The organism is Niastella sp. sgz303648 (assembly GCF_059587045.1).
Genome location: NZ_JCAPSW010000005.1, coordinates 288,358 through 519,043, shown reverse-complemented (window position 1 = coordinate 519,043; position 230,686 = coordinate 288,358). Strand labels below are relative to the sequence as shown.

The window sequence follows — 230,686 nt, the reverse complement described above, 5'->3', positions numbered from 1 at the left end:
GGCGCGTGCATGGGATACAAACCTCGGTGGCGGTTTGTGGTGGACCACCGCCAATACCACCAAAAATGCCTGCGTAAATGCACCGGCTGCCATTTGCGCTATGTACCTGTATCAGGCAACCGGCGATGCCGGGTACCGCGATAAGGCAAAACTGATTCAGGACTGGATGATCAGTAAATTATATGCATCCGGTACGGGTGAGGTAAGAGGCGCCATCAATGCGGCCGGTACCATCACCGAAGGCGCCCGCACCTATACCCAGGGTACTTTTATTGGAGCTTGTAACCTGCTGCACAACTACTACCCATCAAATAATTATGCAGCAATGGGAGCTAAAGCCATGGATTACACGAAAAACAATATGTGCAATGCCCAGGGACTATTACCTGATGAATATGATACCGAAGACTGCCAGGGCTTTAAAGCCATTTTTGCACGCTGGGCCTGTATGTTTGTGCGCGACCGGGGACTACAATCCACCTATTCACAATGGCTGAAATACAACGCGCAGGAAGCCTGGAAATACAGAAACTCAAGCGGCCTGATGTGGGGGCAATGGTGGCGCAGAACTCCTGACAGTTATGTGAATTCTTTTGAAACAACCTGTGGCATTTCCATGATGAACGGGGTATGGTTCTGATAACCGTTTCTATAAGTAATAAGCTCTTACATAAACAGCATCGGCGCCAATTGGTGAGTAAAATCGTGTGGTGCCGGCAGTGGCGCCCGCGGGAATATTGATCGTAGCCCTCAGGTTGGTTGAACCCATATTGTACACATAGGCTACTTTGGCGCGGGGAGAGGGTGCACTAAAGGTAATTGTGATGGTAACAGCATCTGAAACATCGTCAAACTGAAGTACTCCGCCAATTGAATTGTTGGGTCCTGGTGCGATGTTGTAAAGCGATACGTTGTCAAGACTGGTAACAAAATTAGCTTCAGCAAGATTTTCATCGGTGTTGTTTTGAACGAACAGATCACAGGCAGAGGGATCCATTTGCTGGCGGGCTGTTGGGGCCGGTAAAAAACTGCAGAAAAGAATGAGCGATACAACGATCATCGATAAGGTTTTTGTTTGCATGGTAAAAAATTTAATTTGAATAGAATACTATAAATATAAAACACGTATCTATAACCGCAAACAGCGGGTTACATGCTATTGTAGTTTAGCCGAAAAAAAATGTGAAACCGGACAACTGGAAAACTTTACGGAGCACTTTTGCATTACGTCAAAACTACTTCACAGGTACTTCTGCTTCGTTTAGCAGCCTGCTTTTGTAAATATGGTTCTATGTTTGGTGTTACCCGGCAAAACTTTGTTTATGCAAGTAATCCGCCTATGTAAACACCGGCGCACCAAATGGTGTCTTTTAGTAATTTTTGTACTGGCCCTGCAGTTCCCCGCTTTTTCGCAGAACTGGAGATTGATCAATTCAACGTACGCAACAACCGACGCACCTGTTATCGCCTATTCTGTGGCAGATTATGGCGCCATGGGCGACAGCAGTACAGATGTTACTGCTGTTTTTCAAAACCTGCTCAATTCATTGGGTAATATGGGCGGGGGAACCCTGTTCGTTCCCAAAGGGAAGTATGCCATCAAAGGCAGCCTGCTTATTCCGAAAGGCGTTACGCTGCGGGGCGAATGGCAACAGCCGGTAAAAGGCCAGCCTGTTGACGGTACTATTCTGATGGCCTATGCGGGGCGGGGTAATGCCAATGCAGCGGCCTTTATTACCATGCAAACTTCTGCTGCCGTTCAGGATATGGCGATCTGGTATCCGCAACAAACGCCCGATAACATTACCCCTTATCCGCCAACTATTCTGTTCGGTCAAACCGGGTACTTTGGCAATGAATTCTGCAATGCCAAAAACATTACGCTTGTTAATGCTTACGACGGCATTATATTTTCTACCGCCAACGGAGGCACCTGTCCGGTTATTTTTAATATATATGGAACCCCGCTGCATACCGGAATACAGATCGACAATATTGTAGATGTTGGCCGGCTTGAACAGATCAGTTTCTCGCCTGCGTATTGGCAGGGATCGGCATTGGCCAATGCTCCCGCCACGGCGGGAAGCTCTTATGCCAGCTTTATCTATCAGAACGGTACTGGTATTATGATGAAACGCAACGACTGGACGTACACCAGCTTTGTGAATATCGAAGGATATAATGTAGGATTCAGGGCCGCACAGTCGGCCACCAGCCCCGGCAATTATCCTAACGGGCATAATTATGCCATGACTTTCACCAATTGTAATGCGGCCGTAGTGGCAGATGGACTGCCTGATGTGGGCATCATGTTTTCGCGGGTTACGGTTACCGGCTGTGCATCGGGGTTTGTGCTATCGCCGGGTGTAAGAGGCGGCGCCATACAATTACATACCTGCAACATTTCTGCAACGGGCAATGCCATTGCTATCGATTCCGGTGTTACCGGTACCTTTATGATGCAGCATACGACAATCGCCGGCGGCAGCGTGAATGCGGCAGGAGGCACGTTTACCGCATCCGACTGCGATTTCAATAACGGCGGCAACCAGGTTACGATCGGCCGGCGTGCGCGGGCTGTGCTCACCGGTAACCGTTTCAGTGGTGGCATGAATATTCGCAACAATTCATTGTATGTAAATTCCATCGACAGCACACCGGTGTCGTTAAGCCAGATGCCTGATATTGCTAATATTACTACCGAAACACATAAGCCAGGCCGGCTGGTATTGTACCTGGCAACTGCTGCTCCGTATAATGCAAAAGGCGATGGCGCAACAGATAATACAACGGCCATTCAAAATGCGCTAAACCAGGCCGGCGCCGATGGCGGTGGTATTGTATTTCTTCCGCCGGGCAAATACAAAGTGCTGGGGCATCTTACAGTTCCAACCAATGTAGAGTTAAAAGGCGCCAATGATGTAAGCACGGCCCCAACCGGTCCCGGCAGTGTGCTCGAAGCATATGCCGATCAGGGAAATGCCGCCGGTACGCCGTTTCTGCGATTGAGTGCAGGCAGCGGCATTCGCGGACTTGTTATCAATTATCCGCAGCAGGTGGGCAGTCTTGTCCCCAATTTTTACGCATACCCATATGCGATCCAGGGGCTTGGCAGCAATGTATATATTATCAATACCGGCATTCGCGCCTGCTACAATGGCGTTGATCTTTTCACCAACAAATGCGACAACCATTACGTTGATTTTGTGGCAGGACAGGTATTTCATACTGCAGTACGGGCAGGCGGTGGTTCAACAGGCGGAAAAATATATAACCTGCACTTCAACACCATCTATTATTCAAACGGTTCAGAAAGCAAGTTCGGTTCATGGCCCAATTCACCCACCAATAACGGCGACCCACAGGTATATGCATACGATTATAATAATGTAAGCTGGATGGAACTGGGCAACTGCCAGAATGAAACCCTGTACAACGATTTCATATATGGCGCTAATTACGGACTGCGGCTGCTTGCTGAAGGCGCCGGCGCTACCGGTGTGAGTTTGGGCATAGGCCTCGATGGCACCCGCCATGGCATTAGCGTTGAAGGAATGGGCGCCGCCGGTTTTCATTTCATTAATTCGCAGATCGTATCCCTGAACGACAGCGCAAATAACTACATCGTTACGAAACCCGGCTTTTCAGGAACGGCAAATTTTTACAGCTCCGATTTCTGGGGCAATCCGTACAACGGACTTTCCCTGAACGGCGGCACTCTGCATTTTCAAACTGCTAATTTCAATCAGCCGGGGCAACAGCGTTGGGCCAATGCACAGTCGGGATCTGTGAACCTGCACAATTCATGGGTGTGGCCTGTGGGTGGTATTCTTAATACTGGAGCAGAAGGCAGGCTTTCGGCGCGGTCATCCATTATTGATAGTTCAGGTATTCATCCGGCCAATGCCGCTTTATGGCTGAATAACCAGGGCAACAGCTGGCAGGTATCTATCGCAGGCGCTATGGACCGCAAAGGATGGACAGCCTCGGCATCGGCCAACAGCAGCAATGCCCGGAATGCGCTCGACAGCAATGCTGCTACCCGCTGGTCAACGAACACATCGCAATCAGCCGGTCAATACTTCATTATTGATATGAAAACAATGAATACGATACATCAGCTGGTGCTGGATGCCGCGCAAAGCCCCGGTGATGATCCTGCAGGGTACAATGTATATGTTTCAACCGACAGCACTACGTGGACAGGACCGGTAGCTAACGGCGCCGGCATGGCGGGCATGACGCTGATATTGTTCCCCGACCAGGTTGCCCGGTATGTGAAGATTGTTCAAACAGGTTCAAAAGGCAACTATTGGTCTGTTCATGAATGCTATGTATGGGGAACGGTTAATCTGGCCTATGGCGGCAAGCCTGCTGCGATTCCCGGAATTATAGAAGCAGAGAACTACGACAACGGGGGACCGGGTTTGGCGTATTCCGATTCTGACCCTGCAAACAATGGAGCACAGTATCGTGCAGCCGAAGGGGTAGATGTTGAAAATTGCGGCGAAGGAGGGTATGATGTTGGCTGGACTTACCCCAATGAATGGATGAAATATACCGTTAATGTTACCACGCCTGGTGTATATACCATACAGGCCCGCGTGTCGTCACCCGGAGGCGGTAAGCAATTTTATATTGAAATGAATGGCGTTAATATTTCCGGCACTATTACGGTTCCTGCTACCGGCGACTGGCAGGCATACCAAACCGCTAGTGTAACATCGCCGGCCCTGCAGGCAGGTGTGCAAACGATGCGAATTGTTGAATTAACCGATGGGTTTAACATCAATTATATTGAGTTCGTTGGGGCAGGAGGGATCGTTGCAGCTAAAGCAACTACCGACCCTGTAACTACAGTTTCCCGGATGATCGTTTTCCCCAACCCCGTTGTTGGTCAGCAGATCAATGTGCAACTGGTTGATCAAACTGCCGGCAGATACCATGTGCGCCTGGTGAATCATGCAGGCCAGTTGGTATACACAACCGATATAACGGTTTGCAGCAATAACCAAACGTTTGTTATTAACCTGAAACGCAAACTAACACCGGGAAATTATATACTGGAGTTTGGCGGCCCTAAAGGAAAACCGGCTATTAGTAAGATAGTGATACCCTGATGTGTGCATAGTTTAAGATGCCGCCTTCATTGATTTGGAGGTGGCATTTTTATTTGTGCTATAACTATAACCATTCCCGTTCGTGGCTAACATTTTCCTGGCTGCTCAGCTATTTAATCAATCTTATTGTCATGGGATAGCGGTATAACTTATTTTCACTGGCTTTTATAGTAGCAATAATCACAAACACGAGCATTATTATCCAGAGCACCCATATCAGCAAAACACCGATAGGCGTCAGGAACAGAACAATGGCGATGATGCTAAGAGTGAGCTGAAAATTTAAAGATTCCCTTGCATGCGCTGCTACAAATTCAGATTCATTTTTTTTGATGAGGTAGATGATCAGGGGTGGAAAGATCCAGAAAAACAGCGTAAGTATATGACAGAGAATGGCTAAAGTTCTTTCTTCGCTGGTTGGTGTGGAAGCCGGTAATTGCTCAGACCCCCAAATTGGATTGGCAGGGTTGGTCATAAAATGGGTGTTTTTATAAATTTACCAATTAAATTGTAACAGAAGATCCGGCTGGTGCCGCCTCCCCGTTTTATTTTTCAATTGGAGAAAACGGGATGTATGACATAAGTTTCTGTGAAAAATGGAAACCGGTCGGAGTTTTCGAATTAATGAAGAAAACGCGTAGGAATATATATAAAAAGAAAAACTGAATACCAGGATTATATAAAAAAAGAAAAAGCCAAATACAAAACGCTATAATTAATTAATAGCGGTGTATCTCAGCTTTATAATCATTCGGCTGGTAGTCCCGACTTCACAGCCGGGGCTCATCCCAAACTTCCATTTGAATATTGTAACCTATATCAAAGTATCTGACGATTTTTTTTGAAGAATGGCTTTGAAGGGAATCAATTTCTTCTACAACAGGAAGAATTTCAAAATAATGCTCGTCGGTTTTTACTACCTGAAATAAAGTTTCTGATTTTTTTACAATAGAAGGGCGAAGATATCTTAATTTATCTCCCCGGTTAACCCTTTGAGTTGAGGTAAGATGTTTCCACATGGGATTACGGATTTTAAATGTGAAATATAAAATGAATAAGTGAATTATGCAAAAATGAAGCCAATATAAGTGAAAAGTTCAAAGGTAAGTGTAACCTCTTAGGGTAGCCGGGACACTCTTTTACAACGGATTTGTTTTTCCATTTTGAAATAGTTACGTTTCCTGCTTTTCCCGAAACGTTACCAAGAGGTCCTTGTTTGATTCGTCCCATAAAACATGATTTTGAAAGTGAAAAAATTGGTTTACTAACTGAAACAAGCCTTTGAAGTAACCGGTATATTCATTGGCCGATTTCCATCACAAACATAAAGCGGTAAAAAAAGGGGCTATTCGCAATTACTCACATTCGCTCACTTTTACTCATTAATACTCGTTTATATTCACATTTGTCCGCTTTTGGCGTATTTGTCGCCTGATTATAGTCTGTTATGTACTGTATTGATTATAGCTGATAGCCTGCTCCCTGTCGTTTGCTTTGGGGAAATACTTTGTACGTGTAAGCGCTGAAGATAGAATTGCGATGCGTGGATTTTGATGATTTGGTGCCTTGTTGTTGCCCCCGGCTTGCCCTTTTGGTGCCCTCGGCTTGCCCTCGTGGTGCCCTTTTGGTGCCCTCCGCTTGCCCTTTTGGTGCCTCCCTAATGCCCTCCGCGTGCCCCCGGCTTGCCCTCCTGTTCGTATTTGCGTGCTGTTGCCGTGCCCTTTTGTTGCCCTTTTCGTGCCCTAAGGGGGCACGGAAAGGGCACGGCAATACGACCACAATACGACCACAAACCCACGGAAGTGGCAACCGTGTGCTTCAAAACGGCATGTATCCCAAAAGCCTGAAATTTTTGTTTGTTATGACCAATAAAACCGGAAGACTAAAAAGAGGGGGAGTTGTGGGCCTTTGATATATCGCATTTAACAATATCCTGACCCCGAAAAACAACATATAGAAATAACAATTTAAGCTGTTCCCATTTGCACTAAATTAGCGTACCAACCAAACACTTGCTTCTATGAAAAATAATATCAGGCGCCGGTCATTTGTGAAAACCATGATGGCCACTCCGGCATTGGCCTTTACGCCGGGCATTTTACAGGCCGGCAATAGTTCCTTTCAAAGTTCGCCATTACAAAAACTTAAGATAAGTCTGAATGCCTACTCGTTTAATGTTCCGTTACGTGATGGAAGTATGAGCATAAACGATATGCTTGAGTTTTGCGCTGGTACTGCAATCGAGGCGGTTGATATTACCGGGTATTATTTTCCCGGTTATCCGGCTGTTCCTAAAGATGAATACCTTTATCATATTAAGCGAAATGCTTTCAGGCTTGGCCTGGATATCAGCGGTACCGGTGTTCGTAACGATTTCACCAATCCCGATAAAAATAAAAGAAAAGAAGATGTGCAACTGGTGAAAAACTGGATTGAATGTGCCGCCAAACTGGGCGCCCCGGTGATCAGAATTTTTGCCGGTACCCAAATGCCTGCCGGATACAGCTGGGACCAGGTGGCTGCGTGGATGATGGAAGATGTGAATACCTGTGTTGAATATGCGCAAAAGTATGGCGTAATGGTGGGCATACAGAACCACAATGATTTTATTAAAACAGCCGATCATGTTCATACAATCACGGGCATGATCAAATCTGAATGGTTCGGTATTATTCTCGATACAGGCAGCTATAAAACCGGCGATCCCTACCGGCAAATTGCCGACACAGCCAAATATGCCATCAACTGGCAACTGAAAGAAAATGTATTCAACAATGGGGTAGAAGAACCGGCTGATCTGAACAGGATCATCAGCGCTATTAAAGCATCAGGATACCGTGGATATCTGCCCATTGAAACACTGGGTGCGGGTGATCCTAAATTAAAAGTACCTGTGTTTGTTGAAAAAGTCAAAAAGGCGTTGGGGTGATCAAATCGGGGTTTATGAAAGTATTTGTTATTGCTAACAAAATATAACCTACCTTTGTGTGGTAATAGAGCCTTTGCATCAGTAAATCGTTAATTATCCTGCTTAGTAATCTGCATCTTAATTAGTTTCTTACTTTTTGCTTCCTCTCATTTTTATTAAATTTTAATTATTCAGAATGAACATTTATGTTTCAAACCTGAGCTTCAACGTGCAGGATGAAGACTTAAGGGAATTTTTTGCTCCTTATGGAGAAGTAACCTCAGCTAAAATTATCAATGACAGAGAATCAGGAAACTCCCGTGGTTTCGGATTTGTTGAAATGTCTGATGAAGCTGCTTCTAAAAAAGCTATTGCCGAATTGGATGGCGCTATGGTAGAAGGCAGAAATATCATGGTAACTGAAGCGAGACCAAAAGAAGAAAGATCTTCACGCGGTAACAATGGTTACAATAATTCGAACAGTTATAATAAAAACAGATATTAATACTTTCGTCTTTATAAAAAAAGCCTTCCGGTATTATCGGGAGGCTTTTTTTATGCCGTATAGGTGCGCCAGGTGCTGGTTTCTCCCTTTCAAATTCAAATAAGCTATTTGCTCTGTAATAGGACGTGATGTTTTAAATCCGATTGCTTTCATAGTTTTTACTATCGTATTGCAAATGAATATCGGGGTTATATATTTCCAGGATATAAGAAGGATTTGCAAGATCCTTAAACTGAAACCGGCGATATAATCCATGCGCATCGCTTGTGTTCAGCATCTTTCTTCTCAAACGCTTCGACCAGGGCTGCTCCAGTATATAAGATAACATTTTTGCTCCCGGAAGGATGTATACCTTGCAAAATCAATTTGAAAACTGCATGAGGCTTTCTATAGGCTTACACTGGTCTGAAGATGTGCCGCGCAAATTAAAACTGCTGGGGCGGTTGATTGCCTCAATGCTATAACGCTGTAAAATTATACAACGCAATCTTAAATTTTTTTCACAAAAATTTGAGGCATAAAAATTGTACGCTCAATACTGAATTTTCACCCTGTTCTTCTTTACCGTATATATTCATCAATACCGCACTTTATTTTAACGGTATTTTTACAATCCGTGCGTACACAGACCTGATTCGAAGCGTTATGTTAACGAATTTGCTGCGCCCTGAAAAAAAACTCATAAAGATCTATTATCTGAATGTACGGAGGAGCATGAACCTATTTACCTAAAAACGTTTTATGGATACTCATACCGGTCAGCATCGACGGTTCCCCGCAATGACTATTGCAGTTGTGTTGTTTGTGCTTTGTATTGTTCCCGGACAATCATTGATAACTAAGCTGCTACCCGCAATCTCAGGGCTGGTGCAGATCAATCCAACGCTGGTTTTCCTCGAAATTCCTACGCAACTGCCGGTAGCCATCGACCTGATCGTGGCGCCAGGGCTTTTTCTGCTGATTTATCCATTGGTGATTTTATTGTATCCGTCCCGGCCGGGCATAACATACCGGCGCCGGCCCCTGCAAAGAGTTAAAGCAGCATTCTCAGGATTATTTATTTTACTGTGCTGCATGCTGTTGGGAGCATTTATTTACTTTCTGGTGCAGGACCATCTCACTACACAAATACGAAACGGCATAAACTCAATGGGCATCAATGCGGATATTCATCTTTCTTTTCCCGGCCATGAAATCATTGCTCTGCGGGGAAGTTTGGTAATACTGGTATGCTTTTTCATTGGCCTGTTTATTTTCATTCGCAAAATAAGAAAGGAACCGGCGGCCGGTTTAACACGCGAACAGCGTATGACGCCTTACGAAAGAATGGTGCAGGAAAGGCGCATGAATCAAAAGCAAACAATGCAGGAACCGCAAATAATACAACAGGAGGAAATAAAAGGGCAGGGGTACAAAGCTGATAACAGCTGGAGGCCTGTTCACCTCGTACAGGCAACCATGCAACCTGATAACAATGGCCGGTCAGGCTTATGCTGCAGTCAACCGGTTATGCGGCTAAGGCCCGAAGCGATGTATTATATACCGGTCAGATAATTAAATCTCCTTCTTTCGGGCGATTTCTACTGAGCACTTTGCATGTAATGCTACCGACTGGGATACTGAGCCAAGCAAAAAGCGTCCTACCGCTCCGCGGCCATGCGAACCGACTACAATCAAATCGGCCCCAAATTCATCAGCTTCCTGTAGAATTGCATGTTTGGGCGATCCTTCAACCACTACATTTGTTATGAACAATTTTGGATTTTTCTCTTCCAGAATTTTAGTGGCATTATTCACGGCTTCTTCTGCCAGCTTTTTTGCAACAGCATCGGCTTCTTCCCAGGAGCCTGCCAAACCACCCATTGGCGCCGGAACCGCTGTTATTAAAGCATTGCTTTGAAAAATCGAAATAATACGCACTTCAGCATTGGAAGGAAGTGGCCGCGCCGCAAGTTCTTTAGCCGCTGCATTACTGTATTCGGAACCATCAGTTGCTAATAAAATTTTCATAATTTAAGTTATTTAGGTATTTCCAGGATTATTGCACGCTCTGTTAAGCCAAACTGAAACAATTGCTGCAATACCAATACCTGATTTAACTATCTTTTGAGGAAAAATATCAACACCCCCATCGAGGCTACCTGCATGAAACGCATTGACAAATGGATCGTTACCCCGGCAATTGATGTAACTTTGCCTTTGAGGAAATTAGTTTATGAATAATAAACTAATATATTGGATACCCATAGTTGGGGTGTTTGTCAGTCTGGTGAATTATGATAAAGATAATGACATGGGTACTTTCTGGTGTTATTATCAGGCAGTAATGATCATTGCATCTATTTGGATCGTAACATATATTTCGTTTTATATGCGGGGGTGAGAGCCGTTCGAATACACTGGCTCAACTTCAAAAACTCATAATTTTGCTCTGTTATCAAGCGCATATTTCAGTAATATGTCAAAATGCCTATTGTCAATTTCAGGACAGTCAGGCTTCCTGTCAGTATCGGGCCGGGTAAAATTCATTGGCGCTGATGTTATATAGGGGGTAAATATGGCGCCAACGGTTTTGTAATACATCGACTCCAGTTCATTTAAGTCATTCGCCGGCTGGTGACTAACCTGCTCCATTCCTTCCATATTGATGGCTTTGGTCATAGCCGGGATATAAACATTGTGTTTTGTTTCTCCGGCGCTTGCCAAATGAAAACTGTTGTGGTTTGTATTATTTATTGTTAACCTGTACATGGCCTTTGCCACATAATCAGCGGGTACTATGTTTAACCCGCTATCTGAACTATAGGCTACCCGACATTTCATGAAAGCAGTTTTGTTCAGATCGGTTTGTTTAAACATCTTTTCCTTGCATCGCAGAAAGAAAAACATCCATGCATAGAACACATCGAATTTACTGATGGCGCCTATCTTTTGTTCTATTAAACGGCCACATATAGTAGATGGCCTGAAAAATTTTGTTTTCATCCAGGGATTCTCCTGCGAAAACTTTCTCACCAATACTTCTGCTTCAAGCTTTGATAATTCGTAAGGGTTTCTGAAGTTTTGATTAAAATTAATATAGTCGGGAGCAATGTTGCCAACTGTTTCGCCGCAGGCATATGCTGAACCGGTATAAATAAAATGACCCACTTTAATTTTTTTTGCCAGCTGAAGCACCCGCATAGTTCCATCTACATTAACCGACCATAATTTCTTTTTAACAATCTCCGAACTTCTGAAATCGGTATAGGATGCAATATGAAAGAAGTAATCTATGCCATGGCTTTTTAATGCTTCTTCGTCGGTATGTGACAACGGCTCATTAATACCTTCTAATTCGAAATTAATACAATAGATAGTTGAGTGTAGGGTGCTTCGAAGATCGTTATATGCGTTTTTGTCAATAGATAAATAATCGATCCCGTCGTTTTCAATAATGTCGAAAACCCGGGTAGTGAGGTCATTTTCTTTATCCGACCTGCCCAACAGAAAGATCTTTATGCCGGTAAGATCATTTAAATGCTGCTTTATTATTTCGAATAAGAGGTTTCTTCCCAAAAGACCTGTTACGCCCGTCAATAGGTAATTTGTTGTTGCTTTCATTGAAAGTGCTTTATTTAAAAAAACATATAATTGTTTTTCCTGGCAATTTTGGCCTGGTGGGCGAGGGGTAGGAAATTCACAATTTACACCTGAAGAATTTAGAATAGCATCGTATTAATTGGATTTTTTGGAACTATCTATGCGTAACAGAAGATATTTTGGCCTGATATGCAGCGCCTTTTACTCACGCATTTTAACCAGTTGTCATCTTAAACCTGCATAGTGCTCGATCTGACTCAAAAAATCGCTGAACAAACAAGAGATTTAAGAAATAAATGCTGTTCTTAAATATTAAAATCGGATTACCTTTAGATTCACATAATCTCATCCCAAAGAACAATAAAAAAACAAAGAGTTAAAATGGTAGCCCTATGTGAATAAGGATATAAGCAAAAGGAATCAATAAAATGAAATCTTTGCGATTAAATTTTATCTTATGAGCATTAGCCTGCACAATCCCGAAAATCTTTTTCCTCCTTATCGCAATTACAGTCACGCAGTAGAAGTAAAAAGTAATTCAAACCTTTTATTTATCAGTGGCCTTAATGGTTATCTTTCAAATGGCATTGATATGCCTGAAAGTTTTGAAGAGCAGGCGGAACTTATCTGGAAATATATGGGGATATTACTAAAATCAGCCGGTATGGACTATCAAAATATTGTTTCTCTTCGTTTCTATCTGGCCGACCCGTGTTATGATGAGGCAAATGTAAATATATTGACGAAATATCTGGGAAGCCACGCACCTACCCGTACTGTATTTTGTTGCCAGTTACTTGAAAAAAAATGGAAACTGGAAATTGAGGCGGTTGCTGCAAAATAGATTTACGTTGAGGTCCTGTATGCAAGGAGAAGCCACATTCGTTTGACTAATGCCGTTAAAAGCTAACAAACAAATATCTTTTTGATATATATTATTTTGCCATAATGCAATTGTTGGCTTGTAAACGTTTGCATATGTGGGATATCTTCATTTCGCACTCAATACAAAATTTATTTTTGTAATCGGTTACATTAATGAGCCGACTTCCCTAAATTTATAGTCAAACTAACAATTAATTGCCATTATGAAATCAAACTCATTCCTAACGGAAGTGACCAGGATGGTTACTTTCGGTGCAACGGCTATTATGCTCGTTGCCGGTTCTTCCCTTTCAACAGGTTGTAATAAACACACTACTTCAGCGCCGGCAACCACAGGCGAACGCCGTACCGGCTATGTTAACGACAATGCCCAGCCCGAATCGCAGGGCACCAATAACGGTTACTTCTGGTCGTTATATACTGAGGGTGGGTCTTCAGGCATCACTTTTGGCTCGGGTGGCAACTTCGCCATCAGCTACAGCAATGTTACCGATGTGGTGGGCGGTAAAGGCTGGAATCCCGGATCGGCCCGAACCATTGGCTACAATGTAGGCGCCCTGAGCGGCAGCTATAATTTTGTAGGTATCTATGGCTGGACGACAAGTCCGCTTATAGAATATTACGTTGCCGAAATGGGCTCTGTAACGGGTGGAACGCATGTGAACTCTGTAAGCAGCGACGGACATACTTACAGCTTTTATAAACAGCAACGCGTGAATGCACCATCCATTATTGGCACCGCAACCTTCTGGCAGTACAAAGATACCTGGGGCGGGTCATCTACCGGGTCGAACCGCTCTGTAAACATGGCCAACCACATTAACAACTGGAGGAATAACGGCGGTCAGGGTTTTGGTAGTTACAATTACCAGATATTGGCGTTAGAGGCCTGGGGTGGTAAAAGCGGCTATATAAACGCAACGTGTTGGTAAATGGTTGAAGGCACAAGGCACAAGCAGGAATACAAGGCACAAGACATTGAATGTTGAACCGGCTTTATGTAGTTATACAGCCCAAATCGCAAGACTTGTGTCTTGTACCTTGAGCCTTGTGCCTTATAAATATATTCGATGAGCAAATTATTTATTTTAATAACAGCCATAATGGTTGTTACAAGCTCCTGTTCGCATAAATCGCCTGATAACTTTGTATTGGTTAAAGGCGGAACTTTTATAAACACAAAATCGGGCTACTACGGAAAAAGTATAACTATTCCCGACTTTTATATTGGTAAATATGAAATAACGCAAAAGGAGTGGATGCAGGTAATGGGAAGTAATCCTTCTGCATTCCAGGGCAATAATTTGCCGGTAGAAACAGTAAGCTGGTATGACTGTATAGAATACTGTAACAAAAGAAGTATAAAAGAGGGCTTGCGGCCGTATTACAATATAAACAAGGATAAAAAAGACCCGCTTAATACAAATGATCTTGATGATATAAAATGGACGGTAACGATCAATGAGAAAGCGAATGGGTACCGGTTGCCTGCGGAAGCGGAGTGGGAATATGCTGCAGGTGGAGGCAGGTTGAGCAAAAGTTACACCTACAGCGGAAGTAATAATGTAGATGAAATAGCATGGTATTGGAAAAATTCAGGAAATAAATACTTAACAGGGAATTGGGCCTGGGCTGTGTTGGAAAAAAACAATAATAAAACAAAACCAACCGGTAGCAGGCAGCCGAACGAGTTAGGACTTTACGATATGTCGGGCAATGTAAGGGAATGGTGCTGGGATTGGCTCCGCGCAGGCGCGGAGCGTAGTGGCGCTGATGCACCTCCCGGACGGATCTGGAAGGGCGGGGGATGGATGGGTGGCGACTTCTGCTGCGAGCCCTCCTTCAGGGCCGGCTACGAAGCGAATGGCAAGGGCGCCGATCAGGGTTTTCGCGTGTGCCGTAGTGAGTAAAACAAATAATTGCATAAATGAAAAGAGGCTATCAAATAATTGGTAGCCTCTTTTTTAATTTCACACCTTTTCGCACAGTAAGTATATTGGCTGATTATGAAAGCACAATTCCGTCGGCATCGGCGCTTTCCTCAACAGCTTCAAGAACCAGGTCAATGATGCCATCATCAATTTTTGTTTGGGTTTTAATCGCTGCGTCTTTTAATAATGAAAAGCTTGAATATACGCCCTGCAATGTGTTATGATAAATTTCCGGTGTATTATGCATTTTAATGCCCGAAAGCACCTCTTTCATTTCTATTATTCCTACCGCTTTAACAATTGGAAAAACAGTTGAAGCAATTATTTCATTAAATTTTGACATAAAAATTTGTATTAATGACTAATAACTAATGTTTGGGTTTATGAATAAGTAATTACCTGGTTTTCGTTATGAAATCTCATAGTGTACAATGATGACCATGTTTTTTATCAATATGTCGCTATTCTGCGGATTGCTGTCTGTTAACCGTGCATTACCTGCCAGGTTGGTGATGGTCCATATACCGGGATTTTTCTTACTGCTATTGTAGTCAATAGTAGCATTAAACCCACTGCCATACGTACCTGTAGCCGTAAGGTTAATGGAGGCTACGGGGCCGGCCGGTGTACAGCGCAGATCGTTGATGGCGGTAGTACTGTCGGCTACCAGTTCTATTGATTTTATTTTGATGTTTTTGCCCTGTGTAAATAAAGGGAACCTGCTTTCATCTAAGTTCAACGTTAATACCTGATCGCCGTTAGCAGTAGCCGGGTGCAGAAAGCGGTACCATTCTGTGGGCAGATCGTTTTTGGCGCTGAAAATGCGCATGAGGCCCGTGTCCTGCAGGGAAACCAGCATGTTGTTCATCTGTGTTTTCAGGCTGTCTGTAGCGCTTTTTTTCAAAGCGGCTCCGCCATCGCGGGCTGTATATTTCAGGTGAATGATTACATCGGAGATTGAATTGTAATCAAACTGTTTTACAGCAGCAGGTAGCTGCAGATGCCACTGGCTGATAGCGCCGGCTCCTTCAAAAGGCAGATAGCGGTCGTCGCGGAAATTCAGCTCAAACAAACCACTGTCATTTTGCGCGGTGCTGGTGGCAATAGATTGCAGGGCGCCTGTTGAATCGCGGAAACGCGGGTCATCGGCCGGCAATCCGTTGTTTTGTTTGCGAATATATTCGCTGCCCGGTATGCTATTGGTACGCATGGAATTTTTGGTCATTGTGAGCGTACAGCTTACGGTGGTGTACGGACCGGTTATACAGGGTATGCTAACAGATACCGATTTTACCCTGCGCATATAGTGTCCGGGATAGTCCATGTCGAACAGCTCTTCGGGCAGGTTGATCCAGCACTCGCCGTTTGTTTTCAGCTTTAGTAAAGCTACCGGGTCTAACTGCGACAGCGATATGGGTTTGGAGAGTTCCAGTTCCCGCTTGTTCAAATCCAAATAAGCCACTTCCATTTTATGCAGGTCGTAAGCCAGCTGCTCACCGGAAAGCAATCCTTTCTTTAAGCTGTCCCAATAACCGAAGTTGATGTACGAGCTATCGGCAAGGCCCAGTTCGTGGCGCAGGCAACGTTCTGCTTTTTTAGCCAGTTCATAGGCCAACTGGTAACTTTTGAAATAGGTGTTGGATACCTGCGTGCTCATCCAGCTATACAATTCTTCATTGGTGAATTTGCCGGTCATAAAATCATTGGCTTCTTTGGCCTGGTCGATCTGCAATTGCTGGTTATCATAATCCTTTTGGGCGATTTCGAGGCGAATCTGCGCGCCTTTTATCTGCACCTCTGTTTGCTCCAGTTCTTTATTGGCAAGGTTTACCTGGAATTTCCATTCCTGGGCCCGCCGGTCGTATCCCGACTGGGTACTGATTACCGAAGCTCGTTTATCCAAAGCCGTTCCAATGGCAGTCATGGCCTTCACGCCTGCTTCAACAGAATTGGCAAATGGACCTCCTCCTGTTTCAACGGTGGTATGGGGTGAGCCGCCAAAACCCGAAACGCCCAATATGAAGTTGGGGATCAGGTGCAATCCGCCGGCCAATACATAGCTTGCTGCAATAACAGCATCGAGGTCGAATGAAATTTTGTTTAATGTAAGCGCGGTGGCTTCACTGTTGTTTACACCAACCCTAATTAATTCATTATAGTAATTACGGCGAATGGTGATCAGCTCTTTCTGCTTATTCAGATTATCAATGGCTGTTTGTGCATCATCCATCTGCTTTTGTTTTACCAGCAATACTGCATTGAGCATTTTAATTTCATGACCCGAACGAAGCAGGGCCAGGGCTTCCGCATCTTTCTTTTCCAATACCGACAGCAGCATTCCACCTAATGATTTTACTTCATTGCATAACTCGGTAGCTTTTTGCATCATCGTCATAAAACGGTATAGCGGCAACGGTGCATTCACATCATTTAAAATGCTGCTGATATTCAAACCAGCTGCTGAAGCACGCACCAACATACCGGGATCAATAGGCGCTGAAAACAGCGATACAGGCGCAAGGTTGCCATCTATATCCAGGCAATGCCTGATCTTGAACAGGCGGTCGGCCACTACATCCCAGTAACCAGTGGGGCCGGCCAGTTTTTCATTCATGGGTACACCGAAATACAGCGTTTGCAGAGGCGGCAGACCGGCGCCGGGTGTAACACCTGTATATCCCGAAACTGAATGCTGGGGCAGCAGGTTCTCGATATTTACGAGGGTATCCGACAAGGCATCGAGCTTTGTTTCGAGCTGGTAATAATTATCTACTGCCGTTTTACCAACATAAGGAATGTTCTCTGGTTTTGGGCCCAGTATCTGTGACGCAAGAATATACAACTGCGTAGCTTCGTTCACCGATTCCATGGTATGCTGACTGAACAAAAAATCGCCATTACGAATAAGATGGCCAACATATTTCATTACCGCTACTTTCTGATAAGCCACGGTACGGTATTGCGCAATATAATGAGGCTGAAAAGGATTGAGGCGCCAGTCGTCTACATTCTTTATCAGGGGATCTCCGGTTTGGCTTTTATTAACACCCGTCAGAATACTGTCTATACGCTCACTAGTATAATCGGTACCGGTAGTAAGAAAGAATGGCCGGGTATTCCAGTATTTGTTAGGCACACTATTGTCAGAAGTATCCATGGGGTTGAAGATAAACCTGTACCAGCGTTCGGCATCAGCAAACTGCTGGTTTTGGCTCAGGCGTTCGGCAATCATTAGGGGAGCATGAAAAAACAATTCCCAGTTGTAAAGGCCGTAGCCTGATTGCAGGTTAAAATCAACATCGTCTTTGGGATAACCCGGAGTTTTGTCGGGTGTTGTATTTGCTATAACAGCCGGTAGTTGGGCGCCGCTGTATATAGTGTCGAAATTAAAAAGCACCGGTTGAAAATAATTCTTAAAATCAAAATTGCCTGCGCTTTTGTCGTAAATGATATCGCCTTTTAGTTGTGTGGCACGGTCCATCAATCCGTCAATGCCATTGGCAAACAATTGCTGTATAAAATAATCTACCAGCGGGTGGTGAAAATTATGATAACGGCTGGTAAACGGCGGTTTAATCGGATTATTGCTGGGATGCTGCACTCCCATCTTGTCATCTATCGATATAATCTCTGCATTATAAGCTGCCGCGCCAGACTTTAGTAGTATAATTGTCAGATCATAGGTTTTGGAATACCGGTATTCATATAACCCGTTATCGGTCCACTCGGGTACTATATAATAGGTGCGGCGCTGATCCTGGTAAAAATAGGGAAGCGTTGTTCCCAGTTTAACCTCCATAGTAGCACTGGTGCCGTTACTGTATATATTATTCAGAAAGTTATACCGGTCGGTTAAATCAAGTTGAAGCGGTATCAGGTTGCTGAAAATACCACCTGCCTGGTCTGCGACTAACACCTTAGGGTTTGTTCCGGTTCCCGATCCGGGGATGCCGTTTTCGGGTGGTGAAATGGAAAGACCTTCAAAGGTTTCAACATCCAGCATATTTACCATAAAACTTTTACGGGTATTTCGCTCAATGTGAGAATTTGATTGCTGCAACGTTAACCCGTATTTGACCGTTAAAGTAGTTGGATAACCTTTTACCGGGTCCAATTGAAAACTACCTATATAGGTGCTGTTGGCAGTGATATTATCACCGATGTATTTATAATAATAACAACTGATCACCAGTTTACCGTTCCTCTGTACAGCTTTCAACGCTTTTTCGTTGAATGCATCCACTGTTATTTTTTGACTGCCTGTAGTGAATATTTTGTCATATTCAAAAGCGGGTATGTCTAATGGAGTAAAAAAGAAACTTTCCTTAGCCGGGAATTCACCCTTTGTATCACTGGTTTGTTTCACAACAATTTTTCCGGTATCGTTATTCTCTGAAATAATCTTAGGTGTCCACTTTCCGTTTTTGTATTCGCTGAAGGCCAGTTGAATCTGCCAGCTCTTTTTGGGTGGTGCAACGGGAATGTTGTAGGTGCCATCTGTACCGATTTTAGGTATTACAATAGCGCCTGTTGTATCCTGGGCCTGTTCTGCAATAATAGCCCAGAACAGGTAAAGACGGTTATTGTATACAGCCGTTATGATGTGATCGCCTGAAATATCCAGATCTATCTTTTCCCAGGGTGTCCATCGCAGGTCATTAATAAGACGCCGATGGTAATATTTTCTTGGATTGCCACCATATGTACGCGCAATTACATGCAGTGTTTTTGCCGGCTGGTCGTACCACATAGCCTTTACTTCAAGCCGTGCCACAGCCTCTAACTTTTCAAGGTAGTTATGAAAAGCGTCTTCTACAACAGTTGCGGTGACTTCGTTTTGCAGCAGGTCATTTTCCAGCTCTTTCAGAAAAGATGATTTGATTTCATCGGGAAGCAATTCGGGTTCTATATAATTTTCAGGATAAAGGAACACTTTCATATTAGCCTGCCATACCCTGAAATTCTTCATCCATTGCCACTGCAGCCAGTTTGCATCGGTTGTTGCGGTATCTCCTTTAGTGATCACCCCTACATTCTGCTCAAGGTTTAAAAAGCAGCGTTGTACAAACAATTGTACTGAGTTGGTGGCCTGCACAATGCGCGAAGTGGGCTGGCAACTGCACATTTCCACATCGAGCAGAAAATAACTGTACAGGTCGTTATCGGTTGCCCAGTTTTGTGAGCCGGGATTGGCCAGCAGGTAAGCGACCAATGCATCCCGCTTCTTTTCGCGCAGGGTATTTTGCAGTGGAGTGGTTACAACCGTCCAATCGGCATTGCTGTATTTCGATTTAAGTGTTTGCTTAATCTTCTGGCTGTCGGCATAGGTTATGGAAGGGGCGCTCCAGCTTACGGCATCGACTACGGGTATGCCCGACTGATTTAACATCGTAAAACATTTATGAATACGATGCAGCACACGAACCGATTTATAATCTGTTGGAAAGGTCAGCCCCAGGTAGTTGGGCGACACAAGTAGCTGGTTCAGCACAGCGGTGTTCCAGCCGGTCAATACCGATAGCTCAGTGATCAGTGCCGCCAACGTAGTACCTGCCAGCAGATTGTTAAGCACGCTGTATATTGATACGGTACTATTAGTGCTGCTGTTGGTAACGCGGGGCGGATAGTATTGCTGAAAGGTAAGCAGGTTGATAAGGTTGGCAAAGCTGCTGAATGTAGTAACACCCCCTGTTACTGCACTTACCGGTAAAGCATTAAAGTCTAAACTGCTTACGTCTGCTGCACGTGCCATAAAAAAAGACATATCTATTGGCCTTAGTTTCAATTTGCCAATAATAAAACAGGTTTTGGCCAGCAACAGGTAACGGTTGGTTTGTACCGGGTAAGGCGTACTGCCGGTGCCCGGTATTTTATTAACAAAACCATCGGCAGTAAAATCATTGAAGATGCCGGGAGCAGACAATAACAGTTGACTCACCACTGACTTATCGGTATTGAACCAGGCGCTGATGGTATTCACCAGCTGGTTTTGTTGCTGCCCTTTCGTATAAACAGGCGCCAGCTTATTCAGGAACCAGGCAAACCGGTTCTCTATTCCATTGGCAAATAAAATACCGCCAATATTATTGGTAATATCGGTAGTTGTGTTAAAGAACCTGTTGGCAGCGCTGCTGTCTGTTTGCTGTGCCGCCGTGTACAACAGGTTGATGGCATTTTGATAAGCCACGTCGCTGCTTAATGCCAATAAGGCGGTACGGTCATCAGCACTCATATAACCAGTCAGTATTAGCTGTTTTTTATTGGTATCATACGATAATTGTGCGGCTATGGAGCCCGGGAATTGAATAGACGGTAGTGATGGCAGATCAGCCTTTAACAGGGTGTCGTGATATACCATACGCAGGTTGATGAGGAAACCGGCATTATCCTGCAGCTTCTGGGTATACTCGGCATCGTTGGTTGTATTGCAAATAGTAATCAGCCTTTGCAGCAAACCTGTATTCCAGTTGAATAACGGATCAGACAACCATTTATTCAGCAGATCTCCGTTCGGGTCAGCTGCAGATTGGGTAGATGCCCTAACAGCCAGCAGCGCATCCTGCAACCCGGTTAACGCAGCAGCTACCACATCACCGGAAGGCACCAACGTTTTACTACTGTTGTTCTGGTGCCGCAAAATGTAATTCAGTTCATCAATGCTGCAACCCGATGTTTGCAGCACCTTGTATTTTTCAAGGAACTCAAAGGTGGTAATAACACTGGTGAAAGGGCCGGGGCCAAATAATTGAAGCAGATTAATGAGATCGGAAATTGAGATGCCCAGTGAGCGCGCCAGCCGGGCATGCCGGTAAAGATGGGAGAGGTTAACGCCGGTTATACTATTAAGGTTAGGTATATAGGAAAACAGCTGGTCGAGGTCGCTCATAGATATCTGTAATACGGCCGCTATAACAGCTTTTGAGCTGGTGGTGAATGCACCATTGCCTGTAGAAGTATACACTTTATCGTAAGCAAAAACAGGATCAACCGGATTGGTGATGGCGCTGTTTTGAAATAACTGGTTATAGGTATCTTTTTCCAGTACATCGTAAAACGCCAGCAGTTCGAATGCACTTAACTGAAGACGTTGCTGCAGCGAAATAAAATATTGCAACCCCCATATCAGGTGGGCATCTATGTTACCCTGGCCAATGGCAGACGACTGCCGGATGGCATTCAGTTCTTTAAAGGTAAAGCTGGTTTTACGCCATAAGCGCAGGAACCGGTGAATAGCATCGAGCGAACCGGCTGTGAGGTTGGTGATGTGCTGTTTACTGGTATCGGCCGTAAGATCGTCGTGCACAATAGTTACGGCGGGTGAAACAACACTTTGGTTCAGCAGATCCATAGCCTGCTGATAATTCAGCCCGGTAAGTTTTTCGAAAGTGTTTACCGCCAGGGAGGTGGTTGAGGAAGTAACATCAGGCCCCCAGTAAAGTGTTTGGTTGGCAGTATCGGCAGTAGTGATCAAAGCTCTTTCGGCCTGGTTAATGCCAAGGCTGGCAAAAGCTATTGATTTTTCGGTGTCGGTAGTCCCTGTTAATGTTTTAAAATCGGCGCCAAAGGTTTCAATCAGCGTCGCTTTGGTAACACCCAATTTTTCGAGGTACATTTCACCTTCTGTTTCAAAAAGGTCAAACGGAAGCGTAAACGGCCGTTTGGCTGTTTTCAAAAAGTTATTATAGGTAATGAGGTTCACATATTCAGGGCCAGTGCTCACAGCCTCTGGGGACAGCAATGTTTGGTGAAGTACCCTGCATTCGATGCCGCCTGTGCCCAAATCTGTAGCCCTGAGCACTATCATGCTATCGCGTATCACCCAGTGGTCTTCATTAACATACGTATTGTCGGTTTTTAGCCGGCCGTTGGTGTATTTATCCGAAACGGTGGCATTGTTGGTTAGCAGGGTATTGATGTTCGTTAAGCCTGAAGCGGTTAATTGGGTATTGATGGCCGTTACCAGCGATGCATCGATAGTGCCTTTAACCAGTTTAGGCAGCAGGCTTGCGGCAATGGTTACTGCAGGCGCTGCAATATAGTCTTCCATAATCTCGCAGGCAATATCAATATATGGTATTTCTGTATCGGTATTGCTGCCATTCAGGTCGATATCGCCTATATCGGGTCTGCGTTGCAGCAGCAGGTCTTTTACCGAAGCTTTTGTTCTGTTGGCTTTAGTGCTAACGGCCAAAGTGCTGTTTCTGTTTTCCAGAAAATGCAAAATATCTGTAAGATAGGCAGGTGCCCCATAAACAGAATTACTTTCGGCAGTGTTGAAATAATCAGTATGGCCAAACAGGGTTTCGAGGTTAGGCAATACCGTTATAAGCGAGGTGGTGATTGTTTGTTTCAGGTTAGGGAAGGCATTCAGCGCCGAGGCATCGGCCATTGCCCTGAGGTTGCCTGCAAGCGCCAAAGCAGTAGCATGCGCCGTGCTTGCTTTTTGAAATATATCGTTTGCCTGTTGTTCGCCCAGTTCACCGGCGTAGGTGTGTACAAAATTGTCTTTACCCATTTTGTAGATCTGTTGCGCCGAATGAATATTATTGTTCAGCAGGGTAGAGGTGGTCTTGTAGTCGGGGCTAAGTCTGAATATTCGCTGCATGCGTAACAGCTGACTGGCTACTTCCGTGGCTTCTTTTTCGGGCAATGCTTTTGGGTTATCGCGCAGAAATACATTCACATGGTTTTTTAGCAAATCGAAGTGTTCGTTATCACGCAGGAATTGAACAACCGCATCCCGATGCTTAACCTTACTGCCGGTATCTTTTGCCAGCCGGGCCGAAAAAGCAGCTGTAGGAAACAAACCTGCAAAGATTGCTTCGAGTTGACCGGCCGTTTGTTGGGTATCTGCTGCTTCCTGGATATTCGCTGCTGTTTTGCTGTGGGTGCCAGCCGTTTTAATTTCCTTTTTGTGCAGCAAGGCTTCCCAGTCGTTTTTATCATAGGCAGCCAGGGCCGACAGATCGGCTTTTGATTTAATTTTTCCCGACCCGATCAGCTCTTCTATCAATGGCAGATTGTTACCGGTGTATTTCGACAGGCTGAACACGGCCTGCAACTGATCGAGGTGTATATTATTTTGAAGCAGCGGATGGTTATGTACCTGCTCCCAGAAATTATCTTTGGCACCTGCCGAATTATTATATACTTCGAGGAAGGTTTCCAGCTCCTTTTCTTTTAATCCGCCCAGTTGCGCCAGTTTCGATACTTCATTTAACGCTGATGTGGTGAGATAACCTTTATGGGATTCGCTCTTTTTAGCAGATGTTGACTTTTTTTTCATTGAAAGATAGGTTTGAATATTTATTGTTACTGTAAGTTGATCTTATAAAGTATTTATGGCAAAAGCATGCGAACCCAGCTAATGCTGTTTTGATTATTTCCAATGCCTAATACGCCACCCGGGTTATTGCCCACTGCCCATACGGTATTCACTGGTTTTACTATGAGTGTATAGTATGAGCCTGCCGAAACCGATATTACATTGTCCATCACTTTTACCGGTGAGTACTTATGGCTGGTAGTTCCATCGCCCAGCTCTCCGTGATTGTTGTAACCGGTTGCCCATAATGTATTATCCATTTTAAGGATAGCGCTGTGTTCGTAACCCGCCGACATGGCTCTTACATTATCCATTATTTTTACAGGTTTGTTTTTATTAACATTGGTTCCATCACCAAGTTGCCCATAAACATTAGACCCGGTAGCCCAAAGCGAGTTGTCTGTTTTAAGCATGAAACTATGATAACCTCCTGCCGATATGGCTTTTACATTATCCATTATTTTTACTGGTGTGTATTTATGAGCATTGGTACCGTCGCCTAATTCTCCATCTGTATTAATGCCGGTAGCCCACAGGGTATTATCTGTTTTAAGTATGAGGCTATGCCAGCTGCCTGCTGAAGCAATAGCTTTTACGTTATCCATTATTTTTACCGGTGTGTATTTATCAACGTTGGTGCCATCGCCTAACTGTCCTGTATAATTTGATCCTGTACCCCAGAGGGAGTTATCTGTTTTAAGTATGAGACTATGCCAGGTTCCCGGCGCAACAGCTTTTACGTTATCCATTATTTTTACCGGTGCATTTTTAGCAACAACGGTGCCGTCTCCAAATGCTCCGTAACGGTTTTCACCGGTGGCCCAGAGCGAATTATCTTCTTTAATGACAAGTGTGTGAAAACTGCCGGCAAAGACCATCGTAAAAGGTCTGATTTGCCGGATGCGGTTATTGCCGGCATCGGCAATATATATACTACCGTTAGCATCAATAACTACGCCTGAAGGGAGTTTAAACGACGCATCAGAGAGGAATCCATCTGAAAATGTTGCTATGCCATTGCCTGCAACTGTGCTTGCAACGCCGGTTGTTGTAACAAGCCGGATGCGATGATTACCCGCGTCGGCCACATATATATTACCGGTAGCATCGGTTGTTAATCCTGTAACCCCGTTAAATTGTGCTGCAGAGCCGGCGCCTTCGGCAAAACCAGCGGCATCGCTGCCTGCCAGGGTACTTACCTGCCCGCCGGCGATTTGACGAATGCTGTTTGAGTCAGCCACGAACACATTACCGGCTGCATCCAACGTAATGCCTGCGGGTTTTCTGAACTGGGCCGAATTGGTTACTCCGTTGGAGCTTCCCGGCGAACGGGGAATGCCTGCCAGTACAAAAACCTGGTTGTTCCCCGAAGGGAGGATCAACCGGATACAATAATTTTTAGAATCGGCTACATACAGGTTACAGGAACCGTCTATAGCAATGCCGGAAGGCTCATTGAATTTCGCAACCGAACCTGGCCCTTCGGCAAAGTCGGGCACAGAACCTGCAATGGTGATAACCCTGCCAGCCGTTGTGATCTTTCGAATACGGTGATTTCCTTTATCGGCCACAAATACATTGCCTGAATCGTCTACGGCTACCCCGGAAGGTTTGTTAAACGAAGCGACTGCGGCGATACTATCAAGGGAACCTGCTGCGCCGCTTCCTGCCAGAGTGGTGATGCTTCCTGCCGGCGTAATTTTGCGAATGCGATTATTGGCGGCGTCTGCCACATAAATATTATTGTTCTTATCTATCGCAATACCCGATGGGGAATTAAACAGGGTAGTGGTGCCATCTCCCGCCAGTGAATATACCTGCAGGTTGCCGGCATCACTGCCTGCAATCGCAGATAAGCTTTTGGCACTATCCGTTGCCGTTAATGCGAGGTTGTCCATCTTTTTACAGGCGCCGGATAGTAATGCAGTTGTTATTAATAAAAGAGCAGGAAAGGAAATTGTACATTTCATAGATCTGTTATTTTGTATTTCTGTTTTGGCAATCGGAAAGCTTTTTTTACAGTGGTTTAAATTTGCTTTGTAAACGCTTTAAGGCAACGGAACAGTAAGCCAGGAAACTTTGTCCTGGGTTGTTCCATCTCCCAGTTGACCAACAACGTTATACCCTACAGACCAGGGCGTATTATTGGCTTTTACAATCAGGCTATGCCAATGCCCTATGGCTATAGCCTGTACATTTTCCATGACTTTAGCTGGTTTGTTTCTGATAGTACCGAAGCCATCTCCCAACTGTCCAAAGGAGCCGGCACCGGTAGACCAAAGTGTATTGTCTGTTTTAAGAATGAAACTAAATCCGCCACCTGCTGCCATGGTTTTTGCATTGTCCATTATTTTTACCGGTGTTTGTTTTGCCTGGTAAGTGCCATCACCTAATTCCCCACTGAAGTTTTCCCCCGTACCCCAGAGACTATTATCCGTTTTAAGAATGAGACTATGAAAATAACCGGCCGTAACAGCTTTTACATTATCCATCATTCTTACCAGCGTAGTCCGGTTATTAATAGTGCCATCTCCTAATTCGCCATGGATATTATATCCTACTCCCCACAGAGAATTATCAGTTTTAAGGATCAGGCTATGATATTCACCTGCTGATACAGCTTTTACATTATCCATTACTTTTATTGGTGTGCTTCTCAAAGTAATACTGGCACCATCAGCCAATTGTCCATAATAGCCGGCCCCGGTGGCCCAGAGACTATTGTCTGTTTTGATGATGAGGCTATGGTATCCCCCTGTTGCCATGGTTTTTACATTGTCCATTATTTTTACAGGGATATTCTTATTATCGGTAGTACCATCTCCCAGCTGTCCATAGTTATTCAATCCGGTAACCCAGAGGCTGTTATCTGTTTTGAGTATAAGCGTATGGTAATCGCCGGTTGCAACAGCTTTTACATTGTCCATTATTTTTACCGGAAAATATTTATCTGTATTGGAACCGTCTCCTAACTGTCCGTAATTATTATATCCGGCAGCCCAGAGGCTATTATCTGTTTTAATGAAAAAACTGGTCAAAGGGCCTGCTGTTATCTTAATAAAGGCTTTTACTTCACGGATGCGGTTATTGCCGGCATCGGCGACATATACAGTGCCGCCGGCATCAAAAGCTACGCCGGAAGGAAGTTTAAACGACGCCTCTGACAGCAATCCGTCCTCAAACGACGCATTGCCATTGCCGGCAAATGTGGCTACTTCACCGCTCCCGTTTGCAAGCGGGATAACCAGGCGAATGCGATGATTACCCGCGTCGGCCACATATAGATTACCGGTAGCATCTGTTATCAATCCTGTTGGCCCGTTAAATTTTGCCGCCGAACCGGTTCCTTCGGCAAAACCAGCTGCATCGCTGCCGGCCAGGGTGCTTACCTGCCCCGCAGTGATTTCCCGGATGCTGTTCGAGTCGCCCACGAACACATTACCGGCTGTATCTAATGTAATGCCCACTGGTTTTCTGAACTGGGCCGAATTGGTTGCTCCGTTGGAGCTTCCCGGCGAGCGCGGAATACCTGCCAGTACAAATACCTGGTGGTTGCCCGAAGGGCTGATTAACCGGATACAATAATTTTTAGAATCGGCTACATACAGGTTGCCGGCGCCATCTATAGCAATGCCGGTAGGTTCGTTGAATTTTGCTACAGAGCCGGGGCCCTCGGCAAAGTCGGGCACAGAGCCTGCAATGGTGGTAACCTTACCGGCCGGTGTGATCTTTCGAATACGGTGATTTCCTTTATCAGCCACGAAAACATTACCAGAATCGTCTACAGCTACTCCTGAAGGTTGGTTAAAGGAAGCGGCGGCGCCTATGTCATCAGCACTCCCAACTGCACCGCTGCCGGCCAGGGTAGTTATGTTTCCATCAGGAGAAACTTTTCTAATGCGGTTATTGCCGGCATCCGCCACATATATGTTGTTGTTTTTTTTATCAACTGCAATACCGGTTGGTGAACTAACAATGGCAGTGCCTCCATCTCCGGCCAGTGAATACACCTGCAGGTTTCCCGCATCAATGCCAGCAATCGCAGATAAGCCTTTGGCATTATCCGTTGCAGTTACTGCGAGGCTGTTCATCTTTTTACAGGCGTTAAACAGCAGCCCTGCTGTTAATACTAACAGTACAGGGAAGGAAATTGTATATTTCATTGTTGTGATGTTTTGGGTGTTATAGTTTTGGTATGACAAACCTTTATAGATTAAGGCAGGTGAAGATTAACCCACGAAAAGGCATCCTGGGTTGTTCCGATTCCCAGTTGACCGTATTGATTAAACCCGGCTACCCAAATGGTATGATCGGCTTTCATAACTATGTTATGGTAACCACCCGCCGCTAATGTGAGTACATGGTCCATCACTATTTTCGGTGTTTTCCTTACTGTAAGCGCAGGAGAACCATCAGACAGCTGGCCTTCGGCATTATAGCCCATTGTCCACAGGGTGTTATCAGTTTTGAGAAAGATGCTATGCTGTTCACCGGCTACCATATCTTTTACATTATCGGTTATATGCGCCGGAACGCGTCTATTAATGGTATCACCCACGCCCAGGCCGCCAAAGTAATTGTATCCGGCCCCCCAGAGCGAATTATCCAATTTGAGAATGAGGGTATGGGAACCACCGCCCGACATGGCTTTTACATTGTCCGTTATTTTTACCCATGCACTCCTGGCAATCGAATCGCCTCCCGCTATTTGTCCGAAGTAGTTATCACCAACACCCCACAGCGTATTATCCGTTTTAAGTATTAGTGAAAAGTTGGAACCAGCCGCGATAGCTTTTACCATATCCATTGTTTTTACCGGGATAAGCTGGTTGCTAAACTTTGGTCCTATACCTAATTGTCCATAATTATTGTTGCCGGTAACCCAAAGACTATTATCCATTTTCAGGATCATGGTATGAGTGACACCAGATGACACGGCTTTTACATTGTCTGTTATATATACCGGCATATTTTTATTATTGGTGGTGCCATCGCCCAATTGCCCGCTGGTGTTAAAGCCGGTACCCCACAAACTATTATCCATTTTAATGATCATGGTATTACCAAAACCAGCCGAAACAGCTTTTACATCATCCATTATTTTTACCGGTGTATTTTTGTTATTGAATGAGCCATCGCCCAATTGTCCATATGGGTTATACCCTGTGCCCCAAAGGCTGTGATCCGGCTTAATAAAAACACTGTGTCCAAAACCACCTGCTGCTATTACATAAGCCCCGATACCCCTGGCCCGGTTGTTTCCTGCATCGGCTACAAGCAGGTTGCCATTGCCATCTATCCCCATTCCCGCAGGTGCATTGAATTGGGCTACATCAAAAGACTCATCTAAAAAACCGGCATTGCCGGTTCCGGCCCAGGTGCTTACCACACCGTTGGGTGTAACCCTGCGAATACGATGGTTTCCCTTGTCTGCAACATATACATTACCGGTAGCATCTGCCACCACGCCTGTAGGACTGTTAAATTGCGCCGCTGCACCGGTTCCTTCGGAAAAACCGGCTATATCGCTGCCTGCGAGGGTGCTTACCAGTCCGGAAGCGATTTCCCGGATGCAGTTCGAATCGGCCACGAGCACATTACCGGATGGATCCAGTGCAACGCCCACCGGTTTTCTGAACTGGGCCGAATTGGTTGCTCCGTTGGTAGTACCCTGCGACCGTGGAACGCCTGCCAGTACAAAAACCTGGTTGTTCGAAAGGCTGATCAACCGGATACAATAGTTTTTAGAATCGGCTACATACAGGTTACCGGAGCCATCGATAGCAATGCCGCAAGGTTCGTTGAATTTTGCAACCGAGCCGGGCCCCTCAGCAAAGTCAGGTACAGAACCCGCAATGGTGGTAACCCTGCCGGCAGGAGTGATTTTGCGAATACGATGATTGCCTTTGTCGGCTACGAATACATTGCCGGATCCATCTACGGCTACTCCTGAAGGTTGATTAAATGAAGCGGCTATGCCTATACTGTCAACAGACCCCACTGAGCCACCGCCTGCCAATGTGGTTATATTTCCATCCGGAGTAACTTTTCTTATACGGTTATTGGCAGCATCTGCCACATAGGTATTGCCATCTTTGTCTGCAGCTATTCCCGATGGCGCATTCAATAAGCTGGTACCACCGTCGCCGGCAACGGAATATACCTGCACTGCCTGGGGCTCTTTACCGTTGAACAGGTTAGACGTAATATCGAAGCCGGTAATAGCAGATTGTGAGTCGGTATTAAATTTACGGCATGCGTTTATGCATACTATGCATGATATTAATAATGTAATAACTACAAATGATTTGAGTTGAATGTGTTTGATTTTCATTTTTTGACCTATACTTTTAATGGTTAAATTGATTAGGTTTATTTGTGTTTTGGCAAAGAGGGCCCTGCCGCAGCATTTTTGCGCTGCGGACATATGTAGCATATGTGTGTCCTGTTTTTTAAGGCTAATTATACCGCTGCGTGAGGCAATGCATTCATCCTGCATTGGTATAGGAAGCGTATTTTCGATTTATGTATTTTTTGAGTAGCTATTTATTTTTTTTAAGTACAAATTGTACCATTCTGCCAGCAAATTTTTGCTGGAATTCAGCTTTCCGCATATGCTCTATGGTGCCCCCGGAAGGATCTCTTAATGTGACCTCTCCATTTTTAATTGAATCAACAACAATCGCGTGAAAACCAGTACCCTTTTTAATGGATGCAATTACTTTGTTACCATTGTTAAGCGCTCTTTCTATGTGCTCAACTTTTGCATGGGCATTTTCAGCAACATCAATAATGAAGTTGTTTCTGCCTGTTGGAATGTCAAGCCTTTTTACTGCATCGGGGATGTGCAAAATGCTTGCGCCTTCTGGTGTAGTATTGAGTACCTGCGCAATTTGATTTTCAGAAAAGTTTTTCCATCCAAGGTCATTTAAAACCATACGCAATGATGCGGATGCACAGGTGTAATCCTTAGATTGTTCTATTGGCGCTGTGCGTGGCCTGAATGTGTTACTGTTCCCTTTGCTACCTGCACCTTCTCCCGAAGGAGCGTGACTGCCGGCTCCTTCCACTTTGGGTACTGATCTCACATTTTTACCTGCAGGCTCCAGCGGCGCCCCATGGGCGGTTTCCCTGAACCCTCCTCCGCCCTCGCCAGGCGCTTCTCCGGCCTCGCCTCCCATACTGTTAATAATATTAAATACCAGCATGGGTGCAAGGATCTGTGCAGATGCCCTGGCTTCGGCACTCGCTTTGCGGTCGCGATTAGTACCTACTTCGGGATAGAAAACGGTTCCTTCTAATACACTTCCCCGATTAGTCGTATAACCTACTGTTGGTCCGTACCCTAAAAGGTTTCCCTCATCCGTTTGTCTATCTGCATTTCCCATCATCGCAGCATATCGAAATTCATTCATCAACTCTTCCGATTTAAATACTTTTAATGCAACGGCCCTCATGCCCTCATCAAAGGCAGTCAGGTTATCGACCTTTTTGCATACCGTACTTTTGGGATCATCTGAAAATGATAAAATAAAATTGAGTATGGCCTTTTGATAGCCTGCCTCTTGTTCATCTGTACTGTATCGCAACTGCCCGTTTCCGTAATGATAGTTGTAAATTATATTCTCCATATCCTGTAACAGAGATCCTATATCAGTTTTTGAATCGGTACCCGTGCGGTCTGTAAAAGATATCGGGTTACATTGTGCATACTGATAAACATTGAGATCATCTTTTAAAAAGGTGGGGTCAGGGCTTAGCCAGCGTCCAAGCCAGGGTATGTAATACCTGGCGCCGCAATATTGTAACCCACTTTCCTCATCGCGTTCCATGCCTGTGTATCGATATCGTTTCGCGGCAGCATTAATGGCAGCGTTCGTTAACTCATAAGCCGTGGTTCCGAATGGATGGTATTCTTCATATGAAATGACGGTGGCGGTTTCATCCAGTTCGAGGGAAGATGAGTCCAGATGATTGCCATACTGGTACCTTGTCAGTTGCTCTGCAGCCGGTACCCCTTCTTTAAGGGTTTTGGTTTCTATCATCGCTATCCGCCGTTTGTTATCCATTACGTGCAGCGTTTCCGTTTCTTCCCCGATGCTTCCGGTGCTGTTGAATTTTCGGTACAATTCAACACTGCCGAGGTAAATTCTTTCTTCTCTGCTACCATCGGGCCGCTCAATTACTTTACGAATTCGAATACCTGATGAATTATAAACATAATAAGCTATGCCGTCGCCACCAATGTTTATTTGCTTTAGCTCTTCTTTTGAATTCCATGTCAAACCCTGAAGATGGGGCTGGTTAAGCATGTTTCCATGTACGTCGTATTGATAACGGGTTGTATCGGCGCCGATGGTCGTAGCCAGCAACTGGTTGTTTTTTATAAGCGTTGCCCCTATGCCCAGCGCATTTCTGTCGGCATCATTATTATTGTATTGATAATTGCGTGTATAGCTTCCTGTACCCGCCATGTGCTGCAGTTGCCGCATATTGTTTACCGCATCATACACGTATTTTTGGGTATAATTTCGCAGGGCTTGTGTATCTGTAGCCGTAACATTTTTGGCAAAAGGGAAATTGCGGAAATTGTTGTTGGCCGGCAATTCATTTATGCTATTCTGTCCTATATGTTCCCGTCCGGTAGCCTGAATTAAGCGGTAAAGCGGATCATAGGTATAATCATTTTCTGCCTTAACGATTGCGTTATTAAAAAAAACATCCGCCTGTGCTGCATCTTTTATAAAGCTGATATTGCCAACAGCGTCGTATGTGTACTTCAGTTGTTGCAACAGATCGGTGCCATTTTTTCCTGTAGTAAGTAGTTGGGTGAGCCGGATTGTTACCGGATCATACTGGTAATGGGTTGAGGTATCATTTCCGTATACTATCAATTGCCGTTTGCCTTTTGCATCATATTCAATCGACTTAACAAAATTTGTTTGCGTGCCTGCACCTCTGATCCGCAGGTTTATGCTTTTTAGCAAACCGGTTTTATTATAAACCGGGCTGTAAACACTCTGATCGGGATATGTTATACTGAGTGGCCTGTTAAGGGCATCAAATACCGAGGAAGAGGCAAATGTGGTTGCATTCAGTGCAGGGTTGTTGTTCCAGTCGATGTCGTTTTTGTAATCATTGCATAGCTGTTGCGAAGACTGTAATGGGTTACCTTTAAAATCGCAGGCGATTGTGGTTAAAACACCGGATGTATCAAAATGCTGGTAAGCTTTGCCGCGTAAGTTATTGGCTGAAGCATTGGGAATAGTTTCGCCGTACACTATTTTTTCTGTATTTATCTCTGTAGCATTGCCGGCCTTTACAAATATTTTAAGCGGTCGGTGTAAAGCATCGGTTTCATAACGAAACACATTGCCCCGGTTATCCCAGTTTCGCAAGGGTTTACCCATCATATCATTGATGATCCATTGCTCGCCGGTATCCATGCCGGATTGATATAACTGCGCGCCCTGTATATCATATTTAAAGGTCATCACCACATTGCCGAGTGCATCTGTTACAGCAAGTGTATTCCCTTTGATATCCTGCCTGTTGGTGATTTTATGCAGATCGCCCTGTCCGTTATCCGCTACGGCGAGGAAGGGCCTGCCAAGTGAATTAAAATACCCGGTAAGCGGGGTATTGGCATGTGCCGCGGCCTTATTGGCAGCGGCTATTTCTTCCGGCGTAATAACGGAAGAAACAGGCGCTGTTTTGCGGTCGGCATACCATTGGCTTTCGAGCACAGTATCATTCTGGTCAAACGACTTTTGCATCCAGGCACTGTAGATTACTTTGATAAAAGTGCCATCCGGCAGGTCGGTTCGTATCGCTCTTCCCGCCGAATCATAGGTGATTATTGGAGAAACGCCGCGCTCTACCAGCTGCCTCGCATCTTCAAATTCAAAGGAAGTGCTGAAGTAAGGCTCGTACTGTTTTACCGGTTTGCCTTTGTTATTGAATATAGTTCTACCGTTTCCGATCCAGCGCAGATTGGGTGTTGTATCTATCTCTGTTACTGTGCCGTCTTCATTTTCCTGTAAAGCAATGCCTGGTTCAGCCTGCATTTTGTGCATCAAAATCTGTCCGCTGCCATCTGAATAAGTATAGCTGGTTTGCCAGATCTCAGGTTGACCGGTGCCGGGACTATCAAAATAATGTGTTTCCCGGAGGGCTGTTTTTGAAAAATTGGGTCGACCGGTGTTCAGGTAGTTAAACAGATCATATTCTATTTTACCCGTGGGTTGGTCGTTTATCGAGGCCTCAACAGAACCGGTATCGAGGTAATCGCCCTTTGTTTCATTTTCCTTACCCATTGCAAAGCTGCGGATTACCATACCCAGTTCATCTGTGCGAACGCCGCTGCGATTATCATTGGCATCCTGCAACAGGTAAGGTGATAAGGTGCGGAAATTGAAACCTGCTACTTTATTGATATTGCCTGCTGCATCGGTGGTTTGCTGAACAAAAAAGCGATAGGCGTTATCATATGCAATTTGTGTTGTAAATCCAAAGGGGTCGCTCATAGCGGTTACCTGGTAAAAATTGGCGGCATCGTATGTCGAAGTGCCGGAGGCGATCCAGTAATTGGCATCATTCAGGTGAACATATTTTCCCTCATTCAGCAAAAGGGCATCACTGACCTTATTTCCAAATATAAAATCGCGTAAACCCGGTGTTAAAGAAAGTTTATACGATTGCCATGGTAAAACCAGCGATTCGATGACACCAGCGTTTAATGGACTGCTTAAATCATTTTTCAGAAATACAGCCTGCGTTTGATCAATCAGCCGTTTTTGCTTTACCCCTTCGGCAGGCAACGCTTCATAGGCAAGAAGGGTGGCTTGCTCAAAATCGCTTTTTATGGCATCCATGAAAAAATAATCCCCGTTGCCGGGTGTACAACCGGTAAGCTCGTAGGTACTTGTTTCATACATAACCGGTAAACGATAATCTGCATTGGTATCGATCTTATTGGTTATCTTATTGGTTGTAAAAACAAGATGTGTTTTGCTTTGTTCTGCCTGTTCAGTGGCTGTTAAAGCCGTATCGGTTATTTTTCTTCCATAGTTGATTACTGCAGCCATTAATACATTGCCCAATTCATCGGTTTCAAGGGTCATACTGTGGGCAATACGCGGATCAGCCGGATTTCGTTCATAGTTGTAGGTAAGCGATTCGCTTTGCATTGTCAGGAATACGGCGTACTGGTTGGCCAACCTGGGTTGCAATAATTGAATATGATAACTGTTATAAGTAATGCTGTAGGGTTGTTCCTGTTTATCACTGCCGTCTTTTGAATATATTTCCGCCCGTAGGGCCTGGCCTTTGCAGGCCCGCAAGGCTTCGCGCCATTCCTCTATGGTAAGGCCGGCCGGGAGTGCCGGCTCCCTCAATGCCTGTTCCTGTATGCTATTATTCTGGTAATATTCATGTGCAAACTGGTTCAGCACTTTTTCCTTATCAACAAAAGCACCGGTATGATACCATGTTTTTGTAAGCATGGGAGGTTGATGAAATACTTCATCGATCAGGTGTACAGAACCATTCGGATTGGATAACTTTTTAAATTGTTCAAAGTCTTCCGTATCCGTTTGTTCAACCCTTCCAAAGCCACGAAACTCCCGTTCTGCCTGATCGTAATAGCCATGATGATAACTGTACTGGTTGGTGAATCTTGATTGCCTGATATGATCAATCATGATCACTTTACTTACGCACTGCACCGGAAAGGGCAGCCGGGTGACCCAGGGTGTGCCTGCTTTTTTATCCTGCAGGTAAAAGAAAGTGGATGGTGTATGTTCAATGAAAACCTCTTTGCCCATATTGTTTTTAAAAGAGGTCATCACGTGTGGTTTTTTGCCACCCATCAAATCGATGTATTGAAGCTGGCTGCCGATATAACGGGGCAGGGGAGATGACCATACGATACAACCAGTGCCGTTGCCCAACAGATCAATAACACTTGTATTACTGTAATTATCAATCGCAGCAAAGGGAAGCGGGTTTATACCCTGCACTAAATTCTCTGCACTCCAGCTGTTCCCTGCCTGGTTAAAATATATTTTACAGGTATTGTTGCCGAGGTAAACAAGATCGGTAGTGCCGGAACCATCCAGGTCGGCCGGCTTTAAATACAATGGGTTAAAATCTTCGGGCCGGTCAAATACCGGGGCATTGCTCATATGTACTTTTGCACCGAATTTTCCATAGCCCAGGTTGGGCCAGTATGCGACTTCGCTATAACGGATACGAACAATGTCCATCAGACCATCGCCGCTCATATCGGCCAGCAACAGGGCTTCGTTGCTATTGGCAAATAAGGTTACAGGTCCTTTTTCTTCATCCAATGCTTTGTGAAGTTGCCGGTAATCGTCAAAACCTTCTTTTCCTTTAGATGCATACCAGGTAAATACTTCTTCTTCCGAAATAAGCAGGTCGGCAATACCGTCGCCATTCAGGTCAAGCATTTTTAATTGGGGATCATACCAGTTGATATTGGGTATATTTTCAAAATTTTTGAACGGTCGCCAGTTCTTGTCATCATCCAACTCGTAATACCCCTGCAGGTCATTACTCACCAAAAACTGTTGTCCTTTGGCTTCCAGGTCCTGGAGATGTAAACTTCCAGCTGTTATACCGGTAAGCGAAGGTTTAACGGCTACCAGATGCGTGCCTTCAAATTTTCCTTCGCCGGCGTTGCTTTTATAATACCAGGCGCCTGCCTGTTCGGTAAGTATACCCGAAACGCCTTCGTTATACAGATCGATCCATTGATAGTTGTTATTGTCAATGCCGTCGGGTAAATTATCAAGACTTTCGGCCGGCAGTGTTTTTACTTCGGTGTTCCAGCCCAATGGTTCATACGTAAATGCAACAGGGGGCATTGCTTTTTGGGTGTACGAACCGGCTGTTTTACGTATATAACCTTTTTGTGTTGCCGTTTGCAAAAAGCTAAAGGCAGTACCTGCTGCATAATCTAAATCTGTTGAACAAACGAGGCAGGGTGTATTACCCAGTTCGTTAAAACGATGAAACATTAGTAACCGGCGGCATAAACGATAGGTTCGGATCTCAAATCCCGGCCGGTAATCCGAAAAGGGATCAGTTCGGCATAACCAGCCTGTATTATCATCCGGTTGCGGGTTGGCGGTATTGTGTTCGCCATAGTCTAATACCAGCTCCAGCAGGTATTCTATGTTCTGCAGAAAATTTTCCCAGTTGGTAATATCTATGGCTGTTCTGTTAAAATGAAATTTGTTGCCATATTTGATCTTTTTCAGATACACATTTGTAAATCCGGCCATATTATTGAGCCGGTTTTTTTCGTACAGTTGTTGCTGTACATTTATTGTGTCTTCTTTTTTGTATTCATACTGGTAACAATTGCCTTTGTCGTCGTAACTGAATTCAAATAGCCATTTAAAGACCCGGCGAGGATCGTTCGGGTCTGCCAGTTGCGCTGTTTGGCTTTTACCGAACACCGATACCATATTATTACCATCGATGACCTTCCAGTATGTATTTCCATTTGCCTCTGTTATTTTTTCGATGTGGGCAAAACCGCCTTCCATACGTGGCCGGTAGCGTACAATGGTATTGCCATTTTCAGACCGGCTGTATTTTACCCAGTTACCTGAGTTGTCTTTTTCAAATACAGGTACCAGGTCTTCAGCACCGGAGAAAATAAAGGTATCCGATTCTCCGGCATCGTTATACTGTGGTAGTTTTTTATCGGTTCTTCGTGCAATGGATGCAGGTTCGGCACTCCACCCCAGTCCAAAAACACCGTTGCCACTACCTGAGTTGTAGCTCAACGTCATAGATGGCATAAACCCATTGCGGGAAGGCGAAAAGGGGAAGGGGATACTGAAACCGGCGGTGCCGTTAGCAGCGTTCACTGAAAATTTTTCAGCGATCGATTGTATGGCGCCTCCTCCTTTGGGCAAATTGATTTGTGGTATAGATAATTTGGTATATCCATCAGATGGCAGCGCATCATTGGTATTGGCACCGGTAGCCGGCTGGGCCGGATTAGAATAAGGTTTAACTTTCTCCATTTACAGGAAATTTAACGGGATGAGTTAGGAAAATATCGGGGGCGAAACTAAACCTAATTCAAATATCTGTTACCGGTAGTTATCGAACTGTGTTATTGAGGGATGATGAATGGCGTCTTTGGTTGAATGAATGGTGGTAAAATAAAACCCTTTTGAGGAAGTGTAACATTTATATCATATGAAGAAGTTTGGCATAATTAACGTTAGCGCAAATAATATTAAAAAGAGAAGAAAGAACTGTTGATATTAATTAAAATATTTTCTTTTTTCTCTTTTTAATATTATATCCCTTAGTATTTATTTCGTTAATATCATTTGCCTGGTATCTATTCGCTGGCCGTCTACAGTTAGGGTATAAAAATAGCTGCCTGCTGCAAGTTCTCCGGCATGAATAGTAACCTGTCCTTCGCCATAACTTTTCAGGGGAATGGTTTTTAATAATTGTCCGTTTACAGTGCTTACTACCAGTTGCGCACTCTTTGTGGTTTGGGGAAGATAATAACTGATTACCGTATTATTGTTAAATGGGTTGGGACTGTTTTGTTTTAAAACAGGCAAGGCTCCGCTTATCGAAGTTGAAATAATGCTGTTTTTCAGATTATTTACCTGTTGCAGTAAATCACTGAGTTGCGTTTGCAGATTGCTGATTTGTGCTTTCAGGCTATCATTCGCATTGCTCAATTCCTGCACCGACTGCACCAATGGCGTTACAAATTCTGCATACCGGAGCCCATAAAGATCATTTTCGTTTTTGGGCTTATCAATACCATCAAAATCATATCCTGCTTTTTCAGCGGCGGCGGCTACATCCTGCGCAATAAAACCGGTATGTACAATTTTTTCACTGGCAGCTGTGCCGGCATCACCCTTACCATCAGGATGTAAAAATTTATTAAGCGCCGAAATGTTGAGTGTATAGGTCACCGGTTTCAGTTGTTTAATAAAAGCCAGGCCCGGAACATTGGATTGTATATTTGATTTAAATCTTCCATCTGAAAGTGTTGTCCAGTCAACTATACCGCCTATACTGGTAACATTCGAATTGCCAATCCGTATTTGGTTAGATGCTAAAATGGTGGCCGCATAACCGATAGCCGTTGAATTTGAATAGGAAGTCCAGGTATTAAAATCTGCCTGATATCCAATAGACGTGTTATAATTACCTCCCTGGTTATGGGCGAGTGACGAAGCGCCCAGGGCCGAGTTGTATGAACCACTGTTGATGCTGGCAAGTGATCCGTCACCGACTCCGGTATTAAGGTTACCTGTTAAATTTTCCTGTAATGTCTGTCCACCGATCGCTGTGTTTCTTTCGCCGGTTGTGGTAAGATACAATGCAAATGAGCCCAGGGCTGTATTCCAGGAAGCTTTGTTATTCTCCAACGCATCAGAACCAATGGCTGTATTATAAGTGCCGGCGCCATTCCAAAACAGGGTGTAGGTGCCAAAAGCTGTATTATACGTTCCTGTAGTATTATATTCGAAAGATCGCCAGCCGATAGCGGCGTTATATTTGTTAGGATCAAGAATGCCCGAATACCAGTTATTGGTTTTAAATACCAGGGGTTGTGCATCGGTAGTTCCAATGAAGTTCACTGCAGGGTTTGTTCCTGCATTTCCTGTAAGGCTCCATTGTGCCTGGCCGGCAGCGGCAATTAATAAAACAGCAAAGAGTGTAGTAATTTTCTTCTTCATACTTAAGTGAGTTAATAATTAAGGTTTAGGATAATACCTTTCTGTATTCCTATTGTTAGAAGTGAGTTTAACAGTATGCCCTGTTTTGGATCGGGGAAGTGCCAGGCAGAAGTGTGTGCCTGGTAAGCGGGCTTTTATTACCGCTGCAAGTTATGCTAAAATGTGAATAATTCACCTGCTCATTGTAGTTACTATCCAACGTATTACTATTTTTGCTGGCATGTATTCATCAAACCAAAAACCATTATAATGAAGTACATAATAATTATCGGAATGCTTTTAACAGCTGTTGGTGTAAAAGCACAAACATGCGACTGTGAAAAGGAATTCCTGCATATAAAGAACATTGTTGAGCAAAATTGTGCCGGATATCAGGACAGAGTAAAAGCGCTTTCAGAAGCAGCGTATAAAAACAAGACCAATGAATTATTGAAGCTTACCCGTAACAAATTTTCCTACGACAATTGCCCTCTTATCATTTCACAATATCTTGATATATTTAAAAGTCATCACCTTGGCTTCTCTCCAAATTTTGACCCTTCTAAAATCGATACCAATTACGTTAATAACCGTCCGGTTTTCAACATAAGTGATGAGCTGATAGCGAAATTGAAGCAATCGAAATCATGGGAGGGTATTTATTATTTCGTACATGATTCATCTTACAAAATTGCTGTAGTAAAAGATCCTACGACACTGCATGACTATGTTGGCGTAACATTGGAATCTACAAGACCATTCTGGAGAAAAGGCATCATCAAGTTTGAAGGTAAACTGGTAAATGACAGTTTGCTCAAGGGGCTGCTGTACATACGCAATCACCGGCCAAAATTTGAATATTTTAACCTGTGGAATGATAATAATATGATAAGCGGCGACTGGCGGCGTGAGGGAACGCCGGTTAAGCAAAGTGTTGCGGTTTCTTCTTCATCGGGTGAGCGAACTCCGACAGTATATGCCAAAAGCCTTACGCCAAATACATTTTATATTAAACTGGGCAGTTGTGCTCCTAACTATAAACCCGCAATAGATTCTATACTGAAAGCAAATGAGCAATTGTTAAATTCAACGCCAAACCTCGTGCTCGATGTGCGCGACAATGGCGGGGGAGGTGATAACACCTGGGAGCCGTTGATTCCCTATTTCTACACAAATCCAATAAAAATGATTGGGGCCGACATATTAGCAACAGAAATGACTATTTCAGGGTATAAAAAATATCTTGAATTCAAAAATTTGCCTAAGGAAAACATTGATCAGATCAATAATATAATTGCCAGAATGGAAAAGGCAAAAGGACAATGGATAACACATGACAATGATAGAATAGATTCCTCCTTTAAACCAAGGCCATTTCCTGAAAAGGTTGTAATTCTCATTAACAGAGAGTGTGGCAGCGCTACAGAGGAATTATTACTGGCAGCACGGCAAAGCTCAAAGGTTATTTTGATGGGTGAAAATACCATTGGCAACCTCGATTATTCAAATGTTGTACAGGTTCCGTTTTCGTGCTACCCTTATACACTGGTATATCCCGCCACCCGCAGCCGGCGTTTAAATATTGGTCAGGGTATTGATAATGTAGGAATTGCCCCAACATATCACCTGACAGAAAAAGCAGACTGGATAAAGGAGGCATTGAAAATAGCAGAACCGGAAGGGAAATAAATTTTTTTTACTGTTATGTAATCCCCTCTTTTTTATCATCTCATACCAAAACCTGCGTATGAGATTTTTTTATGTACTGGCAGTATTGCTGCTTGCCGGCCATGGTATTTCTTTTTCACAAACCGTAGTGATCAGAGGCAAAGTAAAAAACAATGTTGATAGTGTTCTGCAGGGAGTAACTGTTGCAATAAAAGGCACATCAAAAGCCACCGTAACGAATTATAAGGGCGAGTTTTCTGTTGCAGTATCAAAACTTCCTGCCACCTTAACTTTTTCATCAGTAGGATTTAAATCAAAGGAATTTGTTTTAAAGAGAACAGATAGTTCGATGTACATTTCCATCAATCTGTATCCGTCGGAAGTTACATTGGATGACGTTATCGTAATTGGGGAAGGACCGGCCAAAAAAAGAAGTGTAGTAGGTTCTGTTGCAACAATTAAAGCCGAAAGTTATTCCCCTTCAGCACCCCTTGCGGGAAGAGTTGCAGGAATAAGTATCGGTTCAGCCGATAAATCAATCAGCATTCGGGGAACAGCTTCTCGTAAGGCACTTAGAAATGACTCGGAAATCGATGCCGGACGACCATCAACAGTTAAGTTATCTGAGGGTCACTCAAAAGTCCTGACCGCCGGTGAACTAAGCGATTTTAAAAAATGGAAATTATGGGAAAGCTATACAAAAGCGGAATTTAAACAATGGAGCGAACACTGGGGCATATCACCGATGAACCGTTACTGTGTGCAGGTACAAAATGAAGACCATAGAGTAATTGCCGGTGAGAAAGTTTATTTGATTGATCTTAATACAAACGATACTGCATGGCGTGCTGTTACCGACAATACCGGCAAAGCCGAATTATGGGCAAACTTCGATACGGAAGATAGTGACCAAAGCACTTATGCCATTGTATGCGGTACTCAAACCAATCGTTTTTCCACCACTTTTGAAAATGGAATTAACCGCATCACCATTAAAAGGAATTGTGCAAATGCAAACATCGCGAATATTGCATTTGTTGTGGATGCTACCGGCAGTATGGGCGACGAAATAAAATACCTGCAGGAAGAATTGCAGGATGTAATCGCCAACACATCCGACAAAAATAAAAGCATCGACCTTCGCCTCGGCTCAGTATTTTACCGCGATCACAGCGATGAATATCTTACCCGTTCAATAGATTTTCAACACGATCCTTCACCTTTAATTCAATTTATTAAAGATCAATCTGCCGCCGGCGGAGGTGATTTCCCCGAAGCAGTGGAAGATGCTTTAACTACCGCACTGGATAGCCTGCATTGGGACAATGGCGCCGGAGCAAAAATCCTTTTTCTTGTACTGGACGCACCACCACACGATGAGGCAAAAGACAAAATGAAAAAATTAATGATACAGGCAGCTTCAATGGGTGTTCGCATAGTGCCTGTAGTGTGCAGCGGCATCGATAAAAGCACCGAATACCTGATGCGCTCGATTGCATTAACAACCAATGGCAGCTATGTTTTTTTAACCGACGATAGCGGGGTAGGTGATAAACACATCAAACCCACTACCGATAATTTTAAAGTAGAATTGCTCAACGATCTTTTGCAACGCCTGATCGCAGAAATGATTTTCATGGCCCCCTGCAATGAGAAAGACAAATTTACCGAGCCTGTAAGTGCAGATACGAACAGTGCAAAGGTTATTGTTTATCCCAACCCTTCTTCAGGAAGGATCCGGATCAAATCTTCGGAAGAAATAAAGGAACTATACCTCACTGATTTTACAGGAAAAGTTTTAGAAAAAATAAACACCAGCGGTAAAATTCAAACCTGGCAAACCGATTTAAGCAACTATCCTTCCGGCACCTATCTGATCAGGTATTTCACCGAACAAAAAGGGTGGGGGGCCGAAAAGGTGCTGTTGATAAAATGAGTTTGTGTAAATGAAAAGGTCCGCACACGCGGACCTCTTCTATCTTACAAAATGTCATCGTTCCTAAAATTTATAACTCAACGTTGCCGAAAACTGTGTGGGGGCAATGGGGTTAACACTGTAGTTTTCGTGTATAGTAACGTTGTAGGTATTGGTGATGTTCGAAATCTTTGCCATTAAAGATACTTTTCTGAAAGTATAACCGGCCGAAATATCGATGGTTGTATAACCGCTTACATTAATTAAGCGATCGCGATAGGTAACAGGATTGGTTTTGGTAACATCCGTATTCCATCCGGCATAGCGGTCGCCAAGGTAAACAATGGTGGTTCCTATTTTTAAACCATGCAGGCGGCCACTTTCAAAAGAATAGAAAATGCTGCCGTTGGCTGTATGAGCAGGATTATTTACCAAACGTTCGCCGGTTTTAAAACTACCTACCGTAGTGTCGGTTTTGGTATAGCGCATATAATTATAGCTGTAACCGGCTGTAATGCTTAGTCCGCTCACCGGATATGCAGCCAGATCTACCTCAACACCATCGCTGGTGGTTTCTCCGCTCAGTATTTTGATATTGGTGTTGTTGTTAGGCGTACCGTTTAACAAATAGGGAGCTGTTTGCGCCAGGTTGTTATTTTTAATGCGGTACAGGGTTACATTGGCCAACAGCATGCCATTCAGGAATTCGTTTTTAACACCCAGTTCATATTGATCGATAAGCGAAGGCTTAATTGCATTGCCGTTCACGTCCTGACCGGTATTGGTGGTGAATGAATTGGAGTAGCTTACAAATATGGATGTTGTATTGAAGGGTTTATACACCAGGCCAAAACGGGGTGAAAAGGCCTTGTCGTATCTGTTGACTCCTGATGTTTTTGCACCGTTGGTGAGGTTGGTACTGTCGATGCCCTTTGGTTCAACATAAGCCCATCTGATACCAGCCAGTATATTGAACTTCGGAGAGATTTTTATCAGGTCCTGCACATAAACGCCAAAGCGGTTCACCGGGGCCAATCTTTCTCTGATACCAGTAGCTACAGGTATATCAGTTCGCTGTTTATATTTTCCCATATCCAGGATATTGATGGTATCATAAATCAAACCATTAATATCATAATCTTTATTGTAAGTAACAGTACGGTCAGCATCTATACCGGCAAGCAGGTTATGCTCCATTTGTGCTGTATTGAATTTACCAAGCAGGTTAATCTGGCCTGCATAGAATTTTTCGGTTGTAAAAATTCTGCCCAGTGGTCTGGCCCATTTTCCTGTTGAGTCGGCCTGTATGCGTTCTACTGCATAGTAATCTCGTTTGTAATACTGGTCCGAAAAAGAAGTATTGATCTTCCAGTTGTTCGAAAGCTGATGTCTTATAGTAAGCGTTGAAGTTGCTTGTGTTGTTTTATTGTACTGCCAGGGCGTGCCCATAAAGCGTGAACGGGGAACATTGGGAATTGTTTTTCCATTAAGTGTTCCTATACCGAAATCGGGCGTAAAGTTATTATACAGGTAATCGCCTTCGGCCACCACTTCGGTGCGCTTGCCTAATTTGAACAGCAGGGCAGGGTTTACATAATACTTTTTAGAGGTTACCTGATCACGGAAACTGCCGGCGCTTTCATAAGTACCGTTTACGCGATAGGCAATAGAAGAAGATATCGGTCCGTATATATCAAAAACGGGTTTGTAGAAATCATAGCTGCCAACGCGCATGGATATTTCGCCGCCCTGAGTGAATTTTGGTTGTTTGGTGATCATATTCACAATGCCACCGGGCGCTACCTGTCCATACAGGATGGCGGCGCTGCCTTTCAGTATTTCCACTTTTTCAAGCGAGGTCATTTCGGGTAATACACCTGAGTTGATGCGAAAACCGTTCTTGAACAAATTGGTACTTCCCAGGCTATAACCTCTGGCGCCAAAGGTTTCCTGCACACTGCCCCGGGTGGTAGTCATGTATACACCATTTACATTTCTGATCACATCGCTCAGGCGAAGGGCCTGCTGGTCGCGGATCAAACCTTGTCCGATAACGGTCACGCTCTGCGGAAGGTCTTTCGGGTCGATGGCAATTTTGCCAACGGTTACCGGTTGATTGATTAAATTTTTATGGAGAATTACAACAACTTCTTCGAGTTGTTTATGATTTTCAGACAGTGTAAAATTTACTTCAGTCGATTCATTGGCCTTAACCGTAACGGTTTGTTCCTTTGACTGAAGGCCTGCCATAGTAACCAGCAGTGTATATTGACCGGGTTTAATTTTCCTTAAAACGTAAACTCCGTTTTCAGAGGTGATGGTGGTGCGAATGGCTTCTTTTAGCGTAACGGAAACATAAGCAGCAGGTTGATTATCATTAGTTTGTATAAGGCCTTGTATAGTTCCGGTTTCCTTGTCTTCGGGTAGTTCAATGGCATTGTTTGCTGATGTGATCAGCACAGCTGTTTGTGCATAGGCACCATTAAAAGCGGCAAGAACTACAAAAAATAGGGTGTAAAATCGGCTCACGGTCAGTATAATTTTTTGCAAAGAAAGCCCCTGTTAAGCAGAGCCTTGTGCCCTATAGGGAAAACTCTTTACGCGATCGGGAAAAAGGGGTGTTTAGGGTTACATGTAGTACATATTTGTAGAATTATTTTCGCTTTTAATGAACTTTTAAACACGGATGTTTTTATAAATATCGTTATAGTAATGGAATGCTGCCTTATGCATTCATTCATTGCAATGGTATATGCTTTGAATATACTCATCTTAGCTTATCTGCACACCCTCCTGATAACATCATCCTTCTGATCAATCAACTTAAAAAGCATAAACTATGAATAGTAAAGTTAAAATATTGGGTCATCCGGTGCACCCGATGCTGGTTGCATTTCCGGTTGCTTTTTATACAGCCGCTCTTGCCTGTTACATGAGCTACAACTCGAACAATGATATTTTCTGGTATAAAGCAGGCTATGTTGCCAATGTAGCGGGAATAATTACGGCACTGGCGGCAGCCATTCCTGGCTTTATTGACTGGTTGAGCATTCCTTCAGTTTCAAGCGCCAAAAAAACGGGTCTTATTCACCTGATCGCCAATGTAACGGCATTAGTGCTTTTTGCTATTTCCTGGTTTATTCAAAAAGATAAATGGGATGATCTCCATCCGACTGTTGGAAATTCTATTACTTTAACAACGGCAGGCTTTGTGATTACCATTGTTGCCGGTTTTTTGGGCTGGACCTTAGTGCAAAAACATCATGTTGGGGTAGATGAAACTACTGTTGACGAAAAGGTAGATAGTGTTGTGAAGCATGCGTAGCTTATGCAGTTGTGTTTGGATTTCTGCAATCTTATACTATTATTTCTCTATTTTTATCGATTGTAAAGATCCCCAACTATGGAAAATGAATTTACGCAGCAGGAATGGGATGCCTGCATCAAAGTATTACAGGTATTATCGAGAGATCCCGAAAAATCGTTGGATACCCTTCGTTTAAAAGGCCTGGTTACCAAGCTGTATAAACGGGCTAAAAAAGATAATAAGCAAAATAACGCCGAACTGCAGATCGGCCAGCTTATTGATTCTACCCAATTGTTATCACTGCAAAAAGTACAGAAATTATCGCAGCAGCAGGATTTGCTGAAACAATACGACAAAAAAATAATTTTGCCGCAAACCATCATGCACATGAAGTACGATTTGCGGGATGAAGAAAGGGCATGGGATGCAAACGACACGCTGGAACTGAATAAATACCAGAAATGCTATACCTGTAAAACACCTTACAAAAAAATACACTTTTTTTATCACCTGCTTTGCCCTTCCTGTGCCGACCTGAATTATACCCGCCGGCAACAAAGGGCCGATCTTACTAACCGGGTAGCCCTGATAACCGGAGGAAGAATTAAGATCGGATACCTCACCGCCCTGCGTATGTTACGCGACGGCGCTAAAGTTTGGGTAACAACCCGGTTTGCGAATGACTGCGCCCTGCGTTTCAGCGAAGAAAAAGATTTTGGGGAATGGGGCGATCGCCTGAAAATTGTTGCACTGGACCTGCGAAACCTGGCTCAGGTAAATAGTTTTATTCAATACCTGAAAGAGCAGGAGCCGCATCTCGATATTCTTATCAACAATGCCGCACAAACTATTAAACGACCGGCAGAATTTTACCGGCACCTGTTTGATGTTGAACAGCGTTCTGAATCCCTGCCAGCGCCCTTACAGCAATGTATAGTTGCTTCACAGCATTTTCAATTTCAGCCGGGCGCCTGGGAACCACAATTACTGCCTTATGAAGCCGCAGCCTGTTTTCCTCCAGATCAATACGATAAAGATCGTCAGCAAATTGATTTGAGGACCAGCAACAGCTGGACGATGCTGCTCGAAGAAGTACCTCCGGTAGAAATGCTGGAAACGCAACTGGTGAATGTAACGGCGCCTTTTATGCTGAACAGTCAGTTGAAGGAGCTCATGATCAAATCGCCTTTTAAAAGAAAGTTCATCATCAATGTGTCGGCTATGGAAGGACAGTTCAACCGTTCGTCTAAAACGCCTTACCATCCGCATACCAATATGGCCAAGGCCGCACTCAATATGATGACGAGAACTGCCGCTCAGGAATATGCCATGAGTGAAATATATATGAATAGTGTCGACACCGGCTGGATCACCCAGGAAAATCCTTATCCCGATAAAGAAAGAATATACGAGGAGGGATTTGTGCCTCCGTTAGATGAAACCGATGGTATGGCAAGAATTTATGATCCGGTTGTAACCGGCATTACACAACCCGGTTTGCCCTTATTCGGTCATTTTTTGAAAGACTATATGCCACACGCCTGGTAAACAATAACCTTAACTATCATAACCATTCAATATGCAATCAGCTCAGTTTCTTTGTCCTGTTGACCACGTAAAAACAACTTTTCCTTTTCATCCACATCACCTGCAACCCGTTATTGACTTTATCATCAATAACAACCCATTGCCTGCTGAAGACATTCCTTTTCCTGTAGGAACCGTTACCGCAGACGGACGCCTGGACATGTGCAAACAACAACTGGGCGTACAGGGTATTGAGCTGGTAGCAACCGCATTGAAAAGTAATCGCGTTATTAAACACCTGCTGTTGGGCACCAACGCTTTCGGTAATCCGGGCAGCATTGCTGTGGCAAACCTGATAACGGCTAACAATACTATTGAAACCGTATATCTCGGATGCAATTATATTGAACATGATGGGTGTAAGATTATTTGCGAAGCGCTGGAAGAAAACCAGTCGGTTAAAAGCATATGGTTTAAAAGAAATCCGGTGGGGGCCGAAAGCATGGCTTCAATTATAAAACTGTTATCGAAAAACAAACAGATTCGCACGCTCGACCTGGTTAATACCTGTGCAGGAAATGGTTTTCATTCGCTGCTTGAATACATGGAACAAAATGATACTATCGAAAGATTGTATCTCAGCGGTAACTACCTCACTGCCGATACCATGAAATATGTAAACAAAATGCTGATCAGGAACCAGCACCTGAAGTCATTGTATTTAAGCGTGAATGATATCGGAGATGATGGGGTAGAAGTGCTGATACCGGGTTTAACGCAGAATACATCTCTCGAAGAGTTAAGTCTGGCAAGCTGTGGCATTGCCGATAAAGGAATGCAGTTGCTGTTTGCATCATTAAAAACAAACAATCGAATTAAAAGCCTTGATTTAGGCTATGCGCCGAGTACAAGGGTGCTGGGTGCAACGGCCAATCAGCTGTCGCAGGATGCGGCCAGGCTATTGATAGAATATGTTGAGCAAACCCGCCTCATGCACCTGAACCTGTGCAAAATGAATATTGCCGAAGCCGACAAACATATACTGAAAGAAGAAATTGAAAAAAGAATTGGCGGTAGTGTGATCATGAACGGTTATCAATCAAAGCGTATGCATTCTGTTCATCCTGATAGTAAGGCGATAAAAAGTGTTTATAGGTAGTTGGGTGAAGTTCGCAGGCAGATTTAGTTGCATTCAATATTTGAAGTGGAATTAAAAAAATAATGGCACAATATGAATTTGTTTTCATTTAAAAAGTTTTTTTGTATTGCGGCTTCCTGCTTGTTTATTGTAGCTGCTAATTCACAGGATACACTCTCAAAATACATACTCACACCGAAAGAAAGTCCGCAACCAAAAATCAACGGACCAAAAATATTGAGTGTTCGGCCTAATCATCCGATATTGTTTACTATCCCGGCTACAGGAACAAGGCCAATGAGCTTTTCTGTTGACAATCTTCCAAAAGGTATAATGGTTGATACAAACACCGGAAAAATTTCCGGTTCTATTTCAACGCCCGGAGAATATATTCTTACGCTTCATGCAAAAAATAAATTAGGAGAAGACAAACGTTCATTAAAAATTGTAGGGGGTGAAACTATTGCATTAACACCACCAATGGGATGGAATAGTTGGAACGTTTATGCAACAAAGGTTACACAGGAATTGGTGTTGGCAAATGCAAAAGCGATGGTGAGAAGTGGGTTGATAAATCATGGGTGGAGCTACGTGAACATTGATGATGTATGGCAGGGCAAAAGAGGGGGAGAGTTTGATGGAATACTTCCTGATTCAACTACATTTCCCAACATGCAGGCTTTGGTTGATGAAATTCACAATATAGGGCTGAAAGCAGGAATTTATTCTACTCCATGGGTTGAATCATATGGTCATCACATTGGTGGTTCTTCAACAAATCCTGAAGGAACTTTTGTTCGAACCAGTGAGAAAATTCCACGCAATAAAAAACAATTGCCTTATGCCATTGGCCAATATGTTTTCTGGGATAGGGATGTAAAGCAATGGGCCAAATGGGGTTTCGATTATTTAAAGTATGACTGGAACCCGATTGAAGTTCCTGAAACGAAAGCCATGTACGATCTGTTGCGCAACAGCGGACGTGATATTGTTTTCAGCCTTTCTAACAGTACGCCGTTTGTCAATATTCCGGATCTCTCAAAAATTGCAAATGCATGGAGAACCGGTGGCGATATAAGAGACAACTGGAGAAGTTTAAAGAGCCGTTTACTCACTCAGGATAAATGGTCGCCGTATGCATCACCTGGTCACTGGAATGATCCCGATATGATGATTGTTGGCTGTGTTGGCTGGGGTAAAGGCCCTTATCCAACTCACCTTACAACTGATGAACAATACGCTCACATGAGTGCCTGGTGTTTGCTATCCGTTCCTTTGTTGTTAGGTTGTGATCTTACCAGGCTTGATGACTTTACATTGAACCTTTTGACTAATGATGAAGTGCTTGCAGTAAACCAGGATCCTTTAGGTAAGCAGGCAACCGTCGTTAGTAAAATAGATTCCTGTGGTGTATTAGCAAAGGATCTGGAAGATGGAAGCAAGGCCGCAGGATTGTTTAATGTTACCGACAACATTACGAGAAAGCTTTCGGTAAAATGGAGCGATCTTGGCATTAAAGGAAAATATATTGTTCGTGATTTGTGGAGACAGAAAGACCTCGGGATTTTTGAGGAAGAATTTTCTTCCGAAGTGTCATCTCATGGTGTAGTGATGATCAGCCTTCGCAAAGCAAAATAAAGGCTATGCCAATTATTTGATTTGATCCCAATGGTTCGATCATCCGGCAGACATAAAAAAAAGAGGGTGTATTCTACATAGAAGACAGCCTCTTTTATTTGTGGAGGAGGAAGGACTCGAACCTCCATCTTCAGCTTAGCAAGCCGCTATTTTTCCATTTAAATTATCCTCCATAACAACGGCAGCGATAAGATTCGAACTTATACCTCATACATGAAGTGTATACGTACTTCCATTATACTACATGCCGTTGCAGTGCAAATGTAATAATTATACAATACAATTTTAATTGTGTTGTATCAGTTGCGCTGTTGTATCGACAGAATTGAATAAGGAGGCGTCGTATAATCATCGTACATTGTATTAAAAAACAGGAACTACACTATGCGGTTAGTACTTCTCACCATAATGATTTATTGCCTTACAAACTCCTGTACTGCTTTCGCACAAAATGAAGCAAATATATTTACGTCAGATATTAATAATTTCTGGACTGCGTTTGATAGCGTTCAAACAATAAAAGAAAAGAACAGGCAGGTTGAAGTAATGCAATCGTTATACATTGACAGGGGTACCTATGGTCTGAAGTTTTTAATGCAACTCAGAAAATTTGATGCAGACAAACTGATTGAGAGTATCAACAAATATCCAAAATTCTGGAAATCGATAAGAGGTAACACATTGACCATACAACCCCGGGTACCGGTTATTGCTACCTACCTGGCAAAATTCAAGGTACTATATCCGGAATTTAAACCGGCAAAAGTCTATTTCACCATTAGCTCTGTCAGGGCCGCCGGCGTTACACAGGATTCAGTGATCATGATTGGCTCAGAGATTACCATGGGCAATCAATATACCGATGTGTCGGAGTTTCCCGATAAAAGACTGGCAAATTTCTTTAAATCGAAGAAGACAGATAATATCGTTCCTGTTACTATACACGAATTCGTACATGCGCAACAAACTACAGAAGGTAAAACACTGTTGGGAGAATGCATTTATGAAGGGGCCTGCGATTTTATAACCGAATTGGTTCTTAAAGAGCCGTTAACCCATTCCTATCTTATCTATGGAAGGGAGCATGAAAAGCAATTGAAAGAACAATTTAAAAAAGAAATGTTTGGGGAAGATTATTCCAACTGGCTGTACAATGGAACCACATCTGCAACCATGGGCGATCTGGGTTATTTTATGGGGTATGCTATCTGCAGGTCGTATTACCGCCATGCAGAGGATAAGCAAATGGCTGTAAAACGCATTATTGGATTGAATTATGCAGACCTTGAGGCCGTAAAACAATTTTTGAACGAATCTGAATATTATAAATGATATCAATATAGGCAAAGCGGGCCGGTTTATCAGAAGCCCGTGTTTGTGATGTAGTACAATTGTTATGTTCGACAATAAAATTATATAACTTAAATTATTGATGTTACCACAATGAATGCCATGAAAATGTTTATCATTGATGCATGAACAACATTGCTAATGTGAAATGGGCCTTGTTTATTTCATTGCTATTGCAACAGCAGCTGAACGCACAGTCTGCAAATATACCCCACCTGCGGCGCATGATGCTGCAAATGCAAACCCAAAAGAATTTTATTAAAGACACAGCCTATATTGATATACTCGATAGCCTGGCATTTGCCTATTACAGGATCAGTGCCGATAGCGTATTCTTTTACAGCAATAAAGCGCTTGCGTATGCTGAGCAGGCGGGTTATGGCAAAGGGGCCTCTGTAAGTTTGCGACTGAAGGGAAACGCGTATATATTGATTGGTGATTACACAAAAATGCTTTCCTGCTACCAGCAGGCCCTTACCATTGCTGAAAAAATCAATGATCCTATATGCATAGCCAAGGCGACCATAAATATGGCTACTATGTATTATGCTGATTTAGGGAAATATGATGAAGCGCTGGTGCTATTGAAGAAGGCGGGCGGCATGTTTGAAAAAATGCGGGATAGCCTGAACTGGCATAAAGCTTTAACTGCAACCGGGGCGATATGGGCAAGCCGAAAGCAATATGAAAAGACCTTGCAATATTATCAGCAGGCATTAGCCATTGCCACAGCTATGAAGGACGAATATTCGGTAATAGTGACAAACGATAATATTGGTCTTGTTTTATTAGATAAAGGTCAGTACAAAGAAGCACTGGGCTATTTATTGCACACCATGGAATATTTTAGCCACACCGATGATAAGATGCGGCAAATGCGAACCGCCATCGAGCTGGCCCAAACTTATTTACTGCTGAAAGATTACTCAAAGGCATTACAATACGCACAGCTAAGTTTGAAAGCCTCAACAAACATAAAAGGGAAAATTTTTGTCAAGGATGCCGACAAAATACTTGCAGATATTTACGAAGCAAAAGGCGATACCCGAAGCGCTCTGAAATATTTCAGGTTGTATAAAGATGTTTCTGATAGCCTGTTAAATGAAACCATGCTGAAAAAGACCGGCGAACTTGAAACGAGGTATGAATACGAAAAGAAGGAAACCCTGATGAAGGAAGAGCAGGAGAAAAAAGATGCGCTGCATAAGCATATTGTCAGGAACAAAGAGCTGCAGATTTTTTTGGCTGTTTTAGTGATCCTTTTTTTAAGCGTGTTAACCTTTTTGTTGTTCCGTAGCAGGGCGGCCAAACAAAAAAACAACCAACTGCTGGCGGCCAGCAAGGAGGAAATAGAGCAGCAGGCGGTACTATTGCTGTTAAACAACCAGCAAAAAGATAAATTGTTCTCTATCATTGCCCACGATCTCAAAATGCCCATGCATTCCTTAAAAAACATGTTTGCCTTATTGAAGACAAATGAGCTGCCTGAAGAAGAGATCAACGGGTTTATGGAAGAGCTGGGGCGGGATGTTAATTATTCCGCTGAGCTGGTCAGCAATTTGCTTTCATGGGCCGGCAGTCAGCTCGATGGCAGGGTAGTTTTGCCGGTTGCGCTGCCTGTACATCAACTGGTGAACGATGTTATCGGTTTTTTTATAAAACAGGCATCCGATAAAAATATCGGGTTGAAAAATGACATTCATCCTGCTTTAATAGTTTGGGCCGATAAAAATATGGTACAGGTAATGATCCGCAACCTGATCGGGAATGCCATAAAATTTTGCAATGCGGGAGATTCAATTACTATAAAAGGCAGAACAGAAGGCGCTTTTGTTGAGATCTGTGTAGCTGATACCGGCATAGGCATAGCACAAAACGTATTGCGGAAAATTAACCGTAAAGAAAGTGTTACTACTTTCGGTACTGCCAATGAAAAAGGAACAGGCCTGGGCTTGCTGATGTGCCATGAATTTGCCGAAGCGAACAAAGGCCACTTTCGTGTTGAAAGTGAACAAGGTAAAGGAAGCTATTTCTATTTTACCCTGCCGGCTATTTCAGACCCCCGGTAACAGAGCCATCTTACATGTGTTTTTCTTTTATTTATCCAATTATTACTACCCGCTTTGCGAAAAAAAATCGCCTACTTGCACTTATAACATAGGATAAGTATTGTAATTATACTTATTTGTTAATTACGCTTTTACAGGTTACATATATTGTTTGCAACTTTAGCATTCCGGTATTTGGAGTATAGTCATTAAAAAACAAGTTCAAGCTCTGGTGTGATTTAATAAGAAACAAAGGCCCGTTCAGCAGAGCGGGTTTTTGCTTACCGGTTCTTCATAGCAATGCCAGGCAGTCATTGTAATAAACCCCGAATGCAGGATTTCACGATTAACCGGAGGTAATGAATGAACAAGCTTTACGCGATAAATAATGCGGATGCTGCACCAAAAGAAGAGCAAACGGCTATTCACGAAAGATTACTCCAAATGCTCGAAAGTGAACGGTTGCTGATAGCGCAGGAATTGCACGACAATGTTAACCAGTTATTGTGCACCGCAAAAATATACCTTGGTCTGTTGCCGGCATACAATGAGGAGCATCTTGAAGTAAAGCAAATAACCCAACAGCTTCTTTCAGAAGCCATAAAAGAGATCAGGAATTTGTCAGGGGGGCTGGTACTGAAGCGACTTAAAAAAGAAACGTTGGTGGAAAGCCTGCAAGCATTTATTGAAGAACAGGAAGCCCTGTATAAATTAAATATCAATTTTAGTTTTTCACAATTCAACGAAGAACTATTAATACAAAATACCAGGTTCAATATTTATAGAATCATACAACAACAGCTGCAGAATATTCTTGAACACAGTGAAGCTAAATCAGTATTAATAGAACTTCAAACTAATAACAACAATATTGAGCTGATTATTCACGACGATGGGATAGGGTTTGATCCGGAACAAAAGGTAACCGGTATCGGACTTATTAATATTAAGGAAAGGGTTAAATTGCTCAATGGCCATTGTCATATCAGCTCAGCCTTCGGCAAGGGCAGCCGGCTTCACATCGTAATTCCCGTTTTAGAAACAGGTTCCGTCACACCCCGGGCTTAAGCATTAAAAACGGGATCGTTTATCCGACCCCGTTTTTTTGAAGTAATATTTACATGCGCCAATTTCTTTAGAAACCCGGGTTCTGCGGAAGCAGATTGGTATTTACCTGTATTTCTGATTGCGGAATAGGGAATAGCAAATGGTTGTCGTCGATCGTAATGCCCAGCGTGGCCATGGCCTGTTTAAATCTTCCGAGCCGTATCAGGTCCCATCTCCGTTCTCCTTCAACACATAATTCGCGGGCGCGGTCTTTTACCAGGCTATCGATAAAGGCGCCTGATGTTGGCGTGTTCAATAAATTCAACTGCTGTGTAGGATCGGTTAATCCTGCTCTTGCCCTTACAGCGTTCAATCCATCAAACTTGGCAGGATTCGTGGCGTCGATATTATTCATTGCCTCCGATTGCATCATCAGCACATCGGCATATCGCAACACGATCCAGTCCATCTGCGAGTTATTTCCGCCGCCATTGGCCAGCCAATAGGGATCGCGGTACTTATAAAAGAAGGGTGTTGACACTGTTTGTGTAACTCCGGTAGTTACATTAAGCGCCTGTTTGGTTACGTTATAATTCTTTCTGATAGAATCAGCGGAGGTATATCCGTTGTTATAGAAATTATTCTGACAGAAAAAAGACGCAGAGCCGTTCATGATATTCGGGGTAAACATTCTCAATGTAATGTTTCCCGTGGCAGGTGGCAATGCAAACTGCACGCAGAAAATATGCTCGGGGCCATATTTCTTGCTAATATCAAATATATCGGCATAATTGGGCAACAATTTATAGATGCCCGAATTGATCACCTTATTGCATTCTGCCAGCGCATTCTGGTTATCTGAAGGATCGGCATAAGAAGTATTGGCCCTGGTGAGATATACGCGCGCCAGCATGGCTGATGCAGCGCCCGATGAAACCATTCCCTTGCCGGATGATGGAATTTTATTCTCGGCCAAACAATTGGTTTCGGCATATTGCAGATCGCTGATGATCTGCTGGTATACTGTTGACGCAGGCGACCGGTGCGGGTATAACGTAGAGTCGGTACTACCTACCACCGGCGCGGTGATCAGGGGTATATTGCCGAAACTTCTTACCAGATCGAAATAGGCCATGGCCCGCAAAAAGCGGGCATTGCCAACTATGTTGTTCCTCGCAGTTACATTCATATTAATAGCAGGCACATGTGCAATTACATCGTTGGCTGCTTTGATCATTTTATAACCGTTTATCCACCAGTTGCTGATCTCGCCATTGGTGGCGGTATAATTGTTTTGATACAGCGTTGTGCGGTCGGTGTTACCGGAAGCGGGGTACAACAGATCGGCTGAATTTTCTGAAATGATCCAAACCGTTCTTCCGTAATATGGCTGGGGTGTCAGTACGCTGAACACACCGTTCAGTGCTGCTGTTGCATCTGCCGCCGAAGTGTAAAAGTTATCGGGCGTTAAAAAGCTCTGTGGTTTTTCTGTCAGAAACTTTTTGCAGGAAGTAATCAATAACGCCAAACAACCGCAAAGTATGAATAGTGTTGACTTTTTCACTGGCAATAAAATTTAAAATGTCATTTTAATGCCCGCAATAAATGTTCTGGCGGGTGGATAAGGGTTGAGGTCGATACCTGTACTCAGATTATCCAGTCCGTAAGAGCCTACTTCGGGATTGTAACCTGAATAATTTGTGAAGGTGTATAAATTCTGCACGGTGCCATAGATCAATGCGTTTTTAAACACATGTGAAATCTTTGGCAACGGCATATTATACGACAGCGTTACTGTTTGAATGCGCAGGTAGCTTCCGCTTTCGAGGTAATTGCTGACCACACCGGTACCCTTTTCCAGATTGCTGTTTATTCGCGGAACCGTATTGCTGCTACCTTCTCCATGCCAGGCGTTGGCTACATCATCAAACTGGTTATTGGTACCGCCCACATGCGAGTATTTGGTAACATTCAAAATATCATTACCGTATACGCCCTGCAAAAAGACCGACAGGTTGAATCGTCCGTAGGTAAAGTCGTTGGTAACGCCAAAGATGAATTTCGGCAATGCATGACCGATGATGGTGCGGTCATCGCCGGTGATCAAACTATCGCCGGTGAGGTCGGCAAAAATGGGATCACCCGGTGTTACTTTCATTTTAGTACCGCTCTTGGTGATCTGGTCTTTGCTTTGCCAGATACCGTTAAATATGTATCCGTAAAAAGATCCGATGGGTTGACCAACACGCAGTATAGATGGCGCCAGGCCATTGGTAAGAATATAAGGCCCTGTTTGACCAACAAGAATATTATTGGTGCCATTCAGATCCAATACTTTGTTTTTGTTGGTTGAATAGTTAATGGTGGTCGACCATTTGAACTGCGAACTTTCGATGTTTTTAGATGTAACAGACACCTCAAAACCCTGGTTGCGTACTTTACCGGCGTTGAGCAAAATGCTTCCGTAGCCCGACGATGTGGGAATAGAAACATACAACAGCAGGTTGCTGGTAGTTTTGTAATAATAATCCGCTGTCATCGTAATACGGTTATTGAAAAGCCCAAGGTCAAAACCAACATCGGCCGAAGCGGTGCTTTCCCAGGTTAAATTGGGGTTGGCAATATTATTGGGCGAAACGCCTACCACCCTTGTTGGGTTAGCGCCTAACGCATAGCCGTTGGCGGTGTATTGTGAAAGGGATTGATACGAACCGATTTCCTGGTTACCGGTTATGCCATAGCTGGCCCTGAATTTAAGATCGCTGATGGCTGCGATATCTTTAACAAAGTCTTCATCCGATACACGCCATGCAAAAGCGCCCGAAGGGAAATAGCCCCATTTGTGGGCTGATCCAAACCGTGATGAACCATCTGCGCGCATGGTGAAAGTAAACAGGTATTTGTCTTTTAACCGGTAGTTGGCCCTGGCAAAATAAGAGGCCAGCGTATTGAGGGTACCGCTTGAAGTAGGCGACAGCGGCGAGCTGCCAATACCGAGGTTATTAGCTCCCAGTGTATTGGTAAAATAATTGTTGCTCGATGTGGAATAGTTGCTGGTATCGAATTTCTGTACCGAAAAACCACCCACGACCTCAATAGCATGAATTTTATTGAATGTTTTGCTGTACGTCAGTGTATTTTCATTCAGCCAGCTATAGCGGTTGCTGGTGCCTTCGTATCCTGAGCCAACGGTTTGTGCACCGAGGAAAGTGGTAGAAGGGATGAACCGTTTTTCGGTGGCGCTGCTGTAGTCAACGCCAACGCTCACTTTAAACTTCAGGTCGGGAATGATCTCGTATTCACCATAAATATTGGCGAGCCCTCTGAATGTGGCAATGCGGTCGTTCGACATAACGATGCCGGCTACGGGATTACCGGCACCCGATACATAGGGCAGGGGCGTGTTCTGATACGAATAAGCGCCGGTGCTGTCGTACAGCGGAACGGCTGGGCTCATTACGAGGGCAGCACCGGCTGCGCCGTATCCTACGCCGGTTTTTGTAGCGTCTATGCGCTGAGAACTATACGAGAGTTGCGAGGTGAATCCTGTTTTTAATTTTTTACTGATCTTATGATCGAGGTTCATACGCACCGTACCGCGTTTAAAGCCGGTATTTTGCATAATACCATCCTGCCCGAGGTAATTCATGCTCAGGTAGTAACGGGTATCGGCATTACCTCCGCTAAAACCAAGCTGGTAGCTTTGCATGGGCGCGTTGCGGTATAAAGCATCCTGCCAGTCGGTTCCGGCGCCCAGCTTACTGATCTGGTCCTGTGTATAGGGCAGGGGAAGGGCCGTAGCGGGATTCGCCAGGTTGTTTAATACCTGAAGCGAGTCGAGATAAGTAGCAAATTGCGGGGCGTTCATCAGCTTCAGCTTTTTGGCAATTTTCTGAACACCATAGTAGGCGTCGAACGTAATGGTGTGTTGTCCGGCGGCTCCTTTTTTGGTGGTGATGAGAATAACGCCATTAGCACCGCGGCTTCCGTAAATAGCAGTGGCGGAGGCATCTTTCAATACTTCTATCGATTGAATATCGCCCGGGTTGATGCTGGCAAGGTCGCCAACGCCGGCAAAGCCGTCTATCACATACAATGGTTCATTGCCTGAGTTGATAGAATTGGTACCCCGTATACGGATCGAGGTTACACTGCCTGGCTGGCCGTCGGTTTGCGTAAACTGCAAACCGCTTACACGGCCCTGCAACATCTGGTCGGCTCGTATGAGGGGTGTTTTTTCAAGTTCTTTGGTGCTTACAGAGGCCACAGAACCCGTAAGGTCTCTTTTGCGGGCTGTTCCGTAACCTACCACCACCACATCATTCATTTCGCTAACTTTTTCTTTCAAAACAACATTTACAGTTGTTGTACGCGTAATATCCACTTCCACCTGCTGAAGACCAACGTACGAAAAAACAAGAGTGGCTGCTCCCTGGGGTACAGATATAGCGAAACCTCCCTCTGCATCGGTTGTGGTTGACTGAGAGGTTCCCTTTACCTGTACAGTAACACCCTCGAGCGCCGAATTGGCAGAAGATGTTACTTTCCCTGTAATTTTTCTTGTTTGGGCCTTAACGATCGTGAAAGAGAATAATACGAATAGGACAATAAGCAATCTTTTCATTGTCATAAAGTATTATTTGGTTGAGTTTTAAACATCAGGCAAATTACTTATGCAATGAAATTTTTATGTAGGGAAAATTTGCCCTTTATTCAACCATTTTGGCATTACAGGTAATATGGTTGTTTTATCGTTAAGCGATGTTAATTTTGTGTTATTTGATATGTATGACAAAAGTCTATTTTGCTTACATAGTATTGCAGCCGGAATAAATGGGTAATTGTCGTTGAATATTGTTTACTGGTCGATTGAAACAGTGTCATCATCATTTCTTTGTTAAAATAAAAAGCCGCACCGATGACGATCGATACGGCTTTTCACATTTCTTACTTTATTTACTTCTTCACGAATTTTATTTGTTTTTTAGAGTTATCACGACCTTCAATAAGAGCGATATATACACCAGGCGTTAATGTTTGTACCGAAATTGTACTGCCAGGATTTTTAATTGTCATTATTACATGTCCGCTTATATCATAAATGCGCATTGTTTTAACATTTTCATAGCCGCGCAGGAATAACTGGCTGGATACCGGATTGGGCGATAATGACAAAATATTGTTTTCAGCTATTGGTTCATTCCGTGTTATGATTGCTTGTCTTGCCGATAAATTGTCGGTGATCGTTAAATAATTAAGATTGAAACCACCGGTTGATGTGGCAATGCCAATAGAGTAAGTGCCTGCAGGTAGGGTTACGTTATGTGCAACGTCGGTCCAGTTTTGCCATCCGCCGGTGTTGGGTATGGTCACTGATCCTAATTGTGTGGCGCCTGCATCTTTTTCCAAACGCAGTGTTGTATTGGAATTGGGGCTTGCCACCCGGTAAATAACACGGTATGTACCTGTAACCGGTATGGTAACCTGGTACGACATCCAGTCTCCGGCATCTATATAGCCTACATTCAATCCGCCACCGGCATCTGTGGTGGTCTCTGTTTGTATGCCTGCCATGTACGTATAATCCTCTGCCTGTATCACACTGGAGAATGTGGCGGCATTTGTTTCTACTTTCAATGAAGACGCTGAATCATTGAACACGTCGTCAACAAAACATGCATCATCGGCAGTCTTCACCAGTGTGGGCCCGGTGAAATTATCATCGCGGTATAAAGTGACCTTGTAGCCTGAATTTACTTTAATGGAAGAAATATCATCATTTGATACACCCAGTGCGATCAATTGACTAAGCGTATAGGTGCCCGCGTTCAGTCCCACTGCATACCCAGCGTAATTACAATCCTTATATACTGTTGCCACGCCAGTTGATGTTAGTCCTGCAAAACCGCCTACAGTAATAGTAGCTCTTATCGGTGATGGTGCATTGATAGTAGATGATTTATCGAATACATCGTCGTAGCAGAAAGCGTACGTTAAACTGTTGTAGCTGATATCGGGCTGATGCCAGAACTGGCAATACCAGTTGTAGGGCGATGTTGTATAATATTTCGACGCATCAGAAAAATCCTGTGTAACGCCTGTAGCAACGTTCAGATCGATGGCATGCCTGTTAATAGCTGCACATATCTGCGCCTGAACAACTTTATCCAATGAACTGCCCGATGCCAATACACCGCTTCCTTCCATTACTTCGGTATTGGTAGGTTTGCGCGAAATAGTAGCTACTGCTCCGTCAGATGCTCTTGTGAAAGTAAATACATCGCCTGATACACGTCCGCTAAAAGTACCGGCATTACCTGCATTAAATACGAGCGCACCACTGCTGTACTTCGACCAGATGGCATCTATATAAGAACCAAAATAATTCGCCTGCGCCCCGCCACTTTGAAATGCGGCTGTTTTTGATGGAAATTGAATGATACCACTGGTAGCATTATAACAACCGGCAAATGCTGCAGGCACTGTTGATTGCCATTTCGAAAGAATTTCAGCATGTGTTTTCAATTCACCCACTTTTTTATAAAAGCCTGAGTTGCCCCATACTTCAAGTCCCATGGGATATTGATACGAATCAACACGTGTGGTGTTGGCCCACAAACCCGCGGCTGCATTGGTTAATTCGATCATTTCGTACCGGATGCCCTGATTGGGATCGGTAGGATTGGCAAGGTTGGGAGCTGCATAACCACTGGGTGCTCCTGAAGCGCCGAAAAAATACAGATACAACTGCGAGTTGAACGAAATCAAAATACGGCATCCTGCAATGCCCGGAATGTTGATCACCTTATTGGGTATTTCGCTGAGCCGCGCAAAACAGTTTGCATACAGTCCGTTGCCACCGGGACCCTGATTACCGCCGATCACCGGGCCCGCCACTGTATTATCTGATGCGCTCATTAAATGAACCACACTTGTTTTAGTGTCGATCCAAACATGATTGTCATTGATAATACCTACAACAGCCACATACACATTGGCATCGGTATAGGCTGAGTTGTTGTTTAGGGTGAAGGGAACTGTAGTTTGACTGAATGCCTTACTGTTTGTAAGCAGTGTTAAGGCAAGTGCGAATGCAATAGGAATGCATTTTGTGAAATTTCGAATAAGTACAGGTTTACATCTCATTTTCATAAAGTTTAAACAGTAATTAACGGATTGTATATGCGAATATAAACCATTAGCAAGCCAAGTATTTTTTTGTGGAAAAAGGGAACGAACATTATGGAGTTTAATATAAAAACCGTTGAAAGCAGCTTATATATGCATAGCAATTATTATCTTTCGGCTTCAAAATCCAATTAAGACTAAACTAAACACTGAACTTTGAAACTAATTGCATTTCCGGTTAAAGTTGATAAAAGCCAGATAGACGGTAAAGGAGTTTACGCATTACAATTTATTCCGGCACGAAAAAAGATCGGGGAGTTGGGAGGTACTATCATTCCATTAAAGACCGCACAAAAAATTATAAAAAGCACCAAACGAATTGCCATGGTTGAGCTCGACAACGGACTGGCATTAAATGGCATGATAAACGGGAACGAGCTCCGCTATATAAACCACTCGTGCGATCCCAACGCTTATATGCGCATCTTCAACAACCGGGTTGAATTTTATGCGAAACACGACATTAAGGAAAATGAAGAAATAACCTGCGATTACGGCGAAACGCATCACGACGGAAAATTGAAATGCCGTTGCAATAGCCCGAAGTGTAAAAGATTCTTATAAGCAGTTTATAGTTTGACGTTTATGGTTTTTGGTTCTTTAGGTGAATCTTCCTGTGTAATTATACTCCTGTTGTACGTTTAAGGTGCCGGGAAGTAATAATAACTTTACAAAGCGCGGCAGCAACCACAAACCATAAACCTCAAACCAGAAACCCAATTTAGCGCGGCAGCAACTTCAAACCCCGTCCGACCGGGTCATCCGGGCGGGCACAAACCTCAAACCACAAACAGATTCAGGCTTCGTGCATTATTTTTTCGCGGATCTTAAATTCTTCCATATCAACCAGGGCAAAATATTTTCTGATCAGTTCTTCATCGAACTCAGACTTGTGGTTCATTTGATTCAGTAATTGTCGCTGATGTTCCAGCATTTCAAGATAAATGTGTTGAAAGCTGCTAAGGGCGTTGTCTTTTGAATTGATTATTGCTGAAGGCGAACGGTCGAAATACCTGAGATCCGTTGTTAGTTTTGCATGTAAATTACTTACGTGTTCATTTGTATGGCGATGGTCGCCATAATTTTCTTCCAGAAACTTAAGCGAGTATAGTGCGATCTTCTTTTGAATGATTATTTCCTGCTCATGATCCGGTATAATTGTTTCAGGGCTGGTGGGTTTTATTTTTTTGATCACCCAGGGAAGGGTTAATCCCTGAAAAACGAGCGTAACCAGAATTACAATAAATGTAATAAACAGGATCAGGTTGCGGTATGGAAACGGTTGTCCGTTTTCAAGAAGCAAGGGTACTGAAAGAGCAGCTGCCAGCGATACCACACCACGCATGCCAGACCAGCCCAACACTATAGGCGATCTCCATCCGGGATTATTATCTGCTACGGTAATAAAATGGCTCATAAACCGGGTGAAAACCGAAGCGCCTAAGGTGCAAAGCAGCCGAGCAATGATCAGCACGAAAGATATAGCCAACCCATACCAGATTGCTGTTCCCAAACTGATATCGCCCAATTGCCGTGTGATGGAGGGTAACTGCAAACCAATTAGTAAAAACACTATTCCATTCAGTACAAAGCCCAAAGTTGCCCATACATTTACGCCCTCAAGACGGCTCCGGTAGGTAAGCATACGCTGGCGCTTACCCGATAACAACAATCCGCCGCTCACGACTGCCAGTACACCTGAAAAATGAAAGTGCTCTGCAAAATAGTACATGCAATAAGGCGTAACCAACGATAAAACGATCTCGATGCTGGGCGTTACCGGCAACCAACGATGGATGCCGTAGAAAATATAACCAATAGCAACACCTATTAACGTTCCCATTATAATCACCAGCGCAAAACTGGTGGCTGCATCCTGAAAATGAAACTGCCCGGTGATTACGGCAACCAGTGCAAAACGAAATACGATTAAAGATGAAGCATCGTTGAGCAAACTTTCGCCTTCGGCTATACTTACCAGCGCTTTTGGCACTTTAACCTGTCGCATGATAGTGGTGGCCGAAATGGCATCGGGCGGAGAAATGATGCCGCCTAACAAAAATCCCAGCGCCAGCGTGAATCCGGGAATGAGCATAGTAGATATATAGGCAATTACACAGGAAGTAATGACCACTATAGGAAAAGCGAAACTGATGATCACCCGCCTCCATTTCCAGAACTCTTTCCATGAAACCTGCCAGGCTGCTTCGTACAACAGGGGAGGAAGAAAAATAAAAAATACCAGATCGGGGTCGATGGTGACGGTTGAAAATTTACCAATGAAGCTCAGCGCCAGTCCCCCGCATACCAATACAATGGGGTAAGCGAGGTGCAGCTTATTGGCAACCATTACCAGCGCCAGTATGATTAAAATAATATAAATATATTCTATAAATATGCCTTGCATGGGTGTAGTTTGAAACGGAGGTAAGTTATTAAAATTGATCCGAAACGAGTGCGCCGGGTAAAAAACAGATAAAAAATCCCGCCTTATGTGGCGGGATCACTATTCTCCTGCAGAAAAAACGACCTGTTTGCTATTAGTTTTTCAACGATGCCATTTCGATCACAAAACGATAGCGCACATCGCCTTTTAACAGGCGTTCCCAGGCCTCGTTGATCTGCTGAATATTGATCAGTTCAATATCTGATACGATATTATGCTTTGAACAAAAGTCGAGCATTTCCTGTGTTTCGGCAATTCCACCAATGGCAGAACCTGTAAAGTTTCTTCTGGGAAGAACCACGTTAAACGCCTGTACCGAAAGCGGCTTATCGGGCAATCCAACAAGCGCCAGTGTGCCATCGAGTTTAAGCAATTGAAGATATGCATTGATGTCGTGCGGTGCAGATACGGCATCCAGAATAAAATGAAGGCTTTTGGCATATTTGTTCATTTGCTCTTTATCTGTAGACAACACCACTTCATCGGCGCCGAGGCGTTTGGCGTCGGCTGTTTTGGAAACGGAGGTGGTGAATACCACTACAAAAGCGCCCATGGCTTTGGCGAGTTTGATGCCCATATGTCCCAGACCGCCGATACCCACCACGCCCACTTTTTTACCGGGGCCAACGTTCCAGTGTTTCAATGGTGAATAAGTGGTAATGCCGGCGCACAATAACGGGGCCGTTGCAGCGGGATCAAGATTTTCGGGAACGCGCAATACAAAGTGATCTTTCACCACAATGCTCTCTGAATAGCCTCCATAAGTGCGTGTGCCGAGGTGTTCGTCGGGAGCGTTATAAGTGCCTGTAAAGCCGGGGTCGCAATATTGTTCCAATCCATCTTTACAATATTCGCATTCCATGCACGAATCAACCATGCAACCTACCGCAACAAGATCACCCGTTTTGAATTTGGCAACATGATTGCCTGCTTTAACTACTCTGCCTACAATTTCATGGCCGGGAACAACCGGGTAAACGGCATTTTGCCATTCGTTGCGTGCCGTATGTAAATCGGAGTGACAAACACCGCAATAAAGAATTTCTATTTCCACATCGTGTGCAGTTACTTGTCTGCGTTGAATGGTGAGTGATTTGAGCGGCGCTTCAGCTGCTTCTGTACCGAATGCTTTTATGTTTTTGACGTTCATACTTTTTTATTAATAAGCAGCAAACTTAAAAAAGCAACGGATCACGTCAATAACACAAATCAAACAAATGCTTTCGAAATTCAAACAATTGGTTGACAAGTTGATCAGTTTACAAGTTGATAAGTTGACAGGTTGAAAAGTTGATGAGTTGCTTCTACCTGTTAACTTATCAACTTGTAAACTGGTTAACCTGTCAACTACAATGTACTGATCATGTCCACATCTTCTTCCTCAACCGCTTCTGCAGTAGCCCGTTGTGTAATAATTTTTCGTCCCAGTAGAAAAACACCAAAAGCCATTGTTGCACAGCAGGCCATTACACCCGTCATAGGTATGGCCGTGTGGTTTTGTAAAAAACTAACGAGGGCCGATGCACAAGCGCCTATGCACATTTGAATGGCTCCCATGAGCGCTGAAGCGCTGCCTGCATTATGACCAAAAGGCGCTAAGGAAAGCGCCGATGCGTTGGGAAAAGTAAATCCCTGGCAACACAGGAAAATAAAAATCAAAAAGATGGTTATAAACAATTCACTCCATCCTAAAGCGGTAATAACAGCCAGCACCAGGCCGGTAATGCTCTGGCAGCACAAGGCTGCTTTGATGATCTGCTCGCTGGTATAATTTTTTAATAACACACTGTTGATCTGGCTGGCGCCGATGAGCCCCATGGCTATCAGCGCAAATATCCATCCGTATTGTTTTTCGCTTACGTGAAATATTTCCATAAACACATAGGGCGATCCGCCGATGTAGGCGTACAGTCCGGCTGCTGATATGGCTGCCGTTAAAGCGTATGTATAAAATTGCGGATGCCTGATAATGCCTGCAAAGTTGTTGAGAATAGGCGCCGGCTTTAATGAAAAATTGGGATCGGGCTTTTTTGTTTCGGGCAATAAAAAATATATGCCTGTCAATATGATGATGTTTATTACAATAAGGACCACAAAAACATAGCGCCAACCCAATACAGCCGTAATATAACCCCCTAATGTAGGCGCAATAATAGGAGATACGGCCACCACCAGCATGAGCAGGGAAAATATTCTGGCATTTTCTTTTACATCGAACAGATCGCGTACCATAGCCCTTGCGGCCACCATGCCTACACAACCGCCCAATGCCTGCAATAACCGCAATGCGATCAATGCATTTACCGAAGCGGCCAGTGCACAACCTACTGAAGCGATAAGGTATATCGACAACCCGTAGTACAATGGTTTTTTACGGCCAAAACGCTCCAGCAGCGGGCCATACACTAATTGCCCGGCCGAAATGCCAATGAAAAAGCTGGATAACGACAGCATAACCTGCGCTACCGTAGTATGAAGTCCCTTTGCAATTTCAGGAAATGCCGGCAGGTACATATCAATTGAAAAAGGTCCGATGGCCGATAACGAGCCCAGGATCAGAATGAGGTATACATCTTTTTTGCGGTTATTGGTATTCATTGTTGCAAAGCTAACGAAAACAACAGGCAATGGGCAATAGGCAGTAAGCAGTAGCTCTCCTCCGCAGCCAGTCCTACTGCCCACTGCCTACTCACTATTCACCATTGACCATTCACCATAAAAGTTTTTAATAACAAAGTGTAATAATTGCGTAATCCAGGTTGCCAGCAATTCTTTTTTAAACCGGTAATCTGACAGTATTTCGCTGCATATTTTACCAAATAAATTATTCAACTCCTGTACCTGTTGTTTGTTAAGGGTAAAGGGCCCGCAGCCCTGCTGAAAGAAAAGCGGTAGTTTATGCAGTTTTTCGTAAAGGCGTTGTGGCAGAAAATGGTGATTGAATAGTACCAGGTATCCCTGTCGTTTTTTAGCTGAATGATGGGTAACAAAACCGAAATCGGCATTCAGCAACACAATGGAAGGATCGCTGTATTCATTGATGAAATATATGCCATACCAAAAACGTTGATCAAAGCCTGCCGGAAAGCATTCTGCCAAATTCAGCTTATCGAGGCTAAAAGCCTTCAGATTTTCCATATTGTATCATTTCAATGGCAAATGTAACACGGTGGTAACTGAAGGGTTTACGTATATCAAACCATTCTTTGTATAAATCAAACAGTTTTGATGGTGAACAAAAAAAACAAGGCCTGGTTGCAATTTGCAACCAGGCTCATTGTTACCCTTAATCACTACTTTTATATACTGCCGTTAGAAAATATAAAAAATACTTGCCTGAGCTACATCATTCCTGAAATCGGTTTTGATGTTGGCATAATCAAAATCGCCCACCTTCGATAGTCCGGCAACATACCTTACGCCAATGCCCAATCCGTTTGGAAGCTGAAATCCTAATCCGGCGGCAGCACCCAGATCGAGCTTTTTGGCAAATTCCTTTACCGGCACACCGTCGATATCTTCATTGATGCGCATACCAACCTGCGGACCTGCTTCAAAGTATAATCCCATATTGGTACGGTACTTCAACAGAAAGGGAACCGTCATGTAGTATATTTTTATATTGTCTTTGCCGAACACGTCTTTGTCGACTTTTGCTCCCTGCGACGAAAACAAAAATTCTTCCTGTATCGATAACTTGTTTGTTATTTTAAAATTGATCAATCCGCCTGCGTGAAAGCCCATGATTCCATCGGTATTGAAATCGGCATTGGAGAAATTACTGTAATTCGCTCCGGCTTTAAGCCCGGGATGAAATCTTGAAAAAAAACTTTGGCTGAAACCATTAACAGATGCCAGAATAAAACCAATAACAACTAACTTTTTCATAATACTATTTTTTTTGAGTTTACTGCCTTTTTTACGCTAAACGCATAATGCTTAATGCGAAATGCTAAAACCCCGTATTTGAATTTTTCAGCGTTCAGCTTTATGCGTTTAGCGTAAGCAAAGGTCATGGCGTTTGCAGCAACCCGAAAACGGGAGTTAAATGAAACGGACAAAATCGGGTCGGAAACGGATATAAGCGTAATAGCTGCGCGGGCGTTTCGCAGCCGGTTTTGTCCGTTTCGCAACGGTGCTGTACCGGAGCCGGGTAACAAATACTGTAACTTTGTTTTATGAAACGAACTGCCCTGGTAAAGGAGCTGATAAGGTATAGTTGCCTGGTTACGCTGATCATTACAGCTTACACTCTTGTTTTTTTGTACATCTCCCAGAGTAAAACCAGTATGCCTGTTTATTACTCGGTATTTATCGGCATCCGTTTTTTGCTGGTAGCTCTGATAAATATTATGATACTGTTGATGCTCGGTATGGCCGGCCAGTCGTTATCTGTAAAACAAAAAAGATGGATCCGGTATATAACCGGTTATATCCTGTCGTTTATACTGGTTTTTAGTACCGAATCCCTGGAAGTATATTTAACAAGAAATAACTCGACCTGGACGTATGCCGGGTCGATGCCTACTATTTTGCTGGAGGGCGTGATGAACAATACGCTTGTTATCATTTTTCATAACCTCGTTATTCTGCGATATGAAAAGGCAAATGCCGAGCTCGAGAACTCAAGGCTACGGGCGGCTCATCTTGAATCAATCAACCTGTTACTGAAGCAGCAGATACATCCGCATTTTCTTTTCAATGCCTTAAGCATGCTGAAAAGCCTGTATAAAACAGATGTTACCGCCGGGGAAGCATACCTCACGCACCTCGTCAGTTTCTTGCGGGCTTCCTTCTCAGATCCCCAGTCGAGGGTGTCGCGCGTGGCCGATGAGATCAGTCTTTGTAATGATTATCTTGAAATGCAACAAATCAGGTTCGAAAATGCGCTTGTTTGTAAAATAGCTATTCCTGCGCCTGTGCTATCAAATGGTTCGGTACCTTCGTTTGCGATACAATCGTTAATTGAAAATGCCATTAAGCATAATGAAGTAACAGAGTCGTCGCCATTGATCATTAACATATTTTATCGCGATGGCCGTATAATAACGGAGAATAATCTGCAGGTTAGAACGCATACCGACGCTTCGAGCGGCAAAGGCCTGGTGAACCTGATGGAGCGATATAAAATTTTATCGGGCGATGAAGTGATCATTCATCAAACCGGCAATGTATTTTCTGTAAGCATTAAAGTAATATAACATGAAGGTAGTGATCATAGAAGATGAGAAAGTAACTGCGAGAGACCTGGCGCAAACCATTGAACAATTATTTCCGCAAGTGCATATCGAAAAGATATTAGGCACGGTGAAAGAAAGCATTGCCTGGTTCAATAGCGGAACCGGCGCCGATCTGATCTTTTCCGATATTCAGTTAGGTGATGGACTGAGCTTTGAAATTTTTTCAAAAACAGATATAAAGGTTCCGGTAATATTTTGCACGGCTTATGACGAATATTCGCTGCAGGCGTTCAGGGCCAATGGCATCGATTATATTCTGAAACCTTTTACTGAGGCTACCGTAGCGGCGGCTATAAACAAATACCTTGCTTTCAGGGGAAAAATAACAGAGAATGCACTCAGCTATAAAGCACTGGAACAATTGTTTGTTACTATGAAACCGGTTAACACCGGCGCCGTTCTCGTATACCAGAAAGACAAGATTTTACCGGTACCCATAACCGATATCGCTTTCTTTTACCTGAAGAACGGCGTGGTACAACTAACCACATTCGATAAAAAAACATACCTGATCAATAAAAGTCTCGACGACCTGACTCAAACAACAGAACCACTTTTCTTCAGGGCCAACAGGCAGTTTCTCGTGAACCGGAAAGCAGTGCAGGACGCATCGAGCTATCTTTCGCGTAAGTTATCGGTAACTTTGATTGTGCCTACACAGGAAACCATTACCGTAAGCAAAGAAAAAATATCCCAGTTCCTTGAATGGTTAACGCAATAGCCTATTCTTTCGCAAACCTGATCACAAATTCAACCACCTGAAAACGGTATATATCTACCAACAAAAAACGGAAGCGCATTTGTTTTGCGCTTCCGTTTGGGAAAGCTAAACGCCCGGAGTTTGAGCGTAAATATATTGGGTTAGAATACTATACTATTGCTCACCGAAAATTTTTGCTGCAGGTTACTGATCTGAATATTGAAATCGCCGGCTTCAAGATGTTTTTTAAGATCTGTTCCTGTAAAAGCCAGTTGCTTTAATGGAATGTTGAAAGTAACCGTTTTTGATTCGCCCGGTTTCAGATCAATCTTCTCAAAACCTCTTAACCGTTTTACATCGGGCGTTAAAGAAGCGATGAGATCAGATATAAACAACTGCACTGCTTCTTTGCCGGCTTTATTGCCTGTATTGGTAACTGTTACAACAATGGAAGCTGTTTCGGTGGCGCTAAAACTGTTTTTATTGATGGTGAGATTGCTGTATGAAAAACCGGTGTACGACAATCCAAATCCGAATGGATACTGTGGATTGCTTTCACCACCCTGCGGATTACCTGTTCCTTCGGATGGTTTATGAATATAGCCGGCCAGATCATTGGTGTATCGCGGATAGGTGATGGGCAGCTTACCACTGGGGTTCACAGCGCCGGTTAAAATATCTGCCAGCGCATCGCCGCCAAAATTACCCGGCAACAACACATCTACAATGGCTGCAGCGCCTGGTTCTATTTTACTGATGATGCGGGGGCGTCCTTCATTCAAAATAAATACCACAGGCTTGCCGGTTTTTATCAATGCGTTGGCTAAAGCGATCTGGTTCTCAGAGAAACTAATATCATTGGTATTACCCGGTGTTTCGGTGTAGCTGTTTTCGCCAATGCACAGCAACACATAATCAACATTGGCGGCTGCATTAACGGCTGCATCGATATTGACTACAGTATCTTCAAAATATTTTCCCTGCATTTTATAGGCAACCCCCTGTTCGTATACAACATTAGCAGCGCCCAGTTTCTTTTGCAATGCTTCGAGAATGGTATTGTATTTAGCGGCATATTCGTCTGTTCTTTCGCCCTGCCATGAGTAGGTCCAGCCACCGTTCAACGTGCGCATTGAATTGGCATTCGGGCCGGTTACCAGCACTTTGGTATTGGCGCGAAGCGGCAACGTATTGTTGTTGTTTTTTAACAGCGTGATCGATTCGGCAGCTGTGTTATAAGCCGCAGCTTCAAATTCGGCACTACCGAATTTTGGATAGTCTTTTAAATAGGTAACAGGTGTTTCGAATATACCTGTTTCATATTTCACGCGCAGGATTCTTCTTACTGCATCATCGATGCGTGTCTGTGTTACTTTTCCTTCTTTCACCAGAGCGATCAGGTCGGTACAAAATGCTTTATAATCGTATGGGATCATCGACATATCAATACCGGCGTTGATGGCCAAACCGATCGCTTCTTTAACATTGTTCGTCATTTTATCGCGACGATATACATTTTCAATATCCTGCCAGTCGGTAACAATAAAGCCTGTAAAGCCCAGTTCGTTTTTAAGAATATCGGTAAGAATATGTTTGTTGATATGGGTTGGAATGCCATTGATCAGGGCCGAGTTTACCATTACATTTCTTGCATTGGCATTGATGGCGGCTGCAAAAGAAGGCAAATGGTATTCACGCAAATAATGTTCAGGTATCCATGCATCGGTTCTGTCTTTACCTGATTTAGGATCAGAATAAGCCATGTAGTGCTTCAGGCTTACGATCAGTTTTTCTTTACTGCCCAATGGTTCCTGTACGGCTTTTACAAACTGAAGGCCCAGTTCGGCACTCAAAAAAGGATCTTCACCATATCCTTCCCAAATACGCGGCCAAACAGGATTGGTGCCCAGGTCGAGCACCGGCGAAAACGTCCAGGGAACGCCGGCCGCTCTTGATTCGTAAGCAGTAATTACACCTGCATTAAAGATCAGTTGGCGGTTCCATGTGGCGGCCTGGCCAATTTGCTGGGGGAATAATGTTGAACCTGCCACATAATTTACCCCGTGTATATCATCGAGGCCATATAGTACCGGTATCTTTAGTTTTGTTTGTTGTGCGGCTGTATGAATATCGGTAATGATGCGGTTCCAGTCGGCTGCGGTTTGCAAGCCGGGTGTGTTTAATATGGAGCCGATCTTATAATTCACTACGGCGTCTTTCATTTTGTCGGAAAAAGTAAACACATTGTCTTTGGTGTTGCCTAATGATTCAATAGACACCTGGGCCATTTGCCCTACTTTTTCTTCAAGGCTCATTTGTTTTAGTAATGCATCTACTTTTTTCTCAATAGCAGGATTGATTTTTTGTTGCGCCTGCATTGAATAACAAATTATAGAGAGGCTACATACGAGGCTAAAAAACTTAAATATTTTCATACAGCTTTTTTGATCAAACATTTTTCAGTACAGGGCAAGATAATACATTCAACTGTACCTGACATAACCTGCAAAATAATGCGTAGAAAGTGCAAAAATGCACGAAGCATATCACCATTTGTTATGATATGAATCAGCCTTCAATAGTTGGTTTTATGGCAGCCATTTCTGGCCTTTTAAAAAATTGATCAGCCGCGGATCGCCGGCCGACAGGGGAGGAATCCATTCGCCGAGCCGGGTACGATGCCACCATTCATGCTGCGGGTTGCCGGGCTTTGCAAACTGGTAGCTGTATAAAACAGCCCGCACATAGCGTGGCGGTTTTTGCGGAAATGGATTGCTGGCAAACAAACTAATGGCAAGTGGATCGTTGTGCAATAACTTGTAAACAAGGTGTACCGTCCATGGATATTCGTCGGGTGTTGACATGGCGGCAAACCACATTTGCCAGTCTAACCGTAACTGGTAGGGCGCTATCTGCGGTGGCCGCTGACCGGTTACATCAGGCAATCCCTTGTATATATAAGGTTGCCACCTGGCGTTGCCGGTTGAATCGTTATCCATGGTTCCTTCAAACACCACATTCAGCCGTTCCTGGCCAACCGTGCCAAAGGCGCCATAGGTATTTACAAGATCGAACGGATCGAAAGAACTGTTCATAACCTGACCCGGTGATAATAAATTAAATGCCGGCCTGATGCTAAGCAGCCCGATAACAACAGTTACCACCCAGGCTGTAATGGTCATGGGCCTTGATACAATTGCGTTTTCGGCAGCTATTGCTGCTTTGCGCACCAGCCGTTTGGGAAGTATGCGACGCCACCAGTCGTCATCAAAGCAGGCGAGGGCAGGTACAATGGTGAGCCAGTTTAAAAACGACAGGTTACCACTAACAATAAGGGTTAACTGAAATAAAATAATCACAACACCGGCAATTTGCCGGCCCATCCGGGGCCAGAACACAAATAACGGTGCTACAAGTTCAGCCAGCCAGTTGAACCATACACCCATTTTCAAAACAGAATGCGGCAGAAAATGAAACCAGCGGCTCAACGGACCGGGAATGGGTTGTGTTTCGAAATGATAATACAGGGCGGTTCCGTTGCGCCAGATGGCATCGCCACGCAGCTTGATCAGGCCAGCGCCCAGCATAAGGCGGAATATCAGCCAGCGAAATAAAACAATGATGGGCAGGGGTGGCGGTTGCCGGGGAAATGGGCGCGGGTCAATCAAAGGACAAAGAAATATAGCCAGAAAACCGGTTTCGGTAAGCTGTATTTCCCAGCCATAGCCATACCATTCCTGCCCGATGTGAACAAAGCTCATGTACAACAGCCACAATACTGCAAGCAGAGGCACATTGGCAAAGCCTGCTATTACAAGGCAGGAAAGTACAAAGCCGATCCAGGCGCTGGTGATCAGGGCTGTATCGGAATGCCAGAACCAGAAAAGCGAAGGCAGTCGCAAAAAGCCGGCGCCTGTTGAACCAAGCGCATCACTGATGCGCTTCAGATAAAGATCTAATGGAAGCAACCCGTGCGAGCCGATCAAAGGGATGATCTGATTGATTGCTACCAGAAAGGCAATAGCATAGATCGCTCCCAGCAAACGCAGGATCATGAACCGGGTGAGCCAGTAGGTTCGAACCGTATCTGTTCCATTATCCATGAAAAATGTTTTTCACCCAACAGAAAATTAATACTTCTGGTGTAATAAACAATAAAAGTGGCGTCCCGAATTGTCGGGACGCCTATGATACCGATGAAGACCAATTATTTTTTACAGCATAACTTTTGAGCTTTCTTTAATGTCGGTGCCATCGCTTACCTGTACAATGTACATTCCGGGCTGGCAATTTGCGGCATCGAGGGTAATTCTGTAAGCTGCTTTTTGCACCTGCAGTTGATTGATGAGCTGACCGTTTGTATTAAAGAGGCGAATGGTAACCGCATTTTTTATTTCCTGGTTGAATTCAACATTTACCGATTTGTTGTTTGCATAAATTTTGGTAACCGGTATGGCGCCATTGGTGCGGATGATCTTTACAGCAGAATAAACCACTTTCCCGTTTACATCGGTTTGGACAATGCGGTAATAAGCAACAGGGGCAGTCATGTTTTTATCAATGAAACGGTATTGTTGTATGGTGCCTGAATTACCGGTACCCAATGCTAAGGCTACAGTAGAGTAGTTGCGGCCATCAAAACTTCTTTGCACTTCAAAACCTTTATTATTCATTTCTTCGGAAGTGCTCCAGTCGAGTACGATATTGCTGTTGCTTTTGCTTACAAAAAAACTATTAAAGGTCACCGGTAGTATCATCGGAATGCTGAAGCCTGCAGGAGAAACCCCTGAATTAAGCGCAGCGTAAGCAGGGCCTGTAATATTCAACGGGGCGTTTTCATCATACTTGTTTACATTATTCAATGATATCTGTTCCAGATGGCGGTTGGTTCCCAAAGCACTGATTGTACCGGTAGAAGTGATTTCAATTAAAGAGCCTGCGTTTAAACGCAACTTCTTTTTAATAATTAAGGTGCCCGATACTTTAATAAATACATTGGCAAGACTATCGTTTTTATCGAACAGCACCGAATTTCCCTTCGGAATTATTATTGAGTCGCCATTGGCAGGAACGCGGTTCAGGCTCCAGTTCGAGGCTTCTGACCAATCGCCCGATGTGGCAGAAAAAGTAATAGTGTTGGCAAAGCTAAAAGTTGAAGTCAGTAAACAAATTGCGATCAGGGTGTAAATGTGTTTCATAAAGGTAAACGTTCAGTATGACCGATATAATCCAATTGGCATACCACGCTTTTTTGGCACGGGAGCAAACCCTCAAAATCTGATTGAAGAAATGCTTTGTTATGTGCTGATTTTCAATAAACTGGTGAGCGAAGAAAATATCGGGCTGATGAAAATGAACGCTTCAAAAACGGCATTGGAAAAGCGGAAAATATTCCGTTTTCGGGAGTATGGTAATGTTTTGGGAAAAACAACCAATGCAGGAAGTAAACAAATAAGTAGATATGCTTATTAAAAAGTAAAACCCCGCTGAAAGCGAGGTTTTCTGGTTAATGGTACTGTTATATGACACTCCTTACCTGATGACTGTCCAGATATAAAGACACCAATGTGTAAAGAATGACAAAAGGATTTTGCATTTATTTTTTATCTGCTTCGATATTCTGTGTTATTTCACGGCCATGTTCGTTCTGTTGCTTGAGCGTAAAGTTTTCGGTAATTGTAGTTTTCAGCCACATATTACCCGAACGGCGGTAAACCCGGGCCGTTAAACCAAAATTGTCGAGGATAGAATTTTCGAGGTCCGAAACGGTCATGGTGTCGCAAATTTTCAAAACCCATTTGTCTTTTTGTTGCATCCAGGCATTTAACGGATATTTAAGTTGAGTTCTGTAGGCCGATTTATGAAATTCAATTTTTAAATACGGGTATAATGCGGTGAAGTTCTTCTGTATTTCACCGGCAACTTCTTCTCTATTTAAATTCAGATACATACAGAGTGTTTTACAATTAAAGTATTTTTCACCTTGAGGGGGGGCCTGTATTATAAAGCATGCTACCCTCTTAACAAAGCTACTCCGTTAAATAGCGAAAAAATATGATATTTCAGGTAGCACCGGATGACTTTGATCATTCCACTGGCTTTAATTCGATTTCCACATGAATCTTTGCCAGGTATTCGTTCATATGCAGTGTAATTTCACGGCCACTATCGTCCTGCTGTTTTAAGGTCCAGTTGTCTGTCATAGTTGTTTTCAGCCATCCGTTGCCCGAGCGGCGAAATACATGAGCAGTGAGTCCGAACTCTTCTTGGAAGGCGTATTCAAGATCAGCCACGGTCATGCAATCGCATACTTTTAACAGGCCCTTGTCTTTTTTCAGGTGCCATGCTTCTCTTAATTGCCAGGATGATGGAATTGTTTTGAAAGGAGGATAATGTTCTCCGCATTTAAAAAATTCAATTTTTAAATAGGGAAACAAAGTGGTGAAATTCTTCTGTACTTCGCTAACGAGATGTTCACCATTTATTTGCAGGTACATACAGAAATATTTAATGATTAAATAGTTGTTTTAATAAGGATGCAGATCAATATCAAAATTTAACTGCACCTGTTGCATAACAAATCTACCTGTATAAAGCTTTGAATAAACTGATCTTATAAGTCATAAAGGCTGATCGTGATCAGCAAATCAGGCAGATATGATGATGTGTTGCAGAAAGCAGGGGTAAAGAAGTATGCGTTAGTTGAGCCCCTTTGTGAGTGTTATAAAACAGATAGTAGTACAATTTTGCTGCACAACTTTGCTTTAAATAGTAATTGCAAGTTGATTAAAGTCAAATAATTACAATTAATAGTCCCGCTGAAGCAATAACACCAAAAAATTTTACCCCACAAGTTTGGATAATTGAAAAAAGTGTTACCTTTCTTTCATAGGATAAGGTTTAATGGTTATTGGTATTTGATTAGTGCAGCCTCCCCTCCGGGAGGCTTTTTTTACAAATAAAATTCACCCCTATACCTGATCTGAGATAGTTGATTTTGATTTTGTTCAGGTATAAATGAATTGGCATGATATATATTTTTGTTATTGCAAAGAACGACTATTTTATAAAGACCATTCAGACGCCCTTGCTTTCGAACCACCAGATAAAAATTGTGAAGATTTGCCGGCAGATTGAACATGCAGTGACCATGTACCGTGAGCATGAACACGAAACAGGGATCGTACTAATGGATATTAACTGGAACAGGCACACGCTTTCGGGTATACAATTGCTGCAACAGTTGCTGCAGTGTAATCCGGCATTGCGGGTAATTGGTTTTACCAACTCATATGAATGGGATATTGCTCAAAAATGGAAAGATGCAGGCGGCTGGGCCTATGTATACCGCACTATAGAAGATGTAAATGAAATAGGGGCCTGTATAAAAAAGGTGCACAATGGCGAACATTATTTTGCAGAAAAGAAATCTGCCGCCAATAGCTAAGCTGCAGTTATACAAATCTTTTTCTTGCGGCTTTTTTCTGATAAGCCAAAGCGTAAATTTTTCGCCGAAATATTTTCACCAACCTGTTTGAGATTCTTCCTATGCTTTATACTTACCGAGTCCCCGTTATACATTTAAAGCCTGTTAATCTTCTTTTGAATCGTTTGCCTGTCGGTTGGTGTTTTTGCCAGCGACAGGGCGGCTGAGAAATGTTGTTTAGCTTTTTTGTTGTTTATACCGGTGTATAATTCGCCCAGCAGGGTATAGTAAAAGTGGTTTCCGGTGAGTTGAAGTTTTTCCGCTTCAATAATGGCTTCCTGTTTTCCGTTGGCTTTTGAAAGCGCATAGGTTCTGTTAAGCGCTGCAACGGGCGAGTATTCAATTTGCAGCAACCGGTTATAGAGTTGTAAAATGGCTTCCCATTTTTCGGGTGTATCGGCCTTTTCTGTGCTCCAGTATGCAATGGCTGCTTCGAGATGGTATTTCGACAACTGATCGCCGCTGGCGGAGCAATTTAAAAAATACCCGCCTTTACTGATCAGATCGGCATCCCATAGATTGGTATCCTGTTCGTCGTATAAGATCAGTTCACCGTTCTTGTCAAAGCGCGCCTCGAATCGCGAAGCATGAAAACACATCAGCGACAGCAATGCATTTACGGCGGGCTTACTGGTATATTTATTTTCAACCAGCATATAACACAAACGCATGGCTTCGAAGCAAAGCTCTTTGCGCAGTGTTTTGTTGTTGCTGATGGAATAATACCCTTCGCTAAATAGCAGGTAAATGGTAGTTAAAACCGTTTCGAGCCGTTTGTCGATGGCCGATAAGGGCGGCCATTCGATGCTGATTTTTTCTTCGCGCAGTTTTTCTTTTGCCCTGAACAGGCGTTTATTGATGGTTTCTTTGCTGGTAAGAAAAGCATCGGCAATTTCTTCTATACCAAAACCGCAAAGTATACGCAGCGACAATCCTATTTGCGCTTCAACAGCAATGGCCGGATGGCAAATGGCAAACATCATCTGTAACTGGCTGTCGTTGATGTTTTGGGGCGACAGGTCGATGTCGTTATCATTATCGGCAGTTGCTTCGTATTGTGCTGATAGTTCGGGTGAAATTTTTTGTTTAAAGGTAGCCTGCCGTTGCAGGTAATTTTTTGCTTTGTTTTTGGCAACATGGTACAGCCAGGCTGTTGGGTTTTGCGGAATACCCTGCAGGCCCCAGGTTTGGGCGGCTGTCATAAAGGTGTCGCTGGCTATATCCTCGGCAATCTCCATTTCATCGAAACCGAAGCGTTTGCAAAGAACAGACACAATTTTCCGGTATTCTGTTCTGAATAAATTGGGTATCAGTTCCTGTTGCTGCATAGGTTTCGCGCAAAGGCGCAATTAATTTCGCGCAATACGCTAAGCCGCAAAGATAACCTGTCAGATACTTAGCCTTCCTTTCAATTATCTCAATAATATTCAGGCTGCATTAAAGGTTTTGGTCTGACAGGTTTTAGGCTTCATTGCTTTGCGGCTTCGCGCCTTCGCGAGAACTATTATAACGGGCTTATTTCTCTCACTTCAACATTGCCGCCCATGATTAATATAGGACAGGCTTTTGCCAGTTCAATGGCAGCTTCGTATGATTCTGCCTTTATTAGAGAATATCCTCCTATCGATTCTTTGATCTCGGCATACGGTCCGTTTGTAATAACCTGATCGCTTTTTACCACTCTGCCCGAATTTTCCAAACGGTTTCCGCGATCGATCAGTTTATTCTGAGCGGCAATGCTGCCGATCCAGTCCATCCACCGTTTTGTAGCGGCCTGAATTTGTTCGGGATTGCGTTGGGACATGCTGCCGTAATCGGCCCTGAATACCAACAGGAAGTCTTTCATTTAGTTCTGTTTATTCGTTTTGTAAGGATAATTTGCAAAGATTATTATTTGTGAACGCCATCGCCTTTGGCAATTTTACGTACCTCTACGCTATTGCCTTCGCCCTGTAAAACGGGGCAGCCTTTGGCAAATTCTACGGCTTCGTCAACAGAATCGGCTTTAACTATGATGTAGCCGCCAATTGTTTCCTTTATTTCACCAAAAGGCCCGTCGGTAACAATATTATGAGCATGCACCACTTTGCTATCTTCAAAAGGCAATCCGTTACCACCGCTGAATTTGTTTTTGGCAGCAATGGTGCCGATCCAGTCCATGGTTTGTTTCATCCATATTTGCATTTGCTCCGGTGAAGCGATTTTTTTTCCGTCCTGATGCCGGAATATTAACATGTATTCATCCATTTTGATAAGTTTTACGATTATTAAATTAGTACAGTTTTTAACAATTATTCGAATAAGTGTTTAGATATATAACAAATGAACCGGCAGCAATTGGACAAGGCAGGAAAAGATTTTTTTTAGCAGAAAAAAATAAGCTCCTGATTGCTGACAGGAGCTTACTCATTTAAATCTACCGACCGTTTAGATACTTCGGTTTCAAAAATCGTGGTACTAAACGGGCTTAATGCATGGCTGAAAAAAATATGCCATGAATAAGTCCGAAAGTCCGTGAGTCGGAAAGTCCGAAAGTATTATACCTCCATGATAGCTTCTTCCGGTGTTTCGGACTTCCGATCTTATTAATCATCATCTTTATTTTTCTTCTCTTTTACAGCTACCAGCTTAAATACTTTACCGGTGTTGCCTGAAGGGCCAGGCATAAATGAAACCGTGAGGTATCTCAGGTGTGATGCGCTAAAAATCGCGGGTGGGTACCGTTCGGAAACAGATATAAGGGTTATACAGCGAAAGACGGGGATAATTGTTTTACGAAAAATTTGTAAGTAAAGGTTGTTTCTGTTTTCAAAAAAAATGCGAGGGTAAAGGGGCGCTTTTTTTCTTTCCGCTAAAACAATGAATTATAAAAAAATGCATTCATAAAACTGCCACTCATGTATAAATAAAACTGTTTTGCTGAAAATGATGTAACTTATTAGATATCAAAAAAACTAAAGCTATGAGAAAAGCAGCGTTAACCGGCGTGGTATTCGTTGCCTGTGGGTTAGCAACGTATGCCCAATTATCAGTTACACCAAAAGTGGGTATTGAACAAGCTTTTACTTCGGTACAGTATAATAGCATGGGGAGCTTTTTGCCCATGGGATCTGATGTTTCGCCGCAGGTAGGCCTGCGAATGGATTACCTGTTTAATAAAGTTCATGGACCGTTTTTAGGTGTAGCTACCAATCGTTCTTTGGTTACTTATCAATTCACCAATCCCGAAACGGGCGATAAAGAATTCATGGCTTCACGGGGCGACTGGCAACTTCGTTTTGAAGGCGGCTACCAGGTAAGCAGCAAGCCGATTTTTTTAAGCAAATCATCAAACCAATCATCCGAAAAAGCAATGCCGTCTGTTCAAAGTCCCTGCGGGGCCCGGTTAGCGCAGATGAAGGCAAATGCTGCAGCTGTTAAAAAAGCTACTGCGATGAACGTTCGCATACAACCGTATGCAGGCATGGCATATATCCCCAATACACCAACGGCTTTGAACAGCGTTTATAAAAACAATCAAACCGTTTATCAATACAATGCGGGCAACTGGAACACTGCATTTATCGCCGGCACTCAATTCGCCTTTGCCAAAGGCAGTGATAAAAAATTTGTAGTTGGGTTGCAATACCTCAAAGGCATTGGTAATATGAATACCGAAACATTGAGCACAGCAGGGGATAATAAACAAATTACTACGCGGCTTAAGTCAACGGCATCGGCCTGGAACCTGACTGTTGGCATGCCGCTTACGTTCAGCAAAAGCAAACCAGCTGATAAACCGAAAGTAGAAGTCCCACCACCAGCACCTGTAAAGGCACCGGTTAAAAAATCATGTTCGTATTACAGAAGCAGGTGTTCGCACTGGCAGTGACGGTAGAGAGTTGACTTGTTTACACATTGATAAGTTAACAGGTTGACTGAGAGGTGTGGCGATTGCCTGGTGCCATTTGCCTGTTGTTTAACATGGTCCTAACGGGCACAGGTGTTATAAACAAAACGCTTTGTAAAGCTATTTTACAAGGCGTTTTTTTCAGGTGCCTGTTGCCTGTTCCCGGTTTTCCGGTAACTGGTAACCGGTAACCAGCTATTTTCTTCTCCATCCGATTAAAATAACACCGATGATCACCAGCAGTGTACCGGCGATCTGCGCGGGAAAAATTTTTTCTCCTAAAACAAAGTGGGCCTGAATAATGGTCGAAACCGGTCCGATAGCCGAAATAATGGCAACATTATTACTGCCAATGCGCTTCATGCCGTTCGACAACATAAAGGTTGGCAATACGGTTGCTATTACAGCGAGCATAATGCCGTACAACCAGTAATTGGAAGCTGCCTGTAATTTCTGAATGGTGCCGGCAAAGGCAAAATGAACAAACACGCCGGCTGTAGAGGCTAACATGGCATAAGCAGTAAAGCGGGTAACGCCTACTGCAGGAATGAGCCGGCCGCTGCCAACGATATAAATGGAGTAGGTGATAGAACAAAGAAATATAAGAAAGCTTCCCCAGATAAAATGCGGGTTGCCGATATCGAAACGCAATTCGCCAATATAAGCTATGGCAATTCCGGTATAGGTAAGCAGCAGTGCAATTTTTTGCGTTCGTACAACAGGTTGTTTAAAAACAACTGCATTAAAAAAAACAGCAAAGGTAGGATACAGAAAAAGGATCAGTCGCTCCAAACCAGCCGTAACATATTGCAATCCTATAAAATCAAACAGGCTGCTGAGATAATAACCAAAAACGCCAAGTCCCAGAACAATCAGCCACTGGCGACCGGTAAGTTTTGCCGGCTGTTGTTGTTTTACCAGAAACACAGCTCCTACATAAAAAGGCAGTGAAAAGGCCATGCGCAACATCAGCAGGGTAAGGGCATCCATGGTTGTATTGGCAAAAGCTACTTTTACAATAATGGCTTTTGTTGAAAACAATATGGCGCCAATCAGCGTGATGGCAAAACCAGCGAATGTTACATGGTATTTTTTTTCTTCAGTCATGTGTAAAAAAAGCAGGTTACATGCTGCAGGGATGGTGCTACCTGAAACCTGTAACATGTAACCTGAAACTATGTAATTACAATTTAAACAGAAACATTAAAGTCTCTCAACGCATCATTCAAACTCGTTTTCAAATCCGTACTTGGTTTACGCTGTCCGATGATGAGTGCACAGCTTACATGATATTCGCCGGCGGGGAATTTTTTGGCATAGGTGCCGGGTATAACCACACTGCGTGACGGAACACGGCCTTTATATTCAACCGGCTGGCTTTGGCTTACGTCAATGATTTTTGTGCTTTGCGTTAATACTACGTTGGCGCCCAATACCGCTTCTTTTTCAACTACCACGCCTTCTACCACAATACAACGGCTGCCGATAAAACAACCATCTTCAACAATAACCGGACTTGCCTGCAGGGGTTCAAGCACACCGCCAATCCCAACACCGCCGCTTAAATGCACGCCTTTACCAATTTGTGCGCAGCTGCCTACTGTAGCCCAGGTATCAACCATGGTGCCTTCATCAACATAAGCCCCGATATTTACATATGAAGGCATCAATACCACATTTTTGGCAACATAGGCGCCGTATCTTGCTACTGCGTGGGGTACAGCGCGTACGCCCAGTTCTTTATAATTTTTCTTCAGCAGCATTTTATCGTAAAATTCAAAAGGCTCCAGGTTCCAGGTTTGCATTGGCTGAATACCGAAATACATCAATATGGCCTGTTTTACCCACTCGTTCACCGTCCACTTGCCATCACCGGGCGAAGCCACGCGTAAGCGGCCTTTATCTACTTCTTCAATAACTGCTTTTACTGCATCGGTATATTTTTTTTCCTTTAATAACTCGCGGTTGTTCCAGGCTTCGAGTATCAGATCTTGCATTTCGTTAATTTTTTGCAAACATAATGCAAAAGCAAGAAGAATCAAGGCACAAGGAGCAAGGCACGGGTCCCTGAAATTTTCAAATTGTTCATCATCGCAAACTTGCTCCCGTTTGTACCTTGTACCTTGTATCTTGTTCCTTGTTGCCTTATTTCTTTATTTTGCAGCCTCAAACCATTATGTCAGAATTTCAACACGATATTGATCATTGCCTGAAGGTGCTGCAGGGTGGGGGATTGCTACTTTATCCCACCGATACCATCTGGGGAATTGGCTGCGATGCCACCAATGCGGCAGCTGTTGACCGTATTTACAAATTAAAACAACGGTCCGAGGCCAAAAGCATGATCATACTACTGGCCGATGAAAAAGAGCTGATGCAATATGTTGCGCATATCGATCTGCAGGTATTTGATTATCTTAAAAAAGCCAAAAAGCCTACAACGGTGATTTATGAAGGCGCCATAGGATTGGCCGATAATGTAATAAACGCCGATGGCACTGTTGCCATTCGTATTGTAAAAGATGCTTTTTGCAAACATCTTATCAAACGGTTTCGAAAACCTATTGTATCAACATCGGCGAATATATCGGGCGATTTACCGCCTGCATGGTTTGGTGAGGTATCGCCGGCGATATGGCAGGGTGTGGATTATATTGTGCACCACAGGCAGGAGGATAAAACGCAGCATGCACCATCTTCTATTATAAAATGGAATAAAGATGGAACGGCTACAACTATAAGAGAATAGTTTATGGTTTGTGGTTGCTGCCGCGCTTTAAAGTTCATTATTAAAATCAAACACTTTAAAATGTAACAGTACCAAAATTACACGGCCTGATTCGCCGAAAGAACCACAAACCCCGTCCGACCGTGTCATCCGGGCGGGCACAAACTTCAAACCACAAACAAGAATGAAATTTCTCGTAATACAAACAGCGTTTATTGGCGATGTGGTGCTGGCAACCGGTATCCTGGAAAAACTGCATCTGCATTTTCCGGATGCCCAAATTGATTTTCTGGTACGAAAAGGAAATGAAGGGTTGTTATTGAACCATCCGTATTTGCATGAGGTATTGATATGGGATAAAAAGAGCGGCAAACAGAAAAACTTATTTAAATTATTATGGCAGATACGGAAACGCCAATACGATAAAGTGATCAATGTTCAGCGGTTTGCCGCCACCGGTTTTTTGACTGCTTTTTCGGGTGGCAGCGAAACGATCGGGTTCGATAAAAATCCCTTCAGCTTTTTATTTGATAAAAAAATCAAACATATTATCAGCGATGCTGCCCATGCAATTCATGAGGTAGACAGAAATAATGAACTGATCCGTTATTTTACCGATGATGCGGTGATGAAGCCCCGGCTGTATCCGTCGGCTGCGGATGAAGCGGCGGTTCAATCATTGATAAAAAAACCTTATATAACCATTTCACCGGCATCGGTGTGGTTTACCAAGCAATATCCGAAAGATAAATGGATCAGTTTTGTAAAACAGGTGCCGGCTAACTATACTGTTTATTTGCTGGGAGCGCCCGGCGATGCGGCGCTTGCCGACGAAATAAAGCAGGGGGCGACTGCTGTCACGGTGGTGAATGCGTGCGGCAAACTGAGCTTTTTGCAATCGGCCGCGCTGATGAAAGAGTCGGTGATGAATTATGTGAACGATTCGGCCCCCATGCACTTTGCTTCGGCGGTTAATGCTCCTGTAACGGCGGTATATTGTTCAACACTCCCTTCGTTTGGATTTGGCCCTTTGTCAGACAAGCGGTTTATCGTAGAAATACAACATCCGCTATCGTGTCGTCCCTGTGGCTTGCACGGACGGCCTGCCTGTCCGCTGGGCCATTTTAAGTGTGCCTATGAAATACAGGATGCTCAGTTGTTAAGCTCATTATAGTCTTTGAATAACCCGAATTTCTGATGGTTCGATGGTTTGATAGTTCGATGGTTGGGTACCCGAAATTTCGGCTTGCTAACTATTTGTCAACAGCCAGATATTGAAAACCAACAATCAAAAAATCCAGCCATCAAACAATTCAAAAGGTCTAAATTTGCGTCATGGATATCCGTTGCACCGAAAAGGAATCATTCGTATTTAAGAAAATCGCACATGCTGCCGAAGAACTGGGCGTTCCTGCCTATGTAATTGGTGGCTTTGTACGCGATAAATTGCTGGGACGTGTAACGAAGGATGCAGATATTGTTTGTGTGGGCGACGGCATTCAGCTGGCACATAAAGTAGCCGAACGTTTTCAACCCAAACCAACCGTTGCTTTTTTTAAGAATTTCGGCACTGCGCAAATAAAATTAAAAGGATTTTATCACGAAGACCATCATTCCGATGCGGGCCATGTAGTTACTGCAGATGAAATGGCTGAAAGTGATAAGCCGGATGAGCGGCAGGGCAACGGTGATCTGGAAATTGAATTTGTTGGCGCCCGTAAAGAAAGCTACCGCTATCACAGCCGTAACCCCGAAGTGGTGCCGGGCACATTAAAAGACGATCAGGACAGGCGCGATTTTACCATCAATGCAATGGCCGTGAGTTTGAACACTGCCGATTACGGAAAACTGATCGATCCCTTTAATGGTTTGATCGACCTCGAAAAGAAGATCATTCAAACACCCCTCGATCCCGGGCAAACCTTTAGCGACGACCCGCTGCGTATGATGCGCGCCGTTCGGTTTGCCAGTCAACTGAATTTTACCATTGCACCGGCTACTTTTCAAAGCATAAAAGATCAGGTAGAACGTATTCGCATTATTTCGCAGGAACGTATTACCGAAGAGCTGAATAAAATTTTATTAAGTTCAAAACCCTCAGTGGGGCTCGACCTGTTGTATCAAAGCGGTTTATTGCATATTATTTTTCCTCAGCTGGTTGATCTTGCAGGCGCTGAGTACATCGACGGTCATGGCCATAAAGATAATTTTTACCACACATTGCAGGTGGTTGATAATATTGCCCAACACACCAATGACCTTTGGTTGCGCTGGGCCGCTTTGCTGCACGATATTGGCAAACCTGCCACCAAAAAATTTGAGCGCGGTCATGGATGGACGTTTCATGGTCACGAAGTAGTGGGCGGCCGCATGGTACCCAAATTATTTACCCGGTTAAAATTGCCGCAAAACGAAAAAATGCGTTTTGTGCGCAAACTGGTTGAGCTGCATCTGCGCCCGATTAGTTTAACCAAAGAAAATATCACTGACTCAGCTATACGCAGATTGTTATTCGATGCCGGCGATGATATCGATGCCCTGATGCTGTTGTGTGGCGCCGACATTACCTCTAAAAATAAACAAAAGGTAATCCGCTACCTCGAGAATTTTGAACTGGTACGCAAACGGTTAAAGGAGGTAGAGGAAAAAGACCGCATCCGCAACTGGCAACCGCCCATTACCGGTGAAATTATCATGGATATTTTTGGGCTCGAACCCTGTAAAATAGTGGGGGATTTGAAAAACAGCATCCGCGAGGCGATCCTCGATGGCGAAATTGAAAATACCTACGACGCTGCATACGATTTTATGATGAAAAAAGCAACAGAAATGGGCTTGCATCTGGTCAATAAAAAAACTGCTGAAAATTAATTTCCACGCATCCGATGGGTTAGCCGCGGAGGCTTGCCTGTTGATAAGTATCCATCGTATGCGTACATTGTGCATCCGGATAAGGTTTCGCACGGGGTTTCCTGTTGCGATTTTGCACCGGATGAGCGGTTTGATATATTTTTCTTTTTTTAGTATAAAATGATATTGCCCTGTTTGTTGGCACATTTTGTTACTATGCAAATGCACCTTAAATTGCGTACTTTGATAGTTGGGGAATTGTCTTACTTTTGGAGTTGGGCCGGAAAAACCGGAGGTCTGAAATCGGAAGTCAGCAATCGGAAAGTAAGATAACCTAACAATATAACGGCTGGCACGATTATAGAGAACAAATAAACCCAGGCTCAGCACAGATACTGAGTTCAAAACTTAAAACCAGAAATCAGAAACGATTTATATGGCTGTTTTAAAATTCAGAATATATTTTGAGGAAGATGATAGTATTTACCGTGATGTGGCAATAAAGCATACACAAACTTTTTTGCAGCTACAACAGGTAATATTAAAGGCTTACGAGTTTGATAACAAACACCAGGCTACCTTTTATCGCAGTAATGATAACTGGCAACGAGGCCGTGAGATCAGTCTTGCCAAATACGATAAACCATATAAAGTGCCGCCGCTTTTAATGGAAAACACACCGATAGGTTCTGAAATTAAAGATCCTAATCAGAAATTTATTTTTGTTTATGATTTTGTAAAGAACTGGTCGTTCCTGGTTGAATTGATCAATGTGTCGAAAGAAGAAAGCAGTAAGATTGATTACCCCGCGGTGATCAAATCTGAAGGTATTGCTCCCTCTCAATATGGCACTAAAGGCATTGCAGGCGATAAGCTCACCGAAATGGAAGAAAAATACGATCTGAAAGCCGGCACTGAAGGATTTGGCACCGAAGGGGCAGAAGGCGACGAAGATGATGAGGACCTGGGACTTGGTGAAGAAGAAGCGCAGGAAGGAGCACAGGACGAAGAAGTATAATTGTTGATTTCCGGATTTCGTGATTTAGAGATTTTGAGATTTAAAGGGAAATTCTGAATGGATGAAATCGCAAAATCCCGAAATCCCAAAATCTCAAAATAAAAATTTGTTTTGGGTTCTATACAAGCCCAACAAATAGCATGAACAAAAAAACGTGTTTTGTAATTGCCGGCCCTACGGCTGTGGGTAAAACAGCCGTGGCCATTGATATAGCCCGCCATTTTGCAACAGATATCATATCTGCCGACTCGCGGCAATGTTTTAAAGAAATGTCCATTGGCGTTGCAAAACCTTCGCCCGAAGAATTGCAACTGGTACATCACTATTTTATCAATTCCCATTCCATACACGATGAAGTAAATGCAGTTGTATTTGAGCAATATGCTTTACAGGCTGTACAGGAAATTTTTAAGCAGCATGATATTGCCGTGGTTACCGGCGGCACCGGCTTATATATAAAAGCTTTTTGCGAAGGGCTCGACGATATGCCGCCCATATCGCCATTGATCCGCCTGCAAATTACACTGCAATACGAACAGCACGGTCTTGTATGGTTGCAGCAACAGGTACAGCAACAGGATCCCTTGTATTTTGCCACCGGCGAAATACAAAATCCGCAGCGGCTCATCAGGGCGCTTGAAGTAAAACAGGCCACGGGTGAGTCAATACGCACCTACCAGCAGGGGCGAAAGGCAACCCGCCCTTTCAACATTATTAAATATGGTATTGAATTGCCTAAACCCGAATTACACGCCCGCATCAATGGCCGGGTAGATATGATGATCGAAGAGGGACTGGTGAAAGAAGTTGAAAGTTTATTACCATATAAACAGGTAAATGCGTTGCAAACAGTTGGCTATACCGAAATATTTGAATACCTCGAAGGTCATATTTCATTACCACTGGCCATTGAAAAAATCAAAACCAATACCCGTCAATACGCCAAACGCCAGATGACCTGGTTTAAAAAAGACGCATCTATACAATGGTTTTCTGCTGAAGCTTTAAAGGCGCAATTGTGCCATTAGGTATTAAATCACAACAACAACTGTACATTCATTTGTCTTTTAGAGGCATCTTCGCCCCAGTTTTTCATCAGATCTTTTACTTTTTCGCGATAACCAGGGCCGGTTAATTTTTTCCCTCTTTTAGGGGCCAGCAGGTCTTTATCAGTTACATCTAATAGTTGCAGTTTGGTGGCATACCAGGTGGTATGCAACCGTGGAATGGCAAGGCCTAATATCATTCCCGGTAAACCCGAAAAAGATTCAGGTCCACCTGTAGTTAAAATTTCATCGGTATAAAAAGCAATCACTATCACTGAGTCCATCATTCTGCCTACTGCTTTGCGGCAATCAAAACCGGCTATTTTTCTAAATTCTGTGGTAACCTTCCAGTCTATATTTTTTACTGAATCACTGATCAGAAATACATCGCCAAATATGCTTCGCTGGGTAAGTGCCGTACTGCTGTCGAGTTTGGTAAGAATAGTATTATCCGAATCAAAAACACCCCAGATTTTGAACTGCTTTGTTTCAGGATCGCGGCCCTGTTTATATAAAGTTTGTTTGTCGCTGAAAAAAAGGTCGTAATAGTAGGTAACAAATTTCGATGTGTTATTCTTAGCCATGTTGTCCCATATGCTGTTTTCATCCATAAAAGCATACTGGTTGGTCTTTCGTTCATATTCGATTTTACCCTTCGTTATAAATTTCTGTTGCGCCCACACGCCCACAGGGAGGATTATTGCTATTAGATAAATTGTAATTTTAAGAGGCATAAAATATTTTTTTGAAAATTTCTGATTTTGAGATTTAGAGATTTTGAGATTTAATCGGAATGCATCATTAAAAGAAATCTCAAAATCCCTAAATCCCCAAACCTCAAAATCAATTGCTTACCAATCGAGCGGTTTACCATTTTTACTAAAATTCCAAATGAACGACAGCAGAAAATATCTTCTCATGGTATCGTAGGTGCGTTCAGAAATAAAATTGCTGTTGATGCTGCGATAAAATCCAATATTCTGATCAAGTATATCAAAAGCCGCAAAACGCAATCTGGCGACATCATTTTTTAATATTTTTCTGTCGAGCCGGGCATTCCAGCGATAAACATTGTTGTTCTTATCAAACGTGCTTGTTTTCTGGCGCAGGTTCATTTCGAGTGAAGTATTAATTTCAAATTTCCAGGGCAGCGTTACGTTTATACCTGCATAATGTTCCTGTGTCCAGTAACGGGTAACCAGCTGAGGGCGCAACGATGATTTGGTGCTATTGTAATAAAAACCGGTACCTATCCATATATCCAGTTTTTTATCTATTTCATATCCTAAGTTAGGACCGCCCCCGGCCATATAACTATTGTTTACGTTAGGGAGATTGTCGAGAAAGTTATTGTTATGATTATAGTTAAAACGGCCGTTAAAGCCCAACCTCGTATTCAGCTTTTTGATCTTTCTTCCATACCAAAACCATCCATTCGCATAATAATTGCCGTTCACATTCACCGGCATGGATGTTTTGCGGCCGGTGGCAGAATCAAAAGTATTGATGGTGCTAAAATCGTTCTGTGCTGTTGAAAAATTAATGTTTGAATAAATATTCTGTTCCGACAGCGGTTTAAAACTATTGAATGTAACAGCGAAATTATTGCGGAAAGCCTGTTTCAGATCGGGGTTCCCTTTTCGGATATTCAACTGGTTGGTATTATCCTGTATAGGTTGAATCTGGTCGATCGAAGGCGCCTGCGTGCTGCCGTTATAGCTGACCTTCAGATTGCCGTTTGAGCCCATGTTGAACGACATACTGGCCTGCGGATAAAAATTGGTGAAGCCATACTTCGCTATGGTATCGGTTCTTAAATCTTTGCGGGTGTAATCGGCATGCGATACATTTACCCCAAACGACAGTGATAAGCGTTTGGGTTTTGAATACCGGTAAGCAATGCCGCTGTTATGCGTTAATACATTAAAGCTATATTCATTGCTTAAAGAGTCGATCTGGTTTTCGTATTTCAAAATACCGGCAGGCTTTTCGAGTGTGCTGATGCGTGATTGACGATGGTTATTATCAATGCTGTAATTAATTTCGATCAATGACCTTTTCGAAAGCGGTTCGGTATAGGCAATGCGCGAGTTAATCATAGCCGTAATATTGCCGTTCAGTTTTTGCTGATCGATGCGTTGTGTGCTGTCCTGTACACTGTTGTGATAAAAATAGTTGTTCGAGAATAAAAATCCTGTTGAGGCGTTTTCGGTATATACCTGGCGGGCCGACAGCGACAAGGTTCTTCCGGTTTTTCTGAATTTTTGTTTCCACAACAGGGTCGAATTAAAGTTTTTGTTATCTGCATCCGACGTAGTGGTGCGATCAATTATACTCAGGGTATCGCCTGAATTGTTGAACGACTCTGAATGATAAAAATTATGGCTGAGGCTGTTTCCTCTTGAGCCTTGTGCTGTTATTTTTATCGTTGAAAAGGAGTCGATCTTATATTCATAAATTCCTTCAAGCCTGTTGCGGAGGCGACTGGTATAACTGTTGCCGGTTTCGTTTGAATACAAAGTATAAGTCGACAAATTATTCTGGCTTTGAGTAGTGCCACGCGCTTCGGTCGTTATTTTATTGAACTGGTAATTCGAGTTCAGGGATATTTTATCGTCGTTCCATTTGTTTGAATAATGCATACCGCCGGCCCATCCTTTGGGAAGTCCTTCGCCCCAAAAATTGCTGCCAAACTCATCATTTCCGCCTCCGCTCATATAAATAACACCATCGTCATTATCGGTATTCATGGTTGTGTTGTTAGTGCCATAATTCATACCCTCTTTCCAGTCGAGCCCTGTTTTACCGGTGGTTGACATAATACCGTAGGCGGAGAATTTTCGCTTTCCCTTAAAGGCATTCAACATCAGGTTATTATTCCAGTAGCGGCCACCATTTGAACCAAGTTCCAGTTTGCCAAAATAGCCCTTCTTCCTGTCTTCCTTCAGTTTCAGGTTCAGTGTTTTTGTTTTCTGACCATCATCGATACCGGTAAATTCAGCCTGGTCGCTTTTTTTATCAAAAGTTTGCACCTTGTCTATGGCATCGGCAGTAAAACCGCGGGTAACAATGGTAGGATCATCGCTAAAAAATTCTTCACCATCGACCAGCACTTTCTGAACCGTTTCGCCCTGTGCGGTAATTTTCCCATCTTTATCAACCTGTATACCGGGTAATTTTTTAAGCAGGTCTTCTACCGTAGCGCCGGCCGCCAGTTTAAAACTATCAGCTACGTATTCGGTGGTATCGCCCTTGATGCGAATGGCGCCCAGTTTGTGTTGTACCACAATTTCTGCCAGCAACTGGCTTTTCAGCGTCATGGAAATTTTACCCAAATTAACCGGAGCATCGGTTATTTCAACCCGGTCGAAGTAATCGGCATAACCCGGGTACGTAACCATAATAATAAATTTACCCGGAGATAATTTTTGCAGTGTAAAATTGCCGAGTTTATCGCTGCGCGTGAACGACACCAGTACCGAATCGGAAGGTCGTAACAACGCTACCACCGAATTATAAAGGTTTCTTTTTTCCGATGTGTCAATTACTGTACCTTTAATATCAGCGCGTTGAGAAAAACTGTGAAAACAAACCGAGAGCAAAAAGACAAGAAGAGCAGTTCGTTTTTTGGCTAATACAAGTAAAGGATAAAGGCGTATACCCATATCAATGGTTAATATTTTTTGGAATCTCTCCCTTAACGCCTTCTGGAGGAGCGAATTTCTATAATCAGATCGGGATAAGTGAAGAGTAATATCTTAATTAAACGTTAAAAGGACATAAAAAAGGCACAAGACACAAGATACAAGGCACAAAAAAAGAAAACAAGGCACAACTAATCAGATACAAGAAACAAGGGCGCAAATGGAAACAATGAAAAAATACGAAGAAATACACTTTGTAGATAGCACTAAACCAGTGTGGAATTACTCATTTTTTACCGAAGAACACGTTCGCAATTTTCAACAGGGTACCCATTACCGGTTGTATGAACTGTTTGGGTCGCACGAAATTGAAGTATTGGGGAACAGAGGGTATTATTTTGCCGTATGGGCGCCCAATGCCACTTACGTATCGGTGATCGGTAATTTTAACGACTGGAACCCCGATAGTCACCCGTTGTTTGTTCGGCTCGATAAATCGGGTATCTGGGAAGGTTTTATTCCCCACCTGGTAAAAGGAGAAGTATATAAATATCATATCGACGGCTTCAGAGGCGCCAAAACCGACAAAGGCGACCCCTATGCCAATTTCTGGGAAAAACGACCCAACACGGCCTCCATTACCTGGAACCTCGACTATACCTGGAAAGATGATGAATGGATGAACAACCGCAAGAGGCCCAACTCGCTTGAAGCGCCCTGCAGTGTTTATGAAGTTCATCTTGCCAGCTGGATGCGCCCGAATAAATACGATGAGGAATCGTATAATACGTATGACCAGATCCGTGAACAGCTGGTGCCTTATGTAAAGGAAATGGGTTTTACGCATGTTGAATTTATGCCGGTGATGGAACATCCGTTCGACGGCAGCTGGGGCTACCAGGGAACCGGCTATTTTGCACCTACCTCGCGCTTTGGCGATCCGCAGGGGTTTATGGAGCTGGTCAATGCATTTCACCAGGCAGGTATTGGTGTTATTCTCGATTGGGTGCCTTCGCATTTTCCATATGATGCACACGGCCTTTTTATGTTCGATGGGGCCAATACCTACGAATATGCCGATATGCGCAAAGGGTTTCATCCCGACTGGAACAGTTATGTATTTAATTACCGCAGAGGTGAAGTAAAATCTTTTCTGATCAGCAGCGCCCGCTTCTGGTTCGAAAAATTTCATATCGATGGCTTCAGAGTAGATGCAGTGAGCTCGATGCTGAAACTGAATTATTCGCGTACTCACGGTCAGTGGGAGCCGAATGAATATGGCGGCGATGGCAATATCGAAGCCATATCGTTTATCAAGGATTTGAACGAAACCATTTACCGCGATTTTCACGATGTGCAAACCATTGCTGAAGAAGCTACCGACTGGCCCGGCGTTTCGCGGCCGACTTTTCAGAACGGTCTTGGTTTTGGTATGAAATGGATGATGGGCTGGATGCACGATACGCTGGATTATTTTAAAATGGACCCCATATACCGCCGGCATTACCAGAATAAGTTTTCTTTCAGCATGATGTATTATTACGACGAAAACTTTTTACTGCCGCTGAGCCATGATGAAGTAGTGCACGGAAAAAGTCCGATGATATTTAAAATGCCGGGTGATGAATGGCAGAAGTTTGCCAATTTGCGCACCCTGTATACGTATATGTTTACGCATCCCGGAGGTAAATTGTTATTTATGGGATGCGAGTTTGGCGATACCAACGAATGGAATTATAAAAGTGAACTGCAGTGGCATTTGTTGCAATTCGATCCGCACCGGATGCTGAAAGATTGTGTACGCGACCTGAACCTGTTGTTGCGCAACGAACCGGCGATGTATGAAAATCAGTTTAATATTTATGGATTTGAGTGGGTTGATTTGAATCATCCGGCTGAGTGTGTAGTGGCCTACCGGCGTAAGGGTAAAAATCCTGAAGATGATTTGTTGGTCATTTTAAATCTTACACCGGTGGTGCGGCACGACTGGAAAGTATATACGTACGGCAAAACCCAATGGCGCGAAATATTTAACTCAGACGATAAAAAATACTGGGGATCGGGCGATGTTTTTAATCCCGAAATATTAACAACACCTGTTAACAAAAACGATAACATGTATGAAATAAATGTTCACCTGCCCCCGTTGGGAGCTATAGTATTAAAATAAGTAAGAAGCCACTAAGGAGAAACCATTACAAAGAAACCATTAAAAGATATATCCACATGAAGAACATGAGCCTATTAATCATGAGTGGATTGATTTCCACTGCTGCATGGTCCCAAACCGATAGTGCTACGTTTTACTATCAAAAAGGCATGGCCGAAAAACAGGCCCGCCGGTTTCATGAAGCCGAAAAACATTTTGCAAAAGCCAGTCAGTTTTCACCCTCCAATACCAATGTGCTGATAGAATGGGGGCAATCCCTGTTTGAGCAAAACCGGTATATCGATGCTAAGGATAAGTTTACCAAAGCTTATCAGGCCGATAATAAAAATCCGGCGGTGATCGAAAACCTGGCCATGTTGTCGCTCAATACCCGTCAATGGAATGATGCCATTACCTACGCAAAGAAAATGCAGGAAGCAAAGATTGGTAAATCGGCCAATTACATCATTGCCAAAAGTAATTACGAGCTGGAGAATTACGGGGAGTGCATCAAATACTGCGAACTGGCTTTTAAAGATGATCCTACACGCCCTGAAACGCCTTATATCGCCGCCAGAAGTTTGGTTGAGATGAGCAATTACAAAAAAGCGGCAGGATGCTACGAGCAGGCCATAGCCCTTGACAGCAGCAAAGTGAACTGGATGTATGAAGCGGGCCTGGTGTATTATGCCATCCCCGACGATAAAAAGGCCATTTACTGGTTAGAAAAAGCAGGCGCCAAAGGCTATCCGCGCAGTAACGATTATCTCGAAAACCTGGCCAACGCATATCTTAACCTGAAAAATTACGAAAAAGGAATTGTGCTGATGCAGGAAGTGCTGAAAAAAAAGCCGGCAGACCAGGAGTTGTTATACAACATTGCCGATGCCTATTATCAAACCGGAAAATATCAGGAAGCGATCGACTACTGGGATAAAATATTACAGACCGATAAACAAAATGCCAATGCATTGTATATGATCGGCTTGTCGTATCAAAAGAAAGGGGAGAAAGAAAAAGGCGAACAGTTGTGCGAAAAGGCCATTCAAATGGATCCTTCGCTGAAGAATTTAAAGCAGGAGAAGAAGCAACCTGGAGGCATTTAAAAATATTGAATATCGAATGATGAATAATGAATGTCGAAGTAAAAACACTTCGACATTTGCCAAAAATAACGAATATCGAATGACGAATTATGAATGTCGAGGAGCCTTTACTTCGACATTCATAATTTAATATTTATTATTCGATATTTAATATTTTCTACCCTTTCTTCTTAGGCGGAGTGCTTTTCTTTGGGGTTGTGCCGCCCTGTTCTTTTTCCATGTTTCGGCGGGAGGCTTCTTCGAGTTGTTTTTCATTGGCATTGCCCGCATCGTCGAGAATGGTAGATTCTTTGGGGAAATCTCCGTCTTTCAGCTTCAGATCGAACTCGAGCCGCTCCACATGCACCCACTGGCCGTTCTGCCATTTGAAGGCTTCAAAATCACCATCAGGAATATAAGTCGATTTTCTTTCGGGCTCATTGCTTTCAGAAATGAGGTGGTCGAAAACGATGATGTCTTTTTCGGGATCGTAATTGAAAAATGTTTTGGCCTCTTTTTTATATTCAATATTGAACCTGTACTGTACCGGTTTTTTTACTGAATCTTCTTTAAACGAAACCACCGGGCCGCCAAACAGCGGTTCGCCGTTTTCGTTAAAGTGCAATACTTCGAGCCATTTTTTATTGCTGCTGATGCTGAAGTCATCAAAACCCAACAGGGTATAATATTTCTGACCGTTGTATTCTTTTTCAATGATGCGGTAATAGATGGCGCCTATCCATGTTCTGTTGGTACGAACCGAATCGAGCACTTTGGCCGTAAACATCGAATAATCGAACAGCGGAAACAGCTTTAAAGAGCCATCGGGAGTATTCATTTGAATGGCGCCTTTTTGCAGGTACACATATTCATCTTTTTTTAATTGCCAGGTGAAAATGCGAAACGTGCTGTCGGGTGCATACAGCCGGGAGATATTCAACGAATCGAATGGAAAATAAAACGAGTTCTTTACTTTCAATGCCCGTACAAAAGTGCGGGTAAAATTACTGTCGCTCCTGAAACGGTCTGAAGCCTGCTCGCTGAACACCATATTGGCTGATAACTTTTTTAAGGAATCTTCTTTTTTCAGTAATTCCTTTCTGTCGGCTGCAGGGATCTTTTGCGCAAAAACAGGTGATATAACCAGTATGCTGATGAGCAATAACCAACCGGCGATAAAATATTTATGATTACAATTCATAGATGCATTATAGGTAAAATGGTCAAATGTGTTGCTCTTGTTGCCTCATTGCCTTTTTTGACTTCACCGAAAACGGGTAAAGTTACAAAGATGGCTACCGTCATTCCCTTCAGGAACGTGAAAGGGTTGATAAAATTTTATACCTGTTGCAAAGCTTTTGCAAAATCGGGTAATGAATTAAAAGCCAGATCAATAGCCGGGTGGGGAAGAGGTTGTTCGGGATTGGTTGTTTTTACAAAAACGGTATGAATACCGGCATTGCGGCCAAATGCCATATCACTCATATTGTTGCCTACGATCAGTGATTTGTTCAGGTCGATGGCCGGAAAATCCTGTTTGGCCTTAAAGATCATTCCGGGATTGGGTTTGCGATAGGGATCGGAGGGGTCATCGGCAACGCAGTAATAAATTTCGTCGATGCGTCCGCCGGCTGCTTCAATATCGCTGATCATGTTGGTATGAATATCCAGCAAGTCGGCTTCTGTCATTAATCCCCGCCCTACGCCCCGCTGATTGGTGGTGATGATCACCGGTCCGAATTTTTCGGCCAGTATTTTTAATGCTTCGGGCACCCCATCATAAAAAACAAACTCATGGTAGAAGTATACATAATCCTTGTACTTCTCGTGATTGATAACACCGTCACGGTCAAGGAATAGTGTCCAGGACTTGTCTATTTTATTTAGGTTTAACATCTTTGTTTGATGGTTTCATTGTTTAATGGTTTGATTGCCGGAACCTGAAATTTTGAGTTGTTGAATATCAATAAACAGGGTTAATGGTGAAACGAAAACAATCAAACAATTTAACAATCTGACAATTCTTTATTTGCTTTTTCAAAATCTTCAGGAATACCGATATCTATAAAATATTCATCCTGCACAACACCATACATGGGGCGTTGGGTATAGAATTTTTCAAGATAGTCTTTTTCGAATGAGAATTTCGCGGGCAGCTGTTCCTGTAAAAAGGCAGCTGTGTTCAATGCGTAAATGCCGCCGTTGATGAGTCCGCTTTCGTAAAACTGTTTTTCTTTAAAACTTTTTACAGCACCGTTTGCATTCAGTTCCACCACACCGTACCGGTCGAAATGCTGCATGGGTTTTAACGCCAGCGTACAATGCGCATTGTGCCGGTGATGAAAATCAGCCAGCGCAGCTACTTTTATTGAGAACAAGGTATCGCCATTTAATATCAGCACATTTTTTTCGGTTGCCTGCCGGCAGGCGAGTTGAATGGCGCCGCCGGTGCCCAGTGGTTCTTTTTCGATCACATATTGTTTATCAACAGATGCATATTCCTTATCAAGAAATGCTTCTATCACCTCGTGTTTATATCCCAGCGAAAAAATAAATTTATCAATGCCTTCGCGTTGGCAATGATCGATCACATACGACAAAAAGGGCCTGCCTGCCACCGGCGCCATGCACTTGGGCAAATCGGGTACTGCGCTGCGTAAGCGGGTTCCCAGGCCCCCGGCAAGAATTATGCACTCTCTCATTAGCATAGTTTAAAAAAGAAAGAAGCATTATAAATTCTAACAACAGTTGCAGGTTTCAAGTTACAGGTTACATGTTACAATAGGGTTTCCCTGAAACCTGTAACCTGGAACTTGTAACTATGAATTAAAATATTGCTCTTCTACCAGCTGACATATAATATGTCCCAGCATAATATGGCTTTCCTGTATGCGGGGAGTATCTTTCGAAGGAACATTTACGAGGTAATCGCTCAGCGGTTTCATTTTGCCACCTGCCTCACCGGTAAAACCAACGGTGATGATGCCTTTTTCACGGGCAGTTTCAAAGGCTTTTACAATATTGGCCGAATTGCCCGAGGTTGATAAACCTACCAGCACATCGCCTTTGAGACCGATGCCTTTTATTAAGCGGGCATACACCACATCGTAGCTGTAATCGTTGGCTACGGCGGTTAAATACGAAGTATTGCAATGGAGTGCCTCGGCAGGTAGTGCATCGCGATCGGTATAAAAACGTCCTGAAAATTCTGCTGCGAGGTGCTGGGCGTCTGCTGCACTGCCTCCGTTGCCACAAAAATATACGCGGTTACCCTTTTGTAAGGCTGCTGTGATAACCGTTGTCAACTGATCGATGGTTCCCAATAACACCGGATCTTTTAAAATGCTTTCCTTGGTACTGATCGAGGCTTTGATAATATCGGTGATCTTGTTATTCATAGAAATTAATTAGTAAATGTGATAATTTGATAATGTGCTAATTTGATAATGTTGATAGTGCAATTTGAAAAGTAGGTTCATTAGCACATTAGCATATTGGCTCATTGGCTCATTGGCACATTGGTTTTAAATCGTCCATGTTGTTAATCCGTGATCAACAAACTGGTAAGGTTTTACATAACCGCCAAACTGCGATAAGGCTTCAATAACCTTGTACTTGCTATTAGCGGGGCAATAGAACGTCATAAAACCGCCGCCGCCGGCGCCTGAAATTTTACCACCGGTGGCGCCGCTTTTTTTGGCGGCTTCATAAATTTCATCCACCAGCGAATTGCTGATGCCTTCGGCCATTTGTTTTTTATGCTGAAAACCAAAATCAAGTATCTCGCCAATTTCATGCAGACGGCCCTTTAGTAGCGCTTCTTTCATTAACTGTGCCTGCAGTTTTAACTGGTGCATGGCATCGATTGATTTTTCCTGTTTCGTTACCACATTCTGGCTTTGCTTTTCAATGATCTTTGCCGATTCGCGGCTGGTAGCCGTATAATATAACACCAGGTTGTTTTCGAGCTCAAATAAATATTGCTGCTTTATTCGTAACGGGTTTACAATCACTTTGTCGCCATAAAACTCCATATAATTTACTCCGCCAAAAGTGGCTGCGTACTGGTCCTGCTTACCACCTGCCATTTTCAGATCGTCGCGTTCAATTTCATAAGCCAGATGGGCAATATCATATTCACCCAGCGGTAAGCGTAGCATTTCGGCAAAAGCGCCTACAATAGCCACCACAAGGGTTGAAGAGGTGCCCAATCCCGAACCTGCCGGCGCATCAACAAAGGTTGATAATTTAAAACCGGTAGCAGGCATGCCATATTGTTTGTGAATACGGTTGTAAACGCCTTTCAGCAAATCGAGGTTACCATCGATGGGTAATTCATGGTTCCATTCAAACCGCTGCTCCTCCTGCCTGTCCATCGCCTGTATTATAATGGCGTTTTCGGTTAAAGGTTCAATATTGGCATAGGCAAATAATGATACGGTAGCATTCAAAATGGCGCCACCGTACAGGTCGCTATACGGACTAACATCAGTACCGCCACCAGCTAAACCAATACGTAAGGGAGCTTTACTTCGGTAGATCATTTGTTAGATTGCTTGATGGTTTGATTGTTTGATTGTTGCGACCCCTCGGTTTATACCAATTTTTCCGGCTTCCGGCTTTTTAATAATTTAATCTTCTAAAATAAACCGGTTCGATGATTGTGAATCTCTCAGTTACTCAGCCTCCCAACCATCAAACAATTCAACAATCAAACCATCATTTAAAGAGTTAATATGGCATCAACCAGGCTATGCCACGAATATTTTTGTTTTTCGATGCGAAGATGCGGTATAAAAAATTGTTCTCCAAGTTCAAAATAGCGGTGAATGGCGGTAGCCAGAGAGGCTGGTTCGGGCTCGCAAACCAGGCCAACTTTTTCATGTGGTACAAGGGTTGGCAGGCTGCCAACATTGGTTACGATCATCGGTTTTTCGAAATGATAAGCTAAGGGCGTAACGCCGCTTTGGGTAGCGTTGCGGTAGGGTTGTATTACGCCATCTGCTGCGCACAGGTAATATTTTACTTCTTCGTCAGGAATAAAATCTGTTTTCAGTATCAGACTATCCTGTATACCCAGTCGCTTTATTTGTTCCTGATAAACCTTTGCATCTTCATAAAATTCACCCGCCACAAGCAATTTTATAGTTTGTGGTTTCGCTTCGGGCATGTCGTTCAATAATTTCATGGCCTCCAGCAAAATATCAAGCCCTTTATATTTACGAATGAAACCGAAGAACAGCAGGATATTATCGTTACTGTTAATGTTTAATTTTTTTCGCGCTTCATCTTTTGATACGGGTTCACCAAAATTATCGTACAAAGGATGCGGTATAAGTTTTGCCGGTTTGGTTTTTTCGAATTGGCGAAGATCGTTCATCACTTTTTCGCTCATGGTTATAAACGCATCGCAGCTTTTGAGAAAGTAACGGGTGAATAGTTCATCACCCGGCCGCTTTTCATGTGGAATTACATTGTCGGTAATAGCAACAATGCGTGTATGTTTGTTTTTGCGCGCCCATCGTAAAATGGTACCCAGCGCAGGGCCGATCAACGGCAACCAGTAACGCACCACAATAATATCGGGCTTTATTCTTTTCAATGCATTGCCTACCTGCAGCCAGTTTACCGGATACATGGAATTGATCACCGAATAAATTTCGATATTCTCCGGCGCCGGTTCATTGGTATAGGGCGATGTGCCCGGAAACATAAACCGGGGATATAACAGGGAAAATGAATAGATGCAGCATTCGTGCCCCTCATCACTAAACTGCTTACACAGGCGGTGATTGAAGGTGGTAATGCCTCCTCCGCGATAAGGATGGCCGGGACCTAAAATGACGATTTTTTTGGCCATTATTTCCAGAACATTTTATGATAGGTGTCGTGCTTACTACGCCGCCGCAGGCCATGCAAAAATTAACACCATGCAGCATGATATAGCATATTTGAGCGGTTTATTTATCACTAATACCCAGTTTCTTCTCGATCAGGTAATGATTTCTTCCCGGCGAATTACGCGATATCAATTCACCCAAAAATCCGGCGATGAACAACAGCGTACCAATGATCATGGCCGTTAATGAAATATAAAACACCGGCCGGTTGGTAATGGCATTTTCAGGTTCTATGAACTTTGAAATGCCCAGGTACAATACCATGGCAAAACCAGCCATCATAAATAAGGTGCCCAATAAACCAAAAAAGTGCATGGGCCTTTTGCCGTATTTGCCAACGAAGGTGATGGAAGCGAGGTCGAGAAAGCCATTTACAAAACGTTCCCAGCCGAATTTGGTGGTGCCGTATTTGCGTTTGCGGTGCTCAACTACTTTTTCACCGATCTTTTTAAATCCCGCCCATTTTGCCAGTACCGGTATATAGCGATGCATTTCGCCATACACTTCAATACTTTTAATTACTTTCTGTTTATAGGCTTTCAATCCGCAGTTAAAATCGTGTAAATGAATTTTTGATATGCGCCGGGTGGCCCAGTTAAAGAATTTCGATGGAATATTTTTCGTGAGCGTATTATCGTACCGCTTCTTTTTCCAGCCGCTCACGAGGTCGAACCCTTCTTCAACGATCATTTTGCGTAATCCGGGAATTTCATCGGGGCTATCCTGCAAATCGGCATCCATGGTTATTACCACATTGCCCAATGCTGCTTTAAAGCCTTCATTCAAAGCAGCTGATTTACCGTAATTACGTTGAAAGCGGATACCTTTTATATTAGGATTGTTCGAGCGCAACTGTTCAATAACGTACCATGAACCGTCGTCGCTGCCATCATCAATAAGTATGATCTCGTAGGAGAAATTATTGGCTGCAACCACGCGTTCAATCCATGCACACAATTCAGGAAGCGATTCTTCTTCATTCAATAATGGCACTACAATGGAAATATCCATAGTTTATTGGTTAAATGAATTTTCAAACGGCGGTCTTTTTCTTTTGATGATCGCCGATACTATTAAGGAAACAATGAACCATCCAATGCAACCAATTCCAAATCCCAGGAGCAGTTTTCCAATGGTGTAATTGTTGCGGTTTAAGGTATCTTGTACAGCTTTGTCGATCTGCTCTTCCGACGCTCCGAACCTTCGCATCAGTTGTTCTGCTTTTTCGGCCGTTACCTGGGCAAGCGCCTCCCTGAAGGGCACATCGATATAATTAAACAAAATGTATTGAAATAAAGTAGCGATCAGGGACCCGATTACCAGTATCGTAAAAGTAACTTTTAAAGCCTCTGAAAATTCGAGGAAACCGCCCTGTTGTTTTCTTATCTGTATACTGCCTATAACACATACAATAATTGGCAATGCCATACCCAAATAAGCAATCGGGCTCACGAACATTTTTGCACCACCCAGATATAGAATTACTGTAAATACAATGGCTACACCTGCGTTGATAAGTCCATATAGAACCTCTGAATTTTTTTTAGAGGATGATTCAATGGTCATACAAAATGGTATTAGTTTAGAATTAAGGTTTGTTTATTGATTATGCCTTTAACGCTTCCCTGCAGGGTTTTGCCGGTGAAAGCCGAATTCTTTGATTTGGAGCGGAAGCCGGCTGCCGTAATGTTCACCGGTACGCCGGGTTCAAAAACGGTAATACAGGCCGGTGCATCTTTTTGAATAACCGGGTATGGCAAACCGAATATTTTACGCGGATTAACGCTTACCAGTTCAACCCAGCGGCTTTCGGTCAGCGCAGGCAACACCGTTTTTATGGCGGCATAGCTTGTTTCGAGGCCGGTCATACCGTATTTGGCATACTCAAATTCAAGCACTTTGCTGTCGTATTCATGCGGAAGGTGGTGCGATGCAATGCAGTCGATAGTGCCATCCATAACGGCTTCGCGTAATATTTCAACATCGCTTATAGTTCGCAGGGGAGGATATACTTTCAGATTGGTATCGTATTGCATCAGATCTTCGTCGGTAAAGAACAGGTGATAGGGGGTAACCGAACAGGTTACAGCCAAACCCGCCGCTTTGGCGCGACGAATGTATTCGATCGATTTAGGCGAAGTTACGCCGGTAAAATGTAGTTTCGAATCGGCATAACGAACCAGTTTAATATCTCTGGCCACCTGCAGCTCTTCGGCCATCATGGGTTTGCCGGGCAAGCCCAAACGGGTTGAGATAATACCCTCATGCATCAATCCGCCTGAGCCTACACTTTTATCGTCGGGTATTTGTATGATGGTTCCTTCAAAAGCTTTTACATACTGCAGCGCTTTGAGCAAAATGCCGGCCGACTGAACAGGGTTCAATCCATCGCTGAAAGCCACGGCTCCGCTGGCGCGCATGTCGTACATTTCGGCCAGGTCTTTACCTTCGGCGCCCTTTGAAATGGCCCCGATGGGGTGAATGGTTACCGGCAGCGTTTTCGATTTTTGACTGATATATTCAGCCTGCGATTTACTGTCGATCACCGGTTTGGTATTGGGGATCACAAACACATCGGTATAACCGCCTGCGGCCGCTGCCCGTGAGCCCGACTCCAGGGTTTCTTTATACTCATAACCGGGGTCGGCAAAATGCGCAAATACATCGACCCAGCCGGGCGACAAATGTAACCGGTTGCCTGAGATGGTTTTATCGGCTTCAATTGAAATAGAAGGCTGAATATCCCTGATTATTCCTGATTCAATAAGGATATCCTGCTTTGTACCGTTAAAAGGGGATGATGGGTCAGTAATTGTGACCTGTTGTATTAGAATCTTCATTCTCAAAAAGTTGAGCGAAGATAAGACTTTTACCTTTTCTCAGTTCTGAGTTCTGCGTTGTAAGTTTTGAGACGTTGAAATTCAGGTTGCAGGTCGCAAGTTCCAGGTTTCAGGGCTTTATTCCTGGTCATTGGTTTCAATGGATGCTTCCTGGTTCCCTCAGTTTCGGGAACCTTACTCCCCAGACCTTGCAACCTGTAACCTGTAACTATTGTTTATTGCTCACTACATTTACCGGTTTACCACTCAAAAAAGCCTCAATGTTTTGCGCCGTCACATCCATCACCCGCTGCCGGGCCTCTTTGCTGAGCCAGGCATTATGTGGAGTAATAATGCAATTGAGAGCTGTAAGCAACGGGTTATCAGGTATTGGCGGTTCTGTAGATAGCACGTCGAGCGCTGCTCCGGCTATCCGGGTATTGTTCAGAGCATCGGCCAGATGGGCTTCATTGATCAGTTGTCCGCGGGATGTATTGATGAGATAAGCAGACTGTTTCATCAGCTGTAACAGGTCGTTATTCACGAATGCCGCATTATCGGGTTTTAGCGGACAGTGTAAAGAAACGATGTCGCTTTGGGCGAACAGCATTGGCAGATCGGCCCAGGTGGCAAACGCCCCTGGTTTGGGAGAAGGATTATAATACAATACCTGCATACCGAATGCCTGCGCTATACGGGCGGTTTGCTGACCGATATTTCCCCAGCCAACAATGCCCAACGTTTTTCCGGCCAGTTCGGAGATGGATGCTTTTTGATAGCACCAGTCGGGCGCTTTGACCCAGTCGCCATTGGCCACCGAAGCAGCATGCAGACCCACGTGGTTAGTTAATTCAAGTATCAAGGCAAAAGTGTGCTGCGCCACGGAGGCCGTACCGTAGGCCGGAACATTGCTTACCGCGATACCTTTTTCGCGGGCCGCCTGCACATCGATCACATTGTACCCGGTGGCCGTTACACTGATCATCTTTAAGCGGGGCAGCTGTGCCAGTGCTGTTGCATCAAGGGAAACTTTATTGGTGATTACAATAGCTGCATCGCGGCATCTGTCAATGATCATACCGGCAGGTGTGCGTTCGTATATTGTGAGTTTGCCCAACGATTCAATTTGATTCCAGCTTAGATCGCCGGGATTTAAAGTATAGCCGTCGGTTACCACGATTTGTGTCATGAGAAAAAATAATTTTCGTATAGCCCGGTGTCTTCTGACCCGGGTTGGCAAAAATAGCGAACCTGCAAGGTTAATAATTCGTTGTGATTATGCAATTATTCAAAAGATTTCAGGGTTTTCTAACTTAAAACTTAGAACTAAAAATTTAGAACTTTACTAAATATCTTCGTACAAATTTTTTCATGGCATGGCGGAATACATCATTTATGTTGCACAGATAGAAGAATTTCAAATGCTTAACGACAAACAGTCGCTCGATGCCATTTTTCGAAAGGCGCAAAGCGCGGTAGTGGGCGGCGAAGTAGTGGCGCTTGTTCGACAAATGGCTAACGGACAATCGTACCGCTTTGAAGAAATATCAACCCTCGAAGATCTGAACGCGTATAAAAAGAATGTTTTAAAATATGTAAAAGACGAGTAGTAAATAAAATTTCAAACGTAAGTCGTAAACACTTAACTATGAAAGTACTGGTAACAGGAAGCGCAGGGCATTTGGGTGAAGCACTGGTTCGTACATTACAAAACCTTAATTACGAAGTGGTAGGGGTAGATATTTTGCCATCTCCCTTTACTACATACACCGGTTCCATAACCGATCGCGCATTTGTAAAGCAATGCATGCAGGGCGTTAAAATAGTTTTTCATTCAGCCACATTACATAAACCGCATGTGGTTACCCATAGTCAGCAGTTATTTGTTGACACGAATATCACCGGTACGCTTAATTTGTTGCAGGAAGCAGTTGCCGCAGGTGTTGAATCATTTATTTTTACCAGCACCACCAGCGTTTTTGGCGATGCATTAATACCACCTGTAGGCGCACCTGCTGCCTGGATTACCGAAGATGTGGTACCGGTACCGAAAAATATTTATGGTGTTACCAAAGCGGCGGCGGAAAATCTTTGTCAGTTGTATTATCGGAATCACGGATTGGCCTGTATCGTGCTCAGGACCTCGCGTTTTTTCCCTGAAGAAGATGACAATAAAAAAATGCGGCACATTTATGCCGATATGAATTTAAAGGCAAACGAATTTCTTTTTCGCCGGGTTGAAATTGCCGATGCTGTAACCGCGCACCTTGCTGCTGCCGAACGCGCCCACGCCATTGGTTTTGGCACTTATATAATCAGTGCTACTACGCCATTTTCAAAGGCCGACCTGTGGCAATTGCGCGTGAATACGCCCGAAGTGGTACAACATCATATACCCGCATATGCAGAGATATATGAAAATCTGGGCTGGAAAATGTTACCGTCGATCGACCGGGTTTATGTAAACGAACGGGCCCGCAACGAGTTGGGCTGGCAGCCGCAGTACGATTTCAGGCATATACTTGAACGTTTAAAAGCCGGTGATGATATCCGCAGTACTCTCGCCCTTGAAATAGGCGCCAAAGGATATCATACCGAAACATTTTCAGAGGGGCCGTTTCCGGTGGAATAGCGCGGTGCTTACTATTGGCCAGTGCATCGGCGCCGGGGCGGTGAATAATATTAAAAAATTTGTTTTATGCCGGATAATGAAACCAACAAAACACAAAACTCAATCCCGGTATCCATAGCGCCCTGGCTATCGGTCACCAACGCTGCAAAAGCCGTTAAATTTTACAAAGAAGCTTTTGGCGCCATTGAAACTTACCGGCTTGATGCGCCTGATGGCGGCCTGGTAGTAAAGTTATCGGTTAATGGCGCAGCATTTTGGGTTAGTGGTGAAGCGGCAGATGATAATATCGAACCCCCGATACTGGGCGGCAACTCTGTTCGAATGATACTTACAGTGACTGATCCGGAAATGTTCTTTGAACAGGCATTACAGACAGGAGCTAAAGAAATATTTCCGGTTACCGAAGCGCATGGATGGAGACTCGGTCGACTGGTTGATCCTTTTGGATTGCATTGGGAGATTGGGAGGGAGGTGTAAAATGGCGTGGCAATCTTATGTGCTAATAGACCAATCTTAAAAAATGAAGCCACCTTGTAATGGCGGCTTCATTTTATATACTTAATAATGTAATTTTTATACCCATTTTAAATTGGCAAATACCTTATTGGCAATTGCCAGCTTTTCAGGAAACAATACCTTTCCTGAAAGTTTATCAAGGGATTTATCCCTTATAACTTTAATGCCTAAAGCTTCGGCGCCTTTTAATTTTTTCTTTGGCTTCATAATTCAAATTTAAATATTTTTTCTTTTAATAAGAAATCCATAATATTCTTTTCCTTTTTCAAATTTTTCTACCAAAAAAGCAAATTTGCCTGTATTTATTCCAAATATCTCAAAATCAACACTTAATTCATTAAAGTTAAGTGTTAAAGCCATCCGGTATAACCTTGTTCGGGCCGGTGTACTGCCGATGAAGCCAACAAGTATTCCAGGATATCTGGAAGTAAATTCAAAAACAGAACCGGCAACTGTGGCTAAAACTTTATTTCTGTCATGATTCCCATTTCTTATACAATCGTCAATACTACCATCTTCTAATAGAGTTCCAAAAGATAAATTATATATACCGGAATCAGTTTTATTAAATTGCACAACTATTGCTATCTCTCCTTTGGGCCCAATACTGTTAAATCTAAATTCAAGCGCATCGTTCGAAGAAAACAACAGTTCATATCTTTCATACTTCGTCATTACAATAATTTCCTTACAATATCATATAGCCGATTTTGCTAATTTAAGGCATGATTTGAATATTAAAAGCTCTAAATAATAATTATTGCCCCTTTCTTAATATTGATCAACTTTTTAATGTCAGAGCAAGGTTATTTTCTAACCATTGATGTATGAAAATAAGGTTTGGGAGGGTGCATTCAGTTTTCCAGAGGTTTTTCAGCAATCTATCAATGCAAATATCAATGCATTAAATGCCAACAAATCTTAATATTCCTTTATCAAAAGCATTTACTTTTAATGGGCGGATTGCCATCCCAATAATTCCAGGGAGCCGATTCGCATTTGCCGTTTCACGATTCACATTTTACTATGATCTCACTGCAAAAAACAATGCTGCCGGTTATTGCCTGCCTTCTGTGTATTACAATAAATACAGTAGCCCAAAAACCAACCTCATTTACTACCGAAATTCAACCGTCGCCCAATGCAACGCATATCGGCGGTATAATAAAAGATACAGTGGTTGTTATTAACGGCAGTACTTACCGGTTTACCGTTGATATACCCGAAGACCAGGGACTGTTTTCAATAAAAACCGGTGTGCAGCAAATGCTGCAACAGATCACTTCAAAAAACGGAACGGTCCAACAATATAAAATCACCGATAAGGAAGGGAACCTGAAAAACGACGGCGAAATTGTTTCAGGCGATCGTTTGATCGTAACAACACAAAATGGCAAAGTTTCGAAAACATATCAGCTGCTTGTTAAGCCCATGGCTGTAAGCGGTGCACTTACCATACAACAACCTCATATTACGGCCGATACCGAAAAAGACCTCGTACTGTATTTTACCGCAGGTCAGCGTAGTCCCGATGCAACGGTTACGATTAACCTGCCCACGGGCATTAACGTTACCATGGATAATACCACTGTAAATGTTATCGGCCGGGGCGATGTGGCGCTGAAAGACCTCGCCACTCAATCAATCGGACGAACAGGCTCTAAATATTCTTATACAAGGGTGGGAGAGGTTGCTATTACTAAAGCAGCTAATGGTGGTTCGGTACTTACCTTTCGTCACCTTGATCTGCGACCCGCCAATGGCGCCGATCTGAAAATAGTGATCGGCAAAGTAAGGCTGGCAAAGAAGGGCGATTATCTTATTAATGCTACCTATACCACATCGCAACCCAAAGTACTGACGAGTGCAGGCATAGGCGCAGAAACAACAAAGCTTTCAGTTACGCAGGCAATATCAGATTTTGAACGAATTGCTGAAAAGGCGATGCAATACAGGGAATCGCCGGCTACCTATACAACGGCCCGCTTTACCTGGGGCGCTATACCAGCTGCAGGCATTCAGTTACAGCAATCAACCGACAAAGGCAAAACCTGGAAATCTGCACCGGCTGCTATCGACACAAAAAATGCAACAGTTACCGTTAGTGGGTTGCAATCTGATAAACTGTATACTTTCAAACTGCTGATTAAAGACGGAACACATAAAGGCTTTTCGAATACGGCGCAATTCTATTCAGGAAAAATCGATATCAAAAGTTTCGGCGTAACCGGCGACAGCAGTAAAGATTATACCCGCGAAGTCAACGAAGCTATCGAATATATAACCGGGTTAGGAGGAGGCACGCTGTTGTTCGGTAAAGGCATTTACTCAGTTCGCACCGTTCATTTAAAAAGCAATGTATACCTGTATGTAGATAAAGACGCAGTTATTAAGGCGATCAAAGGCGCCGATGCTCCTGATGCAACCTGGTTCAGTGATAAAAAATATCGTTCGGGATTATCACCAACCGATGCCGGGCCCTATGCTGATCCGGAAAACTATTTAACCAAACAGGATGTTGGTCATCACTATTTCAGGAACACCATGTTCTTTGCCGAACGGCAGGATAATATTAAGATCATCGGCAACGGATACATAACTGGCGGTGGCAACCTTGTTACCGGTGATGGTGTAATGAACAATACGCCCGACAACCGGGCCGATAAAATGTTCACTTTTAAACTATGCACCAATATTGAAATAGGGGGTATTTACCGGGAAGACGATCTTTGGTATGATGCTGATAAAGATCAGCCGTATTATATAAAGAAAGACGGTTCAAAAGATTTCGATACCTGTAACATGCTGCATATCGATCGCGCCGGTCATTTTGTTTTGCTGGCCACCGGTACCGATCATATCAACGTGCACAACACGTATTTTGCATGGAAAAGCAATTCCAGCGTACGTGATATATATGATTTTATGGCCTGTAACCATGTTACGGTTACCAATATCTATTCAAAAGTAAGTTCCGATGATATTGTAAAACCAGGTTCTGATTGTTCGCTGGGCTTTACACGACCTGCTGCTGATTATAAAGTGCGCAACATCATTGGCGATACCAATTGCAATTTGTTTCAGATTGGTTCCGAAACGGCCGACGACATCATGGATATTTGCGTGGACAATATTTTTGTACTGGGCTCAAACAAAGCCGGCTTTTCTATTTCTACCAATGATGGCGGATCTGTAAAGAACATTCACCTGAACTGCGGACATACAGGATCACTACATTCGCGATCGAAAATGTACCGCACGTTTGCTCCCTTTTTTATTTCTATCTCAAACCGCGGACGAATCATTGGCGCCGATGCCGGTAAGTATGCATTTACCGATAATGGCGAAAACCACAATGAGCTGCTGGTGAAAAACGTAAACATTGGGCAGGTTGAAAATATTATACTCAATGGCATAGATGTGTATGAAGTATATGCAGGCAGTTCGTTCAATGGTAAAAGATGGGCGCCTTATGACGGCAAACAGCGAAGAGCAACACCTATTGTTGCAGGTTATAGTTTGCCCGCCGCTGCAGATGTAAAAGGCGGCCTTGATTTTACATTGCCCAACGGTAAACATACCGGTTATATCAAAAATATTGAATTCAACGATGTGCATGTGCTGGTAAAAGGCGGTAATAATTTGTCAGACACAGCCGCGGCACCGCCCGAATTAGGAGTGGGCCAATACAATGCGGCCAATCTCAAAGTGCAGCCCTCATACGGCTTGTGGGCGCGGCATGTAACAGGGCTTACCATTAAAGAAAGCTCCTTTAATTATGAAAACCGCGACAGCCGGTATGCGGTATTTTTAGATGATGTGATCGGCGCCATCATATCGAACGTAAAAATGGTTCGGCCCAGCAACAATGAATTTGTGATAAAATGTAAAAACGCATCCGGCGTTAATATTAACAACGTTGCTTACTACAACGACCAGTGGAACAACGCGCCTGTTGAGTTGCCGCATACTGTTGGAACATCTGCTAACAACAACGCTGGTTTTCCTGATAAAACCGGAAAATAAGGCCTCGCCGGCACAACGAGAGGCTCTAATGCCTTTGGTGTTTTTCCGGTAGTTTATTACTGATAACGGTAAGCATTTTTACCTAACCAATGCTAAGTTTTGCTAATACCAGGGAACAATAGCCGGTAATTAGCTTTTATCTGTGGTAGTTTATTGGCATTTTTACAATGCAATCGTTATTACAGTTGATCCGTAGTCAGTTAAATTTTTGTCCGTTTCGAATTGTCCGTTTTTCATTTGTCCGTAACATAATCCGTAGAACAAGCCCATGAAAACTGTGAAGGGTTAAAAGGTAACGATTGCAACCTTTAAGCAGGAACCCCGGTCCAACAGGCCGGGGTTTATTTTTTGAGCTAAGGTTTATAAGTTGACAAGTTAATTAGTTGACTTGTTGACTTGTTAACCTGTTAACTTGTTAACTTGTCAACTGGTTAACAAGTTAACTCTTAGCCTATATTTTAAATCCGATAGTAAGCAATATACTTCCGGCTTTACTTTTTACATTGGCAAAGGTGTTGGCTTTGTCGCTTAAGCGATACGGAAAGTTTGTATCTGTAATAAGGCTACGCACATAGGTGAGGTCGATAAAGATGCCTTTGTTGCGATACCCAAGCCCGCCGCTCACATTCACTTTTTTTGCTTTTAGGGCAGCATCTTCGTATGGGTTGCCATAATAAGCGAATCCCAGTCGTGTCATAAGCGTATTAAACTTCAGCTCGCCGCCTACACGAAAATTAAATGCGCCTTTGTAAGCTGCTTTTACGGCTTTGTTTACATTGTTGAAATAGGTTTCATCATCACCTTGTTCGGCAGGGCTGAAACGCGATGATCCGTAAGTAACATATTCAATATCGGCTGTTATAAAACCTCGTTGTTTGGTAACATCTTCCACCTCGCTAAAAACAAATGCACCGCTTACTAAAAATTTCCAGGGCGTTACCAGATCATATTTATAAATGGCGCCCTGACTGCCGTAATAATAGTCCGAGGTAACGCTGTCTACACCGGGATCATTGGGGCCGAATAGCTTTTCTACATCCGTAACCATTTTGCCACTTATTTTATCTTTCAGTCCGTATATGGTAGGAGTATGTATGGCAATACCAAAACGCATCGTTTGCGCCGGTTTAAATATCACGCCCAGTTTGGCATTCAGGCCGGCTCCCCGTGAAATGTATTTTTCTTCAAAACGCGAAAACCCAAAATTGTTATTGGTGCTTTTATCGGGGTCTGATTCAATAAAGGTTGTGCTTCTTTCATAGCTTACAATGGGCACGCCGATACTTCCGCCGATGTACAATTTATCTTCCATGTTCGATGCAAAGCCGATCGCTACTTCGGTAATGCCGCCGCGGGTAGTGACTTTATTTTCCTGGTTAACCGAATTCAGGTATTCGGGCCGGCCAACTACCTGTAATTGTCCGTTAACAGTGGCAGTATCGATGAGGTAAGTATAAATAGCCATTTTGGTGCCCATCGATAAAGAACTGTTTCTTACTTCGTCAATCGATAGTCCTGAACGTGAAAATTCTTCTGAAAAAGCTTCGGAGTAGGAGCTGTAATCGTTACTTCCCTTATAATAGATGGTGTTATTAAAATTGGCCATCCGGTTAACGGCAATGCTGAAAGCCTTGCTTGTCCATTTACTGCCGGGATCATTGGAGGCAACAACAAATCCTGATGCGTTCATATTAAAGCGGGTCAGCCTGTCGCTCATTGCATCTGTTTCGCGGTAATTGCTGTTGCTTTTCGCCAGGCTTAAGCCCGGTGTAAGCACTATTTCACTTACTTTAAAAAAACCTAAGCCGGCAGGGTTTACGAACATCGAAGTAATTTCTCCACCCAGCGAACCCATGGCGCCTCCGATAGCCTGCTGACGTGCAGAGCCTGATGGCGCGTTCCAGCTCATACGAAGTGCATCTTCGGGTAACTGGGTCATTGCCTGTTGACCAGTTAGTAATATAAAAGCGATTAAAAAGGTGTTTTTCATCATTTCGTATTATACACAACAATATTCAAATAAGCAGTTGGCGCCTATCCGGCCGTGACCAACTGCTTATTAAGGTTATAGCAATATATAAATGAGTTTGAATTTGCATTAATGCCCGCCTCTGCTTGGTCTGCTACCACCACCGCTGCTGCCGCCACTGCTTCCACCGCTGCTGCTGCGTGCGCCGGGTGAATAGCTGCCGCCCGACGATGACGAAGAGGGCGAATACGTTCTCACAGGTGAAGAAGGCGTATATGATGAGGATGAAGACGATGGGTTATAATAACTTCCGTTATTGCTGTTCGAAAATACTCTGCGAAGCGAACCACCCAAACCGTTGTTATTGCTGTTGCTGTTTGTATTGCTGTAACGGGCGCCTGGCGCTGTTCCGTACATCACTCTGTTGACTGAGTTTTTGTTGTTATAGGTGTTATTGGTATAACTGCTCATATTAAAATTGCGAACAGTATTATACACCACCGGGTTGTTTTTGGGGCTTACCACTATAATACCGGGGCAATACGGATTGTAATAGCTGTTCCAGTAATAATAGTTGCTCCAGTATGAATTAAACCCATAGGGGCTGTAAAATGAATACGGTGAATATGGACTATAGAACGATGAATAAGGACTATAATATCCATTATAACCGCCATTGTACTGCCAGTCGTTCATATAAGCGTAGTCGTCGAAGCTGCTCCAGCGGTAACGGTTGCTTACCCGCATGCGCAGGTAATTATCATCGGGATTGGTATAATAGGAATCATTGCGCCCATAGCTACGACGGTTGTCTTGATTTACCGTTACGTAGGAATCTTCAGAGCGGCCGGGTGAATAATATACATCATCAGGGGTTTGGCCTGAACGATATACCGAACAACCGGATAAGGCAACGATCGCCAAAACTGCAGGGAGTATATTTGGGAGCCTCATAGTAATGGTTTTAACGTTTTACAGTGTGAAGTGCTACTTTTGCGTTTTTCCGAATTAAAGTTACGATAAAAAGACAGGCGCGTATAAGAATTTGTTGCAAGGCGATTGTTAAAGTTTATCGATGAACCGGTTGATAATGAGGACAGAAGCGCTTTAAAGTCGGAAAAGTCCGAAAGTCGGAAAGACCGAAAGTCCGAAAGAAAGATACATTCTCAGCAAAATTCTTTCGGACTTTACTGACTTCCTGACTTTCGGACTATAATATCCGCATCTTAAAACAGGCCGGAATTGTAATATGAAGAAAGAATTATATAAGTCATCTTTCTGACTTTACTGACTTCCGGACTTTCGGACTATAAAATACATATACATGAGCAAAGAGATCACCAGCCGAAGCGCAGACTATTCGCAATGGTATAACGATTTGGTAATTAAAGGCGAACTGGCCGATTATTCGGCCGTAAGGGGTTGTATGGTTATTAAACCCTACGGATTTGCCCTGTGGGAAAATATGCGCGATGCGCTCGATAAAATGTTTAAAGATACCGGGCACGTGAATGCTTATTTTCCGCTGTTCGTGCCTAAAAGTTTGTTCGAAGCCGAAGAAAAAAATGCCGAAGGATTTGCCAAGGAGTGTGCTGTAGTAACGCATTACCGGTTAAAATCCGATCCTTCACGAAAAGGTGGCCTGATGGTTGACCCCGAAGCAAAGCTCGAAGAAGAACTGGTGGTTCGTCCAACCAGTGAAGCGATCATCTGGAACACTTACAAAAACTGGATCCAGTCTTACCGCGATCTGCCTTTGCTCATTAACCAGTGGGCGAACGTTGTGCGCTGGGAAATGCGTACCCGTTTGTTTTTGCGTACAGCCGAATTTTTGTGGCAGGAAGGTCATACCGCACACGCCACCGCCAAAGAAGCGGTTGATGAAACGGTTCAGATGCTGAACGTATATGCCGATTTTGTTGAGAACTGGATGGCCTTACCGGTTATTAAAGGAGTGAAAACCGAAAGCGAACGTTTTGCCGGTGCAGTAGATACCTATTGCATTGAAGCCCTGATGCAGGACGGCAAAGCGCTGCAGGCCGGTACTTCGCATTTTCTGGGTCAGAATTTTGCCAAAGCATTCGATGTAAAGTTTTCCGATAAAGAAAACAAGCTCGATTATGTATGGGCCACCAGCTGGGGTATGAGCACCCGCCTTATCGGCGCACTGGTAATGGCGCATAGTGATGATGATGGTCTGATACTGCCGCCCCGGATTGCTCCGCACCAGGTGGTGATCGTTCCTATTTATAAAGGCGAAGAACAAAAAGCCAAAATAGATGTAAAAGCGAAGGAACTGGTGAAAGAGCTGAAGGCGTTAGGCGTTCGGGTAAAATATGATGATAATGATAATGCACGTCCCGGCTGGAAATTTGCCGAATATGAACTGAAAGGCGTTCCTGTTCGAATGGCCATCGGTATGCGCGACCTCGAAAACAATACGGTTGAACTGGCCCGTCGTGATACCAAAGAAAAGCAAAGCGTATCAATGGATGGCTTGCCTGAGCGCATCGTTCAGTTACTGGCCGATATTCAGCAATCTATTTACAACAAGGCGCTGGCCTATCGCGATGAGCATATAACCGAAGTGAACAGCTGGGATGAGTTTGTAAAAACGCTCAATGAAAAAACGGGTTTTATTTCTGCCTTCTGGGATGGCACACCCGAAACCGAAGAAGCGATCAAAGAAAAAACCAAAGCCACCATCCGTTGCATTCCGCTGAACAATAAGCAGGAAGACGGTGTGTGCGTTTTCTCGGGCAAACCGGCCAAACAACGGGTACTGTTTGCACAGGCATATTAATAAATTGTTTCAGGTTACAGGTTGCAGGTTACAGGGGCTTTCGTAATGGAGGGTTACCTTGTAACCTGCAACATTTTTCTCCCATTGCTTTATTGCTGCTATTGTTATATTTTTCGGGAATGAACCAATTACCCGATACCGATCTGTTTGAAATTACACTTTCGCCACAGGGTGCCGGCTGGTTATTACGTGTGGGCAGGTTAATGCGATGGGTATTTATTTTAAGCATATTGCTTTCAATTATTCTTCTGATCTGTAGCGTATTCAGATACCGGATATCTAATCATTATGAAGTAGACGCATTGGGAAGCTGGCTTTCATTTACTGAAGCGAAGATCATTCCCGTTTATCTGGCTGTTTCAACTGTTTTAGGTTGCATTCAGGTTTATTTTTATTATTATTTCAGCAGACTTTGTAAAAAAGGTATTGAATTGCAGCAGGCCGATCTTTTTAATGAGTCGTTTAAATGGCTTTTCCGGAACAGCTTCACAGCAGCAATTTTGTTGGTAATACATTTAATATTTACCCTGATAGGTGGATATGGTCAATATCTTTTGCTTCAAAAAATAGGGTGAGGCTGGAAATACGATTAATTGTATCTTACCATAAAACCAACAATTCATGGAAACTTACAAAAATGAATCCGTTAACACCGATCAGCATTTATTTGAATTGCAAATCGATCAGCAAAGTATCAGCTTCTTAAGCGAAACCGCCAAATGGGGTAGGTTTTTGTCGATCGTAGGGTTTGTGCTATGCGGATTAATGATCGTTGCCGCCCTGTTTGCCGGCACATTAATGGCGACCTTTTCGCGACTGGGCGGTAGTAACGATGCTGTAGGGAGCGCCATGGGTATGGGCGGTGTTTTTATTTCTATTTATTATATTGTAATTGCTTTATTATACTTTTTTCCCTGTTTGTACCTGTTCAATTTCGCAGGCAAAATGCAGGTGGCCCTGGCCAATAACGATCAAACAAATTTGAATACTGCATTCAGTAATCTTAAATCCTGCTTCAAGTTTGTAGGCATTTTAACCATCGTGTTTTTGTCGTTTTGTTTGCTGGCGATTGTTGCATTAGTAGTGGGAGCATCGTTGGTGAGATAATTATCAAAAGGCAGTAGTCAATAGGCAATAGGCAGAAGGTAATAAGCAAAGATTCAATCGCGGCAATCCATTCACCATTGACCATTGACCATTCACCATTCACTTAATTCGTAGCGTAATAATTATAATCCTTCAGCAGTGTTTGTAAAAACTCAAGTGAATCCTGATCGCTTTGCATTTTGAGCTTCGATTTAATGCGGTCGGCGATTTTGAGCGACAGGTCGTAATCGTTTCGTTTTTTTACCGTTTCGATAATATTCTTGAGGGTATTGATATCGCGGTCGCTCAATTGCATTACCTGCGGATATTTGGGCTGATAAGTAGATTCTACCTCGGTAAAAACCGTATCCTGCCATGAGGTGCGGTTCTTTAGGTCGATTAAGATAGTGCCGGCTACCAGATCGCCCACGCGTTGCGATTTCGCTGTAACGATGGTACTGATCAACCCGGCAAATACAAACAAAATCATCCACCACTGCATAGACCCGCCCAGGATACCTAAAAACAGCAACACCGGAAAATCAATAATGCGAAACAGCCAGCGAATGAGGTATTGACTTAACGAAGGTTGTCCGCCCTGCAGCGTCATAACTTTTATACTCATGGCCATTTTGCCAACACTTTGGCCGTTCATGATAATCTCCGACAGCAGGTGATAACTGATAAAAGGAAGTAAAAACAATATTACCGGCCACATATCGCCATTCCACGAAAAATCAGTCAGCGCATCCAGCAGTTTTGATCCCATCCACAGGTAGGCCAGCTGAATCACGAGGTCAATTACCCAGGCAAAAAAGCGGCGGTGAAAGGGACTGAGGGCAAATTCCACTTCAATATTAAAACCGGTATCTAATTTTACTAATAGCATTCTGAAAGTTTCAGGTTACAGGTTTCAAGTTTCAGGTTACAAGTTAACCGGCCCGGGTTTTCCCTGCGACCTGAAACCTGTAACTTGTAACTATATTGTTTAATAATAATGCGTTATACCCGCAATTTCTGCCTATACAACAAGATTATTGTATAATATACGTTATAACGTGTAAATTTTAACCATTATATTTATTTACCAAAATAATTTGGCCCTGAATATTTAGATTTGAAACAATAAAAATACGTCTGAGTGAGAGAAGGACTATTTATAAAGAAAAATATTGATAAGTGGAAAAAGTACCAATATGAAAACACCACCGACCCTGATGAAATGGCTCAACAGTTTACTGAACTTGTTAATGATCTGGGGTATTCGAAAACATTTTACCCGCATAGCAAAGTTACCCAGTATCTGAACGATCTTGCATCGCGCATTTACCTGAATATTTATCGCAACAAAAGGGAGGAAACCTCGCGCATCGGTCGGTTCTGGAAAACAGAATTACCGCTGACCGTTCGCAAACATCATCGCGAAATATTGATCGCTTTCCTCGTTTTTGTTGGTTTTGCTGTTATGGCGGCATTTTCTTCGGCACACGACGAAACCTTTGTACGGGGTGTACTGGGTGATAATTATGTTGAAATGACCGAAGAAAATATTGCCAAAGGCGATCCTTTTGGCGTGTATAAACATACCAACGCGTTAAATATGTTTTTTTCCATTGCGCTTAACAACATTTATATATCCTTCCAGGTTTTTGTATGGGGATTTTTTCTGGGGTTAGGCAGTATTTGGGAATTATTTACCAATGGCGTTATGGTAGGGTCGTTTCAATACTATTTTTTTGCAAAAAACCTGGGCTTTGATTCTGTGCTCGTGATCTGGATACATGGCACCCTCGAAATTTCGGCCATTATTCTGTCGGGCGCAGCAGGCATAATTGTTGGCAACAGCATCTTATTTCCCGGATCGCATAAACGGTTGCATTCGCTGATGCAGGGAGCAAAAGACGGGTTGAAAATAATGGTGGCCATGGTTCCCATATTATTAACGGCCGCTTTTCTGGAAGGATTTGTTACCCGGTATTCCTATGGCGATATGCCACGCTGGCTGAGTATTTTCATTCTTGCCGCTTCTTTTACTTTTATTATGTGGTATTTTGTATGGTATCCCATACAGGTACAACGTAAAATGAAAGCTACAAAAACTGCCCTGTAAATTTTTTACCCGACCAATGAACCAATATGCTTCATATAAATTAAGGCAACCGAATGTAAAGGTGTTGCTGCTGTCGGTGCTGATGCTGTTTGCTATCGTACCCTGGCAAACCCTGCATGCACAGGACGTTGAAGACAGCGAATCGGTGGTGGCGCCTCCGGAGGAAGAACCTGTTGCCGGCAACACATCAACCGCTATACCTGAGCCATTTGTTTTCAGGCATGTGCCCGACTCAGTAGCTAAAAAAATACAAAAGCAAAAAGATTTTGCGTACGCCAACGACGCAAGCTATTGGGTAAACGAACCCCAGGTGGTTGAAGAACGAAAAGATTTCTGGGATTATTTCTATGGTTTTTTCAGCAATGTTGCTGTAAGAACAATAGTATATAGTTTACTCATTGCATTTTTTCTGTTCGTTATTTACCGCATCGTTGTGGTAAATAACCTGTTTTTATTTTATCGGTCGAAGAAGATAAAGCATAATGATGATGATGAACCGATGAATATTGAAGATGAAACCCTCGACGAAAAGATTCAAAAAGCCATTGATCAAAACGATCACCGCACGGCTGTTCGTTTTATGTATCTGAAAGCTTTACAAGTGTTGAACCAGCGGCAATGGATCCGTTTTCATGCCGAGGCTACCAATTATGAATATGTGAATCAGATGAGGGGGCGTAAGCTGGCCAATGAGTTTGATTTTCTTACCCGGGTATATGATTATGTGTGGTATGGCGAGTTTGCCTTAACCAGTGAACAATTTGAAATAGTATACAATAATTTCAGGCATTTTTACAACGCAGTGAATTCTTGAAACAAACAGCACGATACCGTTTATTAATATGGCTGGTAGCAATAGCCGGTCTGATAGGCAGTTGCGGCCAATCGAAACGCATGAACAAGCGGGTAACCCTGTGGCGGAACGATAAAATTCCCTATGGTACCTGGTATGCCTATGAAAATCTGCAAAATATTTTTCCCAATGCCAGCGTGCTCATCAGCAAAAAGTCACCCGACCGGTACAAAACATTTAGTTTAAAAGAAAAAACGGATGATGATTATTCGACCGATAATCAAAAAACAAGCTATATCATCATTTCGAATCATGTAATACCCGACGACAATGAAGTAACGGCTTTATTGCGCATGGTGTCGCAGGGGCAGCATGTGTTTATTTCGGCATTAAGCATCGGCGAAACATTGTTAGATAGCCTGCGGTTAAAAACAGCGTTTTACACCAGCTATTATAACAATAAAGATTCGCTTACGGTGAGCGTCAACAATCCCATTACCAATGATTCGCTGTCATATACCTATCCGGGCATAGCACTGGATAATTATATCGAATCGATGGATTCATCGATCACCACAATCCTGGGAAAAGATAAGTTGGGTCGGGCGAATTTTGTTCGTTTCTCCTACGAGGGCGGCGGATCGCTGTATATTCATCTGGCTCCCATGGCGTTTACCAATTTCTTTTTGCTGCACAAGGAAAATAAATCGTATTACGATAACGTACTGAGCTACCTGCCCAAAAGTACCGAGGTGGTAAAGTGGGATGAATATTTCAGGTATCACGAAAGGGGTAGTGAAAACAGCGGATCGGCTAACAGTGGAAAAGGATTCAGTGCATTTGGATGGGCTTCGGGGCAAACCGGTTTAAAGCAGGCTTTACCACTGTTGTTAATATTGTTACTTATTCTTTATCTTTTTGAGTCGAAAAGAAAGCAGCGTATTATACCGGTGATACCGCCATTAAAAAACGCATCGCTCGATTTTGTCAAAACAATCGGCCGGTTGTATTTTCAGCGTCATGACAATAAAAACCTGGCGCAAAAAATGACCGTGCATTTTCAGGACCATGTACGTGGCCGCTATAGTATAAGATTATCGCTCCGCGATCCCGAATTTGCAAAGAGGCTTGCCTGGAAAACCGGTTATGATACCGATGCCATCAGCGAATTGTTATATTACATGAATATGTTGCAGGATGAGCCTTCTGTTTCGGATGAAGGACTACTGGAACTGAACCGTAAATTGGAGCATTTTTATAAATACGCATAATACATGGAAAACTTTTTCGATGTTCGAACCGATCTGAGCGCGCTGCAGCAATCGGTAGATAATTTAAAGCAGGAGATTGGTAAAGTGATAGTAGGACAGGAGCAAATGGTTGAATTATTGCTGGCAGCTATACTGGCCGACGGACATGTACTGATTGAAGGAGTGCCCGGAGTGGCTAAAACGCTTACCGCCAAATTGCTGAGCAAAAGCATATCGGTGGGCTTTTCGCGTATTCAGTTCACGCCCGACCTGATGCCCAGTGATGTGATCGGTACATCGATCTTCAATCCTAAAGACACCAGTTTTCAGTTCAATAAAGGACCTATATTCAGCAACATTGTACTGATCGATGAAATCAACCGCGCCCCGGCCAAAACACAGGCCGCTTTGTTTGAAGTGATGGAAGAGCGGCAGATAACGGTAGATGGTCATTCGTACCTGCTGTCGACACCGTTTATGGTGGTGGCCACACAGAATCCCATTGAACAGGAGGGAACCTATCATTTGCCCGAAGCGCAGTTAGACCGGTTTTTGTTCAAGATAAATGTAACCTATCCTACGGCCGAGCAGGAGTTTCGCATTGTGTTGCAGCATCATCAATCGAACCTTGAAGATATGCTCACACAGGTAACGCCCGCTTTAACTGCCACACAGATACACGAGTTGCGGCGGCAGGTTCGCACCATACATGTTGAAGAAAAGCTGATCACCTTTATTACAAGTATCGTTGCAAATACACGTAACCATAAGTCGATATACCTCGGCGCTTCGCCCCGTGCATCGATCGGTATTTTAAACGGCGCCAAGGCGCTGGCGGCTATGCGTGGTCGAGATTTTGTTACACCCGATGATATTATTTACATCATACCCGCTGTATTGCGCCACCGTATTGTATTAACACCTGAAAAGGAAATGGAAGGCGCAAGTACCGATGATGTGATACAGCAGATTATTACGAGTATTGAAGTACCACGGTAAAGGTTACAAGGTACAAGGCTTTCCGGTGAAACCGGTTCCCTGTAACCTTGTACCTTGCAACTGCACCTCAAGTGTAAACTCATGAATTAATTTAATGGGATTCTATAATAGATACATAAGGCCTCTATTTTTCGCACGGCGGTTTTACTGGACGTTTGTGGGGGTTATATTGCTTTTTGTGCTGTCGTACAACTGGGTGGTGCTATACAGGGTAGCGCAAATAGCACTGGCCTTTTTTGTTTTAATGGTGCTGTTTGATTATATACTGCTGTTTTCGCGCAGGAACGGGTTGAAAATTGAACGTATCATGGCCGAACGGTTTAGTAACGGCGATAGTAATAAAGTAGAATTGTCTGTTACCAACCGGTATCATTTTCGCATTTCAGTAAAAGTGATCGATGAAATACCCATACAATTTCAGCAACGCGATTTTCTGGTTGATGGCGTACTGAACAGCGACGAACAGAAAAACATAGTGTACATGCTGCGTCCGGTTGAACGGGGCGAATATGTGTTTCACGATACCAATGTATTTGTAAAAAGCCCGCTGCAGTTAGTGGTGCGCCGTATAAAGAACGAAGGGCATCAGGTGGTGAAAGTGTTGCCTTCGTATCTGGCGCTGCGGCAGTTTGAATTGTTGGCTTATTCAAATAACCTGGCCGAAGCAGGCAGCCGTAAGATTAGAAAGATCGGCCACAGTCTTGAGTTTGAGCAAATCAAGGAATATGTTACCGGCGATGATATTCGCAGTATAAACTGGAAGGCCACAGCCCGCAAAGGCGGTCAGCTGATGGTTAATAATTATACCGATGAACGCAGTCAGCAGGTATATTGTGTGATCGACAAAGGCCGCGTGATGAAAATGCCTTTTGAGGGCATGACGCTGCTCGATTATGCCATTAATGCCACGCTCATTTTGTCGAGGGTTGCTTTAATTAAGCAGGATAGGGCAGGGCTGATCACCTTTGCTGAAAATATAGGCCATTATTTGCCGGCTGATCGTAAAGCCGCGCAAATGGGTTCTATTCTTGAAACCTTGTATAATCAGCAAACTAAATTCCTCGAAAGCGATTTTGAGAAATTGTATGCGCATATACGCATGCGTATAACCCAGCGCAGCCTGATCGTATTATTCACCAATTTCGAATCGTTATCGGGCCTGCAGCGGCAGTTGCCCTATATTCGTCATATTGCACGCAATCACCTGGTGCTGGTGGTGTTTTTTGAAAATACCGAATTGCGCCAGCTTACCAGCGACCGGGCCGAGGACATTGAATCGCTGTACACAAAAACCATTGCCGAAAAGTTTGTGTATGAAAAGCGGCTGATCGTAAAAGAGCTACAGCAGCACGGCATTTTCACGATTCTCACTGCACCGCAAAATCTCACCGTTAATACCGTTAATAAATATCTTGAGCTGAAGGCCCGCCAGGCGATTTAAATTACATCTGTAAACAGGAGTTAATAACAACCGAACACTTTAGTTTGATAAAAGAATGAAAAAAATTATACTATTATTTTCCATTATTATAAGTGCCTCGTTGTACGCACAATCACAAACGAATGCAGCCAATAAGCTTCCCGATGATTTCATTAATTTTTTTACAGGTAACTGGTCGGGCGACGGATCGTTTGCAAACGGGAAAAAAATAGCTGCCGATTGTGTTTTCAAACTTTCATTAGATAGCAGCTGGATAACATATGAACATACCGATAAATTGCCTAACAGGTATAAAGCTGTTTCGATGTGGGGGGTGGATGCGAATACCGGCCAATTCGTAGCGTATATTTTTGATAATTTCAGGGGCCACCGGAAATTTGTAAGTGATGGCTTTAAAGAAGGCAAATTGATTTTGACCACCAATGAATTTTATTCGCAAAGCGGACTTGTTTTTCAACATTTTATATACGAAAAATTATCGGCCACCTCTTTTAAAATGAGCTACGAAACCAGTAAAGATGGCATAAACTGGATATTAAAGGATGCTTTGGTTTTTAATAAAAATTGAATCGCTGTAACAACGGTACCGCCATTTTCAAATTTTCAAATTGTCACATTTTCAAATTAGCTTCGCGCCTAAATGCAACAGACGCCTAATAATACATTTGAAGATGGACAGGTTTTACTGATCAATAAGCCACTTGAATGGACATCGTTCGATGTAGTTCGAAAAATACGCTCGCTTATTAAAATAAAAAAGGTGGGGCATGCCGGAACGCTCGATCCGCTGGCCACCGGCTTGCTGATTTTGTGTACCGGTAAATTTACCAAGCGCATCAACGAATATATGGCGCAGGAAAAAGAATATACAGGCACGTTTACCTTCGGCGCTACCACGCCCACATACGACCTCGAAAGCGAACCCATAAATTTTAAAGATTATAGCGCCGTAACGCCCGCACAATTACAGGCAATCGCGCAACAGTTCACAGGCGAAATATTACAGGTGCCGCCCATGCATTCGGCCATTAAAAAAGATGGCAAACGCGTGTATGAACTGGCGCGCAAAGGACAAACTATTGAACTGGAGCCACGGAAAATAACCATCAAAGAATTTGAAATTACCGCTGTTGAATTACCCGTGGTGCACTTCAGGGTAGTATGTTCAACCGGCACCTATATTCGCAGTCTGGCCAATGATGTAGGCGCAATGGCCGGTTGCGGGGCGCATCTCAGCAGTCTTTGCCGCACCCGTATAGGTTCTTTTACCCTCGATAAATCGATGACGATGGAGCAGGCGGAGAGCTGGATCAGGGAAGTAGTAAGTAATAAGTAAGAAATACAGGTTCTTCATACTTCGTACTTCGGATTTTCTAAAACGGATGTCCGATGCCGAGCTGAAACTGACCATCGAACAGGCGTATATCATGCAGCCATCCATCATTTTGTGATGCATACAACGGGTCCTTTATGCGGTAGGCCCAGTCTAATCTTATTAAAAAGAAGTCGAAATCGAATCGTAAGCTGGTCCCGGCGCCTATGGCAAGGTCTTTATACAGTCGGCCGAGGTTAAAAGATGCTTCAGGAACTTTGGTGCTGGTTCCCGGGTATAGTTCCGTACTCCATATATTCCCCATATCTACAAATAGGGCGCTGTTCACTTTAATACCTGCAATGGTGGTTATATTAAAACGAAACTCGGTATTAAACTCTAATTGCATGTTGCCGAACCGTTCTGCCGTTGTATCGCCATGGTCGTATAAATTTGATGAACCCGGGCCCAGTTTGCGAATGGGCCAGGCGCGCATGCTGTATGGGCCTCCGGCAAAAAATGCCTTAAAGAAGGGGAGGGTGTTTTCATTTACTATTTTTCCGTCGCCGGTATCTTTTTTACCATATACAAAACCGTAACCGGCATAGGTCCTGAATGCCCAGGACGAATGCTTGTAATTAATATAATGTTTCATTTCCCCGTCGATCTTAATGAAACGGGCTAAAGGACCCAGTTCAAGCTTTTTAATAAAGCCCCACAAGCCCCCGCTTTCTTCAACACGGGCGCGCAACAGGGTTAGTTTGCCACCCTTCTCAAAACCGGTTGTAATACTTCCGATGGTACTAATGATCAATCCGCTGTTAAATGCAAATTTGTAGGAGGGAATCAACCGCTCCAGGTCTCTAAGACTGTCGGTTTTCTGTACATCGGTATATTCATAATTGAAGGGAATGAACTGCCAGGTTTTTCTCCATTTTTGTCCCGGCTGGTCCTGGTCCTCGCGCCGTCTGCCCTTGGTCCATTCATATCCCCACGACGTGTTGAACGAACGCGATTGGAACAGGTCTTTCCGGTCGGTGTAGGCGCTATTTAAGTTTAACAGTGTATGCGGATTGATGAGGCTGTCGGGTTTTATCCATCGTAACAAACCCGTTTTCGGTAGTATGAACTTTGGAAAGTTAATGGTATGCGACAGGCTTACCTGCAGTGTTTGAATAAGATGGGTACCCAATTCAATCCCGAACCGGGCGCTGGTTAAGGTTTGAATGGCTTCGCGAAACGCATTACGATTCAGCAATCGCCCGTTTAATCCTATACCAAATAACTGGCCGGTGGTATAAATATCGCTTACGTTGCGGCTGGTTTCGAACGAAAGGTTCAGGTTTTGTTTAGGCGCCGGGTATAGCTTTATGGTGGCATCCAGTATTGGCCGCGACGTATCAAAGCGTTCCTGCAGGTCAATATCTACGTTTTGCCAGGCCCCCAGCGATGTAAAGTTGTTGATGGTTCGGTAATATCGTCGCTGGTTGTATAACGAGCCGGGCCTTATGGTAATATTATCGGCAATAAAAGGCAGTTTAAACTTTCGGGTGCCGTATATAAATTTATAGTTCTTTATTTGAGTGGTATCTTTTTGGGTCATCAGCGAATCTTCGAGATAGCTGGCTTCGGGGTAAACGGTAACATTGCCTATATAAAACTTTTTCAGCCGGCTGCTGTCTTTCACCGGTTGTTGTTTGATCACTACATTAATGGTCGGGTTCTCTCTTTTTTTACGTAATGAATCGAGCAACCTGTACTGTTCAAACGGGTCAAGGGTAGGGTCGATCAGGGCCGCCACTACCGTATCTACCTCAGCAAAAAGGTCTTCTTTATTGAATTTATAATATCCGCTGTTTTTGAAGATGATTAAAAGCCGGTCTATTTCGTCCGACACATTTTGCAGCGAATAAGGATCGTTCTTTTTTAACACCGATTTATCGCGGTTGCGCAGGGCCAGCTGCTGCAGCTCGGGTTGGTTGAGCGCATAACCAACTGAATCGAGCCGTAATACTTTGCCGGGAATGATCGTAAAATTAATATGTACCCGGTATTGGTCGCGTACCGTATCAATTCTGAACGTATCGCGAATATCAGGATGAAAGTAACCGAGCGAATGCAACAGGCTTGTCATGAAGATGCGGGAACGCCCGATATTGGTAGTATCAAAAACAGGGGGCTTATACAATTTCCGATAGATACCTGCATAGGAAATGATGCGGGTTTTTAAACTGTCGTCGAGCTGGTTTTGCAGCCGTTCGTTCAGTTGAAGTTTATCGGGCACATTGCCGTTTACATTAATATTGGTTTTGTATACAAAGGGCTTACCTGGCTGAAATTTTCTGGGTACCGTGCAGGATGCAAACAACGCCACCACGAATGCGAAGCAGGTAATATATCGAACAACTTTAAATACAGTAACTTGCCGGGCTAATAACATATTTAGTTTAAACAGAATGCAATGTTGATTAAATCACAGGTCAAATATATTCAAAGTTTAAGCCACAAAAAATTGAGAGATAGTGAAGATGTGTTTGTAGCCGAAGGACCTAAGCTAATTAACGATTTATTAAGTGCCAATATACCGGTTCAGCAACTGTTTGCCGTAAAAGAATGGATACAGGAACAAAACTGGATGGCCATACCTGTGAACGAAGTAAGCAATTCGGAGCTTGAACGCATATCACTGTTACAAACCCCTAACCAGGTATTGGGTGTTTTTAAAAAACCTGTATTTCCGGCGCACAGGCCTTTACGAAATACTATTAGTCTGATGCTCGATACCATACAGGACCCGGGCAACCTGGGCACCATTATCCGTTGTGCCGACTGGTTTGGTATTTCGCGTATATTTTGCAGCCCCGATTGCGCCGATGCTTTTAACCCCAAAGTGGTGCAGTCGTCGATGGGCAGCATTGCCCGGGTGCAGGTAATCTATACGCCGTTGCACGAATTGCTTGCCGGGGAACCCGAACTGCCTACATATGCGGCGGTTCTCGACGGAACCGATCTGAGGCAGTTGCCGCCGGTAAAAGAAGGTATTATTATTATCGGCAATGAGTCGAAAGGCATCAGCGACCAGGTACTTGCTGTAAGCCGTCACCGCATCACCATCGCACGTAAAGGGCAGGCTGAATCGCTGAATGCGGCTGTTGCAACGGGGATTATATTATCACATATACTCTGAAAACGTTTCAGGTTACAGGTTACAAGTTACAAGGGAAAGCCGGCAACAAGTCCCTGAAACCTGAAACCTGCAACCTGTAACTTACTCTTTCTTCACCACTATTCTTTGCGTATCATCCAGCAACACATCATCAAAAAACTTCTTTACTTCGGCATATTTAGCAGCGGGAATTTTATGCTGTTTTAAAACCAGCGATGCGGTTGAATACACCGATTTTTCTGTTTCGTTATACCAGTATTTTGTAGTGTAGGTAGCATAGGCGCACGACAATTCTTTGGGTTTTGGCAATGCGTCTACCGAACATTTGGCCGGTAATTTTAATACGGTTGTATCGGTTTTGTAAAGAGGAAAGTCGAAATAAAAATCCTGCGTTCTGTTCGGATAGTCGGGCATTTTATGTTGCCATAGTTTGTATATACGCGAACATAAAAACATTTTATTGCCGGCTATAAATTCAGGCACTTTTTCAACCGCCATTTCGAGGGTGGCAACGCGGTAGTTATCATCTTTTTTAGTCAGAATAAAATCATCCGGTTGTTTAAAGCCCCACGTTTGCACGATATGTTCTTTCTGGTCGTCGGTTTTTGCATTCAGCACATTGCGTACATCATCTTTATACACACCGGCAGTGGTAAAGGTGGTAACACTTTTGCCTTCGCCGCTTTCCTGCAGTTCAATAACGGTGTGGGCTGCAAACCTGTTTTCATCGGCATGGGTTACGGGGGTAGGCACCAGCACACCGCCCTGGTCGGTGATCACCAGCGCATTTCTGTTTTCGGTACTGATATCAAGCATGCCAAAATCGAGCGTATTGCTGGTACACTCAAGCCATACCGTATCTGTTTTAAGAGGCGCCATTACAATGGCATGGTTGAATTCGTTACACGGAAAAGCGGGGTCAACAGGCACGCCATCCGATTCGCGGTTAATAAGCGCCAGATAGCTTTTAATGCCCACGGCATCCAGCGCGGCATGTATATAATTGCTTAATCCTTTACAATCGCCATATTTTTTATCATCGGTAAAAGCGGCGGGGAAGGGTTTGTAACCTCCGATGCCCAGCTGTATACTTACATACCTGAAGTTCTTCTGAAGGTATTCATATATGATCCTTATTTTTTCGCGCTCATCCGGAACATTGGCTACCAGTTTTCGGAAAAATTCTTTTTTGGCATCGGGAAAAACATCAATGCCCTTAACCAGGGAAGTATACCATATGCCAAAATTCTTCCAGGTGCTCATATCGCCCTGGTAATCGTCCATCTGAAATTTATTGGGCGCCAGCCGTATGCTGGGGTACCGTTCGCTGTAAGTTACGGCCCGCGATTCGTATTTAATAGGAGCCAGGTTTTTTACCGACCACTTATAAAATTTGTATTTGTCATCTTCGGTTATTACCGGTTTCAGAAAAATGTTCTTTTCTTTATACCGCATATCGAGCTCTTTGGGAATTTTAGCGGTAAAGCTTGAGTTTTCAACACCCTCGCCGGGGTACAGTATTCGATAGGTGGGGTAGTTCAAAGTTCCTTTATAACGCAGGTCGTATTCAAATTCAACCGTAACCGGGTATGAACCTGCCGGAATTGAAACATACCAGGTTTTTCCGTCATCAACCAATCCTTCTCCCAGGGCAATACTGGCAAGGTCTTTTTTCTTATACTTCAAAACCTGTTTGCCAAAGGCGTCGTACACTTTAATCTCCACATCGCCCAAAACGGTAAATTTATAGGTATGCTGATAAAAGTTTAAAATATACTTTCCATCTTCATTAAGAATGGTATAAATCTGGTGCACTTTTAATGATGCCCGGTCGATATCGGTTACTTCGAAAAAGATATCTTCGAACCGTTTTATCACATCTGCGTCTTTTTTAACGGCTTCCGGCACCGTCGACAGATCACCAATCTGTGCAGTAACGCTACAGGTTATAAGGGCGAGGGCTGTAATCAATAAACACTTTTTCATTCGTGTCACTTTTTTATTTTGAGATTTCGGGATTTAGAGATTTTGTGATTTAACTCCAGAAATCCCAAAATCTCTAAATCAGAAATTGCATTTTAGCTTTTCTTCTTTATGGCGATCTGTTCGCTTAACAGGGTAAATAATTGTTTATAAAATTCTTTAAAATCGGGGTATTCCTGCACAGAGAACAGGGGTTTATTAAAGTCAAGCGACATTCGAACCGATACCTGGTTGCCTTCTGAAGCCACCCGCCTGATAATGGAAATGCTTGTATCGGGCATAATCATGCGCATGCTTTTGGGCAGGGTTTCGAACTGGTATCCTTCCGGAATAGTAATATTGGCTATGATGCTGTACGACTGGTTAACGCCAAAAAATACATCCGAAAAGCGGTTGTCGGCTACGAACTGGTTTTTTTCTAACCCGCTGAACATATTAACTGAAAAGTATTCATAATCGCCCGACGAGTTTACGGGCATACTGAACTGAACTTTTTGCACCAGCGGCAAAGAATCGGCGTCGAGGTTTTCAAATTCAAGGCTGTCGATTTTAGCGCCGGGGTTATCGGCTGTAAAGTACTTCTCGAGGAATTTGCTTTTTTCTTTTTTGGCGTCGGGTATGCGTTCAAGCCGCGCATAGTCGTAGCTGTTGAGCGAAACGTGGCCTTTCATAATGCCGGCATCATCGATAGCAGCCTGCAGGATCAAAATATTTTTCTCCAGCTTTTTATCGTCCCACAATGGCTTCCATCCCCATTCAAAGGTTTCGGGTTTTTCTATCACCAGCCCTTCGCTATACATCACATTGCGTGGAATTAAATGGGACGGTGTGAATTTTTCGGTGGCGTCGAGCACATATACGTGATTGCCTATTTCAACATAGGCCAATACTTTGTCGAACTGTTTAACATCGGCCACAGCGCTCGAAACCACGCCGTGTTCGCGGGTACTTACCAGCACCGCATGCGCTTTCAGGTCGGCATCCTTGAGCAGGTTAACCAGTATCAGGTTAATTTCGCCGCTGGTGCCTTTCTTATCTTTCCAGGCTGCACGAACGCCGTTCATCGCCCAGATATTTTTATACCCGTTCCACTCCATGTTCTTACGTACATATTCATGAATGGTTACCATTTTGCGGTAAGGATCGCTTATGTTTTTCAACTGCTCATCGAGGTCGGTGGTGCGGGGAATATTTCTTTTCAGCTGAATGCCAAAATCTTCATCTTCCATTAATTCTTTGATCCTTTCGGGCCAGCTTTTTACCAGGCTTTGGCGATGGGTAGGGTAGTTCACGGCCAGAAAACGTAAATCGATGCGTTGCAGATAATCTTTGTCGCAGCTCATATAAGGCTCATCACGCAGGGCCGGTATATCTTTCATGGAATAGATCTGTATGGCCCGGTTGCTTTTTAATTCTTTTTTGGCCTCATAGGGCAATGCACAAAGCGGGTTGGAGTAGATCTCGATCTCGTTCGGAAAATCAACCCGGTACCTGCTGTATTTTACGGGTATCGACCGCTGAAAATACCAGTTTTCAAGGCTGATGCCGCTCCATATCTGGGTATATTTGTATTCAATGATGCTGCCTGCCTTTGCTTCGGGAAAAGTGAATATCTCTTCTGAATAATATTTATCGACCGGCTTTTCGTAAATAAGTTTCTTTTCAACCTTTGTGGTAATGATGTTGCCCGAAGCATCGAGATTATAGGTTTGGGCCGTAAGGTTCTTTATATATTCCACATTGCGGTAGCTCATGTAGGGAATGTGTATGTCGGCGTTTTTTAATCCTTTGTCTTTAAGGATCTTTATCCGGATATGCCTTTCCAGTTGCATATTGGCTGCCATACCGCCCACGTCGCAATACAGCTCGCCGGCATCGAACAGCACAATGGCTTCGGCCTTTTTATCAAATTCACACTCCTTCATTTCGAGCTCGGCTTTTTCAACTTTTCCAAATGACGGCACATCGCTGTTCCGTTGCGCCTGTATGGTTGCGGCAAACAACAGGCTGCTGATAAGGGTTAATAGTTTGTGGTTCATGGTGTTTTTGGTTAATTATCGTGAATGGTGAATGGTCAATGGTCAATCGCTAACCGGTTAACTTATTAACCTGTTAACCTGTCAACTTTCTATTCTTTCTTCAACACAATCTGCTCGTTCATAATATCCGCCATTTTTTTATAAAAATCTTTTACGTATGGATAGTCATCGGCTGTAAATACACTGCGGGTGGTTGTTATGGTAAACCGAACGTACAGGGTGTGGTTTTTAACTTCCATCATGCGGCTAAGCGTGATGCTGGTATCGGGCATGATCATTCGTACATTTTTAGGCAGGCTTTCGATTTTTAATGTGGGCGGCAGCTCAATATCTTCTATTATCGTATGGTTTTGCAAACTGCCGTAATCGATATTGGTAAACCGGATGTCGGATATGAATGGATTTTTGGCAATGCCGCTGAACAGGTTCAGGTTAATCAGTTTGTAATCGCCGCTAACAGTGGGCGGAATATTAAAGTTGAACTGTTGCTCCAACGGCATGCTATCGTTTTCGATATTGAGCATGTTCAAACTGTCGATATGCATGCCCTCCTGATATTTTGTATAATAGGTTTCCGAAAAGCGTCCTTTATCGCGCTCCCAGGCTTTGATGCGGGTGAGGCGTGCATATTCACTGCTTTGAATAGAGGCCTCGCCGGCCATGGCGCCCGATTCATTAACCTTTGCATTAATGATCACCAGGTTTTTATCTTTTTTGTCTGTTTCGGTTAAGTCAATAATGCCGCCTTTCTTACGGTTTACAATAAATGCTTTGGTGTTAATTACAGGAAATGGTGTCATGAACGGAGGGGTATAGGAACCGGCAGCATCCAGTACATATTTGCGGTTATCGATCAGCACATAAGCCATTACCTTATTAAACTGGTCGATAAACGGATAATCGGCATTCACCTTGCCATGCCCGCGTTCGCTCACCAGCAGGGGATATACTTCCAGGCCGGCTTCTTTCAGCAGGTTGATCATCATCAGGTTTATTTCAGCTGAACTGCCTTTCTTCTTTTCCCAGGCTTCTTTTACACCGTCAACTACGCCAATGCCGTTCATTCCGTTCCATTCAATATTTTTATACACATAGTTGTAAATCGCCGACATTTTATCAAATGGCGAAGCCATCAGCTTTACGGTGTTCAGCAATGCGTCGGAGCCCGACAGGTTTTTATATAACTGTGAGCCAAACGACTGGTTTTGCATCAGCTCGCGGGTAAGCTCATCCCAGGTGGTCATGTATTTGTTGGTGCCGCCAAAATTGCTCTGGTAGCCCGATAGCTGAAACTCCACATGCTGCAGGTAATCTTTTTCGGCATCCATGAACGGTTCATCGCGCAGGCCGGCGATGTCGTTCATTTCGAAATATATTTTGCCCGATCCTTTTTCCTGTTTAACAACTATAGGCAGGTGGTCGCTTTTATGTATGCGATAGGCAAATTCATAATTTGGCAAAACCACCAGCGAAAAATGGCTATGCATTACGGGCAGCTCGCCCTGAAAATACCAGTCGTTGAGGTAATTGTAATTTTTGGAAGTAGTGGTGTATTTATACTCAATGATGCTGCCCACCTTAACGTCGGGCATAGCGATTTTAACCTGCGACCACCTTTCATTTACTTTTTGCCGGTAAATAGAGGATGAGGTAACTTTTTTAATATCGGCAACGCCGTTATTGATATTGCAGGTGTAGGCCTGAATATCGCTGATGTACTCAGCATCGTCTTTGCTATAATAACGTATTTCAATATCGCCATGACGGATGCCTTTTTGCCTGAGTATTTTCAGACGAATGCGGCGGATAGTAATGAGGTTGTATTGGTCGTTATGATCTGCAGAAGCTTCATCAAAGATCACAATGGCATCGGCCTCTTTATCGAACGGACATTCGGTTAGTTTTTTATCGGCCTCGGTAATGTCTTCGAATTCGGGCAGGGTTGTTTGTGCCACGCACAGATTTACTATTGCAAGCAACAACCAGCTACAAACAAAGGGTTTCATGAACAGTAATTTAAAGTATCGAATTTTGAATGTTGAATTTTGAATGTCGAAGGGAAAACCAAACCGGGGGTTCTTACTTCAACATTCATCACTTTAAATTCGATATTTAATTAAGGTATAAACGGGTGTCTGATTCGTTTATTCCCCCTGTCGCGCTTTCGTCAATAATTTATTCGTTCATATCAAACAGCCGTTTTAGCTTTGTTGATAGTGACGAATACACCCCGCCCTAGCGGGGCCGAATGATATTGAAAATGGGATGGAATTGCTCAGGTGTTAAGGACTGGTCGGGTTTCATAAGGGTTAATTTATGCAATTATAATAAAAAATTGAACCAGAAACATCAGGTTGCGTAAAAGCACGTGAATATGATAGTGAAAAAAACTAATATGTTAATCGTTTATATGGCCATTGCCATGGCAGGGTTTGGCCAGTTTTCGCACAAACCGGGTAAAAAGGAAAATGCAACAACCCCTAAACCGGCGTATAACCACTTAGATAACACTCTTTTATGGAAGATAAGCGGCAACGGGTTAACCCACCCTTCGTACCTGTTTGGCACCATGCACGTTTTGTGCGCCGAAGACGCCACCCTGAGCGATACCCTGAAACTGGCCATAAAATATTGCGACCGCATTTACTTTGAGCTCGACATGGATAACCTGATGGAAATGGTGGGCTCCATGAAATACCTGCGCATGAATGATGGCAAAAAGCTGAACGAACTGCTTACCAAAGAAGAATATGAGAAGGTAGAAAACTATTTTAAAAACAATTCGGTTCCTCTGCCTTTAAGCATGATGGTTCGTTTTAAGCCCTATTTTATCAGCAGCCTGATCGGCGAATCAATGATGGACTGTTCGCAGAAAAACGGCATGGAAGAACTGATCATGCGCGAAAGCAAACAATACCACAAAGAAATCAGGGGCCTTGAAACAACCGAGTTTCAGGCGTCGATTTTCGACAGCATTCCTTATGAAAAGCAGGCAAAAGACCTGGTGAATTATATCGATAGCATCGACAGCTACAAACAGGTAACGCTTGAAATGGTAGAAGTGTACCGCCAGCAAAACCTCGACCGCATGGATACGCTGATGCACAAAAGCGATCCCGGTATGGATGAATATATGGACCTGTTACTGTACGGCCGTAACCGTCACTGGGTTGAACAGATGCCCGACATAATGAAACAACATTGCACCTTATTTGCCGTTGGCGCCGGCCATTTACCGGGCGAACAGGGCGTAATTAATTTGCTGCGTAAAAAAGGATACCGTGTTACGCCTATGAAAAATGAGAACCGGATTACGGAATCTCAATAAATCAATATCGAATGTCGAATGTTAAATAAATGAATGTAGAAGTTAGAATCCGCGTTGGGTTGTTTCCTTCGAAATTCAAAATTCTACATTCAATATTCAATATTTCCTGTGATATTTCTCTCCCTGCTGCGAATAATTAATAAACACCAGTTTGGAACCGAACATCAGCCAGCAGCAATTCACCGGCATTATTGAAAAGCATAAAAGCCTTTTGTTTAAGGTGGCAAATATGTATTGCCGCAATGCCGAAGATCGTAAAGACCTGTTGCAGGAAATTGTGCTGCAGTTATGGCGTTCGTTCAACAACTACAATGATGTATACCAACTTTCTACCTGGATGTACCGGGTGGCGCTTAACGTATCTATTTCGTATTATCGCAAACAAAGTAAACGCCGTGCGCATGTATCGCCATGGCACGAAGCGATTATTGAATGGCCCGATGAGCCGGTTAAAACCGATACCGAAACCCATATAAAACTACTGCATCAGTTCATCATGGAGTTGAATGAGCTCGACAGGGCACTGATGCTGCTATACCTCGAAGAAAAAACGTATAAGGAAATGGCAGCGATTCTGGGAATTACCGAAACAAATGTGGCAACGAAGATCGGGCGCGTAAAGGGGAAGTTACGGGAAAGGTTTGCGCAGGTTGACAAGTTGGTAAGTTAATAAGTTGACAAGTTAATAAGTTAAAAAGTTAATTATATGGAAGAAAAAGATATACTGAATTTATGGAAGGCGCAGGAAGCGCAATTACAGCAGTCACTGGCCGTTAACAACCGGCTGATACAGGAACTGCAAACGCAAAAAGTGAGATCGGTATTACGGGGGCTGACAATTAAAAAAGCAGCCGGTATACTGGGCTTTTTGATATGGTTGTTGATTTTAGGTTCGGTTGTATTTATTGCCATCAGCAGTTACCAGCCATCGGCCATTTATTTTATTGTTTCCATGATCGGCATCATGGTGATTAACATAAAAGGATTATCAGATCATATAAGGCATATCGTTATGATCAATTCCATTAATTACGATTCACCGGTAACCGGTATGCAACAACGCTTATCGCAATTACAGGCATCGTTTGTAAATAATGTGCGGATAATGTTTTTGCAATTTCCATTGTGGAGTACCTGGTTTTTGCCGCTAACGCTGTTTGGCACAGCAGGGTGGTGGGGCTGGTTGTTGCAGTTTGTGCTTACGGGATCGTTTGTATATATTAGCTACTGGGTATACAAAAATCTCAGCATGGAAAACAGAAACAAAAAATGGTTTCGTGGTTTGGTAGAAGGTTCCGGCGCACAATCGGTGGCAAAGGCGATGGCGTTTTATGAGGAGGTGGAGGCGTTTAGAAGGTAACCTTTTTATCCTTATCCAAGATTCCAGAAAGGCTACATGTAGTAAATGGCAATATTGAACGGCGGGCTTGACAAAGTATTAATTTGGAAAAATTGTACCTTTAGATGGTATCTTTTTAATATGTAATTACAAATGACAAGAGAAGAAATTTACCAATTTGTAAAATCTTATCTCAAACAATCAGCAGATGGATTAGAAATTGAAAACCCAAAATGTGATTTCAAATCACAGTGGTATGATTTATCCAGCAATAAAGGAGTAAATGAGTTTTTGAAGGACACGTCGGCAATTGCAAATACATTTGGATTGGATGGGTTTATTATTATAGGCTATGATAATAGGACAAATACCTATAATAATATGACGTTTAGAGACAGTAAGTTATCAGATACTTCAAAAATTACGGATATAGTTAATAAGAAGATTGATAGGTTGTTTGATCTCAATATTTTTGATTTTGAGATTGATGGAAATACTTTGAGTGTTATCCATATCCCACCTTCTATCGATAAACCTCATGTAATAACTAATTATCAAACTTTTGATCAAAACGATAAGGTGAAAAAGGAGGAACAACAAAGAGTATTTGTTCGGAAAGGTACTTCAACTTATCCAGCAACAAAAAACGATTTCGAATTAATGTACTATGACAGAAAGAATATAATTCCGGAGTATAAAATTATTACCAGTTATCACAGTGATACATTAACTCTTTCTTTACAGGGCCCCACAATAGGTGGAGATAAACAATATAAAAGTATAGGTGCAAGCATTTACTTAACTTTTGAAAATATAGGCAGAAGGCCAGTTGCAATAAGCGAAATTCATATTGACATTTCAATATTTGAAAACCCGAGTGATCATGAAAAAATAGAATTCACATCTGTAAATGATTATAAAATGCTAAATATAATAGTTCATCCAAATGAAATCAAAAACCAAATAATAAATTTTTTCAATAGTGATGATCACTCGTTGGACAATGCTGCGCCCCTTGTAAAAAAAATAATGAACCACAAACAGGTTATAAAAGCGAAGTTTTTAAGATTGCGATTGTCTGATGGACGTGAAATTCAAAGTGAATTAATACAAACCAACTATTAATTGATGTTTAAAAAACTCATGGATTACCAGATTTCACCGATAACTCTTTAATAAAATATTGTAGCCATAGTACGGAACCCATCAGCTGGTTTACCGGAATCTTTAACAAAGACAAAAAAATAATCTGCAACAATCTTGTTTTCATTATACATTTTATTTTGCTCCAGGGTTTCTCCGGATCAAATCAAAATCCTGGGGGATTGTAACCTACAGCCTCTTTTTCACGAAGTATTTATGTATCATTAAACGAAACGACGCTGGTTGTTCCGCGCGCGCGGAAAGGAAGTTATTCTAAAGGCCATTATTGACGGTGCATACATGCGTTTATGGGCCGTGGGAATGAAATAGTATTGCCCATGGGGATGACGTAGCGTAGCGGCCTTCTTTGTAATTGTTCGTTGTCCACCAATGACAGTAGCTTCTTCCAATCGATCAGCAGGTAACGTTGGCAGCAATTCTGCTAAAATATCATCCTCGCTTATTTGATCCTTCAATAACTTCAGGGCCAACCCGGTCAAATATTGATAGTCACAACGGCGCTTGTATTGGCGCGGCAACCGGGCGTATAATTTCGAACCTATTTTTGATGCCCGGCCCATGAGGCCGGCATAATACAACGTCTGTCGCCTGCGGGCTTTTCGCCGGTTGCTCTTAATGGTTTTATGCTTCCAATATTCGCTGTTTTGTTTTCGATACACCCGCTTAGGCTTAACAGGCAACAGGGCATTAATAGTATCTTCAGATTGATTGGAGCAATTAATGGTAGCCTTCTGTTGTTTGCTGATCACTATTGCTACATAGCGTTGCAACAATTCCTGTTGTATTTCCTGCTCCTTTTTACCTTTTTTCAATAGGGTAAACGCCTCGCCGGTAAAAGACCGGTACATCCACGATTGCCGCCAATAAACAGGTAACGCATTGTACACCAGCGACCCGATTTTCGATGCCTGGCCCATCAGCCCTGCATAATGGCGGGTGTTTTTAAAACAAGACGCATACAGCACTTTCCTGCGGGTCAGACTGCTTTTTTTACGCACGAAGTTCCTGCCTTCCATAACATAGAAGGTAAGGTTGTGCATGGTTCCTTTAACAATAAATGGTGCAAAAGCTTCGGCCATGTAATAAAGTTACCAACTATTTTAAAACGCCCTGGTGCCGGCACCAGGATTTTGACGTTTTTCAATATTTAGTCTTATTGCGGTAGAAAGTCTGCAACCAGCATATGACCGCCACTGAACAAACTTAATGCGTTGCCGGTACGGGAACTACTATGCATGTACCGTACATGCACCGTTGCAGATCCGTGGCATAAGCATAGGACATCCGTAGTTGAACGCCTCCAACTCCATGGATGCGCCCACCATTCAGAATACTTAAAGCGCATTTTCTAAATGTGGGTGTTGCATGCAAAATCGGGTTCTATACTACAATCCCTCAGCTTTTCAACATGATCCGTTTTTCCAAAAGAACGGTTACCTAAAGCAACGACTTTAAAAACAAAAAAGGACTACCCGCTTTCACCGGTAATCCTTTAATAATATTGCGGAACCTTGTCAGGTACTGACAGGGTTTATTCCTGAGCCTTGTTCCCTGTACTTTGTACCTTCTCCTTAAAACTGCTCCAGTCCGCTGAAGAAAAAGTTTCCTTCAATGGCTGCGTTTTCATCGCTGTCGCTGCCATGAACGGCGTTTTCGCCAACAGAAGTAGCATATAATTTACGAATGGTACCGGCTTCGGCCTGAGCGGGGTTGGTAGCGCCGATCAGGGTACGAAATGCTGATACTGCATTGGGTTTTTCTAAAATGGCGGCAATAATTACCCCGCTGCTCATAAACTCAACCAATTCGCCATAAAAAGGACGCTCCTTGTGTACAGCATAAAACTCACCGGCTTTTTCCTTGCTCAGTTTGGTCAGTTTCAGCGATACAACACGGAAACCTTCTTTAATGATCCGATCAATAATCGCTCCTGCATGCCCGTTTTTCATAGCATCGGGCTTAATCATTGTAAACGTGCGGTTACTCATAACATTCTTCGATTTTGGCCGCAAAAGTAAAGGAAATGTGCTAATGTGATAATTTACTTACTGGCTAATTTAAAATGATTCTGGTCAGGTTGATGTTTGAGGTTTGTGGTTTATGCCCGCCCGGATGACCCGGTCGGACGGGGTTTGTGGTTCCTTTGGTGTAATCACCTGTGTAATATGTGAATTTTACAAGTTGTTTAACCATAAACTCCCTGAAATCCGGGACTTATGTATTACTTTTCAAAGCCGCGGCAAGCCATCTTAAACAAAGCATTTGTGAATGAAACAACCACAAATTTCAAACTACAAACCATAAACTGCTTTTGGTGTTTGACTTTTATTTCTGCAACTTTGCTGCCGCTCAATGAAATCTATACAGGAAATATACCCGTTATTAGCAACCCCACGTAATGTGGTGATTACCACGCATCAGAAACCCGATGCCGATGCCATGGGCAGCTCCCTGGCTATGTACCATTTTTTGAAATCCTTTGGTCATACCGTAACCGTGATTTCGCCTACCAACTGGGCCAAATGGCTCGACTGGATGCCCGGCGCCAATACGGTGATCGATTATGAACTGCAGCGCGACAGAGGAGAAGCAGCCCTGAAACAGGCCCAATGGGTGTTTTGCCTCGATTTTAATGTGCTGCTGCGTGCCAAACACATGGCCCCTTCGTTACGACAGGGCGCCTATGACCGTATTTTGATCGACCACCACCAGCAGCCCGAAGCCAATACCTTTACCTGGGGAATCAGCGATACCGGTAAAAGCTCAACCTGCGAAATGGTGTACGATTTTATCGTAAAGGGCGGCTTTAGCGACCGGATTACCCCCGATATGGCCGAATGCCTGTACGCCGGAGTAATGACCGATACCGGTTCTTTCCGTTTTCCTTCGGCCAGCGCCAACGTGCACCGTATGGTGGCCGACCTGAAAGACCGCGGTCTGCAGCATACCATTGTACACGAGAATATTTACGATAACTTCCTCGAAAACAGGCTGCGCTTTATAGGACATATCCTGCTGCATCGCATGGATCTGTTTTATGAATACAATACAGCTCTGATTTCCATTCCAAAAAGAGATTTATTGCGATATGAAGTTAAAACCGGCGATACCGAAGGGCTGGTGAATTTTCCGCTGAGCATCCAGGGCATAAAACTGGCTGCGCTGGTGATCGATCGCGATGAAGAACGGAAATGGAGCTTCCGCAGCAAAGGCGATTTCGATGTAAATACCTTTGCCCGCAAATATTTTGAGGGAGGTGGCCATTATAATGCCGCCGGTGGACGCAGCAGCGAATCGCTCGACACTACCGTTCAGCATTTTATTGAGGCCATGAAACAAAACGCTTTGCAATTGCAATAATATTATCACTCATAGGGTGATATTTTGCCCGTTAAATCGGGCTTTTGAAAAAAACACAAAATATTCAGATGAAAAAAACAACTTTCTTATTAAGTGCCCTTACACTGCTGTTACTGGGAACAGCCTGTAAAAACAGCGGGTTCAAAAAAACAAAAAGCGGCCTGCTGTATAAAATTATTCCCTCAGGCAGCGGCCCGGTTGTAAAACGTGGAGATATTATTAAAATTCACTTTGTACATAAATTAAGAGATTCTATACTCGCCAATTCGTACGAACAAATGCCTTTTTATGCAAAGGTCGATAGCATTGGCCCTGTATATGATCCCCAGGAAATTTTCCCTTTATTGCGTAAAGGTGATAGCGCCGTTGTAATTCGTTTGGCCGACAGCCTCCAAAAAAAGCAAGGCATGTTGCCCGAGTTCATTAAGCCCAAAGACAAACTGGTTCTTTCTTTTAAAGTGGTAGATGTATTTACTGCAGATAGCGTAGCTCAGAAAGATCAGATGGCCGAAATGCAAAAGGCTCAGGAAAAACAACAGAAAAAGCTCGAAAGCCTGAAAGGCCCCAAAGCAAAAGAAATAGAAGATTACCTGGCTAAAAATAAAATTCAATACCAAAAGGGCCCTCAGGGTACTTATGTTGAAATAAAAGACCCCGGTAATGGTGCTCAGGTTGATTCAGGAAAACATGTATCGGTTCGTTATACCGGTAAAGTATTCCCTTCGATGAAAGTGTTCGAAAGCAATATGGAACCCGGCAAACAACCTTTTGATGTGGTAGTTGGCACCCATGCAGTAATTGCTGGTTGGGACGAAGGTTTGAAATACTTCAAAAAAGGCGGAAAAGGAACTTTATACATTCCGTTCTTCCTGGCATATGGCCCGCAACAAGGCCCCGGTGGCAGCCAGTTCGAAAACCTGGTATTTGATATTGAAGTGGCTGATGTTAGCGATTCTGCTAAAAAACAAGCTATGCCTCCTATGCCTATGCAACAAATGCCGCATGGTCAACCACAAGGCCAGCCGAAAAAATAAACTTTACTGACAAAGTCAGGATTGTATAAAAGAGGGTTGCATTACGTGCAGCCCTCTTTTAATTTGAACCTTATTTCTTTTTTCCAACTACCATATCTCCATTAGTCAGCTCAAGTCTTATTGATATTATTGCCCCGGCATCATTGCGGATAAACCATGCTTCGAACAGCGTTCCCGGGAAATAATCATTTCCCTCAGCATACAATTTTCCTTTGGCCCGGTTATTCCACTGGCAATACAAGGCATTCTGTTCAAAAGTAATCAGTATGCTTTTTTTGTCGTTCGTTTCATATTCACCGGTATAAGGTTGTAAGTTAACAGCCACGGATTGGGGTAATGCTGCATTGCGTAAACTATCGATATCCTTTTTTATAATCTGTATCAGCCCTGCGGTTAGCACTTTTCCTTTTTCTTTGGTAGCCAGCGTGGCATCGCCATAAATTCCGCTGGGAGTAAACATGCCCGGTTGCATGCTGTCGCGAACCATTATGCCAAAACCTGATCGTTTGCCATATTCCTCCTTTGCTTTCTGCATATCTACTTTATTAGGGTACATGTACAGCATTATAGATGTTTCGGCCTCATCGGCATGTGTGCCTTCTTTTTCCTGTAAAATTTTTTTATTCAAAGCAGTTAATTCCGGCCCCACTAAATCGGTAAATGTCATTAGTATTCCTTCTTCGGCCAATTGGGCAGAGGCCGGTTTCAGCGCTGCATTGGTACTAACCCCGTAATTGATCACGTAAAACCGCTTTGGCCCATATCCGGCAAGGCTTCGACATATATCCACAATCGAATTTTTTGTCGTTGATTGACGGAAGGTTGTAGATCCCGGAAAGTTGAGGAAGAATGGATAATATGAATAATTGATAGTAGGCGCTATAATTACCGGTTCCGTTCTGGCAATTTCATTTTTCAAAAATTCAACCTGTAAAAAATCAGCATCAAGCGGCAAATGCGGACCATGCTCTTTGGAGCCGGCCCCCAATGGTATCACTATTACCGTTTCGGGTGTTAATAGTGACTCAGCTTTTGTCCAGGGAATATCTTCTAAAAAAATGGCTTTGTAACCGGGCCGGCTAACCTGTGCTATTGCCATTACCGGCAATAGATAGCATAACAGAAAAAAGAATTTTCTCATGGTAGTTGATTAATGGATGAAAGGAATAATCGAAATGTGGAGATTTCCTTAAGATAATGGGATATGCAGATACCTTGTCAAAACATGCTGTTTTGAAAGATAATAAAAAAAATAAATTAAAGAAAACGTTGATTTTACACAGATGTGAAAGGCTGAACCCGCCCAACTAATTCAATCGCTTCTTTCGCTTCCTTTACATCATGCACCCGTAATATATGCGCGCCGTTCATGAGTGCGATCGTATTTAAAACCGTGGTTCCGTTCAATGCTTCGCCGGCGGTTATGCCCAGTGTTTTATAGATGGTCGATTTGCGGGAAAGTCCGATGAGTATAGGTTTTTCAAGCACTTTAAATACGGCCAGATCTTTCAGCAACGTAAAATTGTGAACAGGTGTTTTGGCAAAGCCAAACCCGGGATCGATTATAATATCGGTTATACCTGCCTTATGGCATTCGGCTATTTTTTGTATAAAGAAATCAAGCACCTCTCGTGTTACATTTTCATAATTGGTAAACTGTTGCATGGTAGCCGGCGTTCCTCTCATATGAGTACATACATAGGGAACATTCAATCGGCCAACCGCAGGTAACATTTGCGTATCGATGGCGCCTGCACTGATATCATTTACGATCGATGCACCGGCTGCCACCGCTTCGGTGGCTACGCGGGCGTAATAAGTATCGATTGAAATAATAGCTTCGGGAAAATTAAAATGCAGCGATTCAATGGCGCCGGCCACCCGGCTCAGTTCTTCTTCTTCCGAAACGGTGGCGCTGTTCGGCCTTGTGCTTTGTCCGCCGATATCGAGTATCGCGGCCCCTTCTTTAAGCATTTGTTCGGCCTGGTGCAAAATGCCCGTTTTGCCCATAAACCGGCTTCCTTCGTAAAAAGAATCCGGCGTGGTGTTAATAATACCCATTACCACCGGTTTATCCACAGTTAGTAAACGTCCCTTACAATTCAGCGTATACATTTATTGTTTGTTCATTACATTTGATGCGAAGATAAGGAAGTCGGAAGTTTGAAGCCGGAAGTCGGAAATTGACAGGTTTACAGGTTGAAAAGTTGATAAGTTAATCCCTGCGGACCCATTGCCGATTGCCGTTTCACGATTCACCATTGACTATTCACAATATCGCATGAAAATTATATTAAACATATCCCGTATTATCGTTGGCGTTCTGTTTATTTTTTCAGGACTGGTTAAGGCCAATGACCCCCTTGGACTAAGTTATAAAATGCAGGAATTTTTTGAAGTGTGGGGGTGGACCTTCCTTGATAACTTTACCCTTGCGTTTTCGGTAGCAATGATCGCTTTTGAAATCATTGCCGGTGTGGCTGTGCTGGTTGGCTGGCAAATGAAACTGTTCAGCTGGTTGTTGCTGCTGCTGATCCTGTTCTTCACCTTTCTTACCGGATACGCCCTGTTCAGTGGTAAAATTCGCGAATGTGGTTGCTTTGGCGATTGTATTCCCTTAACCGCCGATCAGTCGTTTATGAAAGATCTGATTTTGCTGGTGCTGATCGGTTTTATTTTCTGGAAGCGAAATCAAATAACTCCTGCATTGAATGCCATGTACAGCATGGTGTCGCTTTTCTTTGCAGCGATTTTTTCATTTGCCTTTCAATGGTACGTGCTGATACATTTGCCGGTAAAAGATTGTTTGCCCTATAAGATCGGTAATAATATTGTAGAAAAGATGAAGGCGCCGCCCGGCTCCATTCCCGATAGCACCGTCATTAGCTTTGTATATGAAAAAGCCGGCAAACAGGTGGAATTTACAGCAGATAACTTTCCGGAAGATTATAACGAATCGACCTATAAATTCGTAAAACGGTACGATAAAGTGGTGCGCAAAGGCAATGCGTCGCCGGCTATTAAAGATTTTTCGCTGCAAACGTTTTTTGAGAACGATAGCACCCAGGCATTGCTGAATGAAGACCAGTACCAGTTGTATTTATTTTTGAAGAACGGCTACTCAACAGATGGCGAATGGACCAATTTATTAAGCATGGTAATGCGCAGTGCTGAAAAAAAGCATATTAAAGGATTTATGGTTACCAATGTGCCCATTGAAACGTTGCGCAAAAATCCGCCCGATGTGTTTTATGCGTTTACGCCGCTCCGTTGCGATGCCACCGCTATCAAAACAGCCGCACGTACCAATCCCGCTTTGTTTTTGATTAAAAAAGGAACTATTTTAAATAAATGGAGCTACGCCGATCTGGAACAGGCATTGCTTGTAGTGAATAATTTGCCGGGCAATGCACCTGCTGAACAAATTGGTGAAGTGCCAAAGTGAGTTGGCAACTACGAACTGAATTTTAACATGTTAAAATAAACACAACTTGATAAAATACCTGGCAAAACGTATCCTCTACGGCATATTGGTTATGCTGGGTGTTGTTGTACTTGTATTTTTATTATTTCAGGGTTTTGCCGATCCTTCGCGCCTTGTGATGGGGCAGCGGGCAGATGCCGCAACACAGGAAAACATTCGCCGTGAATTATACCTCGATCAGCCTAAGTGGAAGCAGTTTGTATTATACATAAACGATCTGTCGCCCGTTGGCATACATTCCGACAGCGAAATAGTAAAAAAACAACTGAAAGGTTTTTTTGTGGGCAGCGGCATCAATATTGGCATTAAGCTGCCTTATCTGCGACGTTCGTATCAAACCAAAAAAAATGTAGGAGAAGTATTGCTCGAGGCGCTGCCCGGCACCCTGTTGCTGGCGATTGCCGCTATGTGCATTGCTGTTGTGATAGGCATCCCGCTGGGGGTGCTGGCTGCTGTGAAAAAAGATACATGGATGGATACAGGGGCTATATTTACAAGCATATTGGGTATTTCGGCGCCTTCGTTCTTCATGGGTATTGTTATCGCATACCTGTTTGGATTTGTATGGAGCCATTTCACCGGTTTGCATATGACCGGAAGCTGGCGCGATATGGATGAAGTTACCGGACAACCATACTGGTCGTTACAAAACCTGTGGTTGCCTGCACTAACACTGGGCATTCGTCCGCTGGCTATCATAACCCAGCTAACACGCAGCGCCATGCTCGATGTATTGAACCAGGATTATATTCGAACCGCTTATGCAAAAGGGTTATCAAAACGGGTCGTTGTGTGGAAGCATGCATTGCGCAATGCCCTGAACCCGGTAATTACGGCCATCACCGGATGGTTTGCCGAATTGCTGGCCGGAGCTTTTTTTGTAGAATATATTTTTGGCTGGAAGGGAATCGGAAAAGTTACCGTAGATGCACTCGAAAAGCTCGATTTTCCGGTGGTTATGGGCTCGGTGCTGATCACCTCTTTCTTTTTTATACTGGTGAATATACTGGCCGATGTGTTATATGCGGTGGTTGACCCCAGGGTGAGGCTGGAATAAAGTAATAAGTTGTAAGTAATAAGTGGTAAGTAGAGCAGTACAGAAGGTGCTTTCGGGAAACTTATAACATAAAACTTATAACTTACAACTTTCAAGAACTATATTATGAAAAAAATTATCATAGCAATCGGCGCCCTTGTTATTGTTGCCGCATGTCATCGTAAGTTGAGTCCGCAGCAGGAGTTTAATAAAACGCTGTTCAAAGCTTTTGACCAAACGGCCGAAAACCTGTTTACCAATAACTGCGAAGGCCCGGCAGTAGATAAAGAAGGTCGTTTATTTGTAGTGAATTTTCAAAAAGACGGCACCATTGGCCTGGTTCAGCCCGATGGTAAAGTTGAATTGTTTTTAACCCTTCCCAATAAAAGCGTAGGCAACAGCATTCAGTTTAATGCCAAAGGCAATATGCTGGTGGCCGATTTTGTAGAGCATAATGTATTGGAAGTTGATCCTGTAACCAAAGAAGTTTCGGTGTATTGTCACGAAGACCGCTTTAACCAGCCCAATGATATCTGCATCAGTAAAAAAGGGATCGTGTATGCTTCTGATCCCAACTGGCAACAGCAAACCGGACAAATCTGGAAAATAGGCGCTGATCGCAAAGCCGTTTTGCTGAAAGGTGCCATGGGCACTACCAATGGTATTTGTTTAAGTCCAGATGAAAAGATTTTATATGTGAATGAAAGCATTCAGCGCCGCATCTGGGCTTTTGATCTGGATGAAAGCGGAAATATAAAAAGCCAGCGCACTTTTGCTTCGTTCAACGATTTTGGAATGGATGGCATGAAATGCGACAGCAAAGGCAATTTATATGTATGCCGTCATGGTAAAGGCACTGTTGCCATCTTCAATTCCGATGGCCGCCAGATACAGGAAGTTGAGTTAAAAGGAAAATCGGTAAGCAATATCACTTTCGGTGGTAAAGATGATAAAACCTGTTTTTGTACGTTGCAGGACAGAAAATGTATTGAGAAGTTTAGAACGGATATAGCAGGGAAATAAAAATCAATAGGCAAGAAGCAATAGGCAATTAGCAATAAACAATTGGCGAAGTAAGGGCATTGTCAATTGCCTGTTGTCAATTGCTTATTGTATTACCACTTCCTTAATCACATTCTCACCCAGCGCTTCATTCACCCGCTTAATAATATTATCCTTCTGATACAGCAGTTCCTGTTTCAGGGGGGCCATGGTGGTGGTGATGTACAGGGTTTTGCCGTGTATTTGTATTTTGTCGGTGTATTTGGCAATCGTTTTGCCCATGATCTTTTCCCACACATCTTCAATCTGCAAGGCCTGAATAGAGCCTTTCAGCCGGCTGTGATTCAGAAAATACTTCAGGGCATCGCCTAATGAATATTCTCCCATGAGTGCAAGGTAGGAAAAAACATGAAGTCTGATGTCAGATGTCTGAAGTCAGAAGACTCTGTAATTTGAAATTGCTGAGAAGAATCGAACCGCGGGTTCTTCTGACTTCTGACTTCCGACTTCCGACTTCTTATTTCAGACACAAAAGTTGGTATTTCATTCCCAAACTATCAAAATGAAATTGAATGCGATCAGCATGCGTGTCGGTAATAAACACCTGACCCGCATTTTGTATACATACATGATCGAGCAGATTGTGCATACGATCGGCGTCGAGTTTTTCAAACACATCATCCAGCAACAACAGGGGAGGGAAGCCCTTCGATTGCTTCAGCGTTTCAAATTCGGCCAGCTTCATGGCAAACAGCAAACTTTTGCGTTGCCCTTGTGAAGCAAGCGCTTTAAAAGGCTGACTGTTCAACTGTATGCTGATATCATCGCGGTGAATACCACCGCTGGTGCGTTGCAGTTGCAGGTCTTTGGGGCGAAGGCGGTTCAGTAACTGGCCAAAACCAGTGTCGTGCAGCTGGCTGTCGTAATGTAGGGTTACCGGTTCAGTGGCGCCGGCTATCTGGTTATAAAACCGGTTCACCAGCGGCAGAAATTCGTTTACAAATTGGGTTCTTTTCCGGTATACATAATCGCCGTAGCGCGTTAGTTGTTCATCGTAAACATCGAGTAATTTATGGTCGGTGCTGTTTTTTTCGGCCAGCGATTTTAAAAATCCATTCCGTTGCTGCAGCACCCTGTTATAATCCATCAGGTGCAGAATATAGGCGCTGTCGAGCTGGCACAGCATAACATCAAGCAACCGGCGCCGTTCCTCACTTCCGCCGGTGATGATCTGCACATCATCGGGCGCAATAATTACGCAGGGCAGGCGGCCTATATGGGTGGCCAGTTTTTCAACCGGTTCGTTTTGTACAATAAATTCCTTGCGACCGGTTTCGCGTAAAATGCAAACCACTTTCAGCGGTTCATTTTGCAGGGTAAAATTGCCTTCGATGCGAAATCCGGCGGCGCCGTGCAACACATTCTGACTGTCGCTTCGGGTGAAATAACTTTTTGTAAAACAGCAATAATGCACCGCATCCAGCAGATTGGTTTTGCCAACTCCGTTCGAACCGCAAATACCCACAATCCGTTCGGTGAACGGAAATTGCGCATTGTTATAATTCTTAAACTGGGTGAGCGATATGTTGTTTAAAAAAAGCAAATTCCAGACTCCGGATTTTTAAAATTAAGGGTGCAATATAGCGTTTATGGTTTGTGGTTTATGGTTTGTGGTTTGAAGTTGCTGCCGCGCTTTGGAATTTCATTATCGAATCAGGCACTTTAAAAGTGTAACAGGGCAAAATTGCATGGTAAGTTTCATTAAAAGAACCATAAACCCCGTCCGACCGGGTCATCCGGGCGGGCACAAACTTCAAACCTCAAATCCTATGTTTGAACGCAGAGGTGCTTTGCAGTGAACAAGTCACAAAAAAGTGATGAGTCGCCTGCCATGTTGCAAACAAATCATTTCTGTTTAATGGCAACCCGGGATTGTTTGAATGCAAGTTTGCTTTGCAGCATTCTTTTTGGGTGATATAGCGCACAGCGACCTTCATATAGCGCACAGCGTTCTATAACCTGAGCACAAATCGAAAAAGTAAGCACACAATTTTCAAAAATCTGCAATCAAAGTAAAAAAATTGCGAATAAATACGGCACAGTGGGTTATTTCAATGGTATTGTGTGCTATTTCAATTTAAAAGTGCACTATTTCCACTGTGGTTTGCTCTATATTGGTCTTTATGTTCACTACTTTTAAAAATTGTGTGCTAAATGCAGCCGGGAGACGCTAAAAATCACCAACCACTTCAAAAATCAGGGTTGGGAGGGCAAAATTGGGGTCCTTAACACACAAACCATCAAACAATTCTGCACTTTATTACCTAACCCTCAAGCAATCAAACCATTTAACGGGCGTAAAATCTAAAATCTGTAGTCGAAATTCCCTTGTTACCCTTATCTTTGCCCCTCAAATTTTTATACTGTGGCGTCTAAATTCTCCAAAGAAACGTATTTGTACTGGTACGAATTAATGCAGGTAATCCGTCAATTTGAACTCGCAGCTGAAGAAAAATACAAGATGGAAGGCAAGATCCGTGGCTTTTTCCACGCTTATGTAGGGCAGGAAGCCATTGCCGCCGGCTGTATGACCGCTACCCGTCAGGAAGATCCTTTTGTAACCGCATACCGCGATCACGGTCTGGCCCTGGCTAAAGGCATGAGCCCCGAGTCGTGTATGGCCGAATTATATGGTAAAGCCACCGGTTGTGCCAAAGGAAAGGGCGGAAGTATGCACTTTTTCGGAAAAAAAGAATATTTCTTTGGTGGTCATGGAATTGTAGGCGCTCAGATAGGAACAGGGGCCGGACTGGCCTTTGCTGAAAAATACAAAGGAACCGACAACGTGTCGCTTACCTTTTTTGGCGACGGCGCTGCCCGCCAGGGTATGTTGCACGAAGTTTTTAATATGGCCATGACCTGGAAATTACCGGCTATATTCATTTGCGAAAATAACAACTACGCCATGGGTACTTCGGTAGAGCGTACCAGCAACGTGGTAGATATTTATAAACTGGCCGATGCTTACGAAATGCCCGCCGATTCGATCGATGGTATGAGTGCCGAAGCTGTACATGAAGGCGTAGCCCGTGCCGTGAAAAGAGCCCGTGACGGCGGTGGCCCAACTTTACTGGAAATTAAAACTTACCGGTATAAAGGTCACTCTATCTCTGACCCGCAGAAATACCGCACCAAAGAAGAAGTAGAAGAATACAAACAACGCGACCCCATTCAACTGGTGCTGAACACCATTTTGAAGAACAAGTACGCTACCAAAGATGAAATTGAACAGATCAATAAACGGGTGAACGATAAAGTTGCAGCTGCAGTGAAATTTGCCGAAGAGTCGCCATGGCCGTCAGACGATGAAGTATTAAAAGATATCGTAATGGAGCCCAACTATCCGTTTATTGTTGACTAAAAAATATATAAGTCCCTAAACAACATCTTGTAACTAAAACAATATCATTCATGGCAACTGAAGTTAAACAAGTGCCTGAACAAACTACCGAAAAATCAGCCGAAGAAAAAGTTGTGGATTCTGCCCGCGATTTCTGGGCTAAGAATAATAAAGTAATTACCTATGTAATTGCCGGTTTGGTAGTGGTGATCGGAGGCTATTTTGTATATAACAACTTCTTCAAAGGCCCTCAGGAAACAAAGGCCGCTGAAGCTATCTGGAAAGCCGAAGACTATTTCAGACAGGATTCTTTTAACCTCGCTTTAAACGGCGACGGTGTTAACCAGGGTTTTTTGAAAGCCATTTCAAAACATGGCGGTACAAAAGCCGGTAACCTGGCAAAATTATATGCCGGTGCCTGCTATTTAAAATTGGGCGATTTTAATAACGCCATTAAATACCTGAAAGATTTTTCAACCGATCAGGTAGAAGTAAAACTGCGTGCAACCGGTTTACTGGGCGATGCCTATTCAGAGCTGGGCAAAAAACAGGAAGCCATTGACAATTATAAAAAGGCAGGAACTTTATTCGAAGAAGACGATGTTAATTCACCCGAATACCTGTTCCGCGCAGCCATGCTGAACCAGGAACTGGGCAAAAGCAAGGATGCCATTGAGCTGCTGCACATGATCAAAGATAAATATCCCAATAGCCAACGTGCTTTTGAAGCTGATAAGTACTTAGGAAAGTTGGGAGACTTAAATTAAGGATAACGAATTAATGTTACAAGTTACAGGTTACACGTTACAAGGAGTGTACGAATCGGAATCCCTGAAACCTGCAACTTGCAACCTGAAACCTTAACAAGATGGCTGACGTTAGCAATAGCAAATTATTAGATATAAATACAGGCATTCCGGATACGAATGCCTGTATTGTTATAGTACGTACCGATTGGAATGCAGCAATTATAGATGAACTGGAAAAAGGCTGCCTGAAGATATTTAAGCGCGAAGGGTTGAATAACATTCGTGTTATTACTGTGCCCGGCGCCTTCGAAATTCCCTTTGGTATAAAAAGTTACTGGGACGCGAATAAGTATAAAGATGATCGTCCGGTAGCATTTATTGCATTGGGCTGCGTGCTGCGTGGCGATACGCCACATTTTGAATATGTATGCCGCGGCGTTACCGACGGCGTTATGCAATTGAATTTAACTTTGCCCATACCGGTTATTTTTGGTGTGTTGACTGTTGATACCGACCAGCAGGCGCAGGAGCGCATTGGCGGTAAGCACGGTCACAAGGGCGAAGAAGCCGCCATTACTGCGCTGAAGATGATAGCAGTTATGAATTCGTATAAGCGATGAGTTGATGATTAGTTGAAAAGTTGACCAGTTAATCAGTCAACATATCAACTTGTTAACTTGTAAACTTGCTAACTGATGAACGTTCAACTATTTATACCCTGCTTTGTTGACCAACTGTATGCGCAAACGGCCTTTAATATGGTAAAAGTGCTGGAAAAAGCAGGGTGCACTGTACATTATAATACCAATCAAACCTGTTGCGGACAACCTGCCTATAACGCCGGATTCTGGGACGACGCCCGCGATGTGTGCTCGAAATTCATAAAAGACTTCAGCGGCAACAGCGATTATATAGTTGCGCCCAGTGCTTCCTGTACTGGTTTTGTAAAAAATTACTACGCTTCACTTTTCGAAAATACAACTCAGCTCAATGAAGTAAAACGGCTGGGTGCGCGTGCATACGAGTTTACCGATTTTATGGTAAATGTTTTGAAAATAGAAGATGTAGGCGCTTCGTTTCATGCCAAAGCCACTTACCACGATTCGTGCGCAGGATTGCGTGAATGTAAGATCAAACAGGAACCCCGCAAATTACTGGCCAACGTAAAAGGATTGGAACTCGTTGAAATGAACGATGTGGAAACCTGTTGCGGATTTGGCGGTACATTTGCCGTTAAGTTTGATCCTATTTCAATTGGTATGGCCGATCAAAAAAGCACGAATGCCAAAGCTACCGGCGCCGAATGCATCATCTCTACCGATTTATCGTGCCTCATGCACCTCGATGGCTATATTCGCCGCAAAGGCATGGGATTGCAAACAATGCATATTGCCGATGTGCTGGCGAGCGGATGGTGATTTCGGTTTGAGGTTTGTAGTTTATGGTTTGTGGTTGCTGCCGCACTTTGGAAATTCATTAGTAAATCCGATACATTAAAAGTGCAACAGGAACAAATTTGCACAGTATGATTCACCTAAGAACCACAAACTTTAAACCAGAAACCGTAAACCTTAAATTGGTTTTTTACTTCGACATTCAATATTTAAAATTCATTATTCAATATTTCGTTATGGGTATCGCTGATAAACTCTTTCAGGCAAAAAAAGAAAAAGCAGCCGCAAATCTGAAAGCCGGACAAGACTTTCTTGAAGCCAATAAACAAAAACCCGGTGTGGTAGCATTACCCAGCGGATTGCAATATGAGATCATTACCGAAGGTACCGGCTCAATGCCAAAAGCCACCAGTAATGTAACCTGTCATTACCATGGTACCCTCATCGATGGAACCGTATTCGACAGTTCGGTAAAACGCGGTCAGCCCGCTACTTTTCCGTTAAACAGAGTGATCAAAGGCTGGACGGAAGGTTTACAACTAATGCCTGCCGGTAGTAAATGGCGTTTTTTCATTCCTCCCCAATTGGCTTATGGCGAACAACAGGTAAGTGCTCAGATAGGCCCTAACAGTACGTTGATATTTGAGGTTGAGTTGTTGAGCTTTAGCTAAGCGTTTAATAATATGAATAGCTGGCGCCTATAGTGAACAGTTGTCCGGCCATGTTCCCACTGGTGAATAACAACTCTCCTGTTTTTGAAACGGGTGTTTTGTTTGGGTTATACGTGTATGTATAAGTTGCCGTATAGTTATCCCCGTCGCCCGTAAGCATTTCCTTTAAAGGGTTGTTTTTCATTAAATGTAATTTCGGAAGCACTAATAAATGATCATGAATGCCATCGTGAATGAGGGTAAAGTCGTCTACATTCATTTTGTCGTCGTATTGATCATAGTGAATAGTATAATTAATTTCAGGTGAACCCGAAATGGCCGGCCGGTATTCATTCATTTCCTTTAGGTTACCATCCTGGTGATAAACGAAGGAAACGGAGCGGTCGATGATAAAGTTATTACCTGTTTTATGGTCCCATTCTACTTTTGTTACATGGGTGCCGCTGTAAGTAAAGTTTACATGTCTGTATAACTCATTGTTTTCCCTTATAAAATGAATGGTAGACACATTACCTTCATTGTCGTAGAAGTAGCGAAGCGTATCGTGATTTACAATAATGTTATTCCTCATTTCACTAATTCTTCCATTACTATAAAATACATTGTACATATTGAATCCTGAAGCAAAATCGGCTTTGGTAACCAAACTATCAGGGCCGTATTCAAAATGATAATAGGGCGAAGGAAGGTTGGGTATTATAATATCTTTCAGTAATATTTTAGGAGTATGTTCAGGAGGCGGTGAGGGGTCAGGATCAACAGAATGCTCTTTTTTGCAGCATATCAGTGTTGCAGCAAAAAACATTGTAAACAAAATAGGTACGACCTTCATGTGATAAGATTTACCAGGAGTACGGTACTATTTAGTCGATGGTTGTTGCTGTTTCAAAAGATTTTTTTCAAATTCGGTTTATAAAATCATTGGTATGTTGTTATCATGAAAAGAACAATCATTTTTGCACTCCCGGATTTATTTTATTTTAATAACAACTTTACCTTTTGCACGGCCAGTTTCTACATATGCCATGGCTTCATTGGTTTGTTCAAATGGAAATACCTTGTCCATAACTGGTTTTATAACACCAGAATCAATAAGTGAAGTAATTTGGCTTAATTGATTACCCTGTGCCCTCATAAAAAGAAATGAAAAGCCTACATGAAGACGTTTTGCTTTTTTTCTCACTCCGGCGCTCAAAAGGCGCATTATTAATTTCACGAACCAGGGCGCTCTGATTTCTTCTGCAAAACCGGGATCAGGTGGACCAGAGATAGAAATAAGTTTTCCACCAGGCTTTAATATGCGCAGGGATTTTTCAAGTGTCTTTGCATCCTGACTGTTCAACACTACATCGTAATCTTTAAGTATTGTTTCAAAATTATCCTTCTTATAATCAATTACAATATCTGCACCGAGACTTTTTACTAAATCAATATTAGCAGTACTTGTTGTGGTAGCTACAACAGCTCCCAAATGTTTCGCTAATTGAATTGCAAATGTGCCCACGCCACCCGAGCCTGCCTGGATGAAAACTTTTTGCCCTTTCTTCAGATTCGCTTTTTCAATGAGTGCCTGCCATGCAGTTAAACCAACCAATGGAATAGAAGCTGCTTCTTCCATAGAAAGATTTTTTGGTTTTAGAGCAACATCATTTTCATTAATTGCAATTTGTTCTGCAAAAGTGCCAATTCTATGGTCTGCCGGTCGGGCATACACTTCGTCGCCAGGTTTGAATTGCTTTACACCTGAACCTGCTTTAACTACAATTCCTGCTACGTCGTGCCCCAAAGTAAAAGGTGGTTTATAGGGAAGAATTAACTTAAACTCACCGTTTCTTATTTTGGAATCCAGGAGGTTTACGCCGGTAGCATGAACCTGAACCAATACCTCATTTTGACCTGCAGCAGGTGTTGCTACATCGCTAAGTTGTAACGTTTCTTTTTTGCCGTAGCGTTTCAATACAAATGCTTTCATGTTAGTTGTTATTATTTTCAATTATTTTAGTTCGTTTTCCTGGGTAAAGATTTCCAAATCCAGCATCACTTACTTCGCTAAAAACGCTAATGCACTTTTAACAAACTCTTCATGATACTGAAATATTCCTCCGTGCCCGGCATCTTTATACACTATTATTTCAGAATTAGTAATACGCTTTGCTAAATCAGTAGTATTACTGCTCGGCACCATTCTGTCATTTTCGCCATTTGCTACTAATACGGGTTGTTTAATTACTGATAAATTCTGTGGCGCTTGTAGTCCCCAGGCATGAATTGCTTTGAGTTGTCTTTGAAAGTTGCCAATTCGCATCCTTTTATCCCGATTTTCTTTTCGTTCGTTTAGCCGTGTTAAAAATTCCTTCGCTGATTTCTTTCCATTTTCATTTCTATTGAAAAAAAGATAAGTTTTTGCATCTTTAAAACTTAATAAGCCTCTGAGAATATCCTGATAGGTAATCTTTGTAACATTTTTTATGCCCTCACCGCCGGCAGGGCCGGTACCTGCTATTATAGCATTACGAACAAGTTGTGGTTCCTGAAGTAATATTTCCTGCGAAATGAAACCGCCTAACGAAAAGCCAACCAAATCAACCTTTTCATAGCCTAACGCATGAATAAAAGCTCTTGCATCTTTTGCCATTTCAGTAATAGTTTTTGGCGTTTTACCTTTCGTAGCACCTACGCCACGATTATCAAAGCAAATTATTTGATGTTTTGACGCTATGCCATCCATAATTCGGGGGTCGCAATTATCCATTGTAGCGGCTAAGTGGTTAAGAAAGATTATTGGTATACCGGGATTATTCTCACCAAGTTTTCGATAATAAAAATCTGTTCCACCTACATTGATAGTTTTTGTTTTCACATTTTGAAACGTGATATCTGAGCCAGTTTTGGGAACATAATTTGCTACATTATTTTGTGCAAATGGGGTGTTTGCTTTTGCCATGATTAGTAATGTTATTAGAATTATTTTTTTCATTTTTTGACTAAATTTTATTTACTAATCAACTATTTCGCAGCATTCACATTTTTCAGGATAGTACTTTCAAGTACATTATATGCAAAACGTTGCAGTGTAAGAATCGTAGAAGAGCCTTTGCCAACAGGATAACTGTATTTTGGAGCTTTTTCATTTATAATTTTCAAGACCGTATTTATAACGGGTTCCGGCCCCGGGGCATTCTTAAATTGGGTTTTAGTATAAGCCGAAATTTTTTGCCGGAATACATCATAATCTTTGATATCGCCTGTTGCGGCAGTTGCACTATTACCAATATTTGTTTTGAAACTTGAAGGTTCAACCATGCTTACCATTATATTGAATTGGTTTAATTCAAGGCGCAAGGCTTTGAAATATCCTTCCAAAGCATGCTTTGAAGCTGCGTAATAAGCGACATTTGGAAGACTAACCAAACCGAGCAAAGAGCCAACGGTAATTATTTTGCCTTGTTTTTGCTTTCTGAAATAGGGCAGCAACTCGTTTGTAAGTTTAATAGTTCCCCAAAAATTGGTTTCAAATTGCTGTTTTCCTATTTCAATAGAGGTTTCTTCTGCAAGCCCTGTTACTAAGTATCCTGCATTATTTATCAGCACATCCAACTTATTGATTTGACTGAACAGTTGCTTGCCAAAAGATTTGATAGAACTGTCATCAGCAATATCCAACGCTAATAATTTAAAAGGCAGTTTAGCCTGATATTTTTCCGGGTTACGGCTTGTTCCGATTACATGGAAGCCACTTTCATAAAGCTTTTGGGCGATCAGGAGTCCAAAACCTGAAGAAGCCCCTGTTATTAAGATTGTTTGTTTCATTTCCCGATGTTTTGTAATTTTACTTGCAAATTGCAAGTGCAAATATATATATTACTTGCAAAATGCAAGTGTTTTTTAAAATATTTTTATGGCCAAATCAAAAAAAAGATCAGATTGCCCTGTTAGTTGTTCCCTTGATATTTGGGGCGACAAGTGGTCGCTGTTGATTATCAGGGATTTAATGTTTGCAAAAGAGTGCACTTATGGTGACTTTCTAAAATCTCCGGAAGGTATAGCCACGAATATTCTGGCTTCAAGGTTAGAAGTACTTGAAGAAAACAAGCTTATTGAAAAATTAGAACACCCGGATAGTAAAGCCAAAGTGTTGTATAAGTTAACCCGAAAAGGAATTGACTTGCTTCCGATCATGATTGAAATAAACTTATGGGCTGAAAAATATTTTACTATTCCGGAAGACAGAAAAGCAATGTTAAAAGAGGTGAAGAAGGATAAGGCCGGATTTATTAAAGCAATGACAAAAGAATTGACGGTTTGAAGATTTCTGCTTACACAAAATTTATTTGAACCACATTGGAGAATTATCGATCTCCAGCTATTCTTTTATATTGAAATGTTTAATAACTATGTATTATAATTTTAGTTTTAGCCCCCCATTTACCACAAATCCATCCAAAGGCGCATATATGTCTCTGAATACCGGATGGGTAACAGTGCCGGTGTAAATACTGTCAAACCTTGTTTGTCGGGTATCGGTAAAGTTTTCAAAATTCACAAACAATGAAAACCGTTCCCATATTTTTTCGGCCATAAACCCGCATGTCCAGTAAGACTTTCCGGTAGTGCCATCATTCAGGGCTTGCTTGCTGTAATAATATGCTTCCAGTCCAATCTTCCATTTATCCTCTATTTCGTACATCAATACATTGTTAAGGCGATGCTTCGCTGTCAATGGATTTTCTTTTTTCACGCCGCCTTCATGCAACCAGGCATCTGTAAAAGTGTAACCAATAAACAATTTGAAGTCTTCGTATGCTAATTTAACATTGGTTTCCCATCCTTTGGTATCAACATAACCATCTGCATTTACCAGTTGGTACTGGTTAGCCGGTGCATTTTGTAATAATAATGGATGATTGATGCGTGTATAAAAGAAAAGCTGGTTTATACTTACACTTAATTTACCAAACAGGGAAGTGCGGTAATTCATATCAAAGTTAGCACCGTATGACTTTTCCAGTTTATTATTGTTCGGGTTAACAGGCAGCACCGATCTGAACTGTATTCGCTCCGTTTCTTCGGTGAATATACCAGGCGTTTTGTATCCAAAGCCACCACCTGCACGGGAGGTAAGTTTTGGAGAGATTTTAAAAAGTGCAGAAACACGCGGTAAAAACACAAAACCGTAATCAATAATATAATCCCCCCGAACACCGGTTTCTAATTGCAGCCAATCTGTAGCTTTCCAGGTATTTTGAATAAAGCCACCCATGGTGTTCTGATCATAATTCCGTTTAGGGAAACCATCCTTAGAATATTCTTTGAAATTATCAGTATACAGGTTTAAACCCGCAACCCAATCAGCTTTTTCCTGATTATTATTGTAGGTAATTTCCGAATAGGTAGACTTCTGAACCCCATCAAAAGTATAGCCGGGTATAGTAATGGTTCTATTAAAGTTATTGAAAGAGTTTTTTACAAACACGCTACTGTTTTTGTTAAACTGATGCTCCAGCGAAAACTGAGTGGCAAAACGGCTGCTTTTATTTTTTTCAAAGTAACTATGTGTACTATCGCCTTTTCCTTTAATGTACTGAATATCCCCGCCAGTGCGATCTTCAAAGGTGGTATTTACCCCAATATTCATTTTTGTTTTCGGGCTGAAATAAATAAACAGTTTAGGGTTGAACACATATCTTTCTGTTTTGGGAATAGCTGTAAATTCTGTATTGGATGGGTCATAGGGTTTATTACTGTTGCGGGATGCAAATACAGTTAAACCTACCTTTTCAAATTTTTGACCATAGAATCCGTTAATATCGAGCCCTCCGGCTGAAGTGCCATTGACTAAAAAACGTAGCTCTCTATCTTCCGTTGGCACTTTCGGAATAAGATTAACTAACCCGGCAATAGCCCCGCCGCCATATAAAGTAGAGGAAGCGCCCTTTATAACTTCTACCTGTTTAAGGTCTAAAGGTGGTGTTTGAAGCAGGCCCAGGCCGCCGGAAAAACCGGCATACAAAGGAAAACCATCTTTCAGTATTTGGGTATATCGGCCATCCAGCCCTTGAATGCGAATACTTGAATTTGCAGAAGTAGCTGATACCTGCTGCGTTTGTATGCCAGTGCTTTCATTCAGCATCATGCGTATATCACCTGGTTTCATATTTCCTTTTTCTTCCAGTTCTTCACCACCTATAAATTCAACGCGGGTAGGTATATTCTGTATAGTCCGCGTGCTACGTGTAGAAGATATTACCACTTCTCCCATTTGTTCTCCTGCTGCTTCCAATAATATTAGCAGCGTATCATTGGCACGAGGGAAAGTCAATATTTCTGTTTGTTCCTTATAGCCAACAAAACGGAAAGAAAACACCTGCTTGCCGTTGGGTATATTAGAAATAATAACAACCCCGTTATCATCCGCTTGCGTTCCTTTGTTTGTTCCTGCTAATAATACAGTAGCGCCTGAAAGCCTTCCTTTTGTATCTGCATCTTTTATAATGGCTGTTAATATGTTTTGAGCTATGCACAGATTGTTTATGCAAAGCAATAGCATTAAGCCTGCAACTTTTCTCATTTTAAAACGAAATATATTATAGAATGAACCAATCATACTACCTGGCTGAAGGTAGCAGCATTAAATACAATGAGGGAGTTTTTAAACCATTTTAGGAGGTTGCCAAACGGAAGATGGGAAATCAACAATTGGCTGCACAGCATGGCAATATTGCAACCTGGTAACCGGGGGCAAGGTTTTTGAAAATTCAATTACGATGTTTGGTATTACAACGCCGCCATGACAGGCGCCGCAGGCAAAGAAAGGGGAACAAGGACAAGCTGGCTTGCGGTCTGAATGTTCGGTTTGTTTGTTAGATGTGGTTGTTTGGGATATCTCATCATTGCAGCAGTCATCATTGGCATTACAGGGAATGCCTGATAATAACAGTACATATAATGAAAATAAACAAACCAACCATTTCATAGTGTAAATATACACCAGGTTACCGAATCGGTCCCGCATTATATACTACAGTCTTTTCAGCAATGAGGTGTGTCAGTTAACAAAATTCCCGGATTAGTGATTGTGAAGGTTAAAGGGCGTCACATGTCTTCCAATAATTCATCATAATTAAATGCCCGAAAGATTAACGACTTCGGAAGTAAAGATTTAAAGCAGGCATAAAACATAGCTAAAAGATTTCTCCCAGGTTCACGAAAAATCCTCTTGAACCATTTTGGCCGAAGCCATAGTCAACGCATAAATTGGCGCCGGAGTGTTTGTTGAGCTTTAGTCGAAAGCCAACGCCGTAGCCGGGAAAGATCTTATTATAGGAGGGTGATATTTCACTTGAAAAATGCTGCAGGTTTACAAAGGCAACACCGCCAAACAACCCGTTGGCTGAGATGCCAAACCGGTATTCGCTTTCGAAATACAGCATGTTATAACCTCTGAAGCGGCCCTGAATATAACCCCGGCCGGTATTGTAATTATCGTCCCAGCCCGTGCTGGGCAACAGCAAATAAGGTGGTGTGCCGCTGGCCGTAAGCCATTCCATCATCCAAAATGCAAGTACATTGTGCGATTGCTGTGGGAAATGAAGATAGAACCGGCTGTCGATTAATAATGAATTCCAGTTGCTGTCGCTGCCCAGCGCCCGCATGCTGTTGCGGTAGGTAATATTCAAATACAGGCCCTGTTGCGGGCTGATCTGGTTAAGCCGCGAATCGTATAAAAAACGCAGTACCATCGACGATGCCGTTTCTTCCTTGCCAAGCTTTCTGGTGATCTGTCTGTTAAGCATACGCGCCGAGTCAATGGCTTTTATATTCCAGAATTTATCGAAATAGTAACCCACGCCGAGGTAAAAATTGCCCGACAGCGCCTTCATGACCGTCTGGTGTAATTTGATGCCTGAAAAGTCAATGGTATGTCCCTGGTTAGGGTCTGTTCGTCCGCCAAGACCGTAAATAGCAGATGGGTAATTGATATACCTGAAATCGGAAATGATATTGTAGCGGTTCCTTTTCGTCCATATATTCACCTGAAAAGGAATGATCGTTTGGCGGTATTGCGAATAGGTAACATTGGTATTTACGCTCGATATCTTGCTGTCGGCTGCAGTATCGGTGTGCCATGCCATGTTACCACTGATGATACCGGCAAAACCGGTTTGCAGCGTATAACCAACTGCCGGAAGAAATGAAAAATGTTTGCGGATATCTATAACTTCTGCCGTGTCGGGCGGTGGTGGTTTATGGTGATGAAAAAGAGGGTATACCACATCGCCCATATCTTTTTCAGAAACTTTTTTAGGGCCGGTGCTGTCGGCGGGCAATACCTCACTGTTTTCGGCCGGAGATTGCGCATAATCCCCGATAAAAACCAATAATAAAACAGCTGTCAATAAACTTACCTTCGGTATCAATAATGAGGGTTTTCGTTACAAATAAAACAAATGCTATAAGAATGTTTGATATATAAGTTGTGAATTAACCGGTACTTAACCAAATACAAATGTTTCGCTTCGCTCAGTATAATGCAGTTGCGCTAAGAGCTATAGGAGAAAAAAGAGAAAAAAAGAGACTTTTCAGTTTGCATTAGGATATCTTTTTTTTCTCTTTCTACTCTTTTAATCTCTTAGCCTAAAAGAAAACAGCCAATTTCGCTCTCGCAAAAAACGGTGTGCCGGGTGTAAAATGAATTTCCGAAACAGGGGCCGGTTCGTTTTTCAATCGCGATTCGGTATCAAACTGTGTTTCGTTCCATTGCACGTTGAACAAATTTTCAATGGCCAACCCGAATTCGTACTTCTTTTTGGTGTAGTTCACCGAAAGATCGGTAACTGAATATCCTTTTGCTACTACAGAGTTATCTTCATTGGCCGCACGATCGTGCATATATCGGTACCTGATACTACCATTGATCCCGTTTTTCAATTGCCAGTTTATACCGCCGGTGCTGGTGAAAGTGGGCGCCAGCGGAATATAGTTTTGTCCTTTGGCGGCTTCCATACTGCGTGGTTTGGCCAGATTCACATTCACATCCGCAAACAGCCAGCTGTTGAACTGGTAACGCCCGCTTAAATCGATCCCGATGCGTCGTGTTTTACCGCTTGGTTCCACCACACCTTCATCGCCTACATATACAAATTCCTGCTTCAGGTACAAATACCAGGCCGTGATGTTGATCAGCAGGTTATGAGTTGGTTTTAGCAATACACCGAAATCGGCACCATATGCAGCCGGTAAAATATCGTACCCTCTGTTAAATACCACTACACGGGCATCGTTTGAGTGAAATCCTTTACCTGTTTTTAAATACAATTGCGTTTTTGTGTTCAGCGTGTATTGAATATTCAGTTTGGGGCTTGCAATTAATTTATGCTGATCGGGCAATTGACCGGCAACCAGTTTATCATAGTAGTGAAAATCTAAATAATCGAGCCGGGTACCGATATTGAACCGCCATCTGTTTTTTTCGAAGCTTTCCTCTGCATAGGCAAATGCATTGGTTTCGTGTATATCGCCCAGCTGTTTATATTGAAGTACTATATTGCGGTTAATGGTGTGCGATAATTCACTGTTCCTCGTTTGATCGGTCCTGAAACCTGTTCCATAAACCGATTGCACGGCCCATGAGCCCAAATAAGTTTCATGTGAAAGTTTAGAGTTGTAGCCTATGATATTCCTCGATTCGCGCTGGCGTATCTGATCGCCATTCACCGGGTCGTTTAAAAAGTAGGTGAAATTCGAATGCAAACTAAAGTTGTAATGCGTATAGTACAGCTGATTTTCCCAGGTAGTATTTTGCGTAAGATAACTGCTCAGTTTGGCGCTGGCATTGGTTCGGGTGGTATAACCGCCTTCGGTATTATCAATGTAACCAAACCGGCTGATCAGTCCGCTTTTTACAGCGCGCTCAGGAATTTGTCCCGATGCATCCCAGTCGCTGCTGAGCGTAGAGCCTATGAGGGTAAGTTTGTTGCCGTTGCCAACTGTAGTATTCAGCTTCCCAAACAAATTAAAGCGGTTAAAATGCTGGGGCGATTCAAAAGGGCCATCCGAATACAACATTTCACTGGCAATGTAAGCATTGGTACCTTTTTGTTTTTGGCGGTTGCCCAGCAGGTCAATCATGGCGAGTCCCCGAATGGTATTGAACTGTCCGCCTTCAATCTTTACGGTACTTTTATCTAAACTGTTTACTGTATTCATGCTTACATAACCGGCGGTGCCAAGGTTGCCATATTGCGTGTAGTATGGGCCTTTTCCATAATCAACATTGCCGGTTAATTCAGGAATCAAAAAATGCAAATCGGCATAACCCTGTCCGTGTGCATGCGATACCATATTAACCGGTAATCCATCTACGGTTACATTGATATCTGTTCCGTGATCGATATCAAATCCGCGTAAAAATATTTGTTCTGCTTTGCCACCTCCCTGGTGCTGACCAATAAAAAGCCCGGGCACTGTTCGCAAAATATCCTGGGCCGACCGTACCGGCTGCAGGTTGAGATCGATTTTACTAAGCGTATGAAAAGACGAAGCCGCCGTTTGCGGAGTGATCACGATCTCTTTTAAATTCACCGGTCCTTTTTCCATTTCAACCAGTAATGATGAAGTTTTGACTGCCTGTACCTGTTGTGTGCTATACCCTATAAATGAAATGATGAGTTCTGCAGTATCGGTTTGAGCTGTGTTTTTATTTATGGTGAAATACCCCTGTTTATTGGTGGTTACGCCCTGTTGATTATTGCTCCATCTTACATAAGCCAGCTCCAGCGGTTCTTTCCCCGATTTATCAATTACGCGTCCTTTGATAACCTGTTGCGCCCCGGCGAAATAACCACAGCCAATTAATGAGATGATTAAAAATATCTTTTTCATGGCGGTTACAGGTCATTTAATGCTTCGCGAATATCATTGCTCATCGTTGGCCCCAGTTCATATGAACTGTTGTAAGCTTTTTGTAAAAGTTGCCGCGCCATTGACTTTTTTCCGGCGGCCTGGTAAATTTTACCCATGTAAAATAGCGCATCGGGTTCAAAACATTTATTCAGTACATATAAACGGGCGGTTTTTATCGCCGAATCAACCTGACCGTTTTTGTATTGTGCAAAGGCAAGCCAGCTGAATGCCTCTGGTGTAGGCCGGTTCTGTACTTCCTGCCTGGCAATTTGTAAACTTTGCGCGGCATCTTTCAACTCATTGGCTGCTATTGTAAAAAGATATTTATTGTACATACCGCCATACAAAGGATTATGCGTGGTAGTCATAAAATTTTCAATATGCTTTTTTTCAGCGGCCTTATCCTGCTTATAAGCTGCCATTTGCGAAAGTAATAATTCATAATCGGGAACCGGATGCATTTGCTGTAAATACGCCACAATTTTCCCGGCATTCGCCACATCTTTATCGTGCGAAAACGCAAGCCAGGCAATGCCTTTGAGGGCATGGTAATAGTGAGGATCTTTTTTCAGCACATCGAGATAGCATGCATACGATTCGCGATAACGGTTTGCATGACCGTATAAATCGCCCAGGTTCGATTTGAGCCATAAATACAGGGCAGGAGCGGGGTTGTCTTTTATTTTGGTATAAGCCTGTTCCATCAGTTTAATGGCTTCATCCTGTTTTCCTTCAACATGATCTTTATATTTTGCTTCGCGAATAAGATATTCAAAGGCTGTTTTATCGGCCAAACTATTCAATGCTTTCCGTGCCCGGTAACGATTGCCTAATTCCATAGCCACATCGAATGCCATCAGCACGGTAACGTATTTGTCGTCGCCTAATACCAGCGCTGAATCAATATATTTTTGCGCCTGCAAAAAGCGGTGTTGCGTAATGCAGTTGGCAGCCAGCGATCTGTAAGTGCCTGAGCTGTTTATATGGTTTACGATATTTACCTGCCGGTATAAGCTGTCGGCCTCATGCACTTCTGTTATATTACCCGAATAGCCAAACCGTTTGGTAAGCAAACCGGCGATTTTTGATTCAGAAATGATATCGCCTGGCGTGTTAGATAATCTTTTTGTCCAGAAGTTTAATTCTTCATTAATCTGTTGCAGGTGCGTATTGGGCTTTTCCTGCAGATAGATAGCATAATCTTTTGGGTTAGTAACCGGTTGCCGGCGGCAACTGAATAGTATTACGCTGATGATGAAGGGAAAAAATATTTTTTTCATGGTGAATTATTTGAAGTATGCCACGCTTTCAAAGCGTGGCATACTGTGTTTTTCCTCGCCCTTCAGGAGGCCGGGGGGAATTAATTCGGATTGGCCAGATAAGGAAATGAAGAAAGTAAAGGTTTGTCGTTTGCATTTACATGATCGCTGGTTAAGCCGGGATTTGAAGTGCCCGATGGACCGCCAAAGATGAGGGTAAGCTCTACATCGATCACGTCATCTGTCAGTGCACGGCCGGTAAGTACGTTGGTGCCGTCGTAAAAGGTAGTAGGAGCGGTGGTTGATACGTTCAGCACATCGGTTACCAGGGCGCCGCTGAACTGATCGGCATTTAAGCCAAGCAAATTGGTTGTATATCCCGGATTTAAGGCCAGCAATCTCGATTTGAATTTACTGCCGAACACACCGGCCATCATAGAAGGTATTGTGGTATTAAACACATCTTTATCAGGTGCTGAAACAAATACGGTGTTTATTGCAGGACGCCCCATCTGGTCCTGCATTTGATAATAAGCAGGTGTATTGTTGTCTTTATCTTTTTTGCAGGCTGCAAAAGTGATTACCCCTGCAATGATCAGTAAGTACCTGCCGATAGAATATATTTTCATGATTGTTTTTTGTAAGAATTAAGTAATGAATGATTATTGCCCTGAGCGGAGTCGAAGGGAGCCCATTGCCTATTGTTTCTTCTTCGTTTCTAACCACACATTCAGCGTACCGTTCTTGGCGTTCAGCATCGATTTGGGTAATTCAATTACAAGGCTCAGTACATTGGTGCCTGCGAATGCATCGGTACCGGGATTATTAAAGCTGGTAGCTGTACCTGCAAGGATCTTTTTAAACTGGGTAAGGTCAAAAAAGAATGGATCATCACGCGGACCGGCAAATACTTTCATGCCACTGCCTGTGCCGATCGTAGGTGAGCCGGCTCCATAAGGTGTTATGGCTACTTCAGCAGTTACATCACCTTCGATCTTACTACGGGAGCCTGTTTCAGATGGTTTTACGGGGCCATAGATCTTCATTTTTCCATTGCTGTAAATACCCTGAATTACGAAGTCTTCAATAAAGTCGTTGTTGTTATCGATGTTGAATTCGATGAGGGTATTGGCGTCAAACTGTGCGGCGCCTGTTGCAGAAGGCGCGAGCAAGCCCTGTGTATTGGCAACTAATACGAGGTTGTTGGCATCCTGTGCTCTGAAGGCATACAGATCGGTAATGTCGGTAGTTTGGTTGGTAACAGCAGGTGAATCGATGTGATCCGCTGCCAACACCAGTCCGCCTGCCGTAATGCCTATCGCAGCCACAACAGCGAACAACACTTTTTTCTTTTTCATGTTTAATTTTTTTGTGATGATGAATGTTTAGATGATACATCACTTACGGTCGTTTGGCACAGTTAGATTTCAAAGAGGAATATTTTTTTACAATCCCGAATAATAATCATAGCCACGTTCGGCCCAGTAATCATCTGGCTTATCATTATCGAAATACATAGTGCCGATACGCTTTAGGCTTTTTATGCCATATTTTACAGGAATGATCAATCTAAGGGGGGAGCCATGTTCGGGCGTTAATGGTTGGCCATTGTGCTCATAACATAAAATGGTTTGCGGATGCAGAGCCGAGGGCATATCGATACCAACATAATATTCCTCATCGGGTGTAATAAGGCCAACATACTTTAATTGCTTTTCTTCTGCCAGACTATAATATTGCATAAAGTCTGATAACCGAACGCCGCCCCACCAGGTAACCTGGCTCCATCCTTCAATGCATTTGAAATTATAAATTACTTCGGTTTTGGGTAATTGCTTTATATCGGCGAGTGTTAGTTCCAGCACAGCACCATTCTTACGTTGTACATTTAATTTCCAGCCGGCTGCTTCAAAGTCTTCATTTAAACCGATGTCGCCATTTACTCTTGACTCAGCTACGGCCTGTTGTTTTGAATATACTTTAGCCAGATGATCATCGCTAAAGGTTGTACCAAATATTTTTTCATTGGCATTCAGTACATCGCGCAATGGTTGCTGAATGCCGCCACGCAGGCCGCCGTCTAACGGCTGGTTTCGCAACCACTTCCAGCCTGCAATGCCTGAGCCCACCGCCACTGCAGACAGGAAAAACGAGATCATTGTTCTTCTGCTGATCTGTTCATCAACAGTAAGCTGGTCCTTTTTTTTAAACAGTTGTTGTATCAGGCGTTTCATGATCATTTGTTTTTGGTGTTGTTGGGGGCGCATCTTTTGCCGAAGGAGTTTGTATTACTTCAAACCCGGTTATCATTCCGCGGAAATTGTTCCAGCCTGTCCCGCGCCGGCGCGGGATCACCTGCACGATATGAACTAAAAAAAATAAACAGTACCCGATGGTAAGTGTGAAGTGTATCAGCCGCGCCGTTTCGTAGCCGCCACATAAGGCGCATAACCAGCCAAACTGAACAGGCTTGTATATGGCCAGGCCGGAAATAACAGAACCAAAACCCATAATTATGATGCTGGTATAGGCAATTTGCTGGGCGCCGTTATATTTTTTTACGGGTAGCGGTTGTTTGCGAATGTGCAGATCGTGCAGCAGCACTAACCATGCTTCTTTAAAGGAATGGCGGTTGGGCAGCAGGTACTTCCATTGACCTGAAAAAATGGTAAACAAAACATACAGCAATCCGTTGATGCCGAACAGCCACATGAATACAAAATGAAAAGCCATGCCTTCTGCCAGTCGTGAAGGAATATGCAGGGCTGCATAAAAGCTTTGCGGAAAAAAATGAATGAGCTTTTTACCGGCAATGGTAATGGCATAAATATCGTTGGCCCAGTAAATAAGCATGCCGCTCCAGATCATTATAGCAAGAATGGGAAAGTTGATCCAGTGGAACCAGCGAATTGCCAGCGGGTGTTTTTGTACAATCTGTTTCATAACATAATGAGATACGAAACCGGCCAGACTGCAGATTTAAAAAGAACCAAAAAACAAAGCCAAATAAAAAAGTTACAGGTTACAGGTTTCTGGTTTCAGGGATAATCCCTTGCAACCTCAGACCTGTATCCTGTAACTAAAAAAGAAAGCCGGTAAAAACCAGCTTTCGAATCAGTGAGCCTTAGCTCCTGGGTAACACCACATGATCAATTACATGAATAACCCCATTGCTTTGGTAAACATTTTTGATGGTCACGGTAGCCATGCCACCTTTTTCGTCTGTAAGCATAATTTTATTACCCTTCATAGAGGCCCATAAAGTTCCTCCCGCTACGGTTTTCAATGCGGCCTTTCCATTTCCTGCTTTGATCAAACGGCTCAGTTCTTTTGTGTCGAGTTTGCCGGCTACAACATGGTAGGTAAGAATAGTGGTAAGGGTACCTTTGTTTTCGGGTTTTAATAAATTTTCAACAGTGCCTTTCGGTAACATGTCGAAGGCTTCGTTCGTAGGTGCGAATACGGTAAACGGACCAGGCGTTTGCAACGTTTCAACCAAACCGGCTGCTTTTACGGCAGCTACCAACGTAGTATGATCTTTTGAGTTCACTGCATTTTGTACAATGTTTTTGGAAGGATACATGGGAGCGCCGCCTACAGCTACGGTTTTTTCCATTTTTTGTGCAAAGGAGGCATTCATAAATAAGGCCGCAGCCATCAACAAAACAAAACTTTTAACCGATTTCATAACAATGCTTTTTTTAAGAGTTGAGTGTAAATAATAAATAATGTTTTTATGGTGTTTGTCGTACGCGTAACGATTATGAACCACATTATGTACGCAGGATGAAAGTGTCTGGATTTTAGAATGTGAAAAAAAAAATTGAAGAGTATGTATTTGTTACCTGTTACCGTTACCGGTCGCCGGGTTCTCCACTGCCTACTGCCCTGCAAACTATCTGCACATATTCATCGTATAAAAACTTGTAGTACATTCGCCCCCTAATATTTATTCTATGGCATACTGGCTGGTTAAATCAGAACCTTCTGTTTATTCGTGGGAACAGTTTGAAAAAGACAAACAAACCATGTGGGATGGAGTGCGCAATTATGCCGCGCGCAATCATTTAAAAGCAATGAAAAAAGGCGATGAGGTATTATACTACCACAGTAACGAAGGACTTGCCATTGTAGGTATTGCCAAAGTAATAAAGGAACATTACCAGGACCCCACCACCGATAATGAAGCCTGGGTGGCGGTTGACCTGAAGCCCTTTAAGAAATTAAAACACCCCGTTTCGCTGAGCACTATAAAAAAAGACAAACGTCTTTCGCAAATGGCCCTGGTTCGCATCAGCCAGTTATCGGTTCAGCCCGTGACCGACGAAGAATACCATGCCATCATGGAATTAAGTAATAAGTCGTAAGTTATAAGTAGTAAGAATAGATACAACACAAAAAACTGAACCTTGCAACTTAAACGACTTAAAATTTATTACTTATCACTTACAACTTCTTTAACGTTTCCTTCAGGTTACTTTTTCAGATAACCGGTAATTAATAGTTGCTGATTATCTTAACCGGGATTTATACGATTTATGGATTTACAGGAACAGGCTACGCTGACCTGTAGGGTCTTAGTGTTTATTATTGTACCGGAGCTTTATCAGAGCAATCGGCTAAATCGCATAAAATCCCGGCCCAGACTTCGTATGATTCCGATAACCATCATTTCAAAATTCAGATATTCAGCAGCGCGCATCATAAAGGTTCCCGGGAAAAATGCTGATTCAGACAATATGTAATTTTCAAATCATTGCATCTTATCATCACACACAAGTAAAAAGTATAGCCATGAAAATTTTATTTCAGATTATGGCAGTATTACTGCTATGGATTTTTATTGCCTGCAAAAGCCAAAAAGGCCAGTCATCTGCTGACGAAAAAAATAAAGTAGTTAATGTGCAAGACATGAAATTAGAAGAAGTTACCTCACAGGGGGTGAAAGAGATTCCCCCGCCTAAGGCGCAAATGTTTACCCCCCCGGTAACTGTACGTGACGGTGAAGCAATACCGGGCGACAAAAAACCTTTAAACACCGAAGACTACGACCATATAGTAGACAACCGGTTCCTTACCGCCACGCAAAATCCGTTATCTACTTTCTCTATTGATGTTGATGAAGCAGCCTACAGTAATATCCGCCGGTTTATTAATGAAGGAAGCATACCGCCTGCAGGCGCGGTGCGCATCGAGGAAATGATCAACTATTTTGATTACAACTACCCACAACCGCAAAGTGATGATCCGTTCAGTGTAAATACCGAGATTTCAGAATGCCCGTGGAGCCCGCAACACCGGCTGGTGCACATCGGATTACAGGGCAAAGAAATACCCATGCAGAACCTGCCCAATGCCAACCTTGTTTTTCTGATAGATGTGTCGGGATCAATGGAAGATGAAAATAAACTCCCGTTGGTAAAGGCTTCCATGAATTTATTAATCGACAAAATGCGTTCCGATGATAAGGTGGCTATTGTAGTGTATGCGGGTAATGCCGGCCTGGTATTGCCATCAACCAGCGGCACCAATAAAGAAGCTATTAAAAAAGCCCTCAACAATCTGGAAGCCGGTGGTTCAACTGCCGGTGGCGAAGGCATTCAGTTAGCGTATAAAGTAGCCACAGAAAATTTTATAAAAGGCGGTAATAACCGCATCATACTGGCAACCGATGGCGATTTTAACGTAGGCCCCAGCAGCGACGACGACCTGGTTCGTTTAATTGAAAAAGAAAGAACGAGCGGCATCTACCTCAGTGTGCTTGGTTATGGTATGGGCAATTATAAAGATAATAAAATGCAGCAGCTGGCCGATAAAGGAAATGGCAATCATTCCTATATCGATAATATCAATGAGGCAAGAAAAGTATTGGTGAATGAATTTGCCAGCACCTTATTCACCATTGCCAAAGATGTGAAAATACAGGTTGAATTTAATCCGGCTAAAGTGCAGGCCTACCGCCTGATCGGTTACGAGAATCGCGTAATGGCTACCGAAGATTTTAACGACGATAAAAAAGATGCCGGTGAACTGGGTTCAGGACATACTGTAACCGCCCTGTATGAAATTATTCCCATAGGTGTAAAAAGCGATTTTATCGGCAACGTTGATTCTTTAAAATATCAGTCTGCTAAAACGAGGCCTGCTACTGATGGCGGCAATGAAATAATGACCATCAAGCTTCGCTACAAAAAGCCTGATGAAGATGTAAGTAAGCTGATCGTGCATCCGGTTATCGACAGTCATGTGGCTTTGGCAAACACCTCCAATAACTTTCGCTTCTCGGCTGCCGTAGCTGCATTCGGCATGCTGCTGCGCAATTCGGAGTATAAACAAAACGCATCTTTTGAACAGGTGATTTCATTGGCCAAAAATGCCAAAGGTGATGACGCCAATGGCTATCGCAGCGAGTTTATCAATCTCGTAAAATCTGCCGGTTCCCTGATTGCGAAAAAATAAGATGATACAGAGTACGCTACCCTAAAGGTTAACACAGGGTGAGCCACCCTTTAGAGGGTGACTCACCCTATATCAAAAAACTTCTAAACTAATCAATATGTTTTCCACTTTTAAACCGGTGGTATTGATGACATCAATACTGCTGATGACCCTTATTGCCTGTAATGATAAAAGCGCCAGCGAAGAAAAAACAGTAGCGATTGCTGAAACTCATAATAATATGGCGGCGGCTGACTCCGCCAGTGCCTATTATGGAGTTGTAGACACAACTGCGCCTGCTCCCGCTGCCGGTAATGAAGTGCCACCAAAACAACCGGGCACATCAGCATCCACTCCTAATGTCGATTGGGACAAAAAGATCATCAAAAATGCCACGTTAACCATTGAAGCAAAAAGTCATAAATCGTTCAATGATTATATTCACGAACAGGTAAAACGAAGCGGCGGCTACGTTGCCGAAGAAGAACAAAATAAATCAAATTATAAGATTGAAAACACCGTTACCATTAAAGTGCCTGTTGATCAGTTCGACAACCTGGTAAAATCAATAACATCTACAAAAGACGATAATGTGGTTTCGCAAAAAATTACTTCGCAGGATGTAACCGGTGAAGTAATAGACACCCGTGCGAGAACAGAGGCCAAACGGCAGATACGGCTACGTTACCTCGATTTACTGAAGCAGGCAAAAAATATGGAAGATATCCTGAAGGTGCAGGATGAAATCAACAACATACAGGAAGAAATTGAAGCCGGCGCCGGCAGGGTAAGCTATCTTACACATGCCGCAGCCTTCAGCACCATACAACTTACATTCTATGAAATATTGAATGCAGCGGCAGAAGAGGGTGATAAACCGGGCTTCGGACAAAAAGTATTGAATGCCTTAAGTAATGGAATGGATTGGGTAGGAGAGATGCTGGTAGTAATTCTTACCCTTTGGCCTTTGTGGTTATTATTAGGGGGAGTCTGGTGGGGGTATAGAAGATGGAAAGCAAAGCCCAAAGTGAGCTAAAGTCCGGAAGTCCGCAAGTCGGAAAGTCGGAAAGAATCACGCTGATAATGTATTTTTCTTTCGGACTTCCGGTCTTTCCGTCTTTCGGACTTAAGTATTAAATTTGAGCATGAGCAAAAAGAAAATTGTGGTATTAACCGGTGCGGGTATCAGCGCCGAAAGTGGCTTAAAAACATTTCGCGACAGCGATGGTTTATGGGAAGGCTATGATGTAACTGAAGTGGCTACCCCGCGGGGATGGAAAAAGAACCCGGCCCTGGTGCTGGAATTTTATAACCAGCGTCGTAAAAATGTGCTGGACGCACAACCCAATGCGGCTCATACCGGTCTTGCCGAATTGCAACAGGACTTCGATGTGCATATCATCACCCAGAATATCGACGACCTGCACGAACGTGCCGGTTCTCAAAAAGTATTGCATTTGCATGGTGAAATATTTAAAATGCGCAGTGAGCTCGATGAATCACTTATTTACGATATAAAGGATGATATAAGCCTGGGCGATAAAGCACCGGATGGCGCGCAGTTACGACCGGCCATTGTATGGTTCGAGGAACCGGTACCTATGATCGAAGCAGCCGTTCCTCTTGTTCGAAGCGCCGACATATTTGTTGTAGTTGGCACATCACTGGTAGTGTATCCTGCCGCGGGATTGGTTAATTATGCCGCCTGGCATATTCCTAAATACATTATCGATAAACAAATTCCCAATGCCTCCTCGGTATATAATGTAACCGGTATTGAAAAGCCAGCTACACAGGGGGTGCAGGAGCTGATTTCTATTCTCAGAGGCTAAAAGCAGTTGATAAGTTGACAAGTTGATCAGTTAACAAGTTAACCAGTTAACCAGTTAACTTGTCAACTAATTAACTGATTAACCTGTTAACCGCTTCTTCACATAATTTTGATATTACTGGTTAAGTATTTGCATAGTTTTAAATAAATAAGCCTAAGCGGTTGTATTTAATTAAAACCTTATGCAATGATCATCCCATCCGTAACTGCATCGTTAAAACGATATAAAGGAAAATGGGGCCGGCCCGAAGTAAAACACCTGTTGAAACGAACCTTATTCGGTGCGAAAAAAGAGGATATCGACTTTTTTGCATCGGGGTCGTTGCGGCATGCCATTAAACATTTACTGCAAACAGAAGAATCGCTTCCCCTTCCTCCGGTCAATAATTACAACGACGATAAATATACCGATGAAGAAATTCAGCCCGGCCAAACATGGGTAACCGCCACCAAAATCAGCGGAATGAATACCGGCCGGCGAAGAAATAGCTTTAAAGCGTGGTGGATGGGTTGTATGATCAACCAGCAAAGAACGTTACGCGAAAAAATGGTGCTGTTCTGGCACAATCATTTTGCCACCGAAGCCAATAACGTAGACAACCCTACGATGGTGTATAAACACAACCTGCTGTTACGCCAATACGCTTTGGGTAACTTCAGGGAAATGGCGCGGGCTGTTACCATCGACCCGGCTATGCTGAAATACCTGAACGGAAATGCCAATACCAAAAAAGCGCCCGATGAAAATTATGGACGCGAGCTGCAGGAACTGTTTACTGTAGGAAAAGGGCCGGGATCGCATTATACCGAGGCCGATGTAAAAGCGGCAGCCAGAATATTAACTGGTTTTCGCATCGAAAATAAATCGCTGCCCGATATTCATGGCATTTTCGAAACCGGCCGGCACGATGATACCGATAAACAGTTTTCAGATTTTTATCAAAACACCCTTATCACAGGTCGTAAAGGAAAAGAAGGCGAAACAGAACTCGATGAGCTGCTAAACCTTATTTTTCAGCAGCCTGAAGTGGCCCGTTTCATCTGCAGAAAATTATATCGCTTTTTTGTATACCACCAGATAGATGATACCACCGAAAAAACGATCATTGAACCATTGGCCAATACCTTCCGCCACAGCAATTATGAAATAAAACCGGTGTTGGAGAAATTGTTCAGCAGCAGGCATTTTTACGATGTAGCCAATCGCGGCGCTATTATAAAAAGTCCGGTTGATTTTACGGTTGGCCTTTGCCGCGAATACGGCATCACTTTTCCGGGGCCTGAGAATTACACAGATCAGTATGGGTTCTGGAGCAATATGCAAAATACAGCGGCTCAAATGCAACAGAACATTGGCGACCCGCCCAACGTGGCAGGCTGGCCTGCTTATTACCAGGAACCGCTGTTCGATAAAACCTGGATCAACTCCGATACATTGCCCAAACGCACCGCTTTTACCGATCGCATGATGAACAATGGTTTTGCACGTACCGATAAAAAAGTGGTTATTGATGCGGTACAGTTTGCGAAGCAATTGACATCGCCTGCCGAACCCGATCAACTGATCGATGAACTGGCCGCATTACTGTATGCAATAGAAATTCCTGCCGAAGAAAAGCAGTATATGAAAACCGGTATTTTGTTACAGGGATTGCAGGGTATGGCCAGCGACCATTACTGGACGGATGCCTGGAATAAATTACAAACTAACCCCACAGATGCGGCCAATACAAAGATCGTTACTACTAAGCTGAAGAACCTGTTGAAATATATGATGAGCCTGCCGCAGTACCAGTTAATGTAAAAAATAACAAACCATGAAACGCAGACAATTCCTTAGAAATACGATCACCGGTGTGGTGCTACCAACATTTTTGCAGGGCATTTCGTTGAAAGCATTGGCGGGCGCGCCAAATATGCATGCCCTGCACCCGTATATGAACGACGACCGGGTGCTGGTGCTGGTGCAGTTGGCCGGTGGCAATGATGGTATCAATACCGTTATTCCGTTCGACCAGTACCCTGCGTATACAGCTGCCCGTTCGAACATTTATATACCTCAGGAAAAGGTTTTGCGGCTGAATGGATTTGACGCCACGGCTTTTAATCCTGCCCTGACACAACTGCAGCAACTATTCAATGATGGAAAACTGGGCGTGGTACAGGCGGTGAGTTATCCAAAACCGAATTTCTCACACTTCAGGGCAACCGATATCTGGATGACAGCTTCCGACAGCGATAAAGTAGTTTCTTCGGGCTGGGCAGGCAGGTTTTTGAATGATGTGTATCCGCAGTTTCCTGAAAACTATCCCAACAGCGCTATGCCCGATCCGCTGGCCATACAGGTAGGCTCGGTAGTGTCGACCGCTTTGCAGGGGCCGCTGTTTACCATGGGTATGGCCATCAGTAATCCTTCGGTATTTTATAACCTGGTTGAAGGAAAAGTAAATGTAAATTCAAACAGCCGCTGGGGCGAGCAGCTCGATTATATTGAACTGATGAGCCAGAAAACCGATCAATATGCCAGCGTAATAAAGCAGGCAGCACAGAAAGTAACTAAACAATCGCCCGATTATCCCGCGCCCGGCAAGAACCCGCTGGCCGATCAGTTGAAAATAGTGGCCCGGTTAATCGCCGGTGGATTGAAAACAAAAGTGTACATGGTTAGTACGGGTAGCTTTGATACCCATGCCAAACAAACCGAGGCCGATACTACCACCGGTAATCATGCCAAACTATTACAAAGGGTATCAGAAGCGATTGGCGTGTTTATGAACGACCTGCAGTTTCTGCAAATTGAGAGCAAAGTAATGGGAATGACCTTTTCAGAGTTCGGCCGCAGAATTAAAAGCAATGCCAGCGGAGGTACCGATCATGGCGCTGCCGCACCGGTGTTTTATTTCGGGCATGCGGTTAAAGGAGGTATTACCGGCGCCAATCCGGTTATTCCGGCCAATGTTACGGTAAATGATAATGTGCCGATGCAATATGATTTCAGGTCGGTATACGCTTCGGTACTGCAAAACTGGTTTAATTTATCGCCGCAGGATGTGCAGCAGGTGCTGATGGGGAATTATCAGCTTTTGCCGATTGTATAAAATTTCGCGCAGGTATAGTATTAATTGTTACAAGTTGCAGGTTTCATGTTACATGGCTTGAATGTGTTGGTTTCCCTGTACCTTGTAACCTGTGACTTGTAACCGTACTTTGCGCAGAGCTTTTTAAATCTTATTCCTCTTCAAACTTAATACTGTGCTTCTCCAATTCCTCCAGCACCGGCGTATAAATAGAAGGTATAACGGGAATGTGTAATCCGGTTTCTTTGATCTTGCCCTGCAGTATCAGGCGGGTGGCAATGCCCAAAGGCAGACCAACCGTTTTTGACATAGCCGTGTGAATGCTGTCTTCACCCTTAACGATCAAACGGCTTTGGGTGGTGTATGGGCGGCCACTCAGTTCGTATTCTATTTCATGCTGCATCACTACCATGTCTTTATCGGCCGGTTGCAGCATCAGCTTTTTTTCGAGGGCAAACTGCAATACATCGGCAGCACTGCACTGGCCTTTATTGATGTAGGTATTATCGTCATCCATTCCCAGAAAGAACAGTTGCTTCATCGACAGATTGGCCTCATGCATTTGTCCGGCTACAGTAGCGGCTGCCTGTGTTTTTATGCTGTCGAGATTTACATCCATCAGCTGGCCCTGGTTATCTACCATCATAAACTCCTGCAAGGCCTTTTTTTCATCTTCATCGGCTTCCTGTTCGGCTTCGAGCAGTTGCTGTAGTTTTTCGAGCAGTTGTTTGGTTTGGGCAAAACGGGCGGTTAGTTGTTTTTCGATCCATTCACTGAAGCCATGTTTGGCAAAATGCTCCTGAAAAAACTGTTGCAGCGTTATTCCATCTGTGTTATACTGAATGGTATCATCGGTAAGCTTTAATTCAATCACGTTCTTCCAGCCGAAACAAAATTCAGGGTAGCGAAGCGTGGTGCGTATAAACGTATGCGTTTGTTGCAGGTTGTATTGTGAAATATAATTGAGCGAATCGCGGTTTGGGTACCAGGCAAGATAACCCAGCTCGGGAACATTAATAACGCGGTTGGCATCGAACAGCTGTTCGTAGGGCACGCGTTGTATTTCTCCGTTCTCTTTAAATACAGCACCATCTTTTCCTGCCAGCACTACATTACGTGGGTTCCAGCTTATTTTGTAATGCCAGGGATTATCGTCGCTTTCGGGCGAAATCAGTCCGCCGCAATGTGATTTAAAAGAAGTAATGATGCCGCCTTTTGCCTGTATACGATGAACGAGCTGCATGGCGCTCATGTGGTCGATACCCGGATCGAGCCCCATTTCGCAAAGGAATAATAAGTCCTGTTGTTTGATCTGTGGCTGCAGGGCGGCTATCTTTTCATCGACATATGAAGCTGTGAGCAAATGTTTTTTATGTTTCAGGCAATCCTGCGCAACCAGAAAGTGAAGGGCAGGGGGTAACAGTGAAATAACTATATCGGCTGAAGCAATTAATGTACTGCGGTCGGTTTCCTGTTCAACCTGCACAGCCACTGCTTTGGCATATGGTGAGTCACCTGCTTTTGACCGGGCCGATAAAAGATCAGCATCTGCAATGGTTACCTGCCAGTTACCAGTGGCCGCTTCTTTAAGAAGATAATCTATCAGCGCCCCGGAACTCTTTCCTGCTCCAAACAGTAGAATATGCTTCATGAAATTGTAATATGTAACGCAATATACTAAAAAGCAATTGGCAGTGGGCACCAGGCAGCAGGCAGTTATTGTTTGTGGTTTATGGTTTGTGGTTCTTTAGGTGAATCCTGTCGCGCAGTTTTTATCCTTATAATTGTAAGGCGCCTGAGTTATTTAAAGAATTTAAGCGCGGCAGCAACTACAAACTATAAACTTTAAACCCCGTCCGACCGGGTCATCCGGGCGGGCACAACCTAATAAAAAAAGCCGGTGATAAACACCAGCTCTTTTGGTTTTGAACCGTCCCTTATTTAATGCGTTTTAATTTGGTTTTAAGGTGCCGAGGTCAAGCGTGCTTCCTTCCCGTACTTCTACCGTCATTCCTTCCTCCTGAAACAGATGGCTGTTGGCCACCAGCACTTTCCATGAACCCGGTTTAACAGTCAGCCTGAACTTTCCATTGCTGACCATCGTTTTTAAAGAGTCTTTGCCATTTACTGCATAAATCCATACGTTTTTACCGGGTGTTGCTATTTTCCCTGTTATATTAGATTCGTGCATGGCGCGAAAAGCATGTAATACAATAACTACAGAAATAACCCCGATAAAGGTGGCTACAGTTTTACTCATAACAACTCAATTTTTCTAAATCGCTAAACAATCGTCTGAAGGAAACAAATTTTAAAAAAACTGTGCCAGGTACGATAGATGTCTAAAAACTATGCCAGACGCGGAAAATGTGGAAAAACGAATCTACTATTGTAGAACGTTCCTCAATAACCAGCCTGTGCAAGTCCCAGCACTTTTGAATTGATGCTAATAACCGAATAATCGATAGAAATACCGCGATTGGTACGGGGTGCTTCAAGTGTTCGTCTTTTACCTGCGGGAACATTATTGAACACGAGTGTTTGTGTTTTTACCAGTTTCTTTTCGGGTCCGAAGTATTTGATTTCAACAGCTACCTGGTCAAGCGGATACAGGCTGCTGTTTAAAACTGTAATATCAAGGTCTGATACACCGCCCAGTAAACCTACATGAAAAGCGCTGGCCTCAACATGCACCAGGTCGTAAATATTTTTACGGGCTTTTTCAAGCATTTCCTGGCTGATAGTTTTTTCTTTCGGCTGCTCTGAAACAACGACCGGTGTGGTTTCAACCGGTTCGGTATTGGTGTTCGACACCGGTACCGCAACAGATTGTTGTTTATTTTGTGAGTTGTTGTTCGTGTTGTTATTTTCTTTTTTCATCAGTGCCTGCCGTACCACCGATTGTTCGGGTTGGGCGGGTGACCGGTAACCAGCCGGTGGTGGCGCCGGTTCGTTGGCTGAATTTGAATTTTCGTTATTGGCACCGCCTTCTTCCTGCTGCCGGTTGTTATTCCGGGCAGTTTCTGTAGCCTGTTCCGATGTGGCAGCTGTTTTTTCGTTTTGCTGTTCCCTGATCTCTTTCACCAGGCTTTCGAGCGCTTTGGTATCGGGTTCGCGGTGACCTGAGTTAATTACAAGTCCTATAACAACGCCTCCCAATATCAGCACAGCGGCTACAAGGGAGCGGGTGAGGTTTTTATTATCCTGCAGATAACGTCCTGAACCGGCGAGCAGCGCTTTTAAATCAAAACCAATATCCCGTTTTTGGGCTTGCTTCGGTTCTTTTTTGGGAGCTGCTATGGTACTGGCCTGTTTGGCTACAGGCATGGTACCGCCCGATTTCTTTGATTCGAAGGCCGCTTTGCGTGATTCGTAGTCAGATAAGTAGCTGTCGCTTATCTCATCGTCTTCTTTTTTCCTTGCCTGATGCCCGGCCAGTAAACTGCTGTTCAGCTCATCATCTTCCTTTGAAACGATATATGAAGAAGCCGCTACCGCCTTTTTTTCCTGCGTTTTGGCTGTAGTGGATGAACCACCTGAATTGTACTGATTGTATTGTTGCGATTGTGTGGTATTGTACTGTGTAACCGGCTTTGGTTCTTCTTTTTTGACAACCTGGGTAGCCGTGTTGCCTGTTGAACCCTTCGATACCGGCATGGTAACATAAATGTGTTTGACTGTATGTTCGGTTTGACTTACCGTACCGGCAACTGCCTGTTCTTCGGCGATGGCGGTTTCAGCAACTGCCTGAACGGTCTTTTGAGTTGCAGTCTGCGTTGCCTGAACAGCCTGGTTATTGCCCTGTTGTTCGGATGGTTTTTTATAGAAACGATCGTACGGTTGTTCTTCCACGACAGGTGCAAATGATTTCAGCTCTTCAATTTCACTGGGATAACGCCATGCTGCGCTTCTGCCTTCAACCCATACCAGATCATAGGCCTTAAGACCTTTGGCCGCTAACTCCTCTGCTGAGAACGGCCCTTGTTGCTTGTTGTCGCGTAATAAAAGGTACTTGTTCATAATCTATAAAAATACTCGTAATGTTATGCAAGCAGGTAGCTTAAGGCTTAACGCTTATGCTGAATGCTTAACGCTCAGTAGCGTTCAGTAAGGCACCTTGCGTTTACGTGTTTTGCATTCTGCGTTCAGCGTATTGCGTTTCGCGTTCAGCGTAATTGCGGGTCTCGGGCTAAGTAGGTTAACGGGATATTTTTATATAGGATACCGGGAAGGTAAATATGTGTTGTGCAAGTTAACAGATGGCATTTATTGTACCAAATACTCTTACCAAAAAGTTATAAAAACCACGTTAAAAATAACACTTTGTTTTCCACCATGGTGAATAAGCTTTGAAACAATACCAACTAACCCTAAGTAAATACCACTAACTGTAGTTAAAACCTTTCTGTAAAGCCGTTATATTAAACATATGGCGATTGTTTATAAGATGATTGATTTACATTTTTATGGCAGTTATCATCCTAAACCCTAATGACTGATTGATGAAAGCAGCTATACCTGTTAATGAAAACTTAAGATTGGCCGATTTGTACCGATATCATATACTCGATACATCGGCTGAATATGAATTTGATGATATTGTTAAACTCGCTTCCCGTATATGCAATGCACCTGTTTCGCTGATATCGCTGCTCGATACCGAACGGCAGTGGTTCAAGGCAAAAGTGGGAATTGATTTTGATGAAACACCCCGCGATGTTTCTTTTTGTAGTCATGGAATACATAACAACACCCTGTTAATTGTACCTGATGCTACCAAAGACCAACGATTTGTTGATAACCCCATGGTAACAGGCAGCGATGGCATTCGGTTTTATGCCGGTGTACCGCTTACTTCGCACGACGGTAATAATCTCGGTATGCTGTGTGTAAAGGATACTGTTCCGCGAAATTTAACAAATGAACAACAGGATGCTTTGAAGATCTTAGGTAAGCAGGTGATTCAACTAATGGATCTGAGGGTAAAGAATAAAGAGCTGGAACGTATATCTGAAGCCCAGCGCCGCATCATATCCATCATTGCCCATGACGTACGAAGTCCTTTATCGTCGATCGTAAGCCTGTTTAATTTGCATCAGAACAGAGTTATAGATCCCGAACGGTTCGATGATTTTTTACAGATAAGCACTACCCAGCTGCATGGCACTATAACTTTGCTCGAAAACCTGATAGAGTGGGGAAGAATACAGTTGCAACAGGCTCCGCTTATACCCGATTCGCTGTTGCTGAAAGATGAAGCTGCAAAGGTGTTCACCGAACTTACCGTACAGGCCAACCTAAAGGCCAACCGGCTCATCAACCAGGTTAACGAAGGGGTTGTTATAGGTATGGATGAAAATATCATACGGTTTATTTTGCGCAACCTCGTTACCAATGCCAATAAATTCACCGAAGCAGGCAGCATTACCGTAGATGGATTTTCGTTGCAGAAAAAGGTGGTGATCCGCGTAATCGACACCGGTATAGGCATGCCCGCTGCCATGTGCGAAAGACTGCTGCTAAGCAAAGAAAGATACAGCCGCCGCGGCACCAAAAACGAGTCGGGCAGCGGTTTAGGGCTTGTACTGATAAAAGAATTTATCGAAAAAGCCGGCGGCAGCATTAAGGTTGAAAGTGCTGAAGGGAAGGGGAGTTGCTTCATCATTGAGTTGCCACATACTTAGTCTGTTTCAGGTTACAGGTTACAAGGAATCAGTGTTTGCCAGTCCCTGTAACTTGGAACCTGTAACTTGTAACAAAAGCCCAATCTTAACATATCCTTCATTGCTCACTGCCCATTGCCTACTGCCTACTGCCCTTCTTTTAATCCACATTCGTGGATAAATATAACCCCGAAAAAACCCGAAATATAAACGGGTTTTCCCGCTTAAATAGGGTAAATTTGCCCCCCATCCAATGACCCATTAAACGGATGTAAATCATATCTGTAAACAAGTATGGAAGAGAACTTCACACCACAGGAAACAAACGATCAGAATCGTATTATCCCTGTTAATATCGAAGAGCAAATGAAAACGGCTTACATCGATTATTCGATGTCGGTAATCGTAAGCCGTGCCCTGCCCGATGTACGTGATGGATTAAAACCTGTTCACCGTCGTATTCTTTTTGCGATGAACGAGCTGGGTTTAAATTTCAACAGAGCGTATAAGAAATCGGCCCGTGTTGTAGGGGAAGTGTTGGGTAAATACCACCCGCATGGCGATAGTTCGGTGTACGACGCCATGGTGCGTATGGCACAGGAATGGAGCATGCGATACACACTTGTAGATGGCCAGGGTAACTATGGCAACCAGGACGGCGACGGCCCGGCCGCCATGCGTTATACAGAAGCAAGGCTTGAGCGTATGGCTGAATACATGCTCGAGGATATAGATAAAGATACCATCGACTTTCAGCCCAACTTCGACGATTCGGAAAAAGAACCGTCAATTCTTCCTACGCGTATTCCCAATCTGCTTATTAACGGCTCAAGTGGTATTGCGGTTGGTATGGCTACCAACATGATGCCGCATAACCTCAGTGAAGTTATTGATGGCTGTATTGCCTACATTGATAACCGCGAAATCACTATCGATGAGCTGATGCAACATATTAAAGCCCCTGATTTCCCTACCGGCGGTATCATTTACGGTATGGAAGGCATACGGGCCGGTATGCATTTTGGACGAGGCCGGGTAGTGCTGCGCGGCAAACTGCATGTTGATACAAAGCCAAGCGGCCGCGAAACGATCATTGTTACCGAAGTGCCTTACCAGGTAAACCGTGATGCATTGTGCGATAAAATAGGGCAGCTGGTAAATGAAAAGATAATTGAAGGCATTGCGCATGTTAACAACGAATCGAACCAGAAAGAAGGCACCCGTATTGTGGTTGATCTGAAACGCGATGCTATTGCCAACGTTGTGATCAACCAGTTGTACAAGTTCACCGAGCTGCAAACTTCATACGGTATCAACAACGTGGCCCTTTCTAAAGGACGCCCGAAAACACTGAACGTAAAAGATATGCTCAGTGAGTTCGTTGAGTTCCGTCACGAAGTGGTGGTACGCCGCGCCCGTTACGAATTGCGCGAAGCCGAAAAGAAAGCCCATATTTTACAGGGTTATCTCATTGCACTGGATCACCTCGATGAAGTGATTGCGTTGATCCGCGCTTCGGCCACACCCGAAATTGCAAGGGAAAGCCTTATCAATGCGGGCTGGGGGCTCGATGAAATTCAGGCAAGGGCCATCCTCGAACTGCGTTTGCAACGGTTAACCGGTATGGAACGCGAAAAGATCAGGGAAGAATATGATGAGCTGCAAAAGATCATTGCCGACCTGAGAGAGTTGTTAAGCAATGAAGGCATGCGCTACGATCTGATCAAAAAAGAATTATTCGAAGTAAAGGAGAAGTTCGGTGATGCCCGTAAAACCGAAATAACCTATCTCGATAACGAAGTGCGTATTAAAGATCTGATCAAGGAAGAAGATGTGGTGATCACCATTTCACACCTCGGTTATATCAAACGTACTTCTGCCACAGAATACCGCGCCCAGCGGCGTGGCGGCCGTGGCGCCAAAGGCGGCCGCACCCGTGATGAAGATTTTATCGAGCACCTGTTCGTGGCTTCTTCACACCATACGATGCTGTTCTTTACCGAAAAAGGACGTTGTTTCTGGCTGAATGTTTATGAAATTCCCGAAGGTGATAAAAACAGTAAGGGACGTGCTATTCAGAACCTGATTCAGCTGCCTTCCGACGATAAAATCAGGGCCATTATCGATATCAAAGACCTCGAGGATAAAGATTTTGTTAGCCAGCACAACATCGTACTGTGCACGAAGAAAGGTATTATCAAAAAAACAGCCCTCGAAGACTTCAGCCGCCCCAGAACAACCGGCGTAAATGCCATTACCATTGTTGATGGCGATGAACTGCTGGTGGCCCGGTTAACCGATGGCAACAGTGAAATTATGATGGCCGTAAAAAGCGGTCGCGCCATCCGGTTCAAAGAAGAAAAAGTGCGTGCTACCGGCCGTGGTGCCATTGGCGTATCGGGAATTGATGTGGATGATGATAACGACGCGGTGATTGGCATGATATGTGTCAGCAAGGATGACAAATCGCGCAGTGTATTGGTTGTGAGTGAAAAAGGATACGGAAAAAGAACTCCATTTGATGAATATCCCATTACCAACCGCGGTGGAAAGGGCGTAAAAACCCTGAATGTAACCGAAAAAACGGGTTCGCTGGTCGACATGCTCGATGTGGCCGAAAAAGAAGACCTGATGATCACCTGTAAAAGCGGTATGACCATTCGTATGCCGGCCGACGGCATCAGCGAACTGGGCCGTAACACACAGGGTGTGAAGCTGATTCGCCTCGAAGACGGGGACGAAATTGCCGCCATCACCAAACTCGATGACAACGGCGATGAAAATAACGGAGAAAATGGCGAGAACGGTGAAAACGGCGAATTAACCGATATCATTACAAATACCGATGCACAGGCAACCGATACCGGTCTGATTGCATCTTCTGAGGAGAATACAGATGCTTTGGATGAACCAACAGATGAGCCGGGCGATGAAGACGAAGAAGGTGGTTCAACGGGGAATCATGTGAGCGAATAAGCCAGGAGCTGTTATCGAAGAATGAATTCAGATGAATCGTCCATTAGTTATGTAACCCGTCGGGGCGTAGCATCTGGTCTAAATAAAATAAAAAATACACAGATGAAAAAAATGATTCTGACAGCATTGCTCGCTGTTATTGGGTTCTTGTCACATGCGCAAAAAATAGATAAGGCAAAAGACCTTCTCACCAGAAAGAAGCTACCCGAGGCCAAAACCGAGATTGATAACGTAATGGCCGTTGAAAAAAACAAAACCAGTTCAGATGCCTGGTATGCAAAGGCAAAAATATATGGCGCCATTGCCAATGATTCTACTTTAAAATCTACTGTTCCCGACGCACGCAATACGGCTTTTGAAGCTATGAAGCAATACCTCGAACTGGAGAGCAAGGAAAAAGATGCTTCAAAAAAGAACATTCAGTTAACGCTCGATAACAACCAGCCGCTGGTTGAACTGTATTCGGGTTATTCAAAAGATGCTGCATCTTTTTATAATGCCGGTAACTACAACGATGCGTTCACCAATTTCAAAAACTCACTGGCAGTATTTGACCTTATGTCGAGCCGTGGTTTGATCCCTTTAAAGCTCGATACCACAACTACATTATATGCCGGTATTTCGGCCGAAAAAGCGCAGAAACCCGATGATGCAGCTGTGTATTATTCAAAGATTGCCGAAAACAAAGCCAAAGGCGACGGATTTGTTGAAATTTATAAATGGCTGGCTGATTATTATCGTCGTAAAGAAGATGCAGTGAATGCTGCTAAATTCTCTGCACTGGGCAAGGAAGTATATCCCAACGATCCTTTCTGGACCGGTTTTGATCTTGACCTGGCACGCGAAAAAGGAACCAAAGAAGACCTGTTTAAAAAATATGAGCAGGTGATCAAGGAAAATCCCGATAACTTCCTGTTCCTGTTCAACTATGGTGTTGAATTGTATCAGGCAGGATATGATCCGGATATTACTAAACGTCCGGCCAATTCAAAAGAGCTGATCGCAAAAGCGGCTGAAGTAATGACCAAAACCCTCGAAAAGAAACCTGATTATCCAAATGCCAACATGGTATTAGGACAAATTTATTATAATCAGGGGGTTGAGATCAATAACGAAAATAAGGCCATCAAACCGCAGGGAGGTGTTAAATTAACGCCTGAGCAGTTAAAGAAAAAAGAAGATCTGCGTGGCGAAGTGATTAAGAAATTTGATACGGCGTTACCTTATCTTACCAAAGTAGATGAAGTGCTGGATGCACAGGCTAAACTGAAAATGGAAGATAAAGACAACCTGAAAAATGCGCTTGATCTGCTCATTATCATCAACGAAGAAAAAGCTAATCAGCTTGAGCAAAAGAAAAGAGCTGCAGAAGCTAAAAAAGATGTAGCAGGTGTAAAACAGATCGATGCAGATATTAAAAAAGTGCAGGAAAGCATTACGAAGTATACCGATAAATACAATAATATCGACAGAAAGCACTAATACGTATATACGAAATTAATATAACGGTGCCACGGTTCAAAACCGTGGCACCGTTTTTTTATTAGTTATACCACATATCAGTTCTGTAGCGCACTCATGTATTTGTGATATGTGCAACATGTATTTTAATAGTCTTTTAATTAGTCACTCTGATAAGAATGAGTGTTCAAAACTATCTTTAGGCGTGCGCAGAACAAATGTGCGCATGGGTTTAAGGGTTTAATTTTTCAATCAATTGACGCGGCCTTTCCAGGCTGCGTTTTTTTTTAATATGTAGGGCCGCCACTGGTTCATCCAAACGATCTGTGTAATCGTTTATCGGCTTTTTGCAATGCTACCTGCAATGCTGTTTCACGAACGGTTGCACTGGCCCTTGCAATCGTAGCGCCTGCATCGGCATTAAAAATATGGCAATGGAATTCACCGCTTATTTTATACACGGTTATTCGCACGGGAATGCCATCCAGCTCACGAACCTCTTCGAAATATTCTTCTGCTTTTATCATGCCATTTGTTTTACAGCGTTGGGTGCTAATTCTTTTTCAACGGGCGCACCAACGAGGTTGCCCCATTCTGTCCACGAACCATCGTAATTGGTTACTGTATCATATCCCAGCAGGTATTTCAATACAAACCAGGTATGGCTGCTCCGTTCGCCGATACGGCAATAAGCGATCACATTTTTATCGGGTATAATGCCTTTGCTCTGGTACAATGCTTCCAGGTCTTCCCTCGATTTAAAGGTGCCGTCTTCATTGCAGGCTTGTGCCCACGGAATATTAATTGCTCCCGGAATATGTCCGCCCCGCTGGCAGGTTTCGGCAAGACCAGCAGGCGACAAAATTTTGCCTGTATATTCATCGTTCGACCGCACATCTACCATTACATAATCAGCCGATTTCATGGCCTGCTGCACTTCGTTCAGATAACTACGCAGCGATTCATCGCGTTCGGCTGCTTTATAGGTTGCCGGTTCGGGTTTTCGAACTTCTTTGGTCAGCACTCTTCCTTCGGCCAGCCATTTTTTGCGGCCACCATTCATGATGCGCACATCGGGATGACCATACATTTTTAGTTGCCACAGGGCCCAGGCCGCAAACCAGTTATTATTGTCGCCATACAGTATGATGGTTGTATCATTGCTAATGCCGCTGTCGCCAAGCAGTTTTTCGAGTTCAGCTTTGCCGATCACATCACGACGCACCGTATCGCACAGTTCTTTTTGCCAGTTCCAGGCAAGGGAGCCGGGAATATGGCCTTCTTCATACGCCTGTGTGTCTACATCAACTTCTACAATTACTACATGAGGATCGAATTGATGCTGATCTACCCACTCCGTGGAAACCAGCATTTCCGGACGAGCATAGTTCATCATGGCTGTAAGTTTTGTTGTTATAAAATAGTGAGGATATACAAGGTACAACATTTACACCCCGGTTACCAAGTATTAGTTTTTGAAAGAAGAATCGCTGAAACCCGCATTGGGTAATGGTTTCAGCTGATAGAATGCGGTGTCAGGCTGGTTGCTATGCAAATTTTTTGATGTATGTCAAAATATAAAGCCGTGCCACGGTTCCCAGCACGGCTTCGCAGAAAAGAATCTTATTTTAATGTGGTAGCTCCTGTTCCTTCAATTTCACTGAGTGCCGATGTTTTGGTGAGCAGTACGTTTTTCTGTGATCTTGCTTTTGTCCACTTACCTAATACAGAATTATATTCACCGCCAAGCATATTGTAATAACCAAGGTCAGAGGTATTATAAACAAAGCACAGTGTATTGGTGCCGCTTTTGTAGTAGGGCTGATCAACAAGGGTAATAGGATTTCTTACATCATAAAAATCTGTATTACCTATACGATATCCCAGCATCGGTGGTCCCGGCGTGTATAAACTACCGCCGCCGGAAATAAAAATTACATCTATGGGCTTTGAGGTTACAGTTACTACTGTATCCTTAAATACAGCCATTCCAAATGCATTACCGCTATTGGCCAGCAAACCGCCGGTTTTTGTACCAAAGCCATCGCCATCGGTAGTTACATAATTGAATGCCCTGACCCAATTGCTGGTGGCCATGCTGGTTGAACCGGAACCATTGATCATTTTACCCGTTCCGCCTACATAAAAGAAACTGCCTTTTGCAGCCGTGCCGGATGACAAATTAAATTTATACGTACGCATTTCACCGGTAGCCCATCCTTTTGCCGGAAAGCCTGAAGGTGTTGATGTTCCGGCATTGTTGGTGGTAACCACCGAATACGGGGTAAGGGAGAAATCAATATCCTGCGTAGCCATCAGTTGTATATATTCATAGTTGCCATCACTTCCTTTTACGTCGCTCATAAACCCGCTGATAACAATAGGAGTTACTTCAATCGTTGAACTAAGTACTACAATGTCGCTGCCTGTACGTAAACGCAGGTGGGGTACCAGCTGACCGTCTTTTCCAACGGTATTGAAAACAATGCCATAATAATTGGCGCTAAATGTTACGGGGTCGTTGGCAAAAGTGGCTTTTACTTCGGTATGCAGGGGAAGATCGCCAAATCCATCGTTCAGCATTTTATCGCCGGCCAGTACTTCCGAAGGGTCGGGCAGGGGATTAAAGCTGCCTTTAACAATAACGCTTAACGTGCTTTCGTACTTTTCGGGGTTTGCCAGTATCAGGTTTATCGGAACGCGGTTAGGCGGTATCGTATTATTCGAAGAAACTTTTTTAATAGCGCCTTCGGGCAGTTGGGTGATCTGCATCATACCATCGGCTTTTGTTAATACGGCCCCTTCAATATGAATGATCACCGAATCGCCTGTTTTGTAATCAGCGGCAGCTTCGCCTATAGGAAAGGCAATGCCGCGAAGCTGCGACAGGCGGCGATTATCCTGCACGATCAGTAAACCGGCGGGCAAGTTGCCTCCCGAATGATCGCTCACTACTATGCCTGTTATAGCGGTGGAGCCAAACATATTATCTTTTGTTAGCGTTACAGCTTCTCCTTTATAAATATTACGTATATCGTAAATGGCTATAAAGGAACTTATGCTGCCACCGGGATAATTATCCTTTTTACAGCCCCACAGGAAAGCCAGCAGTAATAAACAAACAAAGCAGCTAATATTTTTCATTGTAATATTATTAAGACTATTCTTGTTTAATTTCTGATTTTTGGATTTTGAGATTGCTTTTACTGTGACACCCAAACAAAATCTCAAAATCCCGAAATCCCGAAATCTCAAAATCCGATTAGGGTTTCTGCCACCACACCTGCGTTGATATCAGATCGGGCCCCTGGGCGTCGACAGCTTTTTTATAATTTGTTGGGTTGGTACTTTGTATATAAACAGGATAGGCCATGCGCGCCGGCATTACCCCATTGTTTTTTAGTCCGCTGCCTTTTGGCAAAATGGGATGCCCTGTACGGCGGTATTCGAACCATTGCTGCAGGTCGGTGCAGAATAAGGCGTAATACTTTTGCAGATGTATCTTTTCCATCTTTTCATCAAAACTTTCGCTTTCGTTCCATAGCATGTCGGCCTTATCGAGGTAATCAACTACGTTGTATATTTTGGTGCTGGTATCGGGCCATGAGGGCAGCCAGAGTTTGATACCGTTTAATACGCCGTCGTTATAATAAGTATTGGCGCTGCCGCTGATCCATCCTTTTACGGCGGCTTCGGCCAGAATGAATTTAACCTCGGCAAAATTCATCATCATACCGGTTAAGGGTTCTGCCATTAAGTTGGCAGCCGCTATTTTATTAACCGTATCGGTAGTGGCATAGAAGTATGATTTTCTTATGGCAGGTTCTCCCGGCGAATAACCGCTTGGTGTGCCTACAAAGGAGCCGCTGTAAGGTGCAATGCGGTACCTGTTTACGCCGTTGGTGCCATAGTTGGCATAATTAATACGCGGATCATTCCACGAAGTAAGATGGTCGATAAAGAAACTGCAAACGCCGGGCGTTCTGAAATCCTGTGCCCGTACTGCATTCATAAACGGTGAAATATAGGGCGGGTAACCGGTCCATCTTAAAATGGCAGATTCATCGTTGTTCGACATGATGGGATAGGTAGAAGGCTTTAGCTCTACTATTTCCTTGATCTTCGTTTTACAAAAGTCTGCCACTTCGGCCTTGCCCGAAATGCGCAGCAATAAACGCAGGTATAACGAATTGCCGAACCTGCGCCATGAAGCGATTCTGCCACCATATACGGGATCGCTGGATGGATAAATAGGAACAGTATCGACCAGTAATGTATTTGCCTGCTCCAGCTTTTTGAAAATATCGAGGTAAATCACTTTTTGTGAATCAATGGCAGGTTCTGAAATGCCGCCTTCTTCTTCCTTTACTTTGTTCGATTCAAAATAAGGTACATCGCCATAGGTATCGGTGAGCAGGGAGTATATCCACGACTGACAGATGAGCGAAATGCCCATATACGATTTGTTATAGGTGAGGTCCTGACTGGCTACCTTGTATATGTCTTTAAAATTGGTGAGCTGCGCATACCAGCCATTGTACAGGTAGTCTGACCATGTACTGCGGTAATCGTACCTGAACACTTTTCCATCGCCATCGCCAATATCAACACTCACCTGCATCAGCTCATTATTAAAGCCGCGGTTGCGCACCATATTATAGGATAATGTATTTACAAGGGCAGGCGCCAGCAACTGCTGGGCGGCCGCATTTTTCGAATTGTTGGGATCGGTATTGATCTCCTGAAAGTTTTTTGTACAGGAAGAAACCGCTGTACCAAACAGCCAAAAAACAGGTAAGTACTTATATATTATCTTGTTCATAGTTTGAGATTAAAGTGCAACAACTAAATTGAATCCATAGGAGCGGGAAGAAGGGAATTGCCCGATCTCAAAACCCTGTACTATATCGGAGTCCTGAAGCGTACCAAACTCCGGATCGAACATGGGCCATTTCGACCATATGAACAGGTTACGTCCGTATACGCCGAATACCACTTTCTGCAGGTGCAGTTTTTTTGTAAGACCTGGTTTCAATGTATAATCAAGACGGGCTTCTCTGAATTTTATAAAGTCGGTGCTGAACGTACTACCTTCGGCATTGTCCTGACCATAATGCGAGCGGTAATATTCGTCGATGTCCATAGCAATTACATCGTTCTGTCTGAATTTGCCATCGGCTTCCTGCACAACGCCATTACCAATGATGCCGTTATACCTTCCCGGCAATGTTTTGGTGAGCTTGCCCTGTTCACTTAATTTATAATGCATGAGCGAATGCGCTACGGCGCCAAACTGAGCATCAAACAGCAGGTTTAACCTGAATTGCTTATAGATAAATTCATTGGCAAACCCGATCTTTCCTTTGGGAATTGTATTGCCGAGATAGGTTACATCTTCTGATATTAAAGCAACACCTGTTTTGGAGTCGTATATTACCTGTCCGTCGGGCGCTCTTTTATAACCTCTGCCATATAAATCGCCCATGCTGCCGCCCACTTTGGCAACGATCTGGCCACCGCCAACCGGGCCTGTTCGCAATACCACGCTGCTGTCGGCCAGTTCTTTTACCACATTGGTGTTTGCCGAGAATACAATGCTGGTGTTCCATTTGAAATCATTTGACTGGTTTACCGGTGTGCCGTATAAGGCAAGTTCAATACCCTTGTTATTTACCCGGCCGATATTGATCAGCTGCCTGGCATAACCCGAGGCGCGGTCCATAATACGTTCGTAGATCTGGTCTTTTGTATTGCCGGTATAAACAGCTACATCAATGCCCAGTCTGTTCTTTAACAGCTTCATGGCAAGGCCCGCTTCGTAAGTTATTGTTCGCAGCGGTTTCAGGTTCCTGTTAGCCAGCAGGGAAGAATTTTCGAGGCCGCCGTTGTATAAACTTCCGGCCGAATTATAATAATAATCAGTTCGGTATGGTATTGTTCCGCCACTACCTACACCTGATGCTGAAAAGCGTAGTTTGGCAAAGTTGATGGTGGCAGGTAATTTGAATGCTTCCGATACTATGAAACTCAGGTTGGCGCTCGGATAAAAGAAGCCTGTATTGGCTGTGCGTTCGGGCGTGGCCAGTACGCTGCTCCAGTCTTGCCGGCCTGTTAAATCGAGGTACAAAAATTCCTTGTAACCGGCTGTAACGATGCCATAAAAGCTGTTAATGGCATACCGGCTTTTAAAGGGAATGGTTACCAGCGGGCCGGCGTTGTTCGACATAGCATATATTCCGGGATACATCAGCGAATCGGCGCGTGTTTCATCGCGGTTGTAATAATTTTTAAGTGCACTACCGCCACCGGTTATAGAAAAATCAAAATCATTATTTATTTTTTTTGTGTATTTCAGCAGGAAATCGGTGCTTGCTTCCTGTGAAAAAATATTTTGCGTACGAAAGCTTCCGCGCGGATATTTTGTTCCTGCATCAAAGGGCCGTTCCTGTGCACGCTGCTCGTACGAAAAATCGATCGAGGTTCTTAACTGCAGACTTAACTCCTTAGTGAAATTATAGGTTGCCTGTATATTTCCCGTAACCGCATGCCTGTTCGATTTGTTGATGAATTCATAGGCAACAGCATAGGGATTTTCAGGGTAAGTGCTGTACGGATAAAATATTTGCTTGCCTTCTTTGTTATTCATCCAGTAATGTTTTAACCAGTCGGGGTCGGCATTCGGTTGCCAGAATATGAACCAGTACATGATCGACTGGTTGCCATAACCTGCACCGGGCAAATTATCGCTCCATTTATTGGTATAATTTACTTTTGAAGATATCTGCAGTTTATCGTTCACTTTTGAGTTTACCGAAAGCGATACGGTATTGCGTTTATACCCGGTGTTGGGTATGATCCACTTGTTATATACATTGGTAACTGAAAAACGGGCTGAGGTTTTATCGGTACCGCCATCGGCGCTTATGGTATTGGTAATAGTATTGCCGGTACTGAAGTAATTGCGTATTTTATTTTTGTAGGCAACCCAGGGTGTTCTTTCGGTGCCCTGTCCCTGAGTTACCGGATCGAGCTGGTAAAATTTTTGCCCTTCAAAGCGCGGTCCGTAAGCCGAACTGGTGCCGGCTGTATTGGCTCCATCGGCCGAGGTGCCATAGGAATAATAGGCGGCGCCATCCAATCCCTGTCCGTATTCATATTGCAGATCGGGCCAGCGGTTTACCTGCTCCATGTTTGCATTGGAGTTGAAAGTAATGCCCAGACCTTTTCGTTTATTGCTGCCCGATTTTGTGGTGATAATGATGGCCCCGTTGGCAGCACGCTGACCGTATAATGCAGCCGCGCCGGGTCCTTTTAATACGGTGATCGATTCAATGTCTTCGGGATTGATATCGTTTATACCGCTTCCGTAATCGGCAGGCATATTATCGCTGCCGGTGCCATAGGTTTGCTCGCCTGCAACGGCGGTACGGCGGCCGCTGCTGTTGTTGATCACCACACCATCAACAACAATCAATGCTTCGTTTTCACCGGTAAGGTTGTTTTCGCCGCGAAGAATGATTTTATTGGAACCGGTTGGTCCGGCGTTTGAACGTACGAGATTTAAGCCGGCCACCTTTCCTGAGAGGGCATCCGTCCAGTTGCCGGCCATAGCGTCGGTGAGTTTATCTCCGTCTAACGTGGCCACTGCATAGCCAAGCGATCTTTCATTGCGTTTAATGTTCAATGCTGTGACCACCACGTTCTGCATCTGCGTTTCATCTTTTACCAGTTCAATATTCAGCGATTGCATGCTGCCGGCGCTGAAACTTTTTTTCACGGGCAGATAACCTACTGCTGATATTTCTATGGTGCCATCCTGCACAGGAATGCTTTTACTAAAATGTCCTTTATCGTCGGCAATTACCACCAGCATCTTTTGTCCTTCCTGTTTAACGATCACCGAAGCGCTGGCAACAGGGGTGGTTCCTTCCTGAATTTTACCCTGCAAAACCATAGTGGCTTGTTTCTTTTTAGGCGCGTCAGATTTTTTTATTATCCAGCTGTTACCAGCTGCAATAGCTGAAAAGCCGCCGGGCTCCAGCACTTTATTTAGTAATTCGCCCATATTCGATGCTTCATAGCTTGCAGCCGGCACTTTAACAGTAGCCAGTTCGTCGCTTACATAGGCGAGCTGCACTTTGAAACGGCGTCCGAAGTCTTCGGCGATGCCGGCCATATTACCGGCCGCATGCCGGTAATGCAGCGAGCCTGTTTGTGCATACCCGTTTAGCATACCTGCCGTAAGCAACAGTACCAGTACAGTGAATGTTCTTGTTAGTTTTGTGTTGTCCATATATATCATACATTATATGCAATAGGTTAGCCCTTCCGCTTTTCAGCAGAATAATCTTAGGCATCCAATGGGCAAACCTGCGAGGGCTTATCTGTTTTGGAAACCCAACGGATACATGGCGTTATTCGGTTAGTGGATATTGTAGCCTGTTAGTGAATTGAGCACCATTAAATTTTTTTGTAATGAAATGCTCATATCCCAGGTGAGCGATACTTTTAATTTTCTGTTGATAAGTCCGTGCGATAGTTTCACCTGATAATATGCTTCGATCCGGTTTATTAATTCTTCCAGTGATATATTTTGTAAACGCACCTGTTGCTGTAACCACCAGTCGGCTGCAGTTTGATCAGCTTTTTCAATCGCTCCGGTTATTCCGGCGCTGGTGCGTACCTGCTGGCCTGCTGTTAAAAAGCGGCGGCCGCCGTTGTTATCGAGCGCCACCTTGCCTTCCTTTACGGTTAAATGCAGGTCGGTGGTATCTGTTTTACGGATCGTGAAAGCGGTTCCTACCACGGTGATCTGTTGCCGGTTCACCGAAATGGTAAAAGGATGTGTTGTATCTTTTGCCACACTGAAAAAAACAGTTCCTTTTGCCAGTACAGTACGGCGTTGCTGTGTAAAATTGCTGTTTACCTGTAAAACCGAGTGAGGCGCCAGCCATATTGCAGAGCCATCTTTCAGTATTATTTTTTTGGTACTATCGTTACTGGCCAGCTCCTGCCATTTGATTTCGGGTGTGCCTGAATCACCGGCCGGTAATTTTATGTATAATGCAATCAATATGGCCGCAGCAGCGCTTATAGCAATAAAGAACAACTGCTTTTTACGGCGCCGGCGGGTATCCATACGCTGGTGAATAGTGTTCAGCATTGCATTTTTGCGGGCAGCATCAATCGTGTCGGGTTCATTCCATGCCTGTTGCCAATGCTCGTCGTGGTTCATGTCCTGTTGTTTAAATCGCCTTGATTTGCGGGGCATGTAATATGCTTTGGATAATAGACGTACGTGGTACTAAAATAGTACTATAGTAATTTTAAGAAAATTAGGGAGTTAACAATTTGGAAATATAGCAGGATGTTGGAAATCTGAAGTCAGAAGTAGGAAGTAAGAAAGAAGGCAATGGGAAGTTTGTAGTTTGAGGTTTGTGGTTCTTTAGGTGAATCTTGCTGTGTAATTATAATCCTGTTGCAGGTTTAAGGTGCGGAGAGGAATAATGAATTTCCAAAGCGCGGCAGCAACCACAAACTACAAACTAAAAACTAAAAAAACAGCTGAACCTGCCTCATAAACTTCACAATGCGCTGACCGGCGGTATGCAGCTGATTTTTTACCGTTTGTTCGCTGAGATGCAGTTCTGAGGCAATTTCTTTTACAGATAATTCTTCTTCATTTTTCATGGCGTAGATGCGGCGCATTTGCCCGGGCAGTTTGTTCATAGCGCCTTTCCACATATGGTACACCTGTTTGTATTGATATTGTTCGTCGGGTTGTTGTCTTTCTTCAAAGTGATCGGGCATATCGTCGGGCAGGGTGTATCTTTTTCTTTTTATGGCGCGAAGATGATCACAGATGCAATGTTGAACAATGGTATATAAATAATTACGGAAAGAAGAATGAATGGTAATGGAGTTTCGTTTATGCCACAGCCGTACAAATACTTCCTGTAACACATCGTCGGCTTCCTGCGAATTGTTTAAACGCAAACGTATGTACGTGTGTACAGGATCGGCGAACCGGTTAAAAATTTCATCAAAAGCAGTCTGGTTCCCTTCTTTTAACTGCAGCAACAATTCGCCGTCATCGGGAACGATTGGCTGGTAATTCATATGGCGCAAACTTACCATTCAAATGTACTACATGTATTAGACGTAGTTTTATCAAATGTTTAAGTTTTTTTGTGCGGGTTTGTGCAAACCCGTTATGCAAACGATTGCGTGGGTTATTGCATAAATAGAAGTAACTTCAGTAACTGCAAAATAATACTACCATGAACCCAATTCCATCAAAATTCAGTCGCAGGAATTTTATTAAAACAACTGCTGCTATTACTACAGGTGTATCAGGCCTGGCCGTTTTTCCACATATTGCAAGTGCACATGAAGTATATGGCGATGAAGGTTTNTTTTATTAAAACAACTGCTGCTATTACTACAGGTGTATCAGGCCTGGCCGTTTTTCCACATATTGCAAGTGCACATGAAGTATATGGCGATGAAGGTGTTCATATTATAGGGCCAAGAGAAGGATTTTCACCGCAGATCGGCACCCTGGTGTCGATGATGAACTGGATGCGCGCTACTGTTTTGCGCTCGGTGCAGGGAATGAAACAGGAGGATCTGGATTATTTACACGATCCCAAATCCAATACCATCGGCGCTATGTTGCTGCACCTTGCAGCCACCGAAGTGTTTTATCAGGGCAATACTTTTGAAGGACTTTCTGATTTTAAAGAAAAAGAAAAATGGAATGCAGCAATGACCCTCGGTGATGCCGGAAGAAATAGCATAAAAGGTAATAACCTCGACTACTATCTGAACATTCTTAAAGAAACAAGAGAAAAAACATTGACCGAATTTCGCAAACGCGACGATAAGTGGCTTATGACGGTTGATCCAAAATTCTTCGGCGGACAACCTACCAACAACTATTGCAAATGGTTTCATGTTTGTGAACATGAATCGAATCACAATGGACAAATAAAATGGATAAAAGGCCGCTTACCCGGTGCAAAGGCTGGTGAGTAACAAGTAATAGTGGTATTAAGCTGGTAATACCTGTTTAAATTTTTCGATCTGGCGCCGGTGCCTGAGTATATGCACAATGGCATGTTCCATCATTTGCTCTACATCGTAAATCTGGCCCCAGCCGGCTTTTATTTTTAAAGAGTTGTCTTTTTGTTCCACTTCATCTTCTTTAAAATGGCTGAGCACCATTTCGGTGAAGGTAAAAACGCCGGTGAGGTCCTGCTCATATTCCTTTGCTGTGAAACGCGGTGTTTTTGCCGGTCTTACGGCGTTATGTCCTTTCAGGTTATGAATAGATGTAGCGTAACCATAACCTGCATACACTACGTGCGCTAATATGGTTTGCACCGACCGGCAATCTTCGTCCTGTGTTTGCGCATCTACGATAATTGCGAGTGCCTTGTCGGGTATAGTGGCAATAACCTGTTTCAGATCGTTCAGCGCACGTTCATATTCATCAAGCAAGGCGCCAATGGCGCCTGTTCTGTATGTTTTTGTCATGTATCAAAAGTAAAGTATTGTAATTTTAAATTAATGCTAAACGTAAAACGCTTAACGCTAAACGCAAAATGCTTAATGCTTAACGCTTAATGCTTAACGCTTGACACAAAATGCTTAATGCAAAACGCGTAAAGCCGACCTGGGATTTGCGTTAGGCTTATGGCGCTCTGCGTTCAGCATTATTTTTCCAATCATAAACCATTATCATGAGTAATATACCTTTTCAAACGATTGACTGGACCAATATTCAAAAAACAGAACATATCGGTGAAACCGGCACGGCCTGGCGGCAAACCATTCAGTTCAATGGCCTCAGAATAAGGCTGGTGGAATACTCCAAAGGATATATGGCCGATCACTGGTGCGAAAAAGGACACATTGTGCATTGCCTTGAGGGGGCCTTTGTTAGTGAATTAAAGAACGGCGCTACATTTCATTTAAGTAAAGGCATGACCTATGTTGTTTCAGACGATCTGAGCTCACATCGCTCCCTATCGGAAAGCGGGGTCAAGCTGCTTATTATTGACGGTGATTTTTTAAAATATCAGTCCAACCTGTGATACAGGCACGTCAAATTACTTTATTTTTATATAACTCATTACTGTTATATATTGCATAACAACTCCTTAAAGCCGGCCAAACTGCTTCATTAACAATCCCTGCAACAGGGTATTATTAAAAAATCCTTTAATCTGCAGGAATAATTAAATAGAAAAATCTTACCTTATAAATTCAAACGGGTATTGCTCATTAATCAATTTCCTGAAAATGGAATAAGGTATGAATGATTATGAAAAGCATCCCGGCGATGTCATTTTAGTATCAATTGGTAAGAAATCTGGTTTGATAAATGCCATCTGGCCGGAAGAGTCAAGGCTTCATGGAGTAGCGGGCAAAAAGTGTATAGGTAAAAAAATTACTTCCTTTTTAACGCCTGATTCCAAAAAGACTTTTAAAGCCATTGTTTCGCATAAGCACAAATTCAAAGAAAGAATTTTTCAACTGGAGTTTCTTACCAAAAAAAATCCGGTTGAAACATATTCCTGTTCGCTATGGCTTACCGGGCGCGGGCCGCTTACGCTGGTGATACGTTCGCTGCCGGTAGGCGATAAAATCACCCATGATGAAGAAATAGCGAATAAAGAAAAATACCGTATCATCGAAATATTGCCCATGGCCATCAGTGTAAGCGACCAGCATGGCCATATCTTTTATACCAATCCTGCCTTTACCCGGCTTTTCGGTTTTACAGCTCAGAATATTCCTGGTCTCGATGTATGGTTGCGGGCAGCCGGGGAGCAAACGGATTCGCTTTCTGTAACGGAAATGTTTACAGGCGATGCCAGCGGTATATACAGCATACCGGGTATGGAAGCCGCCAATAAAGAGTTTATGCGACAGGAACGTCAGGTGCCATGCTTAAGCGGTACCATAAAAGAAGTGGAAATTTTCAGCCATTTGTGTAACGGTAGCCTGTACCTGATATTTAACGATCTTACCGGAAGAAAAAAAGCCGAACACCTGAAAGTTGAGGCCGAAGAAAAGTTCAGGCGCATGATTGAAAAAATACCTATGCCCATATCGGCCTATGAAATGAAAAGTCCCAAGCGGTTTCATTTCATCAACCCCAAGTTTACTGAGTGGTTTGGTTATACCATGGAAGATATGCCTGATATCGCTCACTGGCGAAAACTGGCGTTCAGGGATGACGACTATTATAAAGAAAAAGAAAAAGAATGGTATACTGAATTGGAAAAGATAAAGCAAGGGGAGATCAGCGAATCGCGTCCCATTGAATTCAGCATCTATTGTAAAAACGGAAGCGTAAAAGACCTGGAGATATCATTTACAGTAGATGAAAACCTGTTTTACACAACATACAACGATATAACGATCAGGAAGAAGGCCGAAAAAGCGCTGCAGGAAAATGAAAAGAAGTTCAGGAATATATCTGAACAATTACCTATGCCTATTGTGGTATTCGGTGAAGATGGAGAAACCCGGTTCCTGAACCAGGCCTTTACCGATACCTTCGGGTACAGCCGGGAAGATATTCCCACCAGTACTGAATGGATCAAAGTCGCATATCCCGATAAAACAGTGCGCGACCAGGTAAATGTGAAATGGGAGAAAGATTATTTACAAAATGCATTTGGTACTCAAAGCATACGCGTAAGTCAGTATGAGGTAACCTGCAAAAACGGCGAACAGAAAATAGTAGAATTTTATATTTCAATAGGTAACAGGAATATATATGTGGTATTTAATGATATTTCGGGAAAGGTGAAAGCCGAAATGGAGCTGAAACAATCGCACAGGCAATTGCGGGAGCTTAGCTCGCACCTCGAAAATATCAGGGAAGAAGAACGTAAGCATATTTCGCGCGAGATACATGATGAGCTGGGACAGCAACTGACCCTGCTGAAGCTCGACTTGTTGCAGATTGGTAAAAAACTGCATCCCGAAGCACTGGAGCTGATCGACAAAATGAAACAGGCCGATCAGTTGCTGGCCGGTATTATGCGATCGGTACGAAAGATCGCTACACAGCTCAGGCCCAGCATACTCGATAATCTGGGACTGGTAAGCGCCCTTGAATGGCAAAGCCGCGAGTTTGAAAGGAACTTCGGCATCAGGTGCGTATTTGAAAGTTTGCTTACCGACCCGTTGTTTTCAGAAAAACAGTCAAACGCCCTTTTTCGCATATACCAGGAAGCGTTAACAAACATTGCACGCCATTCCGGTGCTACCCGGGTTGATGCGGTATTGTCGGAAGACAATAATAATAATATTATACTCGAAGTACGTGATAACGGAAAAGGGTTTGTACAGAACGAGCTGAGTGGTAAAAAAACATTGGGGCTCGAAGGTATGCACGAACGGGCCCTGATGATCGATGGAGAATTCAATATCAATAGCGTGCCCGGCAAGGGTACCTACATAAATATATCTATACCCATTATAACCGATGTAGAAACAAATAAGTAACTGCCCGTGATGAAATTTTTAATTGCCGATGATCACAGCCTTATCCGGAAAGGCCTCACCACCGTATTGCGTGAGGAATTTCCCGGGGCTGAAGTAGCCGAAGTAACTGATTCATTTGCCCTGATCAATAAAGCCGTTGACCAAAAATGGGACCTGATCATCTCCGACATTTCCATGCCCGGTCGCAGCATTCTCGAAACCCTTCGCCAACTGAAAAAATTATTGCCTGCCACGCCGGTGCTCATACTCAGCGTTCACCCCGAAGACCAGTATGTAGTAAGGGCATTAAAGGCCGGCGCTTCGGGTTACCTGAATAAAGACAGCCATCCTCATGAACTGATAAAGGCTGTAAGACAGTTGCTGCAGGGCAAAAAATACATCAGTGCCGAAGGCGCCGAAAAGCTGGCTGCTTCGTTTGGAGATGATCCTAATAAATTGCCGCACGAAAAATTATCTGAAAGGGAGTTTGATGTGTTAAAGCGACTGGCTTCGGGCAAAACCGTATCGGACATTGCCACTGCGCTTTCGCTCAGTGTTAATACCATCAGCACCTACCGGGCCCGCATACTTGAAAAAATGAATATGCAAAACAATGCCGAACTAACGCTGTATGCTGTAGAAAACAAGCTCATTTAAATAGCAGTTGCCAGTTGCCTGCTTCCGGTTGCCTGTTACTGCTTACTCTTATGTCCACGCCTGCGGTTTTGTAGTACAAACAACTACATGAAGTAACCCGCACCCTTACAATAAAACGACATTCATTCCTATTTACCGGCAATTTTACTCTCCGTTACTTTGCAGTCCAAACACACCATGAATGAACAGACATCTAAGTATCCTGTTAATCGACGACTCGTCGTTATTCATTCATCGTATCAGAAAACTGCTAAATGAGCAATACGACAACCTGTCTATTGCGGTTGCTGGCTGCTTTGAAGAAGGGTTACAGCTTTTCAACAGGAAAACGCCGGACCTGATTTTTCTTGATATAAATCTGCCCGACAGAAGCGGGATCGACCTGCTGGTTTGCTTCAGGAAAATGAACAAGCATGTAAAAATCGTAATGCTTACCAATAACGACCCTAATGAATATTATGAAATATGTATGCGCCTGGGAGCAGATTACTACCTCGATAAATCAACGGGTTACGACATGATCACAGGCATAACAGATGAGGCTGTAAAGGCCTTGTAAAAACCTAAATTGTTATGAACACATGTGAAGAGCGGTCTGCCAACGACCATCATACACAACACGATTCTGTTTATTATGCTGTAATCGACAGGAACGGACGGATACTGTCTATGAACGGAGCCATGAATAAGGAATATGGTTCAGGCCAGGCTAACCGTCAGCTTGAATTTTTTCAATCGCTGCTTGGCGAAAACGACAGACTGTTGTTCTCGACCCTGATCACAAAAGAAGATACCATTCCTTCATCGGTACCGGTTAACTTTTATTCCTATTCGGGTGTTAACCGCGAAGTAGCCATAAAATGGATGGTTTTTAAACTCATAGCGTTTGCCGGAAATAATGTACATTTTTTATGCGCCGGGTATCTTAACCATAACGCTGCCAACACCGAAGATATTACCGGTGCATTACAGCAGGAGCTGGCCGAAAGAGAAGAGCAGGTAGCCTGTAATGAAATGCTGCTGAAAATGTTGGAGAACGAACGATTGATGATAGGGCAGGAGCTGCACGATAACGTAACTCAGTTGCTGTGCACGGCCAAGCTGCACCTCGATGTGCTGGAAGTTTTTAAAGATGATAATGTACAGGCTAAAAAGATAACGGTAGAGCTGATCCTGGAAGCCATTGATGAAATGAAAAAATTATCGCGGGGGCTGATGTTGCAGCGATTAAAAAAAGAAACCTTGCTCGAAAGCATAAAAGCGTTCGTGGATGACCTGCGAACCATTCATAAAATGAACATCATATTTGGTGTTCACCAGTTCAACGAAGAACGGCTTACCGAAAACCAGAAGATTCATATATACAGAATATTGCAGGAACAATTCCGCAATATTACCCAGCACAGCAGGGCGAAAAATGTTGTAATGACGCTCGAAACCGATGAAAAAAATATTGAACTGATTATTGACGACGACGGCATTGGGTTCGACCCGAATGCGCAGGTAAAGGGTGTGGGCCTCCTCAGCATCCGTGAAAGGGTGAAGTTACTCGATGGTCAATGCGACATTGCCACCTCGCCCGGAAAGGGTTGCCGGCTGAATATAATTATTCCTATATAAAACCAGTTATGTTCAAGTGCGTTCATGTGTTGATTTGATTCTCCTATGGAAAACTATCACAGAAGAAGCAAGGATCTGATACCTCAAAAAAGGCTTAGGCACATGCACCTAAAGCCTTTTTTGCTTTTTGTATGTTATCGTGTGCTGTTCGCTCATATAGCCGGTTTGCGAAATCTCGATTTAAAGGTTTTGGTCATATTGTGTTTGGTATTAAAGATTGGTCAGATATGAGGTCAGTTTTGACCTGTAGCAGCGATGATGCAATCAATTACCTTGTCGGCATTGCAGTTGTTCAGCCCTGCACCCCAACATGCATTAAATTCAAGTACAAACCAACCGGAAGATTCGCTATATGCAAGATCAATAACCACTACCCGGGGTAACCGATTTTTATTGTATTGAAGAAAATCGGTTAAAAAATCAATGGCGGCTCGGGTGTCGGCCGAACCTTCGTACAATGCTATATCCTTTATTGTTCCATCGAGAACAAAGCTTCTTGCTTCGGCTGTTATATCGGGAACTATAGTAGAAACCAGTATAGCTTCACTGGCTTCAAGACCTTGTGTTGTATTGTGAAAATCGGGTAGAGTATTGAATATACCTGCCAGAAACATTTTTGGAACAACAGGTTTTATAAAAGCAGACAAATCATTTTCTGTAATATGGGTAATCTGCTTCAGTTGAATATTTCTTTTGGTCCATTCGTTTTCCAATTCGGTGATCAGCGTATCATCGGGAGAAACTAATTGAAGATCGTATATCTGAGCCAGCACCAGGGCAAATGCCTGGCCTCCGTAAATCGCAACAGGCTGATTTGTGAGTTGTTCATCCCTGATCCAATATTTTCCCGGTCTTTTAATATGCCCGCCTTTATTTGCCCATGCGGCTGCAACCTGTTCAAATTCTACATCCTTTTTTTCGGGGATTAATAATATGGGCATATGGTTCATGAGGGAAAAAGATTTGTAAGGTTACAGCGGTTAACAACCAAATATACACAACAAAGGGTATAGGAATAAATCCTGCGCGTTGTTGCAGGGCATTTCATGCTATAAGCCTTCCACATGTTTGCAGGTGTGTTTTGTAAAAGCCCCTGTTTATAAAGTAACCTGCCGCAAAAAACTGCAAACCTGAAAATTCTTCTTTAAAAACCTTAAATAAAATAAAACCGGCAGGAAATTTATATTATAATTATTGCGTCCTCATAATTTATATCATTAACTATTAGTTGCACAATTAATCATGGTTAACTGGTGGTAGGATGTTGTTTTTCCGTATTAAATAATATTTATTTTATTGTTTTTTGTGTGTTTAATTTTATTAAATAGTGTGGTGTTGATACTTTTTAAACCTTAACTTTATTGCCAATTCATTTTAACATATACATGTGAACGTTAGGTATCGATCAAAGAACATATGTTAAAAACCGCCCTCTCTGGTTCATTAGTCTTCCTTTGAACAATTTGGCCCCCTGACCAAAATGGAAATCATTTAAACCAATCAATATGAAAAAAACATCCCTGATGTTTGCCGTTGCTCTATGTTTTGCAGCGTGCAGAAAAGAACAATCGGTTAATTCGTTTCAACCACCCAATGAAAAGACTGCCAACGCATCCATAAGCGCTAATGCAGTGGCCGACCTGAATCCCTTTAAGGTAATGTCGTTTAACATGCGCAACACCGATCCTGATGATCAGTTTACGCAGGATCAACGAAAGACCTATATCTTACAGGTGATCCTCGATAACAACGTTGATATTATAGGCGCACAGGAACTGGCCGATAATACCATGGAAGCCTGGTTCAACACGCAGATGGCCAATGCGGGTTATGGGATATACAAAGGCGGATTTGATTTTTATTCACCCAAAACCATCTGGTTCAAAAATTCAAGATTTTCATTGGTTAAAGGTGGTTCATTCACTATGACAACACCGGATACCCGTAGCGGTAAGTGGGCTGTTTTGCAGGATAAATTAGTTCCTGCCAACAGTTATTTTGTTTGTAACAGCCATTGGAGCACCGTAAGCTCAGCGCAACGAACCATGGATGCCGATACGGTACTCAATGCCATTAAAACAAATAACACACAAAATTTGCCGGTGATCTGTTTCGGCGATTTAAATGCAGAACCCGGTACGCCGGAAATAACTGAATTAAAGGACGCGAGCGGACTTAATATGGTTGATGCGCTTTTCGACAGCCAGGGCGATCCTACCTTTCACCGCTGGGAAGCAACGGGTGTTAAAAAGATCGACTATATATTCAGTACACGGGATCTTGCTTTTACCTATTCCGATGTAATTACCACCAGCTTTACTGTGAACGGACAAACGCTGTGGCCATCTGACCACTTTCCTGTAGTGGCAACCTATGTGCCTTCGATATTCGGCGGTCCGCATGCCGATGTAAACGGCAAAAGCACCAGTACAATTACCAGCTTTTATTTTGCCGATGTAAACGGCGATGGTTTGAAAGATAAAATTTACCAGAACCGCACCTACGACAGTGGCAAACCACAGGTGTTTTTATCAAATGGCGATGGCACTTTTGCTGCAACAGCTGTTGCTCATAGTGCGGGTGCTTCTACTTTGTCTACTACCCGGTATCATTATGCCGATGTGAATGGCGATGGAAAAGATGATGAAATTTTGTGGGACCCTACCACCAATTCAGGACGTACCCGTGTATACCTTGCTACCTCCAATGGTAATTTCAATTCAACTGTGATCGAAAACACCGAAGGCACCAGTGCGGGTACTACCACTGTTTTCAATTTTGCCGATGTGAACGACGATGGCAAAGCCGATAAAATTTACTGGAACGCTACTTTTGATGATGGCCATACAAGGGTGTACCTCGCAACTTCCGGTGGCAGCTTCAGCGGATCTGTAGTGTCGGGTGCCGAAGGGGCCAGCACAACAGGCGGCACCATATTTTATTATGCCGATGTAAATGGCGATGGTAAATCAGATAAAATAGTATGGCATCCAACACTGAATTCAGGAAGGCCATCGGTTTTTTTGAGTGATGGTGATGGCACCTTTACCGCTTCTTCAACATTTACCAATACAGGGGCCAGCAGCGCATCTGCCGCCACACAATTCAGTTTTGCCGATGTGAATGGCGATGGACGTGCCGATAAAATATACTGGAACCCGGGCAATTACCTGGGCGAACCTAAAGTTTATTTTTCCGAAACAAGTGGCTATAACGGTCCTGTGTATTCACTCAGAGGCTCTTCGCAAAGTGAAAACACCAGTTTTTATTATTACGATATCAATGGCGATGGTAAAGCCGATCAAAACAGGTGGAACTATGCAGAGAACAATGGTGAACTAAGAAATTATTTCGCCAGATAAGTTAAGAAAACTTCCACGCAAAGCCGTGCCACGATTCAAAACCGTGACACGGCTTTGAGCCGTGGCATGGCTCCTTTACAAAATTTTTTGATAAACCTTCATTACACTTTCAGCGCATTTTTGCCGTGTGAAATTCAATACATGCCGGGCGGCGTTTTGAATACACTGCTGCCGCGTTTCATCATCATATACAATTCTCAGCATACAATCGCATAAGCCCGCCAGATCATTGGATTCAAAATACAATGTCGCATCGCCGCCAACTTCGGGCAGGCTCGATGAATTAGCTGCTATTACCGGTATGCCACTGGTTAACGCTTCAAGCACCGGAATACCAAATCCTTCATAGATGCTGGGATAAATAAGCGCGCGGGCGTTTTGGTAAATGGCAGCAAAATGAGCGCCGTTCTGGTATTCAGGTGTCTGTTTTGCAGCGACCGTATCTGATAAAAAAATGACCTCGTTTAACAGATCATGCTGCGCCAGCCACTGCTTAACTTTTTCTTTATACGCTTTTCCTTCACCAACTACCACCAGTGGTATGGGTAATTTGTCTTTCAGGAGTTTCAGCGCCCTGCATATCAGCAACAGGTTTTTTCGTTCAATAACAGAACCTACATACAGGAAATAGGTTTCGGGAAGATTGTATTGTTTTTGTATCTGTGATAATTGGGCAGATGATAGTTTTTGTGTGTATGCCTGGTTGCAGCTCTGATAACAAACATGAATTTTATCGGGCGATATGTTGTATATATCGACGATGTCTTTTTTTGTATGCAGGCTGGTGGCAATAATGGCATCTGCCTGTTTACAGGCGTACCTGAATTTTTTGCGGTATACCAGCACTTCGCCTTTATCGTATTGCTGCGGATAATGCTCAAATATAAGATCATGAATGGTAACCACCGACGGGATACCGGTTTTTTGAATGCCGGCAGGTATTTCGTTGCTTAACCCGTGGTATACATGAAGACCTGCTTTTTTTAGGTCATGTGTTATCCATTTACTTCTCCATACCGACGATAATAATTTAGCGGGTTGCCATGCCGGCGTTATCACTTTGGCCGAAGGCATTTCATTGGTATTGAATAGCGGGGTTTGCCTGGGTGTAAATAAAACGTACTGATGTTGTTCAAAATATTCATTCAGCGATGTAAGCAGGGTGCGGCTATAATTGCCCAACCCTGTTTTGTTTTGAAACACTCTTTTGGCATCGAATCCTATAATCATAGCTATTGTTTTTTATATCGGCGAACAGGTTTTGGTCATGTATGGGCACACGATGGCCACGACGCTGCCAAAGCTGTTTCTTGCTTTGTAGCATCAAAACCTGTAATGCTTTAGTATTTACTGTAAGGGATAGCCGGTGATCCTGTTTATGGCATCACCGCATCAGGGTAATATCAGTTTGTATGAAACCTCGGTGGCATAAAATAATCCCAAAGCGCCATTGCTGATATTGCCGGCGGCGCTGGCAGGTACGGGCTTGTATATGCTGCCGTCGTCTTCGAGCTGCTTTCGCAACACATCGAAATAATTGTAGGTTTCTTTGGTTAATGACGACAGCCGAACCTGCAGCGGCTGTTGATCATAAATGGAAGGGTAGGAGCCTCCATACAGATAATGCGCTGAAATGTATACCCGAACGGCCAGTCCGTTTACATAAGGCGGCAGTATTTTATCGTCTGTTACATAAAACGGATAGACGTTGGATGAACCGTATGGTGCATATATATTATCGTAAGGATAGTCTGACAGATCGTTGAACTGCAACAGGTAATAATTTTTTTCATTTTGCGGTTCTGCAAAATAAGCGAACGGCAAAAGTCCTTTACTGCCGTCGGCATTAACAACGGTTTCCTGTATACGGGCCGAATCGAGTGCTGGTACATAAGGCATGTACGCAGAGGATTTAAAGACCGAGTCGCCGATCGTAACGCGCAGGTGATAAGTATGTCCGGGCTGACCGGTAATTTTTGTTGTTTGATAAAATCCCTGTTCAGCTGAGAAGAAATTACCGTAGGGTTGCCCTGGTACCGAATCTATCGCTCCGTTTTTATAATAGTAAGTAAACCGGGGAGCTGCAGTTGGGTTAGCTGGTATAAGAGTATCTGAAATGCCTGTATCGTCAGAAATAATAACCTGTGCGCCTGTTACCACTTCTGCAGAGCCGGTATGATCAGGATCATACCGCTTACCCATGCCTAACAGGTTTGTGCTTTTGGTTATTCTAATATAATAGGGGCCCTGCAAATTGCTGATCCTTCCCTGTATCACAAACAAGGGTTCGGTTTTATTAAGGTTGAGATCAAAATCTTTTGTACATCCCGATGTTATGATCACAATTATAAAAGCTGTAAATAAGAGTTTGCTATACATAGGAAAGTGTTAAAAGGTAAAATTGTAGGTGGCGGTTGGCAAAAAACCAACCAGGTAAACCTGCGATGCTTTTGCAAAAGAAAAATCGTATGGGTCCTGGCTTACATAAATGGCAAATACATTTTTGCGGCTGTACACGTTGTATATGCTGAAATTCCATTCGCCCTGCCATTTTCTTTTCTTTTTAAATTTTTCTTTCCATACAACGCTCATGTCGAGCCGGTGGCTGGCAGGTAATGTATATCCGTTTCTTTTGCCATAGTACAAAAAACGGGCGCCATTGAACATATAAGTGCCTTCGGGCAGGGTAGTGTGCCCGCCGCTGCGGAATGTCCAGTTAGCCTCAACATGTAACCGTGGGCTTATGGTGAGGTTATAAACGAGCGACAGGTTGTGCCGGTGATCGTAAGCAGGCAGGTACCACTCGTTATTGTTAACACCATTGACCTGCTTTAGTGATTTTGAATACGTATAGCTTATCCATCCGTTCGAGGCGCCTTTGTTTTTTTTCAGCAACAGTTCAAGTCCGTATCCTTTTGCGCGGCCCGTTAATATCTGTGTTTCGATTTTATCGTTCAGAAATACTTCTGCATTGTCTTTGAAGTCGACAATATTGTACGATTTTCTGTAATAGCCTTCCATGCTGCATTCGTATACATCGTTGCCGAATGTTTTGTACAGGCCGGCTGAAAACTGATCGGCATATTGCGGTTGAAACCAGGTATCGGAGGGCATCCAGATATCTGTTGGTAATCCTACTGCCGAATTGGCCAGCAGGTGTTGAAACTGGTAATTTCTTCCGTATGAAAGTTTGAAAGAAGCATCAGAAGATAATAACATTCTTACAGTAATGCGAGGCTCTGCCCCAAAATACGATTTAACAATTTTTCCTTTTGCATACCAGGTGCTGTCGATCACTTCTGTTTTATCGTCATTATACCGGTACACCATGGCATCGCCGAGGGCGGCAAAGGCGGTTGCCCGAAGTCCGTAAGAGATGCTTAGGCGGTTGCTTATTTTTTGTTCATTCGATGCATAGGCAAACAACTGGGCCGAACTGCGGTTGTTTAACGAAACTGTTTGTGCGGTTGAATTTGCTCCATCGGGTGTAACCTTGCCCGGCAATACATTTTGCCAGGTGATGCCTGTGCCAAACTTTACCTGGTTGTTCGCATTCAACATCCAGTCAAAATCTGTTTTGCACGTAATTTCCTGCAAATTGGCGTGCCAGGTAAAATTGCGACTTTCGGCTAATGGCGTATAATTATAATCGTAATAACTATACAACAATGAGGTGTTGGCAAATAAATCAGCATGAAAAATATGGTTCCATCGGGTAGTGATGGTGCTGTTGCCCCATTTCATCAGCGATGAATTGTCTAATATATTCAGAAAGAACTTGTCGTGCCCGGTATAAGCCGATACATACAAGCGATCTTTATTTCCTAAGATGGTATTGAATTTGGCATTGAGGTCGTAAAATGAAACATGGCTTTTGGTAACGCGAAACTTAATGATATTCGATATGTGATATAAATTCAGCAGGTTGCCGATATTGCTGTACCTGCCCGAAACCATAAAAGAAGATTTTTCTTTTTTTACCGGTCCTTCCCAGGTTAAGCGGCTTGCCAGCAAACCGATGCCACCGGTTACAGTTTGCTGCTTTTTATTGCCTTCTTTCATTCTTATATCAACTACCGAAGATAACCGGCTGCCATATTGAGCAGGAAATACGCCTTTGTAAATAGACACATCTTTTAATGCATCGGTATTGAATGCCGAAAAGAATCCCAGTGTGTGTGTGGGGTTATATACAGGGGCTTCATCGAGCAGCATAAGGTTTTGATCGTACGATCCGCCGCGTACCGAAAGGTTGGTAGTGCCTTCGGCCGAGGACTGAATACCCGGAAACAGCTGCAGGCTTTTTAATACATCGGGCTCGCCGCCGGCCATCGCTATTTTTTTTATAGCGCCGGCTGTTAACCGGTGATTGCCTGTTGTAACCTTATTTATTATATTTTTTTTACTGTTTGATGTTACGGTAACAGCCTGCATGAAAAAGCTGTCTTTAGGGGCCAGCTGAATATTATTTTGGTGCGTTTGCTCTAAGATTGTTGTTGTATCAAAATCTTCAAAACCAATGTAGGAGCAGTTGATGGCATATTCGTCTGCCGGAACTGTTATCGAATAAAACCCATATGAATTGGTTACTGAAAAATAATTATGATTACCCGAAATATAAACAGTAGCACCGGCGAGGGATTCGCCCGAATTAACCGTTGTAACAAAGCCGTATAAGGTAACCTTTGGGGCAGCAGGTGTTTTACTCTTTTTTATCAGAATATAATTTTGAACCTGTTCAAACTGCAATGATGTATTGGATAGAATATCAGTCAGCACTTTTTTTACAGATACATTTTGTTGTTTAAAGTATATGCCTTTTATGCCTGCTATATCATTGGTTTTATAATTGAATTTGAAGGGTGTACGGCTTTCGATCCTTGAAAATGCTTCTTCGAGCGAAGCATTTTTCAGTTCAATGCTAATGATCACCTTGCTTATATCCTGCGCCTGAACAGCACCGGTTACAAATAGCATACAGCCTATGAATACCATAACCGGTATCATTTTTTTCATACGATGTGATTATTGTAGGTTGCTTATTCTATTATATATATACCGTTCTTTTTCGATAGGTTAGCATCCGTTATACGGCAAAGTATTTCAAGGGCTTTTTGAATGCCAATATCTTTTTTGAAAGAAGCCGTAGTGCTTACCTCTTTCAATGAAGCGCGTTGAATTTGTATAGGGCTGTTGAACACTCTTTGCAAATCGGCAATAATGTCGGCGAGTATTTCATCTTTATAATACAGGTTGCCCTGCTTCCAGGCTGCTACTGCCGCCGTATCGATATTTCTTTGTGTGATGGAAGCGTCACTGTTTATTCTTACCTGACGTCCTTTCTGCAACATGGCCAAAATTTTATTGCCTGTTTGCACCTTCACTTTACCCCGTTGTACCGATACCATCATGCTTTTTTGCGCGGGATATGCCCTGATGTCAAATGCAGTGCCCATAACTGAAGTGGTTACGGCGCCTGATTGAATAGTAAAAGGAATTTTATCGGCATGTTGTACATCAAACCAGGCTTCGCCACTCAGTTCAACCGCCCGTTCGTTGCCTGTAAAAGCAGCGGGGAAGCGAACCGACGAGGCTGCATTTAACCAAACATGACTGCCATCTTGCAATAACAGTTCATAGTTGCTGCCGGGTGCGGTTGATAGTATGTTGTATGCGATGGTGGCATTTGACTCGCCTGCATTGTAAATAATCTGTTTATCGTGTTTGGTGATGATCGTTTTTCCCTGCACGGCAATTTGGCCATTTGGCGCTTCATCAAGTAATACCTGTGATCCATCGGCCAGTATCAGCACATTTTTGGTGACAGGTATAACGGAAATATGTGGACCGTTTTTTTCATTAGCCGTCAGTGAATCTTTTGTTGTATGGTTGTTTAAAAAATACAATGCCGTGCCAACCAGCAAAAGCACTACGGCTGCAGCGGCCCACCGGTATAATCTGATTATTCTGGTTGTTGATTTAACCGGCTTTTTATCGATCTGAATAATCTGTTGCAACATTTTTTGCCAGGGCTCCGCATTAGCAGGTTGTAAAGGCGTTTCATGCTGCATCAGTTCGGCCAGCACTTCGGTAAACAATGGCGTGTTAGCATTGGCAGTTACAAAAGCAGCCAGCTCCTGTTGTTCGGCTGTTGTAGCTGTACCGGCCAGGTGCCCTTGTAATAAATATGTTAATCGGTGTTTGTTCATTTGGATTCTATAATAAGAAGCATGAGCGCACGGTTAGGACTATCGGCACTAAAAATATTTTTTATTTTTTCAACCAGTGAAACGTAAGTATGAAAAAAATAATGCCGTATTTGCCGAGGTATTCGCGTATGAATTTTAAGGAAGTAACAAGGGCATTTTTTACAGTATGAGGCGATAAGCCCAATTCCCCTGCAATTTCAGGAATGCTTTTTCCCTCATTGCGGCTCATCTGATATATTTTCTTTCTTTGTGCCGGCAATTTGCTCACTGCTTCACCGATAAGCCGGTTTATTTCTTTCCAGTCGAGCGTTTCGCTGGTGGTGTTCACCGGATCAGGTTCTACAGCGATAGGATTGAAAAAATTCTTATTCAACACCATTTTACGCATATAGGTATGGCATTCGTTGGATGCCACTTTGTACAGCCAGCCGCCGGGATTTTCGATATCGGCCAGCTTATCGCGGTTTAACCACACCCTGATAAATGTTTCCTGGATAATTTCCTGCGTGGCCGGTTCCGACTTTGTAAATTTTATTATAAATGGATATAATTTTGGCAGGAAACGGTTGAACAATGATTCAAAAGCTTTTTCATCACCTTCTGCAATAAGGTTGAAAAGCAATTTGTCGGTATCAGGTAAGATGTCGTTTCTGTGGGTCAATACAGGTTGTTTAAACAGCGTACGATAAGGAATAAACGATTTTAACGACAAATTAAAATCATTTGTTATTTTAAATCAAACCGTTTATCCTCTTTTTAACAATAAGACAATTAAAAAGATATTAATATGACGGATATTGAAAAAACAGTACACATTAATGCGCCCGCTTCAAAAGTATGGAATACTTTGACTGATCCTGCATTAATGAAGTTATGGATATCTGATTCGGAAATAAACATCACATCAACCTGGGAGCCCGGCAGCCCGGTAGTTTTTTGCGGGAATTTGCATGGTATTATTTACGAAAGCAAAGGAACTGTTTTACAATGCGAGCGGGAAAAGATCCTTCAGTACAATTTCTGGACTTCTTTATCGCAACATGCTGATGTGCCTGAAAATTATTCTGTAATTACCTACCGGCTAACAGCAACCAACGGCCAAACCAAACTCGTGTTTACACAAACTAATATTGTAACGGAAGTATCGTATAGGCATTTTTATTTTTACTGGAATGTTGCGCTTGAATTAATGAAAAAACAGAGCGAGCAATAGCTCCCGATTATTTTTTATTGAAAGCCGGTAAAATGTATTTTTTGATCAGTTCGTCTGAAGGCGATTGCGTGTTGTAGTTGCCGCCTGTTATAACCGTAATGAGGTTCTGCTGTTCAAAGATGTAAATTTTTTGACCACCGTTACCCTGTGCCGCCCTGCTATAATATCTTACGCCATCGGCATCGAGGTATTTGATCCACCACAGATATCCGTAATCAACGTTTTGCACAACGGAATGTTTCATGAACGATTGCTGCACCCAATCGGCCGAAACGATTTGTTTCCCGTTCCATTTACCTTTGTTATGAAACAGCAAAGCAAATTTGGCCATATCTCTCGGGCGCAGGTAAAGCTGGCAAAAAGTTTCGGCACTGGAAGGGTCGGGTTTAAAATTCCATTTAAAATATTTTATACCTAAGGGAACAAACAGATTATTATTGGCAAATTCAGGCAAAGGCTGCCTGGTTGCTTTTTCAATAATGCGACCGGCTACAATAACGTTGCCCGAGCAATACATGCCTTTGCCACCCGGCGTGTCGATTACCGGAAGGTCTAATGTAAATTTTACCCAGTCATCTGCATTACCCATTTGCGTTTCATTACCAGCCGATTTATCGTTTGCGATATCGCAATCGAGCCCACTTTGATTGGTAAGCAGGTTTTTAAGAGTGATGCGTTTTTTGGAATCAGAGCTATTGGTGAAATTGTATTCGGGAAAATAAGATAGCACCGAAGCATTTATGTCTTTGATAAAGCCCTTGTCAACAGCAATGCCTGTGAGCGCCGATACAAAACTTTTGGTAGCAGAACGAAGTTCGTGCAGGCTATCGCGATTGTACTCATAAAAATATTCTTCAAAAACCAGTTTACCATCCTTGATAATTAAAACACTGTGTACACGAGGGTAGGTGCCATCGACAATTTTGCGCATCATTTCAGCCAACAGGGCCGGGTCGAGTCCCGATTTAATAATGCTACCGGTGGGTAAACCATCTTTCAGGTCTTTCGGTTGATGGTACTGATAAGTAAAACGCTTTTCAGCAGTTAATCTCGCATACCACATCGATCGCGGAAAGGTAACCTTTTTGCTTAATAAGCGAAACGTGTCTTTATTGTATGTATAGCCGGCAATTGCATTGGTTTTATTTCTGATGAACAGCACCTTTTCTTTCGACATATTTGCAAACAGGTCTTTATCGAGCGCTGCAAGTTTATACCTGCTTTCATTGAGAATTGCATACAGGCAGGTGTCGGCCGGTGAGGCAGCTATTTTAAGTGTGCTGTGGTTGGTGTATTCATACAAGCCTTCATATTCTTTTAATTGGTTATAAGTTGCCTTGTAGGGCTGTTGCGCAAAGCAGCAGTGAGTGGTGCATAACAACATGGTAAACAGTTGTTGCCTCATGAGGTACTATTTTAAGGTGTTTGAAGGCTGAAATGAGCACGAATCCCATCTAATTTAAGATTATTCCGTTGAAGCAGGATACAGGTAAAAGGGATGCAATGGTTTTGTATTATTGTAACCTGTTGACCATAACCTTACAACAATATTTATGCTAAAATGTAAACTTTACCTCGTAGTTCTGTTAATTGTTTTGAGTGAAGCCATGCAGGCGCAACAAAAAACGGCGTACAGCATTCCTTTTCTGCTGACGGAGTACAACAATATTTCGGTACAGGCTATTTTGAATAAAAAAGATACGGTACAGTTGATGTTTCATACAGCCGCCAATTCAGTTACATTAACCGAAGAGGCCATCAAAAAACTGAAAAGTATGTCCTTTGATGGAACCGACACGGTGAAAAGCTGGGGCGGGAACGCTTCGCGATTTAGTAAAAGCAACACCCTGCAAATAGGCGCATTGACCTTCGATAGCCTTTCAATATGGGAAAATATAAATTCAGGACATCATACCGATGGCAAATTCGGACCTGATCTTTTTGCAGGCAAAGTGATAGAAATAAATTTTAATGAAAAAATGATCAGGTTGTATGCAGATCTTCCGCGAAAAAGTAAAAAATATCAAAAGCTCAAACTGGCGTTTGAAAATGATAACATGTTCCTTGAGGCAACCTGTGAAACGGGAAAAGGTTCTTACAACAACAGATTCTTAATTCATTCAGGTTACGCAGGCGCCGTTTTATTTGATGATCGGTTTGTAAGCGACAACAAACTGGCCGAACAATTAACAGTGGTAGCCGAAAAGCAATTAAAGGATTCCTATGGCCACGTTTTAAAAACCAAAAAGGCCATTTTGCAGTCATTTATCATTGGCAACCAGAAATTATTAAATGTACCTGCCGGTTTTTTTGAAGGCGCCATCGGGCGGCAAAAGATGAGCATTTTGGGCGGAGATGTTTTAAAGCGGTTCAATATTATTATCGACGCGCAAAGGCAATATATTTATCTGAAGACGAATAAGCTGAAAAGCGTGGGTTATTCGAATGTGTAGGGGGGCGGAAAAAAAATCAGGTTATATTTTTCAGAAAACCAGTTTTTTAGGATACATTTGCACCCCCAAATGGATATTGAGGGTGTGCGGAGTTCCGCGATAAGCGGGTAAAGTACATCTTACTCCATGTTCGGGTGGTGGCGCAGCCCGGTAGCGCACTTGTATGGGGTGCAAGGGGTCGCTGGTTCGAATCCAGTCCACCCGACCAAGAAAAAAGCGGTTTCCTAAGAGGCCGCTTTTTTTATTGTATTTGCTGCAAATTTGAAGTTTTTTCTATAAATTATTTGTATGACAGAAGAACAACACGTTTTTAAAAAGATCGAACTGGTGGGTGACCGGGTGTTACGTTTAGCGGCTGTAGAACTTTGTAATGAAATTATAGAGAACAGATACAAGGCTGCTGAAATTATCGATTACCTGGGCAGTAATAAAGTGTTTGGGCTTATAGCCAGAATGAAGAACATGGAACCGCATAAGGACGATCCCGAAACTAAAGGGAAGTCGAGATTTTTGGCAAATGCCTATCAGCATTCAATAGGTAAACTTTATTATGAGGATAAAGTGAAAGCATTAACAACTGCTAAAGAAGACCTGGCGCATTTTTATGAAAACCAGGAAATGTATTTTGTAAAAAGGCAGGAGTGAGCATCCTTCTTCAGCAAAAACAAATATTAATCCTGAGTTTCCAACAACTCATCCATAAACAGGTTTGAACTGCCTTAAGTAAACGCAATTATATGTAATCCTACAGGTTAGGCCTGTGACCCCGGAGATTTTATCCGATATTTCAGCCGCCTTACTAATTTTACATAAATTGCTTTTATGAAAAAGGCAAAAAATCCGGAATCTGATTTGCCTGTTCCTTCCAAAGTTGCTCTTGAACAGGAACGAAGGATCTTATTAGACCTTAGCAATGATATCACTAAAGTTCGTGACAAAAACGATCTGATCGTTCTTTTTTCAAAGCGAATAAAAAGTCTTTTCTATTTTACGCATACGATCGTTACCCTGATCGATGCCAACGACGAAACTTATACTCCCTTTCTGCTGGATCATGAATCGTCGCCCATCAGGTCGCATGCCAGCTATCAGGAATTGACAATATCTCATTTTTCCCTGAACGAACCGTTCATTCAGGCGGTATTGCAGGCCGATGGCCCCATATCTTTTATGCTGGAGCACATCATGAACCAGCCGCAAAGCCCTTCCTTTCTGCGGGTAAATTATGAAGGAGGCGTAAAAGAAATTTTAATGACCAAATTGATGAAGGAAGGAAAGCCAATGGGTTTTATTCATATTTATACCGATAAACCCGTTGGTTTCAGTAATGAGTTCAGGAATGTTGTTAAAGGGATTGCGCCTCTGTTGTCGGGCGCCGTATCGAATATTATCAAAAATGAAGAGCTGCTGAACAAGGAAAAGGAAAAATCATTTCTGCTTGATTTTAGCAGCGACATCGCATCTGTAAGAACGAAAGAAGAACTTGCCCGTGCCGTTCGCACGGCAATACGCAGGTTAAATCAGAAGAGTGGCTATGTTATTCGCAGGATCAATGAAGACAATACGACGATGAGCCCCTATGTTTATGATCTCGGTATAAAGCAACACGATCAAAATATAGTGAGTGCGCTGGAGAAAGCCAGGTATCCTATCAACGACGGAATTCAGAACCGTGTACTGGACAGTTCCATCCCCTTATTGTTTAATGTAGAACGGGAAATACAACGCGGCATAACCACTCCCTATTTACTGAATTGGAAAGCAATGGGATTCAAAAACTTTGTAGGTATCCGGTTGCGTAACGGGGAAACGAATCATGGCGTTTTGTTTCTGGAAATTGAAAATATCAATGTGCCGTTGTTGCAGGGTATTTGTGCGCAAATATCTATTGCCCTGGCCAATATTATGGCCAATGAGCATATCAGCAAAAAACAGGAGGAGCAAGCATTTCTTCTCGGGTTCAGCAATGATATTACACAGGCAAGAACGAAGCTTGACCTGCAGACCGCTATTTTCAGGGTGCTGGATAAAACGTTGTATACAAAGCTCGCCATGCTCCGGGTGATCGATGAGGATGGCTTTCACATGACTCCGTATATGTATGACCGCACGTTGTTTGAAAATGCAAAAGTGGATTTTGATAAAATGGCCGCCAACCGCATTACCATCGAAGAAACATATACCGCGCAGGTGCTGGCCAGTGAGGAAGGATTGGTGTTTAATGTGGAAGAAGAGCTAAAGAGTGGGAACGCATATGCACGGCTGTGGAAAACAACCGGGTTAAAAAATATGTACGGCCTGCCCCTTCGGGCTGGCAACAAAGACATCGGTACAATCTGGCTGCTTGCCAATCGCCTGAGCCCGTTAATACTGAAAGGTATCTGCGCACAGATATCTATTGCCATCGCCAATATACTGGCCAATGAAAAATTACTGGCCTATAAAAAACAACTGGAGGTGGAAAATGATTATCTGAAAGAACAGATCAAAACGATTTATAATTTTTCAGAAATTATCGGCAACGGAGACCCTATGCAAAGGGTATATCACCTGATGTCACTGGTAGCTGATTCCAATACAACCGTGCTTATATTGGGTGAAACCGGAACGGGCAAGGAACTTATCGCCAGGGCTGTTCATAATGCATCGCCGCGTAAGGATAAACTAATGGTAAAAGTTAACTGCGCTGCCCTGCCGGCGAACCTGATCGAAAGTGAATTGTTTGGTCATGAACGGGGTGCGTTTACAGGTGCTATCGACAGGCGCTTAGGAAAGTTTGAGCTGGCCAATCATAGTACGCTGTTTCTTGATGAAATCGGAGAGTTGCCGCTTGAAGCACAGTCAAAATTATTACGGGTGATCCAGGAGCGTGAACTGGAACGGCTGGGCGGTAAACAAACGATAAAGGTCGATGTGCGGTTAATTGCAGCGACCAACCGGAATTTGGAAGAAGAAGTAAAAGCAGGCCGCTTTCGTGCAGACCTGTACTACCGCCTGAATGTATTTCCTATAAATTTACCTCCACTACGTGAACGGCCTGAAGATATTGAAGCGCTTATTCATTTTTTCGTGGAGAAGTACAGTAAAAATACCGGCCGCAGGATAAAGAAGATCGCTCCCAAAGTGTTTCAGCAATTGCGCAGTTATGTTTGGCCGGGCAATGTGCGTGAACTGGAGCATCTGATTGAAAGAAGTGTACTGTTAACTACTGATGGCGTGCTGAATGATGTATACATTCCCCGGGAAGCTGGTATTGAAAAACAGGAACACGTGTATTCTTTAAACCGGTCGCTCGAAGAAGTTGAACGTAGTTATATTATTGATGTTTTGAAACGATGTGCCGGTAAAATTTCCGGTACCGGAAGCGCTGCTGAAATTCTTAATATCCCCGGTAATACTTTGCATTCCAAAATGAAAAAATTAGGCATCACCAAGGCCGACTACTTTAGTTGAATATAACCGTCTCTCTCAAATTAGTCATCTTATATGGTGAAACTTTTCGTGCTTTCACTATATACAGTGAAAAATAATTACCTGTTTTTCCTCACATGATTGACAATCATTTGTTTGGCGAATTGGCATTTTGTTGGCCTCTATAAAGGCAAATCAATAATACTAAAAAGTCAAATTATGAAAATCGTAGTCATCGGAGGCACCGGCCTCATCGGAAGCAAAGTAGTCGCCAATCTTCGTCAGTGGGGTCACCAGGTGATCGCCGCTTCTCCTGCCACCGGCATCAATACTATTACCGGAGAAGGCTTAGCTGAAGCCATGAACAACACGGATGTTGTTATTGACCTGGCCAACTCACCATCTTTTGAAGACAAGGCCGTTTTGGAATTTTTTCAAACAGCGGGCCGCAATTTACTGGCGGCAGAGATCAATGCCGGCGTAAAGCACCACCTGGCACTTTCTATTGTAGGTGTTGACCTTATGCAGAACGTAGGTTATATGCGTGCCAAACTGGCTCAGGAAGACTTGATCAAACGATCCGGCGTTCCTTATACCATCATTCGAAGCACACAGTTCCTCGATTTCCTGCCTGGCATCGCGAACCAGGCTACTGACGGAAATCTGGTGCATATTTCAGCTGTTCAATTTCAACCCATAGCTTCTGATAACGTAGCAGCCTTCGTATCCGAGGCGGCGTTGGGAGCCCCTGTCAATGGTATTATGGAGATAGCAGGCCCTGAGCGTTTAACCATGCCTGAGTTCGTCACCCGGTATCTGAAAGACACGAACGATCCCCGCAAGGTAGTACCCAATAGCCAATCCCAATATTATGGCGGCGAAATTCCCAATAACGCGTTAGTACCGTTGGAAGGACGTGCAAAGCTGGGGGCTATCAGTTATGAAAAATGGCTGCGTAGCCAGGCCCAAAAAGCTTAAAATTTTTATTGGTCTGCCGGCTGTTGAAACGAAGACGACGGGTGACAGCTTGCCGGGGCGGTTGTAACGGGAATGCACTTTCCACCTGTTCGTGCATCAGGATATCCCTACGCCGGCGTATTATCCTTACGAAAACCGGTCAACAACACGGCAAGTCAGCAGGCAGCAGACCAATCTTTCACTTCGCTTGTCATAAAAACAATTAATCAATAATCAATTCAAAGATCATGAACCTTTTATTCTTACATCCCGCTGATAATAATCTGAAAGATCCATCAGATAAATACCCGGTTGTTCATAATGAGCCACCTCACAACACAAATGAAGGCAGTGAATTTCTTGATGATGCTATCCGTATAGAAGACCTGCCACTAATATATACCGAAGAAAGTGTTGCTGCGGGAAGTCCCCGGAACTTATTGTAGCTGTGTGTTCAAACTAATCGATAGCATAAAAATTAAATGATATGAAAAATCATGAATCAGTTGACGGTGCTTTGTCAGACCTCAGGAAAAAAGGCTACGAAGAAGATTTTGCAACAGCATCGTTTTGCCTTTATTGCAGCGATCTTGACATGAGACTCGATCCGGAAGACTTTCATGTTGATGAGATCGACCGGGTTGATGGGAGTTCGAATCCTGGTGATAGCGCTACACTCTATGCCATTTCTTCATCTGCCGGAGTAAAGGGTACGTTAGTAGTAGAGACGGATGGGAAGACATTGAAAGAGTAAACTATTTTTAAATACCGGTCTTAACATAAGGCTCCCAAAAATTAAATTATGAAAATTGTAGTGATCGGCGGTAACGGGCTCATTGGTTCAAAGCTCGTAAACCAGCTTCGCCGGCTTAATCATGAAGTAATAGCCGCATCACCGGCTTCAGGTATAAATACGCTTACTGGTGAGGGATTGCCTGAAGCGCTTACAAATGCACAGGCAGTGGTTGACGTTTCAAGCTCACCCTCATTTGATGGCCAGGCAGAATTGAACTTTTTCGAAACTTCAACACACAATCTGCTTCGTGCTGAAGTGATCGCAGGCGTGAAACATCACATAGCATTATCAGTTGTTGGTACTGAGCGCCTGCAGCGAAGCGAATATTTCTGCGCAAAACAGGAACAGGAAAAGCTGATTAAAAAATCGGGTATACCCTATACCATTTTGCGTTCTGCAAGGTTCTTCGAATTTGCCGGAAATATTGCCCGATCAGGCACGGATGACCAGGAAGTTCGCATTTCACCGTCAGCAATTCAACCAATTGCTGACGGTGAAGTAGTAGATGCATTGACAGAAATTGTTACCGGGTCGCCGTTAAACGCCATAGTTGAAGTGACAGGGCCTGTACGTGGCCACACACTTATCGCCCAAAACTGCACGCTTATGCGCTAAAACGACACACTTATTAACCGACTTTTCATTGACAGCGGGAGGGAATATCTTTGCATATTAGACAAAAAATCCCTTTTCTACATTCCGTTATCATGAAAAGATTAACCTTATGCCTGCTCATTGGCATTGCTTATTTATCGTGTAAGAAGGAAGATGAAATTATTGTGAATCCTTCCCCAAATGAGCCCCTGACCATAAAGATCGACCAGGTGATTAATGATTCCACTATTGTTTTAACCTGGGATAAATACAAGGGTTCTCATTTTAAGCAATACCAGATCATTCGAATTGCAACCTATCTGAAGGATGATAAGTTTGGGATGAATTCTGAAACGGTTTATTCCGGTTCTGATATTAATCAAACCCGGTTTACAGAAAATAATATGCCTTTAGCCAGAGACATCTATTATTTGCTGTATATAGAAAAAGATACCGTACAAACAGGAAGCATTCCTTCTCCTTCTGTTACTTACAGGAGGCCCAATAGTCTGTTGTATTGCATTCCCACCGATGTATTGATCAGCAAACCGCAGAAGAAATTATACATTACCGAACAGCAAAAAATAAATATAGTTGATTATACGAATGGGAGGCCGGTAAATTCAAAAGAATTCCCTGCAGGCATTGGCTTTTGCAGCCTCGGCACTTATAATGGAAGCAATGAATTGTACGTGCCGCTTAACGATGGCTGGGTACAAATACTGGATGCCGCTACGCTGCAATTGAAAGATAGGATTTATGTGGCAGGATATGGTGTTGGTTCTGTAGTGGCATCGAATGGAAAATTATATGTTTCTTCTTCTGACCTTTCCTTCGGCGGTTATTCAAACTGTATAAAAGTATATGATCGCGCTACAAAAATGCTGATTGCCCGAACGGGTTATTGGGATCAGACCAGACTGGTGGCTCTCGATGGGTCCTCTTTTGAAATGATCGATCTCACCATAAACTTAAGTCCTGTTGATCTTTCTTATTATCAATTTACGCCCGATGGCACACTGCTGACTCAAAAAGAGGATAGCTATCATGGAGACTATAATATGAACGCTAATATTGTTCGATCTTTTCCTGACGGCAACAGGTTTATCACCTCTGCTTCAGGGACCGTGTTTAATAAATCGCTTGTGTTTGACCGCTATTTAAAACTGAATGGCACGTATACCGATTTCGCTTTTAATACCGATGGGTCTGTTGTTTATGCCGCAAACGGACCGCAAAAGAAAATAGATATCATTACTTATCCTGCCACTACTAATACGGGCAGCTACTCCACAAGATTTTATCCTTATAAGCTGTTCCGAGATGAGAATACGCTTATCTCGGTAAGCATGACTGATAACTATACGTATCAGCAGAATACTTATATCCTGATAGAAAACATTAAACTTTAACCGCCCATGAAAAATACATTCCCGGTTCAAAAGCTCATTTGCCTGGCGCTTTTTGCGCTCACTATGGCCTGCAAAAAAACAAATACCATCACCGTACAGCAACCCACCGCCTGTTTTACCGTGCAGGTAAAAGTGCCTGTTTGGAATTATTTGCAAACAGGTGATGCTACCTATATTGATTCTAATTTTTACTTCCGTAATTGTTCCGACTCCACTGAAAACATAACTTATCAATGGAGTTTTGGCGATGGCACCACTTCTACCGATAAAAACCCGGTACATAGTTATACCCGGCGTGGAAAATATACTGTTACCCTCGAAGTTCGAAACAATAATGTTGCACCAGATACTATTCAGAAAACCGTATCAGTGATCTCAGGACAACAGAACATTGGATTTGGAGAAGGCAGTAATGCCTATCCGGTTGCCATTGAGGAAACAGCTTCCGGAGATTTTTTATTGCTGGGCTCAACCGATTACAGTTCAGGTTATTTTCTGATGCAGCTGGATAGCTTATTGAAACAAAAAAGCCTGAAAACGTTGCCTGCCAGCTATCGCCTTACCAGCATGAAGCCTACCACCGACGGTAACTACATTTTTACAGGCACTACCAGCGGGTTCACGAGAGATAATGAACTGATCAAATTGAAAGCCGATGGCTCTTTCATCTGGAACAGGATATCTTCGGCTGACGATACCTATACGAATGTTTCGCTAACACCCGATGGCGGCTATTTAGTAGTAGGCTCAACCCCCATAAAGGATACTTACGGTAATACTACCAATTATACCAAAGTGAAGAAATTTAACGGCGATGGCAATATGCAATGGGAAAGGTCGCTATACGCCGAAGGCATGATGCAAAGCAAAGATGTGGTTCCGGAGCAGGATGGCGTGGTGGTGGCTGGTTTAAAAAAGGGTACTTCCTGTTTGGACTGTGATTCGGTAATGATAGCCAAACTGAATAATGCCGGTGACCTGGTTTGGAAAAATACTGTTTTCGGCGGTTTGAATACCAGCCTCAGCAATATGCGCATCATCAAACACACCAATGGTAATTATGTTGTGGCCACCGAAAACGCCAGGGGCATTTTTATTTTTTCAACAGCAGGCGATTTCCTCGATCGCAAACTGGCTAAGAATGGAATTACAGCTATTGCCAATACAGAAGGCGGAAATCTGGTTGTTTTACAAATGGAGTGGGGGAATGGATTTCGTGCAGCTGTAAGCAAAATGAGCATGGATGGCGCCCAGCTATGGTATACAACGCCGGATGGAACCCAAAAAACTCAAAACGGCTATTTGTGTTGCGTCGACAGCTGGCCCATCACCATACAACCATTACGTAATGGTGGCACACTCGCTATTGCGCGCAGGGTAAATCAAACGGCCAATTATTCGTTCTATTATGTTATGACATTATTGCCACTGGATGATGCCGGCAGGCCAAAATAAACTTTTCCCATGAAAACGAACAACCGCTCCTTTCTTCTTATTTGCATGTCTTTGATAACATTGCTGGCTGTTTATTGTAATAAGAAAGATGAAAACACGCCTGTACCCGAACCCGAACAACATAAGCCGGGTATTGTGCAGGGTAAGGTGCTCGATGAATACAACAAGGTGCTTACAAATGTACAGTTGACCATCCAGGGCAATGGAATAATCAAGAATAAAATAACAAACACCGGCCAGTATAAATTTGATTCGTTACAACCAGGCCCTTATAATATATCAGTTAAAAGAAATGGTTATATCGAATTAACAGAAGCCATCACCATCACATCAGGCGATACCCTTATTAAAGACTTTTCATTAAAGGCCGGAACTGCATATTTTAATTTGTTAACTGATAGCGTGATCACTGTTGGTGCTTATGCTTCTACCTTTAAAATTAAAGTGGCCAGCAATACCAGTTGGGTGGTGAATAGCATGAACGATTGGCTGGTACCCGATAAAACGGGCAGCAGTGGTGATGATTCAATAATCGTACGGGTGTCTGCATCGTTACTGGATACAATGCGCCAGGGCAAACTGACATTGCAGAGCGGTAACATCGTGCAAAATATTCTGGTAAAGCAACTGGCCGATGTAAAATTAAAGGATGTAACAGCTATCCCGGGCAATAATGCAAAAAGTATAAGTGACTCCGTGGCATTGATGTTCAATCAACCAGTAAACATTGTTTCTCTTATTCCGGGTTACATGGGTTGTCAGTCTGATATAAGGTATTCATATGCTGGCAATAAAGTGACCTTCAGCTATGCCTGCGCCGCCATTGGAGGTGAATATCCTTTTACGATCACCACCGTAAATAGTATAGGTGATCAGTATACCTTTACATTCAAAGTGGCCTTTTATTCAAAGGCTGTTGATATTACCGGGGCCATCAGGGATTATTTCGTGAATGATGCAGATAATTCCTACTGGGTGCTTACCGATCATCCCAACGCGTTGTACAAGATCGATATGGGCAGTATGGATATATTACACAGGTACGATCTTGCAGATGAAGTGGGCATGTTTACCATCAATCCCTATAATAACAAAATCTATTTTTCATACAGGCGGGTACCTAAGTTGTATATCATGAACCAGAACGGAACTACCGAACAGGTCATAGATATGGTGCGTGACCCTGGTCGTGCAACGGAATACAATGGGCCTTATCTCTATCCTGCAAAACTCACTTTTACAAAAAGCGGAAAAGGAATGATATGGCTGGCCAGCGTGGATAGTTATGGCGTTGCCTACTACTGGTTCATAGATGCCGCCGATAACCACCGCATATGGTTTGAAGCCTTGCCGGGTGATTATACTTTCTATGATAGGGCCCGAACGAATTATGATCAGTCAAAACTGATTTTGACGTATATGGCCGGTAATCCTGTCATTGGCACCTTCGACCCGCAACAAATGACATTTGGCAGCTACAGGACTACTACTGCCTCCGGTGGCGAAGGTGTAAGTGTTATTCCCAGCAGGAAGAATGGTTATGTATATTCGAATGAGCTATACAAACAGCAGATCGTGGATCCTGTGACAGCGTTTGAATCTTCTATATCGAGGAAGAGCCTGTCGACTTTTGCCAGTGTGGATTTCTGTTATAAACCAGGAAGAGAAAAGAGTGTTTATTTTACGCTGGATGGTAAAATTGAACTGATTGATTATAGTGCAGCTGCAACATCGCCGGTAGCCTATGATGCCTTGTATTACATGCAGGGGCTTACGGCTACATTAGATGGTATGCATGTGATCATGAACCGGCACGACGGGAATTACAATTCAAAAGTATTTCAGGTTCCCGCGGAATGGTTTGATTATTGAGTATTTTGTTTGAGCATTTTTCCAATTCAGATATGGAAAAAGGGGAGTGGACGCCCGCCACGTATATAATACAATCTTATTGGCGCGAATAACCCAATACAGTATTTTATTGGTACATATTTAATATTTCCCCTAACTTTACACCGTACCATCTCCGTACTATCACCGTACCATCACCGTTAAATTAACGAACTTCATACCGGATTCCAACAGATATTGCATGCACATAAGGCTTATTTGGTACCCATCATTATCAAACCATTTAATCTTTATGTATGGGCAGATTAAAACATTCAGCAGTTTCAGGCAAAGTGGCCAATCTTATTTATTATGAATTCCGGGGTAAACCCTGCTGCAGGAGTGTACCCGGTACCGTTCGGCAAACGGCCGGAATGAAAAAAAGCGCTTCCCGATTCGGGCTGGCATCGCGGGCTTCCCGCTATTTGCGCAAATATCTAATTCCCGTTTTACCAGATGCAAAAGACAAAGTCATGTTGTATGGTTTTAACAATGCAATACTGAAATGGCTGCAGGAGGTACAACCCAATGAATATACCTTTTCAACCAATAATTTTTTTATAGACAATTTCCAGTTCAATCAGGAGGCATTGCTACCGATACTGGTTAAAAAGCCTGTTCATGCCAGTTTTTCAGATGCAGG

General features: G+C 43.2%; 179 protein-coding genes, 2 tRNA genes and 1 pseudogene (2 of these 182 running past the window's edge). 91 read left to right on the top strand and 91 right to left on the bottom strand.

What is annotated here, in order from left to right; all coding sequences use genetic code 11:
• A protein-coding gene (locus AC59IL_RS17690) for a glycoside hydrolase family 76 protein (protein ID WP_496553502.1) crosses the window boundary here: on the top strand, nucleotides 1-640 show its 3' portion. It extends 533 nt beyond the left edge of the window; only the last 640 of its 1,173 coding nucleotides appear in the window; its start codon lies off the left edge, out of view; it ends in the stop codon at nucleotides 638-640.
• A gap of 9 nt (nucleotides 641-649) precedes the next feature.
• Here AC59IL_RS17690 and AC59IL_RS17685 read toward each other — a convergent pair whose 3' ends face one another.
• Nucleotides 650-1,081 (bottom strand): hypothetical protein, encoded by a 432-nt coding sequence (locus AC59IL_RS17685; RefSeq protein ID WP_496553501.1) that lies wholly within the window; start codon nucleotides 1,079-1,081, stop codon nucleotides 650-652.
• A gap of 241 nt (nucleotides 1,082-1,322) precedes the next feature.
• On the opposite strand from AC59IL_RS17685, the gene AC59IL_RS17680 reads away from it, so the two are divergent.
• The gene (locus AC59IL_RS17680; RefSeq protein WP_496553500.1) at nucleotides 1,323-5,120 is read left to right on the top strand and encodes a glycosyl hydrolase family 28-related protein; all 3,798 of its coding nucleotides are present in this window, start codon (nucleotides 1,323-1,325) and stop codon (nucleotides 5,118-5,120) included.
• Nucleotides 5,121-5,229: 109 nt separating this feature from the next.
• On the opposite strand, the gene AC59IL_RS17675 is transcribed toward AC59IL_RS17680, so the two are convergent.
• Nucleotides 5,230-5,595 carry a DUF4870 domain-containing protein gene (locus AC59IL_RS17675; protein ID WP_496553499.1) on the bottom strand — a complete coding sequence of 122 codons (366 nt, stop codon included), beginning with the start codon at nucleotides 5,593-5,595 and terminating at the stop codon, nucleotides 5,230-5,232.
• A gap of 295 nt (nucleotides 5,596-5,890) precedes the next feature.
• Nucleotides 5,891-6,139 carry a hypothetical protein gene (locus AC59IL_RS17670; protein WP_496553498.1) on the bottom strand — a complete coding sequence of 83 codons (249 nt, stop codon included), beginning with the start codon at nucleotides 6,137-6,139 and terminating at the stop codon, nucleotides 5,891-5,893.
• Between the two features lie 1,001 nt (nucleotides 6,140-7,140).
• Between AC59IL_RS17670 and AC59IL_RS17665 the strand changes: the two genes are divergently transcribed.
• On the top strand, nucleotides 7,141-8,049 hold the full coding sequence (locus tag AC59IL_RS17665; RefSeq protein WP_496553497.1) for a sugar phosphate isomerase/epimerase family protein: 909 nt from the start codon (nucleotides 7,141-7,143) through the stop codon (nucleotides 8,047-8,049).
• 175 nt (nucleotides 8,050-8,224) lie between these two features.
• Complete coding sequence (gene rbp, locus AC59IL_RS17660; RefSeq protein ID WP_496553496.1) at nucleotides 8,225-8,533, top strand: RNA-binding regulator; 309 nt, start codon at nucleotides 8,225-8,227, stop codon at nucleotides 8,531-8,533.
• A 133-nt stretch (nucleotides 8,534-8,666) separates the two neighbouring features.
• Here the strand turns inward: rbp and AC59IL_RS17655 are convergent, their stop codons facing one another.
• A complete protein-coding gene (locus AC59IL_RS17655) occupies nucleotides 8,667-8,861 on the bottom strand; it encodes a hypothetical protein (RefSeq protein WP_496553495.1) in 195 nt (64 codons plus the stop codon).
• Nucleotides 8,862-9,274: 413 nt separating this feature from the next.
• Between AC59IL_RS17655 and AC59IL_RS17650 the strand changes: the two genes are divergently transcribed.
• Nucleotides 9,275-10,087 (top strand): hypothetical protein, encoded by an 813-nt coding sequence (locus AC59IL_RS17650; protein WP_496553494.1) that lies wholly within the window; start codon nucleotides 9,275-9,277, stop codon nucleotides 10,085-10,087.
• On the opposite strand, the gene AC59IL_RS17645 is transcribed toward AC59IL_RS17650, so the two are convergent.
• Nucleotides 10,088-10,543: a universal stress protein gene (locus AC59IL_RS17645; protein ID WP_496553493.1), complete on the bottom strand. Its 456-nt coding sequence runs from the start codon at nucleotides 10,541-10,543 to the stop codon at nucleotides 10,088-10,090.
• Between the two features lie 205 nt (nucleotides 10,544-10,748).
• Between AC59IL_RS17645 and AC59IL_RS17640 the strand changes: the two genes are divergently transcribed.
• The gene (locus tag AC59IL_RS17640) at nucleotides 10,749-10,916 is read left to right on the top strand and encodes a hypothetical protein (protein ID WP_496553492.1); all 168 of its coding nucleotides are present in this window, start codon (nucleotides 10,749-10,751) and stop codon (nucleotides 10,914-10,916) included.
• Between the two features lie 35 nt (nucleotides 10,917-10,951).
• Here AC59IL_RS17640 and AC59IL_RS17635 read toward each other — a convergent pair whose 3' ends face one another.
• Nucleotides 10,952-12,136 (bottom strand): SDR family oxidoreductase, encoded by a 1,185-nt coding sequence (locus AC59IL_RS17635; RefSeq protein WP_496553491.1) that lies wholly within the window; start codon nucleotides 12,134-12,136, stop codon nucleotides 10,952-10,954.
• Between the two features lie 436 nt (nucleotides 12,137-12,572).
• Here AC59IL_RS17635 and AC59IL_RS17630 point away from each other — a divergent pair, with 436 nt between their 5' ends.
• From AC59IL_RS17630 to AC59IL_RS17620, 3 genes are all read left to right on the top strand, one after another.
• Entirely contained in the window at nucleotides 12,573-12,959 is a 387-nt protein-coding gene (locus tag AC59IL_RS17630; RefSeq protein ID WP_496553490.1) for a RidA family protein, read from the top strand.
• Nucleotides 12,960-13,203: 244 nt separating this feature from the next.
• Nucleotides 13,204-13,932, top strand: a complete 729-nt coding sequence (locus AC59IL_RS17625; RefSeq protein WP_496553489.1) for a glycoside hydrolase family 11 protein — start codon at nucleotides 13,204-13,206, stop codon at nucleotides 13,930-13,932.
• A gap of 138 nt (nucleotides 13,933-14,070) precedes the next feature.
• Nucleotides 14,071-14,910, top strand: a complete 840-nt coding sequence (locus AC59IL_RS17620) for a formylglycine-generating enzyme family protein (RefSeq protein WP_496553488.1) — start codon at nucleotides 14,071-14,073, stop codon at nucleotides 14,908-14,910.
• A gap of 94 nt (nucleotides 14,911-15,004) precedes the next feature.
• On the opposite strand, the gene AC59IL_RS17615 is transcribed toward AC59IL_RS17620, so the two are convergent.
• The 7 genes from AC59IL_RS17615 to AC59IL_RS17585 form a co-directional block, all read right to left on the bottom strand.
• The gene (locus AC59IL_RS17615; protein WP_496553487.1) at nucleotides 15,005-15,274 is read right to left on the bottom strand and encodes a hypothetical protein; all 270 of its coding nucleotides are present in this window, start codon (nucleotides 15,272-15,274) and stop codon (nucleotides 15,005-15,007) included.
• Between the two features lie 66 nt (nucleotides 15,275-15,340).
• On the bottom strand, nucleotides 15,341-24,217 hold the full coding sequence (locus tag AC59IL_RS17610) for a Tc toxin subunit A-related protein (protein ID WP_496553486.1): 8,877 nt from the start codon (nucleotides 24,215-24,217) through the stop codon (nucleotides 15,341-15,343).
• Nucleotides 24,218-24,270: 53 nt separating this feature from the next.
• Nucleotides 24,271-26,226, bottom strand: a complete 1,956-nt coding sequence (locus AC59IL_RS17605) for an RCC1 domain-containing protein (protein WP_496553485.1) — start codon at nucleotides 26,224-26,226, stop codon at nucleotides 24,271-24,273.
• A gap of 78 nt (nucleotides 26,227-26,304) precedes the next feature.
• Entirely contained in the window at nucleotides 26,305-28,419 is a 2,115-nt protein-coding gene (locus AC59IL_RS17600; protein ID WP_496553484.1) for an SMP-30/gluconolactonase/LRE family protein, read from the bottom strand.
• A 50-nt stretch (nucleotides 28,420-28,469) separates the two neighbouring features.
• Complete coding sequence (locus AC59IL_RS17595; RefSeq protein WP_496553483.1) at nucleotides 28,470-30,590, bottom strand: hypothetical protein; 2,121 nt, start codon at nucleotides 30,588-30,590, stop codon at nucleotides 28,470-28,472.
• Nucleotides 30,591-30,798: 208 nt separating this feature from the next.
• On the bottom strand, nucleotides 30,799-38,316 hold the full coding sequence (locus tag AC59IL_RS17590; RefSeq protein WP_496553482.1) for a SpvB/TcaC N-terminal domain-containing protein: 7,518 nt from the start codon (nucleotides 38,314-38,316) through the stop codon (nucleotides 30,799-30,801).
• Between the two features lie 297 nt (nucleotides 38,317-38,613).
• Nucleotides 38,614-40,011: a tail fiber domain-containing protein gene (locus AC59IL_RS17585; protein WP_496553481.1), complete on the bottom strand. Its 1,398-nt coding sequence runs from the start codon at nucleotides 40,009-40,011 to the stop codon at nucleotides 38,614-38,616.
• A gap of 249 nt (nucleotides 40,012-40,260) precedes the next feature.
• Here AC59IL_RS17585 and AC59IL_RS17580 point away from each other — a divergent pair, with 249 nt between their 5' ends.
• Together AC59IL_RS17580 and AC59IL_RS17575 are read left to right on the top strand one after the other, a co-directional pair.
• Nucleotides 40,261-41,679 (top strand): S41 family peptidase, encoded by a 1,419-nt coding sequence (locus AC59IL_RS17580; RefSeq protein ID WP_496553480.1) that lies wholly within the window; start codon nucleotides 40,261-40,263, stop codon nucleotides 41,677-41,679.
• Between the two features lie 58 nt (nucleotides 41,680-41,737).
• Nucleotides 41,738-43,594, top strand: a complete 1,857-nt coding sequence (locus AC59IL_RS17575; protein ID WP_496553479.1) for a carboxypeptidase-like regulatory domain-containing protein — start codon at nucleotides 41,738-41,740, stop codon at nucleotides 43,592-43,594.
• A 63-nt stretch (nucleotides 43,595-43,657) separates the two neighbouring features.
• On the opposite strand, the gene AC59IL_RS17570 is transcribed toward AC59IL_RS17575, so the two are convergent.
• Nucleotides 43,658-46,102: a TonB-dependent siderophore receptor gene (locus tag AC59IL_RS17570; protein ID WP_496553478.1), complete on the bottom strand. Its 2,445-nt coding sequence runs from the start codon at nucleotides 46,100-46,102 to the stop codon at nucleotides 43,658-43,660.
• A 310-nt stretch (nucleotides 46,103-46,412) separates the two neighbouring features.
• Here AC59IL_RS17570 and AC59IL_RS17565 point away from each other — a divergent pair, with 310 nt between their 5' ends.
• The 4 genes from AC59IL_RS17565 (at nucleotide 46,413) to AC59IL_RS17550 (ending at nucleotide 51,183) form a co-directional block, all read left to right on the top strand.
• Nucleotides 46,413-46,898 carry a DUF2231 domain-containing protein gene (locus AC59IL_RS17565; RefSeq protein ID WP_496553477.1) on the top strand — a complete coding sequence of 162 codons (486 nt, stop codon included), beginning with the start codon at nucleotides 46,413-46,415 and terminating at the stop codon, nucleotides 46,896-46,898.
• 78 nt (nucleotides 46,899-46,976) lie between these two features.
• A complete protein-coding gene (locus AC59IL_RS17560; protein ID WP_496553476.1) occupies nucleotides 46,977-48,428 on the top strand; it encodes an SDR family NAD(P)-dependent oxidoreductase in 1,452 nt (483 codons plus the stop codon).
• Nucleotides 48,429-48,459: 31 nt separating this feature from the next.
• Complete coding sequence (locus AC59IL_RS17555; RefSeq protein ID WP_496553475.1) at nucleotides 48,460-49,566, top strand: leucine-rich repeat domain-containing protein; 1,107 nt, start codon at nucleotides 48,460-48,462, stop codon at nucleotides 49,564-49,566.
• 72 nt (nucleotides 49,567-49,638) lie between these two features.
• On the top strand, nucleotides 49,639-51,183 hold the full coding sequence (locus AC59IL_RS17550; protein ID WP_496553474.1) for a glycoside hydrolase family 27 protein: 1,545 nt from the start codon (nucleotides 49,639-49,641) through the stop codon (nucleotides 51,181-51,183).
• A gap of 101 nt (nucleotides 51,184-51,284) precedes the next feature.
• Here the strand turns inward: AC59IL_RS17550 and AC59IL_RS17545 are convergent.
• Nucleotides 51,285-51,355 (bottom strand) — tRNA-Ser (locus tag AC59IL_RS17545).
• 212 nt (nucleotides 51,356-51,567) lie between these two features.
• On the opposite strand from AC59IL_RS17545, the gene AC59IL_RS17540 reads away from it, so the two are divergent.
• The 3 genes from AC59IL_RS17540 (at nucleotide 51,568) to AC59IL_RS17530 (ending at nucleotide 55,649) form a co-directional block, all read left to right on the top strand.
• Nucleotides 51,568-52,515, top strand: coding sequence for a gliding motility protein GldB-related protein (locus AC59IL_RS17540; RefSeq protein ID WP_496553473.1), 948 nt, complete (start codon nucleotides 51,568-51,570; stop codon nucleotides 52,513-52,515).
• A 143-nt stretch (nucleotides 52,516-52,658) separates the two neighbouring features.
• Nucleotides 52,659-54,602 (top strand): tetratricopeptide repeat-containing sensor histidine kinase, encoded by a 1,944-nt coding sequence (locus AC59IL_RS17535; RefSeq protein WP_496553472.1) that lies wholly within the window; start codon nucleotides 52,659-52,661, stop codon nucleotides 54,600-54,602.
• Between the two features lie 342 nt (nucleotides 54,603-54,944).
• Nucleotides 54,945-55,649: a sensor histidine kinase gene (locus tag AC59IL_RS17530; protein ID WP_496553471.1), complete on the top strand. Its 705-nt coding sequence runs from the start codon at nucleotides 54,945-54,947 to the stop codon at nucleotides 55,647-55,649.
• Nucleotides 55,650-55,716: 67 nt separating this feature from the next.
• Here AC59IL_RS17530 and AC59IL_RS17525 read toward each other — a convergent pair whose 3' ends face one another.
• The 3 genes from AC59IL_RS17525 to AC59IL_RS17515 form a co-directional block, all read right to left on the bottom strand.
• Complete coding sequence (locus tag AC59IL_RS17525) at nucleotides 55,717-57,192, bottom strand: RagB/SusD family nutrient uptake outer membrane protein (RefSeq protein ID WP_496553470.1); 1,476 nt, start codon at nucleotides 57,190-57,192, stop codon at nucleotides 55,717-55,719.
• Between the two features lie 12 nt (nucleotides 57,193-57,204).
• Nucleotides 57,205-60,252: a SusC/RagA family TonB-linked outer membrane protein gene (locus AC59IL_RS17520; RefSeq protein ID WP_496553469.1), complete on the bottom strand. Its 3,048-nt coding sequence runs from the start codon at nucleotides 60,250-60,252 to the stop codon at nucleotides 57,205-57,207.
• Between the two features lie 332 nt (nucleotides 60,253-60,584).
• Nucleotides 60,585-62,774, bottom strand: coding sequence for a beta-1,3-glucanase family protein (locus tag AC59IL_RS17515; RefSeq protein WP_496553468.1), 2,190 nt, complete (start codon nucleotides 62,772-62,774; stop codon nucleotides 60,585-60,587).
• A 198-nt stretch (nucleotides 62,775-62,972) separates the two neighbouring features.
• On the opposite strand from AC59IL_RS17515, the gene AC59IL_RS17510 reads away from it, so the two are divergent.
• Entirely contained in the window at nucleotides 62,973-63,380 is a 408-nt protein-coding gene (locus tag AC59IL_RS17510) for an SET domain-containing protein (protein WP_496553467.1), read from the top strand.
• 232 nt (nucleotides 63,381-63,612) lie between these two features.
• On the opposite strand, the gene AC59IL_RS17505 is transcribed toward AC59IL_RS17510, so the two are convergent.
• The 5 genes from AC59IL_RS17505 to AC59IL_RS17485 form a co-directional block, all read right to left on the bottom strand.
• On the bottom strand, nucleotides 63,613-65,223 hold the full coding sequence (locus AC59IL_RS17505) for a Na+/H+ antiporter (protein WP_496553466.1): 1,611 nt from the start codon (nucleotides 65,221-65,223) through the stop codon (nucleotides 63,613-63,615).
• Between the two features lie 133 nt (nucleotides 65,224-65,356).
• Nucleotides 65,357-66,412: an NAD(P)-dependent alcohol dehydrogenase gene (locus tag AC59IL_RS17500; protein ID WP_496553465.1), complete on the bottom strand. Its 1,056-nt coding sequence runs from the start codon at nucleotides 66,410-66,412 to the stop codon at nucleotides 65,357-65,359.
• Between the two features lie 197 nt (nucleotides 66,413-66,609).
• Nucleotides 66,610-67,860, bottom strand: coding sequence for a multidrug effflux MFS transporter (locus AC59IL_RS17495; protein WP_496553464.1), 1,251 nt, complete (start codon nucleotides 67,858-67,860; stop codon nucleotides 66,610-66,612).
• An 87-nt stretch (nucleotides 67,861-67,947) separates the two neighbouring features.
• Nucleotides 67,948-68,400 carry a hypothetical protein gene (locus AC59IL_RS17490; protein ID WP_496553463.1) on the bottom strand — a complete coding sequence of 151 codons (453 nt, stop codon included), beginning with the start codon at nucleotides 68,398-68,400 and terminating at the stop codon, nucleotides 67,948-67,950.
• 174 nt (nucleotides 68,401-68,574) lie between these two features.
• Nucleotides 68,575-69,150, bottom strand: a complete 576-nt coding sequence (locus AC59IL_RS17485) for a porin family protein (RefSeq protein ID WP_496553462.1) — start codon at nucleotides 69,148-69,150, stop codon at nucleotides 68,575-68,577.
• Between the two features lie 290 nt (nucleotides 69,151-69,440).
• Here AC59IL_RS17485 and AC59IL_RS17480 point away from each other — a divergent pair, with 290 nt between their 5' ends.
• Together AC59IL_RS17480 and AC59IL_RS17475 are read left to right on the top strand one after the other, a co-directional pair.
• Nucleotides 69,441-70,463, top strand: coding sequence for a sensor histidine kinase (locus AC59IL_RS17480; RefSeq protein ID WP_496553461.1), 1,023 nt, complete (start codon nucleotides 69,441-69,443; stop codon nucleotides 70,461-70,463).
• Nucleotide 70,464: 1 nt separating this feature from the next.
• Nucleotides 70,465-71,223: a LytR/AlgR family response regulator transcription factor gene (locus AC59IL_RS17475; RefSeq protein ID WP_496553460.1), complete on the top strand. Its 759-nt coding sequence runs from the start codon at nucleotides 70,465-70,467 to the stop codon at nucleotides 71,221-71,223.
• 140 nt (nucleotides 71,224-71,363) lie between these two features.
• Here the strand turns inward: AC59IL_RS17475 and AC59IL_RS17470 are convergent, their stop codons facing one another.
• From AC59IL_RS17470 to AC59IL_RS17460, 3 genes are all read right to left on the bottom strand, one after another.
• Nucleotides 71,364-73,637 carry a glycoside hydrolase family 3 N-terminal domain-containing protein gene (locus AC59IL_RS17470; RefSeq protein WP_496553459.1) on the bottom strand — a complete coding sequence of 758 codons (2,274 nt, stop codon included), beginning with the start codon at nucleotides 73,635-73,637 and terminating at the stop codon, nucleotides 71,364-71,366.
• A gap of 153 nt (nucleotides 73,638-73,790) precedes the next feature.
• Entirely contained in the window at nucleotides 73,791-75,305 is a 1,515-nt protein-coding gene (locus AC59IL_RS17465; protein WP_496553458.1) for a lipase maturation factor family protein, read from the bottom strand.
• Between the two features lie 111 nt (nucleotides 75,306-75,416).
• Nucleotides 75,417-76,400, bottom strand: coding sequence for a T9SS type A sorting domain-containing protein (locus AC59IL_RS17460; RefSeq protein WP_496553457.1), 984 nt, complete (start codon nucleotides 76,398-76,400; stop codon nucleotides 75,417-75,419).
• On the opposite strand from AC59IL_RS17460, the gene AC59IL_RS17455 reads away from it, so the two are divergent.
• Nucleotides 76,390-76,674, top strand: coding sequence for a hypothetical protein (locus AC59IL_RS17455; RefSeq protein ID WP_496553456.1), 285 nt, complete (start codon nucleotides 76,390-76,392; stop codon nucleotides 76,672-76,674). The two genes, AC59IL_RS17460 and AC59IL_RS17455, sit on opposite strands and share 11 nt — an antisense overlap.
• Before the next feature lie 124 nt (nucleotides 76,675-76,798).
• Here the strand turns inward: AC59IL_RS17455 and AC59IL_RS17450 are convergent, their stop codons facing one another.
• Both AC59IL_RS17450 and AC59IL_RS17445 read right to left on the bottom strand, forming a co-directional pair.
• On the bottom strand, nucleotides 76,799-77,152 hold the full coding sequence (locus tag AC59IL_RS17450) for a hypothetical protein (protein ID WP_496553455.1): 354 nt from the start codon (nucleotides 77,150-77,152) through the stop codon (nucleotides 76,799-76,801).
• 136 nt (nucleotides 77,153-77,288) lie between these two features.
• Nucleotides 77,289-77,699 (bottom strand): hypothetical protein, encoded by a 411-nt coding sequence (locus AC59IL_RS17445; protein ID WP_496553454.1) that lies wholly within the window; start codon nucleotides 77,697-77,699, stop codon nucleotides 77,289-77,291.
• A gap of 530 nt (nucleotides 77,700-78,229) precedes the next feature.
• Here AC59IL_RS17445 and AC59IL_RS17440 point away from each other — a divergent pair.
• Nucleotides 78,230-78,649 (top strand): response regulator, encoded by a 420-nt coding sequence (locus tag AC59IL_RS17440; RefSeq protein WP_496553453.1) that lies wholly within the window; start codon nucleotides 78,230-78,232, stop codon nucleotides 78,647-78,649.
• 134 nt (nucleotides 78,650-78,783) lie between these two features.
• Here AC59IL_RS17440 and AC59IL_RS17435 read toward each other — a convergent pair whose 3' ends face one another.
• The 3 genes from AC59IL_RS17435 to AC59IL_RS17425 form a co-directional block, all read right to left on the bottom strand.
• Nucleotides 78,784-80,016, bottom strand: a complete 1,233-nt coding sequence (locus tag AC59IL_RS17435) for an RNA polymerase sigma factor (RefSeq protein ID WP_496553452.1) — start codon at nucleotides 80,014-80,016, stop codon at nucleotides 78,784-78,786.
• Nucleotides 80,017-80,192: 176 nt separating this feature from the next.
• A complete protein-coding gene (locus AC59IL_RS17430) occupies nucleotides 80,193-80,534 on the bottom strand; it encodes a YciI family protein (protein WP_496553451.1) in 342 nt (113 codons plus the stop codon).
• Between the two features lie 44 nt (nucleotides 80,535-80,578).
• Nucleotides 80,579-80,935 carry a YciI family protein gene (locus AC59IL_RS17425; protein ID WP_496553450.1) on the bottom strand — a complete coding sequence of 119 codons (357 nt, stop codon included), beginning with the start codon at nucleotides 80,933-80,935 and terminating at the stop codon, nucleotides 80,579-80,581.
• Between the two features lie 715 nt (nucleotides 80,936-81,650).
• Between AC59IL_RS17425 and AC59IL_RS17420 the strand changes: the two genes are divergently transcribed.
• Complete coding sequence (locus AC59IL_RS17420; RefSeq protein ID WP_496553449.1) at nucleotides 81,651-82,559, top strand: hypothetical protein; 909 nt, start codon at nucleotides 81,651-81,653, stop codon at nucleotides 82,557-82,559.
• 213 nt (nucleotides 82,560-82,772) lie between these two features.
• Here the strand turns inward: AC59IL_RS17420 and AC59IL_RS17415 are convergent, their stop codons facing one another.
• Nucleotides 82,773-83,684: a DMT family transporter gene (locus tag AC59IL_RS17415; protein ID WP_496553448.1), complete on the bottom strand. Its 912-nt coding sequence runs from the start codon at nucleotides 83,682-83,684 to the stop codon at nucleotides 82,773-82,775.
• Nucleotides 83,685-83,767: 83 nt separating this feature from the next.
• The gene (locus tag AC59IL_RS17410) at nucleotides 83,768-84,574 is read right to left on the bottom strand and encodes a 2,3,4,5-tetrahydropyridine-2,6-dicarboxylate N-succinyltransferase (protein ID WP_496553447.1); all 807 of its coding nucleotides are present in this window, start codon (nucleotides 84,572-84,574) and stop codon (nucleotides 83,768-83,770) included.
• 179 nt (nucleotides 84,575-84,753) lie between these two features.
• Between AC59IL_RS17410 and AC59IL_RS17405 the strand changes: the two genes are divergently transcribed.
• From AC59IL_RS17405 to miaA, 5 genes are all read left to right on the top strand, one after another.
• Entirely contained in the window at nucleotides 84,754-85,326 is a 573-nt protein-coding gene (locus tag AC59IL_RS17405) for an L-threonylcarbamoyladenylate synthase (RefSeq protein WP_496553446.1), read from the top strand.
• 163 nt (nucleotides 85,327-85,489) lie between these two features.
• Complete coding sequence (locus AC59IL_RS17400) at nucleotides 85,490-86,479, top strand: glycosyltransferase family 9 protein (RefSeq protein WP_496553445.1); 990 nt, start codon at nucleotides 85,490-85,492, stop codon at nucleotides 86,477-86,479.
• A 161-nt stretch (nucleotides 86,480-86,640) separates the two neighbouring features.
• Nucleotides 86,641-88,176, top strand: a complete 1,536-nt coding sequence (locus AC59IL_RS17395; protein ID WP_496553444.1) for a CCA tRNA nucleotidyltransferase — start codon at nucleotides 86,641-86,643, stop codon at nucleotides 88,174-88,176.
• Nucleotides 88,177-88,591: 415 nt separating this feature from the next.
• Nucleotides 88,592-89,173, top strand: a complete 582-nt coding sequence (locus AC59IL_RS17390) for an IS1096 element passenger TnpR family protein (RefSeq protein ID WP_496553443.1) — start codon at nucleotides 88,592-88,594, stop codon at nucleotides 89,171-89,173.
• Nucleotides 89,174-89,313: 140 nt separating this feature from the next.
• Nucleotides 89,314-90,201, top strand: a complete 888-nt coding sequence (gene miaA / locus AC59IL_RS17385) for a tRNA (adenosine(37)-N6)-dimethylallyltransferase MiaA (protein ID WP_496553442.1) — start codon at nucleotides 89,314-89,316, stop codon at nucleotides 90,199-90,201.
• Nucleotides 90,202-90,209: 8 nt separating this feature from the next.
• On the opposite strand, the gene AC59IL_RS17380 is transcribed toward miaA, so the two are convergent.
• Complete coding sequence (locus AC59IL_RS17380) at nucleotides 90,210-90,953, bottom strand: GLPGLI family protein (protein WP_496553441.1); 744 nt, start codon at nucleotides 90,951-90,953, stop codon at nucleotides 90,210-90,212.
• Between the two features lie 117 nt (nucleotides 90,954-91,070).
• Entirely contained in the window at nucleotides 91,071-93,884 is a 2,814-nt protein-coding gene (locus AC59IL_RS17375) for a TonB-dependent receptor (protein WP_496553440.1), read from the bottom strand.
• A gap of 199 nt (nucleotides 93,885-94,083) precedes the next feature.
• On the opposite strand from AC59IL_RS17375, the gene glgB reads away from it, so the two are divergent.
• Together glgB and AC59IL_RS17365 are read left to right on the top strand one after the other, a co-directional pair.
• Nucleotides 94,084-96,033 carry a 1,4-alpha-glucan branching protein GlgB gene (gene glgB / locus AC59IL_RS17370; RefSeq protein ID WP_496553439.1) on the top strand — a complete coding sequence of 650 codons (1,950 nt, stop codon included), beginning with the start codon at nucleotides 94,084-94,086 and terminating at the stop codon, nucleotides 96,031-96,033.
• Nucleotides 96,034-96,098: 65 nt separating this feature from the next.
• Entirely contained in the window at nucleotides 96,099-97,118 is a 1,020-nt protein-coding gene (locus tag AC59IL_RS17365; protein ID WP_496553438.1) for a tetratricopeptide repeat protein, read from the top strand.
• Nucleotides 97,119-97,275: 157 nt separating this feature from the next.
• Here the strand turns inward: AC59IL_RS17365 and AC59IL_RS17360 are convergent, their stop codons facing one another.
• From AC59IL_RS17360 to AC59IL_RS17315, 10 genes are all read right to left on the bottom strand, one after another.
• Entirely contained in the window at nucleotides 97,276-98,298 is a 1,023-nt protein-coding gene (locus AC59IL_RS17360) for a hypothetical protein (protein ID WP_496553437.1), read from the bottom strand.
• Nucleotides 98,299-98,435: 137 nt separating this feature from the next.
• Nucleotides 98,436-98,993, bottom strand: coding sequence for a D-glycero-alpha-D-manno-heptose-1,7-bisphosphate 7-phosphatase (locus tag AC59IL_RS17355; protein ID WP_496553436.1), 558 nt, complete (start codon nucleotides 98,991-98,993; stop codon nucleotides 98,436-98,438).
• Between the two features lie 110 nt (nucleotides 98,994-99,103).
• Nucleotides 99,104-99,799 carry a nucleotidyltransferase family protein gene (locus AC59IL_RS17350; RefSeq protein WP_496553435.1) on the bottom strand — a complete coding sequence of 232 codons (696 nt, stop codon included), beginning with the start codon at nucleotides 99,797-99,799 and terminating at the stop codon, nucleotides 99,104-99,106.
• Between the two features lie 117 nt (nucleotides 99,800-99,916).
• Entirely contained in the window at nucleotides 99,917-100,495 is a 579-nt protein-coding gene (locus AC59IL_RS17345) for a D-sedoheptulose-7-phosphate isomerase (protein WP_496553434.1), read from the bottom strand.
• Nucleotides 100,496-100,621: 126 nt separating this feature from the next.
• Nucleotides 100,622-101,641, bottom strand: a complete 1,020-nt coding sequence (locus AC59IL_RS17340; protein WP_496553433.1) for a GHMP family kinase ATP-binding protein — start codon at nucleotides 101,639-101,641, stop codon at nucleotides 100,622-100,624.
• Between the two features lie 179 nt (nucleotides 101,642-101,820).
• The gene (locus AC59IL_RS17335; RefSeq protein ID WP_496553432.1) at nucleotides 101,821-102,957 is read right to left on the bottom strand and encodes a glycosyltransferase; all 1,137 of its coding nucleotides are present in this window, start codon (nucleotides 102,955-102,957) and stop codon (nucleotides 101,821-101,823) included.
• 100 nt (nucleotides 102,958-103,057) lie between these two features.
• Nucleotides 103,058-104,008, bottom strand: a complete 951-nt coding sequence (locus AC59IL_RS17330) for a glycosyltransferase family 2 protein (RefSeq protein WP_496553431.1) — start codon at nucleotides 104,006-104,008, stop codon at nucleotides 103,058-103,060.
• Nucleotides 104,009-104,011: 3 nt separating this feature from the next.
• On the bottom strand, nucleotides 104,012-104,563 hold the full coding sequence (locus AC59IL_RS17325; protein WP_496553430.1) for a DUF4199 domain-containing protein: 552 nt from the start codon (nucleotides 104,561-104,563) through the stop codon (nucleotides 104,012-104,014).
• Between the two features lie 11 nt (nucleotides 104,564-104,574).
• Nucleotides 104,575-105,837, bottom strand: coding sequence for a dihydroorotase (locus tag AC59IL_RS17320; protein ID WP_496553429.1), 1,263 nt, complete (start codon nucleotides 105,835-105,837; stop codon nucleotides 104,575-104,577).
• 208 nt (nucleotides 105,838-106,045) lie between these two features.
• Nucleotides 106,046-107,005 carry a D-2-hydroxyacid dehydrogenase gene (locus tag AC59IL_RS17315; protein WP_496553428.1) on the bottom strand — a complete coding sequence of 320 codons (960 nt, stop codon included), beginning with the start codon at nucleotides 107,003-107,005 and terminating at the stop codon, nucleotides 106,046-106,048.
• 187 nt (nucleotides 107,006-107,192) lie between these two features.
• On the opposite strand from AC59IL_RS17315, the gene AC59IL_RS17310 reads away from it, so the two are divergent.
• The 3 genes from AC59IL_RS17310 (at nucleotide 107,193) to AC59IL_RS17300 (ending at nucleotide 108,925) form a co-directional block, all read left to right on the top strand.
• Complete coding sequence (locus AC59IL_RS17310; RefSeq protein ID WP_496553427.1) at nucleotides 107,193-107,426, top strand: hypothetical protein; 234 nt, start codon at nucleotides 107,193-107,195, stop codon at nucleotides 107,424-107,426.
• A gap of 38 nt (nucleotides 107,427-107,464) precedes the next feature.
• Nucleotides 107,465-108,448, top strand: a complete 984-nt coding sequence (locus AC59IL_RS17305; protein ID WP_496553426.1) for an NAD-dependent epimerase/dehydratase family protein — start codon at nucleotides 107,465-107,467, stop codon at nucleotides 108,446-108,448.
• Between the two features lie 66 nt (nucleotides 108,449-108,514).
• Entirely contained in the window at nucleotides 108,515-108,925 is a 411-nt protein-coding gene (locus tag AC59IL_RS17300; protein ID WP_496553425.1) for a VOC family protein, read from the top strand.
• 96 nt (nucleotides 108,926-109,021) lie between these two features.
• On the opposite strand, the gene AC59IL_RS17295 is transcribed toward AC59IL_RS17300, so the two are convergent.
• Together AC59IL_RS17295 and AC59IL_RS17290 are read right to left on the bottom strand one after the other, a co-directional pair.
• Complete coding sequence (locus tag AC59IL_RS17295) at nucleotides 109,022-109,171, bottom strand: hypothetical protein (protein ID WP_496553424.1); 150 nt, start codon at nucleotides 109,169-109,171, stop codon at nucleotides 109,022-109,024.
• Nucleotides 109,172-109,180: 9 nt separating this feature from the next.
• Nucleotides 109,181-109,639 (bottom strand): DUF6934 family protein, encoded by a 459-nt coding sequence (locus AC59IL_RS17290; protein ID WP_496553423.1) that lies wholly within the window; start codon nucleotides 109,637-109,639, stop codon nucleotides 109,181-109,183.
• A 351-nt stretch (nucleotides 109,640-109,990) separates the two neighbouring features.
• On the opposite strand from AC59IL_RS17290, the gene AC59IL_RS17285 reads away from it, so the two are divergent.
• Complete coding sequence (locus AC59IL_RS17285; RefSeq protein WP_496553422.1) at nucleotides 109,991-112,990, top strand: endopygalactorunase; 3,000 nt, start codon at nucleotides 109,991-109,993, stop codon at nucleotides 112,988-112,990.
• 451 nt (nucleotides 112,991-113,441) lie between these two features.
• Here the strand turns inward: AC59IL_RS17285 and AC59IL_RS17280 are convergent, their stop codons facing one another.
• Both AC59IL_RS17280 and AC59IL_RS17275 read right to left on the bottom strand, forming a co-directional pair.
• Nucleotides 113,442-114,983 carry a hypothetical protein gene (locus tag AC59IL_RS17280; RefSeq protein WP_496553421.1) on the bottom strand — a complete coding sequence of 514 codons (1,542 nt, stop codon included), beginning with the start codon at nucleotides 114,981-114,983 and terminating at the stop codon, nucleotides 113,442-113,444.
• A 105-nt stretch (nucleotides 114,984-115,088) separates the two neighbouring features.
• Nucleotides 115,089-115,913: a hypothetical protein gene (locus AC59IL_RS17275; RefSeq protein WP_496553420.1), complete on the bottom strand. Its 825-nt coding sequence runs from the start codon at nucleotides 115,911-115,913 to the stop codon at nucleotides 115,089-115,091.
• Between the two features lie 370 nt (nucleotides 115,914-116,283).
• On the opposite strand from AC59IL_RS17275, the gene proS reads away from it, so the two are divergent.
• The 3 genes from proS to AC59IL_RS17260 all read left to right on the top strand — a co-directional run bounded on the left by proS (nucleotide 116,284) and on the right by AC59IL_RS17260 (nucleotide 118,869).
• Nucleotides 116,284-117,762, top strand: coding sequence for a proline--tRNA ligase (gene proS, locus AC59IL_RS17270; protein ID WP_496553419.1), 1,479 nt, complete (start codon nucleotides 116,284-116,286; stop codon nucleotides 117,760-117,762).
• Between the two features lie 119 nt (nucleotides 117,763-117,881).
• A complete protein-coding gene (locus AC59IL_RS17265) occupies nucleotides 117,882-118,337 on the top strand; it encodes a hypothetical protein (RefSeq protein WP_496553418.1) in 456 nt (151 codons plus the stop codon).
• Between the two features lie 46 nt (nucleotides 118,338-118,383).
• Complete coding sequence (locus tag AC59IL_RS17260) at nucleotides 118,384-118,869, top strand: DUF5362 family protein (RefSeq protein ID WP_496553417.1); 486 nt, start codon at nucleotides 118,384-118,386, stop codon at nucleotides 118,867-118,869.
• A 103-nt stretch (nucleotides 118,870-118,972) separates the two neighbouring features.
• On the opposite strand, the gene AC59IL_RS17255 is transcribed toward AC59IL_RS17260, so the two are convergent.
• On the bottom strand, nucleotides 118,973-119,737 hold the full coding sequence (locus tag AC59IL_RS17255; RefSeq protein WP_496553416.1) for an RDD family protein: 765 nt from the start codon (nucleotides 119,735-119,737) through the stop codon (nucleotides 118,973-118,975).
• A 252-nt stretch (nucleotides 119,738-119,989) separates the two neighbouring features.
• Between AC59IL_RS17255 and AC59IL_RS17250 the strand changes: the two genes are divergently transcribed.
• The 7 genes from AC59IL_RS17250 (at nucleotide 119,990) to truB (ending at nucleotide 126,777) form a co-directional block, all read left to right on the top strand.
• Entirely contained in the window at nucleotides 119,990-120,958 is a 969-nt protein-coding gene (locus AC59IL_RS17250) for a stage II sporulation protein M (protein ID WP_496553415.1), read from the top strand.
• 16 nt (nucleotides 120,959-120,974) lie between these two features.
• A complete protein-coding gene (locus tag AC59IL_RS17245) occupies nucleotides 120,975-121,772 on the top strand; it encodes a DUF4129 domain-containing protein (RefSeq protein ID WP_496553414.1) in 798 nt (265 codons plus the stop codon).
• Nucleotides 121,769-123,022 (top strand): DUF4350 domain-containing protein, encoded by a 1,254-nt coding sequence (locus AC59IL_RS17240; RefSeq protein WP_496553413.1) that lies wholly within the window; start codon nucleotides 121,769-121,771, stop codon nucleotides 123,020-123,022. Before AC59IL_RS17245 ends, AC59IL_RS17240 begins: the two co-directional genes overlap by 4 nt.
• Nucleotides 123,023-123,025: 3 nt before the next feature.
• Nucleotides 123,026-124,000: an AAA family ATPase gene (locus AC59IL_RS17235; RefSeq protein WP_496553412.1), complete on the top strand. Its 975-nt coding sequence runs from the start codon at nucleotides 123,026-123,028 to the stop codon at nucleotides 123,998-124,000.
• Between the two features lie 157 nt (nucleotides 124,001-124,157).
• Entirely contained in the window at nucleotides 124,158-125,441 is a 1,284-nt protein-coding gene (locus AC59IL_RS17230; protein ID WP_496553411.1) for a DUF58 domain-containing protein, read from the top strand.
• A gap of 55 nt (nucleotides 125,442-125,496) precedes the next feature.
• A complete protein-coding gene (locus tag AC59IL_RS17225; RefSeq protein ID WP_496553410.1) occupies nucleotides 125,497-126,009 on the top strand; it encodes a hypothetical protein in 513 nt (170 codons plus the stop codon).
• Between the two features lie 72 nt (nucleotides 126,010-126,081).
• A complete protein-coding gene (gene truB / locus AC59IL_RS17220; RefSeq protein ID WP_496553409.1) occupies nucleotides 126,082-126,777 on the top strand; it encodes a tRNA pseudouridine(55) synthase TruB in 696 nt (231 codons plus the stop codon).
• 37 nt (nucleotides 126,778-126,814) lie between these two features.
• Here truB and AC59IL_RS17215 read toward each other — a convergent pair whose 3' ends face one another.
• On the bottom strand, nucleotides 126,815-129,193 hold the full coding sequence (locus AC59IL_RS17215) for a BamA/TamA family outer membrane protein (protein ID WP_496553408.1): 2,379 nt from the start codon (nucleotides 129,191-129,193) through the stop codon (nucleotides 126,815-126,817).
• A 21-nt stretch (nucleotides 129,194-129,214) separates the two neighbouring features.
• On the opposite strand from AC59IL_RS17215, the gene AC59IL_RS17210 reads away from it, so the two are divergent.
• Nucleotides 129,215-129,940 carry an RNA methyltransferase gene (locus AC59IL_RS17210; protein ID WP_496553407.1) on the top strand — a complete coding sequence of 242 codons (726 nt, stop codon included), beginning with the start codon at nucleotides 129,215-129,217 and terminating at the stop codon, nucleotides 129,938-129,940.
• 81 nt (nucleotides 129,941-130,021) lie between these two features.
• Here the strand turns inward: AC59IL_RS17210 and AC59IL_RS17205 are convergent, their stop codons facing one another.
• The 3 genes from AC59IL_RS17205 to AC59IL_RS17195 form a co-directional block, all read right to left on the bottom strand.
• A complete protein-coding gene (locus AC59IL_RS17205) occupies nucleotides 130,022-131,905 on the bottom strand; it encodes a DUF3857 domain-containing protein (protein ID WP_496553406.1) in 1,884 nt (627 codons plus the stop codon).
• A gap of 92 nt (nucleotides 131,906-131,997) precedes the next feature.
• Nucleotides 131,998-133,941: a DUF3858 domain-containing protein gene (locus AC59IL_RS17200; protein WP_496553405.1), complete on the bottom strand. Its 1,944-nt coding sequence runs from the start codon at nucleotides 133,939-133,941 to the stop codon at nucleotides 131,998-132,000.
• A gap of 89 nt (nucleotides 133,942-134,030) precedes the next feature.
• Entirely contained in the window at nucleotides 134,031-135,947 is a 1,917-nt protein-coding gene (locus AC59IL_RS17195; RefSeq protein WP_496553404.1) for a DUF3857 domain-containing protein, read from the bottom strand.
• A gap of 389 nt (nucleotides 135,948-136,336) precedes the next feature.
• On the opposite strand from AC59IL_RS17195, the gene AC59IL_RS17190 reads away from it, so the two are divergent.
• The 4 genes from AC59IL_RS17190 to AC59IL_RS17175 all read left to right on the top strand — a co-directional run bounded on the left by AC59IL_RS17190 (nucleotide 136,337) and on the right by AC59IL_RS17175 (nucleotide 139,733).
• Nucleotides 136,337-137,269: a TraB/GumN family protein gene (locus AC59IL_RS17190; RefSeq protein WP_496553403.1), complete on the top strand. Its 933-nt coding sequence runs from the start codon at nucleotides 136,337-136,339 to the stop codon at nucleotides 137,267-137,269.
• A 151-nt stretch (nucleotides 137,270-137,420) separates the two neighbouring features.
• Nucleotides 137,421-137,939 carry an RNA polymerase sigma factor gene (locus tag AC59IL_RS17185; RefSeq protein WP_496553402.1) on the top strand — a complete coding sequence of 173 codons (519 nt, stop codon included), beginning with the start codon at nucleotides 137,421-137,423 and terminating at the stop codon, nucleotides 137,937-137,939.
• Between the two features lie 36 nt (nucleotides 137,940-137,975).
• Nucleotides 137,976-138,629 (top strand): hypothetical protein, encoded by a 654-nt coding sequence (locus AC59IL_RS17180; RefSeq protein ID WP_496553401.1) that lies wholly within the window; start codon nucleotides 137,976-137,978, stop codon nucleotides 138,627-138,629.
• A gap of 132 nt (nucleotides 138,630-138,761) precedes the next feature.
• Nucleotides 138,762-139,733 (top strand): AlbA family DNA-binding domain-containing protein, encoded by a 972-nt coding sequence (locus tag AC59IL_RS17175; protein ID WP_496553400.1) that lies wholly within the window; start codon nucleotides 138,762-138,764, stop codon nucleotides 139,731-139,733.
• 242 nt (nucleotides 139,734-139,975) lie between these two features.
• Here the strand turns inward: AC59IL_RS17175 and AC59IL_RS17170 are convergent, their stop codons facing one another.
• Entirely contained in the window at nucleotides 139,976-140,851 is an 876-nt protein-coding gene (locus AC59IL_RS17170; protein ID WP_496553399.1) for a hypothetical protein, read from the bottom strand.
• A 492-nt stretch (nucleotides 140,852-141,343) separates the two neighbouring features.
• The gene (locus tag AC59IL_RS17165; RefSeq protein WP_496553398.1) at nucleotides 141,344-141,760 is read right to left on the bottom strand and encodes a nucleoside-diphosphate kinase; all 417 of its coding nucleotides are present in this window, start codon (nucleotides 141,758-141,760) and stop codon (nucleotides 141,344-141,346) included.
• Nucleotides 141,761-142,124: 364 nt separating this feature from the next.
• Here AC59IL_RS17165 and AC59IL_RS17160 point away from each other — a divergent pair, with 364 nt between their 5' ends.
• Together AC59IL_RS17160 and AC59IL_RS17155 are read left to right on the top strand one after the other, a co-directional pair.
• Entirely contained in the window at nucleotides 142,125-143,132 is a 1,008-nt protein-coding gene (locus tag AC59IL_RS17160) for a DHH family phosphoesterase (protein ID WP_496553397.1), read from the top strand.
• 68 nt (nucleotides 143,133-143,200) lie between these two features.
• Entirely contained in the window at nucleotides 143,201-144,166 is a 966-nt protein-coding gene (locus AC59IL_RS17155; RefSeq protein ID WP_496553396.1) for an FKBP-type peptidyl-prolyl cis-trans isomerase, read from the top strand.
• Nucleotides 144,167-144,236: 70 nt separating this feature from the next.
• Here AC59IL_RS17155 and AC59IL_RS17150 read toward each other — a convergent pair whose 3' ends face one another.
• Together AC59IL_RS17150 and folP are read right to left on the bottom strand one after the other, a co-directional pair.
• Entirely contained in the window at nucleotides 144,237-145,307 is a 1,071-nt protein-coding gene (locus tag AC59IL_RS17150; protein ID WP_496553395.1) for a creatininase family protein, read from the bottom strand.
• Nucleotides 145,308-145,441: 134 nt separating this feature from the next.
• Nucleotides 145,442-146,281, bottom strand: coding sequence for a dihydropteroate synthase (folP, locus tag AC59IL_RS17145; RefSeq protein WP_496553394.1), 840 nt, complete (start codon nucleotides 146,279-146,281; stop codon nucleotides 145,442-145,444).
• Nucleotides 146,282-146,447: 166 nt separating this feature from the next.
• Here folP and AC59IL_RS17140 point away from each other — a divergent pair, with 166 nt between their 5' ends.
• From AC59IL_RS17140 to AC59IL_RS17130, 3 genes are all read left to right on the top strand, one after another.
• Nucleotides 146,448-147,611, top strand: a complete 1,164-nt coding sequence (locus AC59IL_RS17140) for a BT_3928 family protein (RefSeq protein ID WP_496553393.1) — start codon at nucleotides 146,448-146,450, stop codon at nucleotides 147,609-147,611.
• A 46-nt stretch (nucleotides 147,612-147,657) separates the two neighbouring features.
• On the top strand, nucleotides 147,658-148,707 hold the full coding sequence (locus AC59IL_RS17135; RefSeq protein WP_496553392.1) for an ABC transporter permease: 1,050 nt from the start codon (nucleotides 147,658-147,660) through the stop codon (nucleotides 148,705-148,707).
• A gap of 105 nt (nucleotides 148,708-148,812) precedes the next feature.
• On the top strand, nucleotides 148,813-149,709 hold the full coding sequence (locus AC59IL_RS17130; protein WP_496553391.1) for an SMP-30/gluconolactonase/LRE family protein: 897 nt from the start codon (nucleotides 148,813-148,815) through the stop codon (nucleotides 149,707-149,709).
• An 84-nt stretch (nucleotides 149,710-149,793) separates the two neighbouring features.
• On the opposite strand, the gene AC59IL_RS17125 is transcribed toward AC59IL_RS17130, so the two are convergent.
• Both AC59IL_RS17125 and recF read right to left on the bottom strand, forming a co-directional pair.
• Nucleotides 149,794-150,075 (bottom strand): DciA family protein, encoded by a 282-nt coding sequence (locus AC59IL_RS17125; RefSeq protein WP_496553390.1) that lies wholly within the window; start codon nucleotides 150,073-150,075, stop codon nucleotides 149,794-149,796.
• 130 nt (nucleotides 150,076-150,205) lie between these two features.
• On the bottom strand, nucleotides 150,206-151,291 hold the full coding sequence (gene recF, locus AC59IL_RS17120; RefSeq protein WP_496553389.1) for a DNA replication/repair protein RecF: 1,086 nt from the start codon (nucleotides 151,289-151,291) through the stop codon (nucleotides 150,206-150,208).
• An 822-nt stretch (nucleotides 151,292-152,113) separates the two neighbouring features.
• On the opposite strand from recF, the gene pdhA reads away from it, so the two are divergent.
• The 5 genes from pdhA (at nucleotide 152,114) to bamJ (ending at nucleotide 155,902) form a co-directional block, all read left to right on the top strand.
• Nucleotides 152,114-153,109, top strand: coding sequence for a pyruvate dehydrogenase (acetyl-transferring) E1 component subunit alpha (pdhA, locus tag AC59IL_RS17115; protein ID WP_496553388.1), 996 nt, complete (start codon nucleotides 152,114-152,116; stop codon nucleotides 153,107-153,109).
• A gap of 50 nt (nucleotides 153,110-153,159) precedes the next feature.
• Complete coding sequence (locus AC59IL_RS17110; protein ID WP_496553387.1) at nucleotides 153,160-153,855, top strand: tetratricopeptide repeat protein; 696 nt, start codon at nucleotides 153,160-153,162, stop codon at nucleotides 153,853-153,855.
• Nucleotides 153,856-153,956: 101 nt separating this feature from the next.
• A complete protein-coding gene (gene ribH / locus AC59IL_RS17105; protein ID WP_496553386.1) occupies nucleotides 153,957-154,457 on the top strand; it encodes a 6,7-dimethyl-8-ribityllumazine synthase in 501 nt (166 codons plus the stop codon).
• A 75-nt stretch (nucleotides 154,458-154,532) separates the two neighbouring features.
• Entirely contained in the window at nucleotides 154,533-155,255 is a 723-nt protein-coding gene (locus AC59IL_RS17100) for a (Fe-S)-binding protein (RefSeq protein ID WP_496553385.1), read from the top strand.
• A gap of 107 nt (nucleotides 155,256-155,362) precedes the next feature.
• A complete protein-coding gene (gene bamJ, locus AC59IL_RS17095) occupies nucleotides 155,363-155,902 on the top strand; it encodes a BamJ family beta-barrel-assembly machinery protein (RefSeq protein ID WP_496553384.1) in 540 nt (179 codons plus the stop codon).
• Nucleotides 155,903-155,906: 4 nt separating this feature from the next.
• Here bamJ and AC59IL_RS17090 read toward each other — a convergent pair whose 3' ends face one another.
• From AC59IL_RS17090 to AC59IL_RS17075, 4 genes are all read right to left on the bottom strand, one after another.
• Entirely contained in the window at nucleotides 155,907-156,734 is an 828-nt protein-coding gene (locus tag AC59IL_RS17090) for a hypothetical protein (RefSeq protein WP_496553383.1), read from the bottom strand.
• 138 nt (nucleotides 156,735-156,872) lie between these two features.
• A complete protein-coding gene (locus tag AC59IL_RS17085) occupies nucleotides 156,873-157,874 on the bottom strand; it encodes an NADP-dependent oxidoreductase (RefSeq protein ID WP_496553382.1) in 1,002 nt (333 codons plus the stop codon).
• 69 nt (nucleotides 157,875-157,943) lie between these two features.
• Nucleotides 157,944-158,846: an alpha/beta fold hydrolase gene (locus tag AC59IL_RS17080; RefSeq protein WP_496553381.1), complete on the bottom strand. Its 903-nt coding sequence runs from the start codon at nucleotides 158,844-158,846 to the stop codon at nucleotides 157,944-157,946.
• Between the two features lie 62 nt (nucleotides 158,847-158,908).
• Nucleotides 158,909-159,712 (bottom strand): SDR family NAD(P)-dependent oxidoreductase, encoded by an 804-nt coding sequence (locus AC59IL_RS17075; protein ID WP_496553380.1) that lies wholly within the window; start codon nucleotides 159,710-159,712, stop codon nucleotides 158,909-158,911.
• A gap of 88 nt (nucleotides 159,713-159,800) precedes the next feature.
• Here AC59IL_RS17075 and AC59IL_RS17070 point away from each other — a divergent pair, with 88 nt between their 5' ends.
• Complete coding sequence (locus tag AC59IL_RS17070; RefSeq protein ID WP_496553379.1) at nucleotides 159,801-160,208, top strand: winged helix-turn-helix transcriptional regulator; 408 nt, start codon at nucleotides 159,801-159,803, stop codon at nucleotides 160,206-160,208.
• A 93-nt stretch (nucleotides 160,209-160,301) separates the two neighbouring features.
• On the opposite strand, the gene AC59IL_RS17065 is transcribed toward AC59IL_RS17070, so the two are convergent.
• The 9 genes and pseudogenes from AC59IL_RS17065 to AC59IL_RS17025 all read right to left on the bottom strand — a co-directional run bounded on the left by AC59IL_RS17065 (nucleotide 160,302) and on the right by AC59IL_RS17025 (nucleotide 171,751).
• Nucleotides 160,302-162,470 (bottom strand): TonB-dependent receptor, encoded by a 2,169-nt coding sequence (locus AC59IL_RS17065; protein WP_496553378.1) that lies wholly within the window; start codon nucleotides 162,468-162,470, stop codon nucleotides 160,302-160,304.
• Between the two features lie 81 nt (nucleotides 162,471-162,551).
• Complete coding sequence (locus AC59IL_RS17060) at nucleotides 162,552-162,875, bottom strand: DUF6660 family protein (RefSeq protein WP_496553377.1); 324 nt, start codon at nucleotides 162,873-162,875, stop codon at nucleotides 162,552-162,554.
• 208 nt (nucleotides 162,876-163,083) lie between these two features.
• Nucleotides 163,084-164,319: a BamA/TamA family outer membrane protein gene (locus tag AC59IL_RS17055; protein WP_496553376.1), complete on the bottom strand. Its 1,236-nt coding sequence runs from the start codon at nucleotides 164,317-164,319 to the stop codon at nucleotides 163,084-163,086.
• A gap of 217 nt (nucleotides 164,320-164,536) precedes the next feature.
• Complete coding sequence (locus AC59IL_RS17050; RefSeq protein WP_496553375.1) at nucleotides 164,537-166,783, bottom strand: TonB-dependent receptor; 2,247 nt, start codon at nucleotides 166,781-166,783, stop codon at nucleotides 164,537-164,539.
• Between the two features lie 5 nt (nucleotides 166,784-166,788).
• Nucleotides 166,789-168,084, bottom strand: a complete 1,296-nt coding sequence (locus AC59IL_RS17045) for a tetratricopeptide repeat protein (protein WP_496553374.1) — start codon at nucleotides 168,082-168,084, stop codon at nucleotides 166,789-166,791.
• Nucleotides 168,085-168,164: 80 nt separating this feature from the next.
• Nucleotides 168,165-169,421: pseudogene (locus AC59IL_RS17040) on the bottom strand (DUF4331 family protein).
• 87 nt (nucleotides 169,422-169,508) lie between these two features.
• Nucleotides 169,509-170,297: a molybdopterin-dependent oxidoreductase gene (locus tag AC59IL_RS17035; protein ID WP_496553373.1), complete on the bottom strand. Its 789-nt coding sequence runs from the start codon at nucleotides 170,295-170,297 to the stop codon at nucleotides 169,509-169,511.
• A complete protein-coding gene (locus AC59IL_RS17030; protein ID WP_496553372.1) occupies nucleotides 170,269-171,006 on the bottom strand; it encodes a cytochrome b/b6 domain-containing protein in 738 nt (245 codons plus the stop codon). The genes AC59IL_RS17035 and AC59IL_RS17030 overlap by 29 nt, the downstream gene beginning before the upstream one ends.
• Nucleotides 171,007-171,187: 181 nt before the next feature.
• Nucleotides 171,188-171,751 (bottom strand): fasciclin domain-containing protein, encoded by a 564-nt coding sequence (locus AC59IL_RS17025; RefSeq protein ID WP_496553371.1) that lies wholly within the window; start codon nucleotides 171,749-171,751, stop codon nucleotides 171,188-171,190.
• A 268-nt stretch (nucleotides 171,752-172,019) separates the two neighbouring features.
• Between AC59IL_RS17025 and AC59IL_RS17020 the strand changes: the two genes are divergently transcribed.
• The 6 genes from AC59IL_RS17020 (at nucleotide 172,020) to AC59IL_RS16995 (ending at nucleotide 179,430) form a co-directional block, all read left to right on the top strand.
• Nucleotides 172,020-172,430 carry an EVE domain-containing protein gene (locus AC59IL_RS17020; RefSeq protein ID WP_496553370.1) on the top strand — a complete coding sequence of 137 codons (411 nt, stop codon included), beginning with the start codon at nucleotides 172,020-172,022 and terminating at the stop codon, nucleotides 172,428-172,430.
• A gap of 427 nt (nucleotides 172,431-172,857) precedes the next feature.
• Complete coding sequence (locus AC59IL_RS17015) at nucleotides 172,858-174,522, top strand: vWA domain-containing protein (protein ID WP_496553369.1); 1,665 nt, start codon at nucleotides 172,858-172,860, stop codon at nucleotides 174,520-174,522.
• Between the two features lie 97 nt (nucleotides 174,523-174,619).
• Nucleotides 174,620-175,537 carry a DUF4349 domain-containing protein gene (locus AC59IL_RS17010; protein ID WP_496553368.1) on the top strand — a complete coding sequence of 306 codons (918 nt, stop codon included), beginning with the start codon at nucleotides 174,620-174,622 and terminating at the stop codon, nucleotides 175,535-175,537.
• Between the two features lie 109 nt (nucleotides 175,538-175,646).
• Entirely contained in the window at nucleotides 175,647-176,333 is a 687-nt protein-coding gene (locus tag AC59IL_RS17005; protein WP_496553367.1) for an SIR2 family NAD-dependent protein deacylase, read from the top strand.
• 186 nt (nucleotides 176,334-176,519) lie between these two features.
• A complete protein-coding gene (locus AC59IL_RS17000; protein ID WP_496553366.1) occupies nucleotides 176,520-178,136 on the top strand; it encodes a DUF1800 domain-containing protein in 1,617 nt (538 codons plus the stop codon).
• A 13-nt stretch (nucleotides 178,137-178,149) separates the two neighbouring features.
• Nucleotides 178,150-179,430: a DUF1501 domain-containing protein gene (locus AC59IL_RS16995; protein ID WP_496553365.1), complete on the top strand. Its 1,281-nt coding sequence runs from the start codon at nucleotides 178,150-178,152 to the stop codon at nucleotides 179,428-179,430.
• 130 nt (nucleotides 179,431-179,560) lie between these two features.
• On the opposite strand, the gene AC59IL_RS16990 is transcribed toward AC59IL_RS16995, so the two are convergent.
• The 3 genes from AC59IL_RS16990 to AC59IL_RS16980 form a co-directional block, all read right to left on the bottom strand.
• On the bottom strand, nucleotides 179,561-181,060 hold the full coding sequence (locus tag AC59IL_RS16990) for a saccharopine dehydrogenase C-terminal domain-containing protein (RefSeq protein WP_496553364.1): 1,500 nt from the start codon (nucleotides 181,058-181,060) through the stop codon (nucleotides 179,561-179,563).
• A gap of 300 nt (nucleotides 181,061-181,360) precedes the next feature.
• Complete coding sequence (locus AC59IL_RS16985; RefSeq protein ID WP_496553363.1) at nucleotides 181,361-181,669, bottom strand: hypothetical protein; 309 nt, start codon at nucleotides 181,667-181,669, stop codon at nucleotides 181,361-181,363.
• A 143-nt stretch (nucleotides 181,670-181,812) separates the two neighbouring features.
• The gene (locus AC59IL_RS16980) at nucleotides 181,813-183,429 is read right to left on the bottom strand and encodes a DUF4339 domain-containing protein (RefSeq protein WP_496553362.1); all 1,617 of its coding nucleotides are present in this window, start codon (nucleotides 183,427-183,429) and stop codon (nucleotides 181,813-181,815) included.
• A gap of 482 nt (nucleotides 183,430-183,911) precedes the next feature.
• Here AC59IL_RS16980 and AC59IL_RS16975 point away from each other — a divergent pair, with 482 nt between their 5' ends.
• The 3 genes from AC59IL_RS16975 to AC59IL_RS16965 all read left to right on the top strand — a co-directional run bounded on the left by AC59IL_RS16975 (nucleotide 183,912) and on the right by AC59IL_RS16965 (nucleotide 189,530).
• Nucleotides 183,912-185,093, top strand: coding sequence for a GAF domain-containing sensor histidine kinase (locus AC59IL_RS16975; RefSeq protein ID WP_496553361.1), 1,182 nt, complete (start codon nucleotides 183,912-183,914; stop codon nucleotides 185,091-185,093).
• A 273-nt stretch (nucleotides 185,094-185,366) separates the two neighbouring features.
• Nucleotides 185,367-188,048, top strand: a complete 2,682-nt coding sequence (gene gyrA, locus AC59IL_RS16970) for a DNA gyrase subunit A (protein ID WP_496553360.1) — start codon at nucleotides 185,367-185,369, stop codon at nucleotides 188,046-188,048.
• A gap of 102 nt (nucleotides 188,049-188,150) precedes the next feature.
• Complete coding sequence (locus tag AC59IL_RS16965) at nucleotides 188,151-189,530, top strand: hypothetical protein (RefSeq protein ID WP_496553359.1); 1,380 nt, start codon at nucleotides 188,151-188,153, stop codon at nucleotides 189,528-189,530.
• Nucleotides 189,531-189,820: 290 nt separating this feature from the next.
• Here the strand turns inward: AC59IL_RS16965 and AC59IL_RS16960 are convergent, their stop codons facing one another.
• From AC59IL_RS16960 to AC59IL_RS16930, 7 genes are all read right to left on the bottom strand, one after another.
• Nucleotides 189,821-190,036, bottom strand: coding sequence for a hypothetical protein (locus AC59IL_RS16960; RefSeq protein WP_496553358.1), 216 nt, complete (start codon nucleotides 190,034-190,036; stop codon nucleotides 189,821-189,823).
• On the bottom strand, nucleotides 190,033-190,905 hold the full coding sequence (locus AC59IL_RS16955; protein ID WP_496553357.1) for a sulfurtransferase: 873 nt from the start codon (nucleotides 190,903-190,905) through the stop codon (nucleotides 190,033-190,035). The genes AC59IL_RS16960 and AC59IL_RS16955 overlap by 4 nt, the downstream gene beginning before the upstream one ends.
• A gap of 227 nt (nucleotides 190,906-191,132) precedes the next feature.
• Complete coding sequence (locus tag AC59IL_RS16950) at nucleotides 191,133-192,653, bottom strand: DUF5689 domain-containing protein (protein ID WP_496553356.1); 1,521 nt, start codon at nucleotides 192,651-192,653, stop codon at nucleotides 191,133-191,135.
• 118 nt (nucleotides 192,654-192,771) lie between these two features.
• The gene (locus tag AC59IL_RS16945) at nucleotides 192,772-194,331 is read right to left on the bottom strand and encodes a SusD/RagB family nutrient-binding outer membrane lipoprotein (RefSeq protein WP_496553355.1); all 1,560 of its coding nucleotides are present in this window, start codon (nucleotides 194,329-194,331) and stop codon (nucleotides 192,772-192,774) included.
• A 9-nt stretch (nucleotides 194,332-194,340) separates the two neighbouring features.
• Nucleotides 194,341-197,811, bottom strand: coding sequence for a SusC/RagA family TonB-linked outer membrane protein (locus tag AC59IL_RS16940; protein WP_496553354.1), 3,471 nt, complete (start codon nucleotides 197,809-197,811; stop codon nucleotides 194,341-194,343).
• A 120-nt stretch (nucleotides 197,812-197,931) separates the two neighbouring features.
• On the bottom strand, nucleotides 197,932-198,780 hold the full coding sequence (locus tag AC59IL_RS16935) for a FecR family protein (RefSeq protein WP_496553353.1): 849 nt from the start codon (nucleotides 198,778-198,780) through the stop codon (nucleotides 197,932-197,934).
• Nucleotides 198,781-199,061: 281 nt separating this feature from the next.
• Nucleotides 199,062-199,628: an RNA polymerase sigma factor gene (locus AC59IL_RS16930; protein ID WP_496553352.1), complete on the bottom strand. Its 567-nt coding sequence runs from the start codon at nucleotides 199,626-199,628 to the stop codon at nucleotides 199,062-199,064.
• Nucleotides 199,629-199,789: 161 nt separating this feature from the next.
• On the opposite strand from AC59IL_RS16930, the gene AC59IL_RS16925 reads away from it, so the two are divergent.
• Together AC59IL_RS16925 and AC59IL_RS16920 are read left to right on the top strand one after the other, a co-directional pair.
• The gene (locus tag AC59IL_RS16925) at nucleotides 199,790-199,933 is read left to right on the top strand and encodes a twin-arginine translocation signal domain-containing protein (RefSeq protein WP_496553351.1); all 144 of its coding nucleotides are present in this window, start codon (nucleotides 199,790-199,792) and stop codon (nucleotides 199,931-199,933) included.
• Nucleotides 199,899-200,546, top strand: coding sequence for a DinB family protein (locus AC59IL_RS16920; protein ID WP_496553350.1), 648 nt, complete (start codon nucleotides 199,899-199,901; stop codon nucleotides 200,544-200,546). Before AC59IL_RS16925 ends, AC59IL_RS16920 begins: the two co-directional genes overlap by 35 nt.
• Nucleotides 200,547-200,561: 15 nt before the next feature.
• Here AC59IL_RS16920 and AC59IL_RS16915 read toward each other — a convergent pair whose 3' ends face one another.
• Nucleotides 200,562-201,047, bottom strand: coding sequence for a DinB family protein (locus AC59IL_RS16915; protein ID WP_496553349.1), 486 nt, complete (start codon nucleotides 201,045-201,047; stop codon nucleotides 200,562-200,564).
• Between the two features lie 206 nt (nucleotides 201,048-201,253).
• Between AC59IL_RS16915 and AC59IL_RS16910 the strand changes: the two genes are divergently transcribed.
• The 5 genes from AC59IL_RS16910 to AC59IL_RS16890 all read left to right on the top strand — a co-directional run bounded on the left by AC59IL_RS16910 (nucleotide 201,254) and on the right by AC59IL_RS16890 (nucleotide 206,291).
• Entirely contained in the window at nucleotides 201,254-201,607 is a 354-nt protein-coding gene (locus tag AC59IL_RS16910; protein WP_496553348.1) for a DHCW motif cupin fold protein, read from the top strand.
• A gap of 220 nt (nucleotides 201,608-201,827) precedes the next feature.
• Nucleotides 201,828-204,035: a sensor histidine kinase gene (locus tag AC59IL_RS16905; protein WP_496553347.1), complete on the top strand. Its 2,208-nt coding sequence runs from the start codon at nucleotides 201,828-201,830 to the stop codon at nucleotides 204,033-204,035.
• Nucleotides 204,036-204,044: 9 nt separating this feature from the next.
• Nucleotides 204,045-204,671: a response regulator transcription factor gene (locus AC59IL_RS16900; RefSeq protein ID WP_496553346.1), complete on the top strand. Its 627-nt coding sequence runs from the start codon at nucleotides 204,045-204,047 to the stop codon at nucleotides 204,669-204,671.
• A 181-nt stretch (nucleotides 204,672-204,852) separates the two neighbouring features.
• Nucleotides 204,853-205,230, top strand: coding sequence for a response regulator (locus tag AC59IL_RS16895; protein WP_496553345.1), 378 nt, complete (start codon nucleotides 204,853-204,855; stop codon nucleotides 205,228-205,230).
• Nucleotides 205,231-205,244: 14 nt separating this feature from the next.
• Entirely contained in the window at nucleotides 205,245-206,291 is a 1,047-nt protein-coding gene (locus AC59IL_RS16890; protein WP_496553344.1) for a sensor histidine kinase, read from the top strand.
• A 233-nt stretch (nucleotides 206,292-206,524) separates the two neighbouring features.
• Here AC59IL_RS16890 and AC59IL_RS16885 read toward each other — a convergent pair whose 3' ends face one another.
• Nucleotides 206,525-207,241 carry an ATP-grasp domain-containing protein gene (locus AC59IL_RS16885; RefSeq protein ID WP_496553343.1) on the bottom strand — a complete coding sequence of 239 codons (717 nt, stop codon included), beginning with the start codon at nucleotides 207,239-207,241 and terminating at the stop codon, nucleotides 206,525-206,527.
• 555 nt (nucleotides 207,242-207,796) lie between these two features.
• On the opposite strand from AC59IL_RS16885, the gene AC59IL_RS16880 reads away from it, so the two are divergent.
• A complete protein-coding gene (locus AC59IL_RS16880; RefSeq protein WP_496553342.1) occupies nucleotides 207,797-209,653 on the top strand; it encodes an FG-GAP-like repeat-containing protein in 1,857 nt (618 codons plus the stop codon).
• 75 nt (nucleotides 209,654-209,728) lie between these two features.
• Here AC59IL_RS16880 and AC59IL_RS16875 read toward each other — a convergent pair whose 3' ends face one another.
• From AC59IL_RS16875 to AC59IL_RS16855, 5 genes are all read right to left on the bottom strand, one after another.
• Nucleotides 209,729-210,883, bottom strand: a complete 1,155-nt coding sequence (locus AC59IL_RS16875) for a glycosyltransferase family 4 protein (RefSeq protein WP_496553341.1) — start codon at nucleotides 210,881-210,883, stop codon at nucleotides 209,729-209,731.
• A 162-nt stretch (nucleotides 210,884-211,045) separates the two neighbouring features.
• Entirely contained in the window at nucleotides 211,046-212,032 is a 987-nt protein-coding gene (locus AC59IL_RS16870) for a DUF4249 family protein (protein WP_496553340.1), read from the bottom strand.
• 9 nt (nucleotides 212,033-212,041) lie between these two features.
• Complete coding sequence (locus AC59IL_RS16865) at nucleotides 212,042-214,669, bottom strand: TonB-dependent receptor (protein WP_496553339.1); 2,628 nt, start codon at nucleotides 214,667-214,669, stop codon at nucleotides 212,042-212,044.
• Between the two features lie 23 nt (nucleotides 214,670-214,692).
• Complete coding sequence (locus AC59IL_RS16860; RefSeq protein WP_496553338.1) at nucleotides 214,693-215,862, bottom strand: FecR family protein; 1,170 nt, start codon at nucleotides 215,860-215,862, stop codon at nucleotides 214,693-214,695.
• A 61-nt stretch (nucleotides 215,863-215,923) separates the two neighbouring features.
• Nucleotides 215,924-216,574 (bottom strand): RNA polymerase sigma factor, encoded by a 651-nt coding sequence (locus tag AC59IL_RS16855; protein WP_496553337.1) that lies wholly within the window; start codon nucleotides 216,572-216,574, stop codon nucleotides 215,924-215,926.
• Between the two features lie 75 nt (nucleotides 216,575-216,649).
• On the opposite strand from AC59IL_RS16855, the gene AC59IL_RS16850 reads away from it, so the two are divergent.
• Nucleotides 216,650-217,075 (top strand): SRPBCC family protein, encoded by a 426-nt coding sequence (locus AC59IL_RS16850; protein WP_496553336.1) that lies wholly within the window; start codon nucleotides 216,650-216,652, stop codon nucleotides 217,073-217,075.
• A gap of 7 nt (nucleotides 217,076-217,082) precedes the next feature.
• On the opposite strand, the gene AC59IL_RS16845 is transcribed toward AC59IL_RS16850, so the two are convergent.
• Entirely contained in the window at nucleotides 217,083-218,480 is a 1,398-nt protein-coding gene (locus tag AC59IL_RS16845) for a serine hydrolase domain-containing protein (RefSeq protein WP_496553335.1), read from the bottom strand.
• 148 nt (nucleotides 218,481-218,628) lie between these two features.
• On the opposite strand from AC59IL_RS16845, the gene AC59IL_RS16840 reads away from it, so the two are divergent.
• The 12 genes from AC59IL_RS16840 to AC59IL_RS16785 form a co-directional block, all read left to right on the top strand.
• Nucleotides 218,629-219,528 (top strand): hypothetical protein, encoded by a 900-nt coding sequence (locus AC59IL_RS16840; RefSeq protein WP_496553334.1) that lies wholly within the window; start codon nucleotides 218,629-218,631, stop codon nucleotides 219,526-219,528.
• Between the two features lie 131 nt (nucleotides 219,529-219,659).
• Nucleotides 219,660-219,736 (top strand) — tRNA-Pro (locus AC59IL_RS16835).
• 80 nt (nucleotides 219,737-219,816) lie between these two features.
• Nucleotides 219,817-220,173: a hypothetical protein gene (locus AC59IL_RS16830; protein ID WP_496553333.1), complete on the top strand. Its 357-nt coding sequence runs from the start codon at nucleotides 219,817-219,819 to the stop codon at nucleotides 220,171-220,173.
• Nucleotides 220,174-220,350: 177 nt separating this feature from the next.
• A complete protein-coding gene (locus AC59IL_RS16825; protein ID WP_496553332.1) occupies nucleotides 220,351-222,981 on the top strand; it encodes a sigma-54-dependent Fis family transcriptional regulator in 2,631 nt (876 codons plus the stop codon).
• A 177-nt stretch (nucleotides 222,982-223,158) separates the two neighbouring features.
• Nucleotides 223,159-223,917 carry an SDR family oxidoreductase gene (locus tag AC59IL_RS16820; protein WP_496553331.1) on the top strand — a complete coding sequence of 253 codons (759 nt, stop codon included), beginning with the start codon at nucleotides 223,159-223,161 and terminating at the stop codon, nucleotides 223,915-223,917.
• Nucleotides 223,918-224,144: 227 nt separating this feature from the next.
• The gene (locus tag AC59IL_RS16815; RefSeq protein WP_496553330.1) at nucleotides 224,145-224,342 is read left to right on the top strand and encodes a hypothetical protein; all 198 of its coding nucleotides are present in this window, start codon (nucleotides 224,145-224,147) and stop codon (nucleotides 224,340-224,342) included.
• Between the two features lie 41 nt (nucleotides 224,343-224,383).
• Nucleotides 224,384-224,650 carry a hypothetical protein gene (locus AC59IL_RS16810; protein WP_496553329.1) on the top strand — a complete coding sequence of 89 codons (267 nt, stop codon included), beginning with the start codon at nucleotides 224,384-224,386 and terminating at the stop codon, nucleotides 224,648-224,650.
• A gap of 48 nt (nucleotides 224,651-224,698) precedes the next feature.
• Nucleotides 224,699-225,307 (top strand): SDR family oxidoreductase, encoded by a 609-nt coding sequence (locus AC59IL_RS16805; RefSeq protein WP_496553328.1) that lies wholly within the window; start codon nucleotides 224,699-224,701, stop codon nucleotides 225,305-225,307.
• Between the two features lie 92 nt (nucleotides 225,308-225,399).
• Nucleotides 225,400-226,698: a YncE family protein gene (locus AC59IL_RS16800; protein ID WP_496553327.1), complete on the top strand. Its 1,299-nt coding sequence runs from the start codon at nucleotides 225,400-225,402 to the stop codon at nucleotides 226,696-226,698.
• 6 nt (nucleotides 226,699-226,704) lie between these two features.
• The gene (locus AC59IL_RS16795) at nucleotides 226,705-228,153 is read left to right on the top strand and encodes a PKD domain-containing protein (RefSeq protein ID WP_496553326.1); all 1,449 of its coding nucleotides are present in this window, start codon (nucleotides 226,705-226,707) and stop codon (nucleotides 228,151-228,153) included.
• A gap of 9 nt (nucleotides 228,154-228,162) precedes the next feature.
• The gene (locus tag AC59IL_RS16790) at nucleotides 228,163-230,025 is read left to right on the top strand and encodes a carboxypeptidase regulatory-like domain-containing protein (protein WP_496553325.1); all 1,863 of its coding nucleotides are present in this window, start codon (nucleotides 228,163-228,165) and stop codon (nucleotides 230,023-230,025) included.
• A gap of 275 nt (nucleotides 230,026-230,300) precedes the next feature.
• Nucleotides 230,301-230,686: the 5' portion of a hypothetical protein gene (locus AC59IL_RS16785; RefSeq protein ID WP_496553324.1), read on the top strand. Its footprint extends 367 nt past the window's final position; only the first 386 of its 753 coding nucleotides appear in the window; it begins with the start codon at nucleotides 230,301-230,303; its stop codon lies beyond the right edge, outside the window.

Excerpts from the sequence above, each read along its gene's own strand:
- AC59IL_RS17685 (WP_496553501.1), bottom strand. The coding sequence starts at position 1,081 with ATGCAAACAAAAACCTTATCGATGATCGTTGTATCGCTCATTCTTTTC.
- AC59IL_RS17680 (WP_496553500.1), top strand. The coding sequence starts at position 1,323 with ATGCAAGTAATCCGCCTATGTAAACACCGGCGCACCAAATGGTGTCTT.
- AC59IL_RS17675 (WP_496553499.1), bottom strand. The coding sequence starts at position 5,595 with ATGACCAACCCTGCCAATCCAATTTGGGGGTCTGAGCAATTACCGGCT.
- AC59IL_RS17670 (WP_496553498.1), bottom strand. The coding sequence starts at position 6,139 with ATGTGGAAACATCTTACCTCAACTCAAAGGGTTAACCGGGGAGATAAA.
- AC59IL_RS17665 (WP_496553497.1), top strand. The coding sequence starts at position 7,141 with ATGAAAAATAATATCAGGCGCCGGTCATTTGTGAAAACCATGATGGCC.
- rbp (WP_496553496.1), top strand. The coding sequence starts at position 8,225 with ATGAACATTTATGTTTCAAACCTGAGCTTCAACGTGCAGGATGAAGAC.
- AC59IL_RS17655 (WP_496553495.1), bottom strand. The coding sequence starts at position 8,861 with ATGTTATCTTATATACTGGAGCAGCCCTGGTCGAAGCGTTTGAGAAGA.
- AC59IL_RS17650 (WP_496553494.1), top strand. The coding sequence starts at position 9,275 with ATGGATACTCATACCGGTCAGCATCGACGGTTCCCCGCAATGACTATT.
- AC59IL_RS17645 (WP_496553493.1), bottom strand. The coding sequence starts at position 10,543 with ATGAAAATTTTATTAGCAACTGATGGTTCCGAATACAGTAATGCAGCG.
- AC59IL_RS17640 (WP_496553492.1), top strand. The coding sequence starts at position 10,749 with ATGAATAATAAACTAATATATTGGATACCCATAGTTGGGGTGTTTGTC.
- AC59IL_RS17635 (WP_496553491.1), bottom strand. The coding sequence starts at position 12,136 with ATGAAAGCAACAACAAATTACCTATTGACGGGCGTAACAGGTCTTTTG.
- AC59IL_RS17630 (WP_496553490.1), top strand. The coding sequence starts at position 12,573 with ATGAGCATTAGCCTGCACAATCCCGAAAATCTTTTTCCTCCTTATCGC.
- AC59IL_RS17625 (WP_496553489.1), top strand. The coding sequence starts at position 13,204 with ATGAAATCAAACTCATTCCTAACGGAAGTGACCAGGATGGTTACTTTC.
- AC59IL_RS17620 (WP_496553488.1), top strand. The coding sequence starts at position 14,071 with ATGAGCAAATTATTTATTTTAATAACAGCCATAATGGTTGTTACAAGC.
- AC59IL_RS17615 (WP_496553487.1), bottom strand. The coding sequence starts at position 15,274 with ATGTCAAAATTTAATGAAATAATTGCTTCAACTGTTTTTCCAATTGTT.
- AC59IL_RS17610 (WP_496553486.1), bottom strand. The coding sequence starts at position 24,217 with ATGAAAAAAAAGTCAACATCTGCTAAAAAGAGCGAATCCCATAAAGGT.
- AC59IL_RS17605 (WP_496553485.1), bottom strand. The coding sequence starts at position 26,226 with ATGAAATGTACAATTTCCTTTCCTGCTCTTTTATTAATAACAACTGCA.
- AC59IL_RS17600 (WP_496553484.1), bottom strand. The coding sequence starts at position 28,419 with ATGAAATATACAATTTCCTTCCCTGTACTGTTAGTATTAACAGCAGGG.
- AC59IL_RS17595 (WP_496553483.1), bottom strand. The coding sequence starts at position 30,590 with ATGAAAATCAAACACATTCAACTCAAATCATTTGTAGTTATTACATTA.
- AC59IL_RS17590 (WP_496553482.1), bottom strand. The coding sequence starts at position 38,316 with ATGGAGAAAGTTAAACCTTATTCTAATCCGGCCCAGCCGGCTACCGGT.
- AC59IL_RS17585 (WP_496553481.1), bottom strand. The coding sequence starts at position 40,011 with ATGAAGAAGAAAATTACTACACTCTTTGCTGTTTTATTAATTGCCGCT.
- AC59IL_RS17580 (WP_496553480.1), top strand. The coding sequence starts at position 40,261 with ATGAAGTACATAATAATTATCGGAATGCTTTTAACAGCTGTTGGTGTA.
- AC59IL_RS17575 (WP_496553479.1), top strand. The coding sequence starts at position 41,738 with ATGAGATTTTTTTATGTACTGGCAGTATTGCTGCTTGCCGGCCATGGT.
- AC59IL_RS17565 (WP_496553477.1), top strand. The coding sequence starts at position 46,413 with ATGAATAGTAAAGTTAAAATATTGGGTCATCCGGTGCACCCGATGCTG.
- AC59IL_RS17560 (WP_496553476.1), top strand. The coding sequence starts at position 46,977 with ATGGAAAATGAATTTACGCAGCAGGAATGGGATGCCTGCATCAAAGTA.
- AC59IL_RS17555 (WP_496553475.1), top strand. The coding sequence starts at position 48,460 with ATGCAATCAGCTCAGTTTCTTTGTCCTGTTGACCACGTAAAAACAACT.
- AC59IL_RS17550 (WP_496553474.1), top strand. The coding sequence starts at position 49,639 with ATGAATTTGTTTTCATTTAAAAAGTTTTTTTGTATTGCGGCTTCCTGC.
- AC59IL_RS17540 (WP_496553473.1), top strand. The coding sequence starts at position 51,568 with ATGCGGTTAGTACTTCTCACCATAATGATTTATTGCCTTACAAACTCC.
- AC59IL_RS17535 (WP_496553472.1), top strand. The coding sequence starts at position 52,659 with ATGAACAACATTGCTAATGTGAAATGGGCCTTGTTTATTTCATTGCTA.
- AC59IL_RS17530 (WP_496553471.1), top strand. The coding sequence starts at position 54,945 with ATGAACAAGCTTTACGCGATAAATAATGCGGATGCTGCACCAAAAGAA.
- AC59IL_RS17520 (WP_496553469.1), bottom strand. The coding sequence starts at position 60,252 with ATGAAAAGATTGCTTATTGTCCTATTCGTATTATTCTCTTTCACGATC.
- AC59IL_RS17515 (WP_496553468.1), bottom strand. The coding sequence starts at position 62,774 with ATGAGATGTAAACCTGTACTTATTCGAAATTTCACAAAATGCATTCCT.
- AC59IL_RS17505 (WP_496553466.1), bottom strand. The coding sequence starts at position 65,223 with ATGCAAGGCATATTTATAGAATATATTTATATTATTTTAATCATACTG.
- AC59IL_RS17500 (WP_496553465.1), bottom strand. The coding sequence starts at position 66,412 with ATGAACGTCAAAAACATAAAAGCATTCGGTACAGAAGCAGCTGAAGCG.
- AC59IL_RS17495 (WP_496553464.1), bottom strand. The coding sequence starts at position 67,860 with ATGAATACCAATAACCGCAAAAAAGATGTATACCTCATTCTGATCCTG.
- AC59IL_RS17490 (WP_496553463.1), bottom strand. The coding sequence starts at position 68,400 with ATGGAAAATCTGAAGGCTTTTAGCCTCGATAAGCTGAATTTGGCAGAA.
- AC59IL_RS17485 (WP_496553462.1), bottom strand. The coding sequence starts at position 69,150 with ATGAAAAAGTTAGTTGTTATTGGTTTTATTCTGGCATCTGTTAATGGT.
- AC59IL_RS17480 (WP_496553461.1), top strand. The coding sequence starts at position 69,441 with ATGAAACGAACTGCCCTGGTAAAGGAGCTGATAAGGTATAGTTGCCTG.
- AC59IL_RS17475 (WP_496553460.1), top strand. The coding sequence starts at position 70,465 with ATGAAGGTAGTGATCATAGAAGATGAGAAAGTAACTGCGAGAGACCTG.
- AC59IL_RS17470 (WP_496553459.1), bottom strand. The coding sequence starts at position 73,637 with ATGAAAATATTTAAGTTTTTTAGCCTCGTATGTAGCCTCTCTATAATT.
- AC59IL_RS17465 (WP_496553458.1), bottom strand. The coding sequence starts at position 75,305 with ATGGATAATGGAACAGATACGGTTCGAACCTACTGGCTCACCCGGTTC.
- AC59IL_RS17455 (WP_496553456.1), top strand. The coding sequence starts at position 76,390 with ATGTGTTTCATAAAGGTAAACGTTCAGTATGACCGATATAATCCAATT.
- AC59IL_RS17460 (WP_496553457.1), bottom strand. The coding sequence starts at position 76,400 with ATGAAACACATTTACACCCTGATCGCAATTTGTTTACTGACTTCAACT.
- AC59IL_RS17450 (WP_496553455.1), bottom strand. The coding sequence starts at position 77,152 with ATGTATCTGAATTTAAATAGAGAAGAAGTTGCCGGTGAAATACAGAAG.
- AC59IL_RS17445 (WP_496553454.1), bottom strand. The coding sequence starts at position 77,699 with ATGTACCTGCAAATAAATGGTGAACATCTCGTTAGCGAAGTACAGAAG.
- AC59IL_RS17440 (WP_496553453.1), top strand. The coding sequence starts at position 78,230 with ATGATATATATTTTTGTTATTGCAAAGAACGACTATTTTATAAAGACC.
- AC59IL_RS17435 (WP_496553452.1), bottom strand. The coding sequence starts at position 80,016 with ATGCAGCAACAGGAACTGATACCCAATTTATTCAGAACAGAATACCGG.
- AC59IL_RS17430 (WP_496553451.1), bottom strand. The coding sequence starts at position 80,534 with ATGAAAGACTTCCTGTTGGTATTCAGGGCCGATTACGGCAGCATGTCC.
- AC59IL_RS17425 (WP_496553450.1), bottom strand. The coding sequence starts at position 80,935 with ATGGATGAATACATGTTAATATTCCGGCATCAGGACGGAAAAAAAATC.
- AC59IL_RS17420 (WP_496553449.1), top strand. The coding sequence starts at position 81,651 with ATGAGAAAAGCAGCGTTAACCGGCGTGGTATTCGTTGCCTGTGGGTTA.
- AC59IL_RS17415 (WP_496553448.1), bottom strand. The coding sequence starts at position 83,684 with ATGACTGAAGAAAAAAAATACCATGTAACATTCGCTGGTTTTGCCATC.
- AC59IL_RS17410 (WP_496553447.1), bottom strand. The coding sequence starts at position 84,574 with ATGCAAGATCTGATACTCGAAGCCTGGAACAACCGCGAGTTATTAAAG.
- AC59IL_RS17405 (WP_496553446.1), top strand. The coding sequence starts at position 84,754 with ATGTCAGAATTTCAACACGATATTGATCATTGCCTGAAGGTGCTGCAG.
- AC59IL_RS17400 (WP_496553445.1), top strand. The coding sequence starts at position 85,490 with ATGAAATTTCTCGTAATACAAACAGCGTTTATTGGCGATGTGGTGCTG.
- AC59IL_RS17395 (WP_496553444.1), top strand. The coding sequence starts at position 86,641 with ATGGATATCCGTTGCACCGAAAAGGAATCATTCGTATTTAAGAAAATC.
- AC59IL_RS17390 (WP_496553443.1), top strand. The coding sequence starts at position 88,592 with ATGGCTGTTTTAAAATTCAGAATATATTTTGAGGAAGATGATAGTATT.
- miaA (WP_496553442.1), top strand. The coding sequence starts at position 89,314 with ATGAACAAAAAAACGTGTTTTGTAATTGCCGGCCCTACGGCTGTGGGT.
- AC59IL_RS17380 (WP_496553441.1), bottom strand. The coding sequence starts at position 90,953 with ATGCCTCTTAAAATTACAATTTATCTAATAGCAATAATCCTCCCTGTG.
- AC59IL_RS17375 (WP_496553440.1), bottom strand. The coding sequence starts at position 93,884 with ATGGGTATACGCCTTTATCCTTTACTTGTATTAGCCAAAAAACGAACT.
- glgB (WP_496553439.1), top strand. The coding sequence starts at position 94,084 with ATGGAAACAATGAAAAAATACGAAGAAATACACTTTGTAGATAGCACT.
- AC59IL_RS17365 (WP_496553438.1), top strand. The coding sequence starts at position 96,099 with ATGAGCCTATTAATCATGAGTGGATTGATTTCCACTGCTGCATGGTCC.
- AC59IL_RS17360 (WP_496553437.1), bottom strand. The coding sequence starts at position 98,298 with ATGAATTGTAATCATAAATATTTTATCGCCGGTTGGTTATTGCTCATC.
- AC59IL_RS17355 (WP_496553436.1), bottom strand. The coding sequence starts at position 98,993 with ATGTTAAACCTAAATAAAATAGACAAGTCCTGGACACTATTCCTTGAC.
- AC59IL_RS17350 (WP_496553435.1), bottom strand. The coding sequence starts at position 99,799 with ATGAGAGAGTGCATAATTCTTGCCGGGGGCCTGGGAACCCGCTTACGC.
- AC59IL_RS17345 (WP_496553434.1), bottom strand. The coding sequence starts at position 100,495 with ATGAATAACAAGATCACCGATATTATCAAAGCCTCGATCAGTACCAAG.
- AC59IL_RS17340 (WP_496553433.1), bottom strand. The coding sequence starts at position 101,641 with ATGATCTACCGAAGTAAAGCTCCCTTACGTATTGGTTTAGCTGGTGGC.
- AC59IL_RS17335 (WP_496553432.1), bottom strand. The coding sequence starts at position 102,957 with ATGGCCAAAAAAATCGTCATTTTAGGTCCCGGCCATCCTTATCGCGGA.
- AC59IL_RS17330 (WP_496553431.1), bottom strand. The coding sequence starts at position 104,008 with ATGGATATTTCCATTGTAGTGCCATTATTGAATGAAGAAGAATCGCTT.
- AC59IL_RS17325 (WP_496553430.1), bottom strand. The coding sequence starts at position 104,563 with ATGACCATTGAATCATCCTCTAAAAAAAATTCAGAGGTTCTATATGGA.
- AC59IL_RS17320 (WP_496553429.1), bottom strand. The coding sequence starts at position 105,837 with ATGAAGATTCTAATACAACAGGTCACAATTACTGACCCATCATCCCCT.
- AC59IL_RS17315 (WP_496553428.1), bottom strand. The coding sequence starts at position 107,005 with ATGACACAAATCGTGGTAACCGACGGCTATACTTTAAATCCCGGCGAT.
- AC59IL_RS17310 (WP_496553427.1), top strand. The coding sequence starts at position 107,193 with ATGGCGGAATACATCATTTATGTTGCACAGATAGAAGAATTTCAAATG.
- AC59IL_RS17305 (WP_496553426.1), top strand. The coding sequence starts at position 107,465 with ATGAAAGTACTGGTAACAGGAAGCGCAGGGCATTTGGGTGAAGCACTG.
- AC59IL_RS17300 (WP_496553425.1), top strand. The coding sequence starts at position 108,515 with ATGCCGGATAATGAAACCAACAAAACACAAAACTCAATCCCGGTATCC.
- AC59IL_RS17295 (WP_496553424.1), bottom strand. The coding sequence starts at position 109,171 with ATGAAGCCAAAGAAAAAATTAAAAGGCGCCGAAGCTTTAGGCATTAAA.
- AC59IL_RS17290 (WP_496553423.1), bottom strand. The coding sequence starts at position 109,639 with ATGACGAAGTATGAAAGATATGAACTGTTGTTTTCTTCGAACGATGCG.
- AC59IL_RS17285 (WP_496553422.1), top strand. The coding sequence starts at position 109,991 with ATGATCTCACTGCAAAAAACAATGCTGCCGGTTATTGCCTGCCTTCTG.
- AC59IL_RS17280 (WP_496553421.1), bottom strand. The coding sequence starts at position 114,983 with ATGATGAAAAACACCTTTTTAATCGCTTTTATATTACTAACTGGTCAA.
- AC59IL_RS17275 (WP_496553420.1), bottom strand. The coding sequence starts at position 115,913 with ATGAGGCTCCCAAATATACTCCCTGCAGTTTTGGCGATCGTTGCCTTA.
- proS (WP_496553419.1), top strand. The coding sequence starts at position 116,284 with ATGAGCAAAGAGATCACCAGCCGAAGCGCAGACTATTCGCAATGGTAT.
- AC59IL_RS17265 (WP_496553418.1), top strand. The coding sequence starts at position 117,882 with ATGAACCAATTACCCGATACCGATCTGTTTGAAATTACACTTTCGCCA.
- AC59IL_RS17260 (WP_496553417.1), top strand. The coding sequence starts at position 118,384 with ATGGAAACTTACAAAAATGAATCCGTTAACACCGATCAGCATTTATTT.
- AC59IL_RS17255 (WP_496553416.1), bottom strand. The coding sequence starts at position 119,737 with ATGCTATTAGTAAAATTAGATACCGGTTTTAATATTGAAGTGGAATTT.
- AC59IL_RS17245 (WP_496553414.1), top strand. The coding sequence starts at position 120,975 with ATGAACCAATATGCTTCATATAAATTAAGGCAACCGAATGTAAAGGTG.
- AC59IL_RS17235 (WP_496553412.1), top strand. The coding sequence starts at position 123,026 with ATGGAAAACTTTTTCGATGTTCGAACCGATCTGAGCGCGCTGCAGCAA.
- AC59IL_RS17225 (WP_496553410.1), top strand. The coding sequence starts at position 125,497 with ATGAAAAAAATTATACTATTATTTTCCATTATTATAAGTGCCTCGTTG.
- truB (WP_496553409.1), top strand. The coding sequence starts at position 126,082 with ATGCAACAGACGCCTAATAATACATTTGAAGATGGACAGGTTTTACTG.
- AC59IL_RS17215 (WP_496553408.1), bottom strand. The coding sequence starts at position 129,193 with ATGTTATTAGCCCGGCAAGTTACTGTATTTAAAGTTGTTCGATATATT.
- AC59IL_RS17210 (WP_496553407.1), top strand. The coding sequence starts at position 129,215 with ATGTTGATTAAATCACAGGTCAAATATATTCAAAGTTTAAGCCACAAA.
- AC59IL_RS17205 (WP_496553406.1), bottom strand. The coding sequence starts at position 131,905 with ATGAAAAAGTGTTTATTGATTACAGCCCTCGCCCTTATAACCTGTAGC.
- AC59IL_RS17200 (WP_496553405.1), bottom strand. The coding sequence starts at position 133,941 with ATGAACCACAAACTATTAACCCTTATCAGCAGCCTGTTGTTTGCCGCA.
- AC59IL_RS17195 (WP_496553404.1), bottom strand. The coding sequence starts at position 135,947 with ATGAAACCCTTTGTTTGTAGCTGGTTGTTGCTTGCAATAGTAAATCTG.
- AC59IL_RS17190 (WP_496553403.1), top strand. The coding sequence starts at position 136,337 with ATGTTAATCGTTTATATGGCCATTGCCATGGCAGGGTTTGGCCAGTTT.
- AC59IL_RS17180 (WP_496553401.1), top strand. The coding sequence starts at position 137,976 with ATGGAAGAAAAAGATATACTGAATTTATGGAAGGCGCAGGAAGCGCAA.
- AC59IL_RS17175 (WP_496553400.1), top strand. The coding sequence starts at position 138,762 with ATGACAAGAGAAGAAATTTACCAATTTGTAAAATCTTATCTCAAACAA.
- AC59IL_RS17170 (WP_496553399.1), bottom strand. The coding sequence starts at position 140,851 with ATGGCCGAAGCTTTTGCACCATTTATTGTTAAAGGAACCATGCACAAC.
- AC59IL_RS17165 (WP_496553398.1), bottom strand. The coding sequence starts at position 141,760 with ATGAGTAACCGCACGTTTACAATGATTAAGCCCGATGCTATGAAAAAC.
- AC59IL_RS17160 (WP_496553397.1), top strand. The coding sequence starts at position 142,125 with ATGAAATCTATACAGGAAATATACCCGTTATTAGCAACCCCACGTAAT.
- AC59IL_RS17155 (WP_496553396.1), top strand. The coding sequence starts at position 143,201 with ATGAAAAAAACAACTTTCTTATTAAGTGCCCTTACACTGCTGTTACTG.
- AC59IL_RS17150 (WP_496553395.1), bottom strand. The coding sequence starts at position 145,307 with ATGAGAAAATTCTTTTTTCTGTTATGCTATCTATTGCCGGTAATGGCA.
- folP (WP_496553394.1), bottom strand. The coding sequence starts at position 146,281 with ATGTATACGCTGAATTGTAAGGGACGTTTACTAACTGTGGATAAACCG.
- AC59IL_RS17140 (WP_496553393.1), top strand. The coding sequence starts at position 146,448 with ATGAAAATTATATTAAACATATCCCGTATTATCGTTGGCGTTCTGTTT.
- AC59IL_RS17130 (WP_496553391.1), top strand. The coding sequence starts at position 148,813 with ATGAAAAAAATTATCATAGCAATCGGCGCCCTTGTTATTGTTGCCGCA.
- AC59IL_RS17125 (WP_496553390.1), bottom strand. The coding sequence starts at position 150,075 with ATGGGAGAATATTCATTAGGCGATGCCCTGAAGTATTTTCTGAATCAC.
- AC59IL_RS17110 (WP_496553387.1), top strand. The coding sequence starts at position 153,160 with ATGGCAACTGAAGTTAAACAAGTGCCTGAACAAACTACCGAAAAATCA.
- ribH (WP_496553386.1), top strand. The coding sequence starts at position 153,957 with ATGGCTGACGTTAGCAATAGCAAATTATTAGATATAAATACAGGCATT.
- AC59IL_RS17100 (WP_496553385.1), top strand. The coding sequence starts at position 154,533 with ATGAACGTTCAACTATTTATACCCTGCTTTGTTGACCAACTGTATGCG.
- bamJ (WP_496553384.1), top strand. The coding sequence starts at position 155,363 with ATGATTCACCTAAGAACCACAAACTTTAAACCAGAAACCGTAAACCTT.
- AC59IL_RS17090 (WP_496553383.1), bottom strand. The coding sequence starts at position 156,734 with ATGAAGGTCGTACCTATTTTGTTTACAATGTTTTTTGCTGCAACACTG.
- AC59IL_RS17085 (WP_496553382.1), bottom strand. The coding sequence starts at position 157,874 with ATGAAAGCATTTGTATTGAAACGCTACGGCAAAAAAGAAACGTTACAA.
- AC59IL_RS17080 (WP_496553381.1), bottom strand. The coding sequence starts at position 158,846 with ATGGCAAAAGCAAACACCCCATTTGCACAAAATAATGTAGCAAATTAT.
- AC59IL_RS17075 (WP_496553380.1), bottom strand. The coding sequence starts at position 159,712 with ATGAAACAAACAATCTTAATAACAGGGGCTTCTTCAGGTTTTGGACTC.
- AC59IL_RS17070 (WP_496553379.1), top strand. The coding sequence starts at position 159,801 with ATGGCCAAATCAAAAAAAAGATCAGATTGCCCTGTTAGTTGTTCCCTT.
- AC59IL_RS17065 (WP_496553378.1), bottom strand. The coding sequence starts at position 162,470 with ATGAGAAAAGTTGCAGGCTTAATGCTATTGCTTTGCATAAACAATCTG.
- AC59IL_RS17060 (WP_496553377.1), bottom strand. The coding sequence starts at position 162,875 with ATGAAATGGTTGGTTTGTTTATTTTCATTATATGTACTGTTATTATCA.
- AC59IL_RS17050 (WP_496553375.1), bottom strand. The coding sequence starts at position 166,783 with ATGAAAAAGATATTTTTAATCATCTCATTAATTGGCTGTGGTTATTTC.
- AC59IL_RS17045 (WP_496553374.1), bottom strand. The coding sequence starts at position 168,084 with ATGAAAAAAATATTTTTTCCCTTCATCATCAGCGTAATACTATTCAGT.
- AC59IL_RS17035 (WP_496553373.1), bottom strand. The coding sequence starts at position 170,297 with ATGAAACGCCTGATACAACAACTGTTTAAAAAAAAGGACCAGCTTACT.
- AC59IL_RS17030 (WP_496553372.1), bottom strand. The coding sequence starts at position 171,006 with ATGAAACAGATTGTACAAAAACACCCGCTGGCAATTCGCTGGTTCCAC.
- AC59IL_RS17025 (WP_496553371.1), bottom strand. The coding sequence starts at position 171,751 with ATGAAATCGGTTAAAAGTTTTGTTTTGTTGATGGCTGCGGCCTTATTT.
- AC59IL_RS17020 (WP_496553370.1), top strand. The coding sequence starts at position 172,020 with ATGGCATACTGGCTGGTTAAATCAGAACCTTCTGTTTATTCGTGGGAA.
- AC59IL_RS17015 (WP_496553369.1), top strand. The coding sequence starts at position 172,858 with ATGAAAATTTTATTTCAGATTATGGCAGTATTACTGCTATGGATTTTT.
- AC59IL_RS17010 (WP_496553368.1), top strand. The coding sequence starts at position 174,620 with ATGTTTTCCACTTTTAAACCGGTGGTATTGATGACATCAATACTGCTG.
- AC59IL_RS17005 (WP_496553367.1), top strand. The coding sequence starts at position 175,647 with ATGAGCAAAAAGAAAATTGTGGTATTAACCGGTGCGGGTATCAGCGCC.
- AC59IL_RS17000 (WP_496553366.1), top strand. The coding sequence starts at position 176,520 with ATGATCATCCCATCCGTAACTGCATCGTTAAAACGATATAAAGGAAAA.
- AC59IL_RS16995 (WP_496553365.1), top strand. The coding sequence starts at position 178,150 with ATGAAACGCAGACAATTCCTTAGAAATACGATCACCGGTGTGGTGCTA.
- AC59IL_RS16990 (WP_496553364.1), bottom strand. The coding sequence starts at position 181,060 with ATGAAGCATATTCTACTGTTTGGAGCAGGAAAGAGTTCCGGGGCGCTG.
- AC59IL_RS16985 (WP_496553363.1), bottom strand. The coding sequence starts at position 181,669 with ATGAGTAAAACTGTAGCCACCTTTATCGGGGTTATTTCTGTAGTTATT.
- AC59IL_RS16980 (WP_496553362.1), bottom strand. The coding sequence starts at position 183,429 with ATGAACAAGTACCTTTTATTACGCGACAACAAGCAACAAGGGCCGTTC.
- AC59IL_RS16975 (WP_496553361.1), top strand. The coding sequence starts at position 183,912 with ATGAAAGCAGCTATACCTGTTAATGAAAACTTAAGATTGGCCGATTTG.
- gyrA (WP_496553360.1), top strand. The coding sequence starts at position 185,367 with ATGGAAGAGAACTTCACACCACAGGAAACAAACGATCAGAATCGTATT.
- AC59IL_RS16965 (WP_496553359.1), top strand. The coding sequence starts at position 188,151 with ATGAAAAAAATGATTCTGACAGCATTGCTCGCTGTTATTGGGTTCTTG.
- AC59IL_RS16960 (WP_496553358.1), bottom strand. The coding sequence starts at position 190,036 with ATGATAAAAGCAGAAGAATATTTCGAAGAGGTTCGTGAGCTGGATGGC.
- AC59IL_RS16955 (WP_496553357.1), bottom strand. The coding sequence starts at position 190,905 with ATGATGAACTATGCTCGTCCGGAAATGCTGGTTTCCACGGAGTGGGTA.
- AC59IL_RS16950 (WP_496553356.1), bottom strand. The coding sequence starts at position 192,653 with ATGAAAAATATTAGCTGCTTTGTTTGTTTATTACTGCTGGCTTTCCTG.
- AC59IL_RS16945 (WP_496553355.1), bottom strand. The coding sequence starts at position 194,331 with ATGAACAAGATAATATATAAGTACTTACCTGTTTTTTGGCTGTTTGGT.
- AC59IL_RS16940 (WP_496553354.1), bottom strand. The coding sequence starts at position 197,811 with ATGATATATATGGACAACACAAAACTAACAAGAACATTCACTGTACTG.
- AC59IL_RS16935 (WP_496553353.1), bottom strand. The coding sequence starts at position 198,780 with ATGCCCCGCAAATCAAGGCGATTTAAACAACAGGACATGAACCACGAC.
- AC59IL_RS16930 (WP_496553352.1), bottom strand. The coding sequence starts at position 199,628 with ATGAATTACCAGCCAATCGTTCCCGATGACGGCGAATTGTTGCTGCAG.
- AC59IL_RS16915 (WP_496553349.1), bottom strand. The coding sequence starts at position 201,047 with ATGACAAAAACATACAGAACAGGCGCCATTGGCGCCTTGCTTGATGAA.
- AC59IL_RS16910 (WP_496553348.1), top strand. The coding sequence starts at position 201,254 with ATGAGTAATATACCTTTTCAAACGATTGACTGGACCAATATTCAAAAA.
- AC59IL_RS16905 (WP_496553347.1), top strand. The coding sequence starts at position 201,828 with ATGAATGATTATGAAAAGCATCCCGGCGATGTCATTTTAGTATCAATT.
- AC59IL_RS16900 (WP_496553346.1), top strand. The coding sequence starts at position 204,045 with ATGAAATTTTTAATTGCCGATGATCACAGCCTTATCCGGAAAGGCCTC.
- AC59IL_RS16895 (WP_496553345.1), top strand. The coding sequence starts at position 204,853 with ATGAACAGACATCTAAGTATCCTGTTAATCGACGACTCGTCGTTATTC.
- AC59IL_RS16890 (WP_496553344.1), top strand. The coding sequence starts at position 205,245 with ATGAACACATGTGAAGAGCGGTCTGCCAACGACCATCATACACAACAC.
- AC59IL_RS16885 (WP_496553343.1), bottom strand. The coding sequence starts at position 207,241 with ATGAACCATATGCCCATATTATTAATCCCCGAAAAAAAGGATGTAGAA.
- AC59IL_RS16880 (WP_496553342.1), top strand. The coding sequence starts at position 207,797 with ATGAAAAAAACATCCCTGATGTTTGCCGTTGCTCTATGTTTTGCAGCG.
- AC59IL_RS16875 (WP_496553341.1), bottom strand. The coding sequence starts at position 210,883 with ATGATTATAGGATTCGATGCCAAAAGAGTGTTTCAAAACAAAACAGGG.
- AC59IL_RS16870 (WP_496553340.1), bottom strand. The coding sequence starts at position 212,032 with ATGTATAGCAAACTCTTATTTACAGCTTTTATAATTGTGATCATAACA.
- AC59IL_RS16865 (WP_496553339.1), bottom strand. The coding sequence starts at position 214,669 with ATGAAAAAAATGATACCGGTTATGGTATTCATAGGCTGTATGCTATTT.
- AC59IL_RS16860 (WP_496553338.1), bottom strand. The coding sequence starts at position 215,862 with ATGAACAAACACCGATTAACATATTTATTACAAGGGCACCTGGCCGGT.
- AC59IL_RS16850 (WP_496553336.1), top strand. The coding sequence starts at position 216,650 with ATGACGGATATTGAAAAAACAGTACACATTAATGCGCCCGCTTCAAAA.
- AC59IL_RS16845 (WP_496553335.1), bottom strand. The coding sequence starts at position 218,480 with ATGAGGCAACAACTGTTTACCATGTTGTTATGCACCACTCACTGCTGC.
- AC59IL_RS16840 (WP_496553334.1), top strand. The coding sequence starts at position 218,629 with ATGCTAAAATGTAAACTTTACCTCGTAGTTCTGTTAATTGTTTTGAGT.
- AC59IL_RS16830 (WP_496553333.1), top strand. The coding sequence starts at position 219,817 with ATGACAGAAGAACAACACGTTTTTAAAAAGATCGAACTGGTGGGTGAC.
- AC59IL_RS16825 (WP_496553332.1), top strand. The coding sequence starts at position 220,351 with ATGAAAAAGGCAAAAAATCCGGAATCTGATTTGCCTGTTCCTTCCAAA.
- AC59IL_RS16820 (WP_496553331.1), top strand. The coding sequence starts at position 223,159 with ATGAAAATCGTAGTCATCGGAGGCACCGGCCTCATCGGAAGCAAAGTA.
- AC59IL_RS16815 (WP_496553330.1), top strand. The coding sequence starts at position 224,145 with ATGAACCTTTTATTCTTACATCCCGCTGATAATAATCTGAAAGATCCA.
- AC59IL_RS16810 (WP_496553329.1), top strand. The coding sequence starts at position 224,384 with ATGAAAAATCATGAATCAGTTGACGGTGCTTTGTCAGACCTCAGGAAA.
- AC59IL_RS16805 (WP_496553328.1), top strand. The coding sequence starts at position 224,699 with ATGAAAATTGTAGTGATCGGCGGTAACGGGCTCATTGGTTCAAAGCTC.
- AC59IL_RS16800 (WP_496553327.1), top strand. The coding sequence starts at position 225,400 with ATGAAAAGATTAACCTTATGCCTGCTCATTGGCATTGCTTATTTATCG.
- AC59IL_RS16795 (WP_496553326.1), top strand. The coding sequence starts at position 226,705 with ATGAAAAATACATTCCCGGTTCAAAAGCTCATTTGCCTGGCGCTTTTT.
- AC59IL_RS16790 (WP_496553325.1), top strand. The coding sequence starts at position 228,163 with ATGAAAACGAACAACCGCTCCTTTCTTCTTATTTGCATGTCTTTGATA.